The following is a 224245-nucleotide window of genomic DNA, read 5'->3' on the forward strand; positions in this document are numbered from 1 at the left end:
CCCGCGGAGCGGGTCCCCCATCGCTGCGCGATGGGCAAGCGAACCCCCGCGCTGCGCGCGGGTGTTGCGCTCCCGCTCCGCGGGAGCGCTGGCTGCTCGCTGCGCGAGCAGCTCACCCGCCCTGCTTCGCAGGGCGGGTGACGCTCCGTCCGCTGCGCTCCCGGAGCGGCGGGGCCTCCGGCCCCGCGCGGGTGTCCTGCGCTGCGCTCCGGTCACCCGGCGGTGCTCCGCACCGCACAGGCCGCACCGCTGCGCGGTGCGGCTGGCGGGCCTGCGGCCCGAGCAGTAGCAGGAAGGGCGGGGTGGTTACTCTGCATCAGTTGATGTTCCATGTAGCTTTGGGAGAATCAGGCCATCCCCGTGCTTCAAAGTGAATCGCCAGATCCACTCTGGAACCTGCAGGGCCCTCAGGGACTGCGCGCGTGGGGCATGCGCGCAGTCTCGTGTTCCGTCGGAGCGGGCGTACGACCACGCTAAGGGCATGCAGGCCTCCCCCTCATCGCAACTTCCCCCATGCCAGGGCATGCTGACAGTACGTCAGCACATCAGGGCCCGGGGTGATCGAGGAAGAGGAGAGCAGGCGAGGTCGGACAGGACGTGGGGGCCAGCCTCATCAGGCGTCTGCGGAGGGCGGGGGCGGCCTGCCGGGCGCGGGTGACCCAGGGGGCAGCGCCGCAACCGAGTGCCGGCCTTCCCTTGCTTCGCGCGGCGGTCGTTGTCCAGGGGGCGGTCGTCCGGGCCGGCCGGCTCTCCGGCCCACGGTCGAGGTCCCGCTCCTGGGTTGCCGTGGGGCGTAGCCGAGCGGTGGCGTGAGGTATGTGGTCACGGACGAGGTGAGTATCAAGGTGGGCGTAGCGGTGTGGGAGCGGCCGGGCGGCGTGCGTCACGGCCTGTAGATGGCCGTGTAGGGGTGGCGAACAGGGCGTTCTCGGGCACCGGCCGTCTCCATGTGGGCATGCGCTTCAGCCGGAACCAGCTTGCGCTCGCGCCTGCACGGCGGTGCCCGGGCCGGTGAGGAAGCCGGCCCGGGCGGCGGGCCTTGGTGCAGGTCGGTGGTCAGCGGGCGTCGGCGAGGTGCTCGATCTGGTCGGCGAGGCGGTGGTCGGGGTGGTGGAAGGGGGCTTGGGCCAGTTCTTCGACCCTGAGGCGTTCGACGGCCTCACGCAGGGCCGGAGCGGAGTGGGTGGCGCAGTGGATGGGCGTCGGTGTCCTGGTGGGGATGAGGTGGACGCCGGTGTCGAGCACTTGGTGGGCCCAGTGGCCTGCGCCGCGCAATTCGCCGCGCAGGAGGTGGTGGAGGTGGAGACAGTAGGCGGCGGTGGCGTTGCCGGCACCGACGGCGAACTGCCACCACCACAGGGCGCTGTCGGATTCCTGGGCGAAGTTGAGGAGGCAGGCGAAGTAGAGGGCACCATCGGCGTCAGAGGGGACATCGGCGATGCAGGCGAGGCGTTCGGCGGCTTTGCTGCTGTGGATGAGCTCGGCGGACAGCGCGGCCGGTGCCGGCCGCCGGGAAAAGAGAACCGCCATTCCTCCGAGCCACCGTACAGAGAGTCACCGTCGACTCGCTCGCAAGCTGTCGTGCTCCACTCGCAAACTTCGTGCTCCTCTTCGACCCCACCCCGCCCGGCAGCAGCCCGCACCGGACGACGGTGACGGGCCTGGGCCCTCAGCCGCTGCCGCTGCTGACCCTCGCCGCCGACCTCAACCCCAACATCGACCTCACGCGCCTGATCCCGGCATGTCCCGCACGCGGTCCATGGCGGCTTCGGCGACGAGCCGGGCCTCGCGGCCGTGCCGCGGGCGCGGTCGGCCGCGAGTCGGCCCGCCTTGCCGCCGAGCCACCTAATCACTACAGGAACGGGCTGCCTCTGTCCCTGGGCGTCTCCGGCGCGAACATGCACGACAGCCAGGGCCTGAAGCCGCTCGTGCGCGGCATCCCGCCCGTCCGGTCCCGCCGTGGGCCCCGGCGCCGCCAGCGTCCGGCGAAACTGCATGCCGACAAGGGATACGACTACGACCACCTGCGCGGGTGGCTCCGCGCGCGGAGAATCCGCCATCGCATCGCCCGCAAGAACGTCGAGTCCTCGCAACGGCTGGGCCGACATCGCTGGGTGGTGGAGAGGACCGTGTCCTGGCTGGCCGGCAGCCGCCGCCTGCACCGCCACTACGAACGCAAAGCCGAGCACTTCCTCGCGTTCGTTGCCATCGCCGCAACCCTCATCGGGTATCGCCGTCTCAGCAGATGAGCCTGGCCCACTGCGCCGACGCTGACCAGGCCCGCGTTGTCACCGGCAGCCCATAAGGTGCGTTCACCATCCCGAAGGAGGAACTGTCGTGGGATTCTCGGGTCACCTGGTCTTCGCTTGCAGCAACCGCCCCCTGCTGGAAGTTCCCGTCTTCGACAGCCTCGACGAAGAACTCAAGGCAACCGTGTGCACATGGGAGTCACGGTCAGGCGGCTGGCAGACGCTTCAGATCGATTCCGGGACATGGGACGACGCGGACCTGCCCGCCCTGGTTCAGTGGAGCAGCGCATCGGCCTGCATCGCCGACGTCTCCGACAGTTCCCTCGCTCTCGTGACCGGACTGGACACCACCAAACAGCGCTGGCAGGCGTGGCTCAATCTGGACATCGCCGCCAGGCTTCTGGCCGAGGAGCCCGAAGACCTCGAAGATCAACTCCTGTGGCTGGACACACCAGAGTTCCACGAAGCCGTCAGACATAAGCGCGCCGAACTCGACGCCGAGATACCCACCGACGCCGAGGGCGCCGTTGCCTGGGCCGCAGCCGCTGGCGTCCCCCTCACGCCGGAGACAACCAGGATTGAAGAACTGCTTCGCTCACACGAGACCTTCGCAGAAGACCTCTTCAGCACGCTGCTCGACCAGCTGGGCTTTCCCCAGGCCACTCAAGCCCCCACCTGAACCATAAGAAATGACGTCTAAGCACGTTCTACAGGTGAAGAGGCAGTATTTGGGTCATGCACTGTTCGCGCAGTGACACGCAACGGGTGGCGCGCGAAATCCCGCCGTGTCGCCGCTACCGGCGAGCCTTCATGGGCCATTGTCCAGGGCGCCGGTCATCCGGCCTCTGGTAGGAGAACCTGTATTGAGCGAAGTCGGCGAGATGACGTAGCCGATGCCCTGTAGCAGGAGTTACTCGTGCAGTTGTCCGGGTCTGTGAACAGGACGACGTCCGTCTCCCCTGCATCCTGCGCGGCCCTACTCGCCTCGACCGTCACAGAACCACTTCAAGCGCTCTCCCCTTCGCGGAGAGAACCCGCTGCAGGCGCTCGCAGGTGACAGGTCGACAACGACGAAAGGCGGATCAACGCACCGGCTCAGACGTGCCTCGCGCCTGCTCGCGGCTGGCGACCACCAGGTATCCATCGCTGTCGGTGTCGAAGGTGGTGGACTGCACCGTGAGCCCGACACTGCGCAACTGCGCCACGAGGTCCTCATACCGGTAGGGCCAGATGGACAACCGCTCCGAGCAGGCTCGCACTGCCCCATCCGGCTCGATCTGGGCGACCACGATCTCGAGGAAGTGTTCCTGCTCCCAGCGCTGCTCGATCTGCCAGTAGTAGCTGACGATCGCATCGCGGTCGTTGCGGCGGATAAGAGCACATCTCATTTGGCCTGTGTGAGGCTCGCTGCGACGAGTAGGGCAAGCTGGCGCAAGCGTTGGTAGTACCGGGTTCCTGCAGGATCGGTGATCTCAGGGATGACTCGATCTAGGTCTTCGATGCAGCTCTGCAGGATGCGGCAGCGTTCTGGGGCGAGAGTGCCACCGTTGTTCAGCCACGTAAGAACGCAGCCAGCGGTGTCCGCGTCGAGCAACACCATGTCCGTGCCCCCGAACTCGGCACCTCGTAGGCTGGCCGGGAAGGGGGCGTGAAGGTGTTCGTGCCAGAGAGGGGCTGCGTTCTGTACGTGTTCGGATGATCTGCTCACCCGCACCATATTGCTGCAATCGGCGGTGGAACCCGGTGCCCGTTCACGTGGTCAGACGGCGGTAGCAGATGAGGGTGCAGGCGATGCTGGTGAAGGCGAGGAAATGCTCGGCCTTGCGCTCGTAGCGGCGGTGGAGGCGACGGCATCCGGCCAGCCAGGCCATGGTGCGCTCGATGGTCCAGCGGTGCCGCCCCAGCCGGGTGGAGGACTCGATGCCCTTGCGGGCGATGCGGTGCCTGATGCCGCGCCCGCGTAACCATCGCCGCAGGTGGTCATAGTCGTAGCCTTTGTCGCCATGCAGCTTTCCGGGCCTGCGTCGCCGCCGACCGCGGCGGGAGCAGATCGGTGGTATGCCCTTCACCAGCGGGATCAGGGCCTGGCTGTCGTGCAGATTCGCCCCGGAGATTCCGACGGACAGGGGCAGACCGGTTCGCTCGGTGATCAAGTGGATCTTTGAGCCGTACTTGCCCCGGTCGACAGGATTCGGGCCAGTCAGGTCCCCCTTTTCAGGGCTCGCATGTTCACCGAGTCGATCGCGCAGCGGGACCAGTCCAGCTCGCCACGGGATCCTAGTTCGTCGAGGACCAGGCGGTGGAGCTTGGCCCAGACTCTGGCCTTCGTCCACTCAGCAAAACGGCGGTGAGCTGTCGCCCCCGACGGCCCGAACGACGCGGACGGCAACTGCTGCCATGTGCAGCCCGACGTGGCCACGAACACGATCGCCGCCAGGACCTCCCTATCGCCATGCCGGCGCCGACCACCGCCCTGAGGCCGCGAAGGCGCCTCAGGCACCACCCGCTGGAACAGAGCCCACAAGTCATCCGGCACCAGCCGCTCAACGATCCCCACCACGACCGACAGCCTACCGAGACGACCAAATGAGATGACGTCTTAGGCTTCGGTCCCGCCGGGCCGTTCCCGGCCGGGGATAGGGGGATGACCATTCGATGAGCAGTGACACCGGGGGGCCGGATGACCATTCGATGAGCAGTGACACCGGGGGGTTCCAGGCTCTCCAGGAGGGCGATCCTCCCGTCGTGGGCGGCTACCGGCTCGTGGCGCGGCTCGGCGCGGGGGGCATGGGGCGGGTGTACCTGTCGCACACCCAGGGTGGCCGCCCGGTGGCGATCAAGGTGGTGCGGCCGGAGCTGGCCGAAGACCCCGCCTTCCGGCGGCGCTTTCGCCGGGAGGTGGAGGCCGCCCGCCGGGTCATGGGCGCCTACACCGCGGAACTCGTCGACGCCGACACCGACGGCGTACCCCCCTGGCTGGCCACGCTGTACGTGCCCGGGCCGTCCCTCACGGCGGCCGTCGCCCGGCGTGGCCCGCTGCCGGTGTCCGCCGTGCTGTGGCTGATGGCCGGCACGGCCGAGGCCCTCCAGGCCATCCACGGCGTGGGCGTCGTGCACCGGGACCTGAAGCCGTCCAATGTGCTGCTGGCCGCGGACGGGCCGCGCGTCATCGACTTCGGCATCTCCGTCGCCGCCGACCTCTCCTCGCACACCGCCACCGGCTCCACCGTCGGCACGCCTCACTTCATGGCTCCCGAACAGGCGACCGCCGGTGACATCTCCCCGGCCACCGACGTCTTCGCGCTGGCCCAGACGGCCGCCTTCGCGGCGCTGGGCGAGCCGCTGTACGGGGACGGCATGGCGCCGGTCGTGCTGTACCGGATCGTGCACGAACAACCCGACCTGTCCCGGCTGCCGGAGGCGCTGCGCCCGCTGTTCGCGCGCTGCCTGGCGGCCGACCCTCGGGAGCGGGCCACGCCGGCGGAGATTGTCCGGTGGTGCCGGGAGCGGCTGGAGGCGGACGCCGACCCGGGCACGGGACCGGCCCTCTGGAGCGAGGTCACGGGACCCGAGGCGACCGTGCCGGGCCCGGCGCGCACACCCGCCGGTCCGTCGACCGCGGCCGCGACGCTGTCGCTGGGGCCCGCCCGGCGGCAGACGCCCGGTGGACGGAGGGCACTGATCGCGGCCGTGACGACGGGCGCTCTGGTGGTGACGGGTGCGACGTGGTTCGCCGACGACCGGCTCGGCCTCGGTGAGCGGGCCGCGGGCGCCTCCGATCCGACCACCGGGCCGCCGAAGTCCCCCCGCTCGACGGCATCCGGGTCCCGCACCTCGCCCAACGCCGGCCCCTCCGACCGGGCCTCGCAGCCCCTGCCGGGCGCCTCCCCGTCGGGAGCCGTCCTGCTCTCCCCGGTGTGGCTGGACCGGACGAACTCGCTGAGCCTCGACGAGCCGATGCTCCGCTCCGATCTCAAGGGCGACATCCGCCTGGTGTGCGAGAGCGGCGTCGGCTGCACGCTGCAGAGCGTCACCGGCCGGTTCGTGCAGTTGTTCAACGGCAAGGCCGCCTCCCTCGACGTCTGCCGTCACCTCCTCGGCGGCGCCGTTGGCGCCGACTACCGCACATGGTCGCTCGCGGCGGCCGAGGCCGGCACCCAACTGTGCGTCGGTGACGACTCCGGTGGCGTCGGGGCACTCGCGATTCAGGTCAAGCAGACGGCCCTGCCGCAGGAGGCCTTCCTGCAACTGGGCATGACCGTCTGGAGCAAGACCGCCTGAGGACGGCATGCGACGACGGGCGGCGGTCCGGCGCGCGGCAGCCCGGGACCTGGGCCGCCGCCCGTAGTCGATTCGGGCGACGGGCGAGGGCGGTGGCGAAGCGGCGTTGGCCGGCGGCCGGCGGCCGGAGAGAGGGGCAGGTCGCGCCGGCGCCCAGCGGGAGTGCCGGCTACGGGTACGGGTGGGTGCGGGCGGCCCTGACAGAGGCGGCCACCGCCCCGCCTCTCGCCAGCTGCACGACAGCCGTCGGCGCAGTCGCACCGGTCACTCCCGGGGCTGACGGTGGGCCAGGGCATCGGGATCCGCGCCGAGGTCCCGTGCCGGGTCCAGGACCTCGGTTCCAAGGGTGCGGCGGCGGTGTGCGCCCGCCTCGAAGAGGCGGAGGGTGATCTGCGGAGCGCCCGGCGCGAGGAGTTGGACGGGCCGGCCGTCAGGTGAGGGAGCCGGCGGACGCGAAGGCCCTCGGCCAGGACCGGAGTGCTCCGAGCGACCGCTCCCGGTCGGCTCAGAGCAGCTCCGCGCGGGACGCGTCCGGGTCCTCGGACCGGGGCGCACCCTTCCGCACGGACTCCGGACCACGGGCGCGGGCGCCGGCGGCGGGTGCCAGGACAGCGGCCAGGACGACGAAGGCCAGCACCAACGTCATGGCCGGGCGCAGCCCGTAGTGGTCGCCCAGGAACCCGAGGCCGGGCGGGCCCACCAGGAAGGCGACGTACCCGAGGGTGGCCACCAGACTGACCCGAGCGGTCTGGTCGGGGCCCGAGTCCCCCGCCGCAGACAGCGCCACGGGGAAGCCCAGGGAAGCCCCCAGCCCCCAGAACAGGACGGCGCCCGACGCCACGACGACATGGTCGGAGAAGATGACCAGGAGCAGGCCCACGGCTGCGGAGACGGCACTCGTCCGCATCACGGCGGCCCGGCCGAACCGCTCCAGGAAGAACTCCCCGCTGAAGCGCCCCACGGTCATCGCCGCGGCGAACCCCACGTAGACCAGTGAGCCCGCCGTGGCGCCCAGGCCGTGGCCGTCGACCATGAGCAGCGGCAGCCAGTCGTTCGCGGCGCCCTCGGCGAGAGCCATGGCCAGGATGATGGCGCCGATCAGCAGGAGCCCGCGGTCCTTCCACACCGCGGGCGCCTCGCCCCGTCCCGCTCCGGCCCGCGGCGCCCCGCGCATTCCGACTCCGGAGGGGATGCTGCGAAGGGCATGGGGCAGGACTCCCGCAGCGAATAGCGCGGCGGCGGCCAGGTGCCAGTGGACGGGGAACTCCGCGGCCGTCGCGGCCATGCCGAGCAGGCCTCCGATGACGGTACCGAGGCTGAAGCCCCCGTGCAGCAGGGGCAGGACGGCCTTGCCGGTGACGCGCTCCACGTCGGCGCCGTCCACGTTCAGCGCCACCTCACCCGCGCCCATACCGGCGCCGAAGACGCACAGTCCCGCGGCCACCAGGGGCGGCGACGGCACGGTGGTACCGACCCCGATGACCAGCATGCTGAGGGGTATCAGGAGCCCGCCGATCCCGATGACCGGCCTGGTGCCGAGCCTCGCCACGAGACGGCTGGAACACAGCAGACCGCTCATGGAGCCGACGGACAGGCCGAACAGGACCAGCCCCATCTGTCCGGTGGACACTCCCAGTTGGTCCCGGATGTCCGGCGTGCGCGTGATCCAGGACGACATGGCGATGCCGGGCAGGAAGAAGAACAGGAACAGGGCGCGACGCCGCCGGCGTGCAGTGCGATCGGTCAAGGGAAACTCCGCTGAAGTCCTTGAGGGAGGGCCGGAGTACGACCGGACACGGACCTCCGTCCGGGCGTGTACAAATGTACACACTACGATGGTGCCGGTGGAAGCAGAAGGAGAGAGGCGGGCCACGGACATGGCAGGCAGTACCCGCGGACCCAACGACCCGCGGCGGCGCGAGCGAATTCTCGACGCGGCACTCGACGTCATCGCCGAGCACGGCGCCATCAAGGTGACCTACCGCAGGATCGCCGAGGCGGCGGGCGTGCCGCTGGGCTCGCTCACCTACTACTTCGACGACATGCAGTCCCTGCTCACCTCGGCCTTCACCCGCCTCGCCGAATCCGTGTCCTCCCGCTACGGCGCCCTGCTGGAGGCGGCCCGGACGCCCGAGGAGGCACGGGAGGCCGTGGTCGAGATCATCTGCGGCAAGGTCTGGGGCACCGACCGCAATCTGCTGCTGACCTACGAGCTGTACGTCTTCGCCGCGCGTCATCCGGAGGTGCGTGAGGTTGTGCGGTCCTGGATGCGGGCCAGTCGGCAGTCGCTGGCCCGGCACTTCGACCCCCTGACGGCCCGCGCCCTGGACGCGCTGGTCGAGGGCTTCTCCATTCACAACTCCGTCGACACCCGGCCCACCGACCGCGCGGGGGTGGCGGCCGTCGTCGACGCCATCGCCAACCGCCGCGCGCCCGACGACGGCGGGAACACGCCGGCCGGCTGAGTCGCACAGCGCACCGCGCACGGCGCACAGATCCGGTCCCGCCGGCCTCGGACCGCGCCGAGCCCGGCAACCGGCACCGTTCGCCCGCCACAGCCAAGGCGGCGCCCCCCCCACGCGCACCCAGCCCTCGAGGCTGCGAGCGACCGACAGGCAGGAGTCCTTTCCCGTGGTGAACCCGCGATCCCCTCGCGCCGACGACGTCGGGTGCGGGCCCACTTGTCCAGGCGCCAGTTGTTGTGGATGACGCAGAGTGCCGAGTCATCGGGCTGGTGGTCGGCGAGCCAGGCTGTCACCCGACGGAAGCTGGGCGTGTTCCAGGTGCGGGCCTGGGCGTAGCGGCGGGTCCAGCCGTCAACCTGCCGGCGGACGTAGCCGCGGCCTTTGCCGAGGTCGGCCAGGCCTGCGGCAGCGGGGTCGATCTGGTGCAGGTCGGTGAGGGTGTCGACGAAGGCTTCGGACAGTGCACGGGCTCTGGCTGACGGCAGATTCATGCCATGGGGGAGGCTACCGCGGAGGATGAGGCCCGGAACCTTGTCCATGACGTAGAAGTCGGTGCCGATGACTGAGGGGTCCTCGCACAGGGCCCGGACCGTGGGGACCAGGGGATAGAGGGGCTTCAGTGCCTCCTGGACGTGATACTCACGGGCCATGTCGTGCGCGGAAGCGGCCTTCTTACCGGTCGGCGGCCGACGCAGGATCAGTTCCCTGCCCAGATGTGGGTAGTGCAGCAGGTAGGTGAGGTTGGAGGCGCCGCCCGTGAACTGGGTGATGTCGGGCAGGTGGCCGGCAAGGCCGTCGATGCGCTGCGTCAGCCAGCTGTGCATGCGCTCGACGTCGAAGGAGTCCTCGGCGCGGACCGGACTCTGAGGAGCTCGGTTCATCAAGTCACCTGGCCACGAGTCGCAGAGGCAGGTGCCGCATGAGGTATCCCACGGGAACCCGTGGCCAGGCGGGACCCTTCGCGTCAGGCCGCTCGCGCTCGATGGCTTTCGCCATGGACCGTACTCCCTTCTCGGTGGTGGTCATCAGTGGTGAGCTCACCGCGCCCGCGCTGAGGTCCGTGGCGATGGAGCCGGGATGGAGGGTGGTGACCGTGATCGGCGTGCGGGTGGCCACGAGATGGCCGGCACGCTGGCTGATGAGCGCCTTCCTCCTGTCGGTCATGCCGCCCTCCCCTGCTCCAGCTCGTCCTGGGTACGAAGCCGTCTGGTGGTGCGCCGCCACCTCCTGGCGGTCCGTGCGTCGGCCACGCGGGGAAGAAGCCGCTTGAGGCATACAGCGCGACGATGCTCGGAGTGGGCGACGATCAGGAACCGACCTTTCGATACCGCGTCGACGAGCTGTTCGGCCACCTGCTGAGCGGCCAGCCCTCTGTCGCGGACCCTGCGGTCGGCGAGCTCGGCCAGTACGGGATCAGGGCTGTGCAACGCGGCTCTGAGATTGGTGCGGATGGGGCCCGGGCAGACGACGCTGACGTGGACACCGAAGGGTCCCAGCTCGTGGCGGAGCGTCTCGGACAGGGAGATGACAGCCGCCTTGGAGGCGTTGTACGAGGCCATGCCGGGTTCATTGAGCATTCCGGCTGAAGAGGCGACGTTGACGATCTGACCGTTGCCCTGCCGTTTGAACAGGGGAACGAATGTACGGCACCCCTCGGCGACACCCTTGAGGTTGATGTCGAAGATCCAGTTCCAGTCGTCGGCATGGAGGCGCTCGATGCGTCCGGCCGCCATGACTCCGGCGTTGTTGACCAGGATGTCGAGGCCGCCCCAGTGGTCCTCGCACCAGTTCAGAGCGCGCTGCCAGTCGTTGTGGATCCGGACATCGAGCCGGATGAACGATTCGGTGCCGGCGGGAAGTTCGGCCGGCTGGTCGTGGTCCGCCACCAGGACGCGGTTCCCGTCGGCTGCGTACCGCTCCGCCAGGGCGCGGCCGAGACCAGAGGCTCCGCCGGTGATGAGGATGCGCCTGCTCATCCTGCCTCCCGCGTGCGATAGCGGTTCAGTTCGGCTCGCGCCACGACACCGAGGTGGACCTCGTCGGGGCCATCGGCCAGGCGCAGCGCGCGAGCGGCGGCCATCGCGGCGGCAAGCGGAAAGTCGTCGGACAGGCCGGCACCGCCATGGAGTTGGATCGCCATGTCGATCACCTCGCAGGCCATCAGGGGAACGGCGGCCTTGACCTGGGACAGTTCGCTGAGGGCGGCGGCTGTGCCTGCGGTGTCCAGCAGCCATGCGGCGTGCAGGACCTGCAGTCGTGCCTGGCTGATGGCGATCCTGGCCTTCGCCACGCGTTCGCGGTTGCCGCCCAGGTTGCTGAGCGGCTTGCCGAAGGCGGAGCGGGAGACGGCCCGTCGGCAAGCCAGTTCCAGGGCGTTCTCGGCGAGACCGATCAGCCGCATGCAGTGGTGGATGCGGCCCGGCCCGAGCCTGCCCTGGGCGATCTCGAATCCGCGGCCGGGACCGGCGATCACCGCATCCAGGGGAAGCCGGACATCGTGAAAGGACACCTCGCCGTGGCCGTAGGGCTCGTCGAGGTAGCCGTACACCGGCAGCATCCGCTCAATGCGCACACCCGGGGTGTCGAGCGGCACCAGCACCATGGAGTGCCGGGCGTGGCGAGGCGCGTGCAGGTCGGTCAGCCCCATGAAGATGACGAATCGGCAGTCCGGGTGCCCAATGCCGGTGCTCCACCAAACGCTGCATTTTGTCATGCCTTTGACTCGAAGGTCTCCGAGCGGGGCGGGCCGAACGGGCGATTGGCGTCGCGAGAGACGGGACGACCCCGGGATGGCGTCGTGCCCGGCCGACCGTACGCACTCCTGGCGCCGCCATGGACCACGCTCCGGACACCGGATTCGGCAGTCACGCCCGGCCGTTCAATTCCCAGGCGCTGACCTGTGGCGCACCAGTATGATCTGCTCACCGCTCGCACATCTGTACCCATCGGGGTGCCGTTGCGGGCGTTCAGAGGGAGGGATCACTTGACCATGTTCCTTGGCGCGAGAGCGCGTACGGTGCTCGCCGCTCTCGGGGCCCTCGGCCTGGCGCTGGCCGGCGCGGCGACCCCGGCACAGGCGGACGGGGGGACGCTCACCGCACCGACTCATCTGTTCAACGGGTACAGGCACTGCTCGACCGATGCGGACCGGCCCTCTTACCGCTCGGCCCGCGAAGGTCTGATCGTCCAAGGCATCCCCGGGGTCACGGAGAACACGGGAGGCTCCCGCGTCGGCGTGCGGTTCCAAATGTGGCCGGTGGCCGATCCTTCGAACATCACCACGGTCACTCGCGAGTACGCCACCCCCGGGTTCGAGGCTGCCGCCACCCTGCCGGCCGGCGCGCTGGCTGACGGGCAGAGCTACGCGTGGCAGGCGCAGACGGTGGTCGGGGAGGCCGCCTCGGACTGGACGACGCCCTGCTACGTGACTGTCGACAACAGCAAGCCGACGAAGGCCCCGACCATCACCTCGTCGAACTACGCCGCCGAGACGTGGAACGAGGGCGGCGAGCCGGTCGAGTTCACACTGAAAGCGAACGGCGACACCGACGTCGAGGGCTTCGTGTTCTCCTGGCAGTCCGTGTTTCCGGTGATCGGTACAAGCATCGGTGAGTACGGCATCCCGCAGCCCGTCGACCCGTACGCCACCACGGAGTACCGGATACGCGCCGACGGGCTCGGCGGTTCGGCCACACTGAGTCTGGTGCCGCCGAACGCTTCCGGTCCGATGACGCTGTGGGTGCGGAGCCTGGATCGCGCCTACAACGCGTCGGACATCGCCCGGTACGACTTCAGCATCAATTCCACGGCGCCCCGTGTGTCATCGGCGGTCCCGCGACCCGAGTTCGGTCAGCCGACCGAATTCACCTTCCGTCCGGATCCCGAGCTTCAGGCGAAGAGCCCCGTCGTGAGCTACTCCGTCAAGACCATCGGCGGTCGGACCGACAGGACCTTCGACATCACGGCGCGGTCCGACGGAACAGCGACCACGGAGCTGGCGCTGGAAGGCCTCTTCGGTGAGAACCTCCGGGTGACCAGCAAGAGTGCCAACGGCTGGGTCAGCGACGAGGCGTGGTGGGGCATCAGCTACGACACCACTCCCACGGTCTCCTCGGACACCTACCCGGAAGACGGCTCGGGAGGTGGCGTCGGCGTGCCGGGCACCTTCACGTTCGCGCCCAAGGTGAAGGACGTCGTGAGCTACACGTACACCTTCAACAACGGTGACCCGGAGATCACGGTCCCGGCGGGCTCCGATCATCACGCGAGCATCGAGTGGACCCCGGCCACGGATGGCTGGCATGACCTCACGGTCTACGCGACGACCCGCTCGGGCCTGCAGCTGACACCTTATGACTACTTCTTCACCGTGAACTGAACCAACCCGACTGAACCACCCAACCCGGCTTTCACCCCCATGGCGTGGTCCGGGCCGGCGGATTGCTCCCGCCGGCCCGGGCCGCGCCCCTTCGAGGCGCCTACTCCTCGACCAGCAGCTTCTCCCGCAGCTGCGCCAGGGTGCGGGCCAGCAGCCGCGAGACGTGCATCTGCGAGATGCCGACCTCCTGCGCGATCTGCGACTGGGTCATGTTGCCGAAGAAACGCAGCAGCAGGATCCGCTTCTCGCGCGGCGGGAGATCCTCCAGCAGCGGCTTCAGTGATTCCCGGTAGTCGACGCCCTCCAGGGCCTCGTCCTCGGCGCCGAGGGTGTCCGCGACCGCCGGGGACTCGTCGTCGGTGTCCGGCACGTCGAGGGAGAGCGTGGAGTAGGCGTTGGCCGACTCCAGGCCCTCCAGGACCTCCTCCTCGGAGATCGCGAGCTTCTGCGCCAGCTCGTGCACCGTGGGGGAGCGTCCGTGCAGCTGGGAGAGTTCCGCGGTGGCCGTGGTCAGGGCCAGCCGCAGCTCCTGGAGCCGGCGCGGGACGCGGACCGCCCAGCCCTTGTCCCGGAAGTGCCGCTTGATCTCGCCGACCACCGTCGGTGTCGCGTACGTGGAGAACTCCACGCCGCGGTCCGGGTCGAAACGGTCGACGGACTTGATCAGTCCGATGGTGGCGACCTGGGTCAGGTCGTCCAGGGGCTCACCGCGGTTGCGGAAGCGGCGCGCGAGGTACTCCACGAGCGGCAGGTGCATGCGGACCAGCCGGTTGCGCAGCTCCGCGTGCTCGGGGCTGTGCGGCGGCACGCTGCGCAGGTACGTGAACAAGGCGCGTGCGTCGCCGCGGCCGGTGGCCGCCGGCGGCTGGTGCCGGGGTACCGGTTGCGCCGTGGCCCGCTCCTTGACCCTGGCCAGGACGGACTCCACCTGGTCGCGTGTCGCCAGCAGCGCTCCGAGTACCTCTTCGCCGGCCAACAGGATCTCGCGCAGTGCGGCTGCGTCGTCCGCATCCTGGTGGTCTGTCCATACCAGGAGTGAAGACGAACAGGACGTCTGCTTCACAGCCGGGGGCGGCCGCGAAGGCGTGTGGGGTATGGGGCGGCACCGCGAGGAAGTCTCCTCGGTCTGGCCGGGCTGGATGTCGGCGGCTGACAGGACGGTGACTTCCTCGCCCACCAGTACTTGCAGCGCCCCGCTGATCACGAAGAACAACTCTGACGCACGGGTGTGGAAGTGGGCCGGCGCCCCTGCCGCGCCCCTCGCGAAGGTGGACCGGTAGCTCGTGAAACCCCCCGCGGCGGGGTGCGAATCCGCCAGGAGGGTCATCACGCTGCTGGGGTCGGCGCATGTCTCGGCAGTCGCACGACGGGCCAGCACGGCGGCGGGCACGGTGTGGGTCGCGGACTCGGCGGGTGTCGTCTCGTTCATGGTCATCGCTCCTTGAGGTGTGCGAGGTCATCTCGCGCAGTTGGGGCCGGGGCGGGGCGGGGTGTGTCAGCCGCCCCACGTGATCAGGGTCGCGAGGGCGGGCCCGAAGGCACCGCCCAGCTGATAGCAGAGGTTGAACAGTCCGATCGCGGTCGGGCGTTGGGCGGCCGGTGCGGCGTTGGCGGCCCATACCGCCAGCGTCGCCTGGCCTGCACTCGCCGCGAAGACGGCCAGCGTCGCAACGAGCAGGAGGGACGGCGCCCAGGGGGTCAGTACGGCGGTACACGGGGCGAGCGCCGCGGCGGTGAGCAGGATGGCCAGGATGCGCGGGCGGCCCATCCGAGCGGAGGCCGCGGTCAGCGCCATGGAAAGCGCTGAGCCCGCGAGGAGGGCGACCAGCTGGCCGGTGCCGATCGCCGCGGCCGACCAGCCGGTGCGGTCGCCCAGCAGCCGCGGGACGGTGAACAGCAGCGCGAAGTACGAGGTCGCCAGGGCGCAGGCGAGCAGCGCGGAAAGGACGAACGCCCGGGTGCGCAGCAGCACTGCCGGGACGAAGCCCATGGGGTGGCAGCGGATGTGCGCGGCCAGCAGAGCGGCCGTCACCGTGCAGGCGGCAACCGCCGGGAGGGGGTAGCGCGGGACGAGTACGAGGGCCGTCACCGCCGCGACGAGGAGGGCGGCGCCCCGGCCGTCGAAGGAGGCCGACTGCGCGGACGGGGGCGCGGGCGGGCACGTGGCGGCGTGGTGGCTGATCGCGGGCACGGCGAGGAGTGCGAGCGTTCCTACCGCGAGCGACATCCGCCATGAGGCCAGGTCCGCGAGTGTGGAGCCGATCAGAGGACCGGCCGCGCCGAACGTGCCGAAGCCCGCCGTGATCAACCCCATGCGGCGGACCGAGCCCGCCAGGCTCATCGCCACGGTGACCAGGCCGGCGCCGCCGATCGCCTGGGCAGCGCGGCCTGCCATGGCCAGCGGCAGCCAGGGCGTCACGGCGATGAGCGCGGTCCCGGTCATGATCAGGGCGGTGCTCAGCCTCAGCGTGCTGGTGAGCCCGCCGCGGCGCAGCAAACCGGCCATGAGCGGGGTACCGACGGCCATGGCCCAGGCGAAAACGGTGACCAGCCACGTCGCCGTCGGCGTCGGGACGCCGAGCGAGTCAGCCATGCCGGGGAGGATCAGGACCGGGCCGTTGGCGCTCGCGGCGACCGGAGCGGCGATCAACACCAGCCAGAAGGCGGGGACTTGGCGCGACACCGGCTCCGCTTCGGTGAGCGGTGCCCGGGTGCCGGGGTGTAGTGCGAGCTGGGGCATCGAAGGCGCCCGCCTCTCTCTCATCGTTGATAATCTCAACGTTGAGATAAAATCACCTGGATCCTCTCAACGTCAAGTGTCTTAACATTGAGAGGAACTCGTGGAGAGGGCAGCGAATGAGTGACGTCGTGGACGTGATCGTCGGACAGTGGGCCAAGGAGCGCCCCGATGTGACGGACGACCTGTGGCCGGTGCAGATGTTCGCAAGGATCCAGCGGCTCGCCCGGGTGATCGACAAGTCCGCCAAGGACACGGCCGCCGCACACGGAGTGGAGCACGGAGAGTTCGACGTGCTCACCACACTCCAGCGCTCCGGGCCTCCCTACACCCTCACGGCGGGCGCTCTCCTCAAGGCGTCCATGGTGACCTCGGGCGCGATCACTAACCGCATCGACAAGATGGAGGCCAAGGGCCTGGTCGAGCGGGTACGGGAAGGCACCGACCGGCGTACCGTCAAGATCCGCCTCACCGACCACGGACACGCGGTCACCCGGGCCGCCTTCGCCGACCACCTGGCGAACTATGCCGACCTTCTCGCCACCGTGGACCGCGACCTGGTCGACAGGACCGCCGAGGGTCTGCGGGAGGTGCTGCTGGCCCTGGGCGACACCACATGAGAACCGCACGCACCAGACCGGCCAGGCCACGGCGAGCCGGCGCTGCTGCCGGGAACGCCAAGCCCCAGGCCGCTGAGCTCACCGGCCTTTGGCAGCCCGGGTGACACCGGGCCCGGAGCTGATGCGGGCGGCCCGGTTAGCCCGGTTGACGAGGCTGTGACCGCGGTCGGCGTCACTCGTCCCCGGGCGACGCACGTGCACCGGTCCCTGCGGTCCTCGGCCCTTCCGGCGCAGGCCGCGAGCCACGTCCGGCGCCCTGTGGTGGCAGATGGGCCGCTGATCCACGCCCCCCGGGGATGAGGGCCGCTCCATGTCCAGCCTGATGTCAGGCGGCGCTGAAGTCGTGGGCGGGGCCGTCGCGCCACTCCACCCAGCGCGTGTCGTCCAGAAGGGCTTGGGGGTCGGCGATGCCGACGCCTTCGAGGAACAGCACGAGGTCGTGGTCGCTGTAGGCGATGCCGAGGATCTCGTCCCGTCCCCGACGGTGAACCGTGACGCGCCGGCCCCCGGTCAAGGAGGGCCGGTGCACCACGATGGGAGCACTGGTCACACCTCCAGCGTGCTTCCAGGGCCGCGCACGGGCGAACGGAGGGGTCCTGGGCCCGGCCGGGTAAGGCAGGAAGACCCTCACCGGCGGGGCCGAGAAGGCAACCGTGCCAGGCTGGAAGAGGTCAGCACGAGCCGCCTCTCATGCCGCGAGGTCCGCGCGCTCCTCTCCCTTTTTCTCCACCCCGAGCGAGGCATACCAGGACGCCACGGACAGGCCGATGGAGGCGAAGGCAGCGGCGTACGCGTGCTCGGAGCGCAGACCGCGCTTCGGCGCGGTTCGCTGCAAGGGGCCTCGCCGCGCCGTGTGCGAGCTCAACGCGTTTCGCTGCGCAGATACTCGGTGAGCGCCGTGCCCGGGTCGAACGCGGCGTCGCGGTCGTTCATGCGGAACCTGCCGAAGCTGCCCAGAACCACTGTCACGTCCTGTTTGAGACCTTCGGCGATCACACCTGGCCGCTCAACGGTGCCGAACAGGGCATCGCATACCCGTTCCACGTCCTCGGCCGAGATGCCCTCGGCCCGGCCTGCGGTCGCCTCGATCATTCGCGCCTTGTCCACACGCTTCCCCTTTCGTCCAGCGGTTCAGCGGTTCAGCGGCCAACGTTCCGCCTTCCACGGCGGCCCTACAGGCCGGCAGCGCGCAGTGCAAACCGGACGCTCCCGGTGAGGCTCCGCGGTTGCGAGAGCCCACGCCGGCCGCACGGGAACGGACCGCACATCGGCTCTTGGTTGTCGATTCAGGGCTCGTAGCGCCAGCAGATGCATTTGCGCCGTTAATTCGCAAATGCCGCCCAAGAGGCCCTGGTACCGCATGGGTGGCGCTGCTGCCTCGGCTGCGAAGGGAACTGACTCGCTCGGGAGCCGGTCGGCCGAGGGGAGGGACCGCCCCAACCGCCAGGCAGAGCGCCTCGAGACAGGAGCAACCGGGGCAGGGCTGGCAACCCACGCCTCACCCACTCCCCGCCCCCGGAATGCCACGACCACCACCGCGTCCTCTCGGTGACACACTCCCCCGTGGCGTGGACACCACCGGAATCAATGCTTCGCTCTTCTACATATCTGACCTGGGGTGGGTACCTGCCCCGCCGTACGGGAACAGCGAGTGGGAGTTCGGGGCACGAACGTGGAATGGGTGCGAGGCTGCAGGGCATGGCTGCGCAGGGCGTGGGATGCGCCCGGGCACGTACCTGCCCCGCCGTACGGGAACAGCGAGTGGGAGTTCGGGGCACGAACGTGGAATGGGTGCGAGGCTGCAGGGCATGGCTGCGCAGGGCGTGGGATGCGCCCGGGCACGAGCGGAACATGGCGCTCCTGGTGGGCAAGAGCGCGTTGGCGGCGACGCTGGCGTGGTGGCTGGCGCAGGACGTCCTGCACGCGGCCTCGCCGGCGTTCGCGCCGTTCTCCGCCGTACTGATCATGAATGCGACGATCTACCAGTCCGTGTGGCAGGCGTTGCGCTACACCGCCGCGGTCACCGTCGGGGTGGCCGTGCAGGCGGCCGTCGGATTCGTCGCCGGACCGGACCTGCTCGCGTTCGTCCTGGTCGCCGTGATCGCCCTCACCATCGGGCAGTGGCCCGCCCTGGGTGAGCAGCGCTCCCAAGTCGCCACCGCGGCCTTCTTCGCCTTCTCGACCTACGCCGCCGCGGCCGGCACCGGCGAACGGGTGACCGAGCTCGGGCAGATCGTCCTGCTGGTCCTCGTCGGTTGCGGTGTCGGCCTCCTCGTGAACCTGACCGTCGCGCCGCCCCTGCGGTACCGCGGCGCCGAGCATGGTCTCCAGGTCCTGGCCGCCGAGATCGAAAGCCTGCTGGACGACATGGCCGACGGCCTGTGCACGGGCGACGTGGACGCCGGACGGGCCAAGCAGTGGCGCGCCGCCGGTGAGAGCGCGCAGCGTGCGGTGGGGCAGGCACGGGCAGGGCTTGCCACCGCGGAGAACAGTCTCCCCTTCAACCCGCGCCGCCTGCTGCCCGCCCACCGCCGATACCTGACGTTCGGCCGGTACAAGCAGAGCGTCGACGCCCTGGAACGGGCGGTCTACCAGCTGGGCTCCCTCACCCGCAGCCTGGGGCGCTGGCGCGAGACGGAGAACACCTACACCTACGCCCCGACGCTGCGCGCGTACGCGCGTTTCGCGAGCAGTCTCCGCGACATCGCCCACATCATGGCGTCCCTCGAGGCCGACAGTCTCACCGAACAGGCCGAACAGATGTGCCACCTGGCCACGCTCGCCCAGGACGCCCTGCAGAACGTGCTCACGGCGGCGCACGACGACTCCCTTCCCCTCTCGGACGCCTCCCGGCCCTACGGAGTCCTCGTCGTCGAGGCCACCCGGCTGATGGAGGAGTTCCAGAACACCTGTGACGTCCTGAAGTCCACCGCCGACGAGTGACACTCGGTGACAGGGCTATCGGGCCCTCGCCCGGTGCAGTCGTCCCTCAGTCCGGCAGGGCGCGTCTCAGGGCTTCGTCCAAGCGTCGCGCCAGGTCCCCGTCGCTGGGCGGGTCGTCGGCGAAGAGGGCGCTCAGCTCGGTGGTGAAGGTCTGGGTGAAGGCGCCGTACAGCGGGGTGCGGGGGCGGTGCACCGCCTTCTGGAGGGCTGGGAGCAGGATGCCGCGGGCGTACTCCGGGCGGCCGGCCGCGTCGCGGGGCACGGTGTCGGCGCTCTCCCCGGTCGGCGCCGCCGAGGGCGTCGCCGTCCCCACCGCGCACGTCACGGCATCGTCCGTGTAGGCGGAGGTACGCGTCGCCGCGAAACCGGCGTCCAGCAGGCAGCGTTCGCTCTCCTTGCCGGTCAGGTACTCGATCAGGTCGGCCGCCTTGGTCCTGCGCTGGGACGCCGCGGTCACGGCGAGGTTCTGGCCGCCGAGGACGGCCCGGCCCGGCAACGCGGTCACACCGAGCCGGTCGTCGCCGGGGAACGACTGGTGCAGGGCGGGATACACGTACGGCCAGTGGCGCAGGAAGGTGGTGCGGCCCGCGGCGAAGTCACCGAGGGAAGCCGCCTCGTCGGAGCCGAAGGCGTCCGGGAGCACGTACGCGGCCTCGGTGCGACGGCGCAGCTCGCCGATGCCCTCGGTCAGCTCCTCGACGGTGGCGTCGTAGTGGCCGTCCTCGCCGGTGAGCGTGAGGTCCGGTACGGCCGACGCGAACGCCTCCATGGCGTTGACCGTCCGCCCCTCGTACGCGGCGAGCTGGGTCGTCCAGCCCTTGTCGTAGCCGTCGGGCTTGTGGTCGCCGACGGCGTTGATCAGCGTCTTCAGTTCCGGCCAGTCCAGGCCGCCCGTCAGGTCGGTCTGCTCGACGTCCGCCTGGCTCAGGTGGTCGCGGCGGTAGTAGAGCAGGCCGACATCGCTGTTGAAGGGGGCGGCGTAGACGTTTCCGTCCCAGCGGGCGGTGCTCGCGACGGGTGCGATGACGTCGTCGTCGAGCAGTGACTCGGGCAGGGGGCTGATCAGGTCCGCTGCGGCGAATTCCGGGACCCAGGTGACGTCGAGGTTGACCACGTCGTAGGCGGCGCTGCCGGACTGGAGCGCGCCGAGCAGTTGGCTGCGCTGTTCGTCGGCGCTGCCGGGGAGTTCGACCAGTCGGGCCCGGTAGCCGGTGCCGGCTTTCTCCTGCTCGGTGTTCCAGGCGTCGATGAGCCGCTGGCGGACGCCGTTCTTGCCGGTGACGTCCCGGCCGCTGGCGACGACGATGTCGCCGGGCACGTCGGCGGAGGGCGGCGCCGCGGGTCCGCTTCCGCCGTCGCCGCCATCCCCACTGCACGCGGTCGGCAGGAGCAGGCACAGCGCCGCCGGCAGCGCCGCCAGCCGCCGCCGGCACTGTCGTCGTAGCGGTACTTTGCGCATCAGGTCTCCCCCGTTCCGGTGCGCGCGACCTCGTCGTGCAGGGCGGCGCCGAGATCGTCGTCGGCGTCCAGGCACCGGCCGCCGCTGGCCTCGGAGAGACGGGCGTCCGGCTTCCCCGCGTCGCAGCCGCCGCCCTTGAGGGAGACCATCGCGACCGGCAGCCCTCGCGCGCGGGCGATGTCCAGGAGGTTGCCGAAGCCGTCGCCGGCGAGCCGGTCCGCGTCCTCGTCGTCGGTGACGAAGACGATCAGGCCGGGGCGTTCGTCGTCGGCGTCCCGGACCTCCATGGCGTCGAGAGCGGCCCTCAGCGCCCCGAGCGGGTTCGCCTCGGCGTCCCGGACCCGGGCCCCGCGGTCGATGGCGCGCTCGGCGTCCTTGCCGGAGTGCGGGCCGAAGGGAAGCAGGGTGTCGTAGGTGTCCTCACCTGCGTCCGACACCGCCCACACGGCGTACTCGTCCCGGTCGCCGAGCCCGCCCAGCGACTGTTTCAGCAGGCCCGGCCCACCGCTGGGCCCCTCCCACTGGCCGGCCATGGAGCCGGAACTGTCGAGCAGGAACAGCACACGGCCGGGCCCGTTGGCGCCCCGGTAGGCCTCCAGCGACGCCTCCATCGCGTCCCGTCCGGCGGACTCGGTGAGCGGCGACGGCGCCCTCAGCACGCCTTGGGCGACCTCGGTGGAGTCCGGCAGAGCCCGGTCGCCGGCGGCCGGGCGGAAGCCGTCCCGGGCGAAGGTCACCCGGCCGTCCTCCCCGGTGAGCCACGCCCGGAAGGCCTCCGCCTCACGGTCCCGGTCGTCCACGTCGCGGTCGGCGCCCTGCCAGCGGACGCGGACGAAGACCGGCTCCAGACCCGGAACGTCACCCGGGTACTGGGCCATGCGCGGGGTGCGGCGCGCGCTGTCGCAGCCGACGCCGCTCTTCAGGAGGAACTCGGGGACGAGGGCCGCGGTGCGGTTGTCGACGGCGTCGTCGTCGGGCAGCGTGCACAGCAGCTCGGCGGCGGTGGGGGCGGGCGGCCCGGACTGGGCGACCCGGTCCTCGGCGCGGCGGGGGTCAGGGGCACCGGCCGCGCCCGGGGTGCCGTACAGGGCCATCGTGGCCAGCAGTCCGGTGTCGGTGAACTCCGGGTCGGGGCGGCGCACCGCCGCGTCCGCGTGCCGTCGCCGCAGGTCGTCGATCATCCGGGTGAGCGGGGGGCCGGTACGGTCGTCCAGCTCGTCGACGGCGATGCCCTGCGGGACGGCGAGCACCACGGGAGAGTACGCGAAGGGCTCCTGGTCGGCGTCGAGTTCGGCCACGGCGTCGGTGTCCTGCCCCGCGACAACCCGGGCGGCGTCGGCCGGGGAAGCGGGTATCCACACGTCGGGCTGCGGGCCGACGTCACGCTGCGGGTTGGTGTCGGCCTCGCGGGGTTCCTGCCAGGCACCGGTCTGCTTGCGCAGGGCGGTGACCGCGTCGGCGGCGCCCGCGCTGTAGACGGTGATGCCGCTGCGGCGGCAGCCGTCGCCGGTGATGTTCGCCTCCGACGTCAGATACGCGTCGGCTGCTGCCCGGACGGTCGGCTCCAGGTCGGGGTCGGTGAGCACCCGCAGTTCCAGGGACGGGGCGCAGGAGGAGGGGCCGCCGGTCAGCACGAGGTGGCGGTAGAACCCGATACCGAGAGCGGTGACGGCCAGGACCAGCATGACAACACCCCCCGCGACCAGCCGCCGCGCCCGCCGCCACTCCTGCCCCGTACCGTTCTCGTCTCCCGAGTCGCCCGCCTGCACATCGGGGTTCCCGGCCCGGCCCTGGTCCTCCCGGGCGCCGGAGTCACGCCTACGACCGATCAACGCGGCCCAGGCTGCGCCCATACCGCCCAGCCATCCGACCAGAACCGCCCCGACCCGGCGGAGACGCCCAGGGCCGGGGTCGGGGGCCCACGGCCCAGAGTCGGGGCCGGGGCCAGGGCCAGGGTCAGGGCCGGGGTCAGGGTCAGGCGCGGGCGGGGTTCCGGTCCCGCCAGCCCCGGTGGCGAGCAGCACGTCCATGCCGGGCTCGGCACGGCCCTCCGGTTCCCAGGCGTCACCCCGTACCGTCCGGTGACCCGCAGCGGACATCCCAGCCCGCAGGTCGTCCACGAGGTCGCGGAACGACACGTCGCCGCCCGATTCCAACAGCTTCACCAGCTCGGCGGTGAACGGCGTCGGCGTGTCGGGATCGCCCGCGTCGATACGGTGATTGGGCTGCACACTCATCAGCAGCAGCCGCCGCTTGTCAGGAGTCTCCGGGCGGACCCAGGCGGCGTTGCCGGCGAAGCAGCAGTCAAGGACGACCACGATCCGCCGGGCCGAACTGGCGGTGAGCATCGCCTGCGCCAGGCTGAACAGCACGGCACCCGGGAAGACCGCGTGACCGCCCGCGACCACGCGTGCGTTGCGCATCTGCAGGAACAGCTCGTCGCCCGCGTTCGGGATCGCCCCGTGCCCGGCGAAATACAGCAGCAGGACACCGTCGGCCTCGCTGGCCGCCTTCCACAGCTCCTGGTCGAAAGTGCCCTGGTCAGGAGAGCGACAGACCGTGATCTCCCGCTCAGCGAACACACCGCCGTGCCGCAGCGCCTCCGCCAGCCGGTTCAGGTTGTGTTTGACCGCGGGCAGGTCGCCGGGCACACCGTCCGGCGGCGCCGTGTTGTCGTACTCGGACACTCCGACCAACAGCGCCCGGTTCGCCTTCCCCCGCGAGTCGTAACCGGTCACCGGAGGCCTACCTGTCGTCGGGTTGCACCGGCTCGACGCGCACCTGCGGCGGATCGCCTTCCTCCACCGCACGACGGTTGGCCCGCCAGGCCTCCACCGACCGTCTGACCTGGTCCACCACACCCTGGAACATCGCGCCCGCAGCACCCCCGAGCACCGCCACGACAATGTCCATGCCGGTGCCCATGGGGGCACCCGCCTCGCCGGTACGGCTCTGTTCAGTGATCCGGAGCTGGTCGCTCCGGGCCAGATCAGCGAGCGGTTTCTCCCGTTCCAGCCACTTGTGCAGGGCGACGATGTCAGTCGCCCTCTCGGTCCCGTCCAGCCGGATCCGGATACCGCGCGTCACCACACCGTCCCCCTCAGCCATAACTCACCATCATGACACCCCTGTTGCGTACAGGCGAGGATTCGCACACCGCCACCCGACCAGACACGCGAGGAGCACACCCCGCCCCCACCGCCCGGGACCACATCCCGCACGAGGGCAGGAGCACTTCGCCCTGCTCTTCATGGGCATCGCGGGCCGTCTGGGAGCCCACCCGTTCTTGGCTCCCGGACAGTCCGGCTCAGCGATAGCCTGCGTCATCATGATGCGCGCTTGGATCTTGCCGATGGTGTTCGTGCTCTGCGGCTCAGCCGTCGCGACTCGACCGGTCCTCACGGGGGACCCCGGCACTGGCGTGGCACTCCTGCTGGTGTTCCTGGTGCTCGCCGGCGTGCACTCGCCGCTCGTCTTCCCGAGGTCGACCGGTGCGCGCGAGGCGCAACGCCGCGCCGCGGTCGACGGCCGGCCGGTCGTCTACTGGCGGCCTGGCTGCAAGTACTGCATTCGACTGCGCTTCCGGCTGGGCCGCAGCGCCCGCCAGTTGCACTGGGTCAACATCTGGCGCGACCCCGCGGCGGCCGCAGCGGTGCGGGATGCCAACGACGGCAACGAGACCGTACCGACCGTCGTCGTGGCGGGCCGCCCGCACACCAACCCCGCGCCGGAATGGGTGCGCGAGCAGCTCCTGCCTCACGCGTGATCCGACATCCCGATCGACCGCGGCCAGTCGACGCGTCGAGGCTCTGGCGACTGTCGTGACTCCCGGGTGGCCCACAACATGGCAGCAGGCTTCACCAAACGTTCGTGCATCCCGGCGCGGACGTCGGCGCCGTCCAGAACGTGGCCCGGGGGCGATGCCGCGGACCCGGTCGGCCGCGAGGCGGCCTGGCAGACCAGCTTGCGTGACACCGTGTGAGCCGGGCGCCGTGCACGGTCCGGTCGTCCACGAGGGGCGGGGCCGGCGTGCCCATAATGGCCGCATGGACCGCGAGTCATCCGCACGCCACCTCCCTCCCGACTGGCTGGTCCGCAACCTCCGGACACCGAGGACGCCGCTGAACAGGGCGGCGATGGCACGGGCTGCCGTCGGCATGACGGCGCCCCTGGCGATCGGGCTCGCCCTCGGGCAGACCGCGTTCGGCGCCCTCGCCTCCATGGGAGCCCTCAACGCGGTGATCGGTGACACCGCCGACGCCTACCGCCTGCGGGTCCTCAACATCGCCGTCCCGCAGCTGACCGGGGCCGTGGGCGTGGTCCTCGGCTCGCTGGTGCACGACGGCGGATGGGCCGCCGTCGCCGCCCTGACCGGCGTCGCCCTGGTGTCCGGCATGATCTCGACCATCGGCGCGGTGGCCTCCGCCTCCGGACTGCTCCTGCTGCTCAACGCCGTGATCGGGGCGGGACTCCCGCTGCCCGGCACCTGGTGGGCGGCTCCCCTGCTGATGACGGGAGGCGGGCTGCTGGTCCTCCTCCTCGCGCTCCTCGCCTGGCCTCTGCGGGCCGGAGTGCCGGAGCGCGCCTCGGTCGCGGCGGCCTACCGATCGGTGGCCGACCTGCTCGCCGCGGGGAGCGACCCCGACCGGTACACCGCCGCCCGCTTCGAGGTCACCAAGGCCCTCAACCGCTCCTACGACCTGCTCCTCGCCCATCGAGCCCGCCACCACGCCCGCAACCGCGAACTGACCCGGCTGATCGCCCAGTTGAACGCCATCAACCCGGTGGCCGAGGCCGGCCCCCACCGTCGGCCTCACGGGCGGCGCCCTGCCGCCGGAAGTACCCGCGGCGGTCCACCGCCTCGCGGACGCCGTCGAATCCGGCACGGGGGGCGGGCAGCCGCTGCACCTGCCCGCACCCACGACCGAGGCCGCCCGCGCCGTGGACCACGCTCTGGTCCACGCCGCCGAGGTGGTCGCCAACCCCGACGTCGATCCCTGGGGGCTCGACTACCGCACGGGCGGGGCGGGCGCGGTGAGTGTGCGGGCGACCCGCGCGGCCCGGGGCGTGGTCCTGTCCGCCGGCTCCTGGCGCTACGGGCTGCGCCTCGCGCTGTGCATCGGTCTGGCGCAGGCGCTCGTCTCGCTGGTCCCCGTACCCCGCTCGTACTGGATCGCCCTCACGATCACCTTCGTCCTCAAGCCCGACTTCGGTTCGGTGTTCTCCCGGGCGCTGCTCCGGGCGCTGGGAACGGTGGCCGGGCTCGTGGTGGCGGCGACGGTCCTGGCAGGGGTACCGCGCGGCTGGTGGGACGTACCGGTGCTGCTCGTACTGGCCCCGCTGATCCCCGCTCTGACGCCCCGCGGCTACGGCTACCAGACGGCGGCGATCACCCCGGCGATCCTCCTCCTGTCGGACGTCCTCAACCAGGAGGGCACCGACCTGCTGCTCCCCCGGCTGCTCGACTCGCTGCTGGGGTGCGCGATCGTCCTGGTCGCGGGCTACCTGCTGTGGCCGGAGAGCTGGCACACCCGGGCCGGCCACCGTCTCTCGCAGGCCGTCGCCGACACCGCGGCGTACGTGGAGGCTGCCTTCGGCGAGAACTCGGACGCCTCGGCCCGCACGCGGATGCGCCGCCGGCTCTACCGCGACCTGTCGACCGTGCGCACGGAGTTCCAGCGGGCCCTCACCGAGCCGCCGCCCACCGGTCGGCGCGCTGCCGCGTGGTGGCCCCTGGTCGTCGCCGTCGAGCGCATCGTCGACGCGACCACCGCCGCGCGCATCCGGGTCCACCACGGGGCGCCTCCCCCACCGGTGGCGGAGACCCGGCAGCTGGCGGAAGAACTGCGTGAGCTGGCCGAGTGCCTGCGGGGCGCGGAGACCCTCCCGGCGATTCCCGCTCGCCCGGCGCTCCTCTCGGACAGTGTGCTGGAACCGGTACGGCGCGAGGTGACGGCGGCGAGGTCGATCGTAGAACGGAACTGACGCCGCCCAAGATGATCGCCGTGCAGAGGATCGTCGGCGCAGTGAACAGGACCATGGGGATCAGGTCCCGCGCAGCGAACGTCCGACCGCCGTGCTTGCCACGCCGCTCCGGCGGCGTCGACCGGCCGACGGGTCCGGTCCCGACGGGCCCGTCGCGAGCCATCGCTCACGCGGTCGCCCGGACGGCCTCGCCGATCAGCCGTGCCACGTCGCGGGGGCGCGAGACGCCGACCGCGTGGGAGGCCGTGACGCTGACCAGGGTGGCCTCCGCGCGTTCGGCCATGAAGGCCTGTGTCTGCGGCGGGATGTTCCGGTCCTCGGTGGCCACCAGGACCCACGACGGAACATCCCGCCACGCCGGAACGCCGGACTTCTCACCGAGCGCGGCGTCGGTGACGGGCCTCTGGACGGCGGCCATGGTCGCGGCCGTGTCCTCGGGGACGTCGGCGGCGAACTGCTGATGGAACTTGTCCGCCTGGATGTAGAGGTCCGCGACCCGGCTGCCGTCCGGCAGGGTGACCGGAACCGGGCGGAGCGCCTCACCGAGGGTGCTGCCCGGGAACATGCCGGCCAGCTCGAGCGCGCTCTCGCCCTCATCCGGCATGAAGGCCGCGACGTAGACGAGCGCCTTGACGTGGTCGAGTCCCCGGGCGGCGTTGGTGATGACCGCGCCGCCGTAGGAGTGACCGGCCAGGACCACAGGGCCGTCGATGGACACCAGCAGCTGGCGGACGTAGTCCGCGTCCACGGTCAGCCCGCGCAGGGGGTTGGCGGCCGCCACCACGGTGTGGTCGTGGGACCGGAGTTCGTCCACGACACCGTTCCAGCTGGAGGAGTCCGCGAAGGCGCCGTGGACGAGAACGACGGTCGGCTTCTGTGCGTGCATGGGTATGCCTTTCTTCTTCGTCTTCATCGGAATGGGATGGAGCGGGGAGAGGTGGAGCGGGGTGCTCCTTCGTGCGTGCGCACGAGTGCCGGGGCGCCGGCGGGTCAGTCGGTACCGAGGGCCTGGCGCAGGACGTGCACGGCCTGTTCCACGGCCGCAGCCGAGGCCCGGGTGCCGCGCAGCGGGTTCAGCATCATGAAGTCGTGCAGCGTGGCGTTGTAGCGCACGCTGGTGGTCGGCACACCGGCCTGGACGAGCTTGCGGGCGTACTCCTCGCCCTCGTCGCGCAGCACGTCGCACCCGGCGACGATCACGAGCGCCGGCGGCAGTCCCCGTAGTTCGTCGGGGGTGGCACGCAGGGGCGAGACCGTGATGCGGGCCCGCCCGGCCGAATCGGTGGTGTAGGCGTCCCAGAACCACTCCATGGCCTGCGCCGTCAGGTGCGGGCCGTCGGCGAATGTCCGGTAGCTCTCGGTGTCCTGGGCCGCGTCCGTGACCGGGTAGTACAGCGACTGGTGCAGGAAGGTCACGTCGCCGCGCTGCTTCGCCAGGTGCGTGAGGGCCGCGGCCATGTTGCCGCCGACCGAGTCACCGGCGACGACCATGCGGCTGCCGTCGAGGTCCTCCTCGGCGCCCGCGCCGGTGATCCACCGGGCGGTGGCGTAGGCCTGCTCGACGGCGACGGGGTACTTCGCCTCCGGGGAGCGGTCGTACTCCACGAACACCAGGGCCGCGTTCGCGCCCACGGCCAGTTCGCGCACCAGGCGGTCGTGGGTGCCGGCGTTCCCGAGGATCCAGCCGCCGCCATGGATGTAGAGGATCACGGGCAGGGCCCCTGTGCTGCCCGCGGGCCGGACGATGCGCACCCGCACGTCGCCGGCCTCTGCGGCGACGGTGGTCCACTTCTCGTCGACGGCGGGCAACCCGACGGGGTGCGCCTGCACGTTGTCGAGCCGCTCGCGGGCACCGTCGACGCCCAGTTCGTACAGCAGGGGCGGGGCGGCCGCCGCCTCCGCGAACGCCTGCGCGGCGGGCTCGAGAACGAAGTCACTCATACCGCGTCTCCTCCAGGTCACGTGGAATGTTCTGAATCTTTCACCCCGTATGACCGGATTCGTCGCCGATGTGTGACGCGTGTGGGTGACCGGGAACGGGATCGGCTGCCCGGTGGGCCGCTGGAGCACTTCTTCCGGATCTTGGTTTGCACGGACTTCGCACGCCGCGGCGCGCGCTGCTGCCGGCGGGGCCGCCAGGGCTGGCGGGTGACTGTCACAACTCCCCCGGCTGCCCGGTCAATACCGGTGACGGACCGAGTGACGCCGCTCGGGTCCTCGCCGCCCAGAAGGAAGTGACGCCCGTGCTTTCCGGTGCCCGTACGACCCGAAGTCCAGCCGAGCCCCCGGACACCGCCGCCGTCGGCGTGTCCCTGGCCGCGCAGGCGGCTCTGCTGGAGACACGGGCCCGCATGCTGCGCGAAGCGCTCAACGCGGTTGACGCACAGATACGGGAGACCTCCGCGAGACTCAGCCGGCTGCGGCAGCGGGACGTCGACGGCGCGCCGTGACTCCCGCCTCCGGCCGGGTGGCGGACGTACGCGACCTGGGTGCCGACTCACGGGGATCGAGGGGCGCCCGGGGCGCTCACACGCTCGGCCCCGAGGGCGGGTGCGCACCTGCTCCGGGCCCTTCGCGATTTACCGTCCAGCGGTCTCCGGAGCACCGCGAGGGACGTAACACGTTGTCACACTATCGTGGCCCTTCGACGGGATTGAGTGCTCCGTCCGCGCACATGGTGTGCCCGCTGAAACGTTCGTTCAGAGTCACTTGTACGATTGCCGGCGCCACGCGAGAAGGGACGATCCATGCACGCCGGCGCCCACCCCGACCCGCTCGGCCGGGCGACGGAGGAATTCCTCTGTCTGCGGCCCCGTCTCTTCGGTGTCGCGTACCGCATCCTCGGCAGTGCCGCCGAGGCCGAGGACGTCGTTCAGGAGACCTGGGTGCGGTGGCAGAACGCCGACCGTGACGCCGTTCACGAACCAGGTGCCTTCCTGACCACCGTCGCCGCCAGACTGGCGATCAACCTCGCCCAGTCCGCGCGGGTACGCCGTGAGACCTACGTCGGTCCGTGGCTGCCCGAGCCCGTGGACACCGCACCCGACCCGCAGTTGGGCGCGGAGCGCGCCGCAGCCGTCGAGATGGCCGTGCTGCTCGTTCTGGAGAAGCTGAACCCCATGGAGCGGACCGCCTACGTGCTGCGGGAGGCGTTCGACTACCCCTACGACCGGGTAGCCGAGATCCTGGAGACGAGCAAAGCCAACGCCCGTCAACTGGTCAGCCGTGCTCGCAGGCACCTGGCCGACGAGCGCCGGGAACGTGTCGACCCCGCGACCCACCGGCGTCTCCTGGAGGTGTTCCTCCTCGCCGCGCGGACCGGTGACCTGGCCGTGCTCGAGGACGTCCTGACCGCGGACGTCGTCAGCTACTCGGACGGTGGCGGCATCCGGGGCGCATCCAAGATCCCGGTGGTCGGAAGGCTGCACGTCTCCCGGTACCTCGCGGCCTTCGCGCCCCGTTTCTGGCCGCAGGCCGAGACCCGCTGGGTCGAGGCCAACGGGCGTCCCGCGGTGCTGGTGCTGAAGGCCGGAACTGCCGTGGCCCTGCTGTCCGTCGACGTGTGTGCCGAGGGCATCGACCGGATCATGTGGGTGATGAACCCGGCCAAGCTGACGCCCTACGCCGCGTCCCTGGCCGACTGATTCGCCCCGGAAGCCGACCTGCGCATGCCCCGCCGTCTCAGGCGCCGGAGGGGCGCGGGTGGTTCCAGGACCGCAGCTTGTCGGGATTGAGGACGACCCACACCAGGACCACGTGCGCTCCGGCCACGTCGAAGGTGATGACGGCCGCCACCTGGTCGTCGTAGCGGGCGACGAGGCCGGTGCGCCCGTTCACGGAGTGGGTGTGCAAGGTGGTGCGAGGGTGCCTCGCGAACATCGTCAGCAGGCTCCGGGCGACCCGTTCGGCGCCGTCCACCGGTCGTGTCAGCGCGCGGACCTTGCCGCCTCCGTCGAAGAAGGCGGTGACATCCGGGGCCAACAACGACAACAACCGGCCGCTGTCGCCGGCGGCGCACGCCCGCCGAACCGAGCGCACGATCCGCTCGTGCCGGTGCGGCGAGATCGGCTGTGCCTCCTGGGCGCGCAGGCTGCGGAGGGCCCGGTCGGCCGGCTCGGTGCACTCCGGCTCCGAGCGGCCCACGAGGCCCGCGACCGTGTCCGGCGGCTCCCCGAAGACGTCGCTGAGCACGAAGGCCGTGCGCTCCGCCGACGTCAGGGACTCCAGGGACCGCATCAGCACCGCGCCGGCCTCCTCCTCGACAGCGGTGCCCGGGTGGCCAGCTCCCTGCGGTGAGCGATGCTCCTCCGGCTGCCGGCAACTCCGCGATCGGCACCGACTCACCGGCCTGTTCCACAGCGCCTCCTCCCCCGATCGGTCTCCGTCAGCCACGGCCGCCGGTGCGGCCGGGGCCCGGGGACACCGGCCGAGGCCCGCGGGGACGCTGCGCCCTGCTTCCATGGTGGAACGGCGCGGTGTCCTCCGGTCCTCTCGGTATGTCAGTTGGACCGGGGTGCGGTACCGGATGTGACACACCGCCCGGGCCTGCGCATCCGAGGGTGGTGCCCTGGGCGTCCTGGCCGCGCCCGGGCACTTACGAGACCGGTACCGGCGCGTGACCCGGGGGGTCACGCGCCGGGCCGGGTCAGTGACGTACGACCTGCGGAGCGATGTCCTCGGTTTGGTCGCCGGTGGTGGCGGCGGAGCGGCTGAGGGCGGTCGTCCGGGTCGGGTCGGTGCCGCAGAAGGCGGCCTCCAGAGTGCCGCCGAGGATGGTGTTCACCGTGCCGTTGTTGGAGGTGTTCGCCATCGACGACATGCTGCGCCGGCCGTCGGCCGTCGTGAACGCGTAGGTGTAGTAGCCCTGGACGGTACCGGTGTGACCGTAGACGGTGACACCGCAGGAGAGCTTCCGCCCGCGCAGCCCGAGGCCGTAGGACTGGGTCTGGTCCGCGTTGACCGGGACCAGGCTCATCATCTCGCGCAGCTGAACGGGGGCGACGAGCTTGCCGGAGACGAGCGCGGCGAAGAAGCGGTTCAGATCCGCGGAGTTCGAGATGACGGCACCGGCGGACTGCGCCCACGAGGCGGTCTGCTCGGTCGAGTCCACCAGCGGCAGTGTGGTGTCGTCGTCGCGTACGTATCCGCGCGCGTAGGAGCCGGTGAGGGTGGTCCGCGGGTGGACGTAGGAGGTGTTCTTCAGGCCGAGCGGCTCGAAGATCCGCTGCTGGTACTGCGTGGCGATCGGCACACCCGTGGTGTGTTCGATCATCAGGCCCAGCACCACGAAGTTGGTGTTGGAGTAGCTGTAGGCGGCCCCGGGCCTGCCGGTGGGGGCGTGCGCCGTCGAGAGGTCGATGAGTTCCTGGTACGTGAACACCTTGTTCCGTACGGCTTCGAAGCCGGGAACGGTGTGGTAGAACATGTCGTTCGTGTAGTCCCACAGCCCGCTGCGGTGGCTCAGCAGGTGCCGCACGGTGATGGCGTCGTCCGGCAGGGCCTGCGGCAGGTAGTCGTTGGCCGGGGCGTCCAGGTCGATGCGGCCCTCGGCGACGAGCTGCATCAGCACCACGGTGGTGAAGCTCTTGCTGACGCTGCCGACGCGGAACCTGCGGTCGGCGTCCATGGGTGTTCCGGCGGCCCGGTCCGCCTTGCCCATGGAGAGCCGGTAGACCGCGGAGCCGGAGTCGATCCGGGTGAGGGCGCCGGGCGCCCCGGCGGCCATCGCCTGCTTCTGTACGGCGAGGACACCGGTGGGCGAGGGCTGGGGAAGTGTGGGGGTCGAGTCCGCGACGGCGGGCGAGGCGGTGACCAGGGCGGCCACCATCGCGGAAGCTACGAGCGCGAGGCTCGTGTTTCTGATACGCATCCGATTCTCTTCACGTGTGATCGGGCGGAGGCCCTGGACTCCGTTCAGGAACTGTGAATCCCGTCTGTACAGGGGCATGTTGCCGCTCCCTGTCCGCGCGACGGACGTGATCTCCAGGGCGCACAGAACGATAGCCCAGACCGGATCACGTCAGGTCGAGGTCGGCGTACACCTGGTGGTGGTCGGAGTACCGGGAGGGATGCACGCGGTGCTCGCCGGGGGCGATGCCACGCAGGAATACGTAGTCGAACTTGCTCTGCCAGTCCGTGGTCGCCCGGCAGGTGCCGGCGGCCGTGCGCGTCGGATGGCACCGGGGGTCCGTGTCGACGGCCAGGGCCCAGATGCGGGAGAGTTCGGGGGCGTCCGGCACCGCGTTGAAGTCGCCCAGGACGACGGCGCGTTCGTGCCGGGCGACCTCGGTGGCGAGCACGGCGACCTGTTCCGTTCGGACGGACTCCTGCCGGCGCTGGGCGAGGTGGGTGTTGAAGACCCGGACGTCCTGGCCGCCGACCTCGGTGGTGACCGCCATGTACCCGCGGTCCTCGGAGCCGCCCTCGGGGTACTCCTTGCTGACGTGGTCGCGCATGGGCGCGGCGGAGAGGACGGCCTGGCCGAACGCGCCCGGGTTCCACGGTGTTCCCCCGCAGCGGCTCCGCTTCTTCAGGACCATGCCGTACTCGACGTGGTAGACGAGTCCGTGGAGGTTCTCCAGGTGGTCCCGGATCGCCTCGACGTCCCGTACGCAGGCTTCCTGCACGCCCAGGACCTGGGGGGCGAAGGAGGCGATCTCCGCGGCCCGGTGGACGTTGCTCTCCTTGCACGGGTTGCAGAGGTTCCACGTCATGACGCGGTTCGCCACCACGTCCCGCACGGGCTCGACGCGCCGGCCCGGGCCGGCGTCGGAGCCACTGTGGGAACCGGAGCCGACGAGGATCACGCAGAGCACGGCCATCGCGCCCACGAACCACCGTGTGCCTCTGCGCACCATCGCCTCCCCCGGGGTCGACGCGCGGAGCGTCCCCCGTCCTCACGCACGAGGATATCGGCGGCCGGGGACGGCCGGGACGACGAGCCGTGCCCGGTGTACTCCTTCTCGTCCGGCCTCCCCCGCCGCGCCACTTCGCGGACGTCGGGCGGACCGTCCGCCCACAGGCGCCGCAGGACGCGGTAGATCTTCTGATGGATCGCCATCCAGAAGCACCCGGCCCACTCACCGGTTCGCACGATTTTCACGTTTTCTCCATGATCTGCGTTCCCGTCCCGTATGGTCCTGGGCTACGGCGGACGTCCACCCCCTCTTTCCGGCCACCTGAGCCGGTCGATCAGGGCGCACGGATCCGCCGATGGCAAGGGCCCGTTCGGGTGAGCAGGCGGCTGCCGGGGGGCACCGCCGGGGGGACGACGACATGACACAACTCCAGGAAGAGCCGCGTTCGTACGGCTCCGGCCGGCCGCGTCCACTGACGCGGCGCTTCGTCGCGGCACTGGCCTGCTGCCTCGTCGGAGTCGCGGCGGTCAGCGCGTGCGGCGACGGTGACGGCTCGGCCGAAGCCGAGTCCGCGACGAGCACGAGCAGTACGCCCACGACCGCCGTGACCAGCTCCGAGCCGGCCACCGACACACCGCTGGAGGCCGATACCACTCCCAGCGAGCCGGCGTACACGGAGGAGAGCGAACCCGACGAGGACCCGTACGCGACGGATCCCGAGACGGAGAGCGGCGACGAGGACGACGTCTCCGAAGACGCCTCCGGCGTGCCGCACGGGGAGTGGAGCGGCACGGCGCAGGTCACCGTCGACTTCGCCGACCCGGGCTGTGCCGCCGACTCCCGGTCCTACACCCTTCCCGCCACACTGATCATCGACGAGCCGGTGGGGACGGAGGGCAACTCCTTCCACCTCTCCTGGGCCAGCGACGACCAGACCGCGGACGGTGCCTTCGGCGTCACCTCGGCGCACAGCGGTACCGACACCGTCGACGGGGAGTCCGTCGAGATCGCCTACTGGTCGCTGTCCGACGACGGGGACGGCTCCTTCTCCGGGCAGCTGACCGACACGGCCGCGTCCGCGGGAGCCTCGCTGAACCTGCTCTTCGTGCCCAAGCCACTGTTCCAGTGCGGCACCTACACCAGCTTCCCGTACGGCATGAACACCGACACCACGATCGAGGGCAGCATCACCGACGGCTCCGCGTCCGTCACGCTGAGCGGCACCACGGTCGACGGCACGAGGAGCTTCCGTGTCGAATGGTCCTGACGCGCCCGCCCGGCTGGAGGCGTGGGCCACGGCCATCGCGTCGGCGTCCGCACCGCACGAGACCGACTTCGCCGTGCACACGGCGCTCACCTACGCGCGGGGCGGCCGGGGGCGCCGGGCGCTCGTGCGCCGGGCCCCGTCGGTCACGGCGGGCAGCGGTGGTGAACTGGTCACGACCGTCCTGCCCGCCCTGTGGGACGCGCTGGCCGCCTCGGGCGAGCTGTTGAAGTCCGCGCTGGGCTCGCCCGTGGTCGCCAACGGCGTCTCCACGGCCACCCTGCTGCTCGCCGTACACCGGCGACGCGACGGCGCCCCACCGGCGGACGGAACCGGCGGGTCCGCACCGGCGGAGCCGGCGGCCGGGGGCGACGAACTGCTGGTGCTGGCCCGTGCGGTGGCCGAGGTGTCCCGGCGTCTTCAGGCCCACGGGATGGATCCCGCGGCGGCGGACCAGGCGGCCGCCTCGGCCGTGGCGGCGCTCCACGCGGGCCGGGACGAGGGGGCCGGGGTCTTCCTGGACCTCCTGGCGGGCGAGGGCCGGGACGACGCGTCCGGTGAGCGGTCGGCAGGTGCCCCACGGACCGGTCTGCGACGGCTGGCCGCCCGGGTGCCCGGGCTGCGGCGCTCCGCCCGCGCCCGGGGCCGTTCGCGATGACGGCGCACGCGGCTCACGGGGGCGTCCGCCTGCCGCCGCCCCCGTGGCTGTGGCTGCTGGTCTGCACGTACCTGTGGGAGCTGCCCTCGGGCGTGGTGTGGTGGCGTGAGCAGATCCGCGACCTGTGGACGGACGACGGCGCCTACGGCCCTGAGGTCGTCGCGAGCCCCGGGTTCGCCGCGCTCCGCGCCTCCACGGTCAGCCAGCTCATGCCGTCCCTCGTCCTGGTCGCCGGGCTGCTGGCCGTGGCCCTGCCCCACCTGCGGGGGTGGTACACACGCCTGCGGTACCGCCTGGTGCCGCTCACGGCGCTGGGCTCCACGGACGCCGCGGCACCCCAAGGGGTGGGCGGTCTGCGGGACTTCGCCGCCGCTGTCGCCCCGGGCGCCACGGTCATGGTCTCCATGTGGGGCAAGGGCCCTCCCGCGCGCGTCTACGCGGCGGGCTGGCGGGAGCGACGGATCGCCGTGTCACTGGGGTTCCTCGCGCTGTGGCGCCGGGACCCCGCCCGGGCGAGGGCACTGCTGCTGCACGAGGCGGGGCACCTGGGGTCGGGCGAGCACCTCATCGCGGGCCTCGGCAGCCCGTTCAATCGGGCCGTGCAGGCATGGCCCGTGGTCTTCCTGGCCTTCGGGGCCGCCCCGCTGGTGTGGCTCGCCTGGCGGCACGAGCCGACGGCGTCCCTGATGTGGCCGCAGGTCGTGGTCGTGCTGTCGCGGGCGAGCGTGATCATGGTGCCCGTGGCCGCGCTGTGGTGCGCGGAGCTGGCGGCGGACCGGCACGCGGCCGCGGTCTGCGGGCGGCGTGCGGTCGAGCACGCGCTGGACGAGATCGGCGCGGGCGGGGGTCGGGCCCGGGGAGGCCTGACCCATCCGCCGTGCCGTCTGCGCCGGTGGTGCGCCGAGCGGGCCGACGGGTCACTGGTTCCCGCTCTGCTGGCCCTCGCCGGCCCGGTGGTCCTGCTCGTGCACGCGGCGGTGGTCGTCTGCTTCACCACCGTGGCCCTGGTGCTCGCGGGCGATCCCTGGTCGTCCGCCGCGGCCAGCAGCCTGGACCTGGCTCACCGCGACGTCCTCACCGTCCCGTTGTGGTCCGCCCTGGTGGGGCTGGCCGTCCTTTGGCCGCTGCTCGCACCGCGCTGGTCGCGGCTGTGGGGTGCCGGAAGGGCGGGGAACGGGGACGTGGGCGGTGCGGGCCGGGCGGGCGACGGGCTCGGACGGAGAGCCCGGGCCGCGGTGATCATGCTGCCGGCCGTCGCCCTGGCCGTGGCACTGCTGCCGTCGACCGGTGCCGTCGAACGGGACCCGGTGCTCCGTCCGGCGGGCCCGGAGGCCGGCGCGGAACGCTGAACGTCAATCGCCGCGCGCGACCGCTCCCCTTGCGGACGCGCGCGGTCCCGGCTCGTCGTCATCCACACCGTTCACAACGTTGCGCGGCCGTGTGACACCGGCGCAGCGCCGGCACGGCCGGCCGGTCTCAGGGCCGCTCGGCCCGGTACAGGCCCCGGCCGGACCGGCGGACGCGCGATGCGCCCACGAGTCGGTCGAGTGTGCTGCGGACCGCGTTGATGCTGCCGCTGTCGGTGTCCCTGCCCAGTGCCGCCGCGACGTCCCGGGCTCGTACGTCCGCGTCGCCGACGCCGGCCAAGTACTCGAGGATCTGCTCGGTCAGCCTGCCGTAACCGCGCTGGTCGGGCTGGTTCCCGGTGCCGGAGGCCCGGGTCCTGCCCTTGGTGTCCCGGCGACGCGGACGCCGGCTGCCCGGGGCTCGTGCCGCGTCCGCGGCGGGTTTCGGCGCGGGGCCGGCGGGACTCTGGGCGGCGGCCCGCCCGGCGGGCTCCGGCTCGCCCGAACCGGACGGGGCGAGGGCTACCGGCGCGGCGCTCATCAGGACCTCAAGCGCGCTCAGTGCCCGCTGGACGGAGCCGAGATGGGCGACGACCGCCGCAAGCTCCCTCTCCAGGGACTGCTTCTGGAGTTCGAGGCGTGCCAGGTCTTCCTGGAGGCTCTCAGCAGTGACCTCGATGTTGTGCGCGGCGCCGGTTGCCGAGACCATGTGTTCCTCTCGTTCTCGACTCTTGCCCGGTCATCATAGGCCGCGGCCGAACTCCAGGTTCCCTAAGAGGCGTCGAGAGGATGCCTCATCCATTGTTGCCACTGTCTCGAGTCGGGGCAGACGAACGGTACATCCACCGCAGCCTCTCAGGGGCCGCCTCGCCGGGGAAGGGTCACTGCTGCCGGGCGAGCCAGTCGGCGTACCGGGTCTCGGCGATGTGGGCGTCGGGGCCGGGCAGGAGGGTGGTCTCCTGGAGTTCGGCGCCGAAGTACGGGGCGTGCGGGTCCGTCACCACCGTACGGGGGTCGTTCTGGGCGGCGAGGGTGTCACGCAGGAGCTCGTCCAGCCGAAAGGCCTCGGGTCCTGCCACCTCGGCCACACCGTTGACCGGCTGCCCGACGGCCGCGCGACCCATGGCGGCGGCCACCTCGTCGGCGAGGATGGGCTGGATCTTCACCGGTGCGAGGCGCACGGTGTCACCTTCCGTCGAGGACGCCGCGATGCCGCTCATGAACTCGAAGAACTGCGTCGCGTGCACGATGGAGTAGGGGATGCCGGAATCCTTGATCAGCTCTTCCTGCGCCACCTTGGCACGGAAGTAGTCGCTTTCGGGCAGCCGTTCGGTACCCACCACGGACAGGGCGACATGGTGGGTCACACCGGCTTCCGCCTCCGCCTTCAGCAGGTTGGTGGTCGAGGTGCGGAAGAACTCCATGACGGCGTCCTTCTCGAAGGACGGGGAGTTCGAGACGTCGACCACGACGTCAGCACCCTGGAGCACCTCGGGCAGTCCCTCGCCCGTCAGGGTGTTGACGCCCGTGTTGGGCGCGGCGGGGACGGCTTCGTGGCCCTGCTCCTGGAGCTTGGCGACGAGCTTGGAGCCGATGAGGCCGGTGCCTCCGATGACTACGACCTTCATGATTTCTGTCCTCTCGGGGCTTGTTCTCGAGGTTTCTCGGGGCTTGTTCTCGGGACTACTCACCAGGAATGACCGAACGGCGGCCGGATCTGTGACACGGGACGACGGCCGAGGGGGGAACTTCTCGACCTCGGCACATGGCGTGCGCGTGGCTGGGGCGGTTCAGCCGCTCGACGACGCCGCGTAGGACGCCAGCTTGTCCGGGCTCATCACCCACATCAGCCGGTCGATGCCCTGGGCCGACGCGTCGATGCAGAGCAGGGCCACCGCCTTCCCGTCGGAGTGGACCAGCACGGCGGGGCGATCGTTCGCCTCGACCCAGCGCACCTGCGCCCCCGGCCAGAAGCGCGGTGCGAAGGCGGTGAGGTACTTGGAGACGTGCGGGCGCCCGACCACCGGGATCCTGGACGCTCCCCGGATGCCGCCGCCGTCGGCGTAGCTGACGACGTCCGCCGCGAGGACCTGCTCCAGGGTCCGCAGGTCGCCGGTCTGCGCCGCCGTCAGGAACACCTCCAGCAACCGCTGGTGCTCGCTGCGGCTCACCTGCTCCCGGCGTTCGGTGGCGAGGTGTCTGCGGGACCGGCTCACCAGCTGACGGGCGTTGCCCTCGCTCGTCTCCAGGATCGCGGCGACCTGTCGGTAGGGGTAGTCGAACGCCTCCCTGAGGACGTAGGCGGCCCGCTCCACCGGGTTGAGCCGCTCCAGCAGCAGGAGCACCGCCATCTCGACGGCCTCCGCCCGTTCCGCTCCCATCTGGGGGTCCGCGCTGGTGTCGACCGGTTCGGGGAGCCAGGGCCCGACGTATGCCTCACGCCGCACGCGGGCCGACTGCGCCGTGTTGATGGCGAGCCGGGTGGTCACGGTGGCCAGGAAGGCGGCCGGTTCGAGGATGTCCGCGCGGTCGGCCTTCTGCCACCTCAGCCAGGCCTCCTGGAGCACGTCCTCGGCCTCGACGCTGCTGCCGAGCACGCGGTAGGCGATGCCGAAGAGCTTCGGACGGGCCTGGATGAAGTGCCGTGTCGCCTCCTCGAGCGAGCCGAGGTCGTGGCCTGCGTGCATGGTGCCCCCTTAGGCCGGGCTACGGGCCATGCTACGCGCGGCCCGGTGGTGTCGCCGCGCGGCGCGGGGCCGGTCAGGGGGCCGCGGACGACGCCTCTCCATGTCGGCCGGAACGCCCGTACCGCCCTGCGCACCGGGCCGCTCGGGGCCCGGTGGGAAATCAGCTGTCACAGATCGGCGTGCTGTCCGGTCCTGTTCTCAGCGAAGCGATTCCACGCCCACCGCGGGTGAGAGAGGTGGACCATGATGCTGACCCGCCGCCGGGGCCCGTCGGCCCCGGCACCGTGCGCCGGCTCCGGCAAGGGGGAGCAGAGAGGCCCGGGGCCGGTCGGCCTGGCGGCCCTCCCCCGGCCCGGGGCCGTGGGGGTGGGCGTGGGTGGGGTCCTCGAAGCGGCCTCCGCGACGGCACGGTGGGGGGCCGGACTGTGAGTACGATCGCGTTTCTCAACATCGGCATGCACGGACACATCAACCCGACGCTGCCGGTCGCGGCCGAACTGGTCCGGCGCGGCCACACCGTCGTCTACCACACATCCCCCGCCTTCCGGGAGGAGATCGCCGCGACCGGCGCGACCGTGCGTCCCTACCCGGGAGGGGACCAGCCGCTTCCCGACCCTCCGTCGCCCATCACGCTGATGGAGGCGCTGGCGCGCACCGCCCTGGACCTGCTGCCCGCCGTCCTCGCCGACCTGCGCGACGACCGGCCCGACCTGATCGTCCACGACAGCGCCTGCCTGTGGGGCGCGCTCGCCGCGCGGGCGCTCGGTGTCCCCGCGGCCTCGTCGTTCACCACGTTCGCCTACAACCGTCATGTGCCCAGCCCCACGCGCGCCTCGCGGGAGCTGCTGGCCGGGGCCGCGGCCCGCCCGCGGAACCTGGCGGGCTATGTGGGGGCCCGGCTGGCGCTGCGCCGCCGCTTCGCCGCGACGGGCGTGCCGCTGCTCGACCTGGCGGACATCCGGCAGCCGCTGAACCTCGTGTACACCTCCCGTGCCTTCCAGCCCGCCGTGGAGGAGTTCGACCGTTCCTACCGGTTCGTGGGCCCGAGCATCGGTGCCCGGCCCGACGACCCGTCGTTCCCCTCGGACCGCCTCCGGGACCCGGTGCTCTACGCCTCCCTGGGCACGGTCTTCAACGCGGACCCGCGGCTGCTGCGTACGTTCGCGGCGGCACTGTCCCCGTTGGCCGGCACCGTCGTGGTCTCCACCGGGCAGACCGACCCCGCCGCACTGGGCGCCCTGCCGGACAACGTGCTCGCCCGGCGTTCCGTGCCGCAGTTGGAGGTGCTGGACCGCGCGGCGCTGTTCATCACGCACGGCGGCATGAACAGCGTCAACGAGGCCATGTTCGCGGGCGTTCCGCTCCTGGTCGTCCCGCAGGGCGCCGACCAGCCCATGGTCGCCAGGCGCGTCGTGGAGCTGGGGGCCGGGCTGTCGATCCGTACGGAGAACGTCACCGAGGACTCCGTGCGCGCCGTCGCGCGGCGCCTCCTGGCGGACTCCCGCTACCGGGCCGCCGCGTCCGGGCTGCGGGAAACCCAGCGTGCGGCGGGCGGCTACCGGCGTGCCGCCGACGAGCTCGAGCGGTACCTGCGCCCGGCCGGTGCGGGGCACCCGGCTCCCGCCGACCCGCAGGGGGGCTGACGATGACACCCGCCGTCGTCGCCCTGCTGTTGCTCGCCGGACTTTCGGAGGCGCTCGGACGCGTCACGCCCGTCGCGGTACGGCGACGAGGGGTGCCCCGCCGCCGGATCGTCCGGCTCGTCCTGGCCGGCGCGGTCGTCGAGGGCGCCGTGTTCGCGCTCTGGCCGCTGACCGCCTGGACCCTGGCCGAGCTGCTGCTGGGCTCGCCGCCGCCCGGTGGTGGGCTGGAGTGGACCCCCGGCCTCATCACGCCCCTCGTACTCTCGGCCGTGCTGGCGTTCCCCCTGATAGGCCCGCTGCTCCACCTCCTGCTCTTCGTGGGGGTCGGAGCGGGTCTGACCGGTCCGCTGGCCGCGGAGACCGGTCTCGGCTGGTGGACCGCGGCCGGCTGCGTGGCCGTGGCCGGTGTGGTGCTCGGTGTCACGGTCGAGGGCGTCCGGCGGCTGGTCGTGCGGATCAGCACCACCGACACGGCGGAGGCCTCATGAACGACCTGCTGCTCTGGGCCGTCGCCCTCGGACCGGCCCTGCTGGCCGAGGGCCTGCTGGCACGCTACGAGGTGCTGGCCTACGGCGCCGGCTGGCGGGCGCCGACCACCGAGCTGCCGGAGGGGGTGCCGTACGCGCGGGGCGCCGACCCGGACCGCCCTCCGGCCGCCTACCTGGTCTACCTGGACGGCATCGGCAAACGCCGCGTCCGGGACAGCCGGGACGGCGGCCAGTTGGTCAGGGCCGTGCTGGCCGGAGCGCCGGAGTTGCGGGTGCTGGGTCAGGTGCAGCCGTACTCCCCACTGGCCGACCCGCTCGCCGACCGGCCGGTGTGGTCGTGGCTGCGCCGCCGCGTCGGGCTGGTGCTCTTCCTGCACAACGTGATGCAGATCTTCGTGGCCGCCGACCGCCGCTACCGGCCGCTGTACAACCGGGCCGTCGGTTCGCAGATCGCCACCCAGCTGCTCCTGGCAGGCTACCGACCCGGCAGCGGCGTTCCGGTCGTTCTGCTGAGCTACAGCGGCGGTGCGCAGGTGGCCACCGGCGCCGTAGACGAACTGCGCAACCGGCTCGACTGCCCCCTGCTGCTCATCATGTTCGGCGGCTTCCACAACGGTGCCAACGACCTCACGCGCGCGGAACACGTGCACCGGCTCACCAGCTCCGGCGACCGGATCGAGCGGGTGGGCACCTGGATGTTCCCGCAGCGCTGGCCGCTGTTCCGGGGCAGCGGATGGAACCGGGCAGCCCGCGAGGGCAAGGTCACGGTGCACCGGTTCGACCCGGCCACCCATGTGGGACCGCGCAGCTACATCAGCCGGAGCGCTCTGCTGCCCGACGGCCGCACCCATCTGGCCCGCACCGCCGACACGGTGGTGGAGCTGATCCGGGACCACTGCCGGAGCCATGCCGCGGAGGGGCCGCGGCCCTGACGGTCCGAGCCCTCGGTGAGGTGATCACCGAGGGCTCGTCGGCATGACCGAGACCGGAGGCGTGCCCGGTGACGGCTGGGCGGGTTCATGCCTGGAACTCGGTGAGGTCGATGGCGTGAACGCGCAGTGGGTAGCCGTATACCGGGTGGGTCGTCTCCCGCTCGGGCGCCATGCCGAGCTTGCGGATGACGTTCTCGGAGGCGTTGTCCCCCACGCGGCTGATGCTGATGACACGGTCCAGGCCGCGGTCCTGGAGTGCGAACTCCAGTGTGGCGTGCGCGGCTTCGGACGCGTATCCCTGGCCCCAGAACGGTGAGCCGAGCCGCCAGTTGATCGCCACTGCGGGCATCACCTCCGGCAGGAACTCGGGCACGGACAGTCCTGTGAAACCGATCAGTTCGCCCGAGGCCAGCAGTTCGACGGCGAAGAGTCCGAAGCCCTCCTCGTCCCACTCCTCCTCCCAGCGTTCGATGTCCTCGGCCGTGCGGTCCAGGTCGCGCACCGAGCCATCGTCAGTCCAGCGCATGACCCGTGGGTCCGCGTTGATGTCCGCCATCGACGTGAGGTCGTCGTCGTGCCAGCTGCGGAGGAGAAGACGGGGTGTGCGGATCTCGGTCATGCGCCCATCCTGCCGAAGGCGAGCACCGCATCGGTAATCCGGTGCTCGCCGGCGATGCCGCTTGGACAGCGCGGTCGAGAGGCCAGACCCTCGAAACGGGCCCTAGAACACGTCGCGCAGGGTCTCCAGGAGGCGGGCGATGTTCGCCTCGTCGCGGCGGTAGTAGGTCCACTTGCCTCGGCGGGTGGCGACCACCAGCCCCGCTTCCCGCAGCATCGCCAGGTACTGCGACGTGGTCGACTGCCCGAGACCGGTGCGCCGCTGGATGTCGCTCACGCAGACACCGATCTCGATGTCGCCGGGCTCCTGGCCGGGAAAACTCATGGGGTCCTTGAGCCACACCAGCATCTGTCGGCGGGCCGGATTGGACAGGGCCCGGAACACAGCGAGCAACTCCGCCTCCGAGAACATACGGTGATCGTAACCCACAGACATATTGACGATTCGCAATATGACGATCTAAGGTCACCGACATGTCCACTTCGATGCGCGTCATGGAACTCGTCCGTTTCGGCGACGCGGACACCGCGTTCGTCGTCAGAGAGCTGCCGAGACCCGTGCCCGGCCCCGGACAGGTGCTGGTGCGTGTGCTGGCCACGTCCGTCAACCCCCTCGACCTGCAGACCCGGCGCGGTGACTACCGAGACCAGGTCGCGCTGCCCGCGGTGATCGGCAACGACGTGTCCGGCGTGGTGGTCGAGACGGGCCCCGGGGCGGGCGAGTTCCAGCCGGGCGACGAGGTCTGGTACTTGGCGCCGGTCTTCGCCGGACAGGGCACCTACGCCGAGTTCCACGTCGTCGACCAGGCCCTGGTCTCCCCCAAGCCCGCACAGTTGTCGCACGTCGAGGCCGCCGGTCTCGCACTCGTGGGCATGACGGTGTGGGAGGCACTGGTCGAACGCGCGAAGGTGCGGCTCGGTGAACGGGTCCTGGTGCACGGCGGAGCGGGCGGGGTCGGCTCGGTCGCCATCCAGGTCGCCGGCGCGCTGGGAGCCGAGGTGGTGACCACCGCACGGGCACGGGATCACGAGTTCGTCACCGCTCTGGGAGCCGACCACGCGATCGACTTCTCGGCCGGTGACTACGTGCCGCGGGTCCGCGCGCTGGGTGGTGTGGACGTAGTGCTGGACACGGTGGGCGGGGACACCCTCACCCGCAGCCCGGAGGTCCTCACCGACCGGGGCCGCGTGGTGTCCATCGTGGACATCCCCGAACCTCAGAACCTGCTCGCCGCATGGGGGGTGAACGCGACCTACCACTTCCTCTTCGTCAGCCCCGACCGCGCGAAGCTCGCGGCCCTCGGCCGACTGGTCGAGCAGGGCAAGATCCGGCCGGTGATCGGAGCCGTTCTACCGCTGGCCGACATCGCGCAGGCGCACGCCCTGCTCGAAGGCGGCTCCACCGGTGAGGGTCGCAGACGCCCGCGTGGCAAGATCGCCATCGCTGTGGACCGGTGAGGGTGGAGGGCGCCCCCTTGACGCCGCCTACACGTCGGGCTCCCGCTCATCCAGCTCCGCCAACCCGCCCTCCCAACGCTCCCGACGCGCCCCGTCGGACTGCTCCCACCAGGGCGTACCGCGCTCCCCCAAGGCAATCTTCGCGTGGTTCACCCTCGAACGCGCCGCCGCTTCAGCCCGCGCGTCGCTTTCGGCGAGCGCACGGCGCACCGCACGCCGAGCCGACATCAGATGGCTTCGAAGTCGGGCCGCGGCCTCTTCCGGGACGGAAGGGTCGGTCGCCCGCCACTTCCGCCCCTTGATGACGACGAAATGACCATCAGGGGTCCGCTCCGGTGACTGATCCGCCTCCATGGAAGCGATTCTGCCCACCGGATCTCCGCGCCGCACAACGGAACGCGGCATCGCGATCGGGGCGGATCCGAGTCAGCCGCCGAGGCCCGCCGACACCGCATCCCCGTTCTGCGCCTGCCGGGAGCGGTCCGCGAGCACCGTGGCCAGTTCCCGCACGTTCTCCTCGTCGATGCCGCCCTTGCCGGTGGAGGCCGACTCGGTCCACAGCAGCGTCGTACCCACCCGGGTCTGCGTCACCGCGCCGGGCTCGCCGCTGAAGCCGGACGTGCCGAACCGCGCGTCTCGCTCATCGCCGAGAGGGCCGAGTTCGAGCGACTTGGCTCGCGGTCCGGCCTTCTCGCCGTAGTGTCCGTCCCACAACACGTGGTACGCCCTCTCGGCGGCCTCTTCGCTGTCGTAGGCGATGACCAGGAAGCTGACGTGCGCGGCGTTGTCGTCGTGCCGGAAGGTCGAGGCGCCGAAGAACCGGGAGTCCTCGCAGCCCGCGTTGCCCTTGATCGGGCAGGCCTCGCGGCGGTAGAGGTCGTTCATCTTCACGGCGGTGGGCCGGGCGGACCGCTTCCAGCCGGGCATGGCCTCGTCGTCCGGCAGTACGTCCCGCACCTGGTCCTCGGAGAGCGCGGCCGCCTTGTCGCTCGCGCCGTCGGCCTCGGCGCCGCCGCCGCAACCGGTGAGCAGCAGTGCCGCCACGCTCGCCGTTCCCCACCACTGCCTCATGACCATGCCATCACCCCTTGGACGGCGATCCTACGCGGGGCCCTGCCAGGGAAGGACGCGGGGCGTAGGGGAAGACACCAGGGTCGGACCCGGACATGAACCGGCCGGGCTATAGTCGCAAGGTCGCGAAAAACGATGTTCCGCCGGGCCGCCGCCGGACATCGCGCACACATCGATTCAGATGGTTCTGATCGTTGAGCGTCTCCTTGCCGGGACCGGGCCGCCGGTCCGTTCCCGGTGCCGTTCGTCGCCGGCCGGGCCGGCATCAGGGAGCGCAGCATGCAGAAGACCATCGCCGTCGTCGGAGCGGGACTGGGCGGGCTGACGCTCGCCCGGGTGCTTCAGTCTCACGGTGTCACCGCGACCGTCTACGAGGGTGAGGCTTCGGCGACGAGCCGAGCGCAGGGCGGCCTGCTCGACATCCATGAAGAGACCGGTCAGGCCGCGCTCCGGGCGGCCGGTCTGTACGACGAGTTCCTCACCTTGGTCCGGCCGGGCGAGGACGCCAAGCGCGTGGTGGACCGCCACGGCACGGTCCTGCTCGACAAGCCCGCGGACCGCCGTTCGGTCCGTCCGGAAGTGGACCGTGGCGAACTCAGGCGTCTGCTCATCGACTCGCTGGCGCCCGGGACGATCAGGTGGGGGCGCAGGCTCGACTCGGTCCGGCACCGGCCACAGGGCGGCTACGACCTCACTTTCGAGGCAGGGCCCGCCGCAAGCGCCGATGTCGTCGTCGGCGCCGACGGCGCGTGGTCGAAGGTCCGTGCGCTGCTCACGCCCGCCGCGCCCCGTTACAGCGGAACCTGCTTCGTCGAGGTCGCCCTCGCCTCGGGCGACCGGACCCGTCGGGTGAGCGTGGCCGCGATCGGCAGCGGCACGCTGATGGCGGTCGCACCGGGCAAGGGCATCATCGTGCACCGTTACGCGGACGGGCAGGTGCGCGGATACGTGGCGCTGAACAAGTCCGAGGAGTGGATGGGGTCGATCGACTTCGGCGATCCGTCCGCCGGCCTCCGACGGATCGCCGGCGAGTTCGACGGCTGGTCGCCGCTGCTGACCGCCTTCGTGACGGAGAGCGAGGCGGAACCGTGGCTCCGGCCCATCCACGCCCTTCCCGTCGGAATCAGCTGGGAGAGGGTGCCCGGTGTGACGCTCCTCGGCGACGCCGCGCATCTGATGTCGCCCTTCGCCGGCGAGGGCGCGAACCTCGCCATGTACGACGGCGCGGACCTGGCGGGTGAGTTGGTCGGGCACAGTGACGTCGAGGCGGCGCTCACCGCCTACGAAGCGCGCCTGTTCCCGCGTGGCGGCGATGCCGCCGGCCGTTCGGCACGGAACCTGGAGCGCTTCTTCGGCCCGGAAGCTCCGCGGAGCGTCGTCGCTCTGTTCGACCGCTCGTGACGCCGTCCGCGCACCCGCGTGATCGTGGCGGTCATCGCCGTCCGGGGTGAGTGATGCGGGCGCGGCGTCGGCTCCTTCGGGCGAACGGCCCGGCCCGACCGCGTGGCACCGTGTTCCCCGGCGCCGCGCGGGCGAGCATGGGCCGACCCACTCCTCCCCGCACCGAGGCGACGCGATGTCCGAACCCGCCGACCACGTCCACTCCGACAGTGCCGCCCGACGGCGAGGTCTGCCGCCCAGGACCGCCGAGCTGTGGTTGTTCCGCGGCATCTACGGCCTGGTCCTGGCCAGCGCCCTGGTGGCGGCCTTGGACGTGCCGGGCGAGGTCGCCGACCCCGGCGAGGACGCGCTGTGGGTGCTTCTGACCGCGCTGGCGTCGAGCGCCGCCCACGGCTACGCGCACGTCATCGCCCAGCGTGCGGTCGCCGAGGGCGGGGCGAGGCCGAGCCGGCTGCGCGCGGTGCTGGCCGAGTGGCCCCTCGTCGCCGCGGCGCTGCCCACCGTGTGCCTGCTGCTCGGCGCGGTGGCGGACTGGTGGTCCGAGGAGACCGCCGCCGATGTCGCCCTGCTCTTCAACACCGTCGCCCTGTTCTGCCTCGGCATCTCGGCGGCCCGTACCGCCGGGCTCCGCTGGGCGTCGTCGCTGCGGGCGGGGTTCATGGACATGCTGATCGGGGTCGTGATCATCGGTGTCTACGCGCTCGTGGAGTGACGGGCCGGGTTCGGCTCCTGCGGTGACGCGTGTCACGTCGTGGGACGTCGAGTGCGCGCGGGTGCCGGGTATGAAAGGCGCGTGACCGGATATGCGGCTGGGATGAGCAGCATTTCCGGAAGAACTCCGCCGGGTGAGGGCGGGTTCCCCGCCACTGCCGCCGCACGCGAGCCGTCCGCCCGTACGGTTCCGGCGGTCAGTGCGGCTCCCATGCAGCCCCGGCGGGACGGCGAGGGCAGCCTCGCGCACGTCGTGGAGACCCTGCTGGACAAGGGCCTTGTGCTCAACGCCGACATCATGGTCTCGGTCGCCGGCGTCGAGCTGCTGGGCATTCGCCTGCGGGCGGCCCTCGCCTCGTTCGAGACGGCGGCCCGCTACGGGCTGGAGTTCCCCTCCGGCACGGACACCGAGACCGCCGCGTGGCGGGAGACGCGCGAGGAGAAGGAGTCCTGCCCGGCGTGCGGCAAGCGCGCCCCCGTGGAGCAGTTGCTGAACCAGTGGTGCCCTTGGTGCGGTTGGCGCAGTGCGCAGGCGCAGATGCGGGAGGCGTCCGGCCGGGCCGCCGTCGTGAACCGCGACGACGCGGCCGTGGAGAGCGGCGGGGACGACGGCACCGACGAGGGTGACCGTGAGGGCGACGGCAGGCGCGCCCGGCGTTCCGCCGACCGGGAGGCCGAGCCGCGTGGCGAGTGAACAGCCGCCGATGCGTCCCACCCGGGAACCGCGGGTGACCCTGGACGACCTGGTGGAAGTACTGCTCAACAAGGGCGCGGTGCTGCACCTCGATCTCATCGTCGCCGTCGCGGACATCCCCCTCATCGGCGTCTCGGTGCGGGCGGCGATCGCCGGGATGGAGACGATGCTGGAGTACGGCATGATGCGCAACTGGGACGAGGCGACCAGGGAGTGGGCGGAACGTTCCGCGGTGCCCCGCGGCCTCGGACTGCGCGAGGGCGAGAGCGTCGTGCGGCGGATGAGTGGCGGCCACCTGCTGACCGGCGGCGTCTACCACGGCTGGCGGCCCGGCACCGTCTATCTCACCGACCAGCGCCTGCTCGTCCTGCGCGACGAGCCGCGCGAAGTGCTGTGGCAGACGGACCTGGACACCGTACGGAATGTGCGGCTGAAGCCCGAGGAGACGGTGGGCGGGGAGGAACGCCTGCGCCTGGAGGTCGTGTTGGCCGACGGCCGGCGGGAACTGCTGTCCGCGCGGGAGCCCGAGACCCTGCACGGCCTGCTCTCCCGCTCCCTCGCCGGGAGTCTCGGACCGTCGCTCTCGCCCGGGGCCCCCGAGGAGGAGCCGCCGCTCGCCGACGGGCACCTGTGGTACGAGGAGCCGCGGAGGTCCGGTCCGATGTGGCGGGGCGGCCGGGCACGGCTCACGGCCGACCGGCTGACCTGGAAGTCGCCGGTGGACGGCAGGCCCGCACTGGTGCTGTCCACGGCCGAACTGGCGGAGGTGAGCCGGTCACCGGGGTACGGGCCCGGGGGCGAGGGGAGCGTCCTGCTGCTGCGGACCGTCGGCGGCGACGAACACCGGCTGTCGGCCGACGATCCGGTGGCCTGGGTCCGGCGGTTCGAGTCGGTCGGCCGGATGGCGGCGCCCGCGTGAGCGGCGCCCGCAGGAACGTGACAGTGACGCGGAGGAAGAAGGGGACGACATGCCGTTGACCGTCGACGAGAAGAGCCTCAAACACGGAGTGCTGTCCCTCGTGGTGACCTTGGTCGAGGTCATCCAGGAGGCGCTGGACCGCCAGGCCATGCGCCGTATCGAGGGCGGCGACCTGAACCCGGAGGAGGCCGAACGCCTCGCCGACGCCCTGCTCGAACTGGACGAGGCGATGGAGCAGATCAAGGAGGACCACGGCATCGTCGCGTCGGTCGCCGATCTGCACCGCGGCCTGGACGAGGTGGTCGACGACGTCGTGGACAAGCTGATCAACCCCCAGCGCTGGGCGGAGGAGGCCGGGCGATGACCGAGGACGGCGCGCTGTACGTCTACGCCCTGCTCCCCGACCGTCCGGGCGCCGCCGACGGCGTCACGGGGCTGGACGGACGCCCGCTGCGGCTGGTGCCGGTCGAGGGGACCGGCGTGGCCGCGCTGGTGCACGAGGCGGCGCCGGAACCCTTTCAGGGCGACGACGACCAGGTGCGCCGCTGGGTGGCCGAGCAGAGCGAAGCCGTCACCACGGTCTGGGAGCGCACCGGCACCCTGCTGCCGATGACCTTCAACGTCCTGGTGGCCGCCGACACGGCGTCAGGACGCGGTGCCGAACAGCGGCTCGGCGACTGGGTCAGGGACCAGCGGGACGAGGTCACCGGTCAGCTGGACGCGCTCGCCGGACGCTGCGAGCTGCGGGTGGAGGTCGCCCTGGAGCGCGGCGCGGCCGGTGAGCCCGGCGGGCAGGCCGCGGACACGCCCGAGGGCGGGGACGACGGACGTTCCCCGGGCATGCGCAGGCTCTTGGCCAAGCAGCGCGAACAGCGCGAGAAGAACACCGCCGGGCAGCTCGCAGACAGCCTGCACGCCGGACTGCGCCGTCGGCTCCTTTCGGTGGCCGAGGACCTGCGAGACCGCGGCCCGGCCCAGCGGGTACCGGGCGAGACGGCCGTGCTCTCCGCCGCCCTGCTGGTACGCCGGGAGGACATCGACGCCGTGGGCGCCGTGCTGAGCGAGGCCGGGGCAGGCGAACCCGCGCTGCGCATCCGCTTCCTCGGTCCCTGGCCGCCGTACTCCTTCGCGGAGACCCGGCCGCACGAGCCGGCGGACGGGGCGTCGCGCTGACGCCGGGCGTGGCGGCGGGGCTCCACGGAAGGTCGCGTCGGCGGCATTCTCAGTCGCCGCGCAGGGCGCTCGCCGCCAGCTCCCACAGCCGGTCCGCCGCGTCGGGGTCGAGCGCATGCACGGCCACGCCACCGGGTTCCTCTTCGCCGGCCCGAACGGTGCGGGCCTCGGCGTTGTCCTCGAAGTAGCGGCCGGTGACGCCGTCGAGGAGGGGGGACGCGGCCAGCAGGACGGAGGTGGCGGCGCCCTGCTCCGCGGTCTTGTAGTACGGCAGCGGCTTCACGTTGCCCTGGTCGTCCATCACGCCGAACGCCCGCATCGTGTCGTCGTCCACGTGGCGTTGCAGGCCGGTGAGGATGTAGCCGGGGTTGAGGGCGTTGGCCGTGATGCCGTCCGCCGCCCAGCGTCGGGCGCCCACCGCGAACAGGACGCCGGCGGTCTTCGACTGCCCGTACGCCGTCCACGGGTCGTACGGCCGCCGCTCGAAATGCGGGTCGCCGAAGTCGAAGGGCACGCCTCGGTGGGCGCCCGAACTGACGACCACGATGCGTGCCGAGCCGGCATCGCGCAGGGCCGGGTACAGGCCCAGGGCCAGGGCGAAGTGGCCCAGGTAGTTGGTGGCGAGCTGCATCTCCCAGCCGCGCGGGCCGAGAGTGCGCGTGGGCAACGCCATGATCCCGGCGTTCGCGACGAGGATGTCGAGGGGGTCGCGCCACGCGTTCGCGAAGGCGTCGACCGAGGAAGGGTCCGCGAGGTCGAGGGCGCGTACGTGCACCCGGCCCGCTCCCCCGGCGGCGGTCAGCTCGGAGAGCAGCGGCTCCGCGGACTCGACGCGGCGCGTGGCGACCGTCACCTCTGCGCCGGCGGCGGCCAGGGCCCGGACCGTCTCGGCGCCGAGGCCGGAGGCGCCGCCGGTGACGACTGCGCGGCGACCGGTGAGGTCCGCGCCCTCGATGACGTCCAGGGCGCGGGCGTCGGGTCCGAAGGAAGTGGTCGGCGGTGCGGAGACGGCCGGCAGGGGGCGGTGGCCGTCACGGGTGGGCCGGGGGCTCGGATTCGTCGTCATGCGTCCACGCTACGATGAGCCCACTGGATGCACTATCACTCAGAATCCACAATTCTTTAGCCAGCGTCCGACGCCCCGGAGCGGTCGAGGCGGAGACGGTGAGGAGGGGAGGTCGGCGATGGATCCACTCGAGGACGTCCTGACCCTGTTGGAGACGCGGAGCCACCTCTCCGCCGGGCTGGTCGCGGGCGGGCGCTGGGCCGTCCGCTTCGACGCGCCCGCTGTCGTGAAGTTCAACGCCGTCCGGAGGGGCTCCTGCCAGCTGGTGGTCGACGGGGTGCCGGAACCGTTCGAGCTGGCGGAAGGCGACTGCTATCTGCTGACCCGGCCGCGCTCCTACATTCTGCGCAGCGACCCGGAGACGGATCCGGTGGAGGGCGGCACGGTCTTCGCCGGTGCCGTCGACGGCGTCGCCCACGCGGGGCAGGGGTCGGACGTGTTTCTCCTCGGCGGTGGCTTCACCTTCAGCAGCCGCGCGCAGGACCTGCTGCTCGACCAGCTGCCGCCGGTCCTCCACGTCTCCGCGGGCACCTCGCACGCCGAGACCGTGCGGTGGGCCCTGACCGCCATCAACGAGGAGCTGACGGACCGGCCGATGGCCGGCACCCTGGTGGCGGAGCACCTGGCCGTGGTGATGCTCGTCCACATGCTGCGGCTGCATCTCGAGCGGTCTCCACGGGCAGCGTCCGGATGGCTGTCCGGGCTCACGGACCCGGTGGTCGCGACGGCACTGACCGCCCTGCACCGGAACCCCGCCCACCCGTGGACCGTGGCCGAACTGGCCGACGCCGCCGCCGTGTCCCGCTCCACCCTCGCCGCGCGCTTCAAGACCGCGGTCGGCCAGGGGCCCCTGGAGTACCTCACCCACTGGCGCATCGAGCTCGCGGCCCGACGGTTGCGCAAGGACGGCACCACTTTGGCCTCGATCGCCCGTTCCGTGGGCTACGGGTCCGAGAGCGCCCTCAGCGTCGCCTTCAAGCGAGTCACGGGGACTACGCCCGGGGAATACCGCCGCCACCCCACGAGGACGTGAAGGACCGAAACGACCCCTGTAGCTGCGGTGGGGGCGTGCAGGAGTGGCTTAGAGTCGCCAAGCGAAGCAGCAGCCCTCTCACTCTCGCGGAGGTCCCGCATGCCCCCGTCCCCCACCGGGCCGGCCGACGCGGACACGTACGTGGCCATGTGTGACCACACGCACCTGTTCCCCGGGGCTCGGTGCCGTGTCCAGGGTCTGCCCGATCCGCGGGCCTTCGCGGCGCGGCCCGCCTCGATCGACGTGGACGTGCGCTTCTTTGACGGTGTGATCGCGGACGCGCGGCTTTCGACGGACGGTCCGGCGGACCCCGTGCTCATCGTCGCGGCCTACACCACGGGAGCGGGGACCTCGATCGGCGGACGCGGCTGGGTGGTGCGCGGCACGGCCGTCGTCGGGGCCGAGGTCGAACTGATCCTCGGCGGTGGCGCACCGGCCTGACGTCGCCTGATCAGCGCGGTCCGGACACCCGTGTGCACCGGCCGCGGCCGTCCCTATGGCGCCGTCGGCAGCAGGGCCGAGGAGTCCGGTTCCAGGCCGGTGTCGAAGCCTCCGACGACGGCGAAGCGTTCCAGGTCGACGATGGCAACACTGTTGGTGCCCAGTTGGGACACGTACGCCAAGGGCCGGTGCGGGTGGAAGGAGACGGCTGCCGGGATGCCGTCGAGTTTCAGCGAGCGGATCGGGCGGAGGGCCGTGCTGTACAGGGTGATGGTGTTGGCGACGATGTCCGTCGCAAGCAGCCGGTCGTCGTCGACGGTGTAGACGCGCAACGGGTCTCCGCCCACCTTCCGGCTCCGCTGGACCTTCATGGTCCGCGCGTCGACGGCGACCAGGGCGGAACTCTTGCGCGCGCCGACGAACAGGGTCTTCTCGTCGCGGCTGAGGCAGCTGCTCTCGGGCAGCTGACCAGGGGTGACCACCAGCGGCGGGGCGGAGGCGTCGTGGGGGCGCACGAGGCTCACCGTGTGGGACAAGAGGCCGGTGACGTAGGCGCGTTCGCCGTCCCTGCTGAGGGTGAACAGGTGGGTCTTCACGCCGTGCGCGGGGACGGCTCGCGTCGGCGCCTGGTCGGTCGAGGGTGTGTCGAAGCCGAGCAGCATCGCCTTCTCCTCGCTGAGCGCGTAGAGGCGGTCTCGGTCGTCGATGCCCATGCCGTGGACGCGGTTGAACGGCCGGGTGTCGATCGTCCGGGCGAGCGTCCGCCCGGCGAGGTCGACGACGAAGACCGCGGCGCCGCCCTCGCCGGCCGTCGCGGACATGCGCACCCCGTAGTGTCCGACGTACGCGAACCGCCGTTGGGAGTCGACGACCATCTCGTGCGGGTAGTCGGGCAGTGCCACCTTCCGCAGCTGCCGTCCCGACTTCGTCTCGTAGAAGCCGACCGCGTGGCCGCTCTTCTCCACGACCGCCAAGACGTCGCCCCCGGCGGGCCCGGCCGCGCCGGCAGCCGACGTCGGCACACCGGACGCCAGAGCCCCGGCACCCGCTGCCATGATCACCGCGCGACGTGTCGCCACAGTCCCTCACCCCGTTCTCTCGGAGGTCGTCGTCCGTCCCGCGAGGCACCGCGGGCCCCGCGTGTCCGCGAACGAGCCTGCTGTGCAGGGAGGTTGAGGTCAACCGGCTTGTGCGGCGTGTCTCCGATCAGCCGACGGAGTTCGGCGGTCGGGCCGGTGCCGAAGCGGCCGCGCCGGAGCGCGGGGAGAGGGGGTGATCTGGGCGGTGAGCAGCCGGGCGGCCATGATGCCGCCGCTCAGTCCTCAGGCGCCGAAGCCGGTAGCGATGCAAGTGTGCGACGGCGGTGGGGCGGCCGGCCCGCGTCCGTTCCCAGGCCGCGCTGAGCCCCGCGATCCCGGCACCGATCGCGACAGCGTGGGCGTCGAGGGCGAGGCACGGCGCATCGCCGGGGGGCGTCCGCACAGTGAGGCCGTTGACCTGCACGTTCCTCGTCCTGCCAACCGGGTACCCCGATGCGGCGGCTTCACCGACGGGCTTTCGGCGGTCGTGACGTCGGCCGGACATCGGGGAATGAACGGGGCGGTGCGGCGGCCATGCGGGTACTCGGGGCGGTGTGGGGGTGTGAGGCGCGGTCGGCGGGGCTACTCGCCGTCCAGGGGTTGAGCAGACAGCCCCGAGTTCCTCGGGGCCTCTGGCCCCGGGGAACCCAGGATCCCTTGACCTGGCCGCTCCGATGGTGCGCGCGGGCCGCTTGTGCTGCGATGGCCCCAGCACGTGACGCGGGGGCGGCTGCCGAGCGGGAGGGAGCTGGCCGTGGACGTGGACCGTGACGCCGGGGCCCGGGCGATGCTCGCCGGCCTGCTGGACGCCGGCCACCTCATGCCGGTCGACGCGTTGCCGGACACCGTCCGCACGCACGCGCGTGCCGCGGGCTTCAGCGACGTACTCATCTACGTCGCGGACCTCGGGCATCAGGGCCTGCACCTGCTGGCCGGGCCGGACGGGCCGCCGCGAGGGGCCGAGCGAGAGATCCGCATCGAGGGCACCGCCCCGGGGCGGGCCTACCAGCGCGGGCTGCTCACCTCCGCCGCGCCCCAGGAGGCGCCCGGCACCGACTGGTGGGTGCCCCTGGTGGACGGTACGGAGCGGATCGGACTGCTGCGGCTGCGTTCGGCGCACGACGACGCCCGAGCCCGCGAGGACGCGGACCGTCTCGCGGCGCTCGTGGCCCTGCTGATCACCACCAAACGCACCTCCAGCGACACACTGGCCCGGCTGATGCGGACCGAGCCGCTGAACGTCGCGGCGGAGATGGCGTGGAACCTGATGCCGCCGCGCACCTACGCCGACGGGCGGGTCGTCATCTCCGCCGTGATGGAGCCGACTTACCAGATCAGCGGCGACGTCTACGAGTACGCCCTCGACGGGCCGCTGGTGCATCTGACGCTGTTCGACGCCATGGGCCACGACAACGCCGCGGGTCTGTGCGGCGCCCTGGCCCTGGGGGCCTGCCGCAACGCCCGCCGGCAGGGCTCCGGCCTGGCCGCCAAGGGGGCCGCGGTGGAGGCCGCCCTCGTCGAGCAGTACGGCCACCGCCGGTACGTCACCGGCGTCCTCGCCACCCTCGACACCCGCACGGGGGTGCTGAGCTGGGTCAACCGCGGCCACCACCCGCCCATCGTCATCCGCGGCAACCGGTGGTCCAGTCACCTGCAGTGCCCGCCGGCCCACCCCATGGGCACCGACCTGAACCTGCCCAGCACGGTCTGCCAGGAGCAGCTCCAGCCGGGCGACCGCGTCGTCCTCTACACCGACGGCATCACCGACGCCCGGCGCCACGACGACAGCGAGTTCGGCGTGGAGCGCTTCACCGACTTCCTCATCCGCCACCACGCCGACGGCCTGCCGGTCCCGGAGACGCTGCGCCGCCTGATGCAGGCCGTGCTCGACTATCACGACGGGCAACTGCAGGACGACGCGACCGTGTTGATGTGCGAGTGGCTCGGCGACACCCTGCGGAACACCGAGCCGGCGGCGGACCTGACGGGGCTGCCGCTGCACGGTCTCCCGTCCGCGCCGGACATCACCGTGGACTCGGGCACCGGGACGTCGTGACCGCTCCCTCTGCGCCCCGGCGTGCGGGTGATGCAGTATGAAATGAGATGAATATGCGATGTGAGGGGTCTTATGCCAGACCGCGACGACGCTGAGAGCGAGACGTTCGAGCAGGAGTGGGACGACGAGGAGGAGGCAGCGACCGGTGCCGGGCACGACGGCGAGCCGGACGTGCTCCTGGACGTGCCGGAGCTCCATGTCGAGGAGATCAGCCTGCACGTGGAAAACCTGCAGGCCAGGGTGTCTTTGAGCGCGGAGGTGCTCGACCTCCTCAAGCTGAACGTCGGGGCCGACGTCTCGCTCGGCCGCGTGGAGCTGGACATCAAGGGCGTCCAGGCGCAGGCCCTGCTCAAGGTCCGGCTGGACAACGTCGCCGACATGGTCGGCAGGGTCCTGTCCACCGTCGACGCCCATCCGCAGATCCTCGAGCGGCTGACGTCCGGCCTCGATTCCGCGGCCGAGAGCCTGGGCAGCGGCGCCGGCCGGGTCGCGGGAGAGCTGGCGGAAGGGGCCGGGGACGCGGTCAGGGACGTCGGCGGGAGCGCCGGGAAGGCGGTCCGGGAGGTGGGCGACGGCGCCGGTGAGGTCGTCGGGAAGACGTCGGGGCGCGCAGCGCGGGAGGCCTCGCCCGAGGCCGGGCGCGGGCGCGGGAGCGGCAGGGCGGCGCGCGGTCGTGAGCGGCAGCGCGACGAGCCGCCGTGAAGGGCTCCCGACATCGAGGCGCGCTCCGTCGTGGAGGCCGACGGGACGAGTCCCCCGCGGCCCGGTGAGGGAGCCGGAGTCCGCAAGAGGGCCGGTCGCCGCCGGAGGGTCTCCCGCGCCGTGCGTCGCTCACTCCTTGACGCGTACGGCGAGGAGGGCGATGTCGTCCGGGGCGGTCGTTCCCGCGACGGTGTCGACCAGGTGTGACAGGAGCGCGGGGAGATCGTCGCGCCGGTGGGTGGTCAGGATCCTCGCCGCTCGGTCGGTGAGCGTGTCGATGTCCGTGCCCCGGCGCTCCACGAGGCCGTCGGTGTAGAGCAGCAGCAGCGTGCCGGGGTCGAGGACGCGCCGGTGGGAGGTACGACCGGACGGGTCGAGTGCGGGGTGGATCAGTGCTCCGTGGTCGTGGAGGAGCTCGGTGGTGCCGTCGGGAAGGGCCAGCAGGGGTGGGGGGTGACCGGCGTTGGTCCAGGTCATCTCCCAGGTCGCGGCGTCGGGCGGCGGGCATGGGCGCAGGTGCGTGTGGACGAGTGTGCCGCTGGAGCCGATGAGCAGTTCGCGGTTGGCGTGCTCCAGGGCCCGCACGATGTGGGCGGGGTCCTTGCCGGGGTGGTCGAGGTCGGCCTGGCGGAGCATGCTGCGGGTCTGGCCCATGAGAGTGGCGGCGTGCATGTCGTGGCCGGTGATGTCGCCGATGGTGAGCGCGACCGTCGCGGGGCCTGCCCCGCGATCCGGTGCCGAGGGCAGGATGTACAGGTCGTACCAGTCGCCGCCGACCATGTCGGCCTGGGCGGCGGGCCGGTACAGGGCGGCGCTGTCCAGTCCGTCAACGGCGGGAAGGTCGGTGAGCATGGCCTCCTGGAGCTGGTGGGCCACGTGGACGCGGTCGTCGACGTAGAGGGCGCGCTCGACCGCGCGGGCGGTGTATCCGGCCAGCGAGGCCAGCACGGCCTGCTCCAGCACGTCGATCTCGTAGGGGTGGTCCCAGCCGAGGACGAGGGTGCCGAGCGAATTGACCGTGCCGGGCAGCGGCACGCACACCGCCGTGTGCAGGCCGAGCTGTCCGAAGGCGGCGACCGCGTCCGGCCCGTACTCGGCGGCAAGCTCCTCGGGGCTGTGCACGATGACGGTCCGCTTCTCGCGTGCCGCCCGGGCGGTGGGCCAGGCCGAGTCGATCGAGTAGGTCTCGTGGGAGTACTCCACGGGAGCGATGCCGGTCCGGTCGATCAGCCGGCGCATGCGTCGGCGCTCGGCCAGGACCAGGCCGACGTAGTGCGGCTTGAGGTCGCCGCTGACCAGTTCACTGACGCGTTGGCGCACCTCGCTCAGGCCGGTGGTGTCCGCCAGCGCGTCCGCGGCGCGCAGCAGCAGCTGGGAGCGTTTGAGTGCCGTCCGGGTCCCCTGCTGCATCACGTCGGCCCGCTCGCGGGCCCGGGCCTCCCCCCGGCGGGCCAGTTCCCGCTGGCTGGAGGCGATGCGCAGGCGCAGCTCCGCGCTGCACGCGGCCGCGAGGTCCCGCAGCGCCGCCAGATCCTCGGCGCTCCACTGCCGGGGCCGGGTGTCGATGGCGCACAGCGAGCCCAGTACCCGCCCGGCGTCGTCCGTCAGCGGCACCCCCGCGTAGCCGAGCACCCCGAGGTCGTCGATCGCCGGGCTCGCCGCGGTCCGCTCGTCCGCGCGGGTGTCCGCCACGGTGAAGGGCTCGCGGCTCGCGACGACGTGGTGGCACAACGAGTGGGAGAGGGGGGTCTGCCGGGTCCGCGCCCACGGTTCGCCGAGGCCGACCATGCCGGGGAAGACCTGGCGGGCCTCCTCCAGCATCGACACCAACGCCACCGGCACGCCGATCATGCGGGAGACCAGGCGGGCGAAGCGGTCCATGTCGGCGTCCGCGACCGCGGTCAGGCCGGTGTCCCGCACCGCCTGGAGCCGGTCGGCGTCGCCGACCACCTCGTCCTCCGGGCTCGCCACCCGCGCCTCCCCGACTCGTCCGGGCTCACCGGCCGCTGGGTCCGGCTCACGCCAACGGTATCCCACGCGTGTCCGGCCCCGCTTCCGGTCAGCGGGGCCGGGGTGCCGGTCAGGTGGCCTCTGCGCCGCCCGGACCCGTCTCCTTCGTCCGGGGTGAGGCCTGCTGGAGGCGGTCGATCATCCGGGACGCGTCCGCCTTCGTCAGGTTCTCGAGCCCCCTTCGCCCGCCTCGCGGGCCGGCGTCCGCGGGTAGCTCAGCTGCGGGCCGGTCGCGGGTTCCTCACCGGTGGCCCAGTCCCGCACGTTCTTCCTCGGGTCCGTTTCGCTCATGCCACCCCGACTACCCGCACGGACAGGGTCGACGCGGGGGTGGTGCGGACGGGGCGGCGGTGCCCCGTTGCGGGGCCGCGATACGGGGAACCCGGCCGTCGGCCCTGTCCACACGGCCGGGGCCCGGCCCCCGGCCCGTCCGACGTCCTCCTGAACCTCACACCCCTGGGAAGCGGCCATGAACGACGTCAAGCCTTTCGCCCTGGTCACGGGCGCCTCCAGCGGTATCGGCCTCGAACTGGCGAGGCAGCTCGCCGAGCGGGGACACGACCTGATCGTCAACGCCGAGGACGAGGCCCGGCTCGAGCGGGCTGCGGGGCTCATCCGTGAGGCGGGGACCGTGATCCACACCGTCCCCGCCGATCTGCGGTTTCCCGAACGGACCGAGGCGCTCTACGCCGCGGTCACCGCGACCGGCCGCCCGCTCGACGTCGCCGTGCTCAACGCGGGTGTCGGGCGGGGCGGCGCCTTCGTCGACACCGACCTCGCGGACGATCTCGAGATCGTGGACCTCAACGTCCGCTCCACCGTCCACCTGGCGAAACTCGTCCTCCGTGACATGGCCGCCCGCGACGGCGGTCGGGTCCTCGTCACGTCCTCCATCGCGTCGACGATGCCGGGCTCCTACCAGGCTGTGTACAACGCCTCGAAGTCGTTCCTCCAGTCGTTCACCCAGGCCCTGCGGAACGAGTTCGAGGGCACCGGCGTCACCCTGACGTCGCTGATGCCCGGCCCCACCGAGACCGACTTCTTCCACCGCGCGGGCATGGACGACACCCCGGTCGGCAGGCAGGACAAGGACGACCCGGCGCAGGTGGCACGGCAGGGGCTGGACGCACTCTTCGCCGGCAAGGACAAACTCACCGCGGGATCCGCCAGGACCAAGGCGCAGGGACTGGCGAACAAGGTGCTGCCCGACCGGCTCAAGGCCGAGGCCCACCGCAGGATGGCCGAACCCGACTCGGGCGAGGCGACCTGAGCGGACGGTCACACGCTCCGCCTCGCGGTGATGACGAGCCTGGTGCCGCTGATCCCCGTCGGCCGGTGAACCGCCGGACCGGGATCACGTTTTCGGTGCCCGGTCGCCCTCGTCTGGGTACGGAACCCGGCAACAACGCCTCGACGAGAGACTGGACATGACTGGACACCACGCCACTCACCATCCGCCGCAACGCGTCGGCGTCGTCGCCGAGTCCATACCCGGGGAGACGCGCGTCGCGGCGACGCCCGCGACGGTCCGCCCGCTCCTCGGCCTCGGCTACGAGGTCGTCGTCGAATCAGGAGCCGGTACGGCCTCCGGGTTCGCCGACGACGCCTACGCGGAGGCGGGGGCCAGTATCGGCGAGGCCTGGGCCGCCGACGTCGTACTGAAGGTCAATGCGCCGTCGGGCGAGGAGATCGCCGAACTGCGCGAGGGTGCGGCGCTGGTGGCGCTCATCGCGCCGGCCCAGCACCCGGAACTGCTGGAGGCGCTGGCCGCGCGGGACGTCACGGTGCTCGCCCTCGACGCGGTGCCGCGCATCTCGCGGGCCCAGTCGATGGACGTCCTCAGTTCCATGGCGAACATCGCCGGATACCGTGCGGTGATCGAGGCGGCCCACGCCTTCGGGCGCTTCTTCACCGGTCAGGTCACCGCCGCGGGCAAGGTGCCGCCCGCGAAGGTCCTCGTCGCCGGGGCCGGGGTCGCGGGGCTCGCCGCCATCGGGGCCGCGTCCAGCCTCGGCGCGGTCGTACGGGCCACCGACCCTCGCCCCGAAGTCGCCGATCAGGTGCGCTCCCTGGGCGGCGAGTACCTGGCGGTGGACGCCTCCCAGGAGGCGAGTGCCGACGGCTACGCCAGGGCGACCTCCGCCGACTACGACCGGGCCGCCGCCGAGCTGTACCACGAGCAGGCCAGGGACGTGGACATCGTCATCACCACCGCCCTGATCCCCGGGCGGCCGGCGCCGCGACTGCTGACCGCCTCGGACGTGGCGGCGATGAGACCCGGCAGCGTCGTCGTCGACATGGCCGCCGCGCAGGGCGGCAACGTGGAGGGCACCGTCGCGGGCCGGACCGTGGTGACCGACAACGGCGTGACCCTCATCGGCTACACGGATCTGGCGTCCCGACTCCCGGCACAGGCCTCCCAGTTGTTCGGCACCAACCTGGTCAACCTGCTCGCCCTGGCCACCCCCGGCAAGGACGGGCGGTTCGTCGTCGACTTCGACGACGTGGTGCAGCGGGCCGTGACCGTGGTGCGCGCGGGCGCGGTCACCTGGCCTCCCCCGCCGGTCGCCGTCTCGGCCGCCCCGGCCGCGACGGAGCCCGCGGCGTCGACGGCGGCGGCGGCCGTGCCCGCGAGGAAGTCCCGGCTCACCCCGGCCGGGCGCTTCGGGCTGATCGGCCTCGGGATGGCGATCACGTTCCTCCTGATCGCCCTCGCACCGGCCCAACTCGCGGAGAACCTCACGGTGTTCGCCCTGGCCGTGGTCATCGGCTACTACGTCATCGGCAAGGTGCACCACGCGCTGCACACGCCGCTGATGTCGGTGACCAACGCCATTTCGGGGATCGTGGTGATCGGGGCCCTGTTGCAGGTCGGGCACGAGAGCACGCTCGTCACCGTGCTGTCCTTCGTGGCGATCCTGCTGACGAGTGTGAACATCTTCGGAGGTTTCGCCGTGACCCGCCGCATGCTGTCGATGTTCTCGAGAGGCGAGTCCTGATGACGTCCATGACCGCCTCCCGTGCGGCCGACCTGGTGGCGGCGCTGCTGTTCGTGCTCAGCCTGGCCGGCCTGTCACAGCACCGGACGTCCCGCGCCGGTGTCGTCTACGGCATCGCGGGGATGGCCCTCGCGCTGACCGCCACCATCGTCGTCTCCGCGCAGAGCGTGTCCGCCGGTCCGGTCGTGCTGATCCTGCTCGCCACGGTGATCGGCGCCGCGATCGGCCTGTGGCAGGCGCGGCGCGTGGAGATGACGCAGATGCCGGAGCTGATCGCGGTACTGCACAGCTTCGTCGGCCTCGCGGCCGTGCTGGTCGGGTGGAACAGCTACCTGGAGGTCGAGGCCCACGGCTCGCAGACCCTGATCCCCGCCGATCTGATCCGCATCCACCACGCCGAGGTGTTCATCGGCGTCTTCATCGGCGCGGTCACCTTCACCGGCTCCGTCGTCGCGTACCTGAAGCTGTCCGCCCGGATCAAGTCCCGGCCCCTGACGCTGCCCGGCAAGAACGCCCTCAACCTGGGCGCGCTGGCCCTGTTCGCCGTACTCACGGTCTGGTTCACCGTCAGTCCGAGCCTGCCCCTGATGGTGACGGTCACGGTCCTGGCGCTCGCCCTGGGCTGGCACCTGGTCGCCTCCATAGGCGGCGGTGACATGCCCGTCGTCGTCTCCATGCTCAACAGCTACTCCGGGTGGGCCGCGGCGGCCGCCGGGTTCCTGCTCGACAACAACCTGCTCATCGTCACCGGTGCCCTGGTGGGATCCTCCGGCGCGTATCTGAGCTACATCATGTGCCAGGCGATGAACCGTTCCTTCCTCTCCGTCATCGCGGGCGGCTTCGGCATGGAAGCTCCGCCGCGCGGTGACGAGGAGCAGGGTGAGCACCGCGAGATCCGGGCGCACGAGGCGGCCGGGCTGCTCGCGGGGGCGCGGTCGGTGGTGATCACTCCCGGCTACGGCATGGCCGTGGCGCAGGCCCAGCATCCGGTCGCGGAGCTGACGCGGCGGCTGCGCGAGCGGGGCGTCGAGGTCCGGTTCGGCGTCCACCCCGTCGCGGGGCGGCTGCCCGGGCACATGAACGTGCTCCTGGCCGAGGCGAAGGTGCCGTACGACATCGTCCTGGAGATGGACGAGATCAACGACGACTTCGCGGACACGTCGGTCGTGCTGGTCATCGGCGCGAACGACACGGTCAATCCCTCGGCGACCGAGGACCCGTCGAGCCCGATCGCGGGTATGCCCGTGCTGCGGGTCTGGGAGGCGGAGAACGTCATCGTCTTCAAGCGCTCGATGGCCTCCGGCTACGCCGGCGTGCAGAACCCGCTGTTCTTCCGGGAGAACAGCAGCATGCTCTTCGGCGACGCCAAGCAGAGCGTCGAGGAGATACTGCGGGCCCTCGGTTCCGGGGAGAGGGTGGGCGAGCGGGTTCGCGGGGCCGTCTGACGGTGCCGAAGTCAGCGGGTGCCCCGGCAGGCAGGGCACCCGCTGACCGGCGGCGCGGTCGGTGGACGAGTCCACCGCGAGTCGGTCAGGCGTCGGGGTCGACTTCGGGGTGTGTGAAGCGCACGGGCTTGCCCAGCGACCGGGCGTAGGCGATTTCGGCTCGGGTGCTGTCTCCGATGTAGCCGCCGACCACGAGCGCCTCGTCGGCGAGCCGGATCTTCGCCCGGTGCAGATCGTCGAGACGGGCCTTCAGCGCCTCGGCCTCGACGGGGTCGGACCAGAGCGCGTGCGGCGACTTCAAGTCACAGCCCGGTTTGACGACGATCCTTCCCGCTTCGGTCTCCCGCAGCTCGGCCTCGTTCATCTCGGTCATGAAGCGGGTGGAGCCGCAGATCACGACGATGCGAGGGAGCCTCAACAGCTCTTTCGCGTCGGCGAGCTTCTCCTCGGGGGTGAGCAGCTGCGGGTATGGCACCGGTTCCTCCTGATGGTGTGGTCCTGGGCATGCCCGCGCTCTAGCCGGGGGACGACTCGTCGGCGAGCCGGTTGCTGCGGTCGATTTCCGGCATGTGTGTCTCAGCCCAGACCCGCAGGGCGGAGAGCGGGCCTTCGAGGGACAGGCCGAGTTCGGTGAGCCGGTAGTGGACGGCGGGCGGCACGGTGGGTTCCACGCTCCGCGCGACCAGGCCGTCGCGGACCAGGCTCTTCAGGGTGACGGACAGCATCTTCTGTGAGATGCCGGGGATACGGCGTCGCAGTTCGGCGAAACGCAGCTCGTCCGGAGCCTCCTCGGCCAGCACCTTGACCGCCATCGACGTCCACTTGGTGCCGATGCGGTCGAGCAACTGGCGGGCCGGGCAGCGCGGATCCAGCAGGTCACCCCGCTCACCGGGCCGCCGGCCGGGTTCGCCGGGCCTCGACGTGGTCACTCGGGGCTCACCACCTGAAGGGAAAGTGCCGTCTTGGACGGACCAGGATAGTTCCATAGCGTGACCAGGTCACCTTTCCTCACCACGCACCTGGAGCCTCTCCATGCCCGAACTGCGGCGCGTCCCCGTCAACGGTGTCGAACTGAACGTCGCTCTCGCCGGATCGGGCCCGGCCGTACTGCTGCTGCACGGCTTCCCGCACACCTGGGAGCTGTGGACGGACGTCATGGCCGACCTGTCCGGCCGCCACCGCGTCATCGCGCCGGACCTGCGCGGGTTCGGCGCGAGCAGCCGCGCCGCCTCCGGGTACGACGCGGGCACCCTGGCCGGGGACGCCGCGGCACTCCTCACCTCGCTCGGCGTGTCCTCGGCCGCGGTGGTGGGCATCGACGCGGGTACCGCGCCGGCCTTCCTCCTGGCCCTGCGCCGCCCCGGTCTCGTCCGGCGCCTGGTCGTCATGGAGTCCCTGCTGGGCACGCTTCCCGGCGCCGAGGAGTTCCTCGCCGACGGGCCGCCGTGGTGGTTCGGCTTCCACTGCGCCGAGCCAGGCCTCGCCGAGACCGTGTTGCAGGGCCACGAGGCCGCCTACGTCGACTGGTTCCTGCGCGCCGGCACGCTCGGGGACGGGGTGCGCCCCGGTCTTCGGGACGCCTTCGTCCGCGCGTACACCGGCCGCCAGGCGTTGAGATGCGCGTTCTCGTACTACCGGGCGCTGCCCGAGAGCGCGGCACAGATCGAGCAGGCGGTCGCCACCACCCGCCTGACGGCGCCCACGATGGCGGTCGGCGCCCGGCCCGTCGGTGCCTCGCTGGAACACCAGCTCCGACCGTTCACCGACGATCTCACCGGACACGTCATCGAGGACTGCGGCCACATCATTCCGCTGCACCGCCCGCGCGAACTGCTCACGCTGCTGCGTCCGTTCCTGGCCGGTGAGCAGGCGAAGCCAGTCTGACCAGGGCGGGGCCGACTTTCGATACCCGCCCTAGTAGTCCGCGAGCCGCTCCAGCAGCGCCGTGCTCCGGGCCAGCAGTGCCCGTTCCTCGTCGTCGAGGCCGGCGTCGATGGCCTGGGCGAGCCAGCCGGCCCTGCGGTTGCGTTCCGCCTCGAGCGCGGCCCGGCCCGCGTCCGACAGCTCCACCAGCGTCTTGCGGCCGTCGGTGGGGTGCGCGCGGCGGGTGACGAGGTCCTTCTCCATGAGCAGGCCCACCGCCCGGGCCATCGACTGGGGGCGGACGCGTTGGTCCGCGGCGAGATCGCTGGTGGTCATGGCCCCGGCGCGGTCGAGTGCGCCGAGGACGGCGATCTGACCCAGCGGAATGCGGTCCTCGTGCTTGACGCGTCTGGTCAGCTTTCCCATCGCGGTGCGCAGTTCGGCGGCGATGGCGGCGGCTTCCGAGGTGGGCATACGGCACCTTATCCCGCTGACCAGCGTCGCTGTGCACCTGACCTGCACAGCGAGACTGCACAGCAGTACTGCACAGCGAAACTGAGCAGCAGAACTGTTCAGCATTGCTGTAGTGTCTGGGCTGTCGGGCTCAGCGCCAGCGTCGTCGCAGCCGGGGCCACGGCACACGACAACGGGAAGGACCTCCCATGTCCGCACAGGCAGCCGAAGACGTCGCGGCCGTCATCGAGACCGTCACCGCCCGCCGGATCATCGACAGCCGAGGCAATCCCACGGTCGAGGTCGATGTCGTCCTGGAGGACGGGTCGCTGGGGCGCGCGGCTGTCCCCTCCGGGGCCTCGACGGGTGCCCGGGAGGCCGTGGAGCTGCGTGACGGAGACTCCGCGCGCTGGCACGGCAAGGGCGTCGACCGCGCCGTGGCCCACGTCAACGGCGACATCGCGGCCGCCGTGCGCGGCCGGGACGCGGCGGACCAGGCGGGTCTCGACGGCGCGCTGATCGCCCTCGACGGGACGGCCGCGAAGTCCCGGCTCGGGGCCAACGCGATCCTCGGGGTCTCACTCGCCGCCGCCAAGGCCGCCGCTGCGGCCCGCCGTCAGCCCCTCTACCGCTACCTGGGCGAGGCCGACGCGCACCTCCTGCCGCTGCCCATGATGAACATCGTCAACGGCGGTGCCCACGCCGACAATCCGCTGGACTTCCAGGAGTTCATGATCGCGCCGGTGGGCGCGGACACCTTCGCCGAGGCCGTCCGCATGGGCAGCGAGGTCTTCCACACCCTGCGCCGCGACCTGCTGAGCGCCGGGCACTCCACGGGCGTCGGCGACGAGGGCGGCTTCGCACCGGCCCTGCGTACGGCCGAGGAGGCGCTCGACTTCGTGATGACCGCGATCGAACGCACCGGCTACCGCCCCGGCAAGGACATCGGCCTGGTGATGGACCCGGCGTCGTCGGAGTTCTTCCACGACGGGGTGTACGACTACGCGGGCGAGGGAGTGCGGCGCACCCCCTCGGAGCAGGCCGACTACCTGGCCAAGCTCATCGACACATACCCGGTCGTCTCCATCGAGGACCCGATGGCGGAGAACGACCCGGACGGGTGGCGCGAGCTGACCGCCCGCGTCGGCGACCGCTGCCAGCTCACCGGCGACGACGTGTTCTGCACCAACGAGACGCTGCTGCGCGAGGGGATCCGCACCGGCGTCGGCAACTCCGTCCTGGTCAAGGTCAACCAGATCGGGACCCTGACGGAGGCGCTGGCCGCGGTGGCCACGGCACACCAGGCGGGCTGGACGGCCGTCATGTCGCACCGCTCGGGCGAGACGGAGGACACCACGATCGCGGATCTCGCGGTGGCGACCGGCTGCGGTCAGATCAAGACCGGGTCGCTCTCCCGCTCCGACCGGACGGCGAAGTACAACCAACTGATCCGCATCGAGGAGGAGTTGGGCTCGTCGGCACGCTTCGCGGGCGGCTCCGCGCTGCGGCGGGCATAGGCGGGAGCCGCGGCGACCGGTCGCCGCTCACGGCCGCCGGGGCGCGCCCGGCGGCGGGCTCGCCGACACGGTGCTCCCGTGTCGGCGCCCCGCGGCGTCAGGCGGCCGGGGCCAGTGGACCGCACATCTCGTTGCCGGGCTCGGCCGGGTCGTCGCTGATCCAGAACTGAAGCCACAGCAGCGCGAACTCCGGCCGGCCGAGGTAGCCGTCGCCGTCCTGGTCGAGACGGTCGAACACGTCCCCCGTCGCCGTGCCGCGCCCGTGCCACGTGTCGATGAGCCGCTGGTGCTCGGCGCGGGAGATGCGCCCGTCACCGTTCTCGTCCACGGCGTCGAAGATGGTGTCGGCCGTGGCCGTGACGGCCTCGGGCATCGACGGCAACCGGTCCACCATCGCCATCAGGACGTCCATGTCGACCCGCTCCGCGCCCTCCCCCTCCTCGGCGGCGAGGGCCGACAGCTGGTGCCACCATCCCATGAGCACACCCCGCACCCGCTCCGTCAGCTCCGGCGCGGCGGCGACCCGGGGCAGCCGGCGCCACCGCTCCACGAGCGCCGCGAAGTCCGCTTCCTCCAGAAGGCCGTTGCCGTCGGCGTCGAACGCCTCGAACATCGCCCGGACCTTCGCCCGCTGAAACCCACTGGCCATCTCAAGCCCCCTGACTCACCCGGTTGGGGACAGCCTGTCCAGTTCCGCGGGCCGGCCAACGGCGCCCGGGATCACCGGCGGCCGAGTCCGCGACACCGCGCGCCGGTTTGGACCTGCGGCGGCCCCCTCACGCCCACTTCGTCGACGGCCGAGGCCCCACCGCGCCACAATCCAGCCGATGTTGATCCCGACGCGCCTCGCCGGCGCGCGGGCGATCTCCGTCGGAGAGCGCTCTTGGCGGGCCGGGCCGGCGCGATCGGGCAACCGTGTGCAAATTCGCAGGCGACGCGCACGGACGATCACACGGCACAAGGCCCGCAGCTCAGCACCGGTTCCGTGACTGACGGCCGGAGTCCGGGGGTGAGAAGCAGCGCAAATTCGATCAAGGCCGTCGCCGCAGTCCGGGCGGCATCGGGAGCGCGGTAAAGCGTGACCGAATAATGAAGGCAAGCTCAAAGGTTGAACACAAATTACACACATCCCCTCTTCACACCGAGCCCCGATGGTCTACATTGACCGTGCTTCGACACGAGGCGACCAGTAATGATCTATAGGTCCGGCACTTCGGCAGGTCAGCGTTGCACCCTGCGGCGTCCGTGCCGGCCATGGGGATGATCAATTTCTGGAGCCCGAAAGGGCGCTTGGGTGAGGGGAGCACCCAAGGTTTCGGCGGGTACCGGCGCGCCTCGAATTCCAGTAGCTCTGCTTCAAGTAGCTCTGCATTGCCGCATCGGCACGGAAGGCGGGGGCCTCCCGGCAGAGCAAAACAGTGTTGGGCGAACACGTCGAATCACTGGGGACCTGGGGGGTTCTGTGCGGCAAGGGGGAATAGTCAGCCCTTTTCCGGCTGCGGGCGAAAGCCTGGCCAAGGGGGCGGCCAGCCGGCCCGCGGTCGACTGGGAGCAGCGGTATCGCCGTACCGTGATCACCACCGATACGGTGGCGACCGCTGTCGTGGTTTCGGCGATCGGTAACTTCTTCGGGGCCCGGGACGCGGCCAACTGGCACGAGAAGTGGGGAATTCTCGCCTTCGGCACCGAACTGCTGGTGCTGGGCGCGCTCGCGGTGAGCCGGTCGTGGGCCCCGGGGGTGCTCGGCCAGGGGGCCGAGGAATTCCGCCGGCTCGGGCGCTCACTGTTCATGGCGACCGTCGTACTGGCGCTCGGCGGGATCGCCCTCACCTCGCGCAACATCAAACTCTGGATCTTCGTCGCCATTCCCGCGATCGCCCTCGTCACCATGACCGCGCGGTACGTGCTGCGGCTGTGGCTGCATCGGCAGCGGAAGGACGGGCGGTGCCTGATACCGGTGCTCGCCGCCGGGAGTCCGGCCACCGTGCGCGACCTGATCACGCGGACCCGAAGATTCCCGCATCTCGGCTGGCGGGTCGACGCGGTGTGCACGACGGACGGTCTGGGAACGGACGGTCAGGAACACGGCGGTGACCAACTGGACGGCGTACCGGTCGTCGGCCGGCTCTCGGACGTCGCCGGCCACGTCCACCGCGACGGCTACCGTGTCGTCGCCGTCACACCGGACCCGCACTGGTCGCCGGACCGGCTCCAGCGACTGGCCTGGAACCTCGAAGGCAGCGACACCGAGATGGTCGTGGCGCCCGTGCTGATGGAGGTGGCCGGACCGCGGCTGCACATCGACGCGGTGCTCGGGATCCCGTTACTGCGGGTCAGCATGCCGACCTTCACGGGGGGCCGCCGCGCGATCAAGGGCATCGTCGACCGGACGGGCGCGGCGGTCCTGCTGGTGCTGTTCGCGCCGCTGATGGTGTTCGTGGGGCTGCTCGTGCTGGTCGACAGCCGGGGCGGGGCCTTCTACCGCCAGCGCAGGGTCGGCAAGGACGGCCGCGAGTTCACCATCCTCAAGTTTCGCACCATGGTCGCCGGGGCGGACCGGGCGCGTGCGGCGCTGGCCGACCGCAACGAGGGCGCCGGCCTGCTGTTCAAGCTGCGCCGGGACCCGCGGGTGACCCGGGTCGGGGCGGTGCTGCGCCGGTACTCCCTCGACGAACTCCCGCAGCTTTTCAACGTGTTGACGGGATCGATGTCACTCGTCGGCCCGCGGCCCCCGTTACCGGAGGAGTCCGCCGCGTACGGCCCTGACATCCGGCGGCGGCTGCTGGTCAAGCCCGGACTCACCGGCCTGTGGCAGATCAGCGGACGCAGCGACCTGTCGTGGGACGAGGCGGTCCGGCTGGACCTGCGGTATGTGGAGGACTGGTCGCTCGCCCTGGACACAGTGATCTTGTGGAAGACGCTGCGTGCGGTGTTCTACGGCCAGGGGGCCTACTGATGCGCCGGAGCCGTGGTCCGGCCGGCGCAGGGACCGCAGGCCCGGTGGGCCTGCCTGGGGGGAGGAACGCGTCATGAGAGTCAGCGTCTTCGGGCTCGGCTACGTGGGCTGTGTGTCGGCCGCGTGCCTGGCCGACATCGGCCACGAGGTCATCGGGGTGGACGTGAACCAGGTGAAGGTCGACCTGGTCAACGACGGCAAGGCCCCGGTGGTCGAGGAGCGGATCGGCGAGCTGATCGCCGACGTCACGCGGAGCGGCGCCTTACGCGCCACCGCCGACGTCCACGAGGCGGTCATGAACAGCGAGGTGTCGCTGGTCTGTGTGGGCACCCCGTCGGAGCCCAACGGCAGCCTGTGCACCACGTACCTGGAGCGGGTCACCGAGCAGATCGGCGCCGCGCTGGCCGAAAGGGGTGGGCGGCACACCGTCGTGTTCCGCAGCACCATGCTCCCCGGCACCTGCCTCAACCTGCTGGTGCCGATCCTGGAGAAGGCCGTCGGCGGCACGGCCGGCGTGGACATCGGGGTCGCGGTCAACCCGGAGTTCCTGCGCGAGGGCACGAGCGTGCGGGACTTCTTCGACCCGCCGAAGACCGTCATCGGCGAGCTGGACTCCGCCAGCGGCGAGGCGGTGATGGAGCTGTACTCGGGACTGCCCGGCGAGGTGTTCCGGGTGCCCATCCCGACGGCGGAGGCGATCAAGTACGCCGACAACGCGTTCCACGGCCTCAAGATCGGCTTCGCCAACGAGCTGGGCGCGGTGTGCCAGGCGCTGGGCGTGGACTCGCACCAGGTGATGGACGTGTTCCTGGCCGACCGCAAGCTGAACATCAGCCCCGCCTATCTGCGGCCCGGCTTCGCCTTCGGTGGCTCCTGCCTGCCCAAGGACCTGCGCAGCCTGGTCCACGCGGCGCAGCGGGCCGACGTCTCGGTGCCCATCCTCTCCCACGTGCTGCCCTCCAACGCCGACCATCTGCAGCGCGCGGTGGAGCTGGTCGAGCGCACCGGCAAACGCCGGGCGGGCCTGCTCGGCCTGTCCTTCAAGCCCGGCACCGACGACCTCCGCGAGAGCCCGCTCGTCGAGCTGGCGGAGCGGCTCTTCGGCAAGGGGTACGACCTGCGGATCCACGATGCCAATGTGAGCCTGTCCCGGCTGCTCGGCGCGAACCGCGAGTACATCGAGACGCGGCTGCCGCACCTCGCGCAGCTGCTCGCGGACTCCGTCGAGGAGGTGCTCGACCACGCCGAGGTGTGCGTGGTCGGGACCAGGGACCCGGCCGTGCTGTCGGCACTGCCCCGCGGCGCCGGCGGCCCCGTGATCGTCGATCTCGTCCACCTTCCCGACGCCGAGGCGCGCCGGGCCGAACCGGGGTACATGGGCCTTGCTTGGTGACACGGCGTCGAACGACGCGAAGGGCGGCGCCCGGCCGGAACGGCGCGCGCTGATCCTGGTGGAGAACCTGTCGGTCCCGTTCGACCGGCGGGTGTGGCAGGAGTGCACGACGCTGCGCGACGCGGGCTGGACGGTTCACGTCATCTGCCCCCGGGGAACGAAGCGGGACACGGAGCCGGAGGCGGAGATCGACGGGGTGCGGATCCACCGCTACCCGCTGCGCGCGGCCACCGGAGGGCCGGCGGGCTATCTGCGGGAGTACGGGGCGGCGTTGTGGCACACGGTCCGGCTGGCCCGGAAGGTCGGCCCGGTCCACGTGGTCCACGCCTGCAACCCGCCCGACCTGCTGTTCCTGCCCGCCTTGTGGATGAAGCGGCGGGGTGCGCGGTTCGTCTTCGACCAGCACGACCTGGTTCCCGAGCTGTACCTGTCCCGGTTCGGCCGCGGCGAGGACCTGCTCTACCGCGGTGTGCGCGCGCTGGAGCGGCTCACCTACCGGGCCGCGGACGTCGTGATCGCCACGAACGAGAGCTACCGGGACGTCGCGGTGCGCCGCGGCGGCCTGCGTCCGGCGGACGTCTTCGTGGTCCGCAGCGCTCCCGACGTCGCCCGGTTCCACCCGGTGCCGCCCGAGCCGGAGCTGAAGCGCGGCAAGCCGCATCTGCTGTGCTACCTCGGCGTCATGGGCCCCCAGGACGGCGTCGACTACGCCTTGCGGGCCCTCGCGAGGCTCCGCGACGACCTCGGGCGGACCGACTGGCACGCGGTGTTCGTCGGTGCCGGCGACACCTTCGACGAGATGGTGGAGCTGTCCCGGCGGCTCGGGCTCGCGGAGCAGGTGCAGTTCACCGGGCGCATTCCGGACGCCGACCTGGTGCGCTACCTGTCCACCGCGGACGTGTGCCTCTCCCCCGACCCGCGCAATCCGCTCAACGACGTGTCGACCATGAACAAGGTCCTTGAGTACATGGTGATGGGCCGGCCGATCGTCTCGTTCGACCTCCGGGAGGCGAGGGTCTCCGCGGGCGACGCGGCCGTCTACGCGCCCGCCAACGACGAGACCGAGTTCGCCGGGCTCATCGCGCTGCTCCTCGACGACCCGGAGCGACGGGAGCAGATGGGCAAGCTCGGCCAGGAGCGGATCGGTGGGGAGCTCTCCTGGCGGAACTCCCAGCGGTCGCTGCTCGCCGCCTACGCCGCCGCCTGCGACGGCCGCATCCCGGTGCCGCCGGCCGGCACGTCAGTACAGGGCGGGAGCCGCACCGTTGAGCGATGACACCATACGTCTGGTCACGATCGGGCGGATGCTGCGCCGGCGTCGGCGGCTCTTCGCCGTCCTCGCCGTGGTGGGGGCACTCGTCGGCTACGGCGCCTCCCTGCTGTTCCCGCCGAGGTACACGACGTCGGCATCCGTCCTCCTGCCCGGGCAGTGGGAGCAGCGCGAGCTGCTGACCCAGGCGGAGATCGCGACCAGCTCGGAGGTGGTCGACCGCGCGGCCGCCGCGCTGCACTGGAGCGGCGTGGACGGCATCGACCTGCGGGACCAGGTGGGAGCCAAGGCCACCGACGGGAACATCATCAAGATCTCGGGTACGGCCGACAGCCCCGGGCGCGCGCAGCGGCTCTCCGACGAGGTGGCCCAGCAGTTCGTCTCCTTCGCCGCGCGGATCGCGGGCGACAACACCGGTTCCGACGCGGCCACGGAGTCCGAGGTACTGCGGCAGCAGGTCGTGCAGACCAACCGCCGCATCACCGATCTGGCCGACTCGGCCGACCCCGGACGGACCGTGGAGAGCGTGCAGGCCCGCACCGAACTGGCGAAGCTGCGTACCACGCTGGCGGACGCCATGAACAAGCTGGAGCAGGCCGACGGGGCGACGGGCAAGGCCAACCTGGTCGTCATGGGGCCGGCGGCCCGGCCGACCGGCGAGGCCCCGCCGACGCGGGTGCACCTCGTCGTGGGCGGGGCGGTGCTGTTCCTCCTGCTCGCGGTCGTCGGCCATCTCGTCACCGCACGGATGAATCGCCGTCCGCGCACCGGCCAGGAGATCGCCGGGGCGCTCGGCTCGGCGCTGCTGGGTACCGTCGACGTACCCGCCGAGCGGCCGGCGCCCCGCCCGGAAGGCCGTGGCCGAGGAGCCCGGATCGGCGGCCTGCTGGGCATCGACACACCGTGGGACACGCCGCCCCCGCAGGCGTCCGGCGACGAGGCGGGCAGGCGGATCCGCTACCGGCGGGTGTGCGCCCGCCTCCGGGACCGGCTGCCGGCCCCTCGGCGGCTGCTGGTGGTCGTGCCGGACGGCGACGAGACCGCCCGTCGGGCCGCCCGGCAACTCGTCGCGGAGGCCGGGAGCGATGCGCTGCTGCGGGTGGCGGAGGTCCCGGTGGACCGGCCGATGGTGCCTGATCGCGACGCCGAGTCCGGTGCCCTGGTCGTGCTCGGCGCGGGCAGTCGGACCGCGGGAGAGCTGGCCGGCATCGCCGAGGCCTGTGCGGACGCCGGGCACGAGGTCGTCGGTGTCGTCGTCGCCACCACCGTCCTGGCCCCCCGGGCCCGGGCGGCTGCGCGCCCTCCGCGTCACACGGCTCCGGCGGTCGCGGTCGGCGACGACGCGAGGGGAGGTTCGGCGTGACGACGGACAGGACCGCGGACGCTCCGGCCGCCGCTCCGCTGCTGGACCTGCAGCCGCTGGTGGTGGCAGTGCGCAGGCGCCGCCGCCTCTGGTGCTCCCTGGCGACGCTGGGGCTGGTGGCCGGCGGGGCGCTCGCCGTGCTCCTGCCGCCACCACCGACCGCGGTGACGAAGGTGCTGGTCGCCCACAAGGAGGACCAGCCGAACGACACCGGAACGCTGATCCGCACCGACGTCGAGCTGCTGAGGACGACGCGGATCGCCGAGGCGGCCCTGAAGTCCCTCAAGTCCCCGGAGAAACCGGAGGACTTCATGGCGGACTACCGGGGCACCGGCCTCACCAACAACCTGCTCGAGATCACCGTGTCCGGCGACAGCGACGCTCAGGCCGTGGCCCGGGCCGAGGCACTGGCCGAGGCGTTCATCGCGGACCACGTCCGCCGGATGCGCGCGACCGCGGACGCCGAGTCCAAGGCCCTGCTCGAACAGCGGGAGCGCACGCGGGACGAACTCGCCGAGGTCAACAAGGCGATCGGGGACCGGTCACCGGAGAGCGATCCGAAGGCGTCGGCGAGCCTCGAATCGCTCTTCGCGCGCCGGGCCGAACTCAGTTCACGCGTCGCCGACTTCGACCAGCGGGCCGCGGAGGCGCGTACCGGCACACCCGGGATCGTCTCCGGCACGCAGATCGTGGACGCCCCCCGCGCGGTGCGCCACTCCCTGCCCAGGACCGCTGTCACCAACGCCGGGATCGGACTCGTCCTCGGACTGGTCCTCGGGCTCGTGACTGCGGCGGTCGGCTCCCTGGTGGCGGACCGCCCCGTGCTGCGCCGGGAGATCGCCGCGCACCTCGGGGCCTCGGTCATCGCGGAGCTGCCCCGCCGGGGGTCGCCCTGGCTCTGGCGGCGCCGGCGGATCCGGGCGGCGCGCTCACGGCTCACCACGTCCCTGGCCCGTACCGTGCGCGGCTCCGCGGAACCGGTGTCGCTGCTGGAACTGGGGTGTGCGCGCAGCGCGGGCGTGCTCGCCCTCGACCTCGCGGCGGCACTGGAGGCGCGGGACGGGCAGGAGCGGGTGGTCGTCGTCGACGCCCTGCCCGGCCTCCCGCTCGCCCGGCGCCGCCCGAAGCCGGGAGACCCGCCCGTGATCGGCGGCGAGGGCACCGCCGCGGCCGGTCCGGAGCAGGAGCGCAGGCTCTGCGTCGGCTCGGTGGCGCCGGGCACGGCGTGGACCGATCTGCCGCACCTCGGCAGCCGTACCGTGCTCGTCGTCCGTGCCGGGCACGGCAGTGCCGCCTGGCTGCACACCGTGGCACGGCAGCTCGCCGACCAGCACGTCACGGTGATCGGTGTGGTGCTGATCGACCCCGATCCACGGGACCGGACCGACGGCACGCTGTGGGATGGGCAGGCCCACGCGCTGCGCGGCCGCAGCGAGCGGCCGAACGGGACCGAACGACAGCGGACGGAGCGGCTGCCGATGCGGGCGACGCGGGTCCCGGACAGCGACCAGGAGGGGCGATAGGACATGTGTGGCATCGCAGGCACATACCGATGGCCGGACGGGAAGGCCGTGGCCGACCGGCTGACCGACGTCCTCGCCCACCGCGGCCCGGACGGGGCGGGCCGCTACAGCCACCCCGTCGGTGAGGGCGAGGTGCACCTCGGGCACCGCCGGCTGGCCATCATCGACCTGACCGATACGGGCGCCCAGCCGATGGTGTCGGGGGGCCTCGTCCTGACGTACAACGGCGAGCTGTACAACGCGCCGGAGCTGCGTGCCGAGCTGTCGGCCTCCGGGGTGCGCTTCCGCGGTACGTCCGACACCGAGGTGCTGCTGGAGGCGTGGCGGCGCTGGGGCACCGACTGCCTGCCCAGGCTGCGCGGCATGTTCGCCTTCGGGATCTTCGACGAGCGGACCGGTGAACTGGTCCTCGCCCGCGACCAGCTCGGCGTCAAGCCGCTCTTCCTGCTCCGGCGCGGCGAGGGCCTGGTGTTCGCCTCCGAGCTGAAGGCGCTGGCCGCCGTGACCGGCGGCTCGCTGGAGGTGGACCACGGGGCGCTGGTCGCCTCGCTGCTGTACTACTGGGTGCCGGACTCGCGCTGCGCGTTGCGCGGGGCGGAGAAGCTGCCGCCGGGGAGCTGGCTGCGGTGCCGGCCCGACGGCCGGGTGGAGCGCGGCCGGTACTGGAACCTGAAGGACGTCGCCGCCGAGGGCCGGGAGCGGGCGCTGAGCGGCGAACGGCCGGACGTCGCGGCCGTCGTGGAGGAGTCGACCCGGCGGCACCTGCTCTCCGACGTGCCCGTGGCGACCTTCCTCTCCGGCGGGCTGGACTCCAGCTACCTGACCGCGCTGGCCGCCCGCGACCGGCCCGGGATCTCCGCGTACACGATCGGGTTCCGCGCCGAGGACGCCAGGTTCGAGGCGATGCCCGACGACCTGCGTCACGCCCGGAGCGTGGCCGAGCGGTTCGGCGTCGACCTGCACGAGATCGAGATCGCACCCGACGTGCTCGACCTGCTGCCCCGGATGACGTACCACCTGGACGAGCCGATCGGCGATCCCGCGGCGATCAACACGTTCCTGATCTGCGAGGCCGCCCGGGAGGCCGGGGTCAAGGTGATGCTCTCGGGGATGGGCGCCGACGAACTCTTCGCCGGGTACCGCAAGCACCTGGCCAACCTGCTCGCGCTGCGCTACCAGCGCGTCCCGCGTCCCCTGCGGCGCGGCGTGTCGGCGGCCGTGGACCGGCTGCCGGTCGCCACGGCCCGTCGCGGGTACCGGTCGGTGCGCTTCGCGAAGCGGTTCCTCTCCTTCGCCGAACTGCCCGAGGAGACCGCGTTCCGGCGCAGCTACACCATGTACGACCGGGACGAGCTGCTCGCCCTGGTCGATCCCGACCTGGCCGGGACGGTGGAGGACGTGCTGACCGAGCACGCCGACGTGTATCAGGACAACGACCTCGACGACTTCGTCAACCGGATGTGCCTGGGTGACGCCCGGATGTTCCTGCCGGGTCTGAACCTCGCGTACACGGACCGGTCGAGCATGGCCGCGTCGACCGAGGTGCGGGTGCCGTACGTGGACGTCGAGGTGGTCAAGGCGGCCTTCGCCGTACCCGGTGACCAGAAGATCGCCGGACGTCAGGGCAAGGCGGTCCTCAAGGAGGCGGCCGTCTCGGTCCTGCCCCGGGAGATCGTGTACCGGCCCAAGGGCCTGTTCAGCGCTCCGCTGCGGGCCTGGATGAGCCGCGATCTGGCACCGCTGGTCCGCGAGGTGGTGCACGACGGCGAGCTGGTCCGGGCCGGGTTGCTGCGCCGTGACGCGCTGGCCCGGCTGGTCGCCGAGGACGCCGCCGGGCACCGGGACTACTCCAAGCATCTGTGGCACGTGCTGACCCTCGAGTACTGGTATCGCGGCGCGCTCTCCGGGGCCGGCCAGCACTCTCCCTCGACGGCGTAGAGACAAGAGGACTTCGGTGAAACAGGTTGTGCAGAACTACAAGAGCGGCGAGCTGACGCTGCTCGACGTCCCGGTGCCGGGGTGCAAGCCGGGCGGTGTGCTGGTGCGGAGCGCCTACTCGCTGATCTCCACCGGGACCGAGCTGATGAAGGTGTCCGAGGCCGGCATGTCGATGGTCGGCAAGGCCCGCTCCCGGCCGGACCAGGTCGCCAAGGTGGTGCAGAGCGTGGCCACCAACGGCGTGCCCGCCACCTACCGCAAGGTGATGGGGAAGCTGGACTCCTACACGCCGCTCGGCTACTCGCTGTGCGGGGTGGTCGAGCAGGTCGGCGCCGGGATCGACGACGTGTCCGTGGGTGACGTGGTGGCGTGCGCGGGCAACGAGCACGCGCTGCACGCCGAGGTGAACTGGGTCCCGAAGAACCTCTACACCCGGGTGCCGGACGGCCTCGCGCCGCGGCACGCCGCGTTCGGCACCGTCGGGTCGATCGCGTTGCAGGGCGTACGCCGCGGGGAGCCCCAGCTCGGCGAGGTGGCGCTGGTCGTCGGCCTCGGGCTGATCGGTCAGCTGGTGGTGCAGTTGCTGGCCGCTTCGGGGGTGCGCGTGGTCGGCGCCGACCCCGACCCGGCGCGCTGCGAACTGGCCGAGCGCCTGGGCGCGGCGGCCTGCGGCGCCCCCTCCTCACCGGCCGTGGCGAACGCCGTCGCCGAACTCACCGGCGGTCACGGTGTGGACCAGGTGTACCTGGCGGCGGGCGGCGCCGGCAACGAGCCCGTCGAGCTGGCCGCCCGGCTGAGCCGGGACCGCGGCCGGGTCGTCGACATCGGCAAGTGCAGCCTGGACCTGCCCTGGAACGCGTACTACGAGAAGGAGCTGGACGTCCGGTTCTCCCGCTCGTACGGTCCCGGCCGCTACGACCCGGAGTACGAACTGGAGGGGCGCGACTACCCGATCGGCTATGTGCGCTGGACCGAGCGTCGCAACCTGGCGTGCTTCCTCGATCTCGTCGCCCGGGGTCGCGTGGACGTGGAACCCCTGGTCTCCCACACGGCCGACTTCGACGACGCCGTCGAGACGTACCAGCGCCTGAAGGACGGCGGTCTCAAGGCCGTGGCCGTGCTGTTCCGGTACCCCGGACACAAGGAGGAGACGGTGGTCCCGGAGCTGACCGTGCCCGCGGTGCGCCGCGGTGGCGGGGCCCCCGCACCGGCCCGGTCCGGCAAGGCACCGGTGCGGGTGGCGTTCGTCGGCGCCGGCAACTACGCGACGTCGATGCTGCTGCCGCACCTGGCGCGGCGCGAGGGCGTCGAGTTGTCCACGGTCGTCACCACGACAGCACTGTCCGCGGCCAACGCGCAGCGCAAGTTCGGCTTCGCCGAGGCGACCACGGAACTGGACGCGGTGCTCGACGACCCGTCCGTCGACGCGGTGTTCGTGGTCACCCGGCACAGCTCGCACGCCGAGCTGACCCGAAGGGCGCTGCTGGCCGGCAAGGCGGTGTTCGTGGAGAAGCCGTTGGCGCTGACCGAGGACGAGCTGGCCGGTGTGCTCGCGGCGGTGGAGGAGTCGGGCAACGACCGGTTGCAGGTGGGCTTCAACCGCCGGTTCGCGCCGCTGCTGCTGGAGGCGCGGGAGCGGTTCGGCGCGCGGACCGGGCCGGCGAGCCTGCGCTACCTGGTCAACGCGGGCCGGCTGGAGCACGGCAGCTGGTACCTCCAGCAGGGCACCCAGGGCTCGCGGTTCGCCGGTGAGGGCGGGCACTTCATCGACACGGCGAGCCGGCTGCTCGACGCCGACCCGGTGTCGGTGTACGCGACGGCTACGCCCGGCAACGAGGACCTCCAGGTGGTGCTGGGCTACCCGGGCGGCTCGACCGCCACCATCAGCTACCTCACGACCGGCCCGTCGGGGTTCCCCAAGGAGACGCTGGACCTGGTGGCAGACGGCCGGGCGCTGCGGCTCGACGACTTCGTCCGTGCCTCCGTCTACGACGGCGGCCGCAAGCGCTGGGTGAGTTCCCGGTTGCCGAAGGCGCGGGACAAGGGCCAGAACGCCGAACTGGCAGCGTTCGTCAGGGCCGTGCGGACCGGCCGTCCGATGCCGGTGCCGCTGGAGTCGCTGGTGGCCACCACCACGGCCACCCTCGCCGTAGGGACCAGTCTGGCCGGCGGCGCGCCGGTCACGTTGGCGGCGGCGCGATGACCGCGAAGGCGGGGAGTCCGGGCTGGTACCTGCGGCGGCTGTCCCGGATGGGGCCGCGGGAGGTCGGCGGCCGGGCGGGCGACGCCCTGCGCAGGCGGCGCTGGCGGTCGGCGCCGCCGCACTGCCCCACCGTGACCGGCGCCCGGTTCACCGCGGTGCTGCCCGCGGGGACGGTCGCCGCGGTGGAGCCGGACGCCGCGAAGCGCCTCGTCGCCGAGGCCGACCGGCTGATGGCCGGGCACGTCGAGTACTTCGGGGTGGTCCGCGACGACCTGGCCGACCCGGACTGGTGGTACGACCCGAAGACCGGGCGCCGGGCTCCCTGGGGCTACGCCTTCGGGGTGCCGTACCGGGACGAGGAGGTGGTCGGTGACATCAAGCAGATCTGGGAGCTGTCCCGGCACCAGTACCTCACGGTGCTCGCCGCCGCCTACGCGATCACCGGCGACGAGCGGTACGCGGAGCGCGTGGCCGGCCATCTGCGGTCGTGGTGGGCGGCGAACGCGCCGCTGCACGGGGTGCACTGGACGAGCGGTATCGAGCTGGGGATCCGGCTGCTGTCGTGGGTGTGGGTCCGCCGGCTGCTCGACGGCTGGCCGGGCGCGGCGGAGCTGTTCGAGGGCAACCCGGTGGCGCTGAACCAGATCTGGCACCACCAGCGCTGGCTGGCGGCCTTCCCCAGCCGGGGGTCCTCGGCCAACAACCACGTGATCGCCGAGGCCGCCGGGCAGTTCGCGGCGTCCTGCGCCTTCGGGTGGTTCCCCACCTCGGCGCGGCTTCGGGCCGACGCGCTGCGGTCCCTGGAGCGGCACCTGCGGGGCAACACCTTCCCCTCCGGCCTCAACCGCGAGCTGGCCACCGAGTACCACGGGCTCGTGCTGGAACTCGGCCTGGCCGCACTGGCGGAGGCGGATCTCGCCGGCGTGCCGGTGCCGCCGACGGTCCGGCTGGTGCTGCTGCGGATGACCGACGCGCTCGCGGCGACCGTCGACGACCGGTTGCGGCCGCCGCGCCAGGGGGACGCCGACGACGGCCACGGTCTGGTCGTGGACGGCGCGGGCACCGACCGCTGGGGCTCGCTGCTGGCCACCGGGGACGCGGTGTTCGGGCGGCGCGCCTGGTGGCCGGAGGTGACCGGAACCGACGTGCGCACCCCGCTGCTGGCCGCGCTCGTGCGGCCGTACCCGCAGGACGGAGCCGTGCCGCCGGTGACCCGCCCGGCGAGCCGCCCGGCCCACTTCGCCGACGCGGGGCTCACCGTCCTGCGCGGACCGGACGGGATCTGGTGCCGCTGCGACGGCGGTCCGCACGGGTTCCTGTCCATCGCCGCGCACGCGCACGCGGACGCGCTGTCCGTGGAGGTCCGGCAGGACGGCGTCGACGTGCTGGCCGACCCCGGGACGTTCTGCTACCACGGGGAACCCGTGTGGCGGCGGTACTTCCGGTCCACGCTCGGGCACAACACCCTGCAGCTGGACGACGCCGACCAGTCCGTCTCCGGCGGCCCGTTCCTGTGGACCCGGCACGCCCGCAGCCGGGTGCTGGACGCGGACCCGTCCGGGGCCCCGGACGGGGGGACGGCCCGCTGGTGCGCCGAGCACGACGGATACCAGCGCTCCGTGCACCGCCGCCGGGTGGAGCTGACGGCCGCGAGCCGGGAGCTGAAGGTGGTCGACGAGGTGCGCGGCCCGCGCCGGTCCGTGCGGCTGGCCTTCCACCTCGGTCCGGCGATCACCGCGGACCTGACGGGGAGCCGGGCCGCCCTCAGCTGGACCCGGGACGGCGCGGAGCGCTCCGCCGTGCTCGACCTGCCCGCGGAGCTGAGCTGGCGCGCGCATCGCGGCGAGACCGATCCGCCGCTGGGCTGGTACTCCCCCGGTTTCGGGCGCAAGGAACCCGCCACGACGCTCGTCGGCACCGGCTTCTCCGACGGCGCCGAGGGGTTCACCACCGTACTCAGGTTCCACGGCTAGGGGGCCGCGTGGGGATCAAGTGGCGGCGCTGGGCGTTGCCTGCCGCACCGCTGGCGCTGACCCTGCTGGCGGCGACCGGCTGTGAGAGCACGCAGGCCGCACGGCCGGAGCCGACCGCCGCGCCGACCGCGTCGGTGGCCCGCGTCTGCGCCGAGCCGGCCGCCGGGCCCGCGAAGGCGCCCGCGGGCGCGGTGACGGTGGACCCCGCGGTCGCCGGCGATCTGGCCGCGAAGACCAGGAAGAGTCCGCCGAACACCACGTTCTGGCTCCGTCCGGGCACCCACCGGCTCCAGCCGGACCGCTACGCGCAGGTCGTCCCCAAGGAGGGGAACCGCTATCTCGGTGCCCCGGGCGCGGTACTCGACGGCCGGAAAACCAACCAGTACGCGTTCGGCGGCACCGCCCGCGACGTGACCATCCGCCACCTGACCGTGCAGGGGTTCGTCGCACCGCACGACGAGGGCGTGGTCAACCACGACTCCGCCGACGGGTGGGTGATCGAGCACGCGACGATCCAGCACAACTCCGGTGCCGGGCTGATGGCCGGTGCCCGCCAGCAGGTCCGCGCCAGTTGTCTGCGCGGCAACGGCCAGTACGGCATGAACGCGTACAAGGGCGGCGGCGGCATCACCGGCCTGGTGGTCGAGGGCAACGAGATCACGGGCAACAACAGGGACGACTGGGAGCGCCGGCGGCCGGGCTGCGGCTGCACCGGAGGCGTCAAGTTCTGGGCCGTCGACGGCGCCGACGTCCGCGGCAACTGGGTGCACGACAACCGCGGAGCCGGACTGTGGGCGGACACCAACAACAACGACTTCCGCATCGAGGGCAACGTGCTGGAGGCCAACGACGGAGCCGCGCTGATCTACGAGACCAGCTACAACGCCGTCGTCCGCAAGAACACGATCCGGCGCAACAACTGGGTCGAGGGCCGCAGGTACGCCGACCGCGGCGACAGCTTCCCGCTCGCGACCGTCTACGTGTCCGAGTCCGGCGGCGAACCGCGGATCCGGGCCCGCACGGACAGGATCGAGATCTACGGCAACACGCTGGAGAACAACTGGTCCGGGATCACCCTGTGGGAGAACGCCGACCGGTTCTGCAACAGTCCCGCCAACACCTCCTCCGGTGAGTGCACGCTCCTGGTGAAGGACACCGACCGGTGCGCGCGGCCGGCGATCGCCACCGCGCCGCTCTACGCCGACTGCCGGTGGAAGACCCAGCGGGTGGACATCCACGACAACCGCTTCGTGCTGGACAAGTCCGTCGTCGGCTGCACGGCGCTCTGCGACCGGATGGCGGTACTGGCCAACTACGGCACCTACCCGGACTGGTCGCCCTACCAGGGCGAGCGCGTGGCGGAGGCGATCACCGGCGAGCAGCACAACCGCTGGTACGACAACGTCTACCTCGGCGCGTGGACGTTCGTCGCCCACGACCCGAGCCGCACCCTCGACTCCGGACAGTGGCAGGGCATGCCGTACCGGCAGGACGAGGGCAGTACCTTCCGTGCTCGGGACGGTGGTTGAGATGGCCACCGAGCAGACCACGCCGAGGACCGTGGCGACGGTCTGGGGGCTGCTGGTCCTCAACACGCTGGGTTCCACGGGGGCGGTGACCGTCGTGCCGCTCCCCCGCTCCCTCATCCAGATGGTCACCATGGGCGCGCTGGTCGCCGCGTTCGCGCTGGCGCTCGTGGTCAACCTACGGCTGCGCGTCCGGGCAAGCTCCTTCCTCCTCCTGCTCACCCTGCTGCTGGTGCCGAGCGTGATCTCCAGCCTGAGCCTGGAGTCCGGGTTCGGCGCGTTGTTCCGCTGCGCCCGGCTGGCGCTCTTCCTCGCCACCCTGTGGCTGCTCAGCCGCTGGTGGGACGGCGGCACGACGTTCGTCCGGCACCACATCCGGATGTATGTGGCGGTCCTCGGGACGGTGGCCGCCGGCGCGGTCGTCTCACCGGGCAAGGCCTTGCCCGACCTGTACGGCGGGCGGCTGGTCGGCGCCCTGTGGCCGCTCACCCCGCCGCAGATCGGACAGTACGCCGCGGTGGTCATCGGCCTGACCGTGCTGCTCGTGCTCGGTCACCGCACCGACCGGACCAGTGCCGCGGTCGTCGTCGTGCCCGCACTCGTCCTGCTGATGCTGACCCATACCCGGACGGCCACGCTCGGTCTGCTCGTCGGGCTGGCCCTGGCGATCGGCTCGCTCGTCCTGACCAGCGCCGCCGCCCGGCGGTTCTTCATCCGGGCCGTGGGGTGCGCCGCGCTGGCGGCGGTGGTGTTCGGCTCCGCGCTGCACGCGTGGTTCCTGCGCGGCCAGAGCGAGGAGAACTTCACCAGCCTCACGGGGCGGGCCAAGGTGTGGGACGCCCTGCTGGCGGCTCCCCGAACGACTTCTGAGTACCTATTCGGCGCGGGCCTGGGCGACAAGTCCTTCGGCGGGCTGCCGATCGACAACAGCTGGCTGGCGGTCTACCACGAACAGGGCGTGACCGGCGTGGCACTCGTCGCGGGCATGGTCGTCGCCCTGGGCGCCGTCGCGTTGCTGCGGCCGCCCTCGCTGTCGAGGGCCTGCGCGATCTTCCTGATCAGCTACTGCGCGATCGCGTCGTACACCGAGGCGGGGCTGGGCGACGCCTCGCCGTATCTGCTGCATCTGGCCGTGGCCGCGTCGCTGCTGGCGACTCCCGCCCCGGCGGCCACTCCCCTCCCGGCCCGGGGAGCCCCCGGCCGACACGTACCGCGATGGGCCCGCAGCACACCGGAGGTGACCTGAGATGCACGTGCTCGTGGCGCACAACCGCTACGCCTCGGCGCAGCCGAGCGGGGAGAACAAGGTCGTCGACCAGGAGGTGGCACTGCTGCGCGGGGCCGGACACCGGGTCGAGCTGTTCGAGCGGCGCAGCGACGAGATCGCCGCCCGGTCGTTGCCGGGCAAGGTCGCGGTGCCGCTCCTCGTGCCGTGGAATCCGGCGGTGCGGGCGCAGCTCACCGCGCGGCTCCGTGCCGAACGGCCGGACGTGGTGCACATCCACAACGTCTTCCCGCTGCTGTCGCCGGCGGTGCTGGCCGCCTGTGCCGACGCGGGGGTGCCCGCCGTCGCCACGCTGCACAACTACACCCAGGTGTGCCCGCCCGGCACCCTGCAACGGGACGGCCGGCCGTGCACCGAGTGCGTCGGGTCCGGTCCGCTGCCCGCGGTCCGGCACGGCTGCTACCGGAACTCCCGGCTGGCGACGGTGCCGCTCGCGGTCAGCATGTCGGTCAACCGGCGGCGCTGGTGGTCCGGCGTGGAGCGGTTCTTCTGCATCTCCGCGGCGCAGCGCGACGTGCTGGTGGGAGCGGGCATGCCGGCCGAACGGCTGTCGGTGAAGCACAACTTCGTGCCCGACCCGGCCGTCCGGCGGGCCGGCCCCGGCGAGCACCTGCTCTTCCTCGGCCGCCTCGCGGAGGCCAAGGGGGTGCGGCTGCTGATGGCCGCGTGGGACGAGATCGCCGCCGGTGGTGGCGTGGGCGTACCTCTCGTGATCGCCGGCGCGGGGCCGCTGGAGCGGGAGGTGGCCGCCTGGGCGGCGGACCGGGCCGACGTGCGGTACGTCGGACTGTACGACCCGGCCCAGTGCCGGGAGGCCGTCGCGCGGTCGGTGGCCGTGGTGGCGCCGTCCACCTGGCTGGAGGCGTTCGGCCTGGTGGTCGTGGAGGCGATGGCCGCGGGGGTCCCGGCCGTCGCCGCCGGTCACGGCGCCTTCGTCGAACTCGTCGAGGACGGGGTGAGCGGGCTGCTGCACCGGCCGGGCGAGCCCGCCTCGCTCGCGTCGTGCCTGCGCCGGATCACGGCCGAGGCGTCCCGCAACCGGGAGATGGGACGGGCGGCCCGGCTCCGCTACGAGCGGGGCTTCAGCCCGGTCGTCGGGCTGGAACGCCTGTTGGAGGGGTACCGCGCCGCGATCGCGGATCGGTCAGCACTGGCCCGGGGCGGGCGCGCCCGCGCGGGCAGGGGGGATGGGAACAGCACATGACAAGATGCCGACTCTGCGGCTCCGAGGCGACGGAGAGCGTCGTCGACCTGGGGGCGACACCACCGTGCGAGAGCTTCCTCTCGGCGGAGCAACTGGCCCAGCCGGAGCCGACATACCCGCTGCACCTGCGGGTCTGCACCGACTGCTGGCTGGCGCAGATACCTCCGCTGATCACGCCGGAGGAGACGTTCACGCAGTACGCGTACTTCTCCTCCTACTCGACCTCCTGGGTGGAGCACGCGCGCGCCTTCGTCGCCGACGCCGCGGCGCGGCTGGATCTCGGCCCCGCCGCCTTCGTGGTCGAGGTCGCCAGCAACGACGGGTACCTGCTGAGGCACGTGACGGACCGCGGGATCCGCTGCCTGGGCATCGAGCCCTCGGTGAACGTCGGCGCCGCGGCGCGGGAGGCCGGTGTGCCCACGCTCACGGCGTTCCTGGACCCGGAGACCGGCACCGCGGTCCGCTCGGAGCACGGCCCGGCGGACCTGGTCGTGGCCAACAACGTGTACGCGCACATCCCCGACGTGGTCGGGTTCACCCAGGGGCTGCGCGCCCTGGTCGCCGACGACGGCTGGGTCTCGATCGAGGTGCAGCATCTGCTGACGCTGATCGAGGAGAACCAGTACGACACGATCTACCACGAGCACTTCCAGTACTACACGGTCGCGTCCGCGATCCGGGCGCTGGCGAGCGGCGGGCTCGCCCTCGTGGACGTCGAGCTGCTGCCCACGCACGGCGGTTCCATCCGGCTGTGGGCCCGCCCGGCCGAGGTGGCGGGCGAGCCGACCCGGCGGGTGGCCGACGTGCTGGCCCGGGAGAAGGCCGCCGGGCTGCAGGAACTGTCCGGGTACACCGAGTTCTCCGCCCGGGTGGCCAAGGTGCGCCGGGACCTGCTGCGGTTCCTCGTCGAGGCGGCCGAGCGCGGCGAGACCGTGGTCGGCTACGGCGCGCCGGGCAAGGGCAACACCCTGCTCAACCACTGCGGCATCCGGCCCGACCTGCTGCCGTACACGGTCGACCGCAACCCGTACAAGCACGGCAGGTTCACCCCGGGCACCCGCATCCCGATCCTGCCGCCCGAGCAGATCGGCACCGACCGGCCGGACTACGTCCTCGTCCTCCCCTGGAACCTGCGGAACGAACTGGTCGAGCAGTTGTCCTTCGTACACGACTGGGGCGGCCGGCTGGTCTTCCCCATTCCGGAACTGAGCATTGTCGAGGTCAAGCGATGAAGGTCGTCCTGTTCTGCGGCGGTTACGGCATGCGGATGCGCAGCGGCACCTCCGACGACGTGCCCAAGCCGATGGCGATGGTCGGCCCGCGCCCGCTGATCTGGCACGTCATGCGGTACTACGCGCACTTCGGGCACACCGAGTTCATCCTGTGCCTCGGGTACGGCGCCCACCACATCAAGGACTTCTTCCTCAACTACGAGGAGACGACGTCCAACGACTTCGTCCTGCGCGGCGGCCGCACCGAGCTGCTGTCCACGGACATATCCGACTGGACGATCACGTTCGCGCAGACCGGCATCGAGTCGCCGATCGGGGAACGCCTGCGCCGGGTGCGCCACCACCTGGACGGCGACGAGATGTTCCTCGCCAACTACGCCGACGTGCTCACCGACGCCCCGCTGCCGGAGATGATCGACCGGTTCGCCGCGCGCGACGCCGGGGCGTCGATGATGGTCGTGCCGCCGCAGTCGTCGTTCCACTGCGTGGAGCTGGGCGAGGACGGTCTGGTGGGAGGCATCACCGCGGTCGGCGAACTGCCGCTGTGGGAGAACGGCGGCTACTTCGTGCTCCGTCAGGAAGTCTTCGACCACATACCGGAGAACGGCGACCTGGTCGCCGACGGATGCGCCCAACTGGCCAAGCGGGGAAGGCTGGTGGCGCATCAGCACCGCGGTTTCTGGAAGCCCACCGACACGGTGAAGGAGCGGGCCGCCCTCGACGCCGCCTACGCCCAGGGCGACCGTCCGTGGGCCGTGTGGGAGCGGGCCGGCGTCGGAGCGCACGCGTGATCGGGCTCGGGGCCGGGCCCCTGGACCGGATCGTCGCGGTGGGCGCGCACTGCGACGACATCGCCATCGGTGCCGGCGGCACCCTGCTCACGCTGTGCACCGCGCGGCCGGGTGTCCGCGTCGACGCGCTGGTGCTGTCCGGCGGTGGCGGCGAGCGGGAGCAGGAGGAGCAGGCCGCGCTCGACGCCTTCTGCCCGGGCGCCGATCTGCGGCTGACCGTGCTCAAGCTGCCGGACGGCCGGATGCCCGCGCACTGGGAGGAGGCCAAGGCCGCGGTCGAGGAGCTGCGCGGGCGGACCGAACCGGATCTGGTGCTGGCGCCGCGTACCGACGACGCGCACCAGGACCACCGCGGCCTGGCGGAGCTGATGACCACCGCCTTCCGCGACCACCTCGTGCTCCGCTACGAGATCGCGAAGTGGGACGGCGATCTCGGGCGCCCGGTGGCCTACCAGCCGCTGTCGCCGGAGATCGCGGAGCGGAAGGTACGGCTGCTCCAGGAGCACTACCCCTCGCAGCGGCACCGGCCCTGGTACGACCGGGAGGCCTTCCTCGGTCTCGCCCGGATCCGCGGCATCGAATGCCAGGCGCGCTACGCCGAGGCGTTCGCCGTCACCAAACTCGTTCTCAACCTGGGGGGTTGAACAACCTTGCGCGTACTGCTGACCGGACACCAGGGCTATCTGGGCACCGTGATGGCGCCCGTCCTCACGGCCGCCGGGCACGAGGTCGTCGGTCTCGACGCCGGCCTGTTCGCCGACTGCCTGCTGGGCCCGTCGCCCGAGGACCCGCCCGGGCACCGGGTCGACCTGCGTGACGTCACCGCGGAACACGTCAGCGGGGTGGACGCCGTGATCCACCTGGCCGCGCTCTCCAACGACCCGCTGGGCTCCCTGGCGCCGGAGCTGACGTACGACATCAACCACCACGCGTCCGTGCGGCTGGCCCGGCTGGCCCGCGACGCCGGGGTGCGGCGCTTCCTGTACGCGTCGACCTGCTCGGTCTACGGCGCCGCGGGCGGCGGCGAGCTGGTGGCCGAGGACGCCCCGCTGCGGCCGGTGACGCCGTACGCGGAGTCCAAGGTGCGGGTGGAGGACGACCTGCACGCGCTGTCCGACGGCGACTTCAGCCCGGTGTACATGCGCAACGCCACCGCGTTCGGCCATTCGCCCCGGCTGCGCGCCGACATCGTGCTGAACAACCTGGTGGGCCACGCGCTCCTGTCGGGCGAGGTGCTGGTGCTCTCGGACGGCACCCCGTGGCGTCCGCTGGTGCACGCGGTGGACATCGCCCGGGCCTTCACGGCCGCGCTGACCGCGCCCCGGGAGGCGGTGCACGACCGGGCGTTCAACATCGGCAGCGAGGTCAACAACGTCACGGTCGCCGAGATCGCCGAGCAGGTCGCGGCGGCGGTGCCGGACTCACGTGTGGTGATCACCGGGGAGACCGGTGCCGATCCGCGGTCGTACCGGGTGGACTTCTCCCGGTTCCGCGCGGCGGTCCCCGGCTTCGACTGCGAGTGGACGGTCAAGCAGGGCGCGCTCGAACTCGCGGACGCCTACCGGAAACACGGGTTGACCAGGGAGGACTTCGAGCGCCGCTTCACCCGGCTGGCCGTGCTGCGGGCGGCCGCCGACGCCGGCTCCGTGGACGAAACCCTGCGGTGGCGCGGATGACGACGGCCGGCGCGCAGCCGGGGACGGCGGTCGGGGAGCGGATGCACGCGCTGGTGGAGCGGATGTATCCGCTGTGCCGGAGCATCACGGGCGACGGGGTGCGGGCCACCTTGGAGATCGTGGGCGAGTACCTGCCGCTGCGGGTGCACGAGGTGCCGACCGGGACGCAGGTGCTCGACTGGACGGTGCCGCAGGAGTGGAACATCCGCGACGCGTACATCGCCGACGCGCACGGCAACCGGGTCGTCGACTTCGCCGCGTCCAGCCTGCACGTGCTCGGCTACAGCGTCCCGGTGTCGGCGACGATGCCGCTCGCCGAACTGCGCGCGCACCTGCACACCCTGCCGGACCACCCGGCCTGGGTGCCGTACCGCACCAGCTACTACAAGCCGGACTGGGGTTTCTGCCTGGCCCAGGACACCCTGGACGCGCTGCCGGAGGGCGACTACGAGGTCCGGATCGACTCCACCCTCGCGGACGGCCACCTCACCTACGCCGAGCACGTGGTCCCCGGGCAGGTCCCCGACGAGGTGATCGTCTCCTGCCACGTGTGCCACCCGTCGCTGGCCAACGACAACCTGGCCGGCATCGCGGTGGCGACGTTCCTGGCGCGGGAGCTGGCGGAACGGACGCCGTACTACACGTACCGGTTCCTGTTCGCGCCCGGCACCATCGGCGCCATCACCTGGCTGGCCCGCAACGCGGAGCGTGTGGAACGGGTCAGGCACGGCCTGGTGCTGGCCTGCGCGGGCGACCGGGGCAGGCTGACCTACAAACGGAGCAGGCGCGGTGACGCGGGCATCGACCGGGTGATGCGGCACGTGCTGGAGGCCTCCGAACGCCCCCACCACGTCACCGAGTTCACGCCGTACGGCTACGACGAGCGCCAGTTCTGCTCGCCCGGCTTCGACCTCGGCGTGGGCTCGCTCACCCGCACCCCGTACGCCGGCTACCCCGAATACCACACCTCGGCGGACAACCTGGACTTCGTCTCCCCCCGGGCGATGGAGGACACGCTCGCCGTCTGCCGCGAGGCGTTCGCCGTGCTGGACCGCGACCGGCGGTACGTCAACCTCAGCCCCTACGGCGAACCGCAGCTGGGGCGGCGGGGGTTGTACGACTCGCTCGGCGGCCGCAGCGATGCCAAGCAGGCCCAGATGGCCATGCTCTGGGTGCTCAGCCTCTCCGACGGCGAGCACGGTCTGCTGGACATCGCCGAGCGGTCCGGGCTCCCGTTCGACACGGTCGCCGACGCGGCCGACGCCCTGCACGGCGCAGGGCTGCTCAAGGCATGACGCCCATGACCACCGGAGGGAAGAAGACGACGACGGCCTCGGCGGACGAGGCCGGACCCCGGCGCAGCGGCACGCGGGCCATGGCGGGCATGGCCGGCCGGCTGTCCTGGGGACTGGCCGACCAGGCGGCCTCCAGCATCTCCAACTTCGCGGTGGGGATCTACGTGGCCCGCTCGCTGGGGCTGACCGCGTTCGGCGTGTTCAGCCTGGCCTGGGTGACGTACGGCGTGGTGCTCAGCGTCTCGCGCGGGCTGGCCACCGACCCGCTGGTGGTGCGCTTCAGCGGCGTGCCGGAGGCGTCGTGGCGCGCGGCTGTGGCCCGGTCGTCGGGCACCGCGCTCGGCGTCGGTACCGCCGTCGGAGCGGTGTGTCTGGTGGTCGGCCTGGGCATGGGCGGCCGCGTGGGGCCCGCGTTCGCCGGCCTCGGCCTCATGCTGCCGGGGCTGCTGTTGCAGGACGCCTGGCGGTACTCGTTCTTCGCCGCCGGCCAGGGGCGCAAGGCGTTCGTGAACGACGTCGTCTGGGGTGTCGCGCTCGTCCCCGCCATGGTGGTGGCGGCCCGTGTGGGCAGCGTGACCGCGTTCGTGGTCGCGTGGGGCACGTCCGCCGCGGTGGCCGCCGTGTACGGCTGCTTCCAGTCCGGCATCCGGCCCAGGTTCACCGGGGCACGCGACTGGCTGCGCGACCACCGCGACCTCGGCTACCGGTACCTGGTCGAGAATGTCGGCGTCAGCGGCTCCAGCCAGCTGCGGGCGTACGGGCTCGGCGTGATCGTCGGCGTCGGCGCGGTGGGGGTGATCCGGGGAGCCGAACTGCTGCTCGGCCCCTTCCTCGCGGTCCTGATGGGGCTGTCCCTGGTCACCGTGGCGGAGGCGGCCCGGGTACTGCGGGAGGCCCCGCGGCGGCTGGGCAGGTTCTGCCTCCTCCTGGGCGGCGGGCAGGCCGTCGGCGCCCTGCTCTGGGGCGCGGCGCTGCTGCTGGTCCCGGACCGGCTCGGCGAGCTGGTGCTCGGTGACGTCTGGTACGGCGCCTCGGCGATCGTCGTGCCGGTCACGCTCGGTGTCGCGGGCGCCGGCCTCGGCACCGGCGCGGCGGCCGGGCTGCGCGCGCTCGCCGCGGCCCGGCGCAGCCTGCGCTGCCAGCTGTTCGCCTCCGTCTGCTACGTCGGCGGAGGGCTCGGTGGTGCCTTCGCGGCCGGCACGGTCGGTTCCGCCTGGGGCGTCGCCACCGCCGCCGCCTGCGGCTCCGCCGTCTGGTGGCTGCAACTGCGGGCCGCCCTGCGCGAGCGCCACCACCATTCCATCCGTGAAGTGAGGACGCCATGACCGCCCATCCCCGGCTGAGCATCGGCCTGCCCGTGTACAACGGCGAGGAGTACCTCGCCGAGGCGTTCGACGCCCTGCTCGGCCAGACCTACGAGGACTTCGAGCTGGTCGTCTCCGACAACGCCTCGACCGACGGCACCCGGGACATCTGCCGCCGGTACGCCGCGCGGGACTCACGGATCCGGTACCTCAGGCTGCCCAGGAACATCGGCGCCGCGCCCAACCACAACTACGTGTTCACCGAGTGCCGGGGCGAGCTGTTCAAATGGGCCTCGCACGACGACCTGTACGCCCGGGACCTGCTGCGGCGCTGCGTGCAGGCGCTGGACGAGCGGCCGGACGTGATCCTCGCGCACAGCGGCCAGGCCGTCGTCGACGGCGACGGCGAGGTGAAGGTCCCCTACGAGTACGGGCTCGCGACCGACTCGCCGCACGCGCCGGAGCGCTTCCGCAGTCTGCTGTTCGAGCCGGGCGGCGACGACTTCTACGGGGTGATGCGGGCCGACGTGCTGCGCCGGGTGAAGCCGCACGACAGCTACCACCACGCGGACCGCACGTTCGTCGCCGAGATCACCCTGCACGGCCCCTTCCACCAGGTGCCGGAGCTGCTGTACTTCCGCCGCGACCACCCCACCCGCGCCGAGCGGGCGAACCCGGGCAAGCGCGCCCGGTGCGTCAACCTGGACCCGCGCCGGGCGGGCCCGCTGCACCCGACGCCCCGGCTGCTCGCCGAGTACGTCTGGGGCTTCGTCTCGGCGATCCGGCGGGCGCCGTTGTCGGCCGCGGACCGGCGCGCGTGCTACCGCCACCTCGCCGCGTGGATGACCAGCCGGGTCCGGCCCGGTGCCGGTGAGCGGGTCGAGGACCGCGCGCCGGTCGACCCGGGCCGGCTCACCGTCTCCGTCGACGCGCTCGTCGCCGGCCGCGAGGGGAGGAAGGCATGACCGCTGGGCACGGAACGCCGGTGCGCGTCGGGCTGTTCGGGCTGTTCGGCTCCGGCAACGTCGGCAACGACGGCTCCCTGGAGGCGGCACTCGGGTTCCTCCGCGCGGAGCACCCGGAGGCCGTCGTGGACGCGCTGTGCGGCGGCCCCGAGGACGTCGAGAGGCGGTACGGGATCCCCGCGACGCGGCTGAACTGGTACAGCGGCGAGTACCGGACCGCGTCGCGGGCCGGCGCGATCGCGGCCAAGGGGCTCGGCAAACTCGTCGACGCCGTCCGCACCGCGGTCTGGGTGCGGCGGCACGACGTGGTGATCGTGCCCGGCACGGGCGTCCTGGAGGCCACGCTGCCACTGCGGCCGTGGGGTTTCCCGTACTCGCTGTTCCTGCTCTGCGCGACCGGGCGGCTGCTCCGCACCCGGGTCGCGCTGGTCGGTGTGGGCGCGGCCACGATCGGCCGGCGGCCGACCCGGGTCCTGACGCGCTGGTCGGCACGGCTGGCCGCGTACCGGTCGTTCCGGGACGACATGTCGCGTGACGCGATGCGGGCGATGGGCGTGGACACCTCGCGCGACGAGGTCCACGAAGACCTCGCGTTCGCCCTGCCGACACCGACGACGAGCGTGCCCCCGGCTCCGCCGGGCACGGTCTGCGTCGGTGTCATGGCCTTCTATGGCAGCAACGACGACCGGGCCAGGGCAGACGAGATCCACCGGCGCTACCTCGACGGGACGACCCGGTTCGTCGAGGCGCTCGTCGCGGAGGGCAGACCGGTCCGGCTGATCACCGGCGACGGCCTCGACCGGCCGGTGGCCGACGGGATCGTCGACGCGGTGGACTCGCCGTTGGTGACCGTCGCCGAGACTGCCTCGCTCGCCGACCTGATGAAGGAGACTGCGGCCGCCGACACCGTGGTGGCGACCCGGTACCACAACCTGGTCTGCGCGCTGAAGGCCGGCACGCCGACGCTCGCGCTCAGCTACTCGGCCAAGAGCGACGCCCTGATGGCTCGCATGGGGCTGGCCCCGTACTGCCACCCGGCCCGCGAGGTCGACGCCGAGCATCTGCTGGAACAGTTCCGTGAGCTGGAGAAGCGCTCGGCGGAGCTGCGGCTGACCCTCGCCGAGGGGAACGAGGGCGCCGTCCGGCGGCTGGAGCAGCAGTTCACCGTCCTGACCGCGACCCTGTTCCCCTCGACCGGCACCGCCGGCGCCCCCGCCCGACAGGAGACTTCATGAAGGCGACCGCGGTCCCGGAGATCACCGGGGCGTACCTCTTCGAGCCGGTGCCGTACGCCGACGAACGCGGCTTCTTCTGCCGCACCTTCGACGCCGACGTGGTCCGTTCGGTGGGCCTCGACCCGGACGCCTTCGTCCAGGACAGCGTGTCCCGCTCGGTCCGGGGCGTGCTGCGCGGGCTGCACCTGCGCTCGGGGGCCGGAGAGGCCAAGCTGGTGCGGTGCTCGTACGGGCGGATCTTCGACGTCGTGGTCGACCTGCGGCCCGGCTCCCCGACTTATCGCAACGTGGCCACTTTCGACCTGTCCGGCGAGACGCAGACGACCCTGTACATCCCGGCGGGGTGCGCGCACGGCTTCCAGGCGTTGACCGAGACCGCCGACACCTCCTACCGGATCGACCGCCCGCACGATCCGGCCGAGGACGTCACGATCGCCTTCGACGACCCCGAACTCGCCGTCCCGTGGCCGCTGCCGCCCATGTCGATGTCCCGGCGGGACCGGGAGGCGCCGAGCCTCGCCGAGGTCCTGAAGCAGAGAGAGGGCTGAACTACGCGTGGACACCCAAGAGTCCAAAGACCTTCTGCTGCCCCGGTCGCGGCAGGCCAACGAGCGGCTGCACGCCATGATTCCCGGGGGCGCGCACACCTACGCCAAGGGCGACGACCAGTACCCCGACGACCTGGCCCCGGTCATCAGCCACGGCCGCGGTGCCCATGTGTGGGACGTCGACGGCAACCGCTACATCGAATACGGCTCCGGCCTGCGGTCGGTGAGCCTCGGGCACGCGCACCCGCGCGTGGTCGAGGCGGTACGGCGCGAACTCGACCGCGGCAGCAACTTCGTCCGGCCGTCCGTCGTGGAGGTCGAGGCCGCGGAACGCTTCCTGGCCACCGTGCCGACCGCGGAGATGGTGAAGTTCGCGAAGAACGGCTCCGACGTCACGACCGCCGCGGTACGTCTCGCCCGCGCCGTCACCGGGCGCGCACGAGTCGCGATCTGCGGCGACCATCCCTTCTACTCCGTCGACGACTGGTTCATCGGCACCACGCCCATGTCCGCCGGTGTTCCGGCGGCGACCACCGATCTCACGGTGGCGTTCCCGTACGGCGACCTGGCCGCCACGGAGGAACTGCTCACCCGGTACCGGGACGAGGTCGCCTGCATCATCCTCGAACCGGCCACCCACACCGAGCCGCCGCCCGGGTATCTCGCCGGTCTGCGCGAACTGGCCGACCGGCACGGCTGCGTCCTGGTCTTCGACGAGATGATCACCGGCTTCCGCTGGTCCGAGGCGGGCGCCCAGGGCCTGTACGGCGTCGTCCCCGACCTGTCCACCTTCGGCAAGGCGCTGGGCAACGGATGCGCCGTCTCCGCGCTGGCCGGGCGCCGCGATCTGATGGAGTGGGGCGGGCTGCGTCACTCCGGCGACCGGGTGTTCCTGCTGTCCACCACGCACGGGGCCGAAACGCACTCGCTGGCGGCCGCGATGGCGGTGCAGAGCACCTACGTCGAGGAGGGCGTCACCGCGCGGCTGCACGCGCTCGGCGAGCGGCTCGCCGCCGGTGTCCGCGACGCCGCGGCCGGCATGGGCGTGGCCGACCACGTCGTCGTCCGGGGCCGGGCCAGCAACCTGGTCTTCGCCACCCTCGACGAGCACGGCCGGCCGTCGCAGCCGTACCGCACCCTGTTCCTGCGCCGGCTCCTGGCGGGCGGGGTGCTGGCCCCGTCGTTCGTGGTTAGCGACGCGCTCAGTGACGCCGACATCGATCACACCGTCGACGTGGTGGCGCAGGCGTGTGCGGTGTACCGGAAGGCACTGGACGCGGGTGATCCCACCCCGTGGACGGGAGGACGACCGGTGAAGCCGGTGTTCCGGCGCTCGGTGTGACTCGGCGTCAGCGGCGCTCCGGCTGAGGGGCGTCGGACATCCGGCCGGCCTGCCTGGCGGCGGTCCGGTCGACCAGCCACGCGGTGGCCGGTGTCACCGCCAGCGCGGTGCACCAGCCGCCGAGCGCGTCCGTCGGGTAGTGCGCGCCCAGGGTGACCTGTGCCCAGCCCATCGCGGCGCCGGCCGCCGTCGCCGTGGCGAGCACGAGCGACGGGCCGGCCGCGCCGCCGGGCCGGAGCCGGCCGGTCACGAGCAGCGCCACCGCGAGGGCGAACGCGGTGAGGAAGGCGGTGTGCCCACTCGGGTAGGAGAGGTGACCGTCGTGGATGGTGCGTCCCACCAAGGGCTTGAGAAGCTTCGTCGCGACCACGGCCAGGCCGGGACCGGCCACGACGAACAACGCCGCACGAGGCCACCGAAGCAGCAGGGCGACCGCCGCAGCGGCCCCCACCAGCATCGCCGCTCCCCCGGGCTCCCCCAGGAAATCCGTGGCCAGGGCGACGTTCCGCCACGACGCCCCCGCACCGTCCGCCGCCGCACCGACCCGCGCGTCGACCGCCCCGGGCCCGTCGGCACCGCCGTAGAGAATCCCGAGCGCGACGGCCACCAGAGCGGCGAGGGCCGCGATCGCCCCCCACCACACGCGCGGGCCCGCCGGAAGCACCGCGCGCTCCCGCGCACCGCTCACAGGCGCGCCCACTCAACGGGGGCGTCGGACGACGCGGTCGGGCCGCACGATGAGGGTCACTCATCCACCCTACCCTTGCGAAGTGCGGCCCTTCCGGCGCTCCGTCAATCCCTTATGTCACGCCGGGTCGACTCGCCAGACCGTGCCGCCGATGGCCAGGGCGTACAGCTCGCCGTCGGTGTCCTGGGCGAAGGAGACGACCTCTCCGCCGTTCACACCGAGATCGTGCTCCGCGGTCACCTTGCCGTTCTCGATCTCCAGGGAGCGCAGGGTGCCGTCGCAGTAGTCGCTGTAGACGTACTGGCCCGCGAGGTCCGCGACGGCCTGGCCGCGGTAGACGTAGCCGCCGGTGACCGAGCAGCCGAGGCCGTTGCGGTCGTACTCGTGGATCGGCGGGACGTGGTTCGCGGGCTCGGTGCCGCCGCGGAAGGGGTGGGTGCCCTCCATCTGTGCCCAGCCGTAGTTCTCGCCGCCCTTGCTGTCCGCGGGCGCCCAGTCGATCTCCTCCCACTCGCTCTGGCCGACGTCGGCGATCAGCAGGTCGCCGGAGCCGGCGTCGAAAGAGAACCGCCACGGGTTGCGCAGACCGTACGACCAGATCTCGCTCCTGGCGTCGGGGTCGCCGACGAAGGGGTTGTCCTCCGGGACGGCGTACGGGGTGCCGCCCCGCGGGTCGATCCGGAGCAGCTTGCCGAGCAGGGTGTCGAGCTTCTGCCCGTTGCCGTCGGGGTCGCCGCCGCCTCCGCCGTCACCGAACGCGATGTAGAGGTAGCCGTCGGGACCGAACGTGATGTCGCCGCCGTTGTGGTTCGACTCGGGCTGCTGCTGGGTCAGGACCGTGCGCCGGGTGTCCTCCTGGATCGTCCCGTCCTTGACGGCGAACTCGTCGATGGTGCTGGTGCCCTGGAGGTCGGTGTAGGAGATGTAGAAGTGCGCGAAGTCCTTGTCGAACGTCACACCGAGCAGGCCGCGTTCGCCGTCGGTGGTGGTCTCGTCGGAGATGTCGAGGACGGGTTCGCCGAGTCCGGAGTCGTTCAGGACCCGGACCTTTCCCGCGCGTTCGGCGATCCAGACCGTGTCGCCGGGTCCCGCGGCACCGGCGGTCGGGTTCGTGGCCCGGGCCACCTCCGTCAGCGCGACCTGCGGCGCGCTCGCGCCGGTGGCGGGCTCGTCGGCGTACGCCGTGGCCAGGGCCAGGGATCCGACGAGACCGAGCGTGCCGATGATCGCCGACAATCTGGTGCGAACTTTCACCATGGCCTCCCGGAGGCGGTGAGTGGGGGGAGTTCACCCGGCTGCTCGGGGTCGCGGTCGTGGGGCGTCGTCCGAGCCGGCTCGCAACTCGGGTGGGGGAAGGTCGTGCCGCCGGCCACCGCCGACCATACGAGCTCGGAGCGCCCAGGCCTAGACCAATGCACGCCACTTCTGTCACTCGGCTTCCACGCCGGTGGCGCTACCGGGCCGTTCCCTGGCTCCGAACGTCTGCGAGGCGGTCGAGTCGATCGCGATGGGCCTGGGAGAGGTGGAGGTTCTCGGCGCCGAGGTTCTCCTCCAGGTGGTCGATCCGGGCGGTGCCCGGGATCGGGAGGACGACCGGCGAGTGGCCGAGGAGCCAGGCCAGGGCAAGCTGTGTGGGGGTGGCGTCGACTTCGGCGGCCACGGCGGCGACCTCGGCCCGCTGCCCCGACTCTCCCCAGGCGACGGGGCGCCAGGGCAGGAACGCGATCCCCGCCGCCTCGCAGGCCGCCAGCACCGGCTCGTGCTCGCGATCGAGCAGGTTGTAGCGGTTCTGCACGCTCGCGATGTCGACGATCCGCCGGGCCTGTTCGAGTTCGCCCACGGTGACCTCGGACAGTCCGATCCGGCCGATCTTCCCCTCGTCCCGCAGTTCCCGGAGCGTGCCGACCTGGTCGGCGAGCGGGGTCTCGGGGTCGATCCGGTGGAGCTGGAGCAACTCGATCCGCTCGACGCGCAGTCGGCGCAGGGCCTGCTCGACCTGGTCGCGCAGGACCGCCGGCCGGCCGTCGAGCCGCCACTTGTCGTCGGGGCCCGAGCGGGCGACGCCGACCTTGGTGGTGATCAGCAGCTCGTCGGGATAGGGGTGGAGGGCCTCGGCCAGGAGTTCCTCGTTGGCTCCGCCGCCGTACATGTACGCGGTGTCGATCAGGGTGACGCCCAGCTCCACGGCCCGCCGGGTGACCGCGAGGGAAGCCTTGCGGGCCGGCTCCGGGTCCGTCGGCAGGTGCATGGCCCCGAATCCGAGCCGCCGTACCCGCAGATCCCCGCCGATCAGAAACTCGGCCGAAGCCATGTGCCCCCACTCCCCCTCGCTCAAGGCGCCACGCTATCAGCGCGGTTGTTCGACGCCGGGCGGAATAGCGGATTGACCGCCGGGTCGAGCGGGCAGGGACGCTGGTGATGTCATGAGCACGACTCCTACCCCCACAAGGAGGTCGAACATGCACGTCCGTACGCTGACCGGCGGTATCGCCGCAGCCCTGCTGATGTCCATGCCCCTGCTGAGCGGCCAGGCCGTGGCCGCCGACGCCCCGAACGGCACCGCCAGGTCCCTGGCCGCGGCCACGGTGCTCACCTACGACGCGAGCGGCTCCGCGGAGTTCCGGTCGGCCGTCGACCGGGGCGCGGCCATATGGAACGAGAGCGTCGAGGGCGTGGAGATGCGCCCGGCCGCGTCCGGGCAGCGGGCCAACATCCGCATCCTGGCCGACAACGGCTGGCCGCGCGCCTACACCACCTCACTGGGCAACGGCACGGTCTACATAGGACGCCAGGCGGTGGACCAGGGCTACAACACGGTGCGCATCTCGTCCCACGAACTCGGCCACATCCTGGGGCTGCCGGACCGCAAACCCGGGCCGTGCTCCAGCCTGATGTCGGGCTCCACGGCGGGCGTCGCCTGCACCAACCCGTACCCGAACGCGGCGGAGAAGTCCGAGGTCGAGGGCAACTTCGGCAGCGCGGCCGCGTTCGAGGCTCCGGCGCGGATGCCGGTGCTGGTGCGGGACTGACCGACGCGCGACTGCCGTACGGCACCTCGCCGGTGCCGTACGGCATCGCCCGGTCAGTCCGCGAGCCGGCGCAGGTACGCGCCGAACTTCTCCAGACCGTCGATGTTGCGGGGCCCGCTGATGCCCTCGTTGTAGTCGAGGACGAAGAAGTTGTTCTTCCGCACGGCGGGGAGTCCCTTGGTGTGGGGAGACTTCTTCAGAAAGTCGATCTTCTTCTCCGCCGGCAGGTCGCCGTAGTCGAGGATGACGACGACCTCCGGCTCCGATGCGGCGACCGACTCCCAGTTGACCTGGGTCCAGCGCTCGTCGAGTCCGTCGAAGACGTTCTTGCCGCCGGCCGACTTGATGATGTCGTTGGGCGGGACCTGATTGCCCGCGGTGAACGGCTGGTCGGTTCCGGAGTCGTAGAGGAAGACGGGAACCGGGTCGCCCGCCGGAGCCTTGGCCTCGACGGCCTCGACGCGCTCTTTGAGACCGTCGACCACCGTCTTCGCCTTGTCCTCGACCCGGAAGATCCTGCCCAGCCGTTCGAGGTCGGTGTAGAGGGCTTCGAAGGGGGTGACCTTCTCCGGATACCCGGGATAGTTGAAGCAGCTTTCGGTGTGCATGAAGCTCTGGATGCCGAGCTTGTCCAGGATGGCCGGCGTGATGCCCCGCTCGTCCTTGAATCCGGAGTTCCAGCCCGCGACGACGAAGTCGGACTCGGCCTCGACGACGACCTCCTTGTTGAGCAGGTCGTCGCTGAGCATCTTCACCTTGGCGTACTCGGACGCATACGGGGACTCGCTCACCGGCGGGTTGGCCGGGGGCATCACGTAGCCGTGCACGTGATCGGTCAGGCCGAGGGCGAACAGCTTGTCCGCGCTGCCGGCTTCGTAGGCGACGGCCCGCTCGGGGACCTTGTACCGCACCGGCTCACCGCAGCGCTTGACGGTGACCTCGGCGGACGCCTTGGCGTCCGGTTCGACCTCGGCGCCGCAGCCGCCGAGCACGAGCGCCGCCGCGAGGGCGGACCCGAGAGCCACGTGCTGCCGTGCCGGGGCGGGGAAGGGAGTTCTACGCATGTCGTGAGGCGCCTTTCACCGGGATGAGCCGAGCGAGTAGAGGAGTTGGGGACCGCCCGTGAGCGGGTGCGGGACGACGCTGGCCGTCACCCCGAAGACGTCGCCGACCAGTTCGGTCGTGAGGACGTCCGCGGGCGTGCCCGAGGCGACGAGGCGGCCCCGCGCCAGCACGCCGAGGCGGTCGCAGGCCGCCGCGGCCAGGTTGAGGTCGTGCAGGACGACGAGGACGGTGAGGCCGGACCCGCGCAGCAGCGAGAGCAGTTCGACCTGGTGGCGGACGTCGAGGTGGTTGGTCGGTTCGTCCAGGACCAGGATGCTCGGCTCCTGCACGAGAGCGCGGGCCAGGAGGACGCGCTGCCGCTCGCCGCCCGACAGGGTCAGGACTCCCCGCTGCGCGAGGTGATCGATGTCGAGCCGGCGCATCGCGCGCTCGCACAGTTCGCGCTCCCGGCCACTGAGCGCCTGGTTCCCCCGGAGATGGGGAGCGCGACCGAGTGCGACGACCTCCTCGACCGTGAAGTCGAAGTCGACGGCCCCGTCCTGGGTCGTCGCCGCGATGGTGCGCGCGCTCCGGCGGAGCGGCAGCCGCGCCAGGTCCCGCTCGCCCACCCAGATGGTTCCGGAGCTGGGACGCAGGGCCCGGTACACGCACCGCAGCGCGGTGGACTTGCCACTGCCGTTCGGGCCCACCAAACCCACGACCTGCCCGTCCGGCACGTCCAGGGACAGGCCGCGCACGAGGCTCTTGCCGTCGGTCACGACGGAGAGTCCGTCGAGCCTGAGATCCATGTCAACGCCCCCCGAACGTATAGCCCTTGCGGCGCATCAGGGCGATGAAGACGGGGACGCCCACGAGTGCGGTGATGACGCCGAGCGGCAGCTCCCGGGGGGCGACCACGGTCCGGGCCGCGAGGTCGACCCACACCATGAAGATGGCTCCGGCCAGCGGTGCCACGGCGAGGACGCGGGCGTGGGTGGCGCCGACGAGCATGCGCACCACGTGCGGCATGACGAGTCCGATGAACGCGATGGCACCGCTGACGGCGACCATGACGCCGGTGACGAGGGAGACGAGGAGCAGCATGGCTCTGCGGTGCCGGTCCGGGCCGACGCCCAGGCTCGCCGCGGTCTCGTCGCCGAGGGCGAGGACGTCCATCACCCGCCCGTACCGGTGGAGGACCAGGATCCCGGTCGTGACCACCACCGCCACGACGGGCAGCGAGCCCCAGGTCGCGGCGCCGAAGCTGCCCATGGTCCAGTACAGGACCATGCTGGTCGCCTCACTGTCCGGCGCGAAGTAGACGATCAGGCTCATCACGGCCTGGAAACCGAGCGACATGGCCACGCCGGTCAGGACGAGGCGCAGCGGGGAAAGCGCTCCCCCGCTGGCGGACGCGGCGTACACCAGCAGCGAGGCGGCGAGCGCGCCGACGAAGGCTCCGGCGGAGACGGCGTAGATGCCGAGGGCCGCCAGCCCGCCCGTGACCGTGACGGCGACGGCGCCGACGGAGGCGCCCGACGAGACACCGAGGACGAAGGGGTCGGCCAGCGCGTTGCGCACCATGGCCTGGATCGCCACGCCGACCGCGCTGAGCCCGGCCCCGACCAGGGCCGCCAGCAGCACGCGTGGGGTGCGGATCTGCCAGATGATCTGGTACGTCGTCACCTCGTCCCGGCCGATGCCCCCGCCGCTAAGCGCCGCCCACAGGTGACGGGCGGTCTCCCCCGGGGTGATGACCGCGGGTCCCAGCCCGATGGCCACGACGACCGAGGCGAGCAGGAGGGCGGTCAACCCGCCGCAGGCCAGCAGCAGTCCCGTGCGGGTGGCGAGCCGGCCGCCGCCTCCCGCCGCGGGTGGGGGTGCGGGCGCCTCGGCCGCGGTGAACGCGTCGGCGCGCGCCGTCGGTATGGGTGTCGAGGGCGGAGGCACGTGGCCTACCTTCGCTTTCTTTCGATAATGGGAACCATGTTCAAGTGGGGAATCTAGCACGCCCGGTTCCGCGTGATCGCGCGGTTCGGGAAATCCTCGGCCGGCTATGGACCTGACCAGACTTGTTCATTTACTGTTTGGACATGCCTGGACAGGTACACAAACACCATCGCATCGTCCGTGTCCTCTCCGACGAGATCAGGGCCGGAGTCCACTCCGACGGGAGCAGGCTCCCCGGGGAGCACGCACTCACCCAGCGCTTCGGGGTCAGCCGCACCACTCTGCGGCAGGCGCTGCAAGCCCTCGGGGAGGAAGGGCTCATCGCCACCCACGCCGGGATCGGCTCCTTCGTCACCTTCGAGGGGACACCGATCGACAACCGGCTCGGCTGGACCAAGGCCCTCGCCGAGCAGGGCACGGAACTCACGTCCGAGACCCTGCGCTTCGAGGAGGTCGACGACCAGGAGTTGGCCGCCGAACTCGGAATGGACTCCCGTGCGTTCATCGCGCTGGACCGGGTGAGACGACTCGCCGACGGACGGGGCGTGTCGCTGGAGCGCAGCAGGGTCCCGGCCACGGGAGACCTGGCCGGGCTGCCCGAACGCGGCCTCGTCGACGGCTCGCTGAGCCGGGCGCTGGTCGCCGCGGGCCGGGTCACCGTCTCCGGCGAGGGTGTGGTGTCGGTGCGCGGGCTCGACGCGGCGGACGCCGCTGTGCTGCGCCGCTCGCCCGGCGAGTCCTTCCTGCGGCTCACCCAGGTGTACCGGGCGGGCGACGGCTCCGTCGTCGAGCAGGTCACCAGCCTGCTGGATCCCGCCAAATTCGAACTGCACGTGCGCTCGGGCCAGGGAGGCCGACCGTGACCGACCGACTCGACCGCGCCCTCGGCGCCTATTACGGACTCGCCCTCGGCGACGCTCTCGGCATGCCCACCCAGGTGATGTCCCGGGAGGACGTCGTCCGGGTCTACGGCAGGCTCACCGGCTTCCGGCCCGCGCTGCCCGACAACCCGGTCAGCGCCGGCATGCCGGCCGGCTCCGTCACCGACGACACCGACCAGGCCGTCATCGTCGGCCGCCTCATCGCCGAGGGACGCGGCCGGATCGACCCGCTGCGCCTGGCCCACGACCTGCTCGACTGGGAGAAGGAGATGAAGGCCAAGGGCTCCTTCGACCTCCTCGGCCCCTCCACCAAGGCCGCCCTGGACGCGGTGGCCGCCGGTGTTCCCGCGCGGGAGGCGGGCCGGAACGGCACGACGAACGGCGCGGCCATGCGCGTCACCCCGGTCGGCATCGCCTTCGACGTCCAGCCGCTGGACGTCTTCCTCGACCATGTCGTGGAGTCCTGCCAGGTCACCCACGACACCGGGCTCGGCATCGCGGGCGCGGCCGCCGTCGCCGCCGCCGTCAGCACGGGTGTCGGCGGCGGCTCGCTGGACGACGCCGTCGCCGCCGCGGTGGCCGCGGCCCGGGCCGGTGCCCGGCGCGGCCACTGGGTCGCCGGGGCCGACATCGCCGCCCGGATCACCTGGGCGCGGGATCTCGTACGGGATCTCCCGGAGGCCGAGGCGCTGGACCGGATCGTCGCGCTCGTCGGCACCAGCGTCGCGAGCCAGGAGTCGGTGCCCGCCGCGTTCGCGGTCCTGGCGGTGGCCGACGGAGATCCCTGGCAGGCCGCCCTGCTCGCCGCCAACCTCGGCGGCGACAGTGACACCATCGGCGCGATCGCCGGTGCCGTCGCCGGGTCCGTCGCCGGGCTCTCCGGGCTGCCCGCCGAGGCCGTGGACACGCTGCGGTCCGTCAACTCCCTGGAACTCGAAACCCTGACCACACGGCTGCTCGCACTCCGCTGAGCCGCCGAGCACGCCCCGCCCCTCCGCACCAGCAAGGAGGTTCCGTCATGACCGCTTCGAAGACGAACGATCGCGTCGGCGCCATTGAGACCCGTGGGATCGAGCCGGTCCCCGACCACGAGCGGCACGGCCAGGCCGGTCAGATGTTCTGGACCTGGTTCGCGGCCAACATCAGCATCCTCGGGCTCCCTCTCGGCGCGACTCTCGTCGCCTTCCGCGGCCTGAACATCTGGCAGGCGGCCCTCGTCGCCGCCGTCGGTTCCTTCGGCTCCTTCGCGCTGGTGGGAGCCCTGAGTCTGGCCGGCAAGAAGGGCGGGGCGCCCGCGCTCACCCTCTCCCGGGCGGTCTTCGGACAGCGGGGCAACGCCGGTCCGACCCTCATCACGTGGCTCAGCCGGGTCGGCTGGGAGACCATCACCACCACGACCGCGGCGTACGCGCTGCTGGCCATGCTGCACACCGCCTTCGGGGTGGGCCGCAACACCGTGCTGACGCTGGTGTGCCTGCTGGTCTTCATCAGCTGCACGCTGCTGATCAGCGGCCTCGGCCATGCCACCATCATGTGGATCAACAAGTGGGCCACGGTCGTCTTCGGCGCGCTCAACCTGGTCGTGATGGGCTTCCTGGTCGCCACCGTCGACTGGTCCGAGGTCCTCGGCACCCCGGCGGGTCCGGCCAGCGGGGTGATCGCGGGGATCGGCTTCATCGCCGCGGGCACCGGCATCGGCTGGGCCAACGCCGGTGCCGACTACGCCCGATACCTCCCACGGTCGGTCCCCGGCCGGCGGCTCATCGGGGCCTCCGCCTTCGGCGCGGGCATCCCCCTGGTCCTGCTGATCTCCCTCGGTTCGCTGCTCTCGGCGGGCGATCCCACGCTCGCCACCTCCTCCGACCCGGTGGCGGCGATCAACGCGATGCTGCCCTCCTGGATGGCGATCCCCTATCTCGTCGCGGCCTTCGGCGGGCTGCTGATGTCGAACCACCTCTCCACCTACTCCGCCGGGCTGACGATGATCACCCTGGGGCTCCGGGTGCCGCGGGCCGCCGCCGTCGCCCTCGACGTGGTGCTGATGTTCGCCGGCGGCATCTACTTCATGCTGATCGCCGACGACTTCTACGGGCCCTTCTCGACGTTCCTGACCCTGCTCGCCGTTCCCATCTCGGCCTGGATCGGAGTGATCGCGGTCGACTCGCTGCGCGGGCGCGCCTACGACCCGGAGGCGCTGATGGACACCACATCGACAAGCCGATACTGGTACTCGGGCGGCTTCCGGCTGCCCGCCGTCCTGGGCTGGGTCGCCGCCATCGTGGCCGGGCTGCTCTTCACCAAGGCCGCGACCGGTGAGGCGGACGTCTGGTTCGCGGGTCCGCTCTCCGACACCTGGTTCGGCCGGAACGGGCTCGGCTGGGCGATCGCCATGGCGGTCGGCGCCGCCGTGTACGCGCTGTTCGACCGCGGCACCCGCTCCGCCGCGGGCGGCGGGGACCCGACCGTGCCCTCCGCCCTCCAGGAGGCCGGACGATGACCGGCCGTCTCGTCCTCGCCGGGAATGTGATCGCCGACCTCGTGATCGAGGTGCCCGCGCTGCCGGAACGCGGCGGGGACGTCATCGGCACACGCAGCGGGACGACCGTCGGCGGCGGGTTCAACACCCTGGTCGCGGCCCGTCGGCTCGGCACGGAGGCGGTGTTCGCCGGGCTGCACGGCACCGGCCCGTACGGCGATCTCGTACGCGAGGCGCTCGCCGCCGAGGACATCGGCACCCTGCTTCCCGCCCGTACGGAGGCCGACACCGGCTTCACCGTCGCCCTGATCGACAGCGGCGGCGAGCGCACCTTCGTCACCAGCTTCGGTGTCGAGGCCACGCTGCGGCCCTCGGACATCGAGGCGGTCGCGGGGCGGCTGCGCCCCGGGGACCTGGTGCAGCTCTCCGGCTACGGCCTGGTGCTGCCGGCCAACGGCCCCCTGCTGTCCGCCTTCGCGTCCGGGCTCCCGGCGGGCATCACGCTCTGCCTCGACCCGGCGCCCCTGGTGGCCGACATTCCCGAGGCCGTCCTCTCGCCCGTCCTCGCCCGCGCGGACTGGCTCAGCCTCAACACGCGCGAGGCCGGCCTGCTCTCCGGACACGAGGATCCGGGGGCCGCGGTGGCATCCCTGCGGGAGCGCCTGGCTCCGTCGGCGGGCGTGCTCGTGCGGGCCGACAAGGACGGCTGCCGGCTGGCGCTGCCCGGCCAGGAGCCGGTCCACGTGCCGGGGTTCCCCGTCGACGCGGTCGACAGCAACGGGGCGGGAGACGCCCACGTCGGTTCGTTCCTGGCCCTGCTCGCCCAGGGCCACGACCCGCTGACGGCCGCCCGCGGCGCCAACGCGGCGGCCGCCTTCGCGGTGGGCCGCCGGGGCCCGGCCACCGCACCCGACCGTGCCGAACTGACGGCGTTCCTGGGCGCGGACCCGCTCGCGAAGGCCCTGTTCGGCGCGGAGGGTCCGTGAGGGGACCCTCCCCGCTCGGTCAGAGGCCGCGTCGGGGCAGGCGTACCACCTGGACGAAGAAGTCGTCGATCTGGCGGACCGCGGCGATGAACTGGTCCAGGTCGACCGGCTTGGTGACGTAGGCGTTGGCGTGCAGCTTGTAGCTGCGCAGGATGTCCTCCTCGGCCGCCGAGGTGGTCAGGACGACGACCGGGATGTCGCTCAGCTCGGGATCGGACTTGATCTTCTCCAGGACCTGCCGGCCGTCGTACTTGGGCAGGTTGAGGTCGAGCAGGATCAGGTCCGGCCGAGGGGCCTCGGCGTGGCCGGCGCGACGGTAGAGGAAGTCGAGCGCCTCCTCGCCGTCCCGGACCACGTGCAGGGTGTTGCCGATCTTGTTGTCCTCGAACGCCTCGCGCGTCATCAGCTCGTCGCCCGGGTCGTCCTCGACGAGGAGGACGTCGATGGGGGTGGCGGGTGTCGTCATGCCAGGGCCTTTTCCTCGGTGCGGGAGTCGATGTCGCCGTTGTCGTTCACGACGGACGGCAGGGTGAAGCAGAAGCGGGTACCGCCCGTGTGGGCGGTGTCGATCCAGATGCGCCCGCCGTGGTGTTCGACGATCTTCTTGCACAGCGCCAGGCCGATGCCCGTGCCACCGTACGAGTCCCGGCTGTGCAGCCGCTGGAAGATCACGAACACCTTCTCGGCGAACTCCTGCGGGATGCCGATCCCGTTGTCGGTGACGCAGAACCGCCACACCCCGGGGGTGTCGGGATCCTCGTCGCAGGTGATCCGGATCCGGGGGGCCCGGTCGGGGTCGCGGAACTTGACGGCGTTGCCGACCAGGTTCTGCCAGAGCATGACCAGCAGGGTCGGATCGCCGACGACCCGGGGCAGTTCCTCGGGGCGTTCGACCTGCGCGCCGGTCTCGGTGATGACCGTGTCGAGGTTGGTCAGCGCCTTGGACAGGAACTCGTCGAGGCCGCACTCCACAGCGGCGTCGTTGAGCCGGCCCACCCGGGAGAAGGTGAGCAGGTCGTTGATGAGGACCTGCATGCGCTTGGCGCCGTCGACGGCGAAGTCGATGTACTGGAGGCCCCGGTCGTCGAGTTTGTCTCCGTACCGCTTCTCCAGCAGCTGGCAGAAGGAGGCGACCTTGCGCAGGGGCTCCTGGAGGTCGTGGGAGGCGACGTAGGCGAACTGCTCCAGTTCGGCGTTCGAGCGGCGGAGTTCGACGGCCTGTTCGTCCAGGTCGGCGGCCTGGCGGCGCAGGACGCCCTGCTGCCGTCGGGACGCGTCGAGTTCGGCCACGATCCGCTGCCGCATGTCCTCGACGTCCCGTGCCACGGCCGTGAGGTCGGCCGGGCCTTCGGCTGGGATGGAGTGCTCGAACTCACCGCCCGCCACCTTCCGCGAGGCCTCGCGCAGCTTCTGGAGGGGGCGCGCCACCAGCAGGCGCACCACGATCGCCAGCGCCGCACCGGCCAGCAGGAAGGCCGCCACCATGACGCCGAAGGTCAGGTTGCGCAGCGTGCGGGCGTCGGCCAGGTCGGCCTTGCCGTCCTCGACGGCGTCGGCGAGGTCGCGGTTCTGCTGGTTCCAGCCGACGCGCATCGCGTCGAAGACCTTCTTGCCCCGCCCGGCGGTCGTCTGGTCGACGGTCCTGGGTTCACCGGGCGTGACGCCGTCCACGAGGGGGGTGGCGTAGACGCGCCGCCATTCGGCCGCCTGCCGCTGGACCTTCTGCAGGTCCGCCAGGAGCACGGGCTGGTCCCCGATGAGCGTGCGCAGCCGGGCCGCGGCCCGGGCCTCGTCCTTCCTGCCCTGCTCGTAGGGGGTGAGGAACTGCCGGTCGGCGGCGATGGCGTAGCCGCGTACGCCCGTCTCCTGGTTGACCAGGGCTGCCTGCAGCCGGTACGCCTCGGTCTGGGCCGGCTGGACGCGGTCGGTGAGCTGGTCGGTGAGGTCCGTGGTGCGCCCCTGCACCCGGGCGCCGACCACGGCGCCCACCACCACGATGAGGACCATGAGGCCGAGTACGAGCTGAAACCAGCCCTGGACCGTCAGCCGGCCGCCGCCTGGCGGCCGCCGTGTCTCGTCAGCCACTGCCTTCGTCTCCACCCTTGTTCTCGTTCTCCTGCCGCGCGTTCCAGCGCAGGTGCAGCACGGCCACGTCGTCGGCGAGGCCGCCCTGCTCCTCGGCGAGGTCCTCGGCCCGGCCGATCAGACCGTCGACGAACGGCTCCGGGGCCAGCCGGGCCGCCTCCTTCGCGAGCCGGAGCAGCCCTTCCTCACCGAGCCGCTCCCTGCCCTGGCCGACGTACCCCTCGAAGAGTCCGTCGGTGAAGAGCACCAGTGCCGCTCCCGGGGGGAGGGGCAGTTCCTGGACGGGCCAGCGGGCCAGGCCCGGCACCACGCCCAGGGCCGGTCCCCCGGCGACCTCGACCCACCGTACGTCGCCGTCGTCGGTGCGCAGCAGCAGGCCCGGGTGCCCGGCCCGCACCATCCGTGCGCAGGGTGCGCCCGGCGGGAGGATGAGGCTGGTCAGCGTGGCGAAGACTTCGGTGCGGGCTCGCTCGGCGACGAGGATCTCCTCCAGGCGGCCGATCTGCTCGGGGCCGGTGACACCGCTGAGCACCAGGGTGCGCCAGGCTATGCGCAGCGCGACGCCCAGGGCGGCCTCGTCGGGGCCGTGCCCGGAGACGTCACCGACGACGGCGTGCACGGTTCCGTCGGGGCTCTGGACGATGTCGTAGAAGTCTCCGCCGAGCAGCGCCTGGGCACGGCCGGGCCGGTAGCGGGCCACGACGTCCACGCCGGAGCCGTGCAGCAGCGGGCGGGGCAGCAGGCCCCTCTCCAGCCGGGCGTTCTCCCGGGCGTGCATCTGGCTGGCCTGCAGCGCCGCCGCGGCCTGCTCGGCCTCCTTGCGCTGGATCGCGTACCGCACGGCCCTGCCGAACAGTTCCGGCTCGACGCGGCCCTTGACCAGGTAGTCCTGCGCGCCCGCCATGAGGGCGGCGAGGCCGGTCTCGTCCTCGGCCAGGCCGGTGAGCACCACGACGGCGACCTGGTCGGCCAGGGCGTGGACCATCGACACGGCCTCGAGCCCGTGGGCGTCCGGCAGGTGGAGGTCGAGGAGCACACAGTCCGGCGCCTCCGTGAGCAGCACCTCGCGTGCCTCGGCCATGGACCGGACCCAGCGCAGGCGCATCTTCAACGCGCTGTCGGCGACGAGTTCCTCGACCAGCAGGGCGTCGCCCGGGTCGTCTTCGATCAGGAGCACGGACGGTTCCCGCCACTGCCAGGCCTCCGCGGCGGAGGTACTCGCGGACGCGGACATGCCGCCGGCCCATGACTGTGGCGCCGCCACCCTGCCTCCACCTTCCGTCCCGTCAAACGCGGGATCTGGCTCCGAGTACGGGGTCCAGCACACCCGGGGCCGTCTCTCCCGCGACGACTGCGCCCGCCCTTACAGAATGTACACAACATCGGGCGGGTGACGTGCCGGATGTGCTCCACGCAACTCCCGCGAGAGCCCGCCCGGCCTGTGCCGCAACGGATCGCCGGTGGCCGGAACTACCGCAGGCGGTCCAGCGCCGCTTGGCTCGCGTCGTCCGCGGCGCGGCAGATCATCAGCCGCTGGTCCGTGTCCTGGAGTGGCATGAGCACCTCGAAGTGCAGGGCGATCTCACCGGCGTCCGGATGCCGCATCACCTTCTGCCCCCGGCCGTTCACCTTGACGTCGCCCTCGGCCCACAGGCGCGCGAATTCCTCGTCGTGGGTGATGAACCCGGTGATGAGGTCGGTCAGCGCCGCGTCCTCGGGGTGCGCGGCCCACGCGGCACGCAGGTGGGCGACGCCCTCGCGCACGACGCGATCGCGGTCGGCGTAGCACGCGCTGATCCGCGGGTGCAGCAGGCACAGCCACATCGCGTTGCGGTGCGACGGCGGCAGGGCGCCGAAGTCCAGCAGCAGCCTCGCCATGGCGCCGTTCCATGCCAGGATGTCGTAGCGGTGGTTCATCAGCATGGCCGGCAGGGGCGACAGGTCCGCGACCAGCCGGGCCAGCTGCGGCGCCGCGGTGCCGGTGGTTCCTTCGGCTGCGCGGCGGCGATGCCGGGTCAGGTCGAAGAGGTAGGCGCGTTCGTCGGGGGTCAGCCGCAGGGCCCGGGCCAGGGCCTCCACCACGTCCCCGGAGGGCCGAAGGCCGCGGGCCTGTTCCAGCCGCACGATGTAGTCGATGCTGACCCCGGCCAGTTCGGCGACCTCTTCGCGGCGCAGCCCCGGGGTCCGCCGGGACCGCCGGCGTGAGGGCAGTCCGAAGTCCTGCGGGTCCAGGCGCTCGCGTCGGGTCCGCAGGAACGCGGCCAACTCCTGTGTCGTGTCCACGGTCCGGGGCGGCATGCAGGGTGCAACAGCGAGGGTGGGACCGGTGTTCCCAGGAAGATCCTTCCCTTACCCCCTGCTCACGGCGGTCGCAGGCTGGTGCCCGACGACGGATCGCACGTTCAAAGGATCACGAGCACAGGAGGACACGATGTCCCTCACCCTCGACACCTACCGGCTGCTGGGCCGCGCCGGGCTGCGGGTCTCACCGCTGGCGCTGGGGGCGGCGACCTTCGGCACCGAGTGGGGCTGGGGCGCCGGGCCGGACGAGTCGCGCAAGCTGTTCGACCTCTACGTCGAGCGCGGGGGCAACTTCGTCGACACCGCCAACACCTACACCGACGGCAGCTCCGAGCGTCTGCTGGGCGAGTTCACCCGCGGCATCCGCGAGAGCCTGGTGCTGGCGACGAAGTACACGACGCTGCGTCGGCCCGGTGACCCGAACTCCGGGGGCGCCCACCGCAAGAGTCTGTTCGCGTCGGTGGAGTCCAGCCTGCGGCATCTGGGCACGGACTACGTCGACCTGCTCTACCTGCACGTGTGGGACTTCACTACTCCGGTCGAGGAGATCCTGCGCGGCATGGACGACCTGGTCCGCCAGGGCAAGGTCCTGCACGTGGCGATCTCCAACGCCCCGGCCTGGCAGGTGTCGCGCATGCAGGCCATCGCCGACCTGCGCGGCTGGGCGCCGCTGGTGGCGCTGGAGATCGAGTACAGCCTGATCGAGCGGGCGGGGGAACGTGACCTGATCCCCATGGCCCGTGAGATGGGGCTGGGTGTGGTCCCGTACTCGCCCCTCGGCGGCGGGGTGCTCACCGGGAAGTACAGCCGCGACGACCTCACGGCGACGGACGGCGCGTTGGACGAGGGCAGCAGCCGCAAGAGCTTCAACCGCGCCCTGGGCACGGTCACCGAACGGAACCTCGCCATCGCGGATGTCGTCAAGGAGGTCGCCGCCGAACTGGGCCGCACACCCGCGCAGGTCGGACTGGCCTGGACCCTGCGGAGGCCCGGGGTGACGGCACCGATCATCGGCGCCCGCACCCCCGAGCAGCTGGAGGGCAACCTGGGCGCGCTGGAGGTCGACTTGACCGCCTCCCAGCTGGCCCGCCTCGACGAGGCCGGCCGGATCGAGCTGGGCTTCCCGCACGACATGCTCGCCAGTGACCACATCCGCAGGGCGACCACAGGTGACCTGAGGATCGAAACCGGCCGCTGAGGCTTGACTCTCCAGTGGCTGGAGACCGGAGAGTGGGCGTCATGAACGGCGCGACGCTCCCGCGAACCAGGGGCCCCGGGCCGTCGTGGTGAGTCCTCCCCCGCCGGACGCCGCGGTTCTCGCCGAGCACATCGCCGGCATGCGCGAGGCGCTCGACACCCTGGAGCAGTCCCTGGCCGCGCAGCCACCCGCCGCCAACGGCCGGGACCGCGTCGCCACCGCCGTCTGACCGCGTGTCGCGGCGCGCTCGTCAGCCCGCTCTGAGCTGGTTGTTGTAGAGGCGTCTCAGGTGTTTGGCCGCGGGACACCTCGCGCCGTCCGCCTCGCACTGACGGCAGCTCCGCAGGTGCCGTTCGTAGTCCTGGCGCGCCTGCTCGAGGCGGTCGTGCGGCGGAGTCATCGGGGTTCCTGTCACTGGGGAGTCACTGGGGAGCTGGGACGCGGAAGCAAGAATGATCTTGTTACTGGAAGTACAGCAAGCCGCCGGCCCACACTCTGCCCGCCCGGACCGGCCGCGGGTGCCATGGTCCGGACCAACGGTTCCCCCGGAGTTGCCCGTTGCGGCGGGGCCCGCACCGACCGGGCACCCGCTCCCGGCGGTTCAGCGGCCTCCCGTAAGGGTGAATATCCCGCTGGCACGGTGTGTCGCGGGGTCGCTGCCAGCACTCTGCCGCTGACGGCGGACGCCGGGCGGGTTGGCAGGAGGTGGCTGTGGAGCGGGGGCATCGACCGGCTTCGTACCGGGACCGGGCGCGGTACGCGTTCGACCGGACGCTGGCCCGGAGCACCGGGACCTTGCTCGGCTGGCTCGCCGTGTGCTGCCTGGCGGTCGTGGTGCCGGTCAGCACACTGCTGGTCTGGACGGATCCCCAGGCGCCGCGTTCGCTCTCCGAGCGGCTGGTCGCGGTGTGGCGCACGAGCGCCGAGACCCTGCGCCTGGGCGGGGTCACGGGCGCACCGCTGCGGATGCTCCTGTCCGTGGTGCTCGGGCTGATCGCGCTGCTGTGCGTATCGACCCTGGTCGGCGTCGTCACGACCGGGCTGGGTGACCGGCTGGAGGAGTTGCGGCGAGGACGCTCCACGGTGCTGGAGCGTGGGCACGCGGTGGTACTCGGCTGGTCCGACCAGGTGTTCACCGTGGTCGGTGAGCTGGTCGCGGCCCAGTCCGCCCGATCGAGAGGCGTCGTCGCCGTCCTCGCGGACCGGGATTCCACCGAGATGGCGGCCGCGCTGCACACCGCGCTCGGTGCGACGGGCGGCGTCCGGATCGTCTGCCGTTCCGGCTCACCGTCCGATCCCGACGCGCTCGCCCTGCTCACGCCGTCGGCGGCGGATTCCGTGCTGGTGATGCCGTCCGACGACGACAACGCCGACCTCGAGGTGATCCGGATCCTGCTGGCGCTGCGGGCCCTGCTCGGCGAGCGGGCGAAGCCGCCGGTGGTCGCCGCGGTGCGCCACGAGCGCCACCTGACGGCCGCCCGGCTCGCCGCCGGCGCGCGGGGAACCGTGCTCGAGACGGAGGCCACGACGGCACGGCTGCTCGTGCAGGCCGCCCGCACCCCCGGGCTGGTGGCCACGCTGCGCGACCTCCTCGACCTGGCGGGGGCCGAGTTCCACCTGGTCGACGAACCGGAGGCCGTGGGGCTGGAGTTCGGGGAGCTGGCTCTGCGATACGCGAAAGCGTGCCCCGTCGGCTTCCTGCTGCCGGACGGACGTGCCCTGCTCACCCCGGCGGCGCGGACCCGGTGCGGTCCGGGCGACCGCCTGATCGTCGTCGCCCCGGACGAGCGGCCCGAACGCACGGCGGCCGGGGAGGCACCCGTCGACGCCGGCGTGATGGCCCCGGCCACCGCGCCACCCGGTCCGCCGGCCCGCTTCCTACTGCTGGGGTGGAACAGCCGGGCCCCGCTGGTCACGGAGGTGCTGAGCCGTACGGCACGCCCCGGTTCGGTCCTCGACATCATGACCGCACCGCGGGCGGCGCCGGCGGCGTCCCGTCTCGTGAGTCGTGTGAGCGGCGGACGGCTGACCGTCACCCACCGCACCGGGGAGTTGGCCCTGCCGGAGCAGGCGGCGGGACTCGACCTCTCCGGCTACGACTGTGTGATCGTCCTGGGACCCGACGAGGGAACCGTCTCCTTCGGGCCGGACGACCAGACCCTGCTGACGTTGCTGACCCTGCGGTCGTACGAGGAGTCCGCGGGACGGCCGCTGCCCGTGGTCGCCGAGCTGAGTGACCACCGCAGCCGGGCGCTGGCACCTCTCGGCCCGCGGTCGGCCGCCGTGGTGCGCGCGGAACTCACCGCCCTGGTCATGACGCGGATCTCCCACACCCCGGCCCTCGCCTCCCTGTTCGAGGAGCTGTTCGCCGCCCGGGGCGGCGCACTGGCCCTGCACCCCGCCTCCCGCTATGTGCTGACGGGTCGGGAAGCGTCCTTCGCCACGGTGGTGGCCGCCGCGCTCGGGCGCGGGGAGTGCGCCATCGGGTACCGCCCGCACGCGTCGGGCCGCCCCGGCGACGTCCGGCTGGCGCCCCGCAAGTCGGAGCGACGAGTCTGGAGTGACGCCGACGAGGTGCTGGTCGTGACTCCGCCCGACGACGAGCGCCACTCTCCCGGCGGGCACCGGACCCTGCCGGGCATGCGCGGGGCGGAGCCGGTCGAGACGGACGACAGTCAGGCGTCCGGCCCACCGCACGACTGACTCCGACGGCAGGACGGACGCCCGTCGTCGCGGGGGTACGAGCGCCGTCGTCTCAGGTACCGGCGTGGTGCGGAACGACCGCATGTCGCGGTGGAGCGTGGTGTGCGGGCCCGGCGGGATTCGCCTTCTCCAGACGGCGGGTCCACAGCGAGGTCATGAGCAGCAGGGCCGCGAAGACCGACAGAAGAAGCGCGGACACCCACATCTGCCGGCTGCCGGGCGATTCCCACCCCGTCCAGGCGGTGGACACCGCCCACAGGGCGAGACCGACCAGGTAGGAGGCCCGGGTGCGGCGGAGCTGGCGCAGCCGGCGCACGGCCGACAGGGGTGCGGGGGAATCGGTGCTCGTTGCCATGCGGCACCGTGTACCCGGCACTCGGCACGCTATGGGCGCCGATCCTCGAAGTCCCTCCGGACGGCCGCGCCCTGGTCCTCCGTCAGCCCCCTGCCGTCGGGCGTCTCCAGGACGGAACCGCAGCGCTCGCACAGTGTGCCGCGCCCGGCCGGCGTGCCACATGCCTTGCAGTAGCGGCTGCGGCTCTGTCCCTCGGGTGTCTGCGGCATGGTCTCTCCTCCGGCTCGTGAACCTGACGGTTGCCGGGTGCCCGGGAGAGCGCCGGTGACACGAGGGGACCGGACCGGCCGGTACCTGAGTACGGGCTGAGTATCCGCGCTCATGCCGGGCGACGTGGCCCAGGCCACACTGCGAGGCATGACGAACTTCCCGCCCCCGGCCGAGGAACTGCGGTTCCTCGACGCCGAGCTGCGGCAGCTCGACGCCCGCCGTGCCGTCCTGCTGCGCCGCCGCGAGTGGCTGATCCACACCCTGCGGACGTCCGCCGCCCCACCGGTGTGGCGGGCCGCCGCTCCGGGTCCCGTCCCGGCGCCCGGACCCGACGCCACGGCGCCCGGTGTGCAGAACGTGCTGCTGGTCCTCGGCGGGGTCCTGCTGACGATCGCCGCGATCGCGTTCACCCTGGTCAGCTGGGGCCACATGGGGATCACCGGGCGGGGCCTGGTGCTCGGTGCGCTGACCGTGGGAGCACTCGGTGCGCCCCTGGTGCTGCTGCGGCGCGGGCTGCGGTCGACCGCCGAGGCCGTGGCGGGGCTGGGGCTGGCGCTGACCTCGCTGGACGCGTACGCGCTGTACGAGGTGGCGTTCACCGGGACGGACGGACTCGCGTACACGGCTGTCGCCTCCGCCGTGCTGGCTGCGGCGTGGGCCGCCTACGGCACGGCGACCGGCGCACTCGTGCCGCCGGCCGCGGATCGCCCCGTGGCGGAGGACGGCTCGGCGACGAAGGGCGTGCGCCTCACGCTCCGGCTGCCGCTCCCCCTCGCCGTGGGGACCGCGCACCTGCCGCTGCCGCTGTGGACGGTCGCCGTCGGCGCGGGCGCGCACACGCTCACGGCCGTGCTGCTGGTGACCGCCTCGGGCGGCACCGCGCTCGCCCTGCGAACCGCGCTCGTGCCGGTGCGCCTGGTCGCGGTCGTCGGGGCGCTGAGTACGGGTGCCGTCGGTGTCCTCGCGGCCGGCGGGCTCTGCTGGACCGCGGCCGATCCGGGCGAGGCCGCGCGGGCGGCGGCGCTGTTGGTCTTCGCCGCGGTGGTCGCGCTGCTCGCCGGCGGGTTCGCCCCGAGGGCGGACGTCGGGCTGGGCGCGGCACTGGCCGCCGGACTGTGCGTGGTCGCCGGGGCGGGCGGGGTGCTGCGCGTCTCGGTGCCCGCCGAGTGGACGGTGCCCGGGTGCCTGGCCTGCGCACTGGCCCTGCTCGCCGTCGTCCGCACAACGCTCCCCCAACCGCTTCGTCAGGGGCTGGTGTGGGCCTCGGTGGCTGTCCAGGGGATCTCCCTGCTGTGGACCCTCCCGCTGTTCGCCGGGACCCTTCTCGGTCCGGTCGCGGGGGTCGAGCGGCCGTGGTCCGGTGTGCCGGGGGACGCGCGGGACGCCGTGTTCACGCACATGCCCTGGCCCCCGTACGCGGGCACCGTGCCGCTCGTGCTCGCCGCCCTCGCCGTGGTGCTGGTGGTGGCCGAGCGGCGCGCGATCCAGCGGCCGGCGACCGCGGTGGGCGGGCTCGTCCTGGGGTGGGCGGCCGTGTTCGTGCTGCCGGTGGTGCTCGAACTGCCCTACGGGGCGGGTCTGGTGTCGCAGGGGACCGTGGTCCTGGCCGCCCTGGGGTACGCGGAGTGGGCACGGCGTACCGCCGCCGAGGCGTCGCCGTTGCCCCTCACGGCCCTCCTGCTGGCCCTCGTCACCTCGGTCCACCTCGCCTTCCTCTCGCTGGCCTCCGAGTCGGCGACGCTCGGTGTGCTCGTGGCGCTGGCGGTCCTGTTCGGTGCGGCCGGGTTCCGCCCGGCGCTCGGTCCGCTCGCCGCCCCCGCCGCGCTCGGGTACACCGCGGCGCTGGCGTGCGCGGTCGGCGCGTCCGCCGGATGGCGGCCGCACCACACGGCGCTGCTGGTCGTCGTCGTGCCCGCCGTCACCGCCCTGGTCGCCGCACGACTGGGCGGAGGTTCTCGGACCACGGTGCCGGTCGAGGGAGCCGGTGCGGCCGCGGGGGTACTCGCGCTCGCGCTCGCCGTGACGGACCTGCCGACACTGGCCCTGGTGCTCGCGCTCTGCGGGGTCGTCGCCGCCGGGACCGCGCTGCGCGCCGACCGCCGCCCGGCCGGTCACGCGGCCGCCGCGTTGTTCCTGCTGGCGGCCTGGGTCCGACTGGCCGCCTGGGACGTCACGACGCCGGAGGCCTACACCCTCCCGGTGACCGTGCCGGCGCTCGTCGTCGGCCTGCTGCGCCGGCGCCGCGAGCCGGCGGTCTCCTCGTGGACGGCGTACGGTGCCGCGCTGGCCGTCACTCTGGCGCCGAGCCTGTTCGCTACCTGGGGCGACCCGCACTGGACGCGCCCGCTGCTGCTCGGCGCGGCCTGCCTCGCGGTGACTCTGGCGGGTGCCCGGAACCGGCTCCAGGCGCCGCTGCTGCTCGGCGGGGCCACGCTCGCGCTGGTGGCGCTGCACGAACTCGCGCCGTACATCGCCCAGGCCGTCGACGCGCTGCCCCGCTGGGTGCCTCCGGCCCTCGCCGGTGTGGTGCTGCTCGTACTGGGCGCGACCTACGAACAGCGGCTGCGGGACGCGCGCAGGGTGCGGGAGGCGCTGGGCCGGCTGCACTGAGACGTGGCCGGCGGGGCCTCTGCCGAGGTCAGGTCGGCCGCCCGCCGAACTGCCAGTCGTGCACCTCGATGTCGGCGTACCGGTCCCGTGTGAGGCAGGACCGGGCCGCGTCCGCGTCCGGCGCCCGCACCAGCGCGGCGGTGCCCAGCCAGCCGGCGCCGTCGTCGGAGAGCAGGGGGCCGTAAGCGATCAGCTCGTCCCGGGCGGGCGGCACGGCGAGGTCGGCCGCCCGCCCGGAGCCCAGGCCGAGCACGAGGTACCGGTTGCCGTCGGTCGGCCCACCGGGGAAGTCCCACATGGTGCGCCCCAGCAGGTTCCGCCACCGGCGCAGCAGCACGTCCCGGTACACACCCGCCTGGTACCCGGGCTCGTCGAAGGCGAAGGCGCGGGCCGCGGCGGAGTCCGGCAGGTCGAGGATGTGCACGCTGCCGGTGGGAGCCTCGCCATCGCCGGAGAAGGTGGGACCGCGGGCGATCATCTCCTCCGCGTACCCGTCCATGTAGGACCAGTGCGCCTCCAGCAGCTCATGACGCAGCGTCAGGGAGCCGGGCCGGTCGCGGTGGTGGCAGAAGAACTCCATGCGCCCAGTGTTCATCACCGGGCGCGGGCCGCCACCACCGGCCCGGCCCCCGTCGTACGCCCGTCAGGCGTAGGCGCCCGACAGTGCCTCCACCCGCTCCCAGACGCGGGCCGAGCGGGCCTCGTCCACGACCGGGCGGCGGACGGCCCCGAGGGCCCAGTTCTGCTGCTCCTGCGTGGCGGAGTCCTTGCCGTGGAGTTCCACGGCGTGGCCCGAGAAGTCGCGCACGAGCACGGCGAACAGCTCGTCGAGGACGTCCTCGTCGAGGCCGGCCGGCTCCGCCTGCTCCAGGATGAGCTGGCCGTGCACCACCAGGGCGAACAGCTGGCCGACCGCGAGCAGCAGGTCCAGGTCGCGGCTCTGCCGCTCGTCGGGAGCGGCGGTCGTCACGAACGCGCACAGCGCGTCGGCCTGCTCGCGGAACCGGGCCACGTTGGGCACCCCGGCGTAGGCGTCGAACGCCGTGCGCCAGTCGTGGAACCGGATGGAGCCGAGTCCCCGCGCCGGGCCCTGGCGGAAGAGGAAGGAGTCGTCGGCCGCGTCGAGGCGGGTGGGCACCCGCGGACGGTCGACCGGGTCGAGCAGGTGGTTGCGCATGAATTTGAGGATCAGCGCGAGGTTGACGTGCACCGTTCCCTCGAGCTTCGGCAGACCCCGGATCTCGACCGCGGCCTGGGCGAAGTAGGTGTCCTTCTCGAACCCCTTCGCGGCGATGACGTCCCACATCAGGTCGATGACCTTCTCGCCCTCGGTGGTGACCTTCATCTTGGTCATCGGGTTGAACAGCAGGTAGCGGCGGTCGTCCGGGCCGGCGGTGCGGAAGTAGTCGACGGCGCGGTCGCTGAACAGCTTCATGCCGACGAGGCGCACGTAGGCGTCGACCAGTTCGCGCCGCACGTGAGGGAAGGCGGTGACCGGGCGGCCGTACAGGATGCGGTTGTGGGCGTGGGTGACGGCCTCGTACATGGCGTGTTCGCAGATGCCGATCGAGGCGGTGCACAGGTTGAACTTGCCGACGTTGACGGTGTTGAGGGCGGCGTCGAAGGCGGCCCGTCCGGTGTGCAGGACGTCCTCGGAGCCGACGGGGTAGTCGTCGAGCCGGAACTCGCTGACGTACTTGGAGGAGTCGACGACGTTCTTGACCAGGTGGTAGGCCGGGTGGCGGCTGTCGGCGGCGAAGAAGACGTATCCGTCCGGGCCCTCGACGTCCGTGCGGCGGCCGAACACCGAGACGAGTCCGGCCGCGTTGCCGTTGCCGATGTAGTACTTGGAGCCGGTCGCCCGGAAACCTCCCCTGCCGTCGGGTTCCAGCAGCATGTCCGTGGAGTAGATGTCGGCGCCGTGGCTCTTCTCGGAGAGGCCGAAGGCGAACACCTCACCCCGGGCGAGGAGTTCGGCCGCGCGGGCGCGGGCGGCGGCGTTGTCGCTCTGCCAGACCGGGCCGAGGCCGAGGATGGTGACCTGCCAGGCGTACCAGTAGTCGAGGCCGTAGAAGCCGAAGATCTCGTTGAGGGCGGCGATCCGGGCGGTGTCCCAGCGCTGGTCCGGCCGGTCGCCGTCCGCCGCGGGGGTGAGGAAGGTGGCGAACAGGCCCTCCTTCGCGGCGAAGGCGAGGAAGTCCTCCAGCCAGACGCGTGAGCGGTAGTCCTCGATCAGCCTGCGCTTGCCGCGCGCCTCGAACCAGTCGACCGTGGCGCGCAGCAGCCTGCGCGTCTCCGGGTCGAAGTGCGCCGGGTCGTAGGTGAGCGGGTTGAACAGGAACTGGTCGGCCATGAGGGGCTGCCTTCCGGAGCGGGTCGGACGAACTGACGTGGTTCTGGTGCGGCGGGGGCGCCGGGTGTTCAGGCGCGGGGCTTCCCGGCGTGGAGCCGGTGGAGGGTGTCGAGGACGTCGTCGAGCCAGGCGATGGTCATGCGCTCGTAGGCGATGCCGCCGCGCAGGACGACGTGCTGGAGTTCCTGGCCGGCGTCCAGGGGGCCGGGTGCTTCGGGGCCGGTGAAGTCCCGCTGCTCGCCGGTGAGATAGCGCCGGAGCCGGTCGTCGTGGGCCTTTCGGTGGCGCTCGACCTCGGAGAGCAGTGCCGTCGGGTCGTCGAAGGCGGCTCCGCGGATCTTGACGGCGAGTTCGTGGCGTACGCTCTCCGGTTCGATCGGCTCGTGCAGCCATGCCGAGAGCGCCACACGGCCGGGGGCCGCCACGGAGTACTCCTTCTTGTCCGGCCGCCCCTGCTGCGGGACGTCGCGGACGTGCAGGAGGCCGCCACCCTCCATGCGTCCGAGGACGCGGTAGATCTGCTGGTGGGTCGCGGTCCAGAAGTACCCGATGGACCGTTCGAACCGGCGCGCGAGTTCGTAGCCCGAGCCCGGCTTCTCCAGCAGCGAGACGAGGATCGCGTGTTCGAGCGCCATGCCCCGATCCTGCTATGCAACTTGTTGCATAGACAAGGCGGCAGGTCCGGATGAGACACGCCTCACCCCCCGGGGCGATCGTGCCGGACCACTGGACCCGGCGCCTCAGCGCATGTTCCACGCCTTCCGCAGGGCCGGCCGCACGTCGTCGCCGAGCAGGAGGTGGGTCGCCTGGCCGGGCAGGGTGGGCAGCTCGGCCCAGTGGGTCACGCTGTCGTCGCTGTCCGGGTCGTGGGGGAAGCGCACGACGCCGTCGGAGTCGACGAAGCAGTCGCGGTGCACCTCGCCGTCCTCGGTGTGGTGCCGGTCCGTGAAGTACATGGTCCTCACCAGCCAGAATTCCTGCCGTCGCGCGGTGACGGCATCGGCGGTGACCTCGGCCGGATACCGTCCGGTGATCGCCGCCGCTACGGGGTGACCGGCGCGCGGCAGCCGCTCGCGTACGTCGACCCAGGTCACCGTGTGCGGATCCGTCATCTCCACCCTCGCTCCAGGCTGTCGTCCGGCCGGCCTTCCTCCACCGCCGGCCCCCTTCGACAGGACCGCTCGACGGCCGCTGAGGTTGCCGGCCCGTCCCATCCGCAAAACAACGCAGCAATGGGCGTGTTGAGCCTCATCACGGGCATTCGGCTCGAAAGCCGGACGCCGGGTGATGGCGGCCGAGAGCCGTTGAGGAGAAGGGGATTCACATGCGCAGCAGGGGGATGAGGGCCGGCGCGATCGGCACCGCCGCCGTCATGGCGAGCGTGGTGCTGGCGGGATGCGGGGGCGACAGCGACCCGCAGGCCGAGGACACGGGCAAGGACAAGGGCGCGTCGGCGAGCGCCAGTTCGAGTGCGAGCGACGGCGGCTCCGGCGAGGGCGGCCAGGGGCAGGACACGAAGGCGGTCCGGGCGGCCTACGACAAGACGGCCGAGGCCGGGTCCGCGCGCATGACGATCGACATGCAGCTCACCGCCGGCGACCAGCGGATCGCGACCGACGGCGAGGGCACGCTCGACCTCGCCGAGGGCAACAGCGTGATGACCGTCACCGCCCAGAACAAGAAGATCGAGCAGCGCGTCGTCGACCAGGTCCTGTACCAGAAGGTGCCCGGGCAGAACGCGGGCGGCAAACCCTGGATCAAGATCGACCTCAAGAAGGTCGCCCAGCAGCAGGGCCTGGGCAGTCAGCAGCTCGGCGACCCGGCCCAGACCGCCGCCTACGCCAAGGCGATCACCGACAAGGACGTCGAGAAGGTCGGTACCGAGAAGATCGACGGCGCCGAGACCACCCACTACCGGGTGTCGGTCGACGTGGCCGAGCTGCCCGGCGGCGAACTGATGCGCCAGCAGCTCGGCCCGACGCTGCCGATGCAGGTCTGGCTCGACGACGACGGCCGGCTGCGGCGCCAGCAGATCGACATGACCGTCAAGGCACCGGCCTCCGCCTCCGCGAAGCCCGACAGCGGCTCGTCGCCCAAGGAACTCAAGATGAGCACGGTCATGAACTTCTCGGACTTCGGCACCGAGGTAGACGCCGAGGCGCCCCCCGCCGCCGAGGTGACCGACATGACCGGCAAGGCCCTCGAGGGCGCCGCGCAGCAGGGCTGAGCGCGGCCGAACTCCCGGTGAGCGGCGCCGTCGGGGAAGATGGACGGGTACGCCCTTCCCCGCCAGCGAGGAGAGTCCGCGCGGATGACCGCTTCCGCCTCCGGCCCGAGACAGCCCACCATCGCCGACGTCGCCCGCGTCGCGGGGGTCTCCCGGACCACCGTGTCCCACGCCCTCAACGGGCTGGGGAAGGTCGACCCCCGCACCCGGGAACGCGTCAGGCAGGCGGCCGCGGAGCTGGGATACCGGCCCAACCTCCGGGCCCAGAGGCTGCGCCGCGGAGAGGCGAAGGCGATCGCGCTGGCGTCCTCGATGCCGTTCGCCGTGGCGGGCGGCCCGTCCCGGCTCGGCTTCTACATGGAGGTCGCGGCGGCGGCCGCGGAGAGTGCCCTCACGCACGGCTTCGCGCTCGTGCTCGTACCGCCCGTCCAGTCGGGGTCGGCGCTGTACTCCGTGGACATCGACGGGGCCATCGTGGTCGAGCCGGACACCGAGGACGCCGCCGCGGCGCAGTTGCGCGAGCGCGGGCTGCCGTACGTGGCGCTCGGCAGGCCCATGGCACCGGACGAGGGCGTCCCGTACGTCGATCTGCGCGGTGCGCGGGTGACCGAGCTGCTGCTGCGGCACCTGCACGACCAGGGTGCTACCCGGCCGGCGCTGATGGTGGGCTCGGGCTCCCGGCACTCGTCCGTGGACGCGGTCGCCGCCTACGAGCACATGGCGCGCGAGTGGGGCTGGCCCCCGGTCGTGGCGCGGGTCGCCGAGTCGGGTGGCGAGCAGGCGGGCTACGAGGCCTGCGCCACGCTCCTCGCCGAACACCCCGGCACCGACGCGGTGTGCGCGATGGTCGACGCCTTCGCCGTGGGCGCGGTCCGGGCCGTCCGGGACAGCGGGCGGTCCGTTCCGGAAGACGTCATGGTGGCCACCCGCTACGACGGACTGCGCGCCCGCACCTGCGAACCGCCCCTGACGGCGGTGGACCTGCACCTGGAGCAGGCGGCGTCGGCTGCCGTCGAGCTGCTGCTGCGGAGGCTTCGCGGGGACACCACCACCCCGACAGTGGCCGTGTCCCCGGAGCCGGCGGTGATCGCCCGCGCCTCGTCGGTACGGGACCGGGGCGGTGACCGGGACCGGGACCGGAAGGACTGACGCCCCTCCGTCCTCTCCGTCACCCGCCGTCCCGGCCCGGCCCGTTCAGAAGCCCAGCAGCAGGACGACCCCGGAGACCAGCGCGAACACCAGCACGAACAGTCGCATCCTGCGGGCGTCCAGCCGGTGGTGCACCAGGCGGCTGAGCCCGGCCCCCAGCGCGATCGCCGGCAGCGCCGCCGCCGCCCAGCCGAGCTGGGACGACTCCGCCTTCCCCGTGGCGAACAGCAGCGCCAGGGAGGCGACCTCCCCCACGAGGAAGCAAGCGGCGACGGTGGAGCGGAGTTCGGCCGGTGAGCGGTGCTGGTAGACCAGCGCGAGCGGCGGACCGCCGACGCCGGTAGCCGTCTCCGTCAGTCCCGTCACGGCGCCCGCGCCCAGATAGGCGGCCCGGCCGGGAGTGAACACGGGCGCGGCCAGGCTCACCACGGCCGCGAGCACGGTCGCGGCCCCGACGAACACGCCGAGGCTGCGCTCCGGGATCAGCCAGAGGAGCGCCAGTCCCGCGGGGGTGGCCGCGAGCCGCGCCCCGGTGATCCAGCCGGCGCCCCGCAGGTCCAGCGACGCCCGTTCCCTCCAGGCGACGTACAGGTTGAGCGGGATCATCGCGGCCAGGACGAACACCGGCACGAGACCGGGGGCGAGGATGCCTGCCACGGGCGCGACGACCAGCGCGAAGCCGAGTCCGCTGCTGCCCTGGACGAAGGCGGCGACGGCCACCGTCACGGCCAGGGTGACCAGCGCGGGCCAGCTCACAGGATCACCGTCCGCTCGTGCCGTGCCCGAGCCTCGGTGGAGGTGGGGTGCGCCCGCACGACGCCCGCCCTGGCCACCGCCGCCCGGGCCAGTTCGGCCGCGCGTCGCACCAGCGCGGCACCGTCCCAGTCGGTGGGGCGGCCGTGCCACATGCGCAGCCGTCCCGCGACGAAGACGGCGGTGATCTGGTCGCGGTTGCCGCGCCGGACCAGCTCCCAGGGCAGGTCCCAGGAGAGCGCGAGTTCGGGCGTGTCGATGTCGACCAGGAGGAAGTCGGCGGCCCTGCCCGGTGCGACGGTCCCCGTGCGGCCGCCGAGACCCACGGCGTCCGCTCCCCCGCGTGTGGCGTGCTCCAGCCAGGTCCAGCCCGCCCCGCACGACGAGTCGCCGGTGGTCAGCCCGTACGCCAGGCGCTGGGCGAACTCGGCGGCCTCCGCGAGCCGGAAGCCGTCGCCGCGGGTGCCGTCGGTGCCGAGGCCGACGCGGATGCCGCGCTCGGTCATGTGGGTCGCGGCCGCGACCGCGTTGCCCTTCCAGGCGCTGGCGACCGGGTTGTAGCTGACCGCGGCGCCCGTGTCGGCGAGCAGGGACAGCTCTCGCGGGGTGAGCAGCGTGGCGTGTGCGGCGAGCAGCTGCGGGCCGAGGGCGCCGACGCGGTGCAGGTGTTCGAGGGGGCGCAGCCCGTGGCGCAGGAGCGACCGTTCGACGCCGGCGAGATGTTCGTTGACGTGGATCTGCACGACGGCGCCTGCCTCCGCCGCCAGTCGGGCGGTGTCGCGCAGGGTGCGTTCGGTGGCCGCCTCGGGGATGGAGACGGCGAGGGAGGGATGGACGAGCGGATCGCCGTCGTAGCGGGCGAGGTGCTTCTCGGCGTCGTCGAGGACGTCCCGGGGGTCGCTCCCGGGCTCGCGGTCGGTGTCGTTGCACACGAGGCCCAGGACGCAGCGGATGCCCGCGTCCCGCGCGGCGGACGCGACCACGTCCACGTCGACGTCGGCGCGGGTGCCCGCGTCGGTGACGGTCGTGAAACCGCCGCGCAGCGCCTCGAAGGAGGCCAGTTTGGCCGCCGTGTACGCCGACTCCTCGTCCAGTGCCCCCTCCAGCGGCACCCAGACCCGGCGGAAGATCTCCGACGGTTCCCCGAAGGCGAGCGCCGCTCCGAAGCTCTGCGTGAGGTGGTGGTGGGCGTCCACGAATCCGGGCATCAGCAGGTGTCCGGGGAGGCGTACGGCGTCGAGTCCCGGATGGGCCCCCGCCAGCTCCGCCGCCGGTCCGACGGCGCGGAAGAGTCCGTCGTCGACCAGTACGGCATACCCGTCGGTGGGGCCTTCGGGCAGCAGGACGGCGTCCGGCGCGAGCAGCAGAGGGCCCTGCCCGGTGAGGGGGGCGCGGTCGAGTCGGTTCATCGGTCGCTTTCTGTGCGGGGGTTGGTCAGCCGCGCGGCGATGCCCGGCCTGACGTGGTGGAAGAGGGCGTTGAGCACGGCGGCGACGCACGCGCCCACGGCGACCCCGCTCTCGAGCAGGATGCGGACGTTCGGCGGGAAGCCGCCGTAGACGCCGGGGACCAGGATCGGGAGCAGTCCCAGGGCGAGCGCGACGGCGACGACGAAGGTGCTGGTGTGCCGGTCGAGGTCGGACCGGCCGAGCATCTGGACGCCGAGTACGGTGATGACGCCGAAGACGATCATGGCGGTGCCGCCGACGACCGCGGACGGGATCGCGCTGATGGCGTGGGTGACGGGCGCCAGCAGCCCGATGACGACGAGCACGACGCCGGCCACGGCGGTGACGAAACGGCTGCGGACGCCGGTGACGCGGACGATGCCGATGTTCTCCCCGCTGGTGACCATGAGGGGCAGGCCGAAGCAGCCGCCCAGGAGCGAGGTGAGGGCGTCGCCGCGGACGGTCTTCGGGACGTCGGTGCGCTTGTCGATCGTCTTGCCGACCGCTTCGGCGTTGATGACGGTCTGGCCGGTGGCCTCGGCCATCGAGGCCAGGCTGTAGAGCATCAGGGGCAGCGCGGCGACGAGGTTGAACTCGGGTGTGCCGAAGGGCATCAGGTGCGGCAGGGTGACGAGTTGTCCGTCGGTGAGGGACCCGGTGTGGATCGCGCCGGTCGCGGCGGCGAGGGCGGTGCCGGCCAGCAGGCCGAGCATGACGGCCAGTTGGCGCAGGACGCCGGTGAAGAGCAGGTAGAAGACGACGGTGAACCCGATCGTCGCCATGCCCAGGCCGAGGTTGCCGGGGTCGGCGAAACCCGGTGAGCCGGGCGGGCCGGTGACGAGGAGCGCGCCGACCTTCACCAGGTTGACGCCCACGATCACGATCATCGTGCCGATGACGAGGGCGGGGAAGAAGGCCAGCAGCCGCGAGAACACCGGCAGTACGACGAAGCAGAACGCCGCCGTGAGGATCACGGCACCACCGGCGGTGGGCAGGCCGTGCTGCTCGGCGATGGCCAGGAAGAGGATGAGCGGGGCGCCGCCCGGCAGCATCACGAACGGCAGCCGGGGCCCGAACTTCCACGGGCCGAGCGACTGGATGAGGGATCCGACGCCGGAGAGCACGAAGGCCGCGGAGAGCAGGTCGACGGTGAGGCCGTCGTCCAGCCCGAGGGTGGCGCTCATCAGGAAGATCGCGGAGATGGGCGTGGCCGCCATCACGAGGACGTGCTGGACGCCGAAGAGCAGGATGCGGTGGAAGGGGCGCGACTCGTCCACGGGGTGGACGCCGGACCGTTCACCGGCGTCGGTCGAGGACCGCGCGTCGGCGGCGGGCTCCGGGGGCGGGGCCTGCGGGGGCTGGTCGGTACGTCCGGCCTGGGGCGGCCGGCTCTGGTGGGCACTGGTCACGTTGGACTCCGTTCGGGCCTGCAGCACGCTCGGGGTGGAACAGCGATCCGGCCCTGGACGGAGAGCCAAATCGATTTGGCCAAATCGATTTGGCCGCCAGTATGGGAGGGCCGCGAGCCCGCGTCAAGGACGGTGGCCGTCGGCGGCCGGTGACCGGACGCCGGTGCCCCGCGTCCGCGTCCTACCCTGAGAGGACACCGCCTGCCTCTGCTAGGAGCGCACCTTGGACACCCCACCACTGCCCGCCCTCCTGGAGGAGAACCCGGTCGTCGCCAGCGTCAAGGACGCGGAGGGCCTGGAGGCCGTGCTGCGCTCCGACTGCCGCGTGGTCTTCCTGCTCTACGGCACGGTCCTGGACCTGCCGGAGATCGTGGCCCGGCTGAAGGAGGACGGCCGTACGGTCCTGGTCAACGTCGACCTGCTGGAGGGCTTCGCCGGCAAGGAGATCGTCGTCCGGTACGTGAAGGAGAAGACGGCGGCGGGTGCATGCCGCGGGTCATCTCCTGGGTCGTCGCCGACATCGACGTGCCGCTCATCGCGGGCGGCCTGGTCTGCGACCGGGACGACGTTTTCGCCGCGCTCAAGGCGGGCGCCGCCGCGATCGCCTCGTCGAATACCGATGTCTGGGAGATGTGACCCCGTCGGCGGACCCTTGACACTCGCCCGAGCGTCACTCTAGGTTTGCCCTGCGGCCATCTGATCACCCGTTCGGCCGCCACAATCACATATCGGCTCCGGCCTCCGTGCCGGAGCAGTTACTAGAGACCAGAGAACAGTAACTCCTCGCCCGTCGAGAGTTGCTGTTCTTTTTTTGTTGCCCGATTGCGAACCACAACGAGGTGGACTGTGAACAGAGCGCGGAAATGGACCGGATTCCTGATCCTGTCGATGTCGTGCGGCATCATCTTCCAGGTCGCCTACATCCGCTTCGTCTTTCTCGGCCCCACCGCCGAGGCGCTGCACCTTTCGACGCAGGACTACGGCAACATCATCTCCGTGTTCGGCATCGTGGCGATCGTGATGTACTTCGCGGGAGGTTGGTTCGCCGACAAGTTCTCGCCGAAGATCCTGGTCACACTGGGTCTGGCCGGTACCGGCGTGCTGGATCTGTACATCGCGCAGGCCCCCGGCTACACCGGCACGCTCGTCGCGCACGCCCTTATGGCGGTCATGGGCACCGGCCTCTACTGGCCGGCTCTGCTCAAGGCCATCGGAATGCTCGGCGACGCCTCGGAACAGGGACGGCTCTTCGGATTCCTGGAAGGCGCGCGCGGCGTCACCTCCACCCTCGTGGGATTCGTCGGCACCGCATTGGTGGCGACGGCCGTCACGCAGGCCGCGGGTGTCACGTGGCTCATCCGGCTCTACGGAATACTCGCCTTCGTCTTCGCCGCGCTCATCTGGTTCTTCGTGGACAGCGACAAGGAGAAACTGGCCGCGCTGGATTCCAGCACCGTCACGCTGAAGCAGCTGTGGCGGGCCGCCAGGAACAAATACACGTGGCTCATCGGGCTCACCGTGATGATGATGTACTGCTTCTACACCACGCTCGGCTATTTCTCGCCGCTGCTGGAGCACCGCTACGGGATCGCGGCGGGTCTGATCGGTGTCATCGGCGTGGTCCGTACGTACGTGTTCCAGTTCGCCGCCGGGCCCGCGGGCGGTGTGGTCGTCGACAAGGTCACCCGGTCGACGCCGCGCTTCCTGCGCTGGATGTTCCTGGGGTGTGCCGGTGCCGCCGCGCTGTTCCTCGTACTGCCGCGCAGCACGGCCTTCGGCTGGGCCGCCGTCACCCTGATGTTCCTGCTCTGCCTGTTCGTCTTCGCCAGCCGCGGGGTGTACTTCGCCACCGTCGGGGAGGTGGAGATCCCGGCCAACGAACGGGGCGGGGTGATCGGCCTGGTCTCCGGGATCGCGTTCCTGCCGGACGCCTTCCTGCCGTCGCTCGCCGCCTGGTGGATCGGCGACCCGTCGGCCAGCCCCGCGGTGCCGGAGCGCGGCGGCGGCTACACCACCATGTTCGTCTTCCTGCTGGCCGCGGCGCTGCTGGGCCTGCTGTTCACCACACTCACCATCCGTATCCGCCGCAGGGAGCTGGCCGCGCGTGCGGCGGCGTCCGCGCCGGCTCCCACCGAGCCGGCCCCCGCGCTCTGAGGAAGGTCACTCACCATGGACATCACCGACTTCAACCGGGACTTCTTCTCCCTCGACGGCCGCAGCGCCATCGTCACCGGCGGCAACACGGGCCTCGGCCGGGCGTTCTCGCTGGCCCTCGCCAAGGCGGGCGCCGACGTGTTCGTGCCGTCCGTCACCGAGGACGACGGCACCACCCGCGAACTGATCGAGGCCGAGGGCCGCCGCATGGAGTTCATGAAGGCGGACCTGACCGGGCCCGGGGTGCCGAGGCGGATCGTCGAGGGCTGCGCGGAGGCCTTCGGGTCGGTCGACATCGTGGTGAACTCGGCGGGCATCTGCAACATCGCGGAGGTCGAGGAGTTCGGCCGCGAGCAGTGGGACCCGATGGTCGACATCAACCTCACGGCCCCGTTCGAGCTGAGCCACGAGGCGATCCGCTTCATGGTTCCGCAGCGCTCCGGAAAGATCATCAACATCGCGTCGATGTTCTCGTTCCTCGGCGGCCAGTGGTCGCCCGCGTACGCGGCCACCAAGCACGGCATCGTCGGCTTCACCAAGGCGTACTGCGACGAGCTGGCCCAGCACAACATCCAGGTCAACGCCATCGCGCCCGGCTACTTCGCCACGAAGATCACCGAGGCGACGCGGGCGAACCCGGAGACCAACCAGCGCGTCCTGGACCACATCCCGGCGGGCCGCTGGGGCGACGTCGCGGACCTGATGGGCGCGACCGTCTTCCTCGCCTCCCGGGCGTCGGACTACGTCAACGGGCACGTACTCCCGGTGGACGGGGGCTACCTGGTCCGCTGAACCCCCCACGCCCCGCCCTCCCCCACGCACCGCACACCAAGAGGTAGATCACCATGGCCCAGTCGCTCTCCAAGCTCACCCGCGAAGACATCGTCGCCCACCTCACCGGCCTGCTCGACGCCGGACAGGTCGTCACCGACACCGAGGAGCTGAAGCTCGCGAGCGTCGACCGGTTCAAGAAGTACCAGTCGGTACACGGCATCTTCGACGCCCCACTCCCGGCCGCGATCGTCAACGCCCGTTCCACCGAGGACGTCTCGAAGGTCCTGGCCTTCGCGAACGACAACAGGATCAACGTGGTCGCGCGGACCGGCCGCACCGGCACCGAGGGCGGTCTTGAGACCGCGGTCGAGGACACCATCGTGCTCGACGGCTCCGGCCTGGACCGCATCCTCTCGGTCGACGCCGAGAACATGCAGGTGACCGTCGAGTGCGGGGTGCCGCTCCAGGTCCTCGAGGACAAGCTGCGCGAGCAGGGGCTCACGACGGGCCACTCCCCGCAGTCCAAGCCGCTCGCCCAGTACGGCGGGCTCGTCTCGACCCGCTCCATCGGCCAGTTCTCCACGCTGTACGGCGCGATCGAGGACATGGTGGTCGGTCTGGAGGCGGTCTTCCCGGACGGCTCGGTCACCCGCATCAAGAACGTCCCGCGCCGCGCGGCCGGACCCGACATCCGGCACATCGTCATCGGCAACGAGGGCGCCCTCTGCTACATCACCGAGGTGACCGTCAAGGTCTTCAAGTACCAGCCGGAGAACAACGAGTTCCACGGCTTCCTCGTCGACGACATGGCCACCGGCGTCAAGGCGATCCGCGAGGTCGTCACAGGCGGGTTCAAGCCGTCGGTCGTCCGGGTCTACTCGCCCGAGGACGCCCGCCAGCACTTCTCGCACTTCTACCGGGGCAAGGTCGTCGTGGTCTTCGTGGCGGAGGGGCCCAAGGGCCTCGTGCGCGCCACCAGCGAGGAGATCGAGCGGGTGCTGGACCAGTATCCGCACGAGAAGGTCGACCCGGGGCTGATCGAGGACTGGTTCGACAACCTCAACTGGGGCGTCGACAAGATCGAGGCCGAGAAGCAGGTCATGCTCGCCAAGGGCGAACTGGGCTACACCACCGAGGTCTCCGTCGACTGGTCGCGCACCGTCGAGCTGTACGACAACGTGATCCGGCGCATCCGCACCGAGTTCCCGGCCGCCGACGACCTGGTCATGCTCGGCGCCCACTCCTCGCACAGCTACCAGACCGGCACCAACCTGTACTTCGTCTACGACTACCGGATCGACTGCGAGCCGCGCGAGGAGATCGAGAAGTACCACATCCCGCTCAACGCGATCATCGTCGAGGAGGCGCTGAAGGTGGGCGGCTCCATGGTCCACCACCACGGCATCGGCAAGTACCGCGCCCCGTGGACCACGCAGGAGCACGGCAGCGCGTACCAGATCCTCGCCAAGCTCAAGGAGACCTTCGACCCCAACGGGATCATGAACAAGGGCACCATCTTCCCCATGGACGCCTGAGCCAGACGCCCAGCCGACCCCGGCCGCCATCACGCCGGCCGGGGTCCTGCTCCTTCCCCGACCCGCACGACCTCTCCGGAGTGGCCATGTCCAGCGCCCGTCCCCGCTACCTCATCGGCATCGACAACGGCTCGCAGTCGTCGAAGGTGACCGTCTTCGACACCGACGGACGGGTCGTCAGCGAGGGCCGCGCCGCGCTGCGCCCCTACGACACCCCGCGGCCCGGCGTCGTGGAGCATCCGGACGACGACCTGTGGACGTCGATCGGCGCCGCCAGCCGGGCCGCGCTCGCGGCGTTCGGCGGGGACCCGGCGGACATCGTGGGCGTCGGACTGTGCACCATCCGCTTCTGCCGTGCCGTCCTCAAGGCGGACGGCACGCTCGCCCAGCCCGTCATGAGCTGGATGGACGAGCGCGTCGGACTCCCCTACCAGGACACCGACCCCGAGGCCGCCCGCGTCACGACCAGCTCCGGCTACATCGGTCACCGGATGACGGGGAAGTTCCGTGACACTGCGGCCAACTACGCCGGGATGTGGCCCCTGGACCCGGACACCTGGCGGTGGAGCGACGACGACGCGGAGATCGCGAAGCTCGGCCTGCGCCGCGAGCTGCTCTTCGACCTCGTGCTGCCCGGTGACGTCCTGGGCGAGGTCACCGAGGCCGCGGCACTCCACACGGGCATCCCCGCCGGGGTCCCCGTGGTCGCCACGGCCAACGACAAGGCGGTCGAGGCTTTGGGCTGCGGGCTGCGCTCCCCCGACACCCTCCTCGTCTCGCTCGGCACCTACGTGGCCGGCATGGCGACCGGCCCGCGGAACGTCACGGGCCCCTCGGACTTCTGGGTGAACTACGCCGCCGTGCCGCACTCCTACCTCTACGAGTCCGGCGGAGTGCGGCGCGGCATGTGGACGGTCAGCTGGTACCGCGACCTGCTCGGCGAGGAGGCGTCCGTCCGGGCGCGCGCCGCCGGGCTGGAGGTGGAGGACTACCTCAACGCCGAAGCGGCGAAGGTGCCGCCGGGGTCCGACGGGCTGATGACCGTCCTCGACTGGCTCGCCCCGGACGACGCCCCCTTCCGTAAGGGCACGATGCTGGGCTTCGACGGACGCCACGGCCGCTTCCACGTCTACCGGTCCATCCTGGAGGCCCTCGCGATGACGGTCCACGACACGACGGAGCGCATGGCACGCGAACTGGGCACGGCCCACCGCGAGATCATCGTCTCCGGCGGCGGCTCCCGCTCCGACCTGATGATGCGGATCCAGGCCGACGTGCACGGCGTTCCCGCCCGCCGCGCCGAGGCGTCCAGCGCCGCGGGCCTGGGAGCCGCGATCTGCGCGGCGGTGGGTCTCGGTGTGCACGCGGACTTCGAGGAGGCCACGGCCAGGATGGTCCGCGACGGTGAGGTCTTCCACCCGGACCCGGAGAACCACGCCCTCTACCGGCGCCTCGAAGCGGTGTACCGGGACGTCCGCGAACACACCGACGCCCTCTACCGCCGTACGTACGACGTCTTCGGCTGAGGCCGGTCAGCGGGCGCGGCGGATGCGGACGGGGCCGCGCGCGGTCGCCGGGTCGACCCGGCGACCGCGCTGGGTGACCGTGACCTCCCCGGCCTCGGCCAAGCGCCCGGCCGCCCGTCGGGCCGGGTCCATGAGGGCGCGCCAGCCGTCGTCGTCCCCTTCGTAGACCGCGCGTGCGGCGTCCGAGGGGCAGATCGTCGCTTCCGGGCGGCGGCGCTCCAGGAGTTCCAGGATGGCTCGCTCCAGCCGTCGGCCCGTCCGCTCGTCCTCGTCCGCCACCCGGCCAGTATGACGATCCGCGGGCGGTCGCGCCCGCGGGCGGCCCGGTGATCGCCCTGAACGTATCCTCGCTCTGAACGGCGAGGGCGAGGGCGAGGGACGGTGCACGTGGCAGCCGGCACACCGCAGGCGGGACAGACCCGGACGTCGCTGAGCGCGCGGGCCCGCGAGGCCGTGCGCGAGCGCATCGTGGACCGCCGGTATCCGATGGGCACGCGGCTGGTGGAGCGGGAGGTCGCGGAGGAGCTGCGGATGTCCCGGGTGCCGGTCCGCGAGGCGCTGCGCGCGCTGGTCGCCGAGGGGCTGCTGGAACTGCTGCCGCACAGCGGAGTGCGGGTGCGGCGTCTGGAGCGGGCCGACGTCCGGTACCTGTACGAGGTGTGGGAGCCGTTGGCCGTCCAGGCGTCGCGGCTCGCCGCCCGGCAGGTCGCGGCGGCGGACGGGCCGCTGCCGGAACTGGACGCACTGCGTGCCTCCCTGGCGCGGGCCGAGGACGCCGCCGAGGAGGACGAGGGCGCGCTGGAGGTCGCGGCGCACACGGAGTTCCACGAGCGGATCGTCGCGCTCTCCGGAAACCCGCTGCTGGCCCGCACCATGGAGCAGCTCGGCTGGCAGTTGCAGTTGCTGTTCGGCATGCGTGTCGAGCCCGCGCACATGCGGGCCCAGCACGCGGACATCTTCCGGCACATCGCCGCGGGCGACGAGGAGCCGGCCGCCGCGAGCACGCTGCTGCACGTCCGGGACAGCCGGGCCGTGGCACTGCGGTCCCTCTTCGGGGACGACGCTTTGTATACCAAGTAACTCCTTACCTGCCGGGCGACTCCCAAGTGTGCAGCACCGGTGCGAATATTCAGCGAATCTTCCGGGCACATCCGACACCCCCTTGTCCCGCCCTCCTGGCTTGGTATACAAAATGGCGCCAGGCAGGTCTCCCCCTGCCGCGACACCCCGTCCCCCACCAGGAGCCCAGCGATGTGCATCGAGCCCTCCGAGCCCCCGTCCCCCCGGCTGACCCGCCGGGGCGTGCTCGCCGCCTCCGCGGCCCTCGCCGGTACCGCGACGGCCCTCGGTTCCGCCGGACCCGCGGCGGCGACCGCCTCGGACCGCCGGCCGCGCACCGGCGACCTGGTCGTCGAGGGCGGCACGCTTCTCGACCCCGCGACCGGTGACGTCACCGAGGACGCCGTCGTGGTGATCCGGGACGGCGTGGTGCGCGCGGCCGGCGCCCGCGGCAGGACCACCGTCCCGGCCGGTGTCCCGCGCCTCGACGCGCACGGCCAGTGGATCCTGCCCGGCCTGATCGACGCGCACATCCACCTCAACACCGTGGCCGAGGCACGCGACGCCGTCGGCAAGGGCGCGACGAGCGCGCGCAGTGGGTCCACGAACTTCTACCAGGACATCGCCGTGCGCGAGCTGGCCCGCCGGGCCCCCGGCATGGCGCCCCGGCTGCGGGCGGCGGGCATCTTCGTCACGCCGGACCTGGGCGACACCCTCCTCGCCGACCCGGAACTCGCCGTGCTGGCCGGACTGAAGGGCGGGGTCCGGTCCGCCGAGGCCCTGCGCCACGTCGTGCGGGTCAACCTGGCGCGCGGCGCCGAGGTGGTCAAGACGCGGGTGAACGAACGCGCCGGGCTGCCCGAGCAGGACCCGCTGGCCCAGGTCTACTCGCACGCCCAGCTCAGCGAGGTGGTGGCGGCGGCACGGCGCGGCGGGAAGGGCGTGCTCTGCCACAGCTACAGCGAGAAGGGCTGCCACGACGCGGTGACCGCGGGCATCCGCTCCCTGGAGCACGGCGTGTTCGTCGGCGAGCGCACCCTGCACGAAATGCGCCGACGGGACACGTACTTCACCCCCACACTCACCGCGATCGCGGGCCTCGCCGAGTCCTCGGACCCGGTACTCGCCGAGCGGGGCCGGGCCTATCTGCCCGTGCTGAAGCAGGCGGTGCTGGCGGCGCACGAGCTGGGCGTGCCGCTGGCGGCGGGCACCGACTCCTCCGGCGGCACGGTGGACCCCATCGGCCGCGAGGTGGAGTTGATGCACGCCGCCGGACTCCCGCCGCTCGACGCGATCCGCACGGCGACGACGCACGCCGCGCGGCTGCTCGGCCTGGAGGGCACGGCGGGCCGGCCGGCCCGGGGACACGCGGGTGACCTGGTCCTGGTCACCGGCGACCCGCTGGCCGACGTGTCGCTGCTCAAGAAGCCGTCCCGGGTGGTGCGTGCGGGCATCCCCGTCTGACCACCGCCCCGCCCCACCACCCGCCCCACACCCCCGACCCGTAGGAGAACGGCATGACTCCTCCGCCCCTGTCCCGGCGCAACGTCCTCGCCGGTGCCGCCTCGCTGGGCGGCACCGCCGCCCTGGCCGCCACGCCGGCGCACGCGTCACCCGAACCGGCGCGGCACGCCCGCGGCGCCGTCGTGTTCCGCGACGTGCGTCTGCCGGGCGGGTCCGGGGCGGTGGACCTGACCGTCCTCGACGGCCGGGTCTCGGACCGGCCGGCGCCCAGGGGTGCCAAGGTCGTCGACGGCGGCGGCCGGCTGGCGCTGCCGGCGCTCGTCGACGCGCACATCCACCCCGACAAGACCAGTTGGGGCGGCCCGTGGGTGTCGCGCAGGCCCGCGAGCGGCATCGCCGAGTACTGCGAGCAGGACGTCGAGCTGTACCACTCCCAGCGGCGCCCGGTCGGCGAGCGGGCGTACGGGCTGATGGCGCACGCCGTGACCCGCGGCACCCGGGCCATGCGGGCCCACGCGGACGTCGCTCCCGCCTACGGCCTCAACGGCGTGGAGGGCATCGCCGAGGCGCGGGAGCGTCTGGCGGACGCGCTGGACGTGCAGATCGTGGCGTTCCCGCAGCACGGCGTGGTCCGTACGCCGGGCACGGCCGAACTCTTGGCAACTGCGGCGCGCGAGGGCCTGGTCGACATGATCGGCGGCATCGACCCGATCAGCTTCGACCAGGCGCCGGAGGAACAGCTCGACCTGGTCTTCGACCTGGCCGACCGGCACGGGATCGGCGTCGACATTCACCTGCACGACCGGGACGAGAAGGGGACCCGGGTCATGCGCGGCATCATCGACCGCACCCGGTCCCTGTCGCTGCGGGGCCGCGTGACGGTGAGTCACGTCTTCTGTCTGCCGTTCCTCGCCGAGCGCGCCCTGCGCACCATGGCCGAGGACCTGGCGGAGCTGGACATCGCCCTGACGACGGTCGCGCCGAACGAGTCCCTGGTCCTGCCCGTGTCCACGCTGCGCGAGTACGGCGTACGGGTCGGGCTCGGCTCGGACGGCGTGCGCGACTCCTGGAGCCCGTTCGGCGACGCGGACATGCTGCACCGCGCCCATCTGCTGGGGTGGATCACGGACGTACGCCTCGACGACGAGCTGGCCTCCTGCTACGACGTCGGCGCGCACGGCGGCGCGGACGTGATGGGCCTGCCACGGGCCGATCTGAAGCCGGGGGCGCCGGCGGACTTCGTGCTGGTGCGCGGCGAGTGCCTGCCGCAGGTCGTGGTCGACATGCCCCGGCGCGACATGGTCGTGCACGGCGGGCGGGTGGTGGCCCGGAACGGCGAACTGGTCTGAGAGGGGCACCTCCGGAGGCGCTCCCACGCCGGGGTGTGTGGAGCGTCACGCACGACAAGAGCCGCCCAAGTTGTCTGAGTCACAGCGCAAATGTCCCTTTGGCCCCCATGCTCGAATCGGATGCCGGCGCCCGAAGTGACGCGCGCCGGCATGGACTTGGACGTGGGGTGCTGGAGTGAGTCATGCCACAGCACTCGGACTCTCCCTCTCTTGTTCACCGGAGAAAGGTGCGAATCGTGGCCGCTTACCTGTGCCCGCCCGCCGTCATACACGGCGAGCACGCCGTCAAGACCAGCCAGATCGTGGAGGAGGTCCGCGAACGGCACCCGGACGCGGCGTGGGCGCCCCGGATCGACGGCATCGCGGCCAGTACCGGCATCGAGACCCGGGGCTGGATGCTGCCGCTGGAGTCCGCCGTGGCGCCCGGTGCCTCGGGCGCCCTGTCGGCGACCGGCACCGGACCCGCGCGCGAGGCGCTGGTCCGCGACGGGTTCACCGAGCAGGACGTGGACCGCGTGGTCGCCGCCCTCGAAGCGGTACCCGCACCGCAGACCGTGCAGGAGCGCACCGCCCCGGCCTGGGAGGCCGTGCAGGCCTACGGGGAGCGGGCGGCGCGCGGGGCCCTGCAGATCGCCGGGCTGGACGTCTCGGACGTCGACTGCCTGATCACCAGCAACTCCACCACCCCGGCCCTGCCGGGTCTGGACGTCGCCCTCGCCAACCGGCTCCCGCTACGCGGCGACACGATGCTGCTGCCCGCCTCGCAGTGGGCCTGCGTCGCCGGGACCCGTTCCCTGGCACTCGCGGCCGACCTCGTGGCGGCCGACCCCGACCGGGTGGTCCTGGTCGTGATCTCCGAGGCGCTGAGTACGACCTACCAGCCCGCGGACGACACCCTGGAGTCCCTGATCGTCCGGCTGCTGTTCGCGGACACCGCGGTCGCGACGGTGGTCACGGGCCGCCCCAGGCCCCAGTCGGTGCTGCGGCTGGACGCCTCCTGGCACCACACCCTGCCGGACACCCAGGACCTGCACCGCCTGGAGACGCGGGCGGACGGCACCCACTTCGTGATGGACCGGCGCGGCCCGCGCGCCGTGCAGAACACCGTCACGGCCATGTGGGACTGGCTGCACGACCGCTACCAGGACGACCCGAAGTCGTGGCACCCCGACGTGCTGCTCGCGCACCCCGGCGGGACGCGCGTGCTGGAGTACATGGAGCAGACCATGCCCGAGGAGTGGCCGTCGGGGCTCCTCGACCACAGCCGGGACAGCTACGCCAGTGGCAATCGCGGCGGCGCCGCCGTGTTCGACATCATGCGCCGGGCGCACGACGCGGGACAGCGGCCGGGCAGTCGCGCCGTGCTGTACGCGGCGGCCCCGGGCCTCACGGCGACCGCCCTCGAAGGCGAGTGGCTGTAGCGCGGCCGCGCCGTCACCGGGCCACCACCGCCCAGACCACCTTGCCGGTGTCCGTCCACCGCACCCCCCAGCGGGCGGTGAGCCGGTGCACGACGTGCAGGCCGCGACCGCCGTCGTCGAGCAGTCCGCCGCGGCCGAGGCGGGGACGGCCGTTGCCGGTGTCGCCGACCTCGCACAGCAGTCCGTGACCGGCCCGGATCAGCCGTACCGTGATGGGCCCGCGGGCGAACCGGACCGCGTTGGTGACCAGCTCGCTGACCAGGAGCAGCACCCTGTCCCGGGTGTCGTCCCTGGTACGCCACTCGCGCAGCAGCGCGGAGACCAGCGTGCGGGCCCGGGCGGCCGCGTCGTCACGGGCGGGCAGCCGCCAGGTGGCGGTGTCCCCCTTGCGGTAGCCGATCATGCGGGCCAGCAACAGGGTCACGTCGTCGCGACCCCGCAGCGGCGACAGCCCGGAGACGACCCAGCGCGCGGCCTCCTCCAGGACGTCCCAGGGGTGCACCGTGGACACGGCGTCCGCGAGCCTGCCGATGCCCTCGTCGATCGGCACGGCGGGATCCTCCACCAGCCCGTCGGTGTAGAGGGCGAGCAGGGATCCCGGGGGTGCGGCGAACGTGTGCACCCCGAACGGCTCCCGCAGGGCGAACTCCGCGCCGAGGCCGGGATGCGGGCGGACCGCGAGCGGCGCGGCGCGTCCGTCCGGGAGCACCAGGACCGGGGGGAGGTGGCCCGCGCTGGACAGGGCCACGCGGTGGCTGACCGGGTCGTAGACGGCGATGCAGCAGGTCGATCCGAGGGCGCTGTAGCCGGCGGCCAGCCCCGACTCCGCGTCGTCTAGCATCGTCACCGTCTTGTCCAGGTGTTCGAGCACCTCGTCGGGCGCCAGTCCCGCGGAGAGCAGGGCGCGGGCCTCCATGCTCAGCTGGCCCATCGTCGCCGCGGCTCCCAGGCCGTGTCCGACCACGTCGCCGACGACGAGGGCGGTGCGGCCGTCCGGGAGGGGGAAGCTGTTGACCCAGTCGCCGCCGACGCCCGCGCTGTCGGGGGTCGCGGGCTGGTAGACGCTGGCGGTCTCGACCGTGTCGCCGCCGGTGCGCGGCAACAGTCGCCGCTGCAGGGCCAGCACCTGGGTGTGCTCGCGCTGGTGCTGCCGGGCCAGGTCGACGTGGTGCGAGGTTCTGGCCACCAGTTCCTGGAGGTCGAGCAGCTCGCCGTCGTTGAAGGGGCGGTCGGCCCGCCGCCAGACCTCCGCCACGCCGAGCACCACGGGCGGCGACCCGTCGAGGACGAGCGGGATGCAGGCCACACCCGCCGACCGGTCGCTGGGGACCAGGGCGCGGACCAGCTTCGGGCTGCCGAGGACCCGCTCGATCGACTCGCGGTCCGGGATGACGATGGCCTGGGCGGCGTCGTCGCGCCGGATCGCCTGCGACAGCAGATGACTCGCGTCCTTGGGCAGGTCGTCACCCTCAGTAACGTAGCCCTCGGGCCAGACCCGGTCCGGCACCAGGGCCGCCCGACGCAGCCGGATGCGTCCCTGACCGTGCTCGGTGACCCCCTCGCCCGTCCACACGGCGAAGTCGAGGTCGATGGCGGCCACGTCTCCCCAGGCCAGCAGAGACTCCGCCAGCGACTGCGCGGTCTCGCCGATGTCCAGCGAGGTGCCGATCGCGGTCTCGGCGGCGTACAGGTGCAGTCTCCTGGCCATGGCGATCAGGGAGACGGTCAGGCCCTCCTGCGGCGCCGCGGCGGACAGGATGCTCATCGAGACGACCAGCTCCGAGCCGTCCGCGCGCCGCAGCCGCTGGACCCGGGCGACGTGCGCCTCGCCGGTCTCCAGCACCTGCCGCAGCCGCCGGGTGACGGTGGGTACGTCCCAGGGCGGCAGCAGGTCGACGAAGGGGCTTCCGGATACGACGTCCAGACCGGCGAAGACGGGGGCGTCCAGGTTGCTGCGCGTGATGCGCAGCTCCCGGTCCAGGTTGACCGCGCCGAGGATCTGCTCCTGGCGGCCGGCCGCCGGGTTGGGGTGGACGCGCACGCGGGCGGCGGTCTGATCCGGCGCTCCGGAGGCGTCGTCCGCCGCCGCGCCGCCGCGCGGGATGTACTTGCCCAAGGCGCTGCTGACCAGGTCGAACGGCGACGAGGACGAAGAGGACGAAGGAGAGGGTGTGTCCATACGGCTCTCTCAGCTCGCTCGCCGGCCCCGGCACGGCGCCGGGCCGTACTCGCACCCGTGCGGCGGGCCCCGAGATCTCCGACCGCACACCTCATTCAATAACACGCCGGGCGCCTTCGCCCACACCGGCGCCGCGACGCCAGCGCTCGGGCTCGATGCGGCCCGCGTACAGGGGCAGCTCCAGCGGCGGCCCGCCGTCCTCGAAGGGGTCCCACACCCGGGTGAGCCCCGCGGTGCCCCGCGCTCGCACCCGCCGGGCCTCGGCCAGGTCGATCACGTCGGTCAGGACCTCCTCCGTCCCGGGCCCGGCCTCGGCGCGCGTCCGCCCCTCGGGGTCCACCACGACGCTGCGCCCGAGGCCGTCCGGCGCGGCCGCGTTGAGGCTGGCCATGAAGACCTGGTTGACGATCGCGTTGGCCTGCGCGAGCACGACTTCCTGGGCACGGTCGACCGTGGGGGTGCGGACCAGGTTCAGTACGAGGTCGGCGCCCTGCCAGGCGAGGTGGCGGGTGACCTCGGGGAACCAGGCGTCGTAGCAGATCGTCAGGCCCACCCGTCCGTGTCCGGCCAGGTCGAAGACCACGAAGTCGGAGCCGGCCGCCGTGGTCTCGTGGGGGCGCCACGGGAAGATCTTGCGGTACGCCGCGACCCGCTCGCCCGCGGGTGAGTAGACGGGGGCGGTGTTGTAGATCCGGCCGTCGGCACCCTGCTCGTAGACGCTGCCGGGCACGAGCCAGATGTCCAGTTCACGGGCGAGTGCGGCCAGCCGGGCGCCGCGCGGGCCGTCCATGGGCTGGGCCCCCGCGGTCATGACCCGCTCGGGGTCCTCGCCCGGCTCGTGCCCGCACAGATGCAGTTCCGGGTAGGCGAGCAGCCGGACGCCGGGGTGCGCCGCCATGACGCGGCGCACGTCCTCGGCGAACGCGTCTGCGGCACCGGTGGCATCGGCGGCGTGGTGCCGCGCGGCCGTCTGGACGAGGCCGATCGGCAGGGGAGTCGTCATCACTGGGCAGCCTTCCGCGGTCGCCGACGTCGGGGGCGTGGTCGAGCCAATCACCGGGCCACCCCACCGGACAAGATCCCCTTGTCCAGCGCGATCCACAGGAAGAACCTGTGGTCCGCGCGGCGTCCCGCGCCGCCCGGCGGCCGTGGTAGAACGAGGGCCCCCGCGTCGGCGTCAGGACGTCGCGCGCCCCCGACCCGACAGGACACCGACCGCGTATGACCCTCAACCAGCTGAGGGCCTTCGTCGAGGCGGAGCGGCTCGGGTCGTTCACCGCAGCGGCGCGGGCCATGGACATCGCCCAGGCCTCCGCATCCGAGCTGGTGCGCCGTCTGGAGACCGAGCTGGACGCCGAGCTGTTCGCGCGGGGCAGCCGCACCCTGGCCCTGACCTCGGCGGGCCAGGAACTGCTGCCCTACGCCCAGCAGGCGGTGGAGGCCGCCGAGAGCGGAACCCGGGCGGTGCGCTCCCTGGGTTCGCTGGGCGGCGGGACCGCCACCTTCGGTGTGCTGCGCAACGCCGACTACTACCTGCTGTCCAACCTCGTACAGCTGTTCCACGCCCGTTATCCGTCCGTCCGGGTCCGGCTGGTGGGGCAGAACTCCGCCGAGACCGCGGCGGCCGTGGCGGCGGGACGGATCGAGGCCGGGCTCGTGGTGCTGCCGATCGAGGACGAGGGGCTGGTGGTGACGCCGCTGCTGCGGGACGAGGTGTTCTTCGTCAGCGCGAGCGAGGAGCGCACCCGGACGCCCATGACCATCGAGGCGTTCTCCCGCACCCCGCTCGTCCTCTACGACGCCCACTACGGCTGGCAGGACCCCACCCGGCGCCAGCTCGCGGAACGGGCCCAGCTGGCCGGGGTGAGCGTCGATCCCCTGATCGAGCTGGAACATGTCGAGGCCGCGCTGGGTCTGGTGGCCGCCGGTGTGGGCGACACCATCGCCAGCCGGGCCGTGGTCGCCGGGGCGACGTTTCCCGCAGGGCTGCGCACCGTCCCGTTCGCCGACCCCCTCTACGACACGATCGCGCTCGTCAAGCGGCGGGGTCATCCGCTGTCGCGGGCCACCCGGGAACTGGTCAGGATCGCCGAGGACACCTTGCGCGAGATCCGGGACGATCTCGGCCTCTGAGCAACGGCCGCCCGAGCCAGGGAAAATCCACAGGGAAACCCTGTACTTCGGACAGGAATCGCCCCTCTGGTCCTGTGGCAGAGTCCCGTCTAGCGTCCCTGCCATGCAGATCACGCACGACGAAGCACAGTCCCTCCCCCCGTTCCAGTGGCTCAAGAAGCCGTCCGTGGACGGTCCGCCCGCCCAGCGCGACCCCTCGGTGGTCGAGCGCGTCTCACAGATGCTGAGCGAGATCGAGCGCAAGGGCATGGACGCGGTACGCGGCTACGCCCAGGAGCTGGACGGCTGGTCCGGCGACCTGGAGATCGAGGCCGCCGAACTGAAGAAGTCGGGGGACGCGCTTCCCCCGGACGTCCGTACCGCGCTGGAGATGGGCTACGAGCGCACCCACCGCTTCGCCGCCGCGCAGCGCGAGCACCTGACGGACTTCGAGATCGAGGTGGCTCCCGGTGTCGCCGGCGGTCAGCGCTACGTTCCCGTCTCCCGCGTCGGCGCCTACCTGCCCGCCGGCCGGTTCCCCCTCCTCGCCAGCGCCTTCATGACGGTGAACGTGGCCAAGACGGCCGGCGTCCCCACGGTCCTCGCCTGCACTCCCCCGTCCGGCGAGCACGGCGCGCACCCCGCCGTGCTGTACGGCGCCCACCTGTCGCGCGCCGACCGGGTGTTCGCGCTCGGCGGCGTCCAGGCGCTCGGCGCGATGGCCTTCGGGCTGCTCGGTGAGGCACCGGTCGACATGCTGGTCGGCGCGGGGAACGCGTACGTCACCGAGGCGAAGCGGCAGCTGTTCGGCCGGGTCGGCATCGACCTGCTGGCCGGGCCCTCGGAGGTCGCCGTCATCGCGGACGACAGCGCCGACCCGGTGTGGGTCGCGGCGGACCTGCTGGGACAGGCCGAGCACGGGCCCAACTCACCGGCCGCCCTGGTCACCACCTCCGCCGAGCTGGGGCGCGCCGTGATCGCGGAGGTCGAGCGCCAGCTGGGGACGCTGACCACCCGGGACATCGCCGGCCCGGCGTGGCGCGACTTCGGCTCCGTCGTCGTGGTGGACGACCCGGCCGCCGCCGTCGCGGTGGCCGACGTGATCGCCCCCGAGCACCTGGAGATCCAGACCGAGGACGACGACTACTACCTGGAGAACCTGGCCAACTACGGCTCGCTGTTCATCGGGTCGTGGTCGACGGTCGCCTACTCCGACAAGGGCATCGCCGGCACCAACCACGTACTGCCGACCGGCAAGACGGCCCGCTACAACGCGGGGCTCTCCGTGTCCCGGTTCCTCAAGCCGCTGACGTACCAGCGTGCCTCGAAGGAGGGGACCGCGTCGCTGGCCCCGGCCGTCGAGCGCGTCTCGGCCTTCGAAGGGCTGGCGGCGCACGGTGCGACGGCGACGCTCCGCATCGACCGGATCGGGCGGAAGTCCGGCGCGTTCGACGACGTTCCGGCCGCACTGCGCGACCAGCTGTGACCCCTCGCGTGCCGCCGCATGCCGTGCGGCGGCACGCGACCGCCGCTCCGGTGCCGAAGCCCCCCCGCCACGCCCGGCCACGCGCCCTGTCCCCACCCGAGGTTCTGCCATGCCACACCACCCGTCCGCGCCACCGGCGCCCACCGGAACAGGGAGCGGCACCGCTCTCACCCAGGGCCTGAAGGGCCGCCAGATCACCATGATCTCCATCGGCGGGGTGATCGGCGCCGGACTGTTCGTCGGCTCGTCCGCCTCCGTGACCGCCGCCGGGCCGGCCGCCCTGGTCTCCTTCCTGCTGGCCGCGGGGCTGGTGGTACTGGTCATGCAGATGCTGGGCGAGATGGCCGTGGCGCAGCCCGACACCGGTTCCTTCTCCACCTACGCCGACCGTGCGCTGGGCCGCTGGGCGGGCTTCTCGATCGGGTGGCTGTACTGGTGGTTCTACATTCTCGTCATCCCCATCGAGGCCATCGCCGCCGGTGAGGTGGTCGCGGGTCTCACCTCGGTGCCCAGCTGGATCCCGGCGCTGGTGGTGATCGCGCTGCTGGCGGGCAGCAATCTTCTCGCGGTGCGCAAATACGGCGAGTTCGAGTACTGGTTCGCCCTGCTGAAGGTCGTCGCGATCGTCGCGTTCCTGGTTCTCGGCGTGCTCGCCGTCCTCGGTCTGCTGCCGGGGTCGGACACCCACGGGGTGTCGAACCTGTGGAGTCACGGTGGCTTCGCACCGCAGGGCGGCACGGCCGTCCTCGCCGGTCTGCTCACCGCGATGTTCAGCTTCCAGGGCAGCGAGATCGTCACCATCGCCGCCGCCGAGTCCGAGGAACCGCGGAAGAACATCAGGAAGGCCGTGCGCGCGGTGGTCTGGCGGCTCGGCCTCTTCTACATCGGCTCGATCCTCATCGTGGTGTGTCTGGTCCCGTGGAACGCCGACGATCTGGCGGCCGGCTCCTACCAGGCCGTTCTCGACCGGATGAACATCCCGGGCGCCGCGCGGATCATGGACGTCGTCCTCGTCGTCGCCGTGGGCAGCTGCCTCAACTCGGCCGTGTACACCGCGTCCCGCATGATGTTCTCGCTGGCCGGGCGCGGCGACGCCCCCGCTCTCTTCGCCCGCACCTCGCGGCAGGGAGTCCCCCGCAACGCGGTCGCGGCCTCCACGGTCGTCGGGGTGGCCGCGGTCGTCGCCAACTTCCTGCTGCCGGACGTCTTCTCGTACCTCATCGCCTCCAGCGGAGCGATCGCCCTGATCATGTATATGGTCATCGCCCTCACCCAGTACGCGAACCGGCGCAAGGGAGGGCAGCCGGCCGAGGTGCGGATGTGGGGGTTCCCCTACCTGACCCTCGCCACGGTCGCCTTCATCGCCGGGGTGCTGGTGGTCATGGCCGTGCTGCCGGGGCACCGGCTGGAGCTGTGGCTCTCGCTGGGCCTGACCGCGGTCCTGGTGGGCGTGGGGGTGCTGCGGCAGCGGCGCCCGAGGGGCGGCCCGGCGTCCTCGGTCCGGGAGCCGGAGGGGGCGGCGCGGCACACGGTCGGCGGGCGCTGACGGATCAGCGGGCGCGGGCGTGCGTGGCGCGGGGCACGAACTCGGTCGGCAGGACCAGCCGTTCGCCGGCCGGGTCGACCTCCTTGGCGATCCGCCGGACCAGCAGCCGGGCGGCCTGGCGGGACAGCTCCCGCAGATCGTGCCGGACGGTGGTGAGCCGGAAGGCCTCCCACGCGGCCATCGGGAGGTCGTCGAAGCCGATGACGGTGAGGTCGTCGGGGACCCTGACGCCGGCGGCGAGGGCCGCGTTCAGGACCCCGATGGCCACGACGTCGTTGCCGCAGAACACGGCGGTGGGCGCCCGGTCCGCGTCGAGCAGGGAGGGCAGCGCCCGGTACCCGGTGTCGTACTCGAAGGCCCCGCGTACCACCCGGTCCTCCGGCAGTCCGACGCCCGCCTCGGCGAGGGCCAGCCGGAACCCCAGCTCGCGCTCGCGCCCCGTGGTGGTGTTCGCCGCGCCGAAGACGCCCGCGACGTGCCGGTGCCCGAGGGCCACGAGTTCCCGGGCGACGAGCCGTCCGCCGCCTTCGTTGTCGACGACGGAGGCGAAGTCGCCGGCCCGGCCGGTGTCCCGGTTGAGGAAGACGTAGGGCATGCCGCGACGGTCCAGCTGAGCGGGCAGGCGGGAGTCGGTGGTGGCCGTCGCGAGGACGACGCCGTCCATCGACTGGTCCAGCAGCTTCTCCTCCGCGACCGCCTCGTCGGACCGCTCCGTGATCAGCATCATGCGGTAGCCGAGGCTGCTCAGTTCGTCGTGGAGCGGGGCGATGACGTGCGGGTAGAACGGGTTGGTCAGGTCGGTGACGATGACGCCGACCCGTCGGGTGGCCCGCGTGGAGAGGGTGCGTCCGGCCTCGCTCGGCACGTAGTTCAGCGCCTGGGCGGCGCGCCGCACCTTCTCGCGCGTGGCCTCGGAGACACGGGGATCGTCGCGCAGGGCCCGGGAGACCGTGGGCTGCGAGACACCGGCCAGTCTGGCCACGTCGTGACTGGTGATCCCCATCGGCTCTCTCCTCGTCGCCACCGGCGCCACCCGATGGCGCACCCCCATCCAATATACGTATGTCAATCCCGTGACAACCAATCGCCCCTGCGCGCACTCCGCCACACCAGCCGCAGTCGATCCTCGACATCCGAACACAAAGACCTTGACCCACCCCTTGACATCACGGCCACCGGCGCCTGTCATGGAATGCATACGTATACACAAGCAAGGAGCTGTCATGCCCGACGCAGTCGTCACCACCCACGAGCTGGACCGCCGTACGGTGCACCGCAGCGACTTCGTCTCCTGCGACCAGGCGTTCATCGACTGCCGCACGCCCGGTTCCGACCGCAAGGAGAACTACGCGATGATCGGGCCCGGCGTCTCACAGGCCGCCGGCCAGCACGTCAACCTCCGGCTGCCGCACGGCTACAACATCGGTGCCGCCGCCATGCCGCACGGCATCACCAACAACCTGCACCTCCACTACACGGCCGAGGTCTTCGTCTGCACCGAGGGCGAGTACCTGCTGCGCTGGGGCGTCGACGGCACCGAGGGCGAACTCATGCTCCGGGCCGGCGACATCGCGTCCGTCCCGACCTGGATCTTCCGCGGGTTCACCAACACCGGCCCCGACGACGGCTGGCTGTTCACCGTGCTGGGCATGGACGACACCGGCGGCATCATCTGGGGCCCCTCGGTCCTGCGCGAGGCGAGCGAGCACGGCCTGTACCTCACCGCCGACAACGAACTCGTCGACACCGTCGCCGGGGACCCTCTCCCCGCGGAGGCCGAGCTGGTCAGCCCCATGGCCCGGGAGCACATCGACCGGCTCCGCCGCTACACCCCCGACGAGATGAGGCGCCGCATCGCCGCGGCCGACGACCTGGTCTTCTCCGAGCGGCCCTTCCTCGACAGCACCCTGCCCGGGGGCGGAGCCCGGCTGAGCTGCGTCATCGGCTACGGCATGACGGAGGACCCGCACCAGGAGCCCCGCGTCTTCAACCCGCACGGCCACAACGCCGCCTGGCTCCGCGCCGATCCCGGGCAGGGCGTCTCGACGCACCGCCAGCACGAGACCCAGACGCTGATCGTGAAGGACGGCCTGTGGGAGGTCACCCTCAACCGCACCGACCCCGTCACGGTCCGCCTCGGTCCGCGCGACATGCTCTCCGTCCCGCAGGACGCCTGGCGCTCCGTACGCAACGTAGGCGACGAGCGGGGCGACCTCCTCGTGGTCAACTCCGGTGACGGGCGGGTCCGCCTGGAGTGGGACGACGAGGTCGTCAAGAGCGCGGCGGACGCGGGCCTGGGCATCGACCACAACGGCTACGTCGCCCCCTACGCGCTGCTGCCCCGCTCCGCACGTCCCTGGTGACCGGCGTGCCGAGCGAGGACCCGGCCGGTCCGCCGCCCCTGGTCGTCGTGCCCGGCATGCTCTGCGACGCCAGGCTCTGGGACGACGTCGACTTTCCGCAAGGTCACGCCGTCCATCACGTCCCGCTGCGGCGGGACGGCATCGGGGCGCTCGCCCAGGACGTGCTCTCCACGGTCACGGGCCCGTTCGTCCTCGTCGGGCTGAGCCTCGGGGCCATCGTCGGCTTCGAGGTCCTGCGCCGGGCGCCCGAGCGGGTCGCGGGGCTGTGCGTGATGGCGACCAACCCGGGTGCGCCGCGCCCCGGGCAGTACACGGCCTGGCGGGAGATGGACGAACAGATCCGGGCCGGCCGGTTCACGGACGTCGTCGAACGGACGCTGCCGGACATGTTCTCCGACCGGAGCCCCACCCCCGGGGCGAAGCGGCGCTACCGGGCCATGGCGCACGCGGTGGGTGCCACCGCCGCCCGCGCCCAACTCGCCGCGCAGGCCACCCGCACGGACGCGACCGGCGTACTGCGGACCGTCCGCTGCCCCACCACGGTACTGGCCGGAGAACGGGACGCGCTGTGCCCGCCCGCCTTCCACCGGACGATCGCGCGGACCGTTCCGGGAGCAGGTCTGACGCTGCTGCCGGACGCGGGACACCTCGTGCCGTGGCAACGGCCCGACGCGGTGTCGTCCGCGCTGCGCGACCTGGTCACGGCCGTCGGCCCGTCGCCGGACCGCACCGTGGCCACCCCCTCCTGAACGACCTGACACCCCACCCTTCACCCACTGGAAGTGAGCCGCCATGCCCCGACACCTCAAGTCCCCCGTACCCGCGGCCCGAGTGACCGCGGCCCGGGCGGACGTCGCCGAGCGCGTCCGCGTCATCCTCGACGACATCCGCGAGCGCGGCGACGACGCCGTACGCCGGTACTCCGAGAAGTTCGACGACTGGAGCCCCGAGTCGTTCCGCCTCTCCCCCGACGAGATCCGCCGGATCGTCTCCCAGGTGCCCGACACCGTCCTGGACGACATCCGCTTCGTGCAGGACCAGGTCCGCACGTTCGCGCAGGCCCAGCGTGACGCGCTGGCCGACGTCGAGATCGAGACGCTGCCCGGCGTCCGCCTCGGTCACCGGCACGTCCCCGTGTCCGGCGCCGGCGCGTACGTACCCGGCGGGCGCTACCCGCTGACCGCGTCGGCGCACATGACGATCGTGACCGCCAAGGTGGCGGGCGTCCCCCGGGTCGCCGCCTGCACCCCGCCGATCCGGGGTGAGATCCCGGCCGCGACGGTCGCGGCCATGCACCTGGCGGGCGCCGACGAGATTCATCTGCTGGGCGGTGTCCAGGCCGTCGCGGCGCTGGCCGTGGGCACCGAGACCATCGACCGCGTGCCGATGCTCGCCGGGCCCGGCAACGCTTACGTGGCGGAGGCCAAGCGGCAGTTGTTCGGCGAGGTCGGCATCGACCTGTTCGCCGGACCCACCGAGATCCTGGTGATCGCCGACGAGCACGCGGACCCGTTCGTGGTGGCCGTCGACCTGCTGTCGCAGGCGGAGCACGGCCCGGACTCCCCCGCCGTGCTGGTCACCACGTCCGAGGAACTGGGCCGCGAGGCCGAGCGCCACATCGAGCGCCTGCTGCCCGGCCTGCCCACCCGGGACTTCGCCGGCCCGGCCTGGCGCGACCACGGCGAGATCGTGGTCGCCGACAGCCTCGACGACGCCTTCCGGATCGCCGACTCCTACGCGAGCGAACACGTGGAGGTGCTGACCGAGAACCCGCGCCAGGCCCTGGACAGGATGCGGGACTACGGTGCCCTCTTCCTCGGGGAGGGGACCTGCGTCTCCTACGGCGACAAGGTCATCGGCACCAACCACGTCCTGCCCACCCGCGGCGCCGCCCGCTACACGGGCGGCCTGTGGGTCGGCAAGTACCTCAAGACCGTCACCTACCAGGAGGTCACCGACACCGCGTCCTCCGCGCTGCTCGGCGAGGTGTGCGGCCGGGCCGCGCGCGTCGAGCTGTTCGAGGGGCACGCCCGCTCCGGCGACGTGCGCGCCGCCAAGTACGGCCGGGGCCGCCTGCCCTGGAACGAGGAGGGCGCCGCGTGAGCCCCCGCACCGCAGCACCGGGCGCACCCACCGCTGCTCCGTTGGCCGGGCGTACCGCTCTGGTCACCGGGGGAGGCAGCGGCCTCGGCCGGAGCATCGCGCGGCAGCTGGTCGCCGACGGGGCACGGGTGGTGATCACGGGTCGCGACGGGACCCGGCTCGCGGAGACCGCCGACCGTCTCGGCCCGGACGTCTCGCACCGCGTCTGCGACGTCTCCAGCCCCGAACAGGTCGCGGAACTCGCGGACGACCTGGCCGGCGAGGAGATCTCGATCCTGGTCAACAACGCCGGGACGGCGGGGCCGGTGGCACCGCTCACCGAGATCGACCCGCGGGAGTGGGACGAGGTCTTCCACGTGAACGTGCGCGGGGTGTTCCTGATGTGCCGGGCCTTCCTGCCCGCCATGACCGCGCGAGGCGCCGGCGACATCGTGAACATCGCCTCGGTCTCCGGCAAACGCCCGCTGGCGCGGCGCACTCCCTACTGCGCCTCGAAGATGGCGGTCATCGGGCTCACCACCACGCTGGCCGCCGAGGCGGGACCGCAGGGCGTCATGGTGAACTCCCTTTCCCCCGGGCCCGTTTCCGGCCCCCGCATGGAGCGCAACTTCCGGCTGGAGGCAGAACGCACGGGCAGTTCCCCCGCCCAGGCCGAGCAGGCGTTCGTGGCCCGCTCCGCCCTGGGGCGGATGGTGACCGAGGACGAGGTCGGCGAGGCCGTCACCGCGATGCTGCGCATGGGCGGTCTGTGCGGGGCCGACATCGACCTCTCGGCCGGGATGGTGGCCCGGTGACGGCGCGCGGCACACCCCGCCGCGGCCTCAAGCGGCGCCTGGCGGCCGGCGAGCGGTTGCGGGGCGCCCTGCTGCGGCTCCCGTCGGAGACGCTGGTGGAGATGGCGGGGGTCGCCGGACTCGACTACGTCGTCATCGACTGCGAGCACGGGCCGGCCGACCTGACCCTGCTCCAGCATCACCTCACGGCCGCGGCGGCGCACGGACTGGACGTCCTGGTCCGCGTCGGCTCGGCCGAGCCGGCCCTCGCGCTGCGCTGCCTCGACCTGGGCGCCGCGGGGCTGATCCACCCCCACGTCGACAGCCGCGAGGACGCCCGGCGTGCGGTGGCCGCCAGCCACTACCCGCCGTGGGGGGAGCGCGGTTTCGCCACGTACAGCAGAGCGGGCCGGTTCGGCACGGTCGGCGCGGCCGAGCACGTGGCCGCGTCCCGCGAGACCCTGGTCGTGGCGATGGTCGAGACGCGGCGCGCCTGCGATGCCGCCGACGCCATCGCCGGCACCGAGGGGGTGGACGCGGTCCTGGTGGGCCCCGCCGACCTCGCCGCCGACTGCGGCTTTCCGGATCCCGGCGTGGTCGACGCCCTGATCTCTCGGGCGCACGACGCGACGCACGCCAACGGGCGCGCCGTGATGGCGATCGTGCCGCACCTCGACGCCGCCAGGGCCGCCGAGCGGCGGGGCGCACAGCTCGTCGTCTACAACATGGCCCACGTCCTGATGGACACCCTGCGCTCCCTGACCGAGCCCGGGACGACGGACGCGACCGGGGACCCGGACTGACGGGGCGAACCCTTGACGCCCCCCGCACGGATCCTTAGTGTTCACCAGCAGTTCATACGTATGCATGCCCAGCCTGCATCCTCATCCCCTCTCTCCCCCCTCCCCCTGCGCGATCGGAGAAGCCATGTCCGCCGCAGCACCGGCCTCCCCAGCAGTCGGCTCTCCCCAGTCCGACACGGACAAGCGACACGCGATACGCCGAGCCATCGGCGCGGGCAGCATCGGCAATTTCGTCGAACAGTTCGACTACGGCCTGTACGGCTACATGGCCCCCATCATGGCCCCGGCGTTCTTCCCCGAGAGCGACCGGACCGTGGCGGTGCTGGGCACGTACGCGATCATCGCCATCGCCTGCCTGTTCCGCCCGCTCGGCGGCACCCTCGTGGGCCGCTGGGGCGACCGGGTCGGCCGCAAGAAGACCCTGTTGTGGACCATCGTCGCCATGGGTGTGACCACCGCCCTGATCGGCATGCTGCCCACGTACCAGCAGATCGGCATCGGTGCGCCGCTCCTGCTCCTGCTGCTCCGCGTCGTCCAGGGCGCGGTCTCGGGCGGCGAGTACGTGGGGGCCGTCGCCTTCATCGTGGAGTGGGCGGAGCCTAACCGCCGCGCCTACTACACGTCGTACGCCTCCAACAGCTGCTTCGTCGGCACCCTCGCCGGCGCCGGTACGGCGGCCCTGACCAGCTGGGTGTTCCAGGGCGAGGCCCTGGACTCGTACGGGTGGCGCCTGCCGTTCCTGCTGGCGATCCCGCTCAGCCTGGTCGGGGTGTGGCTGCGTCGCCACATCGAGGAGACCCCGGAGTTCGTCCGCGCCACGGCGGAGGGCGCGGACGTCGTCAAGTCGCCGGTCCGTGAGGCGCTGCGCTCCCAGTGGCGGCCGATCCTGGTCTTCTGCGGGATCTCGATCATGCTCGCGATCCTGTCCTACAGCTGGGTCACGTTCTATCCGCAGTACCTGACCGACACGCTCGGCCTGCCGCGCTGGATGGGCCTGGCCTCGAACGCCATCTCCATCGCGGTCCTCATCCCCTTGCTGCCGCTGGCCGGCATGCTGTCCGACCGGATCGGACGCAAGCCGATGCTGGTGACGGGAGCGATCGCGTGCATCGTGCTGGTCCCACTCGCCTTCCGGGTGGGCGAGGAGGGCACCTTCGGGGCCGCGGTGGCCAGTCAACTCATCTACATCGTGCCGGAGTTCTTCCTCACCGGCATCGTCACCGTCTGCGCGGCCGAGCTGTTCTCCACGCGCACCAGGTTCAGCGCGAGCGCCATGGCGTACAACAGCTCGTTCTCCATCTTCATGGGCATCACGCCGTTCGTCGCGACGCTGCTGGTCAGCACCTTCGACACCATCTACGCCGTCTGGGCCTACCTGGCGGCCGGCGCCCTCCTGGCGCTGGTCGTGGTGAGCGCCTTCATGACGGAGACGTACCGGAGCCACCTGGGTGCGGACAAGTTCGCCGCCCGCCAGTGACCTAGCAGTACATACGCATTCAGTATCCACGCATCCACACCCGACCGCACAGATGTCACCGAATCACAGGAACGGACAGCACCATGCCTCTCGACCCCGTCGCATACCTCCCCTACAAGGACCCGGACGACTTCATCCGCGAGGTGACCGACCGCATCTGGGTCGACCGGGACATCGCCCACATCGTCGACAACTACGAGCCCGACTCGATCGTGCACACCAGCCTCGGCACCGTCGTCGGCCGTGACGGCGTCATCGAGGGCACCACCATCCGCATGGGCAGCACGCCGGGCCACATCGGCCAGGCGGAGGACGTGGTCTGGGAGGCGCGCGGCGACGACGCCTTCCTCAGCTCCCACCTGGTCTTCTCCGCCGACGAGCACCTGGTGGACGGCCGCAACGTCCGCATCCGCAAGCGCACGGTGGCCAACTGCCTGTACCGCAGGGGCCGGATGGTGGAGGAGTGGGTGGTACGCGACGAGCTGGCCGACTGCCTCCAGCGCGGCGTCGATCCCGCCGAGGCGGCGCGCCGGCTCACCTTCCAGGGCTACAGCGGCTCCATGCTCGACGAGCCGCCGACGGACGTGCTGCTGGAAGGCGTCAGCGGCGCCCGCCAGGACGAGTACCGTCCCGAGTGCGAGATGGTGCTTCAGTTCATCGACGAGGTGTGGACGCGGCGCCAGTTGCACCGGGTCAACGACTTCATGGTCCGCGACCTGTTCCTGCACACGGTCGGCGACCGTACCGTCATCCGCCCCGAGCGCTACCAGAGCGACCTCCTCGCCATGGTCGGTCCCTTCCCCGACGCACGGTTCGCCGTCCGGGACATCCAGACCAACCACTCACCGCGCTACGCGGGTCTGCGCGTCGCCGTCCTGTGGACCATGCACGGCACCTACCGCGGCACCCCCGCCTTCGGCCCCCTCACCGGACGGCCGGTGACGGTGCTCGGGGTGTCGCAGTTCCTGATCCAGGACGGCCGCATCGTGAAGGAGGTCCGCGTCTACGACGAGATCTCGCTCCGCGCGCAGATCGACGCGGGACGCGAGGAGGGCCCGCAGGTGGAGGCCAACATCTACTGAGCCTCTCCCCTGTCGTCGGCGGTCCGGCACTCGAGTGCCGGGCCGCCGACGAGGTGGCCGTGGTCCACGGCCACCAGCTCGTCCTCGAAGCGGCGCGGGTCGACGGGGCCGGTAGGGTGTCCTCGGGACCTGTTCAGCCATGACTCGCGGGAGCCGTGGGTCGTCGGCGGCTACTGCGGCGGGTTGAGCTTGCGGAAGTAGGTCCAGCTGGTCTCGTTCGGCTCGCTCCACTTCTCCGGGGCGTGCGCGAACTCCGGATGGTGAGCGGCGATGTACGCGCGGGTGCGATCGGGAACCTCGGTGTACGCGCCGAGCTTGCGGCCCCGGCAGTGGAAGGTGAGGCCGCCGGGCCGCTGCCCGCGGGCCATCCACGGAAGCCACGGGGACATCCGGGACCACGACATGGTCGCCGGGACACTGGGCGCGGGGCCCGCCAGGTCGGCGCGGTCGGCGAAGAACTGGAAGAGCTCCAGAGCCCTGTACGTGTCGCCGGCCGAGTGGACCGGGTACTGGGCCACGGGCAGCGGTGAGGGGTAGGCGAGGGGGATCTCCAGGCTGAAGCAGACCTGTCCGCCGAGTTCGGTCGTCGGGACGGGGAAGGGTCGCCACTTCTGGTTCGCCGGGTCGTTCCAGACGTGCACGACCGGCAGGTCCCGCCAGGTCTCCAGGATCTCGCGGCTGACGGGGTCGAGGTAGAAGGCGGCCTCGCGGGTGAGCAGGCGGTAGGCGTCCGGACCTCCGTCGGCGTCCTGGACGAGGCGGGCGACGTTGACCCCCTCGAAGCCGAAGAGACGCTCGTACGGCTCGTCGGGGCCCCAGGCGTACACGTCACCGGTCCACCAGTAGGTGACCTCCTCGCCGTCCAGCGAGGCACGGGTGCGGGCGAGGGCGCGGAGCTGTTCTGCGGGTGTCGTCATGGGAAGTACTCTGCGCGATCACCGCGGTGACGCGGCGCCGATCAGCCCGGCATGGAACGGAATTGACCAGAAAGAAAGCTTCACCCGGAGCGGGCCCGGACCACACACCCGGCCGGGATCGGGGTGACGTCAGGGGTCGCTGGGGGGTCTCCCCGATGTTCCGTGCCCGGCTGGTCGGCAGGGTGGGGGCATGACCTCAACGCACATGTCACGAAGGGCATTCGGGCACGTGGCGGTGGCCGGGACCGCCGCAGTGGCCACCGGCCTGGCACTGCCCGGGCATCGCGCCGGCGCCGCGCCGATGCCGCTGCCGCCGCCGCTCCCGCCCTTGGACCCCGCCGCGCTTCAGGCGGTCATCGACGACCGCGCGGCCCCTCCGTCGACCGCGGCGCGGCTCAGGATCGGCGGGACGGCCGGCCACTGGCGCGGCACCTCGGGCCTCGCCGACCTCGGGAGCCGGCGTCCGGTGCGGGCGGGTGACAGGATCCGGATCGGCAGCGTGACCAAGGTCTTCGTCGCCACGGTCGTCCTCCAGCTGGTGGCGGAGCGCCGGTTGACGCTGGACACGCCGGTGCGGCGGATCCTTCCGGGCCTCTTGCCGGACCGGTACGGCGCGATCACCGTGGCCCACCTGTTGAACCACACCAGCGGGCTGCCCGACCACGTCGGCATCCCCGAGCCGGAGACGGCCGAGGAGGTGTTCCGGCACCGCTTCGACCACTGGACACCGCGCGAGTGGGTGGCGACGGCGACGCGCGGTCCGCTGAAGTTCGCGCCGGGTACCCGGCAGGAGTACCGCGGCATCAACTACGTGCTGGCCGCCCTGATCATCGACAGGCTGACCGGGCGCCCGTACGGCGAGGCGGTGACGGCCCGCGTCCTGCGCCCGCTGGGCCTGACCCGCACCGCCGTGCCGGGAGACGACCCGCGCATCCGTGGCCGGCATGTGCACGGGTACCTCAGAACGGCGGACGGCCGGCTGCGGGACATCACCGAGTACGACCAGTCGTCGGCCCGCGGCGAGGGCGACATGATCTCCACGGTGGACGACGTGGACCGGCTGCTGACCGCGCTGTTCTCGGGCGAACTGCTGCCGCCCCGGCTGCTCCGGCTGATGTTCACCCTGCCCCCGGACGAGGTGCGCATGCTCGACGGCAGCCCGGCCCGCTACAGCACCGGACTGCAACAGGCCGCCGTCAACGGCGTCGTCCTGTGGGGCAAGACCGGCGAGACGTACGGCTACAAGAACGCCGCGTTCTCCACCCGCGACCAGAGCCGCCGCTTCGTCCTCGCGTACCACCCGACGACGGTACGCGACGGTACGGAGAGCCAGCTGATCGCCCGGGTGGCCGACCTGCTGACGCGCGCCCCGGACAGCGCCGGGTGACAGCCCCGCCATCCCGGGTTCGGACGCGGGCGTTGCGGGAACCGCGGACGGGATGCTTGCGTGATCCGTGGTGCCGGAGCTACCGGCAGGGGCGGATCGACGGAGGTCGCGCACGTGGAACGGGGCGCTCGGATCGGGGACCGGTACGAGCTGGAGGAGCAGCTCGGTCGCGGGGGCATGGGTGAGGTCTGGTCCGGTCGTGACCGCGTTCTGCACCGCAGGGTCGCCGTCAAGCTCCTGTGCCGCGACGAGCACGCTCCCGCCGAGCTGATCCAGCGGTTCGAGCGGGAGGCCGTGGCTGCGGCCCAGATCAGTCATCCGAACATCGTCGCCCTGTACGACCGCGGTGTCTCCGGCGACCTGTGGTACCTCGTCATGGAGCGGGTCGAGGGCACCAGCCTGGCCCACGACATGCACGAGCACGGTCCGCCGCCACTGGACCGGGCGCTGGAGATCGCGTCGCAGGTCTGCGCGGCACTCGTCGCGGCGCACGACGCGGGTGTCGTCCACTACGACATCAAGCCGTCGAACGTCATGCTCACGGCCGGGGGCTCGGTCAAGGTCGTGGATTTCGGCATCGCCGGTTTCACCCATGCCCACACGTTCACCGTGGCGCCCACGACGCTCCTGTCCCCCGTCGGCACCGCCCAGTACGGAGCGCCGGAGCAGTTCCTGGACCAGCGCGGTGACGAGCGTTCGGATCTGTACGCCCTGGGCGGCCTCCTGTTCGCCCTGCTCACCGGCGAGCCGCCCTTCGGCGACGGCGGCGCCCTCTCGTTGATCCGCCGCAAACTCGACGAGGAGGCCCGGCGGGTGACCGACCTGCGCCCCGACGTCCCCGCAGCGGTCGCGGATCTTCTCGCCGGGCTTCTGCGGCGCGACCCCGAGGCGCGCCCTCGCTGCGCGTCGGACGTACACGAACGCCTGGCCGGCCTGCGCCGGGAAGCGGCCGTCCCGGCAGGTGAACGCGACGGTGCCGAGGCGGGGCCGTCAGCCGTCCGCGAGCCTGTGGCGACCCGTCCGCTCACCGCCGCCCCCGACAGGAGCGCCCTCGGTCCGGACGTCACACCCGCAGCGCCGGCCGGCGCCGGAACGACGGTACGGCGTTGGGTCACGGGACGTACCCTTCCGGTGCTGGTGGCCCTGGTGGCCACCGGCTTCCTGGCGACCACCCTCACCACCTACTACGCGGACGCCTGGGGAGACGACCCGTCGAGCCCTGGCCCCACCCCCACCTTCACCCCGGCGCGATTCCAGCGGATGCCGGACCTGTGCGGCTACCTGCAACGCAACGACATGCGGGGACGGGAGGAACTGCCCGCCGAGGAGCTGCTCGACGACGGCAACAACAACAGCAGGCAGGCGAACTGCGGTTGGGCCAGCCCGGACAGCCAGAGGTTCGACACCTATCAGTTGATCGTCAGCGCGCAGTTGTACTCGTCGGAGGAGGCCGCGACCAAGGAGCTGGGAAAGTTCACGCTGGGGCGCCGCTCGGGGGACTCGCCCGGCACGACCAAGGTCCTCGAGGAGGTGGGTGACCACGCGGTCAGATCGATCATGGACGAGAGACGCCGGGCGGACGGAAAGTTCAACAGCTCGTGGGTGCATTTCCGGCAGGAGAACCTGATGGTGACCGTCTGGTACTCGGAAGACGTCACGTTGGACGAGTCGGACAGCACGGAACGCGTCGCCGACGTCGCGCGCGGGCAGGCCACGTCCCTGGATCAGTTCGTCACCGAGGAGCCCGAGAACCGGGAGAAGCCGGTCTGGGGCTGACGCGACGTCAAGTTTGGTGCGGTGGAGCCGGGTCGGTCTCCGGGGACGGGCGGAGGAAGGCGCGGGCCCGGGGGGTGTGCTGGTAGTGGACGTGGCGGCCGGAGCGGCTGCGGTGCACCAGGTCGGCGGCGAGGAGGCGGGTGAGGTGGAAGGAGACCGTCGCGGGGGCGAGGTGGTGCAGGGCGGCCAGCGCCGTGGTGGTGCGCGGTTCGGTCAGGCTGTGGAGGATCGCCAGTCGGGTGGCGCCGAGGACGGGCGCGATGCGCGGGCCCGGGTGGCGTGCTGCGCCCATCGGGATGGCGAGCTGGGCCTCCTCGCGTCGCAGGGGGGCGTGCAGGCCGACCCGGTCCAGGAAGAGGCTCGGGATGAGCGTGAGGGGGTGTGTGCCGCCTACCTCGCCCTCGTAGGCAGAGGTGACCTGTAGTGCGCCGTCCTGCCAGCGCAGGGAGGAGTGCAGGGCCGCGAGGGCACCACCGAGTCCTTCGCGGGCCGCGACGGCGCCGTGCCGTTCCACGAAGCCCTCGAAGCTCGCGGTGGTCTCGGACCAGCGGGGCGCCATGGTCTTCGACCACAGCCAGTGCAACTCTCGGGCGAGACGCTCCCGCAGTTCGCCCTCGCCGACCTCGATCCTGGGCCGCACCCGCTCCTCGGCGCGTTCGAGCTGGCCTTCGCGCAGCCAGGGGCAGCGGCTGCCCCGCGCCGGTCCCCCGGCCAGGAAGGCGGTGAACTGGGTTCCCACCGTGCTCGTCGGGGTCGTGGCGACGGCGTGCAACTGGTCCTCGACCGACGGCAGGAAGGTACGGGGTGCCGGCGTGAGCAGTTCCGGGAGGTAGGCGGTGTATCCGCGGGACACGGCGGCGAGCGTCGGCAGCCGGCCGGAGGACAGCAGGGCCCCGAACCGGCGGAGGGCGGGCGAAGGTCTGCGGACCTCGGACACGGCCACCAGCGCGGCTGCCAACTCCCCCACGGGTGACACGGCCCAGCGCAGACCGGCCAGCCGCTCGGCGGGCATGTGCAGGCGAATCACGAGTCCGCTCCCCTGTGCGTTCTCAACCCCGATGAACGGTTCGCCGCAGACCGGCATTCGAACCTGATCGAATCAACGCGTCAGGCAGGCGTTCGGTTCCTAGGCTCCGGGGACCACCGTCACAGCCGTAGGAAAGGCATCACCCCGTGCACCAGCAGATGATCTTCGTGAACCTGGCCACCAACGACCTCGACGCGGCCAGGAAGTTCTTCGCCGAACTGGGCTTCGCCGCCGACGACACCTTCAGCGACGACACGACGGCGGCGATTCCCCTCAGCGACACCATCAACGTCATGCTGCACACCCACCGCAAGTACGCCGAGTTCACGAAGAAGCGGATCGTGGACTCGACGTCGTCCAGCGAGGTGCTGCTCGCCCTGAGCGCCGCCGGCCGGGAGGAGGTCGACGCGCTGGTCGAGAAGGCGGTGGCCGCCGGGGGCTCGGTCACCGGTGAGCCCCAGGACCACGGCTTCATGTACGGCCGCGCCTTCGACGACCTCGACGGGCACACCTGGGAGGTGATGTGGATGGATCCGACGGCGGCGCAGGGCTGATTCCGGCGGTCGCCGCGGTCACTCCGAGGCCGGCGCGTGCGGGCCGGTCGCCGGTGGTTCGGCCGGACGGTCCCGTCCGCCGTCGCGGCCGGACACCACCACGATCAGAAGACCCACGACGACGGCGGCGACGAGGACGCGTCCGGCGGCTCGCGCAGTCCATCCCGCCCGGGACGCGCCCTCGTGCATCCCGGGCGCGGCCAGTCGCTCGGCGCGCCGGGCCGGTCGCATCAGACGCAGCAACAGCAACGCCGCGACGGGGAGTTGCAGCAGCCACAGCACGGTGCGCGGCCACTCCCCGTACCAGACGTTGGTCCCGTACAGGAGGGTGTGCCCGACGCTCAGCACGTACACGACGATGACGAACCGGTGCAGTCGCCGCCAGGCGTTCGCGCCGATGCGGTGCCGGACGTAGAACAACAGGCCCAGGGGTACGGCCAGGTACAGGGCGGCCTGGCCGACGGGGATGGCGATCCGGCCGGTGCCGGAGTCGTACCAGCCGGGTACAAAGCTGTCCGCGAAGGCGACCCAGAGCCGCTCGGCCCATCCCACCTTCGTTTCGTAGCGCACGAGTTCGGCCGCGAACATCAGCGCGTGCGCGAACATCAGGGCCATCGTGGTCAGGCTGGTCGTCCGGTGCCAGCGTTCCAGAACCTGCCGGGTGACGGGCAGCCGGGTGGGGCGCGGTCCGGACAGCAGCAGTCCGAGCATCACCGTGCCCCACGCCCACAGCAGGCCGGACCAGCCGAACGCCTGGCTGAGCAGGTACATCCAGTAGGTGCCCGGATCGTCCATGAACGGCATGACCGCGACGGTGGCCGAGTCCCCCGACCCCATGCGCGCGTAGAGGAACGCGAACACGGCCGCCGTGACCGCCACCGCGGCGGAGGCGTCGGGCACCGCGGACCTCAGATCACCTCGGAGGGCGGGGCGGTCGGCGGGGCGGCGCTCGGGTCCGGTTCGAGGGGCGGCCGGCCCGTCTTCCTCAGGCCTCGCGTTGGACACCATCAGGGGCCTCCCGGGCGCCGCCGCCGCGACGGTGCGCGTGTGTCGTGGGGCCATCAGTCTGGCCGACGGGACAGCGGGGCACCGAGTCGCGATCAAGCCGAGGCGTCGCGGGTGTACGGCCGAAAAGGTGCGGTGGCGCGGGTACTTGGCCGACCGCCGCGCTCAGCGGGAACCGTCGTCCGCGACCGGATAGGGCACGAAGGTGCTGCTGTTCTGGTCGACGAGCAGCCCTCGGCCCAGCGGTGGCGCGGCCCGCTGGGAGCAGTCGAGGCGCTCACAGACGCGGCAGCCCATCCCGATGGGGGTCGCGGCGGCGGCGTTGCCCAGGTCGAGGCCGTCCGAGTAGACGAGCCGGTGGGCGTGACGGGTCTCGCAGCCGAGGCCGATGGCATACGTCCTGCCGGCTTCGTTCCACCGGCCTCGGTGGCGGGTGACCGCCCGGGCGGTCCACAGATAGCGCTGTCCGTCGGGCATCTCGGCGATCTGGACGTGGATGCGGCCGGGGGCGGCGAACGCCTCGTAGACGTTCCACAGCGGGCAGGTGCCGCCCGCCCGGGAGAAGTGGAAGCCGGTGGCCGACTGCCGCTTGGACATGTTGCCGGCCCGGTCGACGCGGACGAAGGAGAACGGTACGCCGCGCAGCCGGGGCCGCTGGAGGGTGCTCAGGCGGTGGCAGACCGTCTCGTAGCCGACGCCGTAGTGGTCGGTGAGCACGTCGATGTCGTAGCGGGCCTCCTCGGCCGCGGCGTGGAAGGTGCCGTAGGGCAGGATCAGCGCGGCGGCGAAGTAGTTGGCGATGCCGATGCGGGTCAGGGCGTGCGGTGCCGAGCCGGGCGTGAAGTCCTCGGCGGCGAGCCGGTCGAGGGCGTCCCCGTGCTCCAGCAGGGCGAGCTGCGTGGCCATGCGGAAGGCGCGCCGCCCGGGACGCAGGCGCGACGACAGGTACAGGGTGCGGGTCGCCTCGTCGTAGTGGTGGAGCCGGTCGCCGGCCTCGGCGGCCAGGTGGACGCCGTGGGCCTGGGCGAGTCGGGCGGTGAGGGCGCCGATCACCTCGCCCGGACGTATGCCGATCTCCGCGGCCAGGCGCTCGGCTGACAGGTCGGTGTCGTGCAGGTAGTTCTCGCGCCGGTAGAAGAAGTCCCGGACCTCCTCGTGGGGTGAGGCGGCCGCCGGCTCGCCGGCCCGGCCGTCCGTGGCGCCGGCCAGCCGCTCGGACAACCGCTGGTTGCGCCTGCCGAGGTCGAGCAGGACGCGGGCCACTTCGGGCATCCGCGCCGCGAGGTCGGTCAGGTCGGCGGCGGAGACCCGGGACTCTGCGATCTCCGTGGACAGGGCCTCGCGCAGGTCGGCGACGAGGCGGGTCGTGTCGCGTGCGGAGAAGAACCCCGGGTCGACGCCGAACGCCTCGGTCAGCCGCAGCAGCACGGGCACCGTGAGCGGCCGGGAGTCGTGCTCCATCTGGTTGAGGTAGCTCGGCGAGATGCCGAGGACCCGGGCCAGCTCGGCCTGGCTCATCCGACGGTCCTCACGCAGGCGCCGCAGCCGCGCCCCCGCATAGGTCTTGCTCACGGCCACTCCTCCGCACCAGGAAACCGACCGACAGAGTACGGGACGATGCCCTGCCGTGGGGCCTTCGCAAGATTGGCAGAATCCGGCCGGAAGATTCGCAGAACTTGGCATTCATCCACGGTTGATGGCACTCAGTGCCAGTGTCAGAGTCTCAGTGCGGCCCGCCGGAACCGGTGGACGGCCACCCGGGACCGACCCGCGATTTCATGCCCTGACGTCGTACGGATCGGTGTGGGTGACCCTGCTCACCGGCAGCATTGCTCATCCCGCCTCCAGGGGTCCCGGCGGGCCGCAGCCACAGGACAGACACGCAGTGCCACGCCCGATGCCGACCGGTTCGGGATTGGCAGACACCACAGACCGAGGAGACGGTGACAGTCATGGCAGAGGCTAGGACACAGGCGGCCGAGGAACTCGCGCGGCGCTGGGCCACCGACCCGAGGTGGCGGGGCATCGAGCGCACGTACGGCGCCGACGAGGTGCTGCGGCTCTCCGGCAGCGTCCGCGAGGAGCACACCCTGGCCCGGCGGGGTGCCGAGCGGCTGTGGCGGCAGCTGCACGACCTGGACTACGTGCACGCCCTCGGGGCGCTCACCGGCGGGCAGGCCGTGCAGCAGGTCAAGGCGGGCCTCCAGGCGATCTACCTGTCCGGCTGGCAGGTCGCCGCCGACGCCAACCAGGCCGGGCACACCTACCCGGACCAGAGCCTGTACCCGGCCAACTCCGTGCCGCAGGTGGTGCGCCGCATCAACAACGCGCTGCTCCGTGCCGACCAGATCGCCACGTCCGAGGGCGCCGGGGACACCACCGACTGGCTCGCGCCGGTCGTCGCCGACGCGGAGGCCGGTTTCGGCGGCCCGCTGAACGCCTTCGAACTGACCAAGGCGATGATCGCCGCCGGCGCGGCCGGCATCCACTACGAGGACCAGCTCGCCTCCGAGAAGAAGTGCGGCCACCTCGGCGGCAAGGTGCTGGTGCCGACCTCGCAGCACATCCGCACCCTCAACGCGGCCCGCCTCGCCGCCGACATCGCCGACGTGCCGACCGTGATCGTCGCCCGCACCGACGCACTCGCCGCCAACCTGCTCACCAGCGACGTCGACGAGCGCGACGCCGAGTTCGTCACCGGCGAACGCACCGCGGAGGGCTTCTACCGGGTGCGCAACGGCATGGCTCCGGTCATCGCCCGCGGCCTCGCCTACGCGCCGTACGCCGACCTGATCTGGGTCGAGACCGGCACCCCGGACCTGGCCCAGGCCCGCGAGTTCGCCGAGGCGATCCACGCGCGGTACCCCGACCAGATGCTCGCCTACAACTGCTCGCCGTCCTTCAACTGGAAGGCGGCGCTGGACGACGACCATATCGCCAAGTTCCAGCGGGAGCTGGGAGCGATGGGCTACAAGTTCCAGTTCATCACCCTGGCCGGTTTCCACTCCCTGAACCACGGCATGTTCGACCTGGCCCGCGGCTACGCCGAGCACGGCATGACCGCCTACGTCGACCTCCAGGAGAAGGAGTTCGCCGCCCAGGCCCAGGGCTTCACCGCCGTCAAGCACCAGCGCGAGGTCGGCACCGGCTACTTCGACCTGGTCTCCACCGCCGTCAACCCGGCCTCCTCCACCACCGCTCTCGCGGGGTCCACGGAGGAAGAGCAGTTCCACTAGGCAGCCGGGCCGGGCCGCCCGCGCGGCCCGGCCCGCCCTCCCCTCTCCCAGGAGATCGCCATGACCACCCTCGCACCGCCCCACCAGCTCCGTGTTCTCGCCGCTCCGGGCCACCGGCACGACGAGATCCTCACCCCCGCCGCCCTGGACTTCCTCGGCCGTCTCGCCGCGGCCTTCGGGGAGCGCCGGCGGGACCTCATGAAGGAACGCCGCCGCCAGGCCCTGCGGCTCGCGTCGGGCTCTCCGCTCGTCTTCCCCATGGTCACCGCGGCGGTGCGGAACGATCCGTCCTGGCGGGTCGCGCCGCCAGCACCCGGTCTGACCGACCGGCGGGTGGAGATCACCGGCCCGCCGAACCGGCGGATGGCCGTCAACGCGCTCAACTCCGGTGCGAAGGTCTGGATGGCGGACTTCGAGGACGCCACCTCGCCCACCTGGGACAACATCGTCGACGGCCAGCTCACCCTGCTCGACGCCGTCGAGCGCCGTATCGACTTCACCACGCCGGAGGGCAAGGAGTACCGGCTCGCCGACCGCGACCGGCTCGCCACCCTCATGGTCCGCCCGCGCGGCTGGCACCTCGACGAGGAGCACCTGGAGTTCGACGGCGGGCCCGTGCCCGCGGCCCTCGTCGACTTCGGCCTCTACTTCTTCCACTGCGCGCGGCGGCAGATCGACGCGGGCCGTGGCCCCTACTTCTACCTCCCCAAGCTGGAGAACCGCTACGAGGCCCGCCTCTGGAACGACGTCTTCCTGCTGGCGCAGGAGTTGCTCGGCATCCCCCGGGGCACGGTCCGGGCCACCGTCCTCATCGAGACGATCACCGCGGCGTTCGAGATGGAGGAGATCCTTTACGAGCTGCGCGAGCACTCCGCCGGTCTCAACGCCGGCCGCTGGGACTACCTCTTCAGCATCATCAAGACCTTCGGGCACCGCACCGACTTCCTCCTCCCGGACCGCGCGAGGGTCACGATGACCGCGCCCTTCATGCGCGCCTACACCGAACTGCTCGTGCGCACCTGCCACAGGCGCGGAGCGCACGCCGTCGGCGGCATGGCCGCCCAGGTGCCTGGCGGCGATCCGGCCGCGAACGAGGCGGTCTTCGCCAAAGTGCGGCTGGACAAGGAGCGGGAGGCGGAGGACGGCTTCGACGGCTCCTGGGTCGCCCACCCGGCCCTGGTGCCGGTGTGCCGCGACGTCTTCGACGGCGTCCTCGGCGAACGGCCCCACCAGCTCGACCGCACCCGCGACGACGTCGAGGTCACGGCCGTCGATCTGCTGTCGGTCCGCCGGGTCACCGGCCCGCCGACCCCGGAGGGCGTGCGCACCAACATCTCCGTCGCGCTCCGCTACTTCGCCGGCTGGCTGCGCGGTGAGGGCGCGGTCGCGGTGGACGGGCTGATGGAGGACGCGGCCACCGCCGAGATCGCCCGCGTGCAGGTCTGGCAGTGGCTGCGGCACCGGGTGATCGACCGGGAGACCGTGCTGCGGCTGCTCGACGAGGAGGTCGTCGCGCTCGGCGCGATCTCCCCGTGGGCGTCCTTCGACGACATCCGGGCGCTGTTCGAGCGGACGGTGCTGGCGGGTGAGCTGCCGCTGTTCTTCACCCCGGACGCGTACACCCGCCACCTCGTGCGGCGGACGGAGACCGGGTCATGAGCGTCGGCATCAGGCGTGTGGGTGTGGTCGGCGGCGGGCAGATGGGCGCCGGCATCGCCGAGGTGTGCGCCCGGGCGGGCCTGGACACGGTGGTGTGCGAGGCCGACGCCCTCGCCGCCCGCACCGCCCGGGACCGGGTCACGGCGTCCCTCGACCGCGCGGTACTACGCGGGAAGCTGGGGCCGTCGGACGCGGAGGACGCGCTGGCCCGCCTCGTGTTCACGGGGAGCCTCGACGACCTCGCCGACCGCCAGCTGGTCGTCGAGGCGGTGGTGGAGAACGCGGACGCCAAGGCGGAGGTCTTCGGCGCGCTCGACAAGATCGTCGAGGATCCGGAGGCCGTGCTGGCCACCAACACCTCCTCGCTGCCGGTCATGCGGCTGGGCATGGCGACCGGCCGCGCGGACCGGGTCGTGGGCCTGCACTTCTTCAATCCCGTGCCGGTGCTGCCCCTGGTCGAGGTCGTCTCGTCCCTGCACACGTCGGCGGCCACGGTCTTGCTCGTCGAGGACTTCGCGACCCGCGCACTCGGCAAGACGGTGGTCCGGTCACAGGACCGGGCGGGGTTCGTCGTCAACGCGCTGCTCGTCCCGTACCTGTTGTCCGCGGTGCGGATGGCGGAGTCCGGCTTCGCCACCGCGGCGGACATCGACGCGGGCATGGAGCTGGGCTGCGCCCATCCCATGGGGCCGCTGCGGCTGGCCGACCTGATCGGTCTGGACACGGTCGCCTCGATCGCGGAGTCGCTGTACGACGAGTTCCGCGAGCAGTTGTACGCCCCGCCGCCGCTGCTCCAGCGCATGGTGGAGGCGGGGCTCCTCGGCCGGAAGACCGGCCGGGGGTTCCACACCTACGACCGGGTCTGACCGCCGGGTTCCGGCGCGGTGCCGGCCGTGGTGGCGAGCCCGAGTTCGTGCTCGCCGAGGGGGGTGAAGAAGCGCTCGACGTCCGCGTCGGTGACGTCGGCCAGGACGGCCGGCGTCCAGCGGGGGTCGCGGTCCTTGTCGATGATCTGGGCGCGGATGCCCTCGACCAGGTCGGGTGCGGTCAGTGCCGCGCAGGAGACGCGGTACTCCTGGTCCAGGACCCGTTCCAGGACCCGTTCCAGGGAGCCGAGATCGCGGGCTCTGCGTACGGCGGCGAGGGTGACCTTGAGGGAGGTCGGCGACCTGGTGAGCAGGGTCTCGGCGGCCTCCTTGGCGGCCGGATCACCGTGGTCGTACAGCCGCCGCACGGCCTCCTCGACGCCGTCCGTCGCATAGCAGGCGTCGATCCAGGTCCGGTGCGCGGCCAGGACACCCTGCGGGGGCGCCTGCGCGTACCGGGCCAGGGCCTCGGCGGCGGGCAGTTCGGCCAGTTCGTCGGCGAGGTCGCCCAGCGCCGCGGAGGGCACGTAGTGGTCGGCGAGACCGCAGAGCAGGGCGTCGGCGGCGCCGATCTGTGTGCCGGTCAGAGCGAGGTGGGTGCCTAGTTCGCCGGGGGCGCGGGCGAGCAGGTGGGTGCCGCCGACGTCGGGGACGAAGCCGATGCCGGTCTCGGGCATGGCGATCCGGGAGCGTTCGGTGACGATCCGGACACTGCCGTGCGCGGAGACGCCGACGCCGCCGCCCATGACGATGCCGTCCATGACGGCGACGTACGGCTTCGGGTAGCGGGCGATACGGGCGTTGAGCCGGTACTCGTCGCGCCAGAAGGCGGCCGATGCCGTGCCGTCGCCGTCGCGGGCGTCGTCGTGGATGGTCCGGATGTCGCCGCCCGCGCACAGGCCGCGCTCGCCGGCGCCGGTGACGACGACGGTCTCGACGGCCGGGTCCCGCTCCCAGGCGGTCAGCGCCTCGTCGACGCGGAGCACCATCTCGTGGGTGAGGGAGTTCAGGGCCCTGGGGCGGTTGAGGGTGATGTGCGCGGCCCGGCCGGTGGTGTGCAGGAGGACGGGTGCGTCGGTGCCGTTCATCTCGACACCGTACTCGGCTCCACGCGACGAGGGGGTCTCCGCCCTGCGGCGGAGCCCCCTCCCGGTCGTCACCGGTCGCCGGCGAACCAGTCCTTCTGCGGGGTCTTGGCAGCGAGCGCGCCGCAGTTGGAGCCGTAGTTCCAGGCCTGCAGGTTGTCGATGACGCCGCCCCACTCCACGCAGGCACCTCGCGCGAAGGCGTACACCGGCCCGGCGTACGAGCGGTACTCGCCCGCGTCGTACATGTCCTCGCTGCTGTCGACGTTGCGCACGTAGGCCACCATGTACTTCGGTGCGCCGGTGCTGTTGCGGATGGTCACCGTGCAGTTCTTGCCCGTTGCCGAGTTGTAGGTGAGGTAGACCGTGCCGGTGTTCCCGATCGGCATGGAGTTCACCACCTTGTAGCCGGAGCCGCAGACCCCGTTGTACGCGGCGGTCGCGCCGTTGGTGGCCGCGCCGGCGGCGGGAGCGGTCACCAACAGCGCCGCTCCGATGGCCCCGACGGCGATCAACGACGTACCCACGGCTTGCATGGAACGCTTCATGGCGCCTCGATCCGTGAATCGGACTGGCCTCCCCATGGTGTTGCTGAAGCCACCCGTTGAGACCTTTGCGCCTGTTCGGTGGTTGTACGCCGTTGACGGCTGTTTACGGCCATTCGTGAAGAAGATCGCGGAGTGGCCGCCTACTTCCCGTGCGGGTCGGTCGCGTTGAGTGCGGCCACGACCTGGTCGTAGTCGCCGCGGGCCTCCCCGTAGCGCAGGAACCTCACGCGCTCGACCTGGATCTCCCGGGCGTCGGGCTCGGCCTCGATCAGGCCGACGGCCTCGGTGACGAACTCGTCGAGCGGCATGGCGTGCTCGTTGTTCTCCTGGCCGGGCAGCAGCGCGGTGCGCACGGAGGGGGGTACGAGTTCCACGACCTTCACGGAGGTGTCGGCGAGCTGGAGCCGGAGGGACTCGCTGAGCATGTGGATCGCGGCCTTCGACGCGTTGTAGCTGGGCGTGACCTTGAGCGGGGTGAAGGCCAGGCCCGAGGAGACGGTCATGATCGTGGCGTCCGGGCGGGTCCGCAGGTGTTCGACGAAGGCGGCGATGAGCCGGATCGGGCCGAGCACGTTGGTCGCCACCGTGGACTCCGCGGTGGCGAGGAAGGTGGCGGGGTCGTGCCAGTCCTCGGCGTGCATCACGCCGGCCATCGTGACGAGGACGTTGAGGTCCGGGTGGTCCGCGAGCACCTGCTTGGCGGCGGTCGCGATGCTCGCGGCGTCCGTGGTGTCGATCCGCACGGTGTCGATGCCGGGGTGGTCGGCCGCGATCCGCGCGAGCAGGTCGCCGCGCCGCCCGCCGACGATGACCTTGTTCCCGCGGGCTTGCAGTTCGAGGGCGAGGGCGAGGCCGATTCCGCTGGTGGAGCCTGGGATGAAGACGGTGTTTCCGGAGATGTCCATGCCTCGATCGTGGCCGGTGCGCGGGCCCGGGTGCAGAGACCGCTTGTCGGGGGATCGGCGATCCCTGGCTCAGTCGTCGGCGCCGGGCGACAATCGACCGCATGGACCGTGCAGCACTGGCCGATTTCCTGCGCAGCCGCCGTGAGGCGCTGCGGCCGGAGGACACCGGACTTCCCGCGGGTCCCCGCCGGCGGGCGAAGGGGCTCCGGCGTGAGGAGGTCGCCTCCCTCGCCGTGATGTCGACCGACTACTACACCCGCCTGGAGCAGCGGCGCGGCCCGCAGCCCAGCGAGCACATGCTGGCCTCGCTGGCCCGTGCGCTGCGGCTCACCGGCACCGAGCGCGACTACCTGTACCGGGTCGCCGGGCACAACGCGCCGACGTCACTGTCGGCCACCACTCATGTCGCCCCGGCACTCCTCAGGGTCCTCGACCGGCTCGACGACACACCGGCGCTCGTCCTGACCGACCTGGGCGAGACGCTGGTGCAGAACCGGCTGGCCACGGCCCTGTTCGGGGACGCGTCCCGGCACACCGGGGCGGCGCGCAGCGCGATCTACCGCTGGTTCACCGACCCGGCGGAGCGGTCCCTCTACCCCGAGGCCGACCGGGACCGGCAGAGCCGCGCCCAGGTGGCGAACCTGCGCGCCGCCTACGGCCTGCAGGGTGAGCGGTCGCGGGCCGGCGAACTCGTACGGACGCTGGAGAAGGCGAGCGAGGAGTTCGCCGAGCTGTGGGCCCGGCACGAGGTCGCGCAGCGCTTCGAGGACCACAAGACGCTCGTCCACCCGGAGCTGGGCCCGATCGAGGTGGACTGCCAGGCACTGTTCACGGAGGACCAGCGGCAGACGCTCCTGGTCCTCACCGCTCCCCCGCGCACGGAGGGCTACGAGAAACTGCGCCTGCTTGCCGTACTCGGTGTCGACACCTTCTCGGAGGCGGACCGCTGACCGCGGGCCCGCGCCCACTCACTCGCCCCCGTCTGCCCTTCCCAGCTCGTCCAGTTCGCGGACGATCGAGGCGCGCAGTGCGTCGTGTCGCGACCCCAGCCGGAACCGGTCGTCGCTCCACCGGTCCCGGGGATGGAGCCAGACGGGGGCACCGATCAGGTCGGGCGGCTCCCAGTCGTAGCGCGGCCATACGTGCGCGTGCAGGAAGGGGTCCGTGTTGCCGAGGATCTTTAGGTTGACGCGGCGGAAGGCGGGGTCCAGATGCCGGCAGGCGCGTTCCACCGCTTCGCCGAGCCGGTCCATGCCGGACAGGAACGCCAGCCGTTTCGTCCTCGGCAGGTCGGACAGCCGCTGCACATCCGGCTCGTCGACGAGGAGCACCGAGTAGCCCGGCAGGAACTGGACGTCCCCGATGACCGCGAACCCCGCCGCCAGTCTCCGCATCACGGTCGGGTTCTCACCCCTCAGCGCGGCCCCGATCCGACCCGTCCGCCAGTCATCAGCCATGGCCTGAACCTACCTTTGCCGCCCACGCTCTCGAAGGCCGGCCGCCTCCGTCATGCTGGGGGCATGCCCTTTCCCGATGAGTCGGCTCCGGTGGCCGTGGTGGAGCACGAGCCGCGGTGGGCGGAGGACTTCGAGCGGCTGGCCGGTGTGCTGCGGGGTGCGCTCGGGGCCGAGGCCCGCGCGATCGACCACATCGGGTCGACGTCGGTGCCCGGACTCGCGGCCAAGGACTGCGTGGACGTCCAGGTCCAGGTCGACGCCCTCGACGTGGAGCGTCACGTCGGGCTCCTGACCGCCGTCGGCTTCCGGTGCCGTCCTGAGCCGTGGAACCGGGAGGAGATCTCGGGCGGCCGGCCCTGCCCCAAGCTCGTGTTCGCACCGCCCGTCGGCGCCCGCCGCTGCAACGTCCACCTGCGCGAAGTGGGCTCACCCAACGCCCGGTTCGCACTCCTGTTCCGCGACTACCTGCGCTCGGACACCGCCACCCGCGACGCGTGGGGCGCCTTCAAGAAGCGCCTCGCCCACAGCGTGCCGGACCTGTCCGACTACGGGCAGATCAAAGGGCCGGCGACCGAGGTGCTGATGGCTGCGGCGGAACGCTGGGCGGCCGACACGGGCTGGCATCCGGTGTCCGGCGGCCACGGTCACGCGGAGGGCCGGTGAACCCGGAAGTCGCTTCGCCCGATGCCGCCTCCGACCGGCGGCCTCGCCTCAGCCGTGGTGGCCGAGGCGGCCGAGGGTCTCCTCCGGGGTCGCGCCGGGGCGCGTCCACTGGGGCACGGGGCGGCTGGTCGGGCCCCAGGTGGCGTTGCCGTCGGCGTCCGAGCGCCACGACCAGCACGGCTCGCCGCCCTCCGGCCGGCCCTCGGGCTTGTCCTCCCACGCCTCGCCGCGGCCGTACGGCGTCATGTCGAGCAGGCCGAGGGAGCCGTTGACTCGCTCGTTTCCGCGGCCCGTCGTGGAGTAGGTGAGGAAGACGCGGTCGCCCTCGCGCAGGTAGGAGGTGAGGTAGCCCATGTCGCCGCCGGCCGGTCCGTCCACACCGCGGACCGAGTACCAGGGCTGGGTGTAGCCCATGAACTCGACGTAGGCGGCGACCTCCTCCCAGCGGCCCGTGGTCACGACGGCGAACGAGACGCCGCGGGCGTTGAGGTAGACGGGGTCCTTCAGGTGCCAGACCGTGGTGGTGCAGCCCTCGCACTGCCCCTGGTGGGGTGCGCCGTCGTACCACATGTGCTTGTAGACCACGAGCTCGTCGCGGCCCTGGAAGAGGTCCAGGAAGGGGACCGGCCCGTCGGGTCCGACGACCTCGACCGTCCCGTCGAACTCGACCATCGGCAGCCGGCGACGGGCCGCCGCGAGGGCGTCACCGGCACGGGTGTGCGCCTTCTCGCGGACCAGCAGCTCGTCACGCGCGGCCTGCCAGGTGGCCTGGTCCACCACGGGCGGACGGCCGGACGGCGCGGTGGTCGGGTCACTCGGCGTGTGCGTCATGACATCCTCCGTGGTGTCTCGTGCCGGGCGGCGCCGCGCGGGGCTACGACGCTCACCAGGTTCAGACTCGCGCCTCGGCCGGAACTCATCGCGGGGTGCCGTTCACCGGGTTCATGGGCGCACCGCCCGGCTGCACGGTGGTGGCCCCTGACCCCCGGGGACCCGCGGTGGCTACAGCACCGTCGCCACGAGACGGCGGGCGTGGGCGGCGTCGAGGCCGGCCGGGCGGAAGAGGATGCGGTACATCAGGGGGGCCACGACGTGGTCGACGACCGTCTCGGTGTCGGGCGTCCGCTCGCCGCGCGCGGTGGCGCGGGTGAGGATGACGTCGATCTGCTCGGCGGCATAGGCGGAGCACTGCCCGGCGTTGCTGCCGTCCGGATCGCCGAGCAGGGCGTCGCGGATGTAGGCGCGGCCGGAGGGGGAGGCCATCTCGTCCAGGAACTGCTCGGCCCACGCGGTCAGGTCGGCGCTCAGGTCGCCGATGTCCTCGGGTGCCGTCTCGGGGCGCAGCCGCTCGACCGCCACGTCGGAGAGCAGTTCCTGGAGGTCGCCCCAGCGCCGGTAGATCGTCGACGGCGTCACACCGGCGCGCTGGGCGACCATCGGGACGGTCAGGGCGTCCCGGCCCACTTCCGACGCGAGTTCGCGTACGGCGGCGTGGACCGAGGCCTGGACTCGGGCGCTGCGCCCGCCGGGGCGCACCATCGGGCGACTCATGCTCCCAGCCTAAAGCAAACGCGTTGCGTCTACGGGGCCCTGATCCACGTCGCTCATGCCACCGGCGCCGGCTTGCGGGCGGGCATGGTCGCCTCGTACGCGCGACCCACCCGCAGCAGCACGCTCTCACCGAAGGGCCGGGCCATCAGCTGCATGCCCACCGGCAGCCCCGCGGAGTCGTGGCCGACCGGAACGGACAGGGACGGGAGCCCGGTGATGTTGGCCGGGGAGGACAGCCGCACGTAGGCGTCGGAGACGCTCTCGACGGTGCCGTCCGGCCACGTGATGGTCTCGCTGCCGGCGGTCACGGCGGTGGCCGGGACCGTGGGGGCGGCGACGACGTCGACCTCGTCCAGCAGGCGGACCCAGGCCTGCCGCATGAGTGTGCGGGCGCGTTGGGCGCGCAAGTAGTCGCCGGCGGGCATGAGTTCACCGGCCTCCAGGAGGACGCGGACGTCCGCCTGGTACAGCTCGGGGACCGTACGCAGGGTCCGTTCGTGGTAGGCGGTGGCCTCCGGCACCATCAGCCCCCAGTGAGTGGCCTGGACGTGGCGTGCCATCGGGATGTCGACGTCGACGAGGAGCGCGCCGAGGTCCTGGAGCCGGGCGATCGCGTGCCGTACGGCCGCCTCCACCTCCGGGTCGACGTGGTCGAAGTAGTAGTTGCCCGGCACGCCGACGCGCAGCCCGGTCAGGTCCGTGCCCTCGCCCGGCCGGTGGTCCGACCGTGGTGCGGGCACCGAGGCGGGGTCGCCGGGGTCGTGGCCGACCAGTGCCGGCAGGACCAGGGCCGCGTCCTCCACGGTCCGGGTGACGGGGCCGACGTGGTCCAGGGACCAGGACAGTGAGGTGACGCCGGTGCGGGGGACGAGGCCGTAGGTCGGCTTGAGTCCGACGACGCCGTTGAGCGCGACGGGCACCCGGATGGATCCGCCGGTGTCGGTGCCCAGGGCGAAGGTGGCGGCACCGGCCGCGACGGCGACCGCGGAGCCGCCGCTGGAGCCGCCGGCGATCCGGTCGGGGTCCCAGGCGTTGCTGGTCTGCGGGGTGGTCAGGCCGTAGGCGAACTCGTGGGTGTGGGTCTTGCCGACCAGGACGGCGCCCGCCGCCGAGAGACGGGCGGCCACGGTGCTGTCGCTCGGCGCGCTGTGGTCCGCGCGGACCCGGGAGCCGGCGGAGGTCGCCGTACCGGCGACGTCGATCAGGTCCTTCAGCCCCAGCGGGATCCCGTGCAGCGGTCCCCGGTGGTGTCCGGCCGCCAGGTCGTCCGCCGCCCGGCGGGCGGCGCGGCGGGCCCGCTCGCCCGTGACGGTGGCGTAGGCGTTCAGATGCGGCTCCACCTCGTCGATCCGGTCGAGGACGGAGTCCACCAGCTCGACCGGGGACAGGCGTCGCGACCGGATCGCGTCGGCGGCGGCGGTCAGGGTCAGTTCACAGGGCCGCATCGGGCTTCTCCTCTCCCGCGCGGTAGGCGGGTGCGGGCGGGGTGTCCCCGAAGTCGATATCCCGGAGGGCGGCGACTACGGAGTGGATGTGGTCGGCGGTGGCCGCGACCGCGTCGAGGCGGTCGGCCGGAAGCGGGAGCCCTGCGCGGGCAGCCCAGCGGTACGCCTCGGACGGTGTGAGTTGATCGGCGGACACGGACGTTTCTCCTGATCGGATCGGCGACGAGCGACAAGCGCGGCGGGGTCGCCCGCGCGACAAAAGCTAACTGTTTGCTTTAGCCGACCTTAGGGTCTACGGTCCTTTAACGCAAACAGATTGCTTTTAGCCTGAAGGGCTCGATCCGCCATGCCGACCCCCTCCTGGACCGTGGGCGACGTCACCGTCCACCGCGTCGACGAGATCCCTCTGCCGCCCGCGACCGGCGCCTGGCTGCTGCCCGGCGCGACCACGGAGGTCGTCGCACAACACCCCTGGCTGCGCCCCGACTTCGCCGACCCGGGCGGCACCCTGCGCCTCGACAGTCACAGCTTCGCCTTCGTCGTCGACGGGCTGCGGGTCCTCGTCGACACCGGCATCGGCAACGGCAAGGAGCGGGCCAACCCCGCCTGGCACGACCTGCGCACGGACTTCGCCGAACGCCTCGCCGCCGCCGGATTCCCCCCGGACTCCGTCGACCTGGTGATCCTCACCCACCTGCACGCCGACCACGTCGGCTGGAACACGCGCGAGGTGAACGGCGCGTGGATCCCCACCTTCCCCAACGCCCGCTACGTCACCTCACGCACCGAGCGGGAGTTCTGGGCCACGTACGACATGGAGGAGGCCCGTCGGCAGATGTTCCGCGACTCCGTGATCCCCGTCGAGGAGGCGGGCCTGCTCGACCTCGTCGACGTGCCGGGCGAGGGCGTCGGGATCACACCCGGCCTGCGCCTGGTCCCCACCCCGGGCCACACCCCCGGTCACGTCGCCGTCGAGCTGACCTCGCGGGGGCGGACGGCGCTCATCAGCGGCGACTGCCTCCACCACCCCGTCCAGCTCGCCCGTCCCGGAATCGGGGCCTGCGTGGACATCGACCCGGAGCAGGCCGAGGGCACGCGCCGCCGGATACTGGGCGATCTCGCCGACACGGACACGCTGCTGCTCGGCACCCACTTCGCACCGCCGACCGCGGGCCACGTCCGCACGCACGGGGACGCCTACCGCCTGGCGCCGCTGACGTAGCGGCCGGCGGGGTGGGGCGGGCGGTTTGCCGGGGCGCTCTCTTGTCGCTACTCGGAAACCGTAGGAGAGTATGGGCGAATGGGTTCCAAACAGCTGCTCAAGGGACTGCCCGAGGACGCCGACCTCAGGCGCGCGGACTCCCTCGCCCGGGAGATCTTCTCCGACGTCGCCAACAAGTGGGCGCTCCTCATCATCGAGGCGCTCGGTGAACGCACCCTGCGCTTCAGCGAGTTGCGGAACGAGGTCGAGGGCGTCAGCCACAAGATGCTCACGCAGAACCTCCGCATGCTGGAGCGCAACGGCCTGGTCGAGCGGACGGTGCACCCCACCGTGCCGCCGCGGGTCGAGTACACCCTCACCGAGCCGGGGCGGGCACTGCGCGCCACGGTCGACGCCATGTGCGGCTGGACCCAGCAGTACCTCGGCCACATCGAGGACGCCCGCGGTCGCTTCGGCGGCTGACGGGCGCCAGGGGGAAGGGGCAGGCCGATGAAGGCGGTGGTGCAGGAGCGCTTCGGCCCGCCCGACGTGCTGCGGGTCGAGGAGATCGACCGGCCCCGGCCCGGGGACGGTCAGGTGCTGGTACGGGTGCGCGCCGCCTCGGTGAACCCGTACGACTGGCACATGATGCGCGGGGACCCGTACGCGGCGCGGCTGACGGGTGGCATGGGGTTCAGGCGTCCCAAGTGCCGGGTGGCCGGCATCGACGTCGCCGGGGTCGTGGAGCGTGTGGGCGCGGGTGTGGAAGGGCTCGGACCCGGCAGCGAGGTGCTGGGCTTCTGTCCCGGCTCCTTCGCCGAGTACGGGTGCGGCCCCGCCGGGCCGCTGGTGGCCAAGCCGACCGGCCTCACCTTCGAGGAGGCCGCCGCCGTACCGATGGCCGCGGTGACCGCGCTGCGCGGCGTCCGGACCGTGGGCCGGGTCCGGTCCGGGCAGCGGGTGCTGGTCAACGGCGCGGGCGGCGGCGTGGGCACCTTCGCCGTGCAGATCGCCGCGGTGCTGGGCGCCGAGGTCACCGGAGTCTGCGGTGCCGGCAACGCCGATCTGGTGCGTTCCCTGGGCGCCGCGCACGTCGTCGACTACGCCCAGGAGGACTTCACCGCCGCAGGAGTTCGCTACGACGTGATCCTGGACAACGTGGGCAACCACCCGCCCGGCCGACTGCGCCGGGCGCTCACCCCCACCGGGGTCCTGGTGGCCAACGGGGGCGGCTCGCCCGGCCGGGTCTTCGGCGCGATCGGCTCCATGCTGAGGGTGACGGCGGCCAACGCCCTCACCCGGCAGCGGCTGGGCCCGATCCTCCCGGCGACCCCGGCCGGACCGGCGCGCGCGGACCTGCTCGCCGTCACCGCCCTCATCGAGGCCGGGCAGGTGGTCCCCGTGGTCGGCCGGACGTACGCGCTGGCCGACACGGCGGACGGGGTACGCCACGTGGAGCGGGGCCACGCCCGCGGCAAGACCGTCATCACCGTGTCCGGCGACGTCAGTGGAACCCCGTCCGGTCCGCCATGACCTCGATGGTGTCCTTCACCATCGCCAGGGCCGCCCCCGTCGGACTCGACCGTCCGCCGCTCACGGTCACGTCGCCCGCGTCCGGACAGCCGAAGACCACGGCCTTCTCCGGCCCGGTGAGCGCGTGCAGCGGATCCCCTGGTTCCGTCTCCTCCAGGCGTACGTCCACGAGGAGGGGCCGGTCCAGGGAGGCGACGGCGACGGCCCGCAGGCGCCGCGAGCGGGAGGCCGCGCTCAGGGCCGCACGGGCGGTGCCCTCGTCCACGGGCTGCGCCCGCACGCGCACCGACGCCGGGTCCCAGCCCCAGGCCAGTGCCGCCAGGAGCCGCACCTTGGTGGCGGAGTCCGCGCCGGACAGGTCGGCCGACGGGTCCGCCTCCGCGATCCCGCGCCGCCGCGCCTCGCCCACCGCGGTGTCCAGCGGGTCGCCCTCGGCGAGGCGGTCGAGGACGAAGGTCACGGTGCCGTTGGGGCAGGCCCGGATGGTCCGGCAGCCCATGCCGCGCAGGGCGGTCCGCGACAGGTCGCCCGCGGGCAGCGCCGCCCCGGTCGCGCCGGAGATCCTGATCATGCTCCGCCCGGCGCGGGCCGCCGCGCCGAGGTCTTCCCAGTGGGCGAGCAGGTGGCTCTTGGTCGCCGTCACGACGTGGACGCCCCGGCGCAGCGCGGTGACCGCCTCGCGCGCGGCGAGCGCGCTCAGCTCGGGCGAGGAGGGCAGCGCCTGCGCGAACACGGCGGCGCCGGTCCGGTCGAGCGTCTCGTCCAGTGGCTCCGGCGGGTCCCAGGACGGGCGCGGTGGCACCGGCTGCCCGTCGTCCCCCAGCAGGCACCGACCCGAGCTAGCGCGAACGGCGCGGACCACCGGGCGTACGCCGTGCAGGCGGGCGAGTCCGTCCCCGTGCCCGGCCAGGTGGTCGACGTACGCCCGCCCGACCGGGCCGTATCCGGAAAGGACCACGCCGGTCCGCTTCGCTTCGCCCATCGATCCGGGCTCCTCTCGCCTCGTGCCGCCGGTCCGCCGAGTGGCGCCCGACCCGGATGAGATCACACCATCGGAAGGGTGACGGCGCGAGGGCCCGACCGCCCCCGGCTCCCGACCCGCATCGAACGAACCGAGGTGAGGACGTTGGCGACCGAGTCCGTGCGGTACCCGAGTGCGATCGTGCCCGTAGGGCACGTGGAGCCCGTGCCGCGCCGTGTCCGTGGGCTGATCGGCGGCCGTGCCGTCTTCGACACGCGGCGTGCGCTGTACGTCTGGGAGTGGCCCCCGTATCCGCAGTTCGGCATCCCGCTCGACGACCTTGCCGAGGGGGTGGTGCTGACCGCCGACGGGGAGACCCGGACCCTGGGCGCCTGGCCCGCCCGGCGCCACTCGCTGCGCTTCGGGTCCGAGGTCCGCGAGGCGGCGGTCTGGGTCTGGGACGACGAGGCGCCGCAGCGGGTGCGCGACACCGTCCGCTTCGCATGGGAGGCGCTGGACGACTGGTTCGAGGAGGACGAGCCGGTCTTCGTGCATCCGCGGAGCCCGTACTCGCGGGTGGACGCCCTGCGCTCCTCCAGCGGCGTCCGCGTGGAGCTGAACGGCGAGGTGCTGGCGGACGCACCGCACTGCGTGACCCTGTTCGAGACGGGGCTGCCCACGCGCTACTACCTCGACCGCGCGTACGTCGACTGGACGCGGCTCCTGCCCTCGGACACGGTCACCCGCTGCCCGTACAAGGGGACGACGAGCGGCTACTGGTCCCTGCGCTCCGACCCCGGGGCCCACCCGGACCTGCTCTGGGCGTACGACTTCCCGACCGCGCAGGTCCAACGGATCGCCGGCCTGGTGGCGTTCTACGGCGAACAGGTCGACCTGCGCGTGGACGGCAGGCCGGGCTGACGTCCGGGTCAGTCCGCCCTCCCCTACCCCGTGCCGCGCATGTCCACGACGGTGGCCGCGAACGCCAGCGGGCCGGGGAGCAGCGGGATCAGTACGGGTATCGACCAGGTGAGCAGCGCGGCCAGCACCACCGCCGCGGCCAGCAGCAGGGTGCCGCGAGGGGCCGCGACGGAGCGCAGGAAGCCCTCGCGCGGCGAGAGCCGGTGCGGGGCCGGCAGCGCGGTGGTGCGCAGGGCGACCACCGCCAGGCCGAGGGTGAGCAGGACCAGCGCCGGGGCCATGAGGCCGGCCCCGGGCAGGCTGCCGCGGATCAGCGCCGAGTCGACCAGCAGGGCGACGGCCAGCAGCGGTACGGCCAGGCCGCCGGCGAGCGAGCCCGGTGTCAGGTGGGCGCGCAGGTGCCCCAGGTAGCCGCCCGCCCCCACGGGCGTGCCGTCCTGCGTGGCCCGGCGCAGGGTCGCGGACGCGGCGGCGAAGGCGGCCGGCGCGGTGACGACGGGGAGGCAGGCGACGCTGGTGAGCACACCCACCAGCAGCACGTCCGCGAAGAGGGTGAACCCGGCCGAGAAGACCTCCCCGGGTTCGCGGCGGTCGCTCGGCGGCAGGGTCGGTGCCTGGGTCATGGTGTCAGCCCTTCAGTCCGGAGGTGGCCATGCCCTGCACCAGGTAGCGCTGGAAGACGAAGAAGAACAGCACGATCGGCAGCACGGAGATCACCGACATCGCGAACATGGGCCCGTACGCCGAGGTGCTCGACTGGTCGACGAAGCTGCGCAGCGCCAGGGTGATGGTGAACTTCTCCGGGGCGAACAGGTAGATCATCTGCGTGAAGAAGTCGTTCCACGTCCAGATGAAGGTGAAGATCGCCGTGGTGATCAGCGCCGGCCGGCTCAGCGGCAGCGTCACCGACCAGTAGGTGCGGAAGGCGCCGCAGCCGTCGATGCGGGCGGACTCCTCCAGCTCGCGCGGCAGTCCGCGCATGAACTGGACGATGAGGAAGACGAAGAACGCCTCCGTGGCCAGGAACTTCGGCAGGATCAGCGGCCAGTAGGTGTCCACCATGCCGAGCCGGTTGAAGATGATGTACTGCGGGATGAGCACGACGTGGTGCGGCAACATCAGTGTCGCCACCATGAAGGCGAACATCACCTTGCTCATCCTGAAGCGCAGCCGGGCGAACGCGTAGGCGGCCAGCGAGCAGGAGAGCACGTTGCCGACCACCGCGCCTACGGCGATCAGCACGGTGTTCCAGAGCAGCCGGGTCACGGGGACCCCGGACACGCCGTCGAGGGCGGTCGTGTAGTTCGACCACTCCAGGTGGCTGGGCCACAGGTCGAGGCTGGTCACCACCTCGTCGGGCGGTTTGAGTGACGTGGCGAGCAGCCAGGCCAGGGGGTACAGCAGGACGAGCAGGCCCACGACGGCGATCGTGTGCGGGATCCATCGCCTGGTGGTGAGGTTCATCGTCCCTCCTCGTCCGCGTAGAAGACCCAGGACCTGGACGTCCTGAACAGGATCAGGGTGATGACGCCGATGGCGATGAGCAGCAGCCAGGCCATGGCCGCGGCGTAGCCCATGTGGGAGGCGGTGAAGCCGCGTTCGTAGAGGTAGAGCGTGTAGAACATGGTCGAGTCGGCGGGGCCGCCCTCACCGCCGCTGACCGCGAAGGCCGGAGTGAACACTTGGAAGGACTGGATCATCTCCAGGACCAGGTTGAAGAAGACCACCGGGGACAGCATCGGCACGGTGACGGAGACGAACTGCCGCCAGCGGCCCGCGCCGTCCAGCGCCGCCGCCTCGTACAGCTCGGGTGAGATCTGCTGGAGGCCGGCGAGGAAGATCACCATGGGGGCGCCGAACTGCCACACCGTCAGCAGGACGATGACGTAGACGGCGAGGTCGGGGTCGCCGACCCAGCCGCCGGTGTCGATGCCGACGGAGCCGAGGATGTCGACGACCGAGCCGCCGTCGTTGAACAGCGCGCGCCACACCAGGGCGATCGTCATGCTCGCCCCGAGCAGGGAGGGCGCGTAGAAGGCGGAGCGGTAGAAGGCGCGGCCCCGGCCGAGGTTCTTCAGGAGCATCGCCGCCCCGAGTGCGAGGAGCAGCTTGAGCGGGACGGCGACCACGACGTACAGCAGCGTGGTGCCGACCGACCGCCAGAACCGGGGGTCCTCGGTGAGCATCTCCTGGTAGTTGCGCAGGCCCACCCACTGCGGTGGGTCGAACAGGTTGTAGTCCGTGAACGACAGGTAGAGCGACACGGCCATCGGCACCAGCGTCAGCACCGCCGCGCCGAGCATCCACGGTGTCAGGAACACATAGGCGGGCCACTGCTGTTCGCGGCGGCGCGGGCGCCGGCGTTTGTCCGACGGCCGTGACCGGGCCGGGCGGTCGGCGCGTGCGGGCGCCCTGGTCGACACTGTGCTCATGACCGCAGCTCCCGTTCGGCCTCGTCGATGAATTCCCGCGCCGCCTCGCGTGGGGAGGTCAGTTCGTACATCACGCGGTGGTAGGCGCGCTTGAACGCGGTCTGGATGGCGACGTCGCCCCGGGGCGGCGCGGGGGGCGGGGCGTCCAGACCGTACGTCTCCATCTTCTGCGCGTACTCGTAGATCTCCTTCTCCGCGCCTTCGAGGGTCTTGGCGACGCGGGCGGCGATCCTCCGGTTGGGGGGTGTGGAGCGGGTGAAGCCGAGGATGTCGCCGGCCCGCTCGTCGTTGAGCAGGAAGTCGACCAACTCAGCTGCCTCCTGCGGGTGTTCGCTGTTGGCTCCTACTCCGAGGAGCATGGAGGGCTTGAAGTAGGCGCCCTGGCGCCCGTCGGCGGTGGGGACGGGCGCGAAGTGGACCTGGTCGCCGAGGAGCGCGGGGTACCCGGGGAAGGGCGCGTCCCAGGTGAAGTCGGCGGCGGCGAGCCCGCGGCCCATGGGCGACAGCTCGGTGGTGCTGGCCTGCGAGGTGTCCTTGGCCTCGGCGACGACACCTTCCTCGCGCAGCTCGTCGCAGAAGGTCCAGAACTCGGTGAGGTCGTCCTCGGTGAAGCCGAGTTCGGTCTGGCTCTTGTAGAGCTTTCCGCCGCGGCTGCGCAGCCAGTCCTCGAAGATGTCCTCGTTGACACCGTTGTCGTTGGCGCCCACCATGTCGCGTCCGTCGGGGGACTTCAGCCCCAGGGCGGCGATCTTCCGGTTGGCCTGTGCCCACTCCTGCCAGGTCCAGCCGGGCTGCGGGGTGGGGATGCCGGCCTTCCGGTAGACGGTGGAGTCGTAGGCGTAGCCGGTGATGCCGCGGCCCATCGGCAGGGCGTACTGCTTGCCCTCGAACGTGCCCGTGTGGACGAACTCCCCGTCCATCTCGGAGGTGCGGATCGTGTTGTTCTCGACGGCCTCGCCCAGCGGCAGGAGCGCGCCGCCGCCCGCGTACTGGGAGATCTGCCGGTAGTCGAGCTGGGCCACGTCGGGGATGCCGCCGCCCGCCGCCTGCGTGGCCAGCTTCTGCATGTACGAGCCGAAGTCCGCGTTGGAGGTGCGGACCTCGACGCCGGGATGTTCCTTCTCGAACAGCTCCACCGCCTTCTTGGTGCGTGCGGCGCGGTCGTCGTTGCCCCACCAGGAGAACGTGAGGGTGACGCCGCCGGACGACACGTCACCGGAGGAGGAGGAACACGCGCTGAGCGATGCCGTCAGTGCGGTGCTGAGACCGACGGCGGCCGCGGCCAGGACGGCCCGGCGGCTCAGAGGTCGGCGCCGGCCGCTTCGGGGCTCGGGCATGGGTGCCTTCCCAGGGTTGCGAGGACGGGTGGACGAGGGCGGGAGGCGGGTCGCGGCGTGGGCCGGGCCCGCCGGGATGCCGGAGGGGGCGGCCGGTGGGACGCCGGAGGAGTCGGCCGGCGGGCTGCCGGGGTGGGCGGCCGGTCAGATGCCGGGGTAGACGGCCAGCCGGCCGCACATGCCGAAGCGGCCGCTCGCCCTGGGGCCGGTGGCGGACACCCGGGCCTCGGCCAGGTGCCCGTCGTCCTTGCCGCGCAGTGCGTCGAGTTGGGCCCGGGTGGCCTCGGCGGCGGCGTGCGCGCCGTCGAGCCATCGCTGTTCCCAGTCGTCCAGGCGGGGCCGCACCAGGTCGGCCGCCGCCCGCTGGAACGCGGCCAAGGGCTCCGGGTCGCCCTTCTCGGCCGCCTCGCGCAACTCCAGGAAGCGCCGCGTCGCCAGATCACGGCGGGCGCGGGCGACCCGCGCCTGCTCGGCCTCGGGGGCGTCGGCGGGGATGCGGACGGCGTCGGCGTACGTGCCGGGGTCGGTGAGCAGGTCCTGGGGCAGGGTGAGCACCGCGTCGCCCGCCTCGGGCAGTCCGCTGTTCTGCATCACGACGGTGATCTCGAGACCGCCGTCGTTGACCAGGCGGTGGATCGTACCGGGCGTGAACCAGGCGACCGTGCCGGGCTCCAGCGGGGTCTCCCGGAATCCCGAGGTGGTGAGGGTCTGCACGGCCCCCCGGCCGGCCGTGACCACGTACCCCTCGCTGCACGTGAGGTGGAGGTGCGGGGTGCCCCCGCCGGGCAGTCCCTCGACGGTCGGCCAGTCGTACACGGTCAGACGGGACACGCCCACCGCGCCGGGGAAGCCGTTGTACGCCGTGCTCACCACGTGAGTCCCTCCAGGTGTGCGGCCACCTGCGCGCGGTCCCAGGCACCGTCGGCGACGACCACGCGGTAGGCGCGGGCGAGCGTCTCGCCGGGCGGGAGGACCAGCTCCTCGTGGAACGCCCAGGACGGGGCGACCGCGGCGAACGGGTCGCTGCGCACGAACCAGTGCGCCGGGTGCGTGCCCTTCTCCCCCAAGTGGTCGTTGGAGGGCGCGTGTTCGAAGACGACCGTGGCGTGGCCGTCCCGTCCGTCGTGCTCGCCGACGTAGGCGAGCCACGGGGCCTGGGTGCCCATCAGGTCGCCGTCGGAGGAGCCGGCGGACCCGGCGGACTCGCCGGACTCGGCGGTGAAGACCCGGCCGCCGCGGAAGGCGCGGGGGCCGCGCCAGAAGAGGCCGGTGTATCCGGCGGCGGGACGGCCGTGGGTGGTGGGGCTGCCGAACCGCAGGTCCTCGTCGCGCCGGTTGGTCACGGCGGACGTCCAGGTGAGCGTCCAGCTGCCGGTCCCGGTGTCGACGTCGCGCACCTCGACGCGGCGCTCCTCCTCGGCCCACAGTTCGCCGTCGTGCGGGTGCCAGGTCAGCCGTTCGGCGATGACGGCGCGGTCGCCCGAGGCGCTGACCTCCTCGAAGGACACGTGGGCCATCGAGCCGACCTTCTCGGGCAGGGCGAGGTACCCGTCGCCGTGCACGTAGGTGTTGCCGCCCCACAGGTTCTGGCCCGACAGGTGGGAGGCGGTCAGCTGGAGTCCCTTGTGCCAGCGGTGATCGTTGGGACGGTAGTCGGTGACGAGACCCCCGGAGAGGGTGCGGACCGGGTGCAGGTACGGCTTCGGCGCCTCCCAGCCGGCCTCGGGCCGGTACACGTACGAGAACAGCTCGGTGCCGGCCTCCCCGTGGGCCACGGTGATCCGGTCGCCGTGGACGTGGGTCAGTGAGAGCGTCATGCGTGGTCCTCTTCCTCGCGGTTACCGGCCGGCGCCCAGCCCGGGGCGCCGCCGTGCAGTTCGGTGTAGTACGGGTCGCCGGGGCCGATGTCGCCCGCGCGTACGGTCGTGTCGGTGAACGCCGACTTGTACAGGGCGGTGATCAGCTCCAGCGTGCGACGGCCGCCCGCGCCGCTGGTCGCGTGGCGCCGGCCGTTCCTGATGTCGTCGACCAGGACGCGCAGCTGGGCCAGGTGCGAACTGGGTTCGTCGGCGCCGAAGTCGCGCCAGGCCGCCGCGGTCTCCTCGGGGACGCCGGGCGCGGGGATGATGCGCCAGTCGGCGTTGCGGTAGCCGTACAGGTGGGTCACCTCGACCGTGGCCAGTTCGCAGTCGATGCGTATCCGGCTGACCTCGTCGGGGCTCAGCACGCTGTTGACGAGGGTCGCGACGGCTCCGTCGGCGAAGCGGACCAGGGCGGTGGAGACGTCCTCTGTCTCCACGTCGTGCACGAGCCGGGCGGCCATGCCGCGCAGTTCGGTCCACGGGCCCATCAGGTCGAGGAGCAGGTCGGTCTGGTGGATGCCGTGGCCCATGGCCGGGCCCCCGCCCTCGGTGGCCCAACGGCCCCGCCACGGCACCGCGTAGTAGGCCTTGTCGCGGTACCAGGTGGTCTGGCAGTGGGCCACCAGCGGCCGGCCCAGCGCACCGCCGCGCAGCAGGGCGCGGACGTGCCGCGCGCCCGAACCGAAGCGGTGCTGGAAAACGATGGAGGCGTACGGTGCCGCGTCGCCTCCCGGCTCGGCCGCCTCGACGGCGTCGTAGTCGGCCAGCGAGGGGCAGGGCGGTTTCTCGCACCACACCCAGGCGCCGGCCCGGAGCGCGGACACGGACTGGTCCCGGTGCACGGCGGGCGGGGTGCACAGCACGACGAGGTCGGGACGGACCTCGGCCAGCATGGCGTCGAGGTCCGTGGACGCGTGCGCGATCCCGTACTCGTCGGCGAACGCGCGCGCCGCGTCGCCGTTCACGTCCACCGCGGCCACGATCTCCACCTCGCCGTCGGCGGCCAGTTTCTGCAGGGCGGGCAGATGACTGGACCGCGCGATGGATCCCGTACCGACCACCGCCGTACGCAGTGGTGCGGGCGAAACGTGCGAAGACATGCGGACCCTCTCGTGAGCCGGACGGGCGAGCACTGCGGGCACAGGGGTGATGTGCTGGTGTGGGGCTGCCCCGGATTCGGATCACCGGGCGGCAACCCGCTCGTAGCAACCGCTTGCTATCGTGTTCCAACGTTGTAACCGGCGTGCGTCCGCAAGGTCAACCCTCTGTCCGGAAAAGACTCGACGCCGTTTCCCGCACCCTGACAAGTGGGGTCGGCGGGGGCATAATCTGCGAAAACCTGGGTGAGGGGGACGGACAGTGGCCGCGGCGACACTCAAGGACGTGGCGGAGCGCGCAGGGGTATCGATCAAGACGGTGTCCAACGTTGTACGCGGCGTCCCGCGGGTGTCGGACGCGACCCGTTCGCGCGTGCTGCGGGCGGTGGACGAACTCGGCTACCGGCCCAACCCCTCGGCCCGCAGGCTCCGTACGGGCCGCAGCGGTCTGATCGCCCTGGTCGTCCCCGAGCTGGCCACTCCGTACTTCGCCGAACTCGCCCACCATGTGCGCAGGGAGGCCACCCTGCTGGGTCTGACCGTCCTGACGGAGGAGTCGCTGGGGGACACCGCGGAGGAGCTGCGGCTGGCCAACGGGGTGGGCGCGTCGCTGCTCGACGGGGTGATCCTCTCCCCGCTGCGGGTCACCCCCGACGAACTCGCCGCCGTCACGGACGAGTTCCCGCTCGTCCTGCTCGGTGAGCGCACCTACGGACGGGACCGGGTCGTCGCCGACCACGTCCTCATCGACAACGTCGCCGCGGCCCGTGACATCACGGCCCACCTGATCGGGCTGGGGCGGGGCCGGATCGCCGCGATCGGGGTGGACCACCACGGCTCGGCGACCAGCCGGCAGCGCCTCGAGGGGTACCAGCAGGCCCTGCACGCCGCCGGACTGCCCTTCGACCCGCGGCTGGCGCCCCGGGTGGAGGAGTTCGACCGCCGCAACGGCCTGCTGGCGATGCGCTCCCTCGCCTCCCTGCCCGCCGCCGAACGGCCCGACGCGGTCTTCTGCTTCAGCGACCTGCTGGCGGTCGGCGCGCAACGCGCGTTGCACGAGGCCGGCCTTGACATCCCCGGCGACGTGGCGGTGGCCGGCATCGACGGCTCCGAGGAGGCGCGGTACAGCACCCCCTCCCTCACCTCCGTGGTCCCCGACAAGGCGGCCATCGCCGCACTGGCCGTCAAGTGCCTGGCGGCGCGCATACGGTCGCAGGCACCGCTGCCGTTCGAGGTCCACACGGCGCCGCACTGGCTGGAGGCCAGGGAGTCGACGCTGGGCGGGTGTCACGCGGTCCGCGCCTGAACCGTCCGCATGATCGTGAGGGCAGAAATCCTTGCCCTCACCGCTGCTCAAGGGCGCTCGACGAGACACTGGGCGCCGCGACTCGCCCTTCTAGGCTCTGCGACCATGGACATCCCGAGACGCCTCGTCGAACTCCAGCTGGCCGTCGAGGCGGCAGAGAATCGCTACCGCCACAACTCCGGAGACAACGCCACGATCGCCCTGGCCGTCTGGTCCGACGCCACCGCCGCGCTGGTCCGGGGCATCACCGCCCTCTCCGAGGAGACGGGTGTACCGCGCCGGGAGCTGGAAGTGGCGGTGGAGCGCGCGGCACGGCCCCTGGCTCCGGCCCTGCCACCGGCACCCCGCCCCGCGGGCGCGAAACGTGGCCGTCATGCCGCGGAGAGCGACGGGTAACGCGCCACACCTACGGTCGTCCGCCATGGACACGACGAGAGCGCAGGACGCGCCGGCGACGGGCGCGGCGCCGCACACGGCGGAGACCACCGGAGCGGAGCCCGGCCGGAAGACCGGACCGGGCACCGACCAGGCCGTACGGGAGACCCTGGAGGACTACACCCTCCGCTTCGCGCCCCGCAGTTACCGGCGCTGGAGCCCGATGGTCGTGGCCACCACCGCACTGGGCGGGATCGCCTACATGGCGGACTTCTCCATCGGCGCGGGCATCGGCCTCACCCACGGCACCGGGAACGCGCTGCTGGCGATCGCGGTGGCCGCCGTGGTCATCTTCGTCACCGGCTTCCCGCTCGCCTACTACGGCGCCCGCTACAACATCGACCTCGATCTGATCACCCGCGGCTCCGGCTTCGGCTACTACGGATCGGTCCTCACCAGTGTCATCTTCGCCAGCTTCACCTTCATCTTCTTCGCCCTGGAAGGGTCGATCATGGCCCAGGGCCTGGAGTACGGCCTGGGAATGCCCCTGTGGCTGGGCTATCTGGTCTCCACCGTCATGGTGATCCCGCTGGTGATCTACGGCATGAAGGCGCTGAGCAGGCTCCAGGTGTGGACGACCCCCGTCTGGCTGCTGCTGATGGTCGCGCCGCTGGTCTACCTGGTCGCCACCGACCCCGGTACGGTCGACCGCTTCCTCGCCCACGCGGGCACGGACGGCGAGGGCGGGGTCAACACCGCTTCGGTACTGCTGGGCGCGGGCGTCTGCCTTTCGCTCATCGCCCAGATCGGCGAGCAGATCGACTACTTGCGCTTCATGCCGCCCAGGACCGAGGCGAACAAGCGCGGTTGGTGGACGGCGGTCGTCATGGCCGGGCCCGGCTGGGTGGTGCTGGGCGCGCTCAAGCAGGCCATCGGCGTCTTCCTCGCCGTGTACGTCCTGGCCGAGGTCGGGCCGGCCACCGCGACCGAGCCCATCCAGCAGTTCAGGAGCGCGCTGGACGCGATGCTGCCGTCCTGGACGGTGGTTCCGCTGGCGGTGGCGCTCGTCGTGATCAGCCAGATCAAGATCAACGTCACCAACGCCTACTCCGGTTCGCTGGCCTGGACGAACTCCTTCACCCGGGTGACCGGGAACTACCCCGGGCGTCTCGTCTTCGTGCTGGTCAACCTCGGCTTCGCCCTCGCGTTGATGGAGGCCGACATGTTCAGCTTCCTCAACAGCCTCCTCGGGTTCTACTCGAACTGCGCGATCGCCTGGGTGGTCACGGTGGCCACCGACATCGGCGTCAACAAGTACCTGCTCAAACTGTCCCCGCACGCACCCGAGTTCCGGCGCGGCATGCTGTACGCCGTGAACCCGGTCGGAGTGGTGTCCTTCGTCGCCGCCTCCGGACTGTCCATCGCGATGTACTTCCACGTCCTGGGCGACGCCATGCAGCCCTACTCCCCCGTCGCCGCGGCGGTGATCGCCTTCGTGCTCACCCCCGTCATGGCCGTCGTCACCGGAGGCAGGTACTACCTCCGGCGCACCGACGACGGCATCCCCGAGCCCCTGCTGGACCCGGAGGGCAACCCGAGCGGGGTCACCTTCGAGTGCCACGTGTGCGGGGAACGCTACGAACGGCCCGACGTGACGGCCTGCCAGGCCCACGGCGCCGTCGTCTGCTCACTGTGCCTGAGCACCGACAGGACCGGCGTCCACGTACTGCCGGCGTCCCCCGCACCCGCCTGAGCGGGCTTCCCGTTGACATGGGTGGCTAACAGCAATAGCTTGGAGCTAACAGCGTTAGCCACCTTGATCACCACGGGGAGCGCCATGACCGAGTACCTGGCCGTCGACGGCGGCACGATCGCGTACGAGGTGTCGGGTTCCGGGCCGCTGGTCGTCCTGGCACACGGCATGGGCGACAGCCGCGCCGCGTACCGCGCCGTGGTCCCGCCCCTGGTGGAGGCCGGGTTCCGGGTCGCCGCGGCCGATCTGCGCGGCTGCGGCGAGTCCAGCGTCGACTGGCCGGCCTGGAGCCGCACCGACATCGCCGCCGACCTGCTCGCCCTGGTCCGGCACCTGGGTGGCCCGGCCGTGCTGGTCGGCCACTCGATCTCCGGCGGCGCCGCCACGATCGCGGCCGCCCGCGAGCCCGCGCTGATCACCTCGGTCGTCGAGCTGGCGCCGTTCACCCGCAAGCAGTCGATCCGTCTCGGCGACCTGCGCGTACGGCGTGTGCGGCGGGGCATGCTGCGGCTGCTCGGCGCCGGCGTATTCGGCAGCCGGCCGCTGTGGCGCTCGTACCTCGACGTCGCCTACCCGGGCCCGAAGCCGGCCGACTGGGCGGAGCGGATGGGCCGGATCGACGCGATGCTGCGCGAGCCGGGCCGCATGAAAGCCCTCCAGGGCATGGGCCGCAGCACCCCGGGCGACGCCGGCGCGCAACTGGCCAACGTGCGCTGCCCCGTCCTGGTGGTGATGGGCACGCTGGACCCCGACTGGGCCGACCCGCGGGCCGAGGGCACGGCCGTCGTCGACGCCCTGCCCCCGGGACTCGGGCGCCTGGAGATGATCGAGGGCGCCGGGCACTACCCGCACGACCAGTTCCCGGAGCGGGTGGTCTCCCTCGTCCTCGACTTCGTGCGGACGGACGCCGCGCGCGCCTAGCGAGCTCGTGCACGAGTGGCCGGTGTCCCGGGAGGCGACCACACTGGGGAGGGCGTGCCATCCGGAACCTCCGAAGGGAGGACGCCGCCGTGACCTCCTTCTCGCCCGGCTTCCACGGACGCCCCCGCGCCCTCGCCGACCGGCTGCCGCCCGGCCAGTACCCCACCGAGTCCTTCCCGGTGCTCTCGGCCGGTCCGACGCCCCGCGTCCCGACCGAGACGTGGACCTTCACCGTCACCACGGAGACGGGTGCCACGCGCAGCTGGACGTGGGACGAGATGATGGCGCTGCCGCAGCAGGAGACGGTGCACGACATCCACTGCGTGACCCGGTGGTCGAAGTTCGACACCCACTGGCGGGGCGTGCCCCTGACGGCCTTCCTCGACGACGTCGAGACCGCGGCCGACCACGTGGTGGCCGAGGCGTACGGCGGCTACACCACCAACCTCCCGCTGGAGGACGTCCTCGACGGCCGGGCGTGGGTGGCGCACACCTACGACGGCTACCCCCTCTCCCCCGAACACGGCGGACCCGCCCGCCTGCTCGTGCCCCACCTGTACTTCTGGAAGTCGGCGAAGTGGGTGAGCGGCCTGCGCCTCACGGTCGAGGACGAGCCGGGCTTCTGGGAGTCGGTCGGCTACCACAACTACGGCGACCCCTGGCGCGAGCAGCGCAACTGGGGCGACTGAGCGTGGCGGCCCACTGGTTCGGCGCCCGGCTCGTGGAGCGCCGCGCGCAGACCGCGACCGGCCGCACCCTCGTCCTCGACGTACCCGGCTGGCCGGGCCACCTGCCCGGACAGCACGTCGACGTGCGGCTGACCGCGGACGACGGCTACCAGGCCGTGCGCAGCTACTCCCTGGCCGCCCCGGCCGACGGGGAGCGGGTCGAGCTGGGCGTCCAGGCCGTCCGGGACGGCGAGGTGTCGCCCTACCTGGCCGACGTGCTGCCGACGGGCGCGCGGGTGGAGCTGCGTGGGCCGCTCGGCCAGTGGTTCGTGTGGCGGACCGGGCAGAGCGGGCCGGTGCTGCTGGTCGCGGGCGGGTCGGGGGTCGTGCCGGTCACGGCGATGCTCCGCGCCCATCGGGCGGTGCGCTCGGACAGTGCGTTCAGCCTGCTGTACTCGGTGCGCGGTCCCGACGAGGTCTGGTACCGGGAGGAACTCGCCGCCCGGGACGACCACCTCGACGTGCGCGTCCTCTACACCCGGCGCGCGCCCCGCGGCGAGGTGAGACCGCCGGGACGCATCGCGGCGGCCGACCTCGGCACCACAGCGACCGGCCCCGGGACCGTGTACGTCTGCGGCCCCACCGGCTTCGTGGAGTCCGTCGCCGACCTGCTCGTCGGCCTGGGGCGGCCCGCCGCCGACATCCGCACCGAGCGGTTCGGCTGAACCGCACGCACCCACGGGAGACGCTCATGGCACAGGACACCGGCCGTCCGTCCGGGGCCCATCAGGACGGCAACCGCCTCGCCGGCCCCCTCTCGGAGATCCTGCGCGCGGAAGCCACCACCGCCTGGTGGCGCTGCCCCGACTGCGGCCGCTCGGGCCCGCTGGCCGAACTGCACGTCTACGGCCCGGAACCGGGCCTCACCGCCCGCTGCCCCGGCTGCTCACGCGTCGCCCTGCGCATGGTGCCCGAGGAGGGGCACATGTGGCTGAGCCTGGGCGGCGCGACCGGGGCCTTCCGGTTCCGCACGGGCTGACGCGGGGTCACGTCCCGGCGCACAGGCGGAGCGTGCCGGTCCGGAACGTTCAGCCGAGCGGCACGTCCGCGGAACGGCTCCGGACGGCATCCAGGGACGCGAGAGCCGCGCTGTCGAGGGCGACCTCGCCCACCTCGATGTTCGCGGCCAAGTGGGCGGCATCCGCGGTACCCGGGATGAGCAGCACATTGGGGGCGTGGTGGAGCAGCCAGGCGAGACCCACCTGGGCCGGCGTCCTGCCGAGGGAGCGGGCCACGGCGTGCACCGCGGGCTCGTCGGCGACCTTGGGCATGGCGGGGAAGGCGCCGCCGAGCGGGAAGTAGGGCACCCACGCGATGTCCTCGGCGGCGCACAGCCGGAGCAGGTCCTCGTCGGCACGGCTCACCAGGCTGTACGCGTTCTGCACGCAGACGACGCCCACCGGCAGCGCCCGGCGCAGGCCGTCCAGGGTGACGCTGCTCAGACCGATCCCGCCGATCTTGCCCTCGTCACGCAGGGTCGTCAGCACCGCGAGCTGGTCGTCGAGGTCCACCACCTGGTCGCCTTCGGCCCGCAGCCCCGGGCCGGTGTCGAGACGCCGCAGGTTCACCACCGCGAGCCGGTCGGTGCCGAGGCTCCTCAGGTTGTCCTCGACGCTCGCCCGAAGCTCGTCGGGGCGTTGCGCGGGACGCAGCGGTAGGGGGCCGTCGGGGTCGGGGTCCGCACCGACCTTGGTCACGACCACGACGTCGTCGGAGCCGTCGGAGGGGCCCAGTGCCTCGCGGATGACCTCGTTGACGAATCCGTGGCCGTAGAACTGGGCGGTGTCGACGTGGTCGACTCCGAGCTCCACCGCGCGGCGCAGGAGGGCGACGGCGGCCGCCCGGTCGGTGTGCAGGCGTTCGAGCTGCATCGCGCCGTAGCCGATGCGCGAGACCGTACGGCCCGCGAGCCGTCCCGCGCCGCCCGGGCGGGGCACGCCCGTAGCCGTGACTCGGGCGGATGAGGTTCCGGATGACGTCATGGGAGCCCGTCCTCGTGAGATGATGACAGAAGCGGAGGACCCTCCGCTAATTCGACTGTAGCACTACCGGAGGACCCTCCGCTTTGAGTCCGGACCAGACACCCACACCCGGGAGCACGGGCCCCGGGAAACCCGCGGCCGACCGCCCGCTGCGCGCGCACGCGCGGCGCAACCGCGAGAAGCTGATCGCCGCGGCCCGGGCGGCGTTCACCGCCGCGGACGACGGTGTCCCCCTGGAGGGCATCGCCCGGGACGCGGGCGTGGGCATCGGCACGCTGTACCGGCACTTCCCGACCCGTGAGGCGCTGGTGGAGGCCGTGTACGCCGCCGAACTGGAGGCCGTCACGGCGGACGTGGCGGCGCTGCTCGACGAACTGCCGCCCGAACGCGCCCTCCGCGCCTGGATGGAGCGCTACGCCCGCTTCGTCGCCACGAAGCGCGCCATGGTCAACACCCTGCACAGCGGATGGGCCTCCGGACGCATCACGGCACCCGCCACGCGGGAACGCATCACGGCCGCGATCGGATCCCTCCTGGCCGCCGGAGCGCGTACGGGCGCCCTCCGCGGAGACGTCGAAGCCGACGACGTCACCGCGATGCTGCTCGGCGTGTTCCTGTCGACGGCCGCCGAGGACGACCCGGCGCGCACCGGCCGGCTCCTCGACCTCGTCATGGACGCGCTGCGTCCGCCGGCCCCCTCGCCGTGACGCCCTGAGCGGGCGAGACCACGGGAGGCGCCGGGCACCCGGCCCACAGGAGTCCGGCCTCCCGCGCCGTCCACACGGGGCCGCGCCACTCCACGAACACGGGAACGCCCGCCCCGGACCGTCCCGAGGCGGGCGAAATACGGATGGAGCGGGGACGGCGGCACACCAGGTTCGGCTGCCCCGTCGTTCAGGATCCTCTGACACGCCGCCCTTCGGTCAAGGCCGCCCCGGCAGGGCTCAGTCGGTGGTCAGCATGCCCTCCCGCAGGCGGCCCAGGAGGCGCGCGATCAGCCGGGAGACGTGCATCTGCGAGACGCCGAGCCGCTCGCCGATCTCCTTCTGGGTCAGCTCCTCGACGAACCGCCAGTGGATGATCTGCCGGTCCCGCTCGTCCAGTTCGGCGATCATCGGAGCGAGCGCGTGGAAGTCGTCCACGAGGGCCAGCGCGGCGTCGTCGGTGCCGATGAAGTCGGCCAGCGCCGCCTCGCCGTCCTCACTGCCGCCGATGGCCGCGTCCAGGGACGAGGAGTTGTAGCCGTTGGAGGCCACCCGGGCCTCGCGGACCTCCTCCTCCGGCAGGTTCATCAGCTCGGCCAGTTCGCTGGTCGTGGGGGTGCGCCCGAGCCGGCTGCGCAGCTCCTCGGTGGCGCGGGCCAGTTGAACGCGCGCCTCCTGGAGGCGCCGCGGGACGTGCACGGCCCACGAGGTGTCCCGGAAGAACCGCTTCATCTCGCCGACGATGTACGGCACGGCGAACGAGGTGAACTCCACCTCCCGCGAGATCTCGAACCGGTCGATGGCCTTGATCAGGCCGATCATGCCGACCTGGACGATGTCCTCCCTCTCCTCCGGCCCGCGGCTGCGGAACCGGCCGGCGGCGAACCGGACCAGGGACATGTTCATCTCTATGAGGGTGTTGCGCGCGTACTGGTACTCGGGCGTGCCCTCCTCAACTACGGCCAGCTGGTCGAAGAACAGTCTCGACAGCTCCCGGGCGTCCTTGGGCGCCACCCTGGACGGATCCGCCACTTCCGGCACAGCGGCGCGGCACCCGGCCGCCTGCACGGTCGTCGCCATCATTCTTACCCTCCCGCATCGCTCCGGCTGTCGCCGGACCGTGAAATTGACCTTGCACGGCGTACCCCGCCCTTCCCACCCCATGCCTGCCGGATTCGCCCGTGGGTCGAGGCTCACGTCGGAGGCGGTCCGCCCAGGTGAGAGGCGTGCCGGCGGACCCTCGTACGAGCGGGAGGTCCGACCGGGGACCAACCCCCCTCGGACCCAGGTCTGACTCCTGCCTGGCCCACGGTCGGGGCGGAGGACGTCCGCACGGCCGATGTGCCAGGCGGAGCCGGTGCGCAGACTCGTCACGTGCCGGTCCGCCCCCCCCACAGGAGGACACCTCATGCGCCGAAGTATGTCCCTGACCCTCACCGCCGCGGCCTTGGCGGCCACCGCGCTGCCGGCGGCAGCCTCGCCGGCGGCCGACACCGGGACACCACCACCGAGCACCTTGGAGTGGGGCCCGTGCCCCGAGGGCGCCGACGCGCCGCGCCTGCGGTGCTCGACCCTCGAAGTCCCGCTGGACTACCGCGATCCGGACGGCCGGCGGATCGAGATCGCCGTCTCCCGTCTGGCGAGCGAGAAGCCGTCCCGGCGGCGCGGCGTCCTGATCACCAACCCGGGCGGTCCGGGCGGGTCGGGACTGACGTATCCGGCCGTCCTCGCCGCCTCGGGCCTGCCGCGCGGCGTCCTCGACTCCTACGACATCATCGGCTTCGACCCGCGCGGGGTCGGCCGCAGCGCACCCGTGACCTGTGACCTGACGCAGGAACAGCAGTGGCGCGGCAACTTCCCTCCCTACGCGCGCACCGCGGCCGACGTGACCCGCGAGGTCCCGTACGCGCGGAAGATCGCCGAACAGTGCGCCGGCTCGCGGACGGCATGGATGCTGCCGCACACCACCACCGCCAACACCGCGCGGGACATGGACCGCCTGCGCGCCGCCCTGGGCGAGAAGAAGGTCTCCTACCTCGGCGCCTCGTACGGCAGTTACCTCGGCGCGGTCTACGCGACGCTGTTCCCGCGGCGCGGCGACCGGATCGTCCTCGACAGCAACATGGGGCCCGGCGGGTACGACATCACGGCCATGCGGCTGCTCGCCCGGGGAATGGAGGACCGCTTCCCCGACTTCGCCGCGTTCGCCGCCGCCCACCCCGAGTACGGTCTCGGCTCCACGCCGGGGCAGGTCAGGGCGAAGTACTACGAGCTGGTGGAGCGGCTGGACGCCGAGCCCGTGCAGGGTGTCAACGGGATCGCCTTCCGCGGGCACACCTTCGAACAGCTCTACGCGGACGGCTCCATGCCGAAGCTGGCCGAGTTCTGGCGGGCGGTCGACACGGGAGCCGAACTACCGGTTCCCGAACCGCCCGCGACGCTGGAGAACCTGCTGGCCTCGCGCTTCGCCGTGGTCTGCGGTGACTCGCGCTGGCCGGGTGCGGTCCGTCAATACCAGCGCAACGTCGCCGTCGACCGGCTCAAGTACCCGATGCTCGGCGGCTCGACGGCGAGCATCAACCCTTGCGCGTTCTGGCCCGAGGAGCGGACCGAACCACCGGTGCGCATCACCGGCCGGGGGCCCTCGAACGTACTGATGGTGCAGAACGAGCGCGACCCGGGCACACCGCTCGCCGGCGCGCTGGAGCTGCGGCGGGCGTTCGGCGAGCGGGCCACGATGGTGACCGCCGACCAGGGCGGCCACGGTGTCTATCCGTACGGCCGCAACACGTGCGCCAACGACGCGGCGACGGCCTTCCTCACGACGGGGGAACGGCCCGCGCGGGACGTCGCCTGCGCCGCCCGGCCGTAGCCGGCCCTCTGGGCGCGACGAGCCGCTCCCACGACGGTCCCAGTGTCGGGGCCGTCGTGCCGGCGCCCGCTGGGTACGAGACCGTCCGCGGCCCGGTCAGCGGTGTCCGTCCCGGTCCGGTCGAGGCAGCGGGCGGTGCGCAAACGTCACAGCGGCAGGCAGGCCACTATCGTCTTGCCGCCGCCGTGCGGCAGCGGCCGGACGTAGAGGGTGCGGCACAGACGGCTCGCCAGCGCCCAGCCGAAGCCGCCCGGCGTGCTGCGCTCCGCCTCCAGCACATGGGGCGAGAGCGGGCTGCGGTCGGTGATCTGGAGCATCAGCTCACCATGCACGACATGCGCGCTGAACGCCGTGAGACCGCCGCCGTGCCGGTTGGCGTTGGTCACCAACTCGCTGGTCACCAGCAGCGCGTCCGCCACCTCGGTGCCCAACGGCTCGCCCCGAACCGCGTAATGGTCGTCGAGCAGCCGCCGGACGGTGTCCCGGGCCTCACCCGCCGTCTTCGGCGGCGAACTCCCCAGCGCCCGCGGAACGAGCGGCGCCACCCCCTCGGGGGGTGTCCGCGTCAGATCCCCGCCGTGCGAATCCATCACAAACCTCCCGGTAGACCACCGGGAAAGCCATCCCGGACCGATTTGTCCCTACCTCCTGCCCCCACAGCACCAGTTCAACGCCGGCTCCCGGCGCATCACGCTCGACATACGCCCGAAGTCGGGTACTTGACGGCTCGTGAGAGGATGACAGGACAAGAGTCCGACCTTCCCTCTGGACCTGAGGGGGCCATCGGATCCGGGCGTTGCCCTCACCACGGGAAACCGGATCTGCCACCGCACGGCCGCGACCTTCCGGCCGGGCTGTCGCAGGTGGTGGACTCACACGACCCCCATGAAGGGGGGCGAGCATGAGCATCCCCATCACGATTGACGGCGACCGTGCCGTGATATCTCCGCGCGGAGCGATCGACCAGGACACCCGGTCCGGCCTGTACACCGCGGCCGACTCACTGCCGGCCTCGGTCACCTCGGTGACCTGGGACCTGCGCGCGGTCGTCTTCATGGACTCCGCGGGGCTGCACCTGCTGGAAGACCAGCACCGTACCGCCCGCCTCAGTGGCGGCAGCCTCACGCTGACCGGCCCGCAGCCCCAGCCGCTGCACCTGCTGCGCCTGGCCGCACGGATGTACCCGGCGGGCCCGTGGCGTCCGCTTCTCGCCGGGCTCCCGCCGGCGGACGCGGCCTGAAGCCGGCCGCGCCCCGCCACTCCTTGACGCTCGCCACGCCGCCGTCGTCCGTCCGCACGACCCTTCCGGTCCCGTCCGGGACGCCGGGTCAGGCGGCCGGACGGTGGACGCGGCGCCCTCCCTGCCCACGCCTCCGGCTCACCGGCACGGCGGCCGTCCCCTGCTCCCAGTCGCCCTCGGCCCTCTCCGCCGCCTCGCCCCGGTAGGCCGGGGCGAGGAAGAGGTTCTCCCACTGCGGCGCCGACACGACTCGCTGCTCACTCAACCGTTCACGCATACGCACACCTTCACTCACCGGCGGACGGCCGGCTACGGGCCACGACCGCGACCGCACACGCGGCCACACCTCCGATGTCCCGCACACCGGCGTGTAAACGTCCGGTGTGCGTGGCGGACCGACCGTGGGCGCGCGGACACCGGGCGTGACGAAAACGCCATCGCCGCGGCCGGCCCGCCGGGGCGCGCGTGGAGACCTCGGGGTGACCCGGTCCGCGGGTCGCCGGTCCATGGACAGCCCCCAACCTGCTGTGATGTGATCCGTGCGGCGGACGGACGGGTCCGTCCCCCCTCAGGCTCGAAAGTTCCGTACACATGCAGAAGACCAAGGCCGCACTCTGGGAATTCCTCCAGGGGCTCGGCAAGACGTTCATGCTCTCGGTGGCCCTGCTCGCGTTCTGCGGCATCATGCTCGGCATCGGCTCCTCCCTGTCCAGCGATGCGGTCACTGACAACGTTGCCTTTCTGAAGGGCGAGGGCTGGCACCTCGTCTTCACCTGGATGGCCAACACCGGTCTGGTCGCCTTCACGTTCCTCCCGGTCCTCTTCGCGATGGCGATTCCGCTCGGTCTCGCGCGTGAGGACAAGGGGGTGGCGGCCTTCTCGGGCTTCGTCGGCTTCGCCGCCATGAACCTCGCGGTGAACTTCTACCTCACCGCGAAGGGCGTCGACTTCGAGGACGAGAAGGCGATCGAGCACTACGGCATAGCCGACGTGCTGGGCGTGCAGTCCATCGACACGGGACTGCTCGGCGCCGTGGCCGTTGGCATCGTTGTCAGCCTGCTCCACCGGCGCTTCCGTACCCAGCGGATGCCCGACGCGCTCGCCTTCTTCGGCGGCCTGCGCTTCGTCCCGATCGTCTCCGCCCTGGCCCTGAGCGTGCTGGGTCTCCTCATCCCGCTGGTCTGGCCGACGTTCAACGGCTGGATCACGGCGGTGGGCCGGGGCATCGGGCACACGGGGGTCTTCGGGCCCTTCTTCTTCGGCATGGGAGAGGTCCTGCTGCGGCCGATCGGGCTGCACCACATCCTCGTGGCCATGTTCCGCTTCACCGACGTCGGAGGCTCCGGAGCCGTCTGCGGCGACCACGTCTCCGGCGCCCTGAACATGTTCTACGCCCAGTTGGACTGCTCGGCCACGCCGGGCTCCGCCGTCACGGACGCGACGCACTTCCTCTCGCAGGGCAAGATGGCCGCCTACCTGGGCGGTCTGCCGGGCGCCGCGCTGGCGATGTACCACTGCGCGAAGCGACGGATGCGCCCGGAGATCAAGGCCCTGCTCGTGTCCGGCGTCGTAGCCTGCGTCGTGGGCGGCATCACCGAGCCGCTGGAGTTCCTGTTCCTCTTCGTCGCCCCGTGGCTGTACGCGATCCACGCGGTCCTCGTCGGGCTCGGATTCCTCACGGCGGCCGTGCTCGGCGTCTACATCGGGAACACCGACGGCAACGTCATCGACTGGCTGGTCTTCGGCGTGCTCCAGGGCTCCACGACCAAGTGGTACCTGATTCCGGTCATCGCGGCGGTGTGGTTCGCCGTGTACTACTTCCTCTTCCGCTGGGCCATCAGGCGCTTCGACCTCAAGACTCCCGGCCGCGAGGACGACCCGGACGAGGGCGCCAAGGAGGACGCGGAGCAGCGGCACGAGGACGACGGCGCGGCGCCCTCCGGCTCGGACGCGAAGGCCGCGCCCCCGCGTGAACTGGTCGCGGGGAAGTACGACGCCGTCGCCATCCTCGACGCGATCGGCGGCGCCGACAACATCCGGTCCCTGGACAACTGCATCACCCGCCTGCGCATGACGGTCGAGGACGCCGAACGGGTCGACGAGGCACGGCTGAAGAAACTGGGTGCCGTGGGGGTCGTCAAGCTCGACGCACACAGCGTGCAGGTCATCATCGGCCCGCAGGTGCAGTCGGTGAAGGACGCCATCGCCACGATGATCCCGGTGGGCTGACCATGGCCTCGGCACCGCCCTACGACTTCGACACGCCGGTGGACCGGCGCGGCACCTGGTGCACGCAGTGGGACTACGTCCAGGACCGGTTCGGCGTGCCGGACCTGCTGCCCTTCACGATCTCCGACATGGACTTCGAGACGGCCCCCGAGATCCTGGCCGCGCTCCGCGGGCGTCTGGACCACGGAGTGCTCGGTTACTCGCGCTGGCGCCAGAGCGACTTCCTCTCCGCGATCACGCACTGGTACGCCACCCGGCACGGCACGGAGGTGGACCCGGAGTCCGTCGTGTACGCCCCTTCCGTCGTCTACCAGGTCTCGCAGTTGCTGCGCCTGTGGTCACGGCCCGGTGACGGCGTGGTCGCGCACGCCCCGATGTACGACGCCTTCCCCAAGACGGTGGCGGCCAACGGTCGCCGGCTGCGGGAGTGCCCCCTGGACGACTGGGCGGAGTTCGAACGGCTCCTGGCCCTCCCCGACACGGCCGTGCTGCTGCTGTGCTCGCCGCACAACCCCACGGGCCGGGTGTGGTCCGAGGCGGAGCTGGACCGGATGGCCCGGCTGTGCGCGCGGTACGGCGTCGCGGTCGTCAGCGACGAGATCCACTCCGACCTGGCGTACGCCCCGCACGTGCACCGCCCGTGGGCCCGGCACGGCGGCGAGGGCCGCTGGGCCGTGCTCAGTTCGGCGTCCAAGTCGTTCAACATCCCCGCGCTGACCGGGAGTTACGGCATCATCGGCGACGTGCCCTCCCGCGAGGCGTATCTGCGGCAGCTCAAGGACGCCGACGGGCTCTCCTCCCCCGCGGTGCTGTCGCTGGTCGGGCACATCGCCGCCTACCGGAGCGGGGCGCCCTGGCTGGACGCCCTGCGCGAGTACCTCGCGGGCAATCTCGCGATGGTCGCGGACCGGCTGCGCGCGGCGTTCCCCGCGCTGGGCTGGGAGCCCCCGCAGGCCGGGTACCTGGCCTGGATCGACCTGCGCCCTCTCAAGATCGACGACGACGCGCTCCAGCGCGAGTTGGTGGAGGTGGAGAAGGTGGCCGTCATGCCGGGAGCCGCCTACGGCTCCCCGGGGCTGGTGCGGCTCAACGTCGGGTGCCCCCGGTCCAAGGCGGAGGCGGGCATAGAGGCGCTGGTGCGGGCGGTGCGGCGGGTCGCACCCGATTCCCAATGAACATGGTTTTCATGTAGCGTCGGGGGCCGGCCCCGCTCCGTCGCGCGCCGGGCGCGCGGAGCTTTGCCGGCCGTCTCCCGAGAGGACCCGTTCCATGGCCGTACCCAAGCGCAAGATGTCCCGCAGCAACACCCGCCACCGCCGCGCCCAGTGGAAGGCGAGCACGCCCGCCCTGGTGCCCGTGACGGTGGACGGGGTGACCCACCGGGTCCCGCGGCACCTGGTGCCCGCCTACCGTCGGGGCCTGCTGCGGCCGGAGGACTGAGCGAGGCCCCGGGGCAACGCACCACCGCCGGGCCCCCGCGTTGCAGCCGCCCAGGTCCCGGCGGACACTGGCCGGAACTGGCAGCCTGCCGGAGAGGGCCTGGACGATGGGTGACTACGCGGACCTTCCTGGTGTCAGGACCTGGTACGAGAGCGAGGGCGCCGGCGATCCGCTGGTCCTGCTGCACGGCGGCTTCTGCACCAATGAGACCTGGGGAGCGCAGCGCGCCGATCTGGCCGCCGCCTACCGTGTCCTGCTGCCCGAGCGGCGCGCCCACGGGCACACCCCCGACGTCGACGGGCCGCTGACGTACCAGGACATGGCCGACGACACGGTGGCGTTCCTGGAAACGGTGGTGGACGCGCCCGCGCACCTGGTCGGCTGGAGCGACGGGGCCGTCGTCGCGCTGCTCGTCGCCCTCGCCCGGCCGGACCTGGTGCGCCGGGTCGTGCTGATCGGGGCGAACTTCCGGCCCGCAGGAGAGTGCTTCGTCGAGCCGGGCATGCTCGACGCGATGACCCCCGACAGCCCGGACATGGCGTTCTTCCGCGAGATGTACGAGGCCGTGTCGCCGGACGGTGCGGACCACTGGCCGGTGGTGGCGCTGAAGGTGATCGACATGTGGCGCACCCAGCCGGCCCTCACCGAACGCGAGCTGGGCCGGGTCACCGCGCCCACCCTGGTCGTGACCGGCGACGACGACCTGATGACGCTGGAGCACACGACCGCCCTGTACCGCGCGCTTCCCGACGCGCGGCTCGCCGTGCTGCCCGGCGCCTCCCACCTGGTGCCGCTGGAGAAGCCGGCCCTGGTCAACGGGCTGGTCCTGGACCACCTCGGTCAGGAGGCGGCGGTCGAGACGATGATGCCGATCCGCCGCCGGAGCGGGTGACCCGGCGTCAGGGCCGGGCGACCGGGTCGAGGGCCAGGGCGGCGAACGTGGCCAGCCAGTGGTCGGTGGTGAAGTCGCCGCGCTCCACCGCCGGCATGCCCGCCGCGAGGTGTGCCTGAGCCGCCGCGTCCAGGCGGGCGCGGACGGGGCCGTCGGGCAGGGCGTCCGCGAGGGCGCGCAGCGCGGCCGCGCGGCTGAGCGTCAGGCCGAGCAGGTGGCCGATCTGCGGGTCGGCGTGGTCGGAGACCACCGGCACCTCAAGGAGCGGGCAGGACGCACCGGAGGCGAGCGCGGGCAGGAAGCGGTCCAGCCAGGCCGCGAACCGGTCCGGCGGGAGCACCCGGCGCATCGCGTCGGCCTCGGTCAGCGCCGGGGAGAGGAAGTCCTGTCCGGACGGTTCCCAGTGCGCGGGCGCGTCGTGGTCGTCGGCGAACCAGGTGAGCAGACGGTCCCGGACGGCCCGGCCGGTCCCGGCGGACAGTTCCCCCGAGTCGAGCGCGAGGCTCAGCGCGAACGCGCTGTTGGGGTGGTTGCCGTGGCGTACGGGATAGGTGGCCTTGGGCAGCCAGCCGGCCAGCAGTTCGTCGACCGCGGTGACGGCGGGGGCCAGTGCCTCGGCCCAGCGGGTGCCCGCCGGTCCGCCGTGGGCGCGGCACTCGGCTGCCAGGGCGAGCAGCCACGCCCAGCCGTAGGGCCGCTCGAAGGACGGGTGGTCGCGGAGATAGGCGGCCTCGGTGGCGAGGTGTTCCGGGGTGAGGTGGCGGTCCAGCGCGTCGAGGGCCGGTGCGGTGTCCGGCAGTTCGGGGGTGCCGCCGTGGCGCCTGAGCAGTCGGACGAGCAGCCAGTGCATGTGCACCGAGGAGTGCCAGTCGTAGGCGCCGTAGAAGGCGGGGTGCAGGGAGGTGGGCGCGGGGTTCTCCCGCGCGGAAGTGATCAGGTGGGCCGGGAAGTTGGGGTATGCGCGGGTGATGTTGGCCAGGGCGATCCTGGCGAACGGGGCCGCGTGGGCGCCGAGCGGCATCAGTGGGTGGCTCCTTCGGTGACTTTCAGGTCGTGCTCGGCCGGGGTGCGGGCGGCGGTGGCCAGCAGGGCGCGCAGACCGTGGGCGACGGTGGCGGGCGGCAGGGACGGGGCGGTGCCGTCGGCGACCTGTTCCGGCGCCCAGGGCACGTGCGCGAACCCGCCCCGCACGTGCGGGAACTCGGTGGCTATGAGGTGGCCGAGGCCGTAGGCCACGTGGTTGCAGACGAAGGTGCCGGCCGTGTTGGAGACGGCGGCCGGGACGCCCGCATCGCGCATGGCGGCGACGCACGCCTTGACGGGAAGGGTGGAGAAGTAGGCGGCGGGGCCGTCCGGGACCACCGGTTCGTCGATGGGCTGTCCGCCGGCGTTGTCGGGGATGCGCGCGTCGTCGACGTTGATGCCGACGCGTTCGACGGTGACGCCGGGGCGGCCGCCCGCCTGGCCCAGGCAGAGGACCAGGTCGGGGCGGGCCGCCCGGACGGCGTCGCGCAGGGCGTCGAGGGACTCGCCGAAGACGCAGGGCAGTTCGGCGGCGGTGACGGTAAGCCCGGCGGGCGGTTCGGCGGCCACCAGGGTCGCCGCCTGCCAGGACGGGTTCACGCGTTCGCCGCCGAAGGGGGCGAAGCCGGTCATGAGGACGCGGGTCATGGGCGTTCCTTGCCGTGCGGGTCGGGTGGCCGGGGTCAGAAGGCGAAGAGCGCCATGATGACGGTGCAGCAGCCGAGCAGGGCGATGCCCGTCGGCAGCTGTGCCTTGATCGGGCCGTACTGGTCCTTCAGTTCGAGCAGTGTGGCCGGGACGATGTTGAAGTTCGCGGCCATCGGGGTGCACAGGGTGCCGGCGAACCCGGCCAGCATGCCGATGGCGAGGACGGCCGGCTCGTTGCCGTGCATCTGCTGGATCAGTACGGGCCAGCCGATGGCCGCCGTCATGACGGGGAACGCGGCGAACGCGTTGCCCATGATGACGGTGAACAGGAACATGCCCACGCAGTACGCGATGACGGCGAGGTACTTGGAGTCGTCCGGGAGGACCTTGTTCATGATGTCGCCGACCTGATCGCCGACACCGGCCACGGCGAAGATCGAGCCGAGCACGGCCAGCAGCTGGGGCAGCAGCAGGGCGGAGCCCATCGCCTCCAGCATGGAGCGGCCGGAGTGGACCGGGACGGACAGCTTCTTCTCGCCGGTGACCAGCATGCCGACGACGAGCGCGACGAGACAGCCGAGGCCGAGTCCCAGGAGGGTGGCCTTGCCGGTCTCGAACAGGCCGGACTCGTCCAGTACCGAGGCACAGACGATGGCGACGAGCGGGATGGTCAGCGCCGGGATGAAGATCTTGTTGCCGAGCCGGGCGGCGGAGGCCTCGCGCTGCTCACCGGTGGTGGTGACCGGGACGCCCTTGCCGAGGAAGTTGAAGCCGGCGAGCACGATCAGGGCGAGGACCGCGACGCCGAGCGGTTCGGCCGGCAGGGTCCAGTCGCCGTTCTTCGCGGTGGCGTTGGCGACGCCGGTGCCGTAGGGGAAGGTGAGACCGAGCAGTCCCCAGAACGCGGCGGACGTCCACCGCTTGGGGTTGCTGCGATCCGCGGCCATCTGCGCGGCCATGACGACGAAGACGAGGCCTATCAGCCAGTAGAGCCATTCGACCTTGATCACTTGTCGGCCCCCTCGGGAAGCGGCAGGTCGTGTTCGGCGGCGGCGAGCGCCATCTCGCGCTCCAGCTGCCGGTCCATGAGCAGCAGCCGGGCACCGTGGATGACGAAGGCGCAGACGGCCAGCGGGATCGCCCACAGGGCCAGCTGGGTCGGTTCGATGTCCTGGTGGTACGTCGAGTTGACGAAGCCGGTGATCAGGAGGATCGAGCCGATCGCGATGAAGCAGTCCTCGCCGAAGAAGACACCCACGGTGTCGGCCGAGGCCGAGTAGGAGCGCACCTTCTCGCGCCACCGCTCGGGCAGTTTGGCCCCCGTGGAGCGTTCGGCGGCCGCCTCGGCCATGGGCGCGACCAGGGGCCGCACGGTCTGGGCCGGGCCGCCGATGCTGTTGAGTCCGAACGCCGCGGTGACCTGCCGGACCAGCAGGTAGACGGTGAGGAACCGGCCGGCGCTGAGCCTGCCCAGGCGCCCGATGAGATTGCGGGCCTGTTCGCGCAGGCCGTAGCGCTCCAGCAGGCCGATCACCGGAAGCACGATGGCGTAGACGGTGACCGAGCGGCTGTCGGCGAAGGACCGGCCGAAGGCCGCGAGGACCTCCAGAGGGTCCATTTTGCCGAGCAGTCCGGTGACGATTCCGGCGACGCCCACCACGAGGACGGGGTTGCGGCGCGTGACGAATCCGAGGATCACCACGACCACACCGAGGAGAACGATCATTCGGTGGCCTTCTTCAGGCATGAGGGGGCGGGGCAGCACGGATCCGGAGCTTTCGGAGCCGTGGCTTCAGCGGTCCCCGGACCATAGCTCCAGATACGTGGCAGATGCACGGACACTAGCGATCGTTCAACGATCTAACAAGAGGTGGATTTCTCTCATCCACTTGGACGGCCACCGTCGCGCCTTGTCGGATCGTTCAACGATCGTCTACTTTCGGCATGTGATCGACCTCAACGCAGACCTCGGCGAGGGCTTCGGCCGCTGGACCCTCACCGACGACGACGCCCTGCTCTCCGTCGTCACCAGCGCCAACGTCGCCTGCGGCTTCCACGCGGGCGACCCCTCCGTGATGCGGCGCGTCTGCGCCCTCGCCGCCGAGCGCGGGGTCCGGATCGGGGCGCAGGTGTCCTACCGCGACCTGGCCGGCTTCGGACGGCGCGCCATGGACGTACCGGCGGCCGAGCTGGCGGCCGAGGTCGCGTACCAGATCGGCGCGCTCAGGGTGTTCGCCGAGGCCGCCGAGTCCGAGGTGGCCTACGTGAAACCGCACGGCGCGCTCTACAACCGCATCGTCCACGACGCCGAGCAGGCCCGGGCCGTCGTGGCGGGGGTCCGGCTGGCGGGCGGCGCGCTGCCCGTGCTGGGTCTGCCGGGCTCGCGGCTGCTCGACGCCGCCGGGGAGGCGGGTCTCACCGGTGTCCCGGAGGCCTTCGCGGACCGGGCCTACACCGCGCGGGGCACCCTCGTCCCCCGCGGCGAGGCGGACTCCGTGGTGACCGACGCGGACGCGGTGGTCGGCCGTGCGCTGGGGTTCGCGGTGCGGGGCGAGGTCGAGGCGGTGGACGGCACGACCGTCGCGGTCGCCGCCCGTTCGCTGTGCGTGCACGGCGACACCCCGGGCGCGGCCCGGATCGCGGCGCGGGTGCGCGAGGCACTGGAGGCGGCCGGGACCGGCATCGGGGCGTTCGCATGACGGACGCCCGGGCCCGCTCGGCCCGCCCCGCCGGCCGCCACGCGCTCCTCGTCGAACTGCCCGACGCCGAACACACCGCGGCCTTCCACGCCGAGGTGCTGTCCCGGCGCGCCGCCGGGACCCTGCCGCCGGTGACGGAGGTGGTCCCGGGGGCCCGGACCGTCCTGCTCGACGGGGTGCCGGACCCGGAGGCGCTGGCCCGCGAGGTCACCGGGTGGGAGGTGCCGCCGGTCCCCGACGACGACGGGGACGTGGTGGAGCTTCCCGTGCACTACGACGGTCCGGACCTGGCCGACGTGGCGGAGCTGTGGGGAGTCGCTCCCGACGAGGTCGCCGCCCGGCACGCTTCCCGGACCTATCGGGTCGCGTTCTGCGGGTTCGCGCCCGGCTTCGGCTATCTCACCGGCCTGCCCCCTCATCTCCACGTCCCTCGCAGGGCCACACCGAGGACCCGCGTGCCGGCCGGCGCGGTCGCGTTGGCCGGCCCCTACAGCGCGGTGTACCCGCGCTCCACGCCGGGCGGCTGGCAGCTGATCGGCACCATGCCGGACCCGCGGCCGCTGTGGGACCCGGCGCGTGAGCGTGCGGCGCTCCTCACGCCGGGGACCCGGGTGCGATTTGTCACAGCGGACGGCGCCTCGACGGAGGCAGCCGCATGACGGCCAAGTTCACGACCGTGCGCGCCGGGGCGCTCACCACCGTGCAGGACGCTGGCCGGCCCGGCCACGCCCACCTCGGCGTGCCACGTTCCGGAGCGCTGGACGCGCCCGCGATGCGCCTCGCCAACCGGCTGCTGGGCAACGATCCGGACGCCGCCGTCCTGGAGACCACGCTGACCGGGTGCGCCCTGCGGCCCGATCGCGGCGTCACCGTGGTCGTCGGCGGCGCGCCCTGCCCCGTGACCGTCGACGGACGGCCCGCCGCCTGGGGCGCTCCGGTGCGGGTGCCCGCGGGCGCGGTCCTGGACGTGGGGGCGGCCGCCACGGGGGTGAGGTCGTACGTGGCCGTCTCCGGGGGCATCGCCGTCGATGCCGTCCTCGGCAGCCGCTCGACCGACCTCCTGTCGGGGCTGGGGCCCCTCCCCCTGCGGGACGGCGACGTCCTCCCGGTGGGCCCGCCCGCGCGAGTTGCGCCGCCGCCCATGACCGCCCCCTGGCCCGGTCCGCCCGCCGAACTGGTCCTGCCGGTACGCCTGGGCCCCCGTGCCGACTGGTTCTCCCCGGCCGCCCTGCGCACCCTCATGTCGGCCGCCTACCGCGTCTCGCCGCACAGCAACCGCATCGGCCTGCGCACGGAGGGGCCGCCGCTGGAACGCGCGGCGACGGGCGAACTGCCAAGCGAGGGCATGGTTCTGGGCGCCGTTCAGGTCCCGCCGGACGGGCGCCCCGTGATCTTCCTGCACGACCATCCGACAACCGGGGGCTACCCGGTCGTCGCGGTCGTCGTGGAACCCGCCCTCGCGGCGGCGGCGCAGGCCGCGGCCGGAACCCGGGTGCGATTCACGCCCGGCTGACGGCCGCCCGCCACCGACGCCCTGTGGCGTACGCGCGTAGACCTCGGGCACCATCGTGCTGCACCGCATGCTCAACCACCCCACAGGAAGCATGACGTTCTGCATGGAGGTTCCAACATGAGGTCTCCAACCACGCGCATCCGGGCGGTCGTCACGGCGCTCGCCCTGGTCGCCGCACCGGGCGCGGTCGTCGTTGCCGGCGCCGGCGACGCCTTCGCGGCCACGAAGATCAGTCACGCCACGGCCACGTCGATGTTCCGCGACGTCGGCATCACCTGGTCGTCCTCCGGCAACTGCTCCAACCGGAACAACGGCACCTGTACCTCGTTCGACCAGCTCAACCTCGCCACCGAGCAGGGCGCGCAGACCCTCAAGCGGGCCACCGGGTGCGCGCTGAACATCACCGGCGGTACCGAGACCGGGCACGCCTCCGGCACGTACTCGCACTGGAACGGCTACAAGCTCGACTTCGGCAAGACCACCTGTGTCGGCAACTACATCAAGAACACGTTCACCTACATCGGCGTGCGCGGCGACGGCGCTCCGCAGTGGCGGTCCGGTTCGGGCAACGTCTACGCCGACGAGGGCAACCACTGGGACGTCACCTACTACAACTGTGGCGGCTGCTGAGCCGTGACCGCGGTCGGCAGGGGAGGCACAGTGCTTCACGTGGACTTCGACGAGGGCGCGTTGACCCGGATGGGCGTGGCCCGGGGCGCCGACCCGTTGTGGGAGACGGTGCTGAGCCTCCACCTGCTGCAGAACGACCAGGAGCCCCTGGCCTACGACCCCTGGCGGCGCGAGGTGCGCGGGGCCCTGCACCGTGACGGACTCGCCGACGACGTACGGGCGTTGATGCGGCTGTGCCCGCCCACCGGGTACTTCCCGGACTTCCTGACGCCCGGTCGCGGTGACCTGGACCTGGCGGAAGGCGTGGACCGGGTGCGCTCGACGCCCCGCGGCAGACTCGTCGCCGAACTCACCCGGCTCTGCGCGGACCTGCGCGGCCCGGTGCCGCGCAGTGTGCGGTGGGTGGCCTCCGGGGACGCGACCGCGCTGCGCTGGCTGGGCACCACGCTGCGCCGCTACCACGCCGTGGCCGTGGCGCCGTACCTGCCCGTGATCCGTGCCCGGGCCGCGGAGGACCGCGCCCGGCGTGCCGAGGCGGCGCTGTCCGGTGGCGCGGAGGGCCTGCTCGCGAGTTACACGGACCTGCCGGGCTGGCGGCGCGACGGCACCCTGCTCGCCGCCCCCTACCCCGAACCCCGGTCGCTGAGGCTGGGCGGGCGCCCGCTGACGCTGGTCCCCGCCTTCTTCTGCGTACGGACCCCGCTGGCCCTGGTGGACGAGTCGCTGCCGCCGGTCCTCGTACACCCGCTGTGCCCGGAGCCGGGCTGGCTGCCGCGCCTGCGCGCCGATGCGGCGAGACCGTCGGTCGACCGGCTGACCGGGCCGTCGCGGGCGCGGATGCTGGAGTCGCTGGAGACGCCGATGACCACGACCTCGCTCGCCGCGGCGCTGTGCCTGGCACCGTCCACGGCGAGCCGCCACGCCGCCGTACTGCGTGAGGCGGGGCTGGTGGCGACCCGCCGCGAGGGCAACCGGGTGCTGCACCGGCGTACCGCGCTGGGGTCGGCGCTGCTGGACGGGGCCGTTCAGCAGGTGGGCACGCCGGGGAGCCAGGAGTCGGCGACGTCGATGAAGATGTTGGAGACGTAGCCGCCGTAGTCGGGCAGGTAGGACCAGGCGTCGTTGCTGTAGCCGTCGTAGTTCACCAGCTCGCCGTGGACCTGGCAGCGGACCCGGACGGTCGTCGGTCCGGACAGGCTCGCCACCCGGGTGGAGCCGGTCGTCGCCTGCTGACGGATGCTCACGTCGGTGCCCCAGGTCGGGAACGACGTGGTGTCGCCGCCGGCGTCGGTCCACAGGTAGGTGACGGTCACCCAGCCGTTGTCGTTGAGGCCCACGTTGTAGAAGGTGCCGTCGGCCAGGTCGATGCCGGCCGGGTTGGCGACCTGGCGGCCGAACTCGTCGCGACCGCCGTTGTAGCCGTTCTCGTACGCCGCCTGCGCCTCGGGCAGGCCGCGCGGCAGGTCCTTCCACTGCTCGCGCTGCGTGGAGGGGTTCCAGTGGTCGTCGTGCGTGTTCCACGGGCCGACGTCCCACACGGGGGCCGTCTCGCAGCGGGCGGGACCGCACACCTGCACCGAGTACTGTGCGCTGCCCTTGGGCGACAGGGCCCGCCGGGAGGGGAGCGCCACGAAGTGGTCGTTCGCCTTGATGACGTGGCCGTTGGCCGTGGTGTGGCCGACGAGGCCCTCGCGGGTGGCGTAGACGCGGGCGGAGAAGGCGGCGGCCGTCGGTGTGGACCCGGCGGAGACGCTGCCCGTGTCGTCGGCCGTCAGGGTCAGGGCGCGGACGGCGGCCGTGGCCTCGCCCTTGGCGTTCCACAGGGTGAGCCGGGCCTGGACGTCGACGACGTCGCGCGGCAGTCGCGCCGGGTTGCCGGCCGCCGCCCGCCGCCACTCGGTCCAGGTTCCGTCGGCGGCCCGTCCGCGCACGTCGATCTCGACGTCCGCCGCCTCGGGCACGGTCGCGTCGAGGTCCACGGCGACCCGGTTCACCGGCCGTTCCACGTGGTGGGTCTCCAGGACGGCGGAGGCATAGCCGCGGTCCCGGTCCAGGGAGGCGGGGCTGACGGAGCCGTCCCACACCCGCAGGGCGCCCTCCCCGTACCGGACGTTGACGTCGTCGCCGCCCGCCGGGGACAGGTCGGGGTGCCAGGACTCCGACGCGGGCGCGGGGGTGGTGCCGGCGGCCGGCGCGGGAGCCGCGGCCAGTGCAGTGCCGGCGAGGGCGAGCAGGCACACGGTGCCGGTCAGGGCGCGCGTGGGACGCGGTCCGCGGCGCGGGACGGATCCCGGGCGCGGGGTGGGAGGGGTCAGCATGTGGGCACTCCTGGGAGCCAGGCGTCGTCGACGTCGATGAAGATGTTGGACACGTATCCGCCGTAGTCCGGCAGGTACGACCAGGCATCGTTGCTGTAGCCGTCGTACTCGACGAGCCCTCCGTGGACCTGGCAGGCCACGCGGACGGAGGTCGGTCCGGGCAGACTCGCCACCCGGGCGGAGTCCGTCGACGGCTGCTGACGGACGCTCACGTCCGTGCCCCACGTCGGGAACGGGGTGCCGGTGCCGCCGCCGTCGCCGCGGACCAGGCTCATGTAGTAGGCCCAGTCCCAGTGCGGGCCGGGGTCGGTGTGGTCGTTGCCGGGCACCTCGCTGTGTCCCACGATGTGCGCGCGGTCCCGGGGGATGCCGTACCTGTCGGTGAGGTGACGGGTCAGCGCCGCCGACGAGCGGTACATGGCGTCGGTGAACCAGGCGGGGTCGCTGACGTACCCCTCGTGTTCCACTCCCACGGAGTAGGGGTTGGCCGAGCGCGCGTGCCAGGCGGTGTCGCCCTCGCGGACGCTCTGGGTGATCTGGCCGTCGGAGGACCGCACCACGTAGTGGGCGCTGACCTGGGCCGACGGGTTCTGGAACCAGCTGATGGAGCCCGCGTACGAGCCCTGCGTGACATGGACGACCACGGTGGTGATCGCCGAGTTGCGGCCCGCGGTGTAGTTGCCGGAGTACGCCGGGTTCCAGAGGGCCGGCGGGTAGTCGGCGGACGCGCTCGCCCCGGCGCCGGTGTCGGTGGCGGCGTACTCTCCGCGCTGGGGCCGGACCTCGCGCGGGGCGACGGCGACCTGCTCGCCGCCGTCCACACGGGTCCGGACGCCGTCGCCGAGGAGGTCGAAGACTGCGTCGGCGTACAGGCGCGCGGCGGCGTCGCCGCCGGAGGTTCCGTAGCGGGCGGCGACCGGGTACCAGGCGCCGAGGCGGTCCCGGTCCGCGGCGTCGAGCCCGGCCTCGTCGGCCAGGGCGCGCAGCACGGCGGCGCCGCCGTGGATGTTGGCGCCGGTGTCGCGTTTCAGGTCGGCGACGCTCTCGCCGGTGAGTCGCGCGGCCTGTTCCAGGGTGCGCCGTTCCGGGTTGCTGACCAGGTGCATCATGCCGTAGCCGTTGTCCTGGCTGGGCAGGCCGTCGTGGCCGTCCAGGCGGGTCTCGCCGTAGCCGACGGCGACCAGCAGGTCCCGGGGGACGTCGTAGGCGACGGCCGCGCGGGCGAATGCCTGGTTGACGGAGTCGTCCGGTGCGTGGGGCGCGGGTGCGGCGGCGGCCGGGGACGGCTGGCCGGTGAGGGCGAGTGCGGCCGCGATTACCGCGGCGCACAGTGCGGTTCTCGCGCGTTGGGCGGGGAGTGGGGAGGACATGTGGGGGTGCTCCGCTCTCTCCGGTGCCCACGGGATGTGGGGGCGGTTCGCGTGCGGCCGGGAGTCTCCTGGGGGCGCCCGGCGGTGGCCGCGCGGGCACCGGGGGTGCGCGGCCGGCCGGTCTCGCGAACGGGCCCGCGCGGGACGGGAGTTCGCGCACACCGGTCGCCGCATGATGGATCGTCATGCTTGTCGTGAGCAAGTCATTGCAGCCTGAGCGAAAGACCGCGCCACCGACCGGTCCGCCTCCTGGCGGTACGCGGCTCCGCCGGGCGTCATCCGGTGCCTGCTGAGGGTGATGTCCCCGGTGACCTCGGGGGAGGTCACCTCGCCCAGGCGCACGTCATGCCGCCGACGGCGACGTCGGTCACGACCTCGACGGTGACCGGTTCGGTGGCCATCAGTGTCCGTGTCCCCCGCCCATGTCCATGTCGTCCGTGCCGCCCTCGTCGCCGGTGCCGGTGCCGCCGCCCGTCGTCGCGGGACCGTGCATGCCGGGCGCGACGGGGCCGACGCTCCTTCCCACTCCGTAGGACACCGCGAACACCAGCACCAGCAGCACCAGGAACCCCCACAGCGCGGGCGGGGGAAGGTAGCTGCGCGGCGGGGCGGTCGCCGGAGTGGATGCGGGGTGCCGGCTCTGCGCCATCTGTCCCATCTCCCGATCAGGTCGTACGGCTTCCGCCTGTTCGGGCCGTACCGGTACAGGAGTCGTGGCGACCCGGCTCCGGGTTCCGGGCGGGGCGCGGGAAAATTGGTTTGCCCGTCGATCGTGGCGACGGATGCAATGGCCGGAACTGTCGACCGAGGAGACGTCATCGCGTGAACACCCCCTTCGCAGCAGCTCGGACCGGCGGGCCGTCCGTCCGGATCGGCGCCCTCGTTCCGCTGTCCCGGCCGGGCTGGGTCGAGGCGGGCCGCCATCTGCTCGCCGGCCTCGAACTGGCCGTGGACGAGGTCAATGACACCGGCGGGGTGGCCGGCGGCCCGCTGGAGCTGGTGGTCCGGGACACCGCGGCCGATCCGGCGAAGGCCGCGGCGGCCGTGGAGGAGCTGGCCGGCCTGGGCGTGGCCGCCCTGGCCGGTGAGTACCACAGCGTCGTCGCCCGTGCCGCGGCCTCCGGGGCCGACGCGCTCGGCGTGCCGTACCTGTGCTCGTCGGCGGTCCTCGACACGCTCACCGAACGGCCCACGGACCGGGTGGCGCGGCTCGCACCGGCGCAGTCCCACGGATGGCGAATCTACGGGGACTTCCTGCTCGGCGCCGGCCACCGCCGTGTCGCCGTGGCGACCCAGCCGAGTGTGTACTGGGCGTCCGGGACTCGCCTCCTGCGGGAGCACCTGGCTCCGCGCGGCGCCACCGTCACCGAGTTCGACATGAGCGCGCTCTCCCCCGCGGCCCTGTGCGACGCGCTCGCCGACCACGGCGCGACGGCCCTTCTCCTCCTGCTCGGCCACCCTGATCCGGCGGTCCCCGTCGTCAGGGCCGTGCGCCGCGACCCGCGACTGGCCGGACTGACGCTCGGTGCCCCGGCCGGGCAGCCGGAGTTCGCCGAATGGGCCGCAGCGCTGGGCGCCGACGGTGCCGGGGTCCCGTTCCTGCGCTACCTGCCCGAGCGGCTCGGCCCGCTCGGCGCACGGGTCGAGGCGGCCCTTCGCACACGACTGGACGAAGCGCCTTCCTTCGTCGCCTTCGAGGGCTACGACACGGTCGCCGTCCTCGCCGACGTGCTGCGCGGGGACGGTGCGGAGCCTGCGGGCACCGCCGGGTCCTGGTCCCGGGTCGACGTCGAAGGCACCCGGGGGCGGATCCGGTTCACCCGCCCGCCCGGTATCGGCGTCCTTCAGTGGGCCTGGCCGCCGGTCCAGGTCGTGGACCGGGATCCGGCGCACCCCGACCGCTTCCGCGTCCTGCGCACCGGCTGAGCGGGCAAGGACCCGACCGGCCCCACGCGTGACGGCGCCCCTTCGAACGGGGCGCCGTCACGCGTCCGGTGGGCAGCCGCTCATCTCGGCCACGTCCGCGTAGGGCAGGCCCGCGAGTTGGGCGACCGGACATCAGGCTGTGTCCGAGGGGCGGCGAGCAGCACAGCCCGTACAACACGCCCGCACCGCATGCCGCCCTCGGGCGCACGGAGCCGCGTCGCGCGAGGAAGCGTTCGTGCGCCAACCGTCAGAGTGCAGTAGGCGGAGGCGTCCACCGGAGGGTTCCCGCCGCATCGAGGGGCGTGGGCCACGAACGGGACGGCTCCTGCCCCCTGGTCACCTCGTGGGGCTGAGGCCCTCCACGGTCAGTCCGAGCAGGCGGCGCGCCTCGGCCGCCGGGTCGGCGTGGTGCTCCGTGGCCAGGGCGATGCCGGTGACCAGCGTGAGCAGGTCGGTGGGGGTCACGCCCGGCGCCACCACGCCCTCCGCCGCGGCGCGCCGCAGCAGGGGCTCGACCGCCCCACCGAGTTTCGCCGTACAGGCGTTCACATGCTCCGGCTCGACGAGCCTGTCCTGCGCCAGCGCGTCGGCCATGCCCCGCGCGGAGGCGGCGTACTCGGTGAGAGCGCGCAGCCAGTCCAGGAGCGCGGTACGGGCGTCCTTGGCCTCGGCCGCCTCGACGGCACACACCCGCAGGGCCTCGATCCGCTCGGCGAAGACCGCTTCCAGCAGCGCGCGGCGGCCGGGAAAGTGCCGGCGCACGGTCGCCGAGCCGACACCGGCGATGCGGGCGATGCGTTCCAGGGACGCGTCGGCGCCGTGTGCGGCGACCTCCTGCTCGGCGACGGACAGGATCCGCGCGTAGTTGCGCCGCGCGTCCGCGCGCTGGTGATCAGGCATGGCGTCCTCTCGCATTGCTAAATGGCGGGCCCCTCCGTATCGTACCGGGAAGCTAAGTGGCGGGCCCCGCCACTTAGCTGCCGACTCCTGCACACCCCCCGGAGGACACCATGACCACCGATCCCACGCCCGTCCTGGTAACCGGCGCGACCGGCCGTCAGGGCGGCGCCACCGCCCGCGCCCTGCTGAAGTCGGGGGTGCCGGTCAGGGCGCTGGTCCGCGACCCCTCGACCGACCGGGCGGCGGCGGTCGCGGCGCTCGGCGCCGAACTGGTCGTCGGGGACCTGGACGACCTCGGCTCCCTGACCCGCGCCGCGGAGGGGGCCCGCGCCGTCTTCTCGGTCCAGATGCCCGACCTCGAAGGAGCCGCCTTCGCGGGCGAGGTCGCGCAGGCCGCCCGGCTGATCGAGGGCGCCAGGGCGGCCGGGGTGCCCCAGTTCATCCACACGTCGGTCTCCGGCGCCGGGCGGCACACGAGCTGGGTGCGGGGCAAATGGGCCGCGATGGAGCCCTACTACACGGCGAAGGCCGGGATCCAGGACCGCGTGCGCGAGGCCGGCTTCGCCCACTGGACGCTCCTCAAGCCGAGCTTCTTCATGGAGAACTTCCTCCCCGCCGAGGCCATCGTGTTCCCGCGCGGCCTGGAGGGCGGCCTGGTGAGCCTGCTCAAGCCCGCGACGCGACTGTCCCTGGTCGCCGTCGACGACATCGGCTCGGCCGCTGCCGCCGCCGTGACCGAGCCCGAGCGCTTCGACACCGTGGAACTGGAACTGGCGAGCGACCACCTGACCATGGCGGAGATCGCCGAGGTCCTCTCCCGCCACCTCGGCACGACGGTCGCCGCGCCCGACATGAGCGAGGAGGAGGCGGTCGCCGCCGGCATGCCCGACATGGGGTTCGGACAGTCGTCCCTCAACGAGTTCCCGCAGCCCGCCCGCCCCGAGTTCGCGCGGAAGCTGGGTCTGTCCGTCACGCCCTTCGCATCATGGGTACGGCAGCACATGCCGAGCGCGTCCTGACACCGGTGCGGCGCCCGGACGAAGACCGGCTCGCGCCGCCAAGTTATACAGGTTTATCTGTACAGCTGAGGCTGTGGAAGTTAACCTGGGCACATGAGCGAGAACCAGTACCTGTCGCCGTCGGCGGTCGAGGCGTCCCGCGAGGTCCGCGCTGTCATCAGGCGTCTGCGGCGCCGCATCCTGAAGGCGTCCGAGGCGGAGGACATCACCGTGGGCCAGGCGACGCTCCTCGCGCGCCTGTCCGACCGCGGCGGGGTCACGGCGAGCGAACTCGCCGCCGGCGAAGGCGTGCGGCACCAGTCGATGACGGCGACCATCGCTCCGCTCGCCGCCCTGGGACTGGTGGAGCGGCGACCCGACCCGGACGACGGGCGGCGCCTGCTGATCACGCTGACCGCCGAGGGCCGTCGGCGGGTCGAAGAGGACCGGCAGACGCGCAAGGAGTGGCTCGCCGGCCAGTTGCAGGACAAGTGCACGGAGGAAGAGCGCCGGGCGGTGATCGCGGCGATGGCCGTCCTGGAGCGACTCACCCGTGACTGAGCGGACGGCGGCCCGTACGCGCGACGAGGACCGGCCCGGCTTCGACCGGCGGCTGCTGCCGCCGATGCTGCTGGGTTCGGTCCTCAACCCGATCAACTCGACGATCATCGCCGTCGCCCTCGTGCCCATCGGCAGCGCCCTGGGAGCGCCGGCCTCGCAGACCGCCTGGCTGGTCTCCGCGCTCTACCTGGCCACCTCGCTCGGACAGCCGGTCGTGGGCCGGCTCATCGACCTCTTCGGACCGCGCAGGCTCTTCCTGCTCAGTACCGGCCTGGTCGGCGTGGCCGGAGTCGTCGGCGCCCTGGCACCGAACCTCGGCGTACTGATCGCCGCGCGGGTCCTGCTCGGCTTCGGCACCTGCGCCGGCTATCCCGCGGCGATGGCGCTGCTGCGCGGCGAGGCCGAGCGCACCGGGCGGGACAGTCCCGGCGGGGTACTGACCGCGCTGGCGGTGGCCAACCAGACCATCGCCGTCGTCGGCCCGCTGCTGGGCGGTCTGCTGATCGCCGCGGGCGGTTGGCGCACCACGTTCGCGCTGAACGTGCCCCTGGCCGTCGCCGCGGTGGTGCTGGGGATGCTGCGCCTGCCCAAGCCGGCCGACGGGGCCGGGCGCCCGCGGCACGGACGGCCGGCCGCGCAACTCGACCTGCCCGGCATGGCGCTGTTCGCCGCCACGCTCGTCTCGCTGCTGCTCTTCCTGATGAACCTGCACCTGCGCGACTGGTACCTGATGGCGATCACCGTCGCCGCGGGTGCGGCCTTCGCGGCGCGGGAGCTGCGCGCCACCACCCCCTTCATCGACCTGCGGGTCCTGGGCGGCAACACCCCGCTGCTCGCCACGTACGGGCGCGCGCTCGTGGCCTACGTCGTCGCGTACGCCTTCCTCTACGGCTTCACCCAGTGGACGGAGGAGGGCTTCGGGCTGTCGCCCTTCCACGCCGGGCTGGCGCAGATCCCGATGTTCCTGCTGGCGATCGGCGTCTCGGTCGTCTCCGGGCGCAGCCGGAGCGTGCGCGGGAAGCTGCTGCTCGGCGCGGCGGGGCAGATCGTCGCCTGCGTGCTGATCCTCACGCTCACCGCCGAGAGCCCGCTGTGGATGCTGCTCCTGGTCGCCCTGGTCTTCGGCGTCCCGCAGGGGCTCAACAACCTGGCCTTGCAGAACTCGGTCTACTTCCAGGCCGATCCCGAGCGCACGGCGTCCTCCGCCGGTCTGCTGCGGACCTTCGCGTACGTCGGCTCCATGATCGCCTCTGCCGCGAGCGCGGCGGCCTTCGGGCACCACGCGGACACCGGCGGCATGCACACGCTGGCCTGGGTCATGCTCGGCGCCGGGGTGGTGTACCTCCTGCTGACCGTCTTCGACCGCACCCTGGGCCGCGGGACGGCCCCGGACACACGGGCGGCGTGAACTCACCGGCCTCGGCACCCCCAACGACATACGCCCCCGCACAGGGGACGGGACCGTGGAGGCGTTCCGGCTGTGGGACCCGGCCAAGCTCGGGGAGTTGGCGGGGCACGCCGCCCCCGCGCTCAGCGAGTATCTCCGCCGGGTGCTCCCGGGTTCTGGGTGCCTCCGGCGTTCAGGTGCTGCAAGGCCTCGACCAGTTCCTTGCAGGCCCGTTCCACCGACCGCCGGGTGTTGAGCTGCTCGCTGATCACCGCGGACAGCAGGAGCGCGGTGAGCCCCAGCGTGCCGTTGAACGCCTGAAGTCTCATCAACGTCTCGATGTCGCTGAGCGCACCGAAGGCGCCGACCTCCTCGCGAGCCACGACCGTGGCCATCACCGAAGCGAAAAGGGCGCACGGTACGCCGCCCGCCAGCTGGAAGCGCAGCACGGACAGGATCAGCAGCGGATAGACCAGGAAGAGCAGGCTGACCGTGCTGTACATGATCAGCGGGACCAGCACGCAGACGACGGCGGCGAGCGCCACGGCCTCGGTCCACCGGGCCGACGGCGGCGGCAGCCGGGCACGGTACAGGAGCAGCAGCAGCGGCGTGACGAGCACGACGCCCGTCGCGTCGCCGACCCACCACGCGAGCCAGACGAGCCAGAGGTCGCCCGACGGCAGCTTGTCCGACAGGACAAGCATCCCGACACCCACCGACGAACTGATCAGCATGGCCGTCAGCGCACCCAGGAAGACGAGCGACAGCCCGTCGCGCAGGCGGCTCAGGCTCACGCGGAAACCCACCGCCCGGAGCATCAGATAGGAGCAGACGGGGGCCGCGGTGTTGCCGGCCACGATCCCGACGGCCGAGAGTCCGGGCCTTCCGAGGGAGACGATGACGAGCAGCGCGCCGAGCGCGATGCCGGGCACGCACCGTGGTCCGAAGAGCAGCAGACAGGCCACCGCGAGGCCGGTGGGCGGCCAGATGGGCGTGACGACGGCCCCGTCGGCGGTCAGCTGCTGGGACAGGCCCAGTCGCCCCGCCGCGTAGTAGAAACCGGCGACGAGCAGCGTCTCGCAGAGGAGGACGACCGGTCGCGGCCATGCACGGATATCCACCACAGAGCCATCAGACACCGGCCCCGGCCGGTCAGCGAGGCGGGAGGCGCCCCGTCCCGCCCTACGGCGTAACGACGGGTCCGCCATGGCCGACGACGAGTACGGCGGCGTCGTCCTCGTGTCCGATCAGCTCGGCGTTCTTGAGCACGGCGGCCGCGAGGGACTGCGCATCCATGCCGACGACGGCCGCGAGGCCCGCCAGCCGCGCCACCCTGTCGAGCCCGTCGTCGATGCTGAGGGAGGGCCCTTCCACGACGCCGTCCGTGACCAGGACGAGCACGCCGCCCGCGTCGAGCCGGTACCGGGTCACCGGATACTCCGCACCCTCCAGGACGCCCAGCGGCGGCCCGCCCTCGTCCTGGCAGACCTCGGCCCTGCCGTCCGCGGTGGCCCGGACACAGGGGATGTGGCCGGCCCGCGCGCTCTCCAGGACGCCGGTGGCCGGGTCGAAGCGGATGAAAGTGCAGGTGGCGAAGAGGTCCTTGTTCAGGGACAGGACGAGGTCGTTGGTCCAGGCGAGCAGCTCGCCCGGACGGCTCGTCACGGAGGCGAGCGCCCGCAGGCCGACGCGGACCTGGCCCATGAACGCCGCCGCGTCGATGGCGTGGCCCTGCACGTCACCGACGGACAGCCCGACGCGGCCGTCGGGCAGCTCGAAGGCGTCGTACCAGTCGCCGCCCACGTTGAGTCCGGCGTACGCGGGCGCGTAGCAGGCGGCCAGGTGGAAGCCGGGGACCGTGGGCAGGTCGGCGGGCAGCATGTCGCGTTGCAGGGCGATCGCCAGCTCCACCTGGGACCTGCGCAGCTCGGCCAGCTCCCGGGCCTGTGTGGTCAGCGACGCCAGCCGGGCCAGCAGCTCTTCACCGTCAGGTGCGGGACGCTTGCGGAACATCGACCACTCCCGGACCAGGACCCCTCCGTACGGGCGTCAGCCACCCACGGGCCTGGCCAGTGCAAGTGTGTCACCCGGCCCGGGGAAGGGCATGTCGGAGCGGGTCGCCGGGCGCGGCCGGGGTGGATCGCCGGAGCGGCCCGGGGGTGGATCGCCGGACCCGGCCCAGGGCTGGATCGCCGGACCCGGCCCAGGGCTGGATCGCCGGACCCGGCCCAGGGCTGGATCGCCGGACGCGGCCCGGCGCGGTTCGACAAGCCCGGGCCCGCAGCCGCACCGAGCAGCCATCGGGTGCGTCCCGGTCCCCGCCCGGAGCGAACGACGGACACGGCCCGGCGCCCAGAAACGCGCCCGGTTTCCGTACCCTTGCGGCATGCGTATGCGGCCCACTCTGAGCTGGACCCCGGGAGCGGACCTGCCGCCGGGCACGACGGACCTGGAGCCCGTCGCCGACGCGCTGGGCGCCGGCGGGGTGGTGGTGCTCAGCGGGGCCGGGATCTCGACGGAGTCGGGGATCCCCGACTACCGGGGCGAGGGCGGCAGCCTGAGCCGGCACACGCCGATGACGTACCAGGACTTCACCGGCGGCGCGGCGGCCCGGCGCCGCTACTGGGCCCGCAGCCACCTCGGCTGGCGCACCTTCGGCCGGGCGCGCCCCAACGCCGGGCACCGGTCCGTGGCCGCGTTCGGAGACCGGGGCCTGCTCGCCGGTGTGATCACCCAGAACGTCGACGGTCTGCACCAGGCGGCCGGCAGCGAGGACGTCGTCGAACTGCACGGCAGCCTGGACCGCGTCGTCTGCCTGACCTGCGGCGCGTTCAGCCCACGGCGCGAACTCGCCCGGCGGCTGGAGGCGGCCAACCCGGGCTTCGAGCCGGTGGCCGCCGGGATCAATCCGGACGGCGACGCCGACCTCACCGACGACCAGGTCGGTGACTTCCGCGTGGTGCCCTGCGCAGTCTGCGGCGGCGTCCTCAAACCGGACGTGGTGTTCTTCGGCGAGGCCGTCCCGCCCGCACGCGTGGAGCACTGCCGCGAACTGGTCCGGGGTGCCACCACTCTGCTGGTCCTCGGCTCCTCGCTGACGGTGATGTCGGGGCTGCGGTTCGTCCGCCAGGCGGCCCGCGCCGGGACGCCGGTGCTGATCGTCAACCGGGACCCGACCCGCGGCGACCGCGAGGCCGTCGCACGAATCGCGCTCCCGCTGGGCGCGGCCCTCACCACCGTGGCCGGCCGGCTCGGGATCGCCACCGACGGCACCGCGACGGCCTGACCGGAGCCGTCGAAGTCCCCGGCGTCACCCCCTTGACCGCGGTCCCTCCACTCCATATGGTCCTCGCACCTCACGAGGTACATCGATTAACCAATCGTTAACCGCTTGGTTGGAGACCCCCGCTGTGCGCTCTTCGCTGACTCGGCGCGACCTGCTCGCCGCCGGTTCCGGCCTGGCTGCGGCCGTTGCCCTGCCCGCTCTGTCCGGCTGTTCGTCGTTGGCGTCGGCGGACTCCGATCCGGACACCCTCGTCGTCCACACCCAGCTCGGCACGACCGCGCCGGGCTCCCCCACCTACCTCGCGGCCGTCGACCAGTTCCGCGAGGAGAACCCGGGGCTGAAGGTCAAGAACCTCGTCAACGGCGACGACCTCGGCCAGGTGTACGAGACCTCCCGGCTGGCCCGCAAGGAGGCCGACGTCGTGATGGTCAACCTCTACGACAAGACGCTGGCCTGGACGGACGTCGGCGCGACCGTCGACGTCCGCCCCTACCTGGACGACTGGGGGCTGCGCGACCGGGTGCTGCCCGCCGCCCTGGCCGACTGGACCGACGGCGAGGGCCGCATCAGGGCGTTCCCCTACTTCGCCACGAACTGGCCGGTCGCCTACAACCGTGCCCTGCTCGACCGGGCGGGCGTCGACGAGATCCCCACCACGGGGGACGCGTTGATCGCCGCCGGCCGCAAGCTCCGCGCCAAGGGAGTCGCCCCCGTGACCGTGGGCGGCAACGACTGGACCGGGCAGAAGCTGATGGCGCAGATCATCCAGACGTTCCTGTCGCAGGAGGAGGCCCGGCACGTCTACGCCACCGGCGACTTCGGCGGCCGCGGCGCCCGCCTGGGCATCGAGTACTTCACGCATCTGCGCGACGCCGGGGTCTTCGCGGACAAGGCGCAGGGGCTCACGTCCGACTCGATGAACACGCAGTTCAACACCGGGGAGGCGGCGATCCAGTCGGCGATGTCCTCGGCGCTCGCCAAGGTGCCCCAGAAGGTGGCCCGGCACACCGAGGTGGGCGGCTGGCCCCTGGCCGACGGCGCGGCCCACGAGGGTCCGACCGTCATCCGCGCCTACACCCTCATCGGTTTCTGGATCAGCCCCAACGGCGTGCGCAAGATCGAGCAGGTCGAGAAGTTCCTGCGGTTCATGTACCGGCCCGAGACGGTGGCCCGGTTCGTGACGGAGAGCGGCCGGGACATGGCCCTGCGCACGGACGCCGTGAGTACGGACTTCCCCCTGGTGGGCGCGGCCCAGCGGCTCGGTTCCGAGGTGAGCCAGGTCCTCCTCCCCGACGTGTACGTGCCGCCCGCCGCGGCGCAGCAGCTGATCACCGC

212 protein-coding genes and 5 pseudogenes (1 of these 217 cut by a window edge) are annotated in these 224245 nt (G+C 72.2%); 123 read left to right on the forward strand and 94 right to left on the reverse strand.

What is annotated here, in order from left to right; genetic code table 11:
* Positions 1–1056: 1056 nt before the first annotated feature.
* Positions 1057–1530, reverse strand: coding sequence for a hypothetical protein (locus tag ACZ67M_RS16465; RefSeq protein WP_469851370.1), 474 nt, complete (start codon positions 1528–1530; stop codon positions 1057–1059).
* Positions 1531–1856: 326 nt separating this feature from the next.
* Here ACZ67M_RS16465 and ACZ67M_RS16470 point away from each other — a divergent pair.
* Positions 1857–2249: pseudogene (locus ACZ67M_RS16470) on the forward strand (IS5 family transposase); the annotation flags it as partial.
* 88 nt (positions 2250–2337) lie between these two features.
* A complete protein-coding gene (locus tag ACZ67M_RS16475) occupies positions 2338–2928 on the forward strand; it encodes a hypothetical protein (RefSeq protein ID WP_469851372.1) in 591 nt (196 codons plus the stop codon).
* A 403-nt stretch (positions 2929–3331) separates the two neighbouring features.
* Here ACZ67M_RS16475 and ACZ67M_RS16480 read toward each other — a convergent pair.
* A pseudogene (locus ACZ67M_RS16480) lies at positions 3332–3634 on the reverse strand (SAM-dependent methyltransferase); the annotation flags it as partial.
* Positions 3635–4000: 366 nt separating this feature from the next.
* Positions 4001–4800 (reverse strand): IS5 family transposase gene (locus tag ACZ67M_RS16485; protein WP_469852036.1). Its coding sequence is split into 2 segments (ribosomal slippage): positions 4001–4461 and positions 4461–4800, totalling 801 coding nucleotides; the frame shifts between segments, so codons are not numbered across the junction.
* A 140-nt stretch (positions 4801–4940) separates the two neighbouring features.
* Here ACZ67M_RS16485 and ACZ67M_RS16490 point away from each other — a divergent pair.
* A complete protein-coding gene (locus ACZ67M_RS16490) occupies positions 4941–6530 on the forward strand; it encodes a serine/threonine-protein kinase (RefSeq protein WP_469851373.1) in 1590 nt (529 codons plus the stop codon).
* Positions 6531–7035: 505 nt separating this feature from the next.
* Here ACZ67M_RS16490 and ACZ67M_RS16495 read toward each other — a convergent pair.
* A complete protein-coding gene (locus ACZ67M_RS16495; protein ID WP_469851375.1) occupies positions 7036–8277 on the reverse strand; it encodes an MFS transporter in 1242 nt (413 codons plus the stop codon).
* Between the two features lie 130 nt (positions 8278–8407).
* Here ACZ67M_RS16495 and ACZ67M_RS16500 point away from each other — a divergent pair, with 130 nt between their 5' ends.
* Entirely contained in the window at positions 8408–8995 is a 588-nt protein-coding gene (locus tag ACZ67M_RS16500; RefSeq protein WP_469851377.1) for a TetR/AcrR family transcriptional regulator, read from the forward strand.
* Here ACZ67M_RS16500 and ACZ67M_RS16505 read toward each other — a convergent pair.
* Genes ACZ67M_RS16505 through ACZ67M_RS16520 form a run of 4 tightly spaced genes read right to left on the reverse strand, consistent with a single transcriptional unit; the run spans position 8884 to position 11642 of the window.
* A complete protein-coding gene (locus tag ACZ67M_RS16505; protein ID WP_469851378.1) occupies positions 8884–9876 on the reverse strand; it encodes a phosphotransferase family protein in 993 nt (330 codons plus the stop codon). The genes ACZ67M_RS16500 and ACZ67M_RS16505 overlap by 112 nt on opposite strands.
* A gap of 4 nt (positions 9877–9880) precedes the next feature.
* Positions 9881–10159, reverse strand: coding sequence for a hypothetical protein (locus ACZ67M_RS16510; RefSeq protein WP_469851380.1), 279 nt, complete (start codon positions 10157–10159; stop codon positions 9881–9883).
* A complete protein-coding gene (locus ACZ67M_RS16515; protein ID WP_469851382.1) occupies positions 10156–10971 on the reverse strand; it encodes an SDR family NAD(P)-dependent oxidoreductase in 816 nt (271 codons plus the stop codon). Before ACZ67M_RS16515 ends, ACZ67M_RS16510 begins: the two co-directional genes overlap by 4 nt.
* The gene (locus tag ACZ67M_RS16520) at positions 10968–11642 is read right to left on the reverse strand and encodes an acyl-CoA dehydrogenase family protein (protein ID WP_469851384.1); all 675 of its coding nucleotides are present in this window, start codon (positions 11640–11642) and stop codon (positions 10968–10970) included. The genes ACZ67M_RS16515 and ACZ67M_RS16520 overlap by 4 nt, the downstream gene beginning before the upstream one ends.
* A 342-nt stretch (positions 11643–11984) precedes the next feature.
* Between ACZ67M_RS16520 and ACZ67M_RS16525 the strand changes: the two genes are divergently transcribed.
* Positions 11985–13373 carry a hypothetical protein gene (locus ACZ67M_RS16525; RefSeq protein ID WP_469852037.1) on the forward strand — a complete coding sequence of 463 codons (1389 nt, stop codon included), beginning with the start codon at positions 11985–11987 and terminating at the stop codon, positions 13371–13373.
* A gap of 100 nt (positions 13374–13473) precedes the next feature.
* On the opposite strand, the gene ACZ67M_RS16530 is transcribed toward ACZ67M_RS16525, so the two are convergent.
* Positions 13474–14406: an RNA polymerase sigma factor SigF gene (locus ACZ67M_RS16530; protein ID WP_469852039.1), complete on the reverse strand. Its 933-nt coding sequence runs from the start codon at positions 14404–14406 to the stop codon at positions 13474–13476.
* Positions 14407–14868: 462 nt separating this feature from the next.
* A complete protein-coding gene (locus ACZ67M_RS16535; RefSeq protein WP_392101798.1) occupies positions 14869–16113 on the reverse strand; it encodes an MFS transporter in 1245 nt (414 codons plus the stop codon).
* Positions 16114–16229: 116 nt separating this feature from the next.
* On the opposite strand from ACZ67M_RS16535, the gene ACZ67M_RS16540 reads away from it, so the two are divergent.
* Complete coding sequence (locus ACZ67M_RS16540; protein WP_392101796.1) at positions 16230–16730, forward strand: MarR family winged helix-turn-helix transcriptional regulator; 501 nt, start codon at positions 16230–16232, stop codon at positions 16728–16730.
* Between the two features lie 325 nt (positions 16731–17055).
* On the opposite strand, the gene ACZ67M_RS16545 is transcribed toward ACZ67M_RS16540, so the two are convergent.
* The 3 genes from ACZ67M_RS16545 to ACZ67M_RS16555 all read right to left on the reverse strand — a co-directional run bounded on the left by ACZ67M_RS16545 (position 17056) and on the right by ACZ67M_RS16555 (position 17837).
* On the reverse strand, positions 17056–17280 hold the full coding sequence (locus ACZ67M_RS16545) for a hypothetical protein (protein WP_392101794.1): 225 nt from the start codon (positions 17278–17280) through the stop codon (positions 17056–17058).
* Between the two features lie 138 nt (positions 17281–17418).
* On the reverse strand, positions 17419–17565 hold the full coding sequence (locus ACZ67M_RS16550) for a hypothetical protein (protein ID WP_392101917.1): 147 nt from the start codon (positions 17563–17565) through the stop codon (positions 17419–17421).
* A 26-nt stretch (positions 17566–17591) separates the two neighbouring features.
* A complete protein-coding gene (locus ACZ67M_RS16555; protein WP_392101792.1) occupies positions 17592–17837 on the reverse strand; it encodes a hypothetical protein in 246 nt (81 codons plus the stop codon).
* Between the two features lie 744 nt (positions 17838–18581).
* On the opposite strand from ACZ67M_RS16555, the gene ACZ67M_RS16560 reads away from it, so the two are divergent.
* A complete protein-coding gene (locus tag ACZ67M_RS16560; RefSeq protein ID WP_361364297.1) occupies positions 18582–19673 on the forward strand; it encodes an FUSC family protein in 1092 nt (363 codons plus the stop codon).
* A gap of 46 nt (positions 19674–19719) precedes the next feature.
* Here ACZ67M_RS16560 and ACZ67M_RS16565 read toward each other — a convergent pair whose 3' ends face one another.
* Genes ACZ67M_RS16565 through ACZ67M_RS16575 form a run of 3 tightly spaced genes read right to left on the reverse strand, consistent with a single transcriptional unit; the run spans position 19720 to position 24240 of the window.
* Positions 19720–21132: an extracellular solute-binding protein gene (locus ACZ67M_RS16565; RefSeq protein WP_469851388.1), complete on the reverse strand. Its 1413-nt coding sequence runs from the start codon at positions 21130–21132 to the stop codon at positions 19720–19722.
* Positions 21132–23870 (reverse strand): substrate-binding domain-containing protein, encoded by a 2739-nt coding sequence (locus tag ACZ67M_RS16570; RefSeq protein ID WP_469851389.1) that lies wholly within the window; start codon positions 23868–23870, stop codon positions 21132–21134. The genes ACZ67M_RS16565 and ACZ67M_RS16570 overlap by 1 nt, the downstream gene beginning before the upstream one ends.
* 7 nt (positions 23871–23877) lie before the next feature.
* On the reverse strand, positions 23878–24240 hold the full coding sequence (locus ACZ67M_RS16575; RefSeq protein WP_361364305.1) for a hypothetical protein: 363 nt from the start codon (positions 24238–24240) through the stop codon (positions 23878–23880).
* A gap of 220 nt (positions 24241–24460) precedes the next feature.
* On the opposite strand from ACZ67M_RS16575, the gene ACZ67M_RS16580 reads away from it, so the two are divergent.
* Positions 24461–24898: a glutaredoxin domain-containing protein gene (locus ACZ67M_RS16580; RefSeq protein WP_392238268.1), complete on the forward strand. Its 438-nt coding sequence runs from the start codon at positions 24461–24463 to the stop codon at positions 24896–24898.
* A 280-nt stretch (positions 24899–25178) separates the two neighbouring features.
* Positions 25179–27117 (forward strand): annotated as a pseudogene (locus ACZ67M_RS16585) (FUSC family protein).
* Positions 27118–27283: 166 nt separating this feature from the next.
* On the opposite strand, the gene ACZ67M_RS16590 reads toward ACZ67M_RS16585, so the two are convergent.
* Both ACZ67M_RS16590 and ACZ67M_RS16595 read right to left on the reverse strand, forming a co-directional pair.
* Positions 27284–28003, reverse strand: a complete 720-nt coding sequence (locus tag ACZ67M_RS16590; RefSeq protein ID WP_469851392.1) for an alpha/beta fold hydrolase — start codon at positions 28001–28003, stop codon at positions 27284–27286.
* A 104-nt stretch (positions 28004–28107) separates the two neighbouring features.
* On the reverse strand, positions 28108–29058 hold the full coding sequence (locus ACZ67M_RS16595) for an alpha/beta hydrolase (protein ID WP_469851393.1): 951 nt from the start codon (positions 29056–29058) through the stop codon (positions 28108–28110).
* Between the two features lie 302 nt (positions 29059–29360).
* Between ACZ67M_RS16595 and ACZ67M_RS16600 the strand changes: the two genes are divergently transcribed.
* Both ACZ67M_RS16600 and ACZ67M_RS16605 read left to right on the forward strand, forming a co-directional pair.
* A complete protein-coding gene (locus ACZ67M_RS16600; protein WP_469851395.1) occupies positions 29361–29567 on the forward strand; it encodes a hypothetical protein in 207 nt (68 codons plus the stop codon).
* A 297-nt stretch (positions 29568–29864) separates the two neighbouring features.
* A complete protein-coding gene (locus ACZ67M_RS16605; RefSeq protein WP_469851396.1) occupies positions 29865–30761 on the forward strand; it encodes an RNA polymerase sigma-70 factor in 897 nt (298 codons plus the stop codon).
* Between the two features lie 37 nt (positions 30762–30798).
* On the opposite strand, the gene ACZ67M_RS16610 is transcribed toward ACZ67M_RS16605, so the two are convergent.
* The 3 genes from ACZ67M_RS16610 to ACZ67M_RS16620 form a co-directional block, all read right to left on the reverse strand.
* A complete protein-coding gene (locus tag ACZ67M_RS16610; protein ID WP_469851397.1) occupies positions 30799–31359 on the reverse strand; it encodes a sigma-70 family RNA polymerase sigma factor family protein in 561 nt (186 codons plus the stop codon).
* A 403-nt stretch (positions 31360–31762) separates the two neighbouring features.
* Positions 31763–32986 (reverse strand): serine hydrolase domain-containing protein, encoded by a 1224-nt coding sequence (locus ACZ67M_RS16615; RefSeq protein ID WP_469851398.1) that lies wholly within the window; start codon positions 32984–32986, stop codon positions 31763–31765.
* 145 nt (positions 32987–33131) lie between these two features.
* Entirely contained in the window at positions 33132–33974 is an 843-nt protein-coding gene (locus ACZ67M_RS16620) for an endonuclease/exonuclease/phosphatase family protein (protein WP_469851400.1), read from the reverse strand.
* 418 nt (positions 33975–34392) lie between these two features.
* Between ACZ67M_RS16620 and ACZ67M_RS16625 the strand changes: the two genes are divergently transcribed.
* The 3 genes from ACZ67M_RS16625 to ACZ67M_RS16635 are packed head-to-tail and all read left to right on the forward strand — an operon-like array spanning position 34393 to position 37245.
* Complete coding sequence (locus ACZ67M_RS16625; RefSeq protein WP_392012858.1) at positions 34393–35241, forward strand: hypothetical protein; 849 nt, start codon at positions 34393–34395, stop codon at positions 35239–35241.
* Positions 35225–35896, forward strand: coding sequence for a hypothetical protein (locus ACZ67M_RS16630; RefSeq protein ID WP_469851401.1), 672 nt, complete (start codon positions 35225–35227; stop codon positions 35894–35896). The genes ACZ67M_RS16625 and ACZ67M_RS16630 overlap by 17 nt, the downstream gene beginning before the upstream one ends.
* Positions 35893–37245 (forward strand): hypothetical protein, encoded by a 1353-nt coding sequence (locus tag ACZ67M_RS16635; protein WP_469851403.1) that lies wholly within the window; start codon positions 35893–35895, stop codon positions 37243–37245. Before ACZ67M_RS16630 ends, ACZ67M_RS16635 begins: the two co-directional genes overlap by 4 nt.
* A 127-nt stretch (positions 37246–37372) precedes the next feature.
* On the opposite strand, the gene ACZ67M_RS16640 is transcribed toward ACZ67M_RS16635, so the two are convergent.
* From ACZ67M_RS16640 to ACZ67M_RS16650, 3 genes are all read right to left on the reverse strand, one after another.
* The gene (locus tag ACZ67M_RS16640; protein WP_469851405.1) at positions 37373–37951 is read right to left on the reverse strand and encodes a hypothetical protein; all 579 of its coding nucleotides are present in this window, start codon (positions 37949–37951) and stop codon (positions 37373–37375) included.
* Between the two features lie 172 nt (positions 37952–38123).
* A complete protein-coding gene (locus ACZ67M_RS16645) occupies positions 38124–38870 on the reverse strand; it encodes an SDR family oxidoreductase (protein WP_469851406.1) in 747 nt (248 codons plus the stop codon).
* A 162-nt stretch (positions 38871–39032) separates the two neighbouring features.
* Positions 39033–39929, reverse strand: coding sequence for an RNA polymerase sigma-70 factor (locus ACZ67M_RS16650; protein WP_469851408.1), 897 nt, complete (start codon positions 39927–39929; stop codon positions 39033–39035).
* A gap of 425 nt (positions 39930–40354) precedes the next feature.
* Here ACZ67M_RS16650 and ACZ67M_RS16655 point away from each other — a divergent pair, with 425 nt between their 5' ends.
* From ACZ67M_RS16655 to ACZ67M_RS16665, 3 genes are read left to right on the forward strand one after another with little or no spacing between them, the layout of a single operon-like run.
* Positions 40355–41572, forward strand: a complete 1218-nt coding sequence (locus ACZ67M_RS16655) for a macrolide family glycosyltransferase (protein ID WP_469851410.1) — start codon at positions 40355–40357, stop codon at positions 41570–41572.
* A gap of 2 nt (positions 41573–41574) precedes the next feature.
* Complete coding sequence (locus ACZ67M_RS16660; RefSeq protein WP_469851411.1) at positions 41575–42060, forward strand: hypothetical protein; 486 nt, start codon at positions 41575–41577, stop codon at positions 42058–42060.
* On the forward strand, positions 42057–42992 hold the full coding sequence (locus tag ACZ67M_RS16665; protein WP_469851413.1) for a hypothetical protein: 936 nt from the start codon (positions 42057–42059) through the stop codon (positions 42990–42992). Before ACZ67M_RS16660 ends, ACZ67M_RS16665 begins: the two co-directional genes overlap by 4 nt.
* A gap of 85 nt (positions 42993–43077) precedes the next feature.
* Here the strand turns inward: ACZ67M_RS16665 and ACZ67M_RS16670 are convergent, their stop codons facing one another.
* Positions 43078–43611, reverse strand: a complete 534-nt coding sequence (locus ACZ67M_RS16670) for a GNAT family N-acetyltransferase (protein ID WP_392101762.1) — start codon at positions 43609–43611, stop codon at positions 43078–43080.
* 102 nt (positions 43612–43713) lie between these two features.
* A complete protein-coding gene (locus tag ACZ67M_RS16675) occupies positions 43714–44022 on the reverse strand; it encodes an ArsR/SmtB family transcription factor (RefSeq protein WP_392012877.1) in 309 nt (102 codons plus the stop codon).
* Between the two features lie 62 nt (positions 44023–44084).
* Here ACZ67M_RS16675 and ACZ67M_RS16680 point away from each other — a divergent pair, with 62 nt between their 5' ends.
* Positions 44085–45068 carry a zinc-binding dehydrogenase gene (locus tag ACZ67M_RS16680; RefSeq protein ID WP_469851415.1) on the forward strand — a complete coding sequence of 328 codons (984 nt, stop codon included), beginning with the start codon at positions 44085–44087 and terminating at the stop codon, positions 45066–45068.
* Positions 45069–45095: 27 nt separating this feature from the next.
* Here ACZ67M_RS16680 and ACZ67M_RS16685 read toward each other — a convergent pair whose 3' ends face one another.
* The gene (locus ACZ67M_RS16685; RefSeq protein WP_467323439.1) at positions 45096–45422 is read right to left on the reverse strand and encodes a hypothetical protein; all 327 of its coding nucleotides are present in this window, start codon (positions 45420–45422) and stop codon (positions 45096–45098) included.
* A 72-nt stretch (positions 45423–45494) separates the two neighbouring features.
* Positions 45495–46145, reverse strand: coding sequence for a hypothetical protein (locus tag ACZ67M_RS16690; RefSeq protein WP_392101758.1), 651 nt, complete (start codon positions 46143–46145; stop codon positions 45495–45497).
* Positions 46146–46418: 273 nt separating this feature from the next.
* On the opposite strand from ACZ67M_RS16690, the gene ACZ67M_RS16695 reads away from it, so the two are divergent.
* From ACZ67M_RS16695 to ACZ67M_RS16720, 6 genes are all read left to right on the forward strand, one after another.
* The gene (locus ACZ67M_RS16695; protein WP_469851417.1) at positions 46419–47540 is read left to right on the forward strand and encodes an FAD-dependent oxidoreductase; all 1122 of its coding nucleotides are present in this window, start codon (positions 46419–46421) and stop codon (positions 47538–47540) included.
* A gap of 175 nt (positions 47541–47715) precedes the next feature.
* A complete protein-coding gene (locus ACZ67M_RS16700; protein ID WP_307017351.1) occupies positions 47716–48252 on the forward strand; it encodes a hypothetical protein in 537 nt (178 codons plus the stop codon).
* Between the two features lie 210 nt (positions 48253–48462).
* Positions 48463–48945 (forward strand): gas vesicle protein, encoded by a 483-nt coding sequence (locus ACZ67M_RS16705; RefSeq protein ID WP_469851419.1) that lies wholly within the window; start codon positions 48463–48465, stop codon positions 48943–48945.
* Complete coding sequence (locus ACZ67M_RS16710; RefSeq protein WP_469851421.1) at positions 48935–49864, forward strand: gas vesicle protein; 930 nt, start codon at positions 48935–48937, stop codon at positions 49862–49864. The genes ACZ67M_RS16705 and ACZ67M_RS16710 overlap by 11 nt, the downstream gene beginning before the upstream one ends.
* 49 nt (positions 49865–49913) lie before the next feature.
* A complete protein-coding gene (locus ACZ67M_RS16715) occupies positions 49914–50228 on the forward strand; it encodes a gas vesicle protein K (RefSeq protein WP_360890224.1) in 315 nt (104 codons plus the stop codon).
* On the forward strand, positions 50225–51037 hold the full coding sequence (locus ACZ67M_RS16720) for a GvpL/GvpF family gas vesicle protein (protein ID WP_469851423.1): 813 nt from the start codon (positions 50225–50227) through the stop codon (positions 51035–51037). Before ACZ67M_RS16715 ends, ACZ67M_RS16720 begins: the two co-directional genes overlap by 4 nt.
* 49 nt (positions 51038–51086) lie before the next feature.
* Here the strand turns inward: ACZ67M_RS16720 and ACZ67M_RS16725 are convergent, their stop codons facing one another.
* On the reverse strand, positions 51087–52103 hold the full coding sequence (locus ACZ67M_RS16725) for an SDR family NAD(P)-dependent oxidoreductase (protein ID WP_469851425.1): 1017 nt from the start codon (positions 52101–52103) through the stop codon (positions 51087–51089).
* A 118-nt stretch (positions 52104–52221) separates the two neighbouring features.
* Between ACZ67M_RS16725 and ACZ67M_RS16730 the strand changes: the two genes are divergently transcribed.
* Complete coding sequence (locus tag ACZ67M_RS16730; protein ID WP_469851427.1) at positions 52222–53136, forward strand: AraC family transcriptional regulator; 915 nt, start codon at positions 52222–52224, stop codon at positions 53134–53136.
* A gap of 99 nt (positions 53137–53235) precedes the next feature.
* The gene (locus ACZ67M_RS16735; protein ID WP_469851429.1) at positions 53236–53577 is read left to right on the forward strand and encodes a hypothetical protein; all 342 of its coding nucleotides are present in this window, start codon (positions 53236–53238) and stop codon (positions 53575–53577) included.
* A gap of 53 nt (positions 53578–53630) precedes the next feature.
* Here the strand turns inward: ACZ67M_RS16735 and ACZ67M_RS16740 are convergent, their stop codons facing one another.
* The gene (locus ACZ67M_RS16740; protein WP_469851431.1) at positions 53631–54656 is read right to left on the reverse strand and encodes a YncE family protein; all 1026 of its coding nucleotides are present in this window, start codon (positions 54654–54656) and stop codon (positions 53631–53633) included.
* Between the two features lie 787 nt (positions 54657–55443).
* On the opposite strand from ACZ67M_RS16740, the gene ACZ67M_RS16745 reads away from it, so the two are divergent.
* Both ACZ67M_RS16745 and ACZ67M_RS16750 read left to right on the forward strand, forming a co-directional pair.
* Positions 55444–56712, forward strand: coding sequence for a PP2C family protein-serine/threonine phosphatase (locus ACZ67M_RS16745; protein WP_392013358.1), 1269 nt, complete (start codon positions 55444–55446; stop codon positions 56710–56712).
* 72 nt (positions 56713–56784) lie between these two features.
* On the forward strand, positions 56785–57414 hold the full coding sequence (locus ACZ67M_RS16750; RefSeq protein ID WP_469851433.1) for a hypothetical protein: 630 nt from the start codon (positions 56785–56787) through the stop codon (positions 57412–57414).
* Between the two features lie 129 nt (positions 57415–57543).
* On the opposite strand, the gene ACZ67M_RS16755 is transcribed toward ACZ67M_RS16750, so the two are convergent.
* Positions 57544–59385 carry a GAF domain-containing SpoIIE family protein phosphatase gene (locus ACZ67M_RS16755; protein WP_469851434.1) on the reverse strand — a complete coding sequence of 614 codons (1842 nt, stop codon included), beginning with the start codon at positions 59383–59385 and terminating at the stop codon, positions 57544–57546.
* 201 nt (positions 59386–59586) lie between these two features.
* Positions 59587–59715: a DUF3072 domain-containing protein gene (locus ACZ67M_RS16760; RefSeq protein ID WP_469851435.1), complete on the reverse strand. Its 129-nt coding sequence runs from the start codon at positions 59713–59715 to the stop codon at positions 59587–59589.
* Between the two features lie 178 nt (positions 59716–59893).
* Here ACZ67M_RS16760 and ACZ67M_RS16765 point away from each other — a divergent pair, with 178 nt between their 5' ends.
* The 3 genes from ACZ67M_RS16765 to pntB all read left to right on the forward strand — a co-directional run bounded on the left by ACZ67M_RS16765 (position 59894) and on the right by pntB (position 63868).
* Complete coding sequence (locus ACZ67M_RS16765) at positions 59894–60694, forward strand: SDR family NAD(P)-dependent oxidoreductase (protein WP_469851437.1); 801 nt, start codon at positions 59894–59896, stop codon at positions 60692–60694.
* 157 nt (positions 60695–60851) lie between these two features.
* The gene (locus tag ACZ67M_RS16770; protein WP_469851438.1) at positions 60852–62423 is read left to right on the forward strand and encodes a Re/Si-specific NAD(P)(+) transhydrogenase subunit alpha; all 1572 of its coding nucleotides are present in this window, start codon (positions 60852–60854) and stop codon (positions 62421–62423) included.
* Positions 62423–63868: a Re/Si-specific NAD(P)(+) transhydrogenase subunit beta gene (pntB, locus tag ACZ67M_RS16775; RefSeq protein ID WP_392101740.1), complete on the forward strand. Its 1446-nt coding sequence runs from the start codon at positions 62423–62425 to the stop codon at positions 63866–63868. Before ACZ67M_RS16770 ends, pntB begins: the two co-directional genes overlap by 1 nt.
* Positions 63869–63953: 85 nt before the next feature.
* Here pntB and ACZ67M_RS16780 read toward each other — a convergent pair whose 3' ends face one another.
* Together ACZ67M_RS16780 and ACZ67M_RS16785 are read right to left on the reverse strand one after the other, a co-directional pair.
* On the reverse strand, positions 63954–64343 hold the full coding sequence (locus ACZ67M_RS16780; protein ID WP_361364411.1) for a hypothetical protein: 390 nt from the start codon (positions 64341–64343) through the stop codon (positions 63954–63956).
* Positions 64344–64383: 40 nt separating this feature from the next.
* Complete coding sequence (locus tag ACZ67M_RS16785) at positions 64384–64797, reverse strand: winged helix-turn-helix transcriptional regulator (RefSeq protein WP_469851440.1); 414 nt, start codon at positions 64795–64797, stop codon at positions 64384–64386.
* A 103-nt stretch (positions 64798–64900) separates the two neighbouring features.
* Here ACZ67M_RS16785 and ACZ67M_RS16790 point away from each other — a divergent pair, with 103 nt between their 5' ends.
* The gene (locus ACZ67M_RS16790; RefSeq protein ID WP_469851442.1) at positions 64901–65752 is read left to right on the forward strand and encodes an alpha/beta fold hydrolase; all 852 of its coding nucleotides are present in this window, start codon (positions 64901–64903) and stop codon (positions 65750–65752) included.
* A gap of 30 nt (positions 65753–65782) precedes the next feature.
* Here ACZ67M_RS16790 and ACZ67M_RS16795 read toward each other — a convergent pair whose 3' ends face one another.
* Positions 65783–66205, reverse strand: a complete 423-nt coding sequence (locus ACZ67M_RS16795; RefSeq protein ID WP_122619432.1) for a MarR family winged helix-turn-helix transcriptional regulator — start codon at positions 66203–66205, stop codon at positions 65783–65785.
* Positions 66206–66393: 188 nt separating this feature from the next.
* Between ACZ67M_RS16795 and eno the strand changes: the two genes are divergently transcribed.
* Positions 66394–67701: a phosphopyruvate hydratase gene (eno, locus tag ACZ67M_RS16800; protein ID WP_469851444.1), complete on the forward strand. Its 1308-nt coding sequence runs from the start codon at positions 66394–66396 to the stop codon at positions 67699–67701.
* 97 nt (positions 67702–67798) lie between these two features.
* Here eno and ACZ67M_RS16805 read toward each other — a convergent pair whose 3' ends face one another.
* The gene (locus tag ACZ67M_RS16805; protein WP_392238329.1) at positions 67799–68350 is read right to left on the reverse strand and encodes an EF-hand domain-containing protein; all 552 of its coding nucleotides are present in this window, start codon (positions 68348–68350) and stop codon (positions 67799–67801) included.
* 813 nt (positions 68351–69163) lie between these two features.
* On the opposite strand from ACZ67M_RS16805, the gene ACZ67M_RS16810 reads away from it, so the two are divergent.
* The 21 genes from ACZ67M_RS16810 (at position 69164) to ACZ67M_RS16910 (ending at position 96723) form a co-directional block, all read left to right on the forward strand.
* The gene (locus ACZ67M_RS16810) at positions 69164–70657 is read left to right on the forward strand and encodes a sugar transferase (protein WP_469851446.1); all 1494 of its coding nucleotides are present in this window, start codon (positions 69164–69166) and stop codon (positions 70655–70657) included.
* A 73-nt stretch (positions 70658–70730) separates the two neighbouring features.
* Positions 70731–72050 carry a nucleotide sugar dehydrogenase gene (locus ACZ67M_RS16815; protein ID WP_469851447.1) on the forward strand — a complete coding sequence of 440 codons (1320 nt, stop codon included), beginning with the start codon at positions 70731–70733 and terminating at the stop codon, positions 72048–72050.
* A complete protein-coding gene (locus ACZ67M_RS16820) occupies positions 72040–73326 on the forward strand; it encodes a glycosyltransferase family 4 protein (RefSeq protein ID WP_469851448.1) in 1287 nt (428 codons plus the stop codon). Before ACZ67M_RS16815 ends, ACZ67M_RS16820 begins: the two co-directional genes overlap by 11 nt.
* The gene (locus ACZ67M_RS16825) at positions 73316–74683 is read left to right on the forward strand and encodes a Wzz/FepE/Etk N-terminal domain-containing protein (RefSeq protein ID WP_469851450.1); all 1368 of its coding nucleotides are present in this window, start codon (positions 73316–73318) and stop codon (positions 74681–74683) included. Before ACZ67M_RS16820 ends, ACZ67M_RS16825 begins: the two co-directional genes overlap by 11 nt.
* Positions 74680–76206 (forward strand): Wzz/FepE/Etk N-terminal domain-containing protein, encoded by a 1527-nt coding sequence (locus ACZ67M_RS16830; protein ID WP_469851452.1) that lies wholly within the window; start codon positions 74680–74682, stop codon positions 76204–76206. Before ACZ67M_RS16825 ends, ACZ67M_RS16830 begins: the two co-directional genes overlap by 4 nt.
* Positions 76207–76209: 3 nt before the next feature.
* Positions 76210–78144: an asparagine synthase (glutamine-hydrolyzing) gene (gene asnB, locus ACZ67M_RS16835; protein WP_469851454.1), complete on the forward strand. Its 1935-nt coding sequence runs from the start codon at positions 76210–76212 to the stop codon at positions 78142–78144.
* 16 nt (positions 78145–78160) lie between these two features.
* On the forward strand, positions 78161–80347 hold the full coding sequence (locus ACZ67M_RS16840) for a bi-domain-containing oxidoreductase (protein WP_469851456.1): 2187 nt from the start codon (positions 78161–78163) through the stop codon (positions 80345–80347).
* A complete protein-coding gene (locus ACZ67M_RS16845; protein WP_469851457.1) occupies positions 80344–82320 on the forward strand; it encodes a heparinase II/III family protein in 1977 nt (658 codons plus the stop codon). The genes ACZ67M_RS16840 and ACZ67M_RS16845 overlap by 4 nt, the downstream gene beginning before the upstream one ends.
* Positions 82321–82328: 8 nt before the next feature.
* Positions 82329–83849, forward strand: a complete 1521-nt coding sequence (locus tag ACZ67M_RS16850; RefSeq protein WP_385795591.1) for a right-handed parallel beta-helix repeat-containing protein — start codon at positions 82329–82331, stop codon at positions 83847–83849.
* A 1-nt stretch (position 83850) separates the two neighbouring features.
* Positions 83851–85092, forward strand: coding sequence for an O-antigen ligase domain-containing protein (locus ACZ67M_RS16855; protein ID WP_469851459.1), 1242 nt, complete (start codon positions 83851–83853; stop codon positions 85090–85092).
* A gap of 1 nt (position 85093) precedes the next feature.
* On the forward strand, positions 85094–86335 hold the full coding sequence (locus ACZ67M_RS16860) for a glycosyltransferase (RefSeq protein ID WP_469851461.1): 1242 nt from the start codon (positions 85094–85096) through the stop codon (positions 86333–86335).
* Positions 86332–87567: a class I SAM-dependent methyltransferase gene (locus tag ACZ67M_RS16865; protein WP_469851462.1), complete on the forward strand. Its 1236-nt coding sequence runs from the start codon at positions 86332–86334 to the stop codon at positions 87565–87567. The genes ACZ67M_RS16860 and ACZ67M_RS16865 overlap by 4 nt, the downstream gene beginning before the upstream one ends.
* On the forward strand, positions 87564–88358 hold the full coding sequence (locus ACZ67M_RS16870; protein WP_361364460.1) for a sugar phosphate nucleotidyltransferase: 795 nt from the start codon (positions 87564–87566) through the stop codon (positions 88356–88358). The genes ACZ67M_RS16865 and ACZ67M_RS16870 overlap by 4 nt, the downstream gene beginning before the upstream one ends.
* Positions 88355–89002 (forward strand): PIG-L deacetylase family protein, encoded by a 648-nt coding sequence (locus tag ACZ67M_RS16875; protein ID WP_361364463.1) that lies wholly within the window; start codon positions 88355–88357, stop codon positions 89000–89002. Before ACZ67M_RS16870 ends, ACZ67M_RS16875 begins: the two co-directional genes overlap by 4 nt.
* Before the next feature lie 6 nt (positions 89003–89008).
* The gene (locus ACZ67M_RS16880) at positions 89009–90034 is read left to right on the forward strand and encodes an NAD-dependent epimerase/dehydratase family protein (RefSeq protein ID WP_469851464.1); all 1026 of its coding nucleotides are present in this window, start codon (positions 89009–89011) and stop codon (positions 90032–90034) included.
* Entirely contained in the window at positions 90031–91329 is a 1299-nt protein-coding gene (locus ACZ67M_RS16885) for a DUF4910 domain-containing protein (protein ID WP_469851465.1), read from the forward strand. The genes ACZ67M_RS16880 and ACZ67M_RS16885 overlap by 4 nt, the downstream gene beginning before the upstream one ends.
* Positions 91326–92654 carry an MATE family efflux transporter gene (locus ACZ67M_RS16890; protein WP_392238351.1) on the forward strand — a complete coding sequence of 443 codons (1329 nt, stop codon included), beginning with the start codon at positions 91326–91328 and terminating at the stop codon, positions 92652–92654. The genes ACZ67M_RS16885 and ACZ67M_RS16890 overlap by 4 nt, the downstream gene beginning before the upstream one ends.
* Positions 92651–93598 carry a glycosyltransferase family 2 protein gene (locus ACZ67M_RS16895; protein WP_385795609.1) on the forward strand — a complete coding sequence of 316 codons (948 nt, stop codon included), beginning with the start codon at positions 92651–92653 and terminating at the stop codon, positions 93596–93598. Before ACZ67M_RS16890 ends, ACZ67M_RS16895 begins: the two co-directional genes overlap by 4 nt.
* Positions 93595–94833 (forward strand): polysaccharide pyruvyl transferase family protein, encoded by a 1239-nt coding sequence (locus tag ACZ67M_RS16900; protein ID WP_469851467.1) that lies wholly within the window; start codon positions 93595–93597, stop codon positions 94831–94833. Before ACZ67M_RS16895 ends, ACZ67M_RS16900 begins: the two co-directional genes overlap by 4 nt.
* Positions 94830–95381 (forward strand): dTDP-4-dehydrorhamnose 3,5-epimerase family protein, encoded by a 552-nt coding sequence (locus ACZ67M_RS16905; protein ID WP_392238355.1) that lies wholly within the window; start codon positions 94830–94832, stop codon positions 95379–95381. Before ACZ67M_RS16900 ends, ACZ67M_RS16905 begins: the two co-directional genes overlap by 4 nt.
* A gap of 7 nt (positions 95382–95388) precedes the next feature.
* Entirely contained in the window at positions 95389–96723 is a 1335-nt protein-coding gene (locus tag ACZ67M_RS16910; protein WP_469851469.1) for a glutamate-1-semialdehyde 2,1-aminomutase, read from the forward strand.
* Between the two features lie 7 nt (positions 96724–96730).
* Here ACZ67M_RS16910 and ACZ67M_RS16915 read toward each other — a convergent pair whose 3' ends face one another.
* The 3 genes from ACZ67M_RS16915 to ACZ67M_RS16925 all read right to left on the reverse strand — a co-directional run bounded on the left by ACZ67M_RS16915 (position 96731) and on the right by ACZ67M_RS16925 (position 99722).
* On the reverse strand, positions 96731–97411 hold the full coding sequence (locus ACZ67M_RS16915) for a phosphatase PAP2 family protein (RefSeq protein ID WP_467323490.1): 681 nt from the start codon (positions 97409–97411) through the stop codon (positions 96731–96733).
* A gap of 117 nt (positions 97412–97528) precedes the next feature.
* Entirely contained in the window at positions 97529–98665 is a 1137-nt protein-coding gene (locus ACZ67M_RS16920) for a PQQ-dependent sugar dehydrogenase (RefSeq protein ID WP_392101906.1), read from the reverse strand.
* A gap of 199 nt (positions 98666–98864) precedes the next feature.
* The gene (locus tag ACZ67M_RS16925; protein WP_469851470.1) at positions 98865–99722 is read right to left on the reverse strand and encodes an aldo/keto reductase; all 858 of its coding nucleotides are present in this window, start codon (positions 99720–99722) and stop codon (positions 98865–98867) included.
* A gap of 148 nt (positions 99723–99870) precedes the next feature.
* On the opposite strand from ACZ67M_RS16925, the gene ACZ67M_RS16930 reads away from it, so the two are divergent.
* Positions 99871–100440, forward strand: a complete 570-nt coding sequence (locus tag ACZ67M_RS16930) for a snapalysin family zinc-dependent metalloprotease (RefSeq protein ID WP_469851472.1) — start codon at positions 99871–99873, stop codon at positions 100438–100440.
* A 53-nt stretch (positions 100441–100493) separates the two neighbouring features.
* Here the strand turns inward: ACZ67M_RS16930 and ACZ67M_RS16935 are convergent, their stop codons facing one another.
* From ACZ67M_RS16935 to ACZ67M_RS16945, 3 genes are read right to left on the reverse strand one after another with little or no spacing between them, the layout of a single operon-like run.
* Entirely contained in the window at positions 100494–101504 is a 1011-nt protein-coding gene (locus tag ACZ67M_RS16935) for an ABC transporter substrate-binding protein (RefSeq protein WP_469851474.1), read from the reverse strand.
* 15 nt (positions 101505–101519) lie between these two features.
* A complete protein-coding gene (locus ACZ67M_RS16940) occupies positions 101520–102293 on the reverse strand; it encodes an ABC transporter ATP-binding protein (RefSeq protein WP_469851475.1) in 774 nt (257 codons plus the stop codon).
* Position 102294: 1 nt separating this feature from the next.
* Positions 102295–103314 (reverse strand): FecCD family ABC transporter permease, encoded by a 1020-nt coding sequence (locus ACZ67M_RS16945; RefSeq protein WP_469852041.1) that lies wholly within the window; start codon positions 103312–103314, stop codon positions 102295–102297.
* Between the two features lie 263 nt (positions 103315–103577).
* Between ACZ67M_RS16945 and ACZ67M_RS16950 the strand changes: the two genes are divergently transcribed.
* Genes ACZ67M_RS16950 through ACZ67M_RS16965 form a run of 4 tightly spaced genes read left to right on the forward strand, consistent with a single transcriptional unit; the run spans position 103578 to position 107777 of the window.
* On the forward strand, positions 103578–104297 hold the full coding sequence (locus ACZ67M_RS16950) for a GntR family transcriptional regulator (RefSeq protein WP_469851477.1): 720 nt from the start codon (positions 103578–103580) through the stop codon (positions 104295–104297).
* Positions 104294–105286 carry an ADP-ribosylglycohydrolase family protein gene (locus ACZ67M_RS16955; RefSeq protein WP_450735619.1) on the forward strand — a complete coding sequence of 331 codons (993 nt, stop codon included), beginning with the start codon at positions 104294–104296 and terminating at the stop codon, positions 105284–105286. The genes ACZ67M_RS16950 and ACZ67M_RS16955 overlap by 4 nt, the downstream gene beginning before the upstream one ends.
* Positions 105287–105333: 47 nt before the next feature.
* Positions 105334–106812 (forward strand): purine-cytosine permease family protein, encoded by a 1479-nt coding sequence (locus ACZ67M_RS16960; RefSeq protein WP_385795637.1) that lies wholly within the window; start codon positions 105334–105336, stop codon positions 106810–106812.
* Positions 106809–107777 carry a PfkB family carbohydrate kinase gene (locus tag ACZ67M_RS16965; protein ID WP_469851478.1) on the forward strand — a complete coding sequence of 323 codons (969 nt, stop codon included), beginning with the start codon at positions 106809–106811 and terminating at the stop codon, positions 107775–107777. The genes ACZ67M_RS16960 and ACZ67M_RS16965 overlap by 4 nt, the downstream gene beginning before the upstream one ends.
* 19 nt (positions 107778–107796) lie before the next feature.
* Here the strand turns inward: ACZ67M_RS16965 and ACZ67M_RS16970 are convergent, their stop codons facing one another.
* From ACZ67M_RS16970 to ACZ67M_RS16985, 4 genes are all read right to left on the reverse strand, one after another.
* Positions 107797–108243, reverse strand: coding sequence for a response regulator (locus ACZ67M_RS16970; RefSeq protein WP_361364509.1), 447 nt, complete (start codon positions 108241–108243; stop codon positions 107797–107799).
* The gene (locus tag ACZ67M_RS16975) at positions 108240–109784 is read right to left on the reverse strand and encodes a sensor histidine kinase (RefSeq protein WP_469852043.1); all 1545 of its coding nucleotides are present in this window, start codon (positions 109782–109784) and stop codon (positions 108240–108242) included. The genes ACZ67M_RS16970 and ACZ67M_RS16975 overlap by 4 nt, the downstream gene beginning before the upstream one ends.
* Before the next feature lie 70 nt (positions 109785–109854).
* Positions 109855–111096: a PP2C family protein-serine/threonine phosphatase gene (locus tag ACZ67M_RS16980; protein WP_361364636.1), complete on the reverse strand. Its 1242-nt coding sequence runs from the start codon at positions 111094–111096 to the stop codon at positions 109855–109857.
* Between the two features lie 236 nt (positions 111097–111332).
* Positions 111333–112145, reverse strand: a complete 813-nt coding sequence (locus ACZ67M_RS16985; protein ID WP_469851481.1) for a helix-turn-helix transcriptional regulator — start codon at positions 112143–112145, stop codon at positions 111333–111335.
* 148 nt (positions 112146–112293) lie between these two features.
* Here ACZ67M_RS16985 and ACZ67M_RS16990 point away from each other — a divergent pair, with 148 nt between their 5' ends.
* Both ACZ67M_RS16990 and ACZ67M_RS16995 read left to right on the forward strand, forming a co-directional pair.
* Positions 112294–113361, forward strand: a complete 1068-nt coding sequence (locus ACZ67M_RS16990; protein ID WP_469851482.1) for an aldo/keto reductase — start codon at positions 112294–112296, stop codon at positions 113359–113361.
* Positions 113362–113446: 85 nt separating this feature from the next.
* Positions 113447–113590 (forward strand): hypothetical protein, encoded by a 144-nt coding sequence (locus ACZ67M_RS16995; protein WP_469851484.1) that lies wholly within the window; start codon positions 113447–113449, stop codon positions 113588–113590.
* A gap of 21 nt (positions 113591–113611) precedes the next feature.
* Here the strand turns inward: ACZ67M_RS16995 and ACZ67M_RS17000 are convergent, their stop codons facing one another.
* Complete coding sequence (locus tag ACZ67M_RS17000; protein WP_185832151.1) at positions 113612–113761, reverse strand: hypothetical protein; 150 nt, start codon at positions 113759–113761, stop codon at positions 113612–113614.
* 311 nt (positions 113762–114072) lie between these two features.
* Here ACZ67M_RS17000 and ACZ67M_RS17005 point away from each other — a divergent pair, with 311 nt between their 5' ends.
* Positions 114073–116064 (forward strand): CASTOR/POLLUX-related putative ion channel, encoded by a 1992-nt coding sequence (locus ACZ67M_RS17005; protein WP_469851486.1) that lies wholly within the window; start codon positions 114073–114075, stop codon positions 116062–116064.
* 52 nt (positions 116065–116116) lie between these two features.
* On the opposite strand, the gene ACZ67M_RS17010 is transcribed toward ACZ67M_RS17005, so the two are convergent.
* The gene (locus ACZ67M_RS17010) at positions 116117–116419 is read right to left on the reverse strand and encodes a hypothetical protein (RefSeq protein WP_392012952.1); all 303 of its coding nucleotides are present in this window, start codon (positions 116417–116419) and stop codon (positions 116117–116119) included.
* Between the two features lie 29 nt (positions 116420–116448).
* A complete protein-coding gene (locus ACZ67M_RS17015) occupies positions 116449–116628 on the reverse strand; it encodes a hypothetical protein (protein ID WP_392012953.1) in 180 nt (59 codons plus the stop codon).
* A 148-nt stretch (positions 116629–116776) separates the two neighbouring features.
* On the opposite strand from ACZ67M_RS17015, the gene ACZ67M_RS17020 reads away from it, so the two are divergent.
* Positions 116777–119239 carry an SCO7613 C-terminal domain-containing membrane protein gene (locus tag ACZ67M_RS17020; RefSeq protein WP_469851488.1) on the forward strand — a complete coding sequence of 821 codons (2463 nt, stop codon included), beginning with the start codon at positions 116777–116779 and terminating at the stop codon, positions 119237–119239.
* A 28-nt stretch (positions 119240–119267) separates the two neighbouring features.
* Here ACZ67M_RS17020 and ACZ67M_RS17025 read toward each other — a convergent pair whose 3' ends face one another.
* From ACZ67M_RS17025 to ACZ67M_RS17040, 4 genes are all read right to left on the reverse strand, one after another.
* A complete protein-coding gene (locus ACZ67M_RS17025; protein WP_469851489.1) occupies positions 119268–119819 on the reverse strand; it encodes a YciI family protein in 552 nt (183 codons plus the stop codon).
* 63 nt (positions 119820–119882) lie between these two features.
* Positions 119883–121592 carry an acyl-CoA dehydrogenase family protein gene (locus ACZ67M_RS17030; protein WP_469851491.1) on the reverse strand — a complete coding sequence of 570 codons (1710 nt, stop codon included), beginning with the start codon at positions 121590–121592 and terminating at the stop codon, positions 119883–119885.
* A 68-nt stretch (positions 121593–121660) separates the two neighbouring features.
* Positions 121661–122227 carry a PadR family transcriptional regulator gene (locus ACZ67M_RS17035; RefSeq protein ID WP_392012958.1) on the reverse strand — a complete coding sequence of 189 codons (567 nt, stop codon included), beginning with the start codon at positions 122225–122227 and terminating at the stop codon, positions 121661–121663.
* 105 nt (positions 122228–122332) lie between these two features.
* Positions 122333–122704, reverse strand: coding sequence for an AQJ64_40280 family protein (locus ACZ67M_RS17040; protein WP_469851494.1), 372 nt, complete (start codon positions 122702–122704; stop codon positions 122333–122335).
* Between the two features lie 212 nt (positions 122705–122916).
* Here ACZ67M_RS17040 and ACZ67M_RS17045 point away from each other — a divergent pair, with 212 nt between their 5' ends.
* On the forward strand, positions 122917–123819 hold the full coding sequence (locus ACZ67M_RS17045) for an SCO4651 family lipoprotein (protein ID WP_469851495.1): 903 nt from the start codon (positions 122917–122919) through the stop codon (positions 123817–123819).
* A gap of 84 nt (positions 123820–123903) precedes the next feature.
* Positions 123904–124968: a LacI family DNA-binding transcriptional regulator gene (locus ACZ67M_RS17050; RefSeq protein WP_469851497.1), complete on the forward strand. Its 1065-nt coding sequence runs from the start codon at positions 123904–123906 to the stop codon at positions 124966–124968.
* A gap of 45 nt (positions 124969–125013) precedes the next feature.
* On the opposite strand, the gene ACZ67M_RS17055 is transcribed toward ACZ67M_RS17050, so the two are convergent.
* The 3 genes from ACZ67M_RS17055 to ACZ67M_RS17065 are packed head-to-tail and all read right to left on the reverse strand — an operon-like array spanning position 125014 to position 128446.
* Positions 125014–125724, reverse strand: a complete 711-nt coding sequence (locus ACZ67M_RS17055) for a sulfite exporter TauE/SafE family protein (protein ID WP_469851498.1) — start codon at positions 125722–125724, stop codon at positions 125014–125016.
* Positions 125721–127130 (reverse strand): amidohydrolase family protein, encoded by a 1410-nt coding sequence (locus tag ACZ67M_RS17060; RefSeq protein ID WP_469851500.1) that lies wholly within the window; start codon positions 127128–127130, stop codon positions 125721–125723. Before ACZ67M_RS17060 ends, ACZ67M_RS17055 begins: the two co-directional genes overlap by 4 nt.
* On the reverse strand, positions 127127–128446 hold the full coding sequence (locus tag ACZ67M_RS17065) for a uracil-xanthine permease family protein (protein ID WP_469852045.1): 1320 nt from the start codon (positions 128444–128446) through the stop codon (positions 127127–127129). The genes ACZ67M_RS17060 and ACZ67M_RS17065 overlap by 4 nt, the downstream gene beginning before the upstream one ends.
* Positions 128447–128903: 457 nt before the next feature.
* On the opposite strand from ACZ67M_RS17065, the pseudogene ACZ67M_RS17070 reads away from it, so the two are divergent.
* The 6 genes and pseudogenes from ACZ67M_RS17070 to ACZ67M_RS17095 form a co-directional block, all read left to right on the forward strand.
* Positions 128904–128996: pseudogene (locus ACZ67M_RS17070) on the forward strand (glycerol-3-phosphate responsive antiterminator); the annotation flags it as partial.
* Between the two features lie 68 nt (positions 128997–129064).
* Positions 129065–129214, forward strand: a complete 150-nt coding sequence (locus ACZ67M_RS17075; protein WP_469851502.1) for a glycerol-3-phosphate responsive antiterminator — start codon at positions 129065–129067, stop codon at positions 129212–129214.
* 210 nt (positions 129215–129424) lie between these two features.
* Entirely contained in the window at positions 129425–130732 is a 1308-nt protein-coding gene (locus ACZ67M_RS17080) for an MFS transporter (protein ID WP_469851503.1), read from the forward strand.
* A gap of 15 nt (positions 130733–130747) precedes the next feature.
* Positions 130748–131524 (forward strand): SDR family oxidoreductase, encoded by a 777-nt coding sequence (locus ACZ67M_RS17085; protein ID WP_392012966.1) that lies wholly within the window; start codon positions 130748–130750, stop codon positions 131522–131524.
* A 53-nt stretch (positions 131525–131577) separates the two neighbouring features.
* Positions 131578–133041, forward strand: a complete 1464-nt coding sequence (locus ACZ67M_RS17090) for an FAD-binding oxidoreductase (protein ID WP_361364566.1) — start codon at positions 131578–131580, stop codon at positions 133039–133041.
* Between the two features lie 86 nt (positions 133042–133127).
* The gene (locus tag ACZ67M_RS17095) at positions 133128–134567 is read left to right on the forward strand and encodes an FGGY-family carbohydrate kinase (RefSeq protein ID WP_392101676.1); all 1440 of its coding nucleotides are present in this window, start codon (positions 133128–133130) and stop codon (positions 134565–134567) included.
* A 6-nt stretch (positions 134568–134573) separates the two neighbouring features.
* Here the strand turns inward: ACZ67M_RS17095 and ACZ67M_RS17100 are convergent, their stop codons facing one another.
* Complete coding sequence (locus tag ACZ67M_RS17100; RefSeq protein WP_361364572.1) at positions 134574–134846, reverse strand: DUF3253 domain-containing protein; 273 nt, start codon at positions 134844–134846, stop codon at positions 134574–134576.
* 108 nt (positions 134847–134954) lie between these two features.
* Between ACZ67M_RS17100 and ACZ67M_RS17105 the strand changes: the two genes are divergently transcribed.
* From ACZ67M_RS17105 to ACZ67M_RS17120, 4 genes are all read left to right on the forward strand, one after another.
* A complete protein-coding gene (locus ACZ67M_RS17105; protein ID WP_392101674.1) occupies positions 134955–135647 on the forward strand; it encodes a GntR family transcriptional regulator in 693 nt (230 codons plus the stop codon).
* 171 nt (positions 135648–135818) lie between these two features.
* Positions 135819–137090, forward strand: a complete 1272-nt coding sequence (locus ACZ67M_RS17110; RefSeq protein ID WP_469851506.1) for an amidohydrolase family protein — start codon at positions 135819–135821, stop codon at positions 137088–137090.
* A gap of 53 nt (positions 137091–137143) precedes the next feature.
* A complete protein-coding gene (locus ACZ67M_RS17115) occupies positions 137144–138439 on the forward strand; it encodes an amidohydrolase family protein (protein ID WP_467323860.1) in 1296 nt (431 codons plus the stop codon).
* A 236-nt stretch (positions 138440–138675) separates the two neighbouring features.
* A complete protein-coding gene (locus ACZ67M_RS17120; RefSeq protein ID WP_385795704.1) occupies positions 138676–139860 on the forward strand; it encodes a type III polyketide synthase in 1185 nt (394 codons plus the stop codon).
* A gap of 13 nt (positions 139861–139873) precedes the next feature.
* On the opposite strand, the gene ACZ67M_RS17125 is transcribed toward ACZ67M_RS17120, so the two are convergent.
* Both ACZ67M_RS17125 and ACZ67M_RS17130 read right to left on the reverse strand, forming a co-directional pair.
* A complete protein-coding gene (locus ACZ67M_RS17125) occupies positions 139874–142039 on the reverse strand; it encodes an ATP-binding SpoIIE family protein phosphatase (protein WP_469851507.1) in 2166 nt (721 codons plus the stop codon).
* A 91-nt stretch (positions 142040–142130) separates the two neighbouring features.
* The gene (locus ACZ67M_RS17130; RefSeq protein WP_469851509.1) at positions 142131–143042 is read right to left on the reverse strand and encodes a carbon-nitrogen hydrolase family protein; all 912 of its coding nucleotides are present in this window, start codon (positions 143040–143042) and stop codon (positions 142131–142133) included.
* Positions 143043–143260: 218 nt separating this feature from the next.
* On the opposite strand from ACZ67M_RS17130, the gene ACZ67M_RS17135 reads away from it, so the two are divergent.
* The 3 genes from ACZ67M_RS17135 (at position 143261) to ACZ67M_RS17145 (ending at position 147183) form a co-directional block, all read left to right on the forward strand.
* The gene (locus ACZ67M_RS17135) at positions 143261–144172 is read left to right on the forward strand and encodes a LysR family transcriptional regulator (RefSeq protein WP_122619378.1); all 912 of its coding nucleotides are present in this window, start codon (positions 143261–143263) and stop codon (positions 144170–144172) included.
* Between the two features lie 103 nt (positions 144173–144275).
* Positions 144276–145637 carry a histidinol dehydrogenase gene (hisD, locus tag ACZ67M_RS17140; protein WP_392238405.1) on the forward strand — a complete coding sequence of 454 codons (1362 nt, stop codon included), beginning with the start codon at positions 144276–144278 and terminating at the stop codon, positions 145635–145637.
* A 109-nt stretch (positions 145638–145746) separates the two neighbouring features.
* Complete coding sequence (locus tag ACZ67M_RS17145; protein WP_469851511.1) at positions 145747–147183, forward strand: amino acid permease; 1437 nt, start codon at positions 145747–145749, stop codon at positions 147181–147183.
* Between the two features lie 4 nt (positions 147184–147187).
* Here ACZ67M_RS17145 and ACZ67M_RS17150 read toward each other — a convergent pair whose 3' ends face one another.
* Positions 147188–148492 carry a LacI family DNA-binding transcriptional regulator gene (locus ACZ67M_RS17150; protein WP_469851513.1) on the reverse strand — a complete coding sequence of 435 codons (1305 nt, stop codon included), beginning with the start codon at positions 148490–148492 and terminating at the stop codon, positions 147188–147190.
* On the opposite strand from ACZ67M_RS17150, the gene ACZ67M_RS17155 reads away from it, so the two are divergent.
* From ACZ67M_RS17155 to ACZ67M_RS17185, 7 genes are all read left to right on the forward strand, one after another.
* Positions 148407–149546, forward strand: a complete 1140-nt coding sequence (locus ACZ67M_RS17155; RefSeq protein ID WP_469851515.1) for a cupin domain-containing protein — start codon at positions 148407–148409, stop codon at positions 149544–149546. The genes ACZ67M_RS17150 and ACZ67M_RS17155 overlap by 86 nt on opposite strands.
* 5 nt (positions 149547–149551) lie before the next feature.
* A complete protein-coding gene (locus tag ACZ67M_RS17160; protein ID WP_469851516.1) occupies positions 149552–150295 on the forward strand; it encodes an alpha/beta fold hydrolase in 744 nt (247 codons plus the stop codon).
* 43 nt (positions 150296–150338) lie between these two features.
* The gene (gene hisD / locus ACZ67M_RS17165; RefSeq protein ID WP_392238413.1) at positions 150339–151649 is read left to right on the forward strand and encodes a histidinol dehydrogenase; all 1311 of its coding nucleotides are present in this window, start codon (positions 150339–150341) and stop codon (positions 151647–151649) included.
* Positions 151646–152443 carry an SDR family NAD(P)-dependent oxidoreductase gene (locus tag ACZ67M_RS17170; RefSeq protein ID WP_450738436.1) on the forward strand — a complete coding sequence of 266 codons (798 nt, stop codon included), beginning with the start codon at positions 151646–151648 and terminating at the stop codon, positions 152441–152443. Before hisD (ACZ67M_RS17165) ends, ACZ67M_RS17170 begins: the two co-directional genes overlap by 4 nt.
* Positions 152440–153225, forward strand: a complete 786-nt coding sequence (locus tag ACZ67M_RS17175; RefSeq protein WP_361364613.1) for an HpcH/HpaI aldolase family protein — start codon at positions 152440–152442, stop codon at positions 153223–153225. Before ACZ67M_RS17170 ends, ACZ67M_RS17175 begins: the two co-directional genes overlap by 4 nt.
* A gap of 124 nt (positions 153226–153349) precedes the next feature.
* The gene (locus tag ACZ67M_RS17180; protein ID WP_469851518.1) at positions 153350–154702 is read left to right on the forward strand and encodes an MFS transporter; all 1353 of its coding nucleotides are present in this window, start codon (positions 153350–153352) and stop codon (positions 154700–154702) included.
* A gap of 83 nt (positions 154703–154785) precedes the next feature.
* Positions 154786–155784, forward strand: a complete 999-nt coding sequence (locus ACZ67M_RS17185; protein ID WP_392012991.1) for a nuclear transport factor 2 family protein — start codon at positions 154786–154788, stop codon at positions 155782–155784.
* Positions 155785–155954: 170 nt separating this feature from the next.
* On the opposite strand, the gene ACZ67M_RS17190 is transcribed toward ACZ67M_RS17185, so the two are convergent.
* Positions 155955–156701 (reverse strand): DUF1838 family protein, encoded by a 747-nt coding sequence (locus tag ACZ67M_RS17190; RefSeq protein WP_467323873.1) that lies wholly within the window; start codon positions 156699–156701, stop codon positions 155955–155957.
* A gap of 190 nt (positions 156702–156891) precedes the next feature.
* On the opposite strand from ACZ67M_RS17190, the gene ACZ67M_RS17195 reads away from it, so the two are divergent.
* Both ACZ67M_RS17195 and ACZ67M_RS17200 read left to right on the forward strand, forming a co-directional pair.
* Complete coding sequence (locus ACZ67M_RS17195) at positions 156892–158088, forward strand: serine hydrolase domain-containing protein (RefSeq protein WP_469851519.1); 1197 nt, start codon at positions 156892–156894, stop codon at positions 158086–158088.
* Between the two features lie 114 nt (positions 158089–158202).
* Entirely contained in the window at positions 158203–159864 is a 1662-nt protein-coding gene (locus ACZ67M_RS17200) for a serine/threonine protein kinase (RefSeq protein WP_469851520.1), read from the forward strand.
* Positions 159865–159871: 7 nt separating this feature from the next.
* Here ACZ67M_RS17200 and ACZ67M_RS17205 read toward each other — a convergent pair whose 3' ends face one another.
* Entirely contained in the window at positions 159872–160891 is a 1020-nt protein-coding gene (locus ACZ67M_RS17205; protein WP_469851521.1) for an ArsR/SmtB family transcription factor, read from the reverse strand.
* Between the two features lie 146 nt (positions 160892–161037).
* Between ACZ67M_RS17205 and ACZ67M_RS17210 the strand changes: the two genes are divergently transcribed.
* Entirely contained in the window at positions 161038–161445 is a 408-nt protein-coding gene (locus ACZ67M_RS17210) for a VOC family protein (protein ID WP_385795714.1), read from the forward strand.
* An 18-nt stretch (positions 161446–161463) separates the two neighbouring features.
* Here the strand turns inward: ACZ67M_RS17210 and ACZ67M_RS17215 are convergent, their stop codons facing one another.
* The gene (locus tag ACZ67M_RS17215; protein WP_469851522.1) at positions 161464–162453 is read right to left on the reverse strand and encodes a ferric reductase-like transmembrane domain-containing protein; all 990 of its coding nucleotides are present in this window, start codon (positions 162451–162453) and stop codon (positions 161464–161466) included.
* A gap of 162 nt (positions 162454–162615) precedes the next feature.
* On the reverse strand, positions 162616–164022 hold the full coding sequence (locus tag ACZ67M_RS17220; RefSeq protein WP_469851523.1) for a short-chain fatty acyl-CoA regulator family protein: 1407 nt from the start codon (positions 164020–164022) through the stop codon (positions 162616–162618).
* Between the two features lie 380 nt (positions 164023–164402).
* On the opposite strand from ACZ67M_RS17220, the gene aceA reads away from it, so the two are divergent.
* From aceA to ACZ67M_RS17235, 3 genes are read left to right on the forward strand one after another with little or no spacing between them, the layout of a single operon-like run.
* Positions 164403–165686, forward strand: coding sequence for an isocitrate lyase (gene aceA, locus ACZ67M_RS17225; protein ID WP_469851525.1), 1284 nt, complete (start codon positions 164403–164405; stop codon positions 165684–165686).
* A gap of 60 nt (positions 165687–165746) precedes the next feature.
* Entirely contained in the window at positions 165747–167345 is a 1599-nt protein-coding gene (gene aceB, locus ACZ67M_RS17230; protein WP_469851526.1) for a malate synthase A, read from the forward strand.
* Positions 167342–168211 (forward strand): 3-hydroxybutyryl-CoA dehydrogenase, encoded by an 870-nt coding sequence (locus ACZ67M_RS17235; protein WP_469851528.1) that lies wholly within the window; start codon positions 167342–167344, stop codon positions 168209–168211. The genes aceB and ACZ67M_RS17235 overlap by 4 nt, the downstream gene beginning before the upstream one ends.
* On the opposite strand, the gene ACZ67M_RS17240 is transcribed toward ACZ67M_RS17235, so the two are convergent.
* The 3 genes from ACZ67M_RS17240 to ACZ67M_RS17250 form a co-directional block, all read right to left on the reverse strand.
* The gene (locus tag ACZ67M_RS17240) at positions 168196–169299 is read right to left on the reverse strand and encodes an enoyl-CoA hydratase/isomerase family protein (RefSeq protein ID WP_469851530.1); all 1104 of its coding nucleotides are present in this window, start codon (positions 169297–169299) and stop codon (positions 168196–168198) included. The two genes, ACZ67M_RS17235 and ACZ67M_RS17240, sit on opposite strands and share 16 nt — an antisense overlap.
* A gap of 68 nt (positions 169300–169367) precedes the next feature.
* The gene (locus ACZ67M_RS17245; RefSeq protein WP_469852047.1) at positions 169368–169832 is read right to left on the reverse strand and encodes a spore-associated protein A; all 465 of its coding nucleotides are present in this window, start codon (positions 169830–169832) and stop codon (positions 169368–169370) included.
* A gap of 152 nt (positions 169833–169984) precedes the next feature.
* Positions 169985–170749 carry an SDR family oxidoreductase gene (locus tag ACZ67M_RS17250; RefSeq protein WP_469851532.1) on the reverse strand — a complete coding sequence of 255 codons (765 nt, stop codon included), beginning with the start codon at positions 170747–170749 and terminating at the stop codon, positions 169985–169987.
* Positions 170750–170850: 101 nt separating this feature from the next.
* Between ACZ67M_RS17250 and ACZ67M_RS17255 the strand changes: the two genes are divergently transcribed.
* On the forward strand, positions 170851–171699 hold the full coding sequence (locus ACZ67M_RS17255; RefSeq protein WP_469851534.1) for a helix-turn-helix transcriptional regulator: 849 nt from the start codon (positions 170851–170853) through the stop codon (positions 171697–171699).
* 18 nt (positions 171700–171717) lie between these two features.
* Here the strand turns inward: ACZ67M_RS17255 and ACZ67M_RS17260 are convergent, their stop codons facing one another.
* Entirely contained in the window at positions 171718–172206 is a 489-nt protein-coding gene (locus ACZ67M_RS17260) for a diadenosine tetraphosphate hydrolase (protein WP_469851536.1), read from the reverse strand.
* A gap of 63 nt (positions 172207–172269) precedes the next feature.
* Between ACZ67M_RS17260 and ACZ67M_RS17265 the strand changes: the two genes are divergently transcribed.
* Positions 172270–172869 (forward strand): GrpB family protein, encoded by a 600-nt coding sequence (locus tag ACZ67M_RS17265; RefSeq protein ID WP_469851538.1) that lies wholly within the window; start codon positions 172270–172272, stop codon positions 172867–172869.
* A 48-nt stretch (positions 172870–172917) separates the two neighbouring features.
* Here ACZ67M_RS17265 and ACZ67M_RS17270 read toward each other — a convergent pair whose 3' ends face one another.
* The 4 genes from ACZ67M_RS17270 to ACZ67M_RS17285 form a co-directional block, all read right to left on the reverse strand.
* Positions 172918–173700 carry a DUF899 domain-containing protein gene (locus tag ACZ67M_RS17270; RefSeq protein WP_469851539.1) on the reverse strand — a complete coding sequence of 261 codons (783 nt, stop codon included), beginning with the start codon at positions 173698–173700 and terminating at the stop codon, positions 172918–172920.
* Positions 173701–173871: 171 nt separating this feature from the next.
* Positions 173872–174420, reverse strand: coding sequence for a TetR/AcrR family transcriptional regulator (locus ACZ67M_RS17275; RefSeq protein WP_122619357.1), 549 nt, complete (start codon positions 174418–174420; stop codon positions 173872–173874).
* Positions 174421–174473: 53 nt separating this feature from the next.
* Positions 174474–175865, reverse strand: coding sequence for an amidase (locus tag ACZ67M_RS17280; RefSeq protein ID WP_469851540.1), 1392 nt, complete (start codon positions 175863–175865; stop codon positions 174474–174476).
* Complete coding sequence (locus tag ACZ67M_RS17285) at positions 175852–176061, reverse strand: hypothetical protein (RefSeq protein ID WP_469851542.1); 210 nt, start codon at positions 176059–176061, stop codon at positions 175852–175854. Before ACZ67M_RS17285 ends, ACZ67M_RS17280 begins: the two co-directional genes overlap by 14 nt.
* Before the next feature lie 150 nt (positions 176062–176211).
* On the opposite strand from ACZ67M_RS17285, the gene ACZ67M_RS17290 reads away from it, so the two are divergent.
* From ACZ67M_RS17290 to ACZ67M_RS17300, 3 genes are all read left to right on the forward strand, one after another.
* Complete coding sequence (locus ACZ67M_RS17290; RefSeq protein ID WP_469851543.1) at positions 176212–177087, forward strand: MBL fold metallo-hydrolase; 876 nt, start codon at positions 176212–176214, stop codon at positions 177085–177087.
* A 78-nt stretch (positions 177088–177165) separates the two neighbouring features.
* Positions 177166–177549 (forward strand): winged helix-turn-helix transcriptional regulator, encoded by a 384-nt coding sequence (locus tag ACZ67M_RS17295; RefSeq protein WP_161325988.1) that lies wholly within the window; start codon positions 177166–177168, stop codon positions 177547–177549.
* Between the two features lie 27 nt (positions 177550–177576).
* The gene (locus ACZ67M_RS17300) at positions 177577–178599 is read left to right on the forward strand and encodes an NAD(P)-dependent alcohol dehydrogenase (RefSeq protein ID WP_469851545.1); all 1023 of its coding nucleotides are present in this window, start codon (positions 177577–177579) and stop codon (positions 178597–178599) included.
* Here the strand turns inward: ACZ67M_RS17300 and ACZ67M_RS17305 are convergent.
* On the reverse strand, positions 178571–179581 hold the full coding sequence (locus ACZ67M_RS17305; RefSeq protein ID WP_392238453.1) for a homoserine dehydrogenase: 1011 nt from the start codon (positions 179579–179581) through the stop codon (positions 178571–178573). The genes ACZ67M_RS17300 and ACZ67M_RS17305 overlap by 29 nt on opposite strands.
* Before the next feature lie 144 nt (positions 179582–179725).
* On the opposite strand from ACZ67M_RS17305, the gene ACZ67M_RS17310 reads away from it, so the two are divergent.
* Positions 179726–180481, forward strand: coding sequence for a DUF427 domain-containing protein (locus tag ACZ67M_RS17310; protein ID WP_469851547.1), 756 nt, complete (start codon positions 179726–179728; stop codon positions 180479–180481).
* 23 nt (positions 180482–180504) lie between these two features.
* Here the strand turns inward: ACZ67M_RS17310 and ACZ67M_RS17315 are convergent, their stop codons facing one another.
* The 7 genes from ACZ67M_RS17315 to ACZ67M_RS17345 form a co-directional block, all read right to left on the reverse strand.
* Positions 180505–181104, reverse strand: a complete 600-nt coding sequence (locus ACZ67M_RS17315; protein ID WP_469851549.1) for a hypothetical protein — start codon at positions 181102–181104, stop codon at positions 180505–180507.
* A gap of 4 nt (positions 181105–181108) precedes the next feature.
* Entirely contained in the window at positions 181109–181945 is an 837-nt protein-coding gene (locus ACZ67M_RS17320; protein ID WP_469851551.1) for a carbohydrate ABC transporter permease, read from the reverse strand.
* Positions 181942–182913 (reverse strand): carbohydrate ABC transporter permease, encoded by a 972-nt coding sequence (locus ACZ67M_RS17325; RefSeq protein WP_361363702.1) that lies wholly within the window; start codon positions 182911–182913, stop codon positions 181942–181944. Before ACZ67M_RS17325 ends, ACZ67M_RS17320 begins: the two co-directional genes overlap by 4 nt.
* The gene (locus tag ACZ67M_RS17330; RefSeq protein ID WP_469851553.1) at positions 182910–184250 is read right to left on the reverse strand and encodes an ABC transporter substrate-binding protein; all 1341 of its coding nucleotides are present in this window, start codon (positions 184248–184250) and stop codon (positions 182910–182912) included. The genes ACZ67M_RS17325 and ACZ67M_RS17330 overlap by 4 nt, the downstream gene beginning before the upstream one ends.
* 144 nt (positions 184251–184394) lie before the next feature.
* On the reverse strand, positions 184395–185120 hold the full coding sequence (locus tag ACZ67M_RS17335) for a cupin domain-containing protein (protein ID WP_469851555.1): 726 nt from the start codon (positions 185118–185120) through the stop codon (positions 184395–184397).
* The gene (locus tag ACZ67M_RS17340; protein ID WP_469851556.1) at positions 185117–186067 is read right to left on the reverse strand and encodes a DUF6807 domain-containing protein; all 951 of its coding nucleotides are present in this window, start codon (positions 186065–186067) and stop codon (positions 185117–185119) included. The genes ACZ67M_RS17335 and ACZ67M_RS17340 overlap by 4 nt, the downstream gene beginning before the upstream one ends.
* On the reverse strand, positions 186064–187212 hold the full coding sequence (locus ACZ67M_RS17345; RefSeq protein WP_392013032.1) for a Gfo/Idh/MocA family protein: 1149 nt from the start codon (positions 187210–187212) through the stop codon (positions 186064–186066). Before ACZ67M_RS17345 ends, ACZ67M_RS17340 begins: the two co-directional genes overlap by 4 nt.
* A gap of 259 nt (positions 187213–187471) precedes the next feature.
* Here ACZ67M_RS17345 and ACZ67M_RS17350 point away from each other — a divergent pair, with 259 nt between their 5' ends.
* From ACZ67M_RS17350 to ACZ67M_RS17380, 7 genes are all read left to right on the forward strand, one after another.
* A complete protein-coding gene (locus ACZ67M_RS17350; RefSeq protein ID WP_361363688.1) occupies positions 187472–188515 on the forward strand; it encodes a LacI family DNA-binding transcriptional regulator in 1044 nt (347 codons plus the stop codon).
* Between the two features lie 105 nt (positions 188516–188620).
* Positions 188621–188911 carry a hypothetical protein gene (locus ACZ67M_RS17355; protein WP_392013033.1) on the forward strand — a complete coding sequence of 97 codons (291 nt, stop codon included), beginning with the start codon at positions 188621–188623 and terminating at the stop codon, positions 188909–188911.
* 25 nt (positions 188912–188936) lie between these two features.
* On the forward strand, positions 188937–190643 hold the full coding sequence (locus tag ACZ67M_RS17360) for a purine-cytosine permease family protein (protein WP_469851558.1): 1707 nt from the start codon (positions 188937–188939) through the stop codon (positions 190641–190643).
* 84 nt (positions 190644–190727) lie between these two features.
* Positions 190728–191564, forward strand: coding sequence for an alpha/beta fold hydrolase (locus tag ACZ67M_RS17365; protein ID WP_469851560.1), 837 nt, complete (start codon positions 190728–190730; stop codon positions 191562–191564).
* 89 nt (positions 191565–191653) lie between these two features.
* Positions 191654–192253 carry a molybdopterin-dependent oxidoreductase gene (locus ACZ67M_RS17370; RefSeq protein WP_122619340.1) on the forward strand — a complete coding sequence of 200 codons (600 nt, stop codon included), beginning with the start codon at positions 191654–191656 and terminating at the stop codon, positions 192251–192253.
* Between the two features lie 2 nt (positions 192254–192255).
* A complete protein-coding gene (locus tag ACZ67M_RS17375) occupies positions 192256–192957 on the forward strand; it encodes an FAD-binding oxidoreductase (RefSeq protein WP_469851562.1) in 702 nt (233 codons plus the stop codon).
* A gap of 26 nt (positions 192958–192983) precedes the next feature.
* Positions 192984–193271, forward strand: coding sequence for a DUF6510 family protein (locus ACZ67M_RS17380; RefSeq protein WP_469851564.1), 288 nt, complete (start codon positions 192984–192986; stop codon positions 193269–193271).
* A gap of 49 nt (positions 193272–193320) precedes the next feature.
* On the opposite strand, the gene ACZ67M_RS17385 is transcribed toward ACZ67M_RS17380, so the two are convergent.
* Positions 193321–194274, reverse strand: coding sequence for an aldo/keto reductase (locus ACZ67M_RS17385; protein ID WP_385795766.1), 954 nt, complete (start codon positions 194272–194274; stop codon positions 193321–193323).
* 83 nt (positions 194275–194357) lie between these two features.
* Between ACZ67M_RS17385 and ACZ67M_RS17390 the strand changes: the two genes are divergently transcribed.
* Positions 194358–194981 (forward strand): TetR/AcrR family transcriptional regulator, encoded by a 624-nt coding sequence (locus ACZ67M_RS17390; protein WP_469851566.1) that lies wholly within the window; start codon positions 194358–194360, stop codon positions 194979–194981.
* 237 nt (positions 194982–195218) lie between these two features.
* On the opposite strand, the gene ACZ67M_RS17395 is transcribed toward ACZ67M_RS17390, so the two are convergent.
* Positions 195219–196061 carry an RNA polymerase sigma factor SigF gene (locus tag ACZ67M_RS17395; protein ID WP_392101606.1) on the reverse strand — a complete coding sequence of 281 codons (843 nt, stop codon included), beginning with the start codon at positions 196059–196061 and terminating at the stop codon, positions 195219–195221.
* A gap of 325 nt (positions 196062–196386) precedes the next feature.
* Here ACZ67M_RS17395 and ACZ67M_RS17400 point away from each other — a divergent pair, with 325 nt between their 5' ends.
* Complete coding sequence (locus ACZ67M_RS17400) at positions 196387–197850, forward strand: alpha/beta hydrolase (RefSeq protein ID WP_392101605.1); 1464 nt, start codon at positions 196387–196389, stop codon at positions 197848–197850.
* 146 nt (positions 197851–197996) lie between these two features.
* Here ACZ67M_RS17400 and ACZ67M_RS17405 read toward each other — a convergent pair whose 3' ends face one another.
* A complete protein-coding gene (locus ACZ67M_RS17405; RefSeq protein ID WP_469851568.1) occupies positions 197997–198440 on the reverse strand; it encodes an ATP-binding protein in 444 nt (147 codons plus the stop codon).
* Positions 198441–198751: 311 nt separating this feature from the next.
* Here ACZ67M_RS17405 and ACZ67M_RS17410 point away from each other — a divergent pair, with 311 nt between their 5' ends.
* Positions 198752–199090, forward strand: coding sequence for an STAS domain-containing protein (locus ACZ67M_RS17410; protein ID WP_469851570.1), 339 nt, complete (start codon positions 198752–198754; stop codon positions 199088–199090).
* 88 nt (positions 199091–199178) lie between these two features.
* Here ACZ67M_RS17410 and ACZ67M_RS17415 read toward each other — a convergent pair whose 3' ends face one another.
* On the reverse strand, positions 199179–199355 hold the full coding sequence (locus ACZ67M_RS17415; RefSeq protein WP_385795780.1) for a hypothetical protein: 177 nt from the start codon (positions 199353–199355) through the stop codon (positions 199179–199181).
* A 326-nt stretch (positions 199356–199681) separates the two neighbouring features.
* On the opposite strand from ACZ67M_RS17415, the gene malX reads away from it, so the two are divergent.
* From malX to ACZ67M_RS17435, 4 genes are all read left to right on the forward strand, one after another.
* Positions 199682–201319: a maltose/glucose-specific PTS transporter subunit IIBC gene (gene malX / locus ACZ67M_RS17420; protein WP_469851572.1), complete on the forward strand. Its 1638-nt coding sequence runs from the start codon at positions 199682–199684 to the stop codon at positions 201317–201319.
* Positions 201320–201321: 2 nt separating this feature from the next.
* Entirely contained in the window at positions 201322–202494 is a 1173-nt protein-coding gene (locus ACZ67M_RS17425; protein WP_469851574.1) for a MalY/PatB family protein, read from the forward strand.
* 94 nt (positions 202495–202588) lie between these two features.
* Positions 202589–202759, forward strand: a complete 171-nt coding sequence (gene rpmF, locus ACZ67M_RS17430) for a 50S ribosomal protein L32 (protein ID WP_361363645.1) — start codon at positions 202589–202591, stop codon at positions 202757–202759.
* A gap of 106 nt (positions 202760–202865) precedes the next feature.
* Complete coding sequence (locus ACZ67M_RS17435) at positions 202866–203651, forward strand: alpha/beta fold hydrolase (protein ID WP_361363642.1); 786 nt, start codon at positions 202866–202868, stop codon at positions 203649–203651.
* 7 nt (positions 203652–203658) lie between these two features.
* On the opposite strand, the gene ACZ67M_RS17440 is transcribed toward ACZ67M_RS17435, so the two are convergent.
* Genes ACZ67M_RS17440 through ACZ67M_RS17455 form a run of 4 tightly spaced genes read right to left on the reverse strand, consistent with a single transcriptional unit; the run spans position 203659 to position 207048 of the window.
* Positions 203659–204672 (reverse strand): DUF2891 domain-containing protein, encoded by a 1014-nt coding sequence (locus ACZ67M_RS17440; protein ID WP_392013054.1) that lies wholly within the window; start codon positions 204670–204672, stop codon positions 203659–203661.
* On the reverse strand, positions 204672–205322 hold the full coding sequence (pcp, locus tag ACZ67M_RS17445; RefSeq protein WP_469851577.1) for a pyroglutamyl-peptidase I: 651 nt from the start codon (positions 205320–205322) through the stop codon (positions 204672–204674). Before pcp ends, ACZ67M_RS17440 begins: the two co-directional genes overlap by 1 nt.
* Positions 205323–205357: 35 nt before the next feature.
* Positions 205358–206332 (reverse strand): DUF979 domain-containing protein, encoded by a 975-nt coding sequence (locus tag ACZ67M_RS17450; protein WP_385795794.1) that lies wholly within the window; start codon positions 206330–206332, stop codon positions 205358–205360.
* Positions 206329–207048: a DUF969 domain-containing protein gene (locus ACZ67M_RS17455; protein ID WP_385795796.1), complete on the reverse strand. Its 720-nt coding sequence runs from the start codon at positions 207046–207048 to the stop codon at positions 206329–206331. The genes ACZ67M_RS17450 and ACZ67M_RS17455 overlap by 4 nt, the downstream gene beginning before the upstream one ends.
* Before the next feature lie 220 nt (positions 207049–207268).
* Here ACZ67M_RS17455 and ACZ67M_RS17460 point away from each other — a divergent pair, with 220 nt between their 5' ends.
* The 5 genes from ACZ67M_RS17460 (at position 207269) to ACZ67M_RS17480 (ending at position 211253) form a co-directional block, all read left to right on the forward strand.
* On the forward strand, positions 207269–208021 hold the full coding sequence (locus tag ACZ67M_RS17460) for a LamB/YcsF family protein (RefSeq protein WP_469851580.1): 753 nt from the start codon (positions 207269–207271) through the stop codon (positions 208019–208021).
* A complete protein-coding gene (locus ACZ67M_RS17465) occupies positions 208018–208680 on the forward strand; it encodes a 5-oxoprolinase subunit B family protein (RefSeq protein WP_469851582.1) in 663 nt (220 codons plus the stop codon). Before ACZ67M_RS17460 ends, ACZ67M_RS17465 begins: the two co-directional genes overlap by 4 nt.
* Entirely contained in the window at positions 208677–209534 is an 858-nt protein-coding gene (locus ACZ67M_RS17470) for a 5-oxoprolinase subunit C family protein (protein WP_469851584.1), read from the forward strand. The genes ACZ67M_RS17465 and ACZ67M_RS17470 overlap by 4 nt, the downstream gene beginning before the upstream one ends.
* 117 nt (positions 209535–209651) lie before the next feature.
* Positions 209652–210164 (forward strand): hypothetical protein, encoded by a 513-nt coding sequence (locus tag ACZ67M_RS17475; protein ID WP_469851586.1) that lies wholly within the window; start codon positions 209652–209654, stop codon positions 210162–210164.
* A gap of 39 nt (positions 210165–210203) precedes the next feature.
* The gene (locus tag ACZ67M_RS17480) at positions 210204–211253 is read left to right on the forward strand and encodes an ArsR/SmtB family transcription factor (RefSeq protein WP_469851587.1); all 1050 of its coding nucleotides are present in this window, start codon (positions 210204–210206) and stop codon (positions 211251–211253) included.
* Here ACZ67M_RS17480 and ACZ67M_RS17485 read toward each other — a convergent pair.
* The 3 genes from ACZ67M_RS17485 to ACZ67M_RS17495 all read right to left on the reverse strand — a co-directional run bounded on the left by ACZ67M_RS17485 (position 211190) and on the right by ACZ67M_RS17495 (position 214501).
* Positions 211190–212482, reverse strand: coding sequence for a hypothetical protein (locus ACZ67M_RS17485; protein ID WP_469851588.1), 1293 nt, complete (start codon positions 212480–212482; stop codon positions 211190–211192). The genes ACZ67M_RS17480 and ACZ67M_RS17485 overlap by 64 nt on opposite strands.
* Positions 212476–213852, reverse strand: coding sequence for an N-acetylmuramoyl-L-alanine amidase (locus tag ACZ67M_RS17490; RefSeq protein WP_385795812.1), 1377 nt, complete (start codon positions 213850–213852; stop codon positions 212476–212478). Before ACZ67M_RS17490 ends, ACZ67M_RS17485 begins: the two co-directional genes overlap by 7 nt.
* A gap of 400 nt (positions 213853–214252) precedes the next feature.
* The gene (locus ACZ67M_RS17495) at positions 214253–214501 is read right to left on the reverse strand and encodes a hypothetical protein (RefSeq protein ID WP_392013064.1); all 249 of its coding nucleotides are present in this window, start codon (positions 214499–214501) and stop codon (positions 214253–214255) included.
* Between the two features lie 173 nt (positions 214502–214674).
* On the opposite strand from ACZ67M_RS17495, the gene ACZ67M_RS17500 reads away from it, so the two are divergent.
* Entirely contained in the window at positions 214675–215778 is a 1104-nt protein-coding gene (locus ACZ67M_RS17500) for an ABC transporter substrate-binding protein (RefSeq protein WP_469851589.1), read from the forward strand.
* A 336-nt stretch (positions 215779–216114) separates the two neighbouring features.
* On the opposite strand, the gene ACZ67M_RS17505 is transcribed toward ACZ67M_RS17500, so the two are convergent.
* Complete coding sequence (locus ACZ67M_RS17505; protein WP_361363604.1) at positions 216115–216678, reverse strand: TetR/AcrR family transcriptional regulator; 564 nt, start codon at positions 216676–216678, stop codon at positions 216115–216117.
* A 110-nt stretch (positions 216679–216788) separates the two neighbouring features.
* Here ACZ67M_RS17505 and ACZ67M_RS17510 point away from each other — a divergent pair, with 110 nt between their 5' ends.
* The 4 genes and pseudogenes from ACZ67M_RS17510 to ACZ67M_RS17525 all read left to right on the forward strand — a co-directional run.
* Complete coding sequence (locus tag ACZ67M_RS17510) at positions 216789–217697, forward strand: NmrA/HSCARG family protein (RefSeq protein ID WP_469851590.1); 909 nt, start codon at positions 216789–216791, stop codon at positions 217695–217697.
* Positions 217698–217790: 93 nt separating this feature from the next.
* Positions 217791–218237 carry a MarR family winged helix-turn-helix transcriptional regulator gene (locus tag ACZ67M_RS17515; protein WP_122619298.1) on the forward strand — a complete coding sequence of 149 codons (447 nt, stop codon included), beginning with the start codon at positions 217791–217793 and terminating at the stop codon, positions 218235–218237.
* A 64-nt stretch (positions 218238–218301) separates the two neighbouring features.
* Entirely contained in the window at positions 218302–219645 is a 1344-nt protein-coding gene (locus ACZ67M_RS17520; RefSeq protein WP_361363770.1) for an MFS transporter, read from the forward strand.
* Positions 219635–219772 (forward strand): annotated as a pseudogene (locus ACZ67M_RS17525) (rhamnose ABC transporter substrate-binding protein); the annotation flags it as partial. The gene ACZ67M_RS17520 and the pseudogene ACZ67M_RS17525, both read left to right, overlap by 11 nt.
* On the opposite strand, the gene ACZ67M_RS17530 reads toward ACZ67M_RS17525, so the two are convergent.
* A complete protein-coding gene (locus tag ACZ67M_RS17530; RefSeq protein WP_392013067.1) occupies positions 219768–220748 on the reverse strand; it encodes an MASE1 domain-containing protein in 981 nt (326 codons plus the stop codon). The pseudogene ACZ67M_RS17525 and the gene ACZ67M_RS17530 overlap by 5 nt on opposite strands.
* 58 nt (positions 220749–220806) lie before the next feature.
* Positions 220807–221637: a PP2C family protein-serine/threonine phosphatase gene (locus ACZ67M_RS17535; protein WP_467324367.1), complete on the reverse strand. Its 831-nt coding sequence runs from the start codon at positions 221635–221637 to the stop codon at positions 220807–220809.
* 373 nt (positions 221638–222010) lie between these two features.
* Between ACZ67M_RS17535 and ACZ67M_RS17540 the strand changes: the two genes are divergently transcribed.
* Positions 222011–222910, forward strand: a complete 900-nt coding sequence (locus tag ACZ67M_RS17540; protein WP_467324366.1) for an NAD-dependent protein deacetylase — start codon at positions 222011–222013, stop codon at positions 222908–222910.
* Positions 222911–223034: 124 nt separating this feature from the next.
* Positions 223035–224245, forward strand: the 5' portion of a protein-coding gene (locus ACZ67M_RS17545) for an ABC transporter substrate-binding protein (RefSeq protein WP_469851592.1). Its footprint extends 79 nt past the window's final position; the window shows 1211 of its 1290 coding nt (coding positions 1–1211); it begins with the start codon at positions 223035–223037; its stop codon lies beyond the right edge, outside the window.

This window comes from Streptomyces sp. NPDC107500 (assembly GCF_055582785.1).

Coding starts and splice junctions, on each gene's coding strand:
- ACZ67M_RS16465 (WP_469851370.1), bottom strand. CDS start 1,530: ATGGCGGTTCTCTTTTCCCGGCGGCCGGCACCGGCCGCGCTGTCCGCC.
- ACZ67M_RS16490 (WP_469851373.1), top strand. CDS start 4,941: ATGAGCAGTGACACCGGGGGGTTCCAGGCTCTCCAGGAGGGCGATCCT.
- ACZ67M_RS16500 (WP_469851377.1), top strand. CDS start 8,408: ATGGCAGGCAGTACCCGCGGACCCAACGACCCGCGGCGGCGCGAGCGA.
- ACZ67M_RS16505 (WP_469851378.1), bottom strand. CDS start 9,876: ATGAACCGAGCTCCTCAGAGTCCGGTCCGCGCCGAGGACTCCTTCGAC.
- ACZ67M_RS16510 (WP_469851380.1), bottom strand. CDS start 10,159: ATGACCGACAGGAGGAAGGCGCTCATCAGCCAGCGTGCCGGCCATCTC.
- ACZ67M_RS16515 (WP_469851382.1), bottom strand. CDS start 10,971: ATGAGCAGGCGCATCCTCATCACCGGCGGAGCCTCTGGTCTCGGCCGC.
- ACZ67M_RS16520 (WP_469851384.1), bottom strand. CDS start 11,642: ATGGGGCTGACCGACCTGCACGCGCCTCGCCACGCCCGGCACTCCATG.
- ACZ67M_RS16525 (WP_469852037.1), top strand. CDS start 11,985: ATGTTCCTTGGCGCGAGAGCGCGTACGGTGCTCGCCGCTCTCGGGGCC.
- ACZ67M_RS16535 (WP_392101798.1), bottom strand. CDS start 16,113: ATGCCCCAGCTCGCACTACACCCCGGCACCCGGGCACCGCTCACCGAA.
- ACZ67M_RS16540 (WP_392101796.1), top strand. CDS start 16,230: ATGAGTGACGTCGTGGACGTGATCGTCGGACAGTGGGCCAAGGAGCGC.
- ACZ67M_RS16560 (WP_361364297.1), top strand. CDS start 18,582: ATGGCGCTCCTGGTGGGCAAGAGCGCGTTGGCGGCGACGCTGGCGTGG.
- ACZ67M_RS16565 (WP_469851388.1), bottom strand. CDS start 21,132: ATGCGCAAAGTACCGCTACGACGACAGTGCCGGCGGCGGCTGGCGGCG.
- ACZ67M_RS16575 (WP_361364305.1), bottom strand. CDS start 24,240: ATGGCTGAGGGGGACGGTGTGGTGACGCGCGGTATCCGGATCCGGCTG.
- ACZ67M_RS16580 (WP_392238268.1), top strand. CDS start 24,461: ATGATGCGCGCTTGGATCTTGCCGATGGTGTTCGTGCTCTGCGGCTCA.
- ACZ67M_RS16590 (WP_469851392.1), bottom strand. CDS start 28,003: ATGCACGCACAGAAGCCGACCGTCGTTCTCGTCCACGGCGCCTTCGCG.
- ACZ67M_RS16595 (WP_469851393.1), bottom strand. CDS start 29,058: ATGAGTGACTTCGTTCTCGAGCCCGCCGCGCAGGCGTTCGCGGAGGCG.
- ACZ67M_RS16605 (WP_469851396.1), top strand. CDS start 29,865: ATGCACGCCGGCGCCCACCCCGACCCGCTCGGCCGGGCGACGGAGGAA.
- ACZ67M_RS16615 (WP_469851398.1), bottom strand. CDS start 32,986: ATGCGTATCAGAAACACGAGCCTCGCGCTCGTAGCTTCCGCGATGGTG.
- ACZ67M_RS16620 (WP_469851400.1), bottom strand. CDS start 33,974: ATGGTGCGCAGAGGCACACGGTGGTTCGTGGGCGCGATGGCCGTGCTC.
- ACZ67M_RS16625 (WP_392012858.1), top strand. CDS start 34,393: ATGACACAACTCCAGGAAGAGCCGCGTTCGTACGGCTCCGGCCGGCCG.
- ACZ67M_RS16635 (WP_469851403.1), top strand. CDS start 35,893: ATGACGGCGCACGCGGCTCACGGGGGCGTCCGCCTGCCGCCGCCCCCG.
- ACZ67M_RS16640 (WP_469851405.1), bottom strand. CDS start 37,951: ATGGTCTCGGCAACCGGCGCCGCGCACAACATCGAGGTCACTGCTGAG.
- ACZ67M_RS16645 (WP_469851406.1), bottom strand. CDS start 38,870: ATGAAGGTCGTAGTCATCGGAGGCACCGGCCTCATCGGCTCCAAGCTC.
- ACZ67M_RS16650 (WP_469851408.1), bottom strand. CDS start 39,929: ATGCACGCAGGCCACGACCTCGGCTCGCTCGAGGAGGCGACACGGCAC.
- ACZ67M_RS16660 (WP_469851411.1), top strand. CDS start 41,575: ATGACACCCGCCGTCGTCGCCCTGCTGTTGCTCGCCGGACTTTCGGAG.
- ACZ67M_RS16665 (WP_469851413.1), top strand. CDS start 42,057: ATGAACGACCTGCTGCTCTGGGCCGTCGCCCTCGGACCGGCCCTGCTG.
- ACZ67M_RS16670 (WP_392101762.1), bottom strand. CDS start 43,611: ATGACCGAGATCCGCACACCCCGTCTTCTCCTCCGCAGCTGGCACGAC.
- ACZ67M_RS16675 (WP_392012877.1), bottom strand. CDS start 44,022: ATGTTCTCGGAGGCGGAGTTGCTCGCTGTGTTCCGGGCCCTGTCCAAT.
- ACZ67M_RS16680 (WP_469851415.1), top strand. CDS start 44,085: ATGTCCACTTCGATGCGCGTCATGGAACTCGTCCGTTTCGGCGACGCG.
- ACZ67M_RS16685 (WP_467323439.1), bottom strand. CDS start 45,422: ATGGAGGCGGATCAGTCACCGGAGCGGACCCCTGATGGTCATTTCGTC.
- ACZ67M_RS16690 (WP_392101758.1), bottom strand. CDS start 46,145: ATGGTCATGAGGCAGTGGTGGGGAACGGCGAGCGTGGCGGCACTGCTG.
- ACZ67M_RS16695 (WP_469851417.1), top strand. CDS start 46,419: ATGCAGAAGACCATCGCCGTCGTCGGAGCGGGACTGGGCGGGCTGACG.
- ACZ67M_RS16700 (WP_307017351.1), top strand. CDS start 47,716: ATGTCCGAACCCGCCGACCACGTCCACTCCGACAGTGCCGCCCGACGG.
- ACZ67M_RS16705 (WP_469851419.1), top strand. CDS start 48,463: ATGCAGCCCCGGCGGGACGGCGAGGGCAGCCTCGCGCACGTCGTGGAG.
- ACZ67M_RS16715 (WP_360890224.1), top strand. CDS start 49,914: ATGCCGTTGACCGTCGACGAGAAGAGCCTCAAACACGGAGTGCTGTCC.
- ACZ67M_RS16720 (WP_469851423.1), top strand. CDS start 50,225: ATGACCGAGGACGGCGCGCTGTACGTCTACGCCCTGCTCCCCGACCGT.
- ACZ67M_RS16725 (WP_469851425.1), bottom strand. CDS start 52,103: ATGACGACGAATCCGAGCCCCCGGCCCACCCGTGACGGCCACCGCCCC.
- ACZ67M_RS16730 (WP_469851427.1), top strand. CDS start 52,222: ATGGATCCACTCGAGGACGTCCTGACCCTGTTGGAGACGCGGAGCCAC.
- ACZ67M_RS16735 (WP_469851429.1), top strand. CDS start 53,236: ATGCCCCCGTCCCCCACCGGGCCGGCCGACGCGGACACGTACGTGGCC.
- ACZ67M_RS16745 (WP_392013358.1), top strand. CDS start 55,444: ATGCTCGCCGGCCTGCTGGACGCCGGCCACCTCATGCCGGTCGACGCG.
- ACZ67M_RS16750 (WP_469851433.1), top strand. CDS start 56,785: ATGCCAGACCGCGACGACGCTGAGAGCGAGACGTTCGAGCAGGAGTGG.
- ACZ67M_RS16760 (WP_469851435.1), bottom strand. CDS start 59,715: ATGAGCGAAACGGACCCGAGGAAGAACGTGCGGGACTGGGCCACCGGT.
- ACZ67M_RS16765 (WP_469851437.1), top strand. CDS start 59,894: ATGAACGACGTCAAGCCTTTCGCCCTGGTCACGGGCGCCTCCAGCGGT.
- ACZ67M_RS16770 (WP_469851438.1), top strand. CDS start 60,852: ATGACTGGACACCACGCCACTCACCATCCGCCGCAACGCGTCGGCGTC.
- pntB (WP_392101740.1), top strand. CDS start 62,423: ATGACGTCCATGACCGCCTCCCGTGCGGCCGACCTGGTGGCGGCGCTG.
- ACZ67M_RS16790 (WP_469851442.1), top strand. CDS start 64,901: ATGCCCGAACTGCGGCGCGTCCCCGTCAACGGTGTCGAACTGAACGTC.
- ACZ67M_RS16795 (WP_122619432.1), bottom strand. CDS start 66,205: ATGCCCACCTCGGAAGCCGCCGCCATCGCCGCCGAACTGCGCACCGCG.
- eno (WP_469851444.1), top strand. CDS start 66,394: ATGTCCGCACAGGCAGCCGAAGACGTCGCGGCCGTCATCGAGACCGTC.
- ACZ67M_RS16805 (WP_392238329.1), bottom strand. CDS start 68,350: ATGGCCAGTGGGTTTCAGCGGGCGAAGGTCCGGGCGATGTTCGAGGCG.
- ACZ67M_RS16815 (WP_469851447.1), top strand. CDS start 70,731: ATGAGAGTCAGCGTCTTCGGGCTCGGCTACGTGGGCTGTGTGTCGGCC.
- asnB (WP_469851454.1), top strand. CDS start 76,210: ATGTGTGGCATCGCAGGCACATACCGATGGCCGGACGGGAAGGCCGTG.
- ACZ67M_RS16845 (WP_469851457.1), top strand. CDS start 80,344: ATGACCGCGAAGGCGGGGAGTCCGGGCTGGTACCTGCGGCGGCTGTCC.
- ACZ67M_RS16855 (WP_469851459.1), top strand. CDS start 83,851: ATGGCCACCGAGCAGACCACGCCGAGGACCGTGGCGACGGTCTGGGGG.
- ACZ67M_RS16860 (WP_469851461.1), top strand. CDS start 85,094: ATGCACGTGCTCGTGGCGCACAACCGCTACGCCTCGGCGCAGCCGAGC.
- ACZ67M_RS16865 (WP_469851462.1), top strand. CDS start 86,332: ATGACAAGATGCCGACTCTGCGGCTCCGAGGCGACGGAGAGCGTCGTC.
- ACZ67M_RS16870 (WP_361364460.1), top strand. CDS start 87,564: ATGAAGGTCGTCCTGTTCTGCGGCGGTTACGGCATGCGGATGCGCAGC.
- ACZ67M_RS16885 (WP_469851465.1), top strand. CDS start 90,031: ATGACGACGGCCGGCGCGCAGCCGGGGACGGCGGTCGGGGAGCGGATG.
- ACZ67M_RS16890 (WP_392238351.1), top strand. CDS start 91,326: ATGACGCCCATGACCACCGGAGGGAAGAAGACGACGACGGCCTCGGCG.
- ACZ67M_RS16895 (WP_385795609.1), top strand. CDS start 92,651: ATGACCGCCCATCCCCGGCTGAGCATCGGCCTGCCCGTGTACAACGGC.
- ACZ67M_RS16900 (WP_469851467.1), top strand. CDS start 93,595: ATGACCGCTGGGCACGGAACGCCGGTGCGCGTCGGGCTGTTCGGGCTG.
- ACZ67M_RS16905 (WP_392238355.1), top strand. CDS start 94,830: ATGAAGGCGACCGCGGTCCCGGAGATCACCGGGGCGTACCTCTTCGAG.
- ACZ67M_RS16925 (WP_469851470.1), bottom strand. CDS start 99,722: ATGGCTTCGGCCGAGTTTCTGATCGGCGGGGATCTGCGGGTACGGCGG.
- ACZ67M_RS16930 (WP_469851472.1), top strand. CDS start 99,871: ATGCACGTCCGTACGCTGACCGGCGGTATCGCCGCAGCCCTGCTGATG.
- ACZ67M_RS16935 (WP_469851474.1), bottom strand. CDS start 101,504: ATGCGTAGAACTCCCTTCCCCGCCCCGGCACGGCAGCACGTGGCTCTC.
- ACZ67M_RS16940 (WP_469851475.1), bottom strand. CDS start 102,293: ATGGATCTCAGGCTCGACGGACTCTCCGTCGTGACCGACGGCAAGAGC.
- ACZ67M_RS16950 (WP_469851477.1), top strand. CDS start 103,578: ATGCCTGGACAGGTACACAAACACCATCGCATCGTCCGTGTCCTCTCC.
- ACZ67M_RS16960 (WP_385795637.1), top strand. CDS start 105,334: ATGACCGCTTCGAAGACGAACGATCGCGTCGGCGCCATTGAGACCCGT.
- ACZ67M_RS16965 (WP_469851478.1), top strand. CDS start 106,809: ATGACCGGCCGTCTCGTCCTCGCCGGGAATGTGATCGCCGACCTCGTG.
- ACZ67M_RS16970 (WP_361364509.1), bottom strand. CDS start 108,243: ATGACGACACCCGCCACCCCCATCGACGTCCTCCTCGTCGAGGACGAC.
- ACZ67M_RS16975 (WP_469852043.1), bottom strand. CDS start 109,784: ATGGTCCTCATCGTGGTGGTGGGCGCCGTGGTCGGCGCCCGGGTGCAG.
- ACZ67M_RS16980 (WP_361364636.1), bottom strand. CDS start 111,096: ATGTCCGCGTCCGCGAGTACCTCCGCCGCGGAGGCCTGGCAGTGGCGG.
- ACZ67M_RS16990 (WP_469851482.1), top strand. CDS start 112,294: ATGTCCCTCACCCTCGACACCTACCGGCTGCTGGGCCGCGCCGGGCTG.
- ACZ67M_RS17000 (WP_185832151.1), bottom strand. CDS start 113,761: ATGACTCCGCCGCACGACCGCCTCGAGCAGGCGCGCCAGGACTACGAA.
- ACZ67M_RS17010 (WP_392012952.1), bottom strand. CDS start 116,419: ATGGCAACGAGCACCGATTCCCCCGCACCCCTGTCGGCCGTGCGCCGG.
- ACZ67M_RS17015 (WP_392012953.1), bottom strand. CDS start 116,628: ATGCCGCAGACACCCGAGGGACAGAGCCGCAGCCGCTACTGCAAGGCA.
- ACZ67M_RS17020 (WP_469851488.1), top strand. CDS start 116,777: ATGACGAACTTCCCGCCCCCGGCCGAGGAACTGCGGTTCCTCGACGCC.
- ACZ67M_RS17025 (WP_469851489.1), bottom strand. CDS start 119,819: ATGGAGTTCTTCTGCCACCACCGCGACCGGCCCGGCTCCCTGACGCTG.
- ACZ67M_RS17030 (WP_469851491.1), bottom strand. CDS start 121,592: ATGGCCGACCAGTTCCTGTTCAACCCGCTCACCTACGACCCGGCGCAC.
- ACZ67M_RS17035 (WP_392012958.1), bottom strand. CDS start 122,227: ATGGCGCTCGAACACGCGATCCTCGTCTCGCTGCTGGAGAAGCCGGGC.
- ACZ67M_RS17040 (WP_469851494.1), bottom strand. CDS start 122,704: ATGACGGATCCGCACACGGTGACCTGGGTCGACGTACGCGAGCGGCTG.
- ACZ67M_RS17045 (WP_469851495.1), top strand. CDS start 122,917: ATGCGCAGCAGGGGGATGAGGGCCGGCGCGATCGGCACCGCCGCCGTC.
- ACZ67M_RS17050 (WP_469851497.1), top strand. CDS start 123,904: ATGACCGCTTCCGCCTCCGGCCCGAGACAGCCCACCATCGCCGACGTC.
- ACZ67M_RS17060 (WP_469851500.1), bottom strand. CDS start 127,130: ATGAACCGACTCGACCGCGCCCCCCTCACCGGGCAGGGCCCTCTGCTG.
- ACZ67M_RS17075 (WP_469851502.1), top strand. CDS start 129,065: ATGCCGCGGGTCATCTCCTGGGTCGTCGCCGACATCGACGTGCCGCTC.
- ACZ67M_RS17085 (WP_392012966.1), top strand. CDS start 130,748: ATGGACATCACCGACTTCAACCGGGACTTCTTCTCCCTCGACGGCCGC.
- ACZ67M_RS17090 (WP_361364566.1), top strand. CDS start 131,578: ATGGCCCAGTCGCTCTCCAAGCTCACCCGCGAAGACATCGTCGCCCAC.
- ACZ67M_RS17095 (WP_392101676.1), top strand. CDS start 133,128: ATGTCCAGCGCCCGTCCCCGCTACCTCATCGGCATCGACAACGGCTCG.
- ACZ67M_RS17110 (WP_469851506.1), top strand. CDS start 135,819: ATGTGCATCGAGCCCTCCGAGCCCCCGTCCCCCCGGCTGACCCGCCGG.
- ACZ67M_RS17115 (WP_467323860.1), top strand. CDS start 137,144: ATGACTCCTCCGCCCCTGTCCCGGCGCAACGTCCTCGCCGGTGCCGCC.
- ACZ67M_RS17125 (WP_469851507.1), bottom strand. CDS start 142,039: ATGGACACACCCTCTCCTTCGTCCTCTTCGTCCTCGTCGCCGTTCGAC.
- ACZ67M_RS17130 (WP_469851509.1), bottom strand. CDS start 143,042: ATGACGACTCCCCTGCCGATCGGCCTCGTCCAGACGGCCGCGCGGCAC.
- ACZ67M_RS17135 (WP_122619378.1), top strand. CDS start 143,261: ATGACCCTCAACCAGCTGAGGGCCTTCGTCGAGGCGGAGCGGCTCGGG.
- hisD (WP_392238405.1), top strand. CDS start 144,276: ATGCAGATCACGCACGACGAAGCACAGTCCCTCCCCCCGTTCCAGTGG.
- ACZ67M_RS17145 (WP_469851511.1), top strand. CDS start 145,747: ATGCCACACCACCCGTCCGCGCCACCGGCGCCCACCGGAACAGGGAGC.
- ACZ67M_RS17155 (WP_469851515.1), top strand. CDS start 148,407: ATGCCCGACGCAGTCGTCACCACCCACGAGCTGGACCGCCGTACGGTG.
- ACZ67M_RS17150 (WP_469851513.1), bottom strand. CDS start 148,492: ATGAACGCCTGGTCGCAGGAGACGAAGTCGCTGCGGTGCACCGTACGG.
- hisD (WP_392238413.1), top strand. CDS start 150,339: ATGCCCCGACACCTCAAGTCCCCCGTACCCGCGGCCCGAGTGACCGCG.
- ACZ67M_RS17180 (WP_469851518.1), top strand. CDS start 153,350: ATGTCCGCCGCAGCACCGGCCTCCCCAGCAGTCGGCTCTCCCCAGTCC.
- ACZ67M_RS17185 (WP_392012991.1), top strand. CDS start 154,786: ATGCCTCTCGACCCCGTCGCATACCTCCCCTACAAGGACCCGGACGAC.
- ACZ67M_RS17190 (WP_467323873.1), bottom strand. CDS start 156,701: ATGACGACACCCGCAGAACAGCTCCGCGCCCTCGCCCGCACCCGTGCC.
- ACZ67M_RS17195 (WP_469851519.1), top strand. CDS start 156,892: ATGACCTCAACGCACATGTCACGAAGGGCATTCGGGCACGTGGCGGTG.
- ACZ67M_RS17215 (WP_469851522.1), bottom strand. CDS start 162,453: ATGGTGTCCAACGCGAGGCCTGAGGAAGACGGGCCGGCCGCCCCTCGA.
- aceA (WP_469851525.1), top strand. CDS start 164,403: ATGGCAGAGGCTAGGACACAGGCGGCCGAGGAACTCGCGCGGCGCTGG.
- aceB (WP_469851526.1), top strand. CDS start 165,747: ATGACCACCCTCGCACCGCCCCACCAGCTCCGTGTTCTCGCCGCTCCG.
- ACZ67M_RS17235 (WP_469851528.1), top strand. CDS start 167,342: ATGAGCGTCGGCATCAGGCGTGTGGGTGTGGTCGGCGGCGGGCAGATG.
- ACZ67M_RS17240 (WP_469851530.1), bottom strand. CDS start 169,299: ATGAACGGCACCGACGCACCCGTCCTCCTGCACACCACCGGCCGGGCC.
- ACZ67M_RS17245 (WP_469852047.1), bottom strand. CDS start 169,832: ATGCAAGCCGTGGGTACGTCGTTGATCGCCGTCGGGGCCATCGGAGCG.
- ACZ67M_RS17250 (WP_469851532.1), bottom strand. CDS start 170,749: ATGGACATCTCCGGAAACACCGTCTTCATCCCAGGCTCCACCAGCGGA.
- ACZ67M_RS17255 (WP_469851534.1), top strand. CDS start 170,851: ATGGACCGTGCAGCACTGGCCGATTTCCTGCGCAGCCGCCGTGAGGCG.
- ACZ67M_RS17260 (WP_469851536.1), bottom strand. CDS start 172,206: ATGGCTGATGACTGGCGGACGGGTCGGATCGGGGCCGCGCTGAGGGGT.
- ACZ67M_RS17265 (WP_469851538.1), top strand. CDS start 172,270: ATGCCCTTTCCCGATGAGTCGGCTCCGGTGGCCGTGGTGGAGCACGAG.
- ACZ67M_RS17270 (WP_469851539.1), bottom strand. CDS start 173,700: ATGACGCACACGCCGAGTGACCCGACCACCGCGCCGTCCGGCCGTCCG.
- ACZ67M_RS17275 (WP_122619357.1), bottom strand. CDS start 174,420: ATGAGTCGCCCGATGGTGCGCCCCGGCGGGCGCAGCGCCCGAGTCCAG.
- ACZ67M_RS17280 (WP_469851540.1), bottom strand. CDS start 175,865: ATGCGGCCCTGTGAACTGACCCTGACCGCCGCCGCCGACGCGATCCGG.
- ACZ67M_RS17290 (WP_469851543.1), top strand. CDS start 176,212: ATGCCGACCCCCTCCTGGACCGTGGGCGACGTCACCGTCCACCGCGTC.
- ACZ67M_RS17295 (WP_161325988.1), top strand. CDS start 177,166: ATGGGTTCCAAACAGCTGCTCAAGGGACTGCCCGAGGACGCCGACCTC.
- ACZ67M_RS17300 (WP_469851545.1), top strand. CDS start 177,577: ATGAAGGCGGTGGTGCAGGAGCGCTTCGGCCCGCCCGACGTGCTGCGG.
- ACZ67M_RS17305 (WP_392238453.1), bottom strand. CDS start 179,581: ATGGGCGAAGCGAAGCGGACCGGCGTGGTCCTTTCCGGATACGGCCCG.
- ACZ67M_RS17315 (WP_469851549.1), bottom strand. CDS start 181,104: ATGACCCAGGCACCGACCCTGCCGCCGAGCGACCGCCGCGAACCCGGG.
- ACZ67M_RS17320 (WP_469851551.1), bottom strand. CDS start 181,945: ATGAACCTCACCACCAGGCGATGGATCCCGCACACGATCGCCGTCGTG.
- ACZ67M_RS17325 (WP_361363702.1), bottom strand. CDS start 182,913: ATGAGCACAGTGTCGACCAGGGCGCCCGCACGCGCCGACCGCCCGGCC.
- ACZ67M_RS17330 (WP_469851553.1), bottom strand. CDS start 184,250: ATGCCCGAGCCCCGAAGCGGCCGGCGCCGACCTCTGAGCCGCCGGGCC.
- ACZ67M_RS17340 (WP_469851556.1), bottom strand. CDS start 186,067: ATGACGCTCTCACTGACCCACGTCCACGGCGACCGGATCACCGTGGCC.
- ACZ67M_RS17345 (WP_392013032.1), bottom strand. CDS start 187,212: ATGTCTTCGCACGTTTCGCCCGCACCACTGCGTACGGCGGTGGTCGGT.
- ACZ67M_RS17355 (WP_392013033.1), top strand. CDS start 188,621: ATGGACATCCCGAGACGCCTCGTCGAACTCCAGCTGGCCGTCGAGGCG.
- ACZ67M_RS17360 (WP_469851558.1), top strand. CDS start 188,937: ATGGACACGACGAGAGCGCAGGACGCGCCGGCGACGGGCGCGGCGCCG.
- ACZ67M_RS17365 (WP_469851560.1), top strand. CDS start 190,728: ATGACCGAGTACCTGGCCGTCGACGGCGGCACGATCGCGTACGAGGTG.
- ACZ67M_RS17380 (WP_469851564.1), top strand. CDS start 192,984: ATGGCACAGGACACCGGCCGTCCGTCCGGGGCCCATCAGGACGGCAAC.
- ACZ67M_RS17385 (WP_385795766.1), bottom strand. CDS start 194,274: ATGACGTCATCCGGAACCTCATCCGCCCGAGTCACGGCTACGGGCGTG.
- ACZ67M_RS17395 (WP_392101606.1), bottom strand. CDS start 196,061: ATGATGGCGACGACCGTGCAGGCGGCCGGGTGCCGCGCCGCTGTGCCG.
- ACZ67M_RS17400 (WP_392101605.1), top strand. CDS start 196,387: ATGCGCCGAAGTATGTCCCTGACCCTCACCGCCGCGGCCTTGGCGGCC.
- ACZ67M_RS17405 (WP_469851568.1), bottom strand. CDS start 198,440: ATGGATTCGCACGGCGGGGATCTGACGCGGACACCCCCCGAGGGGGTG.
- ACZ67M_RS17410 (WP_469851570.1), top strand. CDS start 198,752: ATGAGCATCCCCATCACGATTGACGGCGACCGTGCCGTGATATCTCCG.
- malX (WP_469851572.1), top strand. CDS start 199,682: ATGCAGAAGACCAAGGCCGCACTCTGGGAATTCCTCCAGGGGCTCGGC.
- ACZ67M_RS17425 (WP_469851574.1), top strand. CDS start 201,322: ATGGCCTCGGCACCGCCCTACGACTTCGACACGCCGGTGGACCGGCGC.
- rpmF (WP_361363645.1), top strand. CDS start 202,589: ATGGCCGTACCCAAGCGCAAGATGTCCCGCAGCAACACCCGCCACCGC.
- ACZ67M_RS17435 (WP_361363642.1), top strand. CDS start 202,866: ATGGGTGACTACGCGGACCTTCCTGGTGTCAGGACCTGGTACGAGAGC.
- ACZ67M_RS17440 (WP_392013054.1), bottom strand. CDS start 204,672: ATGCCGCTCGGCGCCCACGCGGCCCCGTTCGCCAGGATCGCCCTGGCC.
- pcp (WP_469851577.1), bottom strand. CDS start 205,322: ATGACCCGCGTCCTCATGACCGGCTTCGCCCCCTTCGGCGGCGAACGC.
- ACZ67M_RS17455 (WP_385795796.1), bottom strand. CDS start 207,048: ATGATCGTTCTCCTCGGTGTGGTCGTGGTGATCCTCGGATTCGTCACG.
- ACZ67M_RS17465 (WP_469851582.1), top strand. CDS start 208,018: ATGACGGACGCCCGGGCCCGCTCGGCCCGCCCCGCCGGCCGCCACGCG.
- ACZ67M_RS17470 (WP_469851584.1), top strand. CDS start 208,677: ATGACGGCCAAGTTCACGACCGTGCGCGCCGGGGCGCTCACCACCGTG.
- ACZ67M_RS17475 (WP_469851586.1), top strand. CDS start 209,652: ATGAGGTCTCCAACCACGCGCATCCGGGCGGTCGTCACGGCGCTCGCC.
- ACZ67M_RS17485 (WP_469851588.1), bottom strand. CDS start 212,482: ATGCTGACCCCTCCCACCCCGCGCCCGGGATCCGTCCCGCGCCGCGGA.
- ACZ67M_RS17490 (WP_385795812.1), bottom strand. CDS start 213,852: ATGTCCTCCCCACTCCCCGCCCAACGCGCGAGAACCGCACTGTGCGCC.
- ACZ67M_RS17495 (WP_392013064.1), bottom strand. CDS start 214,501: ATGGCGCAGAGCCGGCACCCCGCATCCACTCCGGCGACCGCCCCGCCG.
- ACZ67M_RS17505 (WP_361363604.1), bottom strand. CDS start 216,678: ATGCCTGATCACCAGCGCGCGGACGCGCGGCGCAACTACGCGCGGATC.
- ACZ67M_RS17510 (WP_469851590.1), top strand. CDS start 216,789: ATGACCACCGATCCCACGCCCGTCCTGGTAACCGGCGCGACCGGCCGT.
- ACZ67M_RS17515 (WP_122619298.1), top strand. CDS start 217,791: ATGAGCGAGAACCAGTACCTGTCGCCGTCGGCGGTCGAGGCGTCCCGC.
- ACZ67M_RS17520 (WP_361363770.1), top strand. CDS start 218,302: ATGCTGCTGGGTTCGGTCCTCAACCCGATCAACTCGACGATCATCGCC.
- ACZ67M_RS17535 (WP_467324367.1), bottom strand. CDS start 221,637: ATGTTCCGCAAGCGTCCCGCACCTGACGGTGAAGAGCTGCTGGCCCGG.
- ACZ67M_RS17540 (WP_467324366.1), top strand. CDS start 222,011: ATGCGTATGCGGCCCACTCTGAGCTGGACCCCGGGAGCGGACCTGCCG.